A 194,930-nucleotide genomic window follows, 5' to 3' on the forward strand; every position below is an offset into this window, starting at 1 on the left:
GAAGGCTCATCACTCACCCCACGGAAAGCGTCCGCCCTGCAGCGGAAATCCTAGCGGTAACTTACTTAAGACACATTATCCCTATAGTATGGCATTGCGATCATTCTAAAAATATTCCCTATTCTTTTAACGATTTATAAAACTGGCCTTTTTCTACATACTCTCGAATAATCCGTGCTACGTCTTCCTTATCGGCATCATTAAGCTCTCGTACCACTTTAGCGGGATTTCCAAATGCAAGTGAATGAGGGGGAATTTTTTTCCCTGGAGGCACAAGGCTTCCTGCTCCAATAAATGCCCCTTCTCCAATTTCAGCGCCATCTAAAATGATAGACCCCATACCGACAAGTGCACCTTTACGAACAGTGCAACCATGTAAAGTTACTTGGTGGCCAATTGTTGCTTCATCTTCAATAATAAGTGGATTGTTTGGGCTTTGGTGAAGGCAGCTTAAATCCTGTATACTCACTCTTCGTCCAATAATCGTAGGAGCAACGTCCCCTCTTATTACCGTATTGAACCAAATTGTAGACTCCGGACCGATTGTCACATCCCCTGTTATTGTGACATAATCAGCAATAAAAGCAGTTTCATCAATCGATGGAATTTTATCTTTATATGGATAAATCAATTAATACACGCCTTTCGTAAAAATAGAATATAATTAATCGTATCAAATAAACTCGATTTAGGAAACACATTAGAAAGAGGTGATGTTCATGTGGAAATGGGAAGCAGAGGAAAAACCAAAAGCAGTAATCGTCATCGTTCATAGCGCATATGAACACCATCGAAGATATGCTTGGTTAATCGAAAAATTAAGAAGCTCCAATTATCATATTGTGATGGGTGATTTACCTGGACATGGAGAATTAAAAAAAGCAAATGGATTGCATGATGAATCTTTTGATTTGTATAAAGACTACATAAAGCAAGCCCTTCAAGTAGCAGTGACGTATGATCTTCCAATATTCCTAATGGGTCATGGGATGGGAGCGACATTATTAATGAGAGTTTTACGAAAACTAGAAATGGAATTCGCAGGAGTGATGTTAACATCACCGTGGCTACAATTAAAAAAGACTCCTTCTAAATGGACAAATGCATTAGCGAAATTATCTGTTCCACAAAAAATTAATCACGATATCCATTTAAATGAATTAACAAGAAATTATGAGGTATTTCAGCAATTCGCAGATGATCCAACGTATCGCACACTTGTTTCAAATGATTGGTATAAAGAATTGCAAACGTTAATGAAAACTGTTGTACAATCGACAGAATCTATTCCAAATATTCCAGTATTGTTGATGACCGCGGAACGAGATAAGATTACTGATATAAAAGCAACTGCAAATTGGATTAAGAAACAAGAGCTTTCTGAATATCAATTTAAGGAATGGAAGAATTGTTTTCATGATTTACACCAAGAGCCCGAAAGAGAAGAAGTTTTCGCATATTACCATTCCTTTATAAATAATGTGTTAAGATCTATTGGATATATTGTTTGATTACCATTTTATTTTCTTAAGTATGAAAGAATCCTCTATTCCTCAGGAATGAAGGATTTTTTTGTGATATAATTGTATGGTTGAAAAAGAGAGTTAAAAGGAGAAATAACATGCAAAACCAACATATTATTCGAAATATAATTGTAGAAACACCATCAAAGCCAGGTAACTTTGCGAAAGTTGCAACTGCTATTGGACTTGCAGAAGGAGATATTGGTGACATTACTACATTAAAAAGTGGTGCTTTGACGACTCTTCGAGATATTTCCATTACATGTAAATCGATTGAGCAATTAAATCAAGTTATTGCTAATATAGATGCGATAGAAAACGGTGTGAAAGTTCATGCGGTTACAGACGATGTACTCAATGCGCATGAAGGCGGTAAAATCGCGATGAAGAGTAGATTAGATGTACGCTCACTTGGCGACTTGCAACGAATTTATACGCCAGGTGTTGCGAGTGTATGTATGGAGATTTTTAATCATCCGGAAAAAGCTAATTACTTCACATCGATTGGAAACTCTGTTGCGATAGTGACGGATGGTACAGCAATTTTAGGATTAGGCAATATCGGTCCAGTAGCAGGTATGCCTGTTATGGAAGGTAAATCTGTATTACTCGATCAATTTGTAGGACTTAGTGGAATACCGGTGTTATTGGATACAACTGATCCAGATGAAATAGTTGAAACGGTTAAACACATCCATAAAGGGTTCGGAGCGATTCTTTTAGAGGATATCGGTTCTCCTCACTGTTTTGAAATTGAAGAGCGTTTAAAGGCAGAGCTTAACATTCCAGTCATGCATGATGACCAACACGGGACAGCAGTAGTTGCGTTGGCAGCTATATTATCTGCGTGCAAGTCTACGAAAGTAGATGTGAAAAACGCGAAGATTGGTCAAATTGGTCTTGGTGCCGCTGGACTTGCGATTTGCCGTATGTTAATGGCATATGGTGCAGAAGACGTTTATGGGTTGGATCGTCAAGAAGAAGCACAAAATCGTTTGCTTAAGTATGGTGGGAAAACAATTGCATCATTAGAGGAAATGATGGAAACATGTGATATTATTGTCGCGACAACTGGAGTATCCGGCCTGATCAAACAGGAAATGGTTCGTCCGGGACAAATCATTTTAGCGCTTTCCAATCCTAATCCGGAAATTCTTCCAGCCGAGGCAATTGCAGCGGGAGCAGCTTTTGCGGCAGATGGACGTTCGGTAAACAATGTAATCGGCTTCCCGGGAATTTTCAAAGGGGCATTAGATGCAGGTGCAAAAGAAATTACCTATTCGATGTTAATTGCTGCAGCTCAAGCAATCGTCAGTCACACAAAACCTGGTGAATTGATACCAAATCCACTAGATCCAACTGTGCATCATTTAGTAGCCAGAGCAGTAGAAGAAGCGGCTAATAGTGAGATGAATTAATAAGTAAAAGAAGATTTTGGCTAAGACGCCGAAATCTTCTTTTTAAATTCTTCGTTATAGTCAGTAGCTTCCATCAGTGCTTTTTCTTCTAATGGAATTCGAACGGAAAGCATGGCTAGATTTAAAAGAGTAAAACCAATCGCTGTGAAATACGCTTGGAACATAAGTGGCAACAGGGCTATTTCAATACAAACGACCACATAATTGGGATGTCTAATAAAAAGGTACGGCCCTGTTTTTACTACATTGGCGCCAGGTAAAATGATAATCTTTGTATTCCAAAAAGTACCTAAGGAAGTTAAACACCAAATACGCAAACCTTGCACAAATAAAAAGATTAATATAAACAACGGAAACAATGGAGAAATACTTCGATCAAAAAACAATACTTCAGCGATTAAACAAACAAAAAAACTAATATGAAGCGCAACCATATAAGGATAATGGGAAGCCCCCACTTCATAAGCACCTTGTGCAAGCATTTTCTTTTCATTTCGTTTAGCGATAAATACTTCGGTAATCCGTTGAATAATAACTAGCGATATAAAAATGAAAAAGAACATGCTAATCCCCCCAATTTAGTAAAACTGCTTCACCACAAAATCCAGGACCAAGTGCTACGAGTAATCCAATGTCGTTTTTATTGTTTTCTTTTAGCATAAATTGCTCCAATACGTACAGGACGGTAGGAGAGGACATATTACCATGGTTTCTTAATACTTCTCGAGATATTTCCGTCTGGTCTTGTTTTAGCTGTAGTGTGTTTTCGTAAGCTTCAAGAACTTTTTTTCCACCAGGATGGGCAACAAAATGGTCAAGCTGCTCTTTTGTAAGTCGTTGTTCTGTTAAAAATTCATCGATGAAAGGACCTAACCAGCTCGAAATAATAGAAGGGATACTTTTTGAGAATACTACATGCAATCCATTGTTTTTTATATCCCAACCCATCACATTTTCTGAATCGGGCATCCATTTAGAGGCAGTATCGATAATATGAGGAGTAGAAACCTTCGATTCCATATCAACCTCATCCCCACATACTAATACACAGGCCACCCCATCTGCAAAAAGAGAAGCGCCGATCAAATTGCTTTTCGAAAAATCATTCGGTTGAAAAGTAAGGCTACAAAGCTCCACGCAAACAACAAGCACTTTTTCTGTAGGATGTGCTTTGCAATAATCGAAAGCCCGGCTAATCCCAGCAGCACCTCCAGCACATCCCAATCCCCAAATGGGAATTCGTTTCATGCGATCAGAAAAAGGGAGATGGTTCATTACGCGTGCATCAATACTTGGTGTTGATATCCCAGTGCTGCTAACAAATATAATTGCATCTATTTCGTCTGGTCGAATTGTATTTTGTAGAAAAAAGCTATTTTGCAAGCATGCTTGAATCGCTTCTACACTATATTTTGTGGCCAACTCTATATACAGATCATTGCGTTCTTCAAAGGTATGTTCGGTTTGATGCCATTCTAAAGGCACACAAAAATGACGAGTGTCAATATCGCCATTTTCAAACACCTTTAATAATCGTTCAAGCTGTGCAATTTTATCTTTAAATAGTTCTTTTGTAAGCTGTTCAATATTGGATTGTTCTAACGTATATGGTGGCTTATATGTACTAATAGAGGCAATTTTAGGCATGGAGATTCTCCTTTTTATAAGTACTTTACCCATATTTTCATCAGATATGCTTAAAGATGAACGAAGAGTTACTAAAAAAGAATTATAAATCCATCAAAATCGTATAATTTTCTGAAAACTATATAAATAGTGATTATAGAGTTGTGTATAATATCCTCAGGAAAGATAATCAAAATACTAATGATTTAGGTATCTTTATAGGTCTAATGTTTGGAGGGGGAACATGAAAAAATTAATTTTACTTTTTTCCATATTAGTGTTATTGACTGCATGCAACAACACCTATGAGGGTATAAGTTTACGAGATATTATAGACACTTTTGAAGATAATGGAATAAAATTAGAAAAAGCTAAAAAAAGTGATGACGAAACCTTTGGGATGAAATTGAATGGAGTAAAACCTTCTACTTACTCTTTAAATAAGGAAGACTTCTTTATTTACATTTTTAAAGATATTGAAGATAGAGAAAAAGGAGGGGAATATTTTTATAATTCAACAGCATCCAAAAACACTCTGAATTTTGATAAAATAGAAAGAGAAAATATATTGATTTTTCATGTTTATGATACTAAATCTGATATTGATTTGAATAAAATATTTGATAATTTTTAAGTGAAAGGTACTAGGAAGCATTGCTATTTAGAATAGCTTGACTTCCTAGCACCTTTTTTAGTGAGTTATTCGGACTTCATTTTTTCAATTGCGATAATAAAAGGTGGGTTATTTTGTTGATTTAAAAATTGATAGGATAGCACATGGGCGTACGATTGTGGTAATTGCTGTACAAAAGAAAGTAATGCATCTTTTTCCTCTTTACCACCTTCATGTCCATAGTAAACTACTAAAATGATTAATCCTCCAACCTTTAGTAAGTGTAATAAGGATTCAATAGCTTTAATCGTTGAAGCTCCTCTTGTCACTATTTCGTGGTCGCTGCCGGGTAAGTATCCTAAATTAAAAATGGCGGCAGCTACTTCTCCAGACACATATTTCGCGACATTTTCATGACCATCATGAATTAGTGATACATGCCCGATCAAACCCGCTTGCTCCAACTTGTCCGAGGTGGACTGAATAGCTTCTTGTTGCACGTCAAAAGCGTATACATGTCCACTTACTCCTACTAAATTTTCCAGAAATAATGTATCATGCCCATTTCCAGCGGTTGCATCGACTACTATATCACCGGGTTTAATGACGCTCGCTAATAATTCTTTTGCAAATGGGAGGACCCTTTTTAATCTCATTTTAAAACACCATTCTTTTCATAAAGTTTTCCTTGGAAGCTTTCCCGTTTTGCAAGCTCCGCATCTATTCCATTCAGAACGTCCCATTTATTGACACTCCACATAGGGCCGATCATTAAATCAATTGGTCCATCACCTGTAATACGTTGAACAATCATTTCGGGCGGAATCACTTCCAATTGATCAGCAACGAGCTCAATATACGCATCTCGTTCCATAAATTCTAGCTTTCCTTTTTCGTATTGCTTCACCATAGGGGTGCCTTTTAATAAATGAAGCAAATGGATTTTAATTCCTTGTACATCTAATTTGGCAACTTCACGAGCCGTTTCCATCATCATTTCTCGGTTCTCTAAAGGGAGACCATTAATAATATGCGTACAAATCCGAATGCCATGTTTTCGTAATTTGTTTACCCCTTCGATATACGTAGGGTAATCATGTGCACGATTTACAAGGTTGGCAGTGCGTTCATGAACAGTTTGCAGCCCTAATTCTACCCATAAAAAAGTCCGTTCATTGAGCTCTGCTAAATATTCGACAACATCATCTGGTAAACAATCTGGTCTCGTCGCAATCGAAAGTCCCACGACTCCTTCAAGTGATAATGCCGCTTCGAATTTTTCTTTTAGTACTGATAGGGGGGCATGTGTATTTGTATAGGCTTGAAAATAGGCAATATATTTTCCTGTTTTCCATTTTTCATGCATTTTCGATTTAATTTTTTCAAATTGAAGAGGAATCGGATCGACTTTATCCCCCGCAAAATCTCCACTCCCAGCAACGCTACAAAAGGTACAGCCTCCGTAAGCAACAGTGCCGTCTCTATTAGGGCAGTCAAAGCCTGCATCTAGCGCAACCTTGAAAATCTTTTGATCAAATATATCTCGTAGATAGCGATTCCATGTATAATACCTTTTTCCATCAGAAGGAAAAGGAAAGTTATTTTCATTCATCTAATTTCACTCCTTAACCTCCTTATTTTATCATGCCTTTGCACCTATCTTGAAGTGACATTAAAAAAAGAATACAATAGTTTGAGTGTACATAGAAATGAGGTGGCGAATTATGCCGAAAGCTGTATGGCTTTTAATAATAGGAATGTTTATCAATACAATGGGGAACTCGTTTTTATGGCCTTTACACACGATATATATGCACGAACATCTAGGACAGTCATTGACGATGGCAGGTTTCGTTTTGATGATCAATGCTGGGGCTGGGGTAATAGGAAACTTACTTGGGGGCTATTTGTTTGATCGTATTGGCGGCTATAAATCGATTATGCTAGGAATTATCTTGTCGATGGTTGCTTTAGGATTATTAACTATTTGGCATGGTTGGCCTGAATATATATGGTTTGTTGCAATTTTAGGATTCAGCGGGGGAATTATTTTCCCAAGTATGTATGCAATGGTCGGAAGTGTTTGGCCTGAAGGCGGAAGAAAAGCATTCAATGCAATTTATTTGGCACAAAATGTTGGAGTAGCAATCGGTCCGGCGATTGCGGGACTTGTTGCGGAAAATAATATTAATAACATCTTTTTAGCTAATTTACTAACATATATTTTATTTTTAGCGATTGCGGGAATCTATTATCGCAAACTTGTTGTTTCCTCCAACAGACACGCATCAGTGTTGAATGAAAAAAAGAAAATTGTACAAAAAGCACCTTTCTATGCAATGATGATCGTGACAATCGGATATATGTTAACGTGGATTGTATATGTACAATGGACCTCTACTATTTCCACGCATGTGTTGGAATTAGGGATATCGTTAAAGCAATATAGTTTGCTATGGACGATAAATGGTGGGCTTATTTTAGTTGCCCAACCACTTATCAAGCCTATTATCAATCGTTTGGAGCATAAAATAAAAGCGCAGCTGATTGTTGGGATTGTCATTTTCATGGGCTCCTTCGTCGTAGTTGCATTGGCAGAAAGCTATGCTATGTTCATCACTGCAATGGTCATATTAACGATTGGGGAAATGTTTGTCTGGCCTGCAGTACCGACGCTTGCTGACCAGCTAGCACCAAAAGGCAGAGAAGGTTTCTATCAAGGAATTGTCAACAGCATGGCGACGGTAGGAAGAATGATTGGACCATTTATAGGTGGTATTTTAGTAGAAGCATATGGAACCCCGGCAATGATTCTAATACTCACAAGTTTGATGGTCTTCGCGATTATTACAAGCTTGCTATATGATTTACCACTTAAAAAGCAGAAAAACACCGTTTGATGAAATTCAAACGGTGTTTTTTAAAAATGAAATTGATTAATATGCTAATCTTTGAGAAAATTTTCCCAAAGGGGAGATTGGTATGGAAACGTTTCTAAAAAAATTATCTACATCAGTGCTTGGGGAAATCTTAGAAAATGCGTTCCAATGGTTTGTAGTTGTGGACGAGCATTCAAACATTCTTTATATTAATGAAGAATATTGCCGGTTCTTAGAAATAAAAAGGGACGATGTAATCGGTAAGCCTGTTGCCGATGTTATAGAAAATACGAAAATGCATGAAGTTATAAAATCAGGAATCGCGGATATTGCTTCACCACATTATATTAAAGGGACGTATATGCTTGCGAATCGTGTACCTCTTTTTGTCGATGGAAAAATTGTTGGTGCTTTTGGGAGCGTTATATTTAGAGATATGTCCGATTGGAAAAAGTTGAGTTCTCATGTGCGAACAACAATGGAAAGAATTCAGTTAAATATGGAAGATAACAGTTACACGGAGTACAAATTAGGAGACATAAAAGGTACTTCTCCGGCTATTCGAAAAATAAAAGAAACAATTGAAACAATTGCTCCTAGTGACCTTCCTGTATTAATAGAAGGAGAGAGTGGAACAGGAAAAGATATGTTCGCTCATAGCATCCATCAGCTATCAGAACGTTCTGATTGCCCTTTCGTCAAAGTAAATTGTGCTGCAATACCGCCTGAGCTTCTGGAAAAAGAATTATTTGGCGTGTTTGACCATACCACTGGGACGATACGAAACGGCAGATTTAAGCAGGCAGATAAAGGGACCCTCTATATAGATGAAATTAGTGCCCTTCCGCCTACACTGCAAGCAAAGCTTTTAAGGGCAATGCAAGAAGAGGAAATTATTCCATTGAATTCGGAAAAAAGTGAAATAGTAAATGTTCGTATCGTTGTTTCATCTGATGTATCTCTTTCCACATTAATCAAAGAAAAGAAGTTCCGGGAGGATTTATATTACCGTTTGCAAGCAATTACTCTATCCATTCCACCATTAAGGGAACGAATGGAGGATCTAGTAGATTTACTTAACTATTTTCTCCAAAAGTTTATGCTTCAAGCTGGTCGCAGACATGTCACCTTAGCAACTAAAACGAGGGAAATACTTCAATCCTACCATTGGCCAGGAAATGTACGAGAATTACAAAACATTTTGCAAGCAGCAGTTTTCCTAGCTGAAAACGATATTATTTTGCCATCTGCCCTTCCTTCTCAGATAAAGTTAAGCAGTGTACCATCTTTTCAAACGACTGGAACACTAGAAGACATATTAGCAGAAGTAGAAAAGAAAGTACTTCAATCTTACTTAGAGGAAGAATCAGACAAAATCACGATAGCACAGCAACTTGGTCTTAGTAGATCCACCCTTTACGAGAAAATTAAAAAACACAACTTATGACCCAAATCCGATTATCTGGACTATAATCCAGAAAATCGGATTTTCTCTTTTTTCAATAAATCTTCTATTTACTTATTTTTATAAGATAATAATCCGAAAAACCGGATTATTTTTGATTGAAACGTTGACTTGCTCGTCACAATTTATATTGATTGAAAATTCGGACTATGTTTTAATTGCTTATGAAAGCGCTTTTATTTTTTCGAGTTCGCAAAAAAATCTATTCTACTGCAGAGAACTAGATTACTAATTTGTTGAGGGAACGTAAGTTTATTGAAGAGGATGATTTCTGCCCTAAATATTTGTTATATATATCGATCACTTTGATACACTGTTGCCACAAATAGACTACGATTTAAAATAAAGGGGGATTTGTAAATGGAAATATTGAGTATGATCGGCCTTATAGGTGGTTTAGCCTTATTGATAATTTTGACTATGAAGGGCGTAAATATTTTAATGGCTGGTCCAATTTCGGCATTGGTAGTGGCATTGACGAGCGGAATGCCATTATTTTCACAGTTGGCGGAGGAAGGGGAAGCCAATTTTGTAACTAGTTATATGACCGGCTTTACTGGGTTTATTATGTCCTGGTATTTAATGTTTTTACTAGGAGCCGTGTTTGGTAAAGTAATGGAGGATAGCGGTGCGGCAGATTCCGTGTCCAAATGGATTGTCGATAAATTAGGGATGAAATATGCTGTAATGGCCATCGTCATTTCCTGTGCAATCCTTACATATGGCGGCGTAAGCTTGTTCGTTGTTGCGTTCTCTGTATATCCTATGGCCATTTCACTGTTTAAGCAAGCAGATTTGCCTCGTCGTTTTATACCTGCAACTTTGGCATTAGGTTCCGTAACATTTACGATGACATCTGCGGGATCACCTGAAATCCAAAATTGGATTCCAATTGAGTTTTTAGGAACGAATGCATATGCGGGGTGGGAAGTAAGTATTATCGTTGCGGCATTTATGGCTATCTTTGGATACTGGTGGCTAAAGCGTATTATTCAGAAAGCGGTAAATAAAGGCGAAAGATTTGTAGATCGTGAAACTGATCCAACGTTTGATACAAAAAGAAATTTACCAAATCCTTTTTTAGCAATGCTTCCTTTAGCGGTTGTATTAGTTATCTCCTTTATCTTCCATGATAAACTGGCGCAATCGGCACTAATTATAGCGTTACTAGGAGGAGTGATTACAACCTATATTGTTGGAAGAAAGTATTCAAAAAATTTCTGGGAAGCATTTTCTGCCGGTACGGTAGGTGCACTAATTGCAATCGGTAATACAGCTGCAGTTGTTGGTTTTGGAGGGGTGGCAAAAAATGTCCCTGCTTTTACTACAGCAGTTGAAGCGATGACAAACATTCCTGGGTCACCTTTAATCGGGGCAGCTATTGCAGTATCCGTTATCGCTGGTATGACTGGTTCTTCGTCTGGTGGCCAATCAATCGCCTTGCCACTATTAGCGCCACATTATATGGATATGGGAGTAAATACAGAAGCATTGCACAGGGTTGTAGCGATTTCGTCTGGTGCTCTTGATTCGCTGCCACATAATGGGTATGTTGTTACGACTATTCAATCTATCTGTGGTGAAAAACATAGTGCTGCTTATTGGTCGGTTGCAGCGACGACTGTAGTAGTACCAACCCTTGGTGTAATACTTGCAATTATTCTCTTTTCTTTTGGATTAGGAATTTAGTTTTTCTGCGAATCGTGAGAGGAACTTTTTTGGGAGGCAAATAAATGGTTATAAATAGAGTACTTCTTATTACTGGAGCGGCTCAAGGGATTGGTTTTGAGATTGCGAAGGAATTTTATAACGCTGGAGCAGTAGTAGTATTAACTGATATTAATGAAGATAAAGTAAAAGAAGCTGCTAAACTATTAGGTGACAATGTTTTAGGACTTAAATGTGATGTGACAAATGAAGAAGAAATAATTGCTTGCTTTGCTAGTACGGTAGAAAAATACGGCAGAATTGATATCCTTATTAATAACGCAGGAATGCAGCACGTCGCTATGTTAGAAGATTTCCCTACTGAACGCTTTGAGCTATTAGTAAAAATAATGCTAACAGCTCCGTTTATAGCAACCAAACATGTTCTTCCGCATATGCGGAAGAACAAATTCGGAAGAATTATTAATATGGCTTCTATTAATGGGTTAGTAGGTTTTGCTGGAAAAGCAGCCTATAACTCTGCGAAACATGGAGTAATTGGACTTACAAAAGTTGCGGCTCTTGAGACTGCTACTGATGGGATTACAGTGAATGCTATTTGCCCAGGATATTCGGATACCCCGCTTGTACGCAATCAATTTCAGGATCTTGCTAAAATACGCAACATTCCAGTTGAAGCAGTACTAGAGGAAATTTTATATCCTTTAGTTCCGCAGAAACGTTTGTTAGATGTGAAGGAAATTGCCGATTTGGCTTTATTTTTAGCTAGCGATGCTGCAAAAGGAATGACTGGGCAGGCAGTTATTTTAGACGGTGGTTACACGAGCCAATAAATTTCATCACTTATCGAAACGCCCGGTTTGATAATCGGTGCGTTTTATTAAATATAGGAAAATAGTTTGCTAATTTATAGAATATTTGAGAATATTGAATTGTAGCATCTTTACATAAGAAAGGGGAATTACATCATGAAACCAATATATAGTTCAGCGAGTGAAGCTGTAGCAAATATTCAAGATGGGATGACATTAATGGTAGGGGGCTTCGGTCTCGTTGGGATACCTGAACAGCTAATCTTGGCTTTAGTGGATAAAGGCGTAAAAGACTTAACAGTTATCTCAAATAACTGTGGTATAGATGAGTGGGGTCTTGGCTTATTACTAAAAAATAAACAAATTAAAAAAATGATCGGATCATATGTAGGAGAAAACAAAGAATTTGAACGTCAAGTAATCTCTGGGGAAATAGAAGTAGAATTGACGCCACAAGGAACACTTGCGGAAAAAATTCGTGCAGGTGGTGCTGGAATTCCGGCCTTCTTCACGCCAGCTGGAGTAGGCACAGTTGTAGCCGATGGAAAAGAAGTGCGTGTGTATGATGGGAAAGAATACGTATTAGAAGAGTCACTACGTGCAGATTTCGCTTTAATACGCGCAGCAAAAGCTGATAAATTCGGAAATCTGATCTACAATAAAACGGCACAAAACTTCAACCCAATGATGGCAGCAGCAGGAAAAGTTACGATTGCAGAAGTGGAAGAAATTGTGGAAACAGGCGATTTAGATCCTGCACAAATCCACACACCAAGCATTTATGTACAAGGGCTTTTTCAAGCGGCACAAGAAAAAAGAATCGAACGTCTAACGACACGTTCATAAGGGGGAGACTAAGTTGAATACACGTGAGAAAATTGCGAGAAGAGCAGAAAAAGAAATCGAAAATGGGAACTACGTCAATTTAGGGATTGGGATTCCAACATTAGTTGCGAATTTCATTTCACCCGATAAGACGGTCGTTTTACAATCGGAAAATGGATTACTCGGTATCGGACCATACCCTACCGAACAAGAGGTAGATCCGGATCTTATTAATGCAGGAAAAGAAACCGTCACAACGATTCCTGGTTCTTCTTTCTTTTCAAGTGCGGAGTCTTTTGCGATGATTCGTGGTGGACACGTCGATGTGGCAATTTTAGGTGCAATGGAAGTATCAGAAAAAGGCGATCTAGCCAACTGGATGATTCCTGGTAAAATGATTAAAGGCATGGGCGGTGCGATGGACTTAGTGCATGGCGCAAAAAAAATTATTGTCATTATGGACCATTGTGCTAAAGACGGTTCCGCTAAAATTAAAAAAGAATGCGAATTACCGTTAACAGGCAAAGCAGTTGTGAATAAAATAATAACAGAACGGGCAATGATAGAAGTAACAGAAAATGGTCTTGAACTAAAAGAGGTATTTGAAGGCTATTCTATTCAAGATATTATTGATGCGACAGAAGCGACGCTCATTATTAAAGATGTGAAAGAGAACGTAGCTATTTAAGTGCATCTTGTATTTTATTCCGAAATCCATTAGAATGGATTTTAATAGATGTGACTGAGAAAAGGATTAGTAAATAATGACGTTTCTAAAGAGAGCTAACGGTTGGTGGAAGTTAGTGTAACGAATTATTGAACTCGCCTTCGAGTCCGTGTAAGTGAACTAATAGTAGCTTATACCGTTTTTCCGCGTTAAGGAATCAAGTTGAGTGAAATTTTCACTAATTTGGGTGGTACCGCGTGAGTATATCTCTCGTCCCTTAGTTTTTTAAGGGGCGAGTTTTTTTATTTTAAGGAGGAGTTACGATGAGCTTTAATCATGAGGCAATTGAAAAAAAGTGGCAAAAGTATTGGCAGGAAAATAAGACATATAAAATGACTGATGATCCATCCAAACCAAAATTTTATGCGTTGGATATGTTTCCTTATCCATCAGGTGTAGGTCTTCACGTAGGTCATCCACTAGGATATATCGCAACGGATATATTAAGTGCATTTAAACGTAAACAGGGCTATAACGTTTTACATCCAATGGGATGGGATGCTTTTGGTCTTCCAGCGGAGCAATATGCAATCGATACGGGGAATGATCCAGCAGAATTTACAGCGAAAAATATTGCTACCTTTAAACGTCAAATGACAGATTTAGGGTTTTCATTTGACTGGGACAGAGAAGTAAACACGACAGATCCTTCTTATTACAAATGGACGCAATGGATCTTCATTCAGCTGTACAAAAAAGGATTGGCATACGTCGATGAAGTGCCGGTAAACTGGTGTCCTGCTTTAGGAACTGTTTTGGCAAATGAAGAAGTAGTCGATGGTGTGTCAGAACGTGGAGGTCATCCGGTAGAACGTCGCCCGATGCGTCAATGGGTACTTCGTATAACTGCTTATGCGGACAGACTTTTGGAAGACTTGGAAGATCTAGATTGGCCTGAAAGCTTAAAAGAAATGCAACGCAACTGGATTGGACGTTCAGAAGGTGCAGAGCTAACGTTTGAAGTGGACGGAACATCAGAATCCTTCCGTGCGTTCACAACTCGACCAGACACTATTTTTGGCGCAACTTATGCAGTATTAGCACCCGAACATAAGCTGGTGGATGTAATCACCACTGCTGACCAACAAGAAGCGGTGCAAGCTTATAAAGACCAAGTAAAACTAAAAAGTGATCTAGAACGTACAGATCTTGCAAAACATAAAACTGGCGTATTTACAGGTGCTTATGCGATTAATCCAGTAAGTGGCGAAAAAATGCCGATTTGGATTGCCGATTATGTACTAGCATCATACGGCACAGGTGCTATTATGGCGGTTCCCGCACATGATGAGCGTGATTATGAATTCGCTAAACAATTTGACTTACCAATCGTTGAAGTCGTTTCTGGTGGAAATATTGAAAAAGAAGCGTATACAGAAGACGGTACACTTGTTAACTCGGAATTCTTGAATGGCTTAAATAAACAAGAAGCAATTGCTAAAGCGATTGAATGGTTTGAGTCAAACGGTAAAGGTGAAAAGAAAATCACGTATCGCCTACGTGACTGGTTATTTAGCCGCCAACGTTATTGGGGTGAGCCGATTCCAATTATCCATTGGGAAGATGGCACATCTACTGCTGTGGATGAGTCTGAATTACCATTGATGCTTCCTGTAACAACCGATATTAAACCAAGTGGAACGGGCGAATCTCCACTAGCGAATATTACGGAATGGGTAAACGTAGTAGATCCGGTAACAGGTAAAAAAGGTCGTCGCGAAACGAATACGATGCCACAATGGGCAGGTAGTTGCTGGTACTATTTACGCTATATCGATCCAAACAATGACGAAGCACTTGTAGATCCAGAACTAGCTAAACGCTGGTTACCAGTCGATATTTACGTTGGTGGAGCAGAGCATGCGGTACTTCATTTATTGTACGCGCGCTTTTGGCATAAGTTCCTATACGATATTGGAGTAGTGACTACAAAAGAGCCATTCCAAAAACTATTCAACCAAGGAATGATCCTTGGAGAAGGTAACGAAAAAATGTCTAAGTCAAAAGGGAATGTAGTAAACCCTGATGATATTGTGAAAAGTCATGGAGCCGATTCACTACGTCTATATGAAATGTTCATGGGACCACTGGATTCATCGAAACCATGGTCAACAAATGGCTTAGACGGATCAAGAAGATTCCTAGATCGCATCTGGCGTTTACTTGTCGATGAAGATGGTAAATTGAGTGCAAAAGTAACAGACACATCTTCTGACAATATGGAAAAAGCATATCACCAAACTGTGAAAAAAGTAACAGAAGACTTTGAAGCCATGCATTATAATACAGCCATCTCGCAAATGATGGTATTTATCAATGAAGGCTATAAAGCAGACCAAATTTCCAAAGAATATGTAGAAGGATTTGTGAAACTTATTTCTCCAATCGTTCCCCATATTGCCGAAGAACTTTGGAGTATTCTTGGACATGACAATACAATCGTATATGAAGCATGGCCAACCTATGACGAGTCTAAATTAGTGGACAATGAAGTAGAAATTCCTGTTCAAATCAAAGGAAAAGTGCGTGCTAAATTGAACGTTTCAAAAGATGCAACAAAAGAAGAACTAGAAGCATTGGCACTAGCTTCAGAACAAGTTCAGCAATGGCTTGAGGGGCAAGAAGTGAAAAAAATCATTGCGATCCCTGGTAAAATGGTGAATATCGTAATCTAATAATTAGTGATGCTGCTCCCTTTCTCTAAATGAGAGAGGGGGCAGCTTTTTTTCACAAACATTCAGGTGGAGTTATTTCCATATTATTTCCTATTACAACTAAGTGACTCATTTTTACGACTAAACCCTCTGAAATTACAACTAAACCATCCTAAATTACAACTAAACCCACTGAAATTACAACTAAATTTTATTCCCCCCTTTTTCCACGTTAAAGTCTTCATTCGACTATATATTTCAGATGGATTCTTCGATATTTCTCCTATTACAACTAAGTGCTTCATTTTTACAACTAAACGCCCTGAGATTACAACTAAACCCACCGAAATTACAACTAAATTTTATTCTCTCCTTTTTCCACGTTAAAGTCTTCATTCGACTATATATTTCAGATAGATTCTTCCATATTATTTCCTATTACAACTAAGTGCTTCATTTTTACAACTAAACGCCCTGAAATTACAACCATACCGTCCAGAATTACAACTAAACCCACCGAATTACAACTAAATTTTATTCTCTCCTTTTTCTACGTTAAAGTCTTCATTCGACTATATATTTCAGATGGATTCTTCCATATTTCTCCTATTACAACTAAGTACCTCATTTTTACAACTAAACCCACTGAAATTACAACTAAACTCCATTCTCTACCTTTTCCACGCTCAAAAAGCTCCTAGAATGGTTCTAGGAGCTTCAACTTTTACTTTTGCTTTCATATTTCTAGCTTAGTGTTTCTATAAATGCGCGCATGAGTTGATTTCCTTGCTTGGTACCAATCGATTCAGGATGAAATTGGAGCCCGTAAAGTGGGTAGGCGCAGTGCTTGATAGCCATTATTTCATTGTCATCCTGGGTCCTTGCAAGCACTTCTAATTCATGGCTTAATGTTTGTTCATCGATTACAAGAGAATGGTAGCGCATAACAGAAATAGTATCGCTAAAACACTCAAATAACGAGGAGTGGTTATGTTTAATAGTTGATATCTTTCCGTGCATAATGGTTTTCGCTTGCACAATATTTGCTCCAAAAGCGGCGCCGATTGATTGATGACCAAGACAAATGCCTAGTATTGGAATCGTTTTATGAAGTTTTTGAATAATATCAATCGATATCCCAGCATCAAAAGGCGTTCCGGGCCCTGGAGAAATAATAATTGCTTCAGGGTTTAATAGCACAATTTCTTCAATCGTTAAAGCATCATTTCGTACGACGAGCACTTCCATACCAAGTTCGCTCACTTGTTGAAATAAATTATAAGTAAAGGAATCATAATTATCGATTAATAAAATCATCGTTGCACCTCCAACAATGCTTTTGCCTTATTAATCGTTTCCTCGTATTCACTTTGTGGAATGGAATCATAGACTATACCTGCTCCTGCTTGGACATGTGCTTGGCTATCCTTTACAACCATCGTTCGTATAGCTAGTGCTAGATCCATATTTCCAGTTATAGAAATATAACCAACAGCTCCAGCGTACACACCTCGTTTGGTCGTCTCTAGCTCATTAATAATTTGCATAGCCCGAATTTTTGGTGCTCCTGATACAGTTCCCGCCGGTAAACAAGCAGTTAGCACATCTAAAACATGCAAATCTTTCTTCAAGCGTCCAGTTATTTCGGAGACGATATGCATGACGTATTTATAATATTCAATGGTCATATATTTTTCAATTTGTACAGAACCAATCTCAGCTATTCTTCCAATATCGTTTCGACCAAGGTCTACAAGCATACGGTGCTCAGCCATTTCTTTTTCATCATCCAGTAAATCTTTTGCTATTTGGACGTCTTCTTCCGATGTTTTTCCTCTTGGTTTTGTCCCAGCAATTGGGTTAGTCGTAACTATACCATTATTTACTTTAACTAAACTTTCTGGTGAGGTACCAAGAATAACATAATCTCCAAAATCAATATAAAACATATAGGGCGATGGATTCGTTGTTCGAAGTTGACGATACAAAGAGAAAGGATTTCCTTCAAAATGGGAAGAGAAACGTTGGGATAAAACAATTTGAAATATATCCCCTCTCACTATATGTTCTTTTGCTTTTTCTACCATTTGAACAAAGTGTTTTTCTTCTGTCATTGCTTTAAATGCTAGCTTTGTATTTAAATCTATTGAGTGGTTCGTCCCCATCTGTAAATCAGAATTTATTCCTTCTATTGCATCCAGCATGTCCTGTCGTGAACGACCATTTTGGAATAAATCTATTGCCACAATTGTCAAAGCTTGCTTTAAGTGATCGTAGACAATAAATGTATCATAAAACATTAGATGGACATCTGGCATTCCTAATAGGTCATACAACGGTTCACCAATTTTCTCATGATAAAATGCGGTCTCATACCCAAAGTAGCCGATAGCTCCTCCAAAAAAGGAGAAGGGAAGACTCTTAGGGTGAATTGTCATCATCGTTTTTAGTTTTTCAATGACGGATGTGGAATCTTGTTCTACACTTCCATCGTTAAAAGAACAAATATAGCCTGTCTGATCTCCCGTTAGTTCTGCGATCGGGTTTTGCGCAATGAACGAATAACGTCCACTTTCCTCATGCTTGGCAGATGATTCAAAGAGTATTTTTTTCTTCCCATTTAGTGAATGGTAAATGGAAATGGGGGTCATCATATCTCCTTGAATCTCTCTCATCTCATAGTTTCTCAGCTCTACTGTCATTACTCATCTCTCCTGTTCTCTTCTCAATTGCATACAAAAAGGCCCTCCATCGTAAAGGACGGAGAGCCGTGTTGCCACCTTTATTGATTACTATTGTAATCCACTTAGCCGCAAACAAACATTTGCGTGTCTTATAACGTAGACATACGCCGTAACCTACTAAAATTCGTTCAGTCCGGAGCTTAGAAGCCCATTCACGACATGCCTGCTACTGACTCGCACCAACCGCCAGCTCTCTTCAACATTTCATATCGCTACTATTCTTCCTCATCGCTTGTTACAGACAATTGTATTATAAATAGTTTTAAAATTCAATTTTTATTAACATGAGAATTAACTAGCAATAGTATTTTTTAAGCATAATGCGTCTTAGTTAGTGTCCGCTTGGATTCAGTGCTACTGCCTTCGCTTTTTAGGGGCATTGGCTTAGCCTCCTTGGCTAATGCTTTTCCCGTAGAACTCTCACACCGCCGTGCTAAATCTAACTGTTACATAGTGATTGTCCCATAATCGTATCTAAAAAATTGCTTAGAGCAACAGAATGGTCATGGAGAGCAACCAATTCAATGTGGAGAGCAACCAGATTAAACCGGAAAGCAACCAATTCGATAACGAGAGCAACCAAATCTCTAAATAGGAATTAACTTGCAGTGAATGTTGCATAATCGGCTATTTTTAGACAGCAATTTTGATGGATTGGAGGCGAAAAGGGCGGCGACTCCAGTGAATCAAGTGAGTAAGATGAGACTTCACAGGCGGCCGGTGAAAGCTCATCACTTACCCTACGGAAAGCATCCGCCCTGCAGTGGAAATCCGAGCGATAACTTTACGACGCATTGTCCTAAATTATGAATGAGCAGCTAACTCATTTAAGTAGTGCAGCACTCATACCTGCAATTTTTCCTGTAACGAGAGCAGAAGTAATATTGTAACCACCTGTATAGCCGTGGATATCTAAAATTTCACCGCAAAAAAATAATCCTGCTTTTTTCTTAGATGCCATCGTTTTCGGTTCGATTTCTTTTATGGACACACCACCACCTGTGACAAATGCTTTGTCTAACGGTTGGGTTCCATATACATTTACAGTAAACTGCTTCAACTGATGAGCAAGGTCTCTGATTTTATCATGTGAGAGGTTTTGGCCATCTTGACTTTCTTCAATACCCGCACGCTGTAGTAAAAATAATAGCCATCTTTCTGGAACAATTCCTTTCCATACATTTTTTACCGCTTTTTTTGGATCTTCTTTGATGGAAGAAAGAAGAGACTGGAACGTCTGCTCTTCGTTTTGTTCGGGCAAACTATCTATACGAACCTGTACAAGCTGACCCCCGTTTTTCTTTTGTTCTTTTACTACGAATTGGCTACAGCGCAAAATGGCTGGGCCGCTTAAACCGAAATGGGTAAATAGCATGTCCATTTGGTGCGTGATAATAGGTTTACCATTTTTCTTAAGTACCGAAACCGCAACATCTCTTAGTGCAAGGCCTTGAAGTTCTTTCGATTTGATGAAAGGCTCACTTGATAATAAAGGAACCTCTGTCGGATAAAGGTCTGTGACTGTATGACCGGCTTTCTCTGCCCACGGATAACCATCACCTGTTGATCCTGTTTGCGGGACTGCTTTTCCTCCAACTGCAACAACAACCGCATTTGCAATGATTTCTTCACCAGTGGAAAGGCGAACACCAATCACTTTTTCATCATTCATTAACAGTTTGGCAACAGGAGAATTTAATTTAATTTCCACATTGAGTCTATTTAATTCGTCTAATAATGCGTTTACTACATCCATTGCTTTGTTGGAGACTGGAAACATTCTCCCATGATCTTCTTCTTTTAAAGCAACACCTAGATTTTCAAAAAACGCAATAATATCTTCATTATTAAAAACAGAGAATGGGCTAAATAAAAATCGTCCATTTCCAGGAATATTTTTTACAATTTCTTCTTGTGGCAGTCTATTTGTTACATTGCAACGGCCTCCGCCAGAAATGGCAAGCTTTTTCCCAAGCTTTGATCCTTTTTCTATAAGTAATACTTTTTTCTTTTCTGCTCCAGCCGCAGCTGCAGCCATTAATCCGGAGGGACCCCCACCGATTACAATAACGTCATACATAATAAATTCACACTTTCACTTTTTTCTTTATTATACATGATTGTGAATTTGTTTCGACAGATGTAAACTGTAGTGTAGACATTTTAACTATATTCAGCAAATGTTTCTTTGCTAAGAGCTTGAGCTGAGGTAAACAATAGCTACTTAAATATAGTTAAAGCCTCTGTATGTACTGCTTTCTGTGACAAATTTTCACGAATGTAAATATGCAGAGGTGAATTTGATGAGATTGGGCGGGTTTTATGGCTTCGAATTTATTAAAAGGGACAATGATTTTAACTATTGGTCTCTTATTATCGAGAATACTGGGTGTTCTTTATGTTATTCCTTTTTATCAAATGATTGGTGAAGAGTATATAGTGCTTTACCAATATGCGTATGTGCCTTATTCGATTATGTTGGCAGTAGCAGTATCAGGCATACCGATAGCTGTTTCGAAATTTGTTGCAAAATATAATGCATTAGGAGACTATGCGACAGGTAGAAAGTTAGTCAAGTCTAGTATGTTACTTATGTGTGTAACAGGTGTTGTAGGATTTTTAATCTTATTTGGTTTAGCAGAACCAATTGCACATCTAGTCATTAAAGACAAAGATGCATTTTTCTCAATTCAAGATGTGGCAACTGTTATTCGCTATGTAAGCTTTGCAGTAATTGTCGTTCCTGTAATGAGCTTGATAAGAGGCTTTTTTCAAGGTTATCAGCATATGACACCGACAGCGATTTCCCAATTATTTGAACAGGTTATACGTATATTATTTGTCCTAGCTGGTGCTTTTTTAGTGATGAATATTTTTAAGGGATCGGAAAAAACGGCTATTTCGTTCGCTGTATTTGCTGCATTTTTAGGGGCAATCGCTAGTCTAATTATTCTGTATTGGTATTGGAAAAAGTTGAAGCCAGAGTTTAATGATTTACTGGTAGCTAGCGGAAAGACAACTTCAGACGTTTCACTAAAAAATATTTATAAAGAAATTTTAGTTTATACAGTTCCATTTGCATTAGTAGGAGTGATCAATCCATTATTCCAGTTTATAGATATGATTACTTTCAATCGTGCGATGACTATGATTGGAAAGGCAGCTGTTTCGGATACGTATTTAGGAATGTTAAACTTTACAACGCATAAGCTTGTGATGATTCCTGTCATGCTTGCTACGGGTTTTTCCATGACGCTAATACCGTTTATTACTAGTTATTATGCAAAACAAGATTTCACACAAGTTAGAAAATCGCTGGATCAATCATTTCAAATACTATTATTTTTAACATTACCAGCTGCTCTAGGTATTTCTGTTTTGGCTAGTGATTTTTATTTTGTTTTTTACGAGCAAAGCGATGTAGGGACTGCGGTGCTGGCGCATTATGCACCAGTCGCAATACTATTTGCTTTATATCCAGTAACGACTGCGATTTTACAAGGGATTGACCGACAAAAGCTTATCATATTAAATTTATTAATTGGTATTTTAACGAAGCTCATATTAAATACACCACTTATTAAAGCTTTTGAAACAGATGGAGCGATTATTGCAACATCACTTGGATATATAGTAGCAATCGGATTAAATATGTTTGCAATACGGAAAACATTGCATTATAAATCTACAATGGTGTTACGAAGAATTATGTTAATTGTCATTATAACGGCAATTATGTTGGGTCTTGTGTTTATCACGAAATGGGGGATAGAGCATATATTTACAATCGATAGCAAGCTTGAAGCATTATTTGTTATCATTTTATGTGCTTTTATTGGAGCGGCGTTCTATGGTTATGTTACATTGCGATTAGGCCTGGCTCAAAAACTCTTTGGGGAAAGACTGACAAAGTATACGAAAAAAATTGGTTTTTAGGAGAAAAAAATGCGATTAGATAAATTTCTATCTCATATGGGATATGGAACGAGAAGAGAAGTAAAAATATTAGTCAAGTCAAAAGCGATTCAAGTAAATGACGTCACGGTAAAGGATAGTTCCATGCATGTTGATGAGCATACAGATAAAATAGCAGTTTATGGGGAAGTTGTCGTTTACAAAGAGTTCATTTACTTAATGTTAAATAAACCTGCTGGAGTTGTTTCGGCAACAGAGGATACTCGAGATCGTACCGTAATTGATCTTTTGGACGATGAAGTAAAGCATTTTGAGCCTTATCCAGTTGGGAGATTGGATAAGGATACGGTAGGATTGCTTCTACTGACAAACGACGGTGCTTTAACCCATCGTCTTTTGTCTCCAAATAAAGATGTTCCAAAAGTATATTATGCAAAAGTACAGGGCATGGTAAACGAAACGGATATAGAGGCTTTCAAAAATGGCGTGACATTAGATGATGGCTATCATACAAAGCCAGGATTACTACATATACTCACTAGTGGTCCTATTTCTGAAATTGAGTTAACGATTACAGAAGGCAAGTTTCATCAAGTGAAAAGAATGTTTGAGGCTGTAGGAAAAAAGGTAGTTTACTTAAAGAGACTTTCCATGGGATCTTTAAAATTAGACAATTCACTTGAAGAAGGATCCTATAGAGAATTGACGGTAGAAGAGTTAGAACAAGTACAGCAAAAGAATGACCTCGCTTAACTCCCTAGCATGGTCATTCTTTTCATATTGTACGTATCTAAGATGTCAATTTAACGCGTTTGTTCGTCGTGGTCCATTTGCCTCTTGTTGGACTAATAACTAAGTCATTAAAAGCAAGCACGTTCAGATCTCGCTGAATCGTACGAGGAGTGATGCCAAATTCATCGACCAAGTCTTGTGTTGTAACAGTTCCGTTATCTCGGATGAACATGTACATGTCTTTAATTCGATTGAGCATCCGATCAGTAGTAGGTTTCATAAGTAACCACTCCTTCATCATCATATCTCTTGGCTAGACTAGCGGACGACATGGGTGAAAAGCAACAAAATAATTGCAACTTACAGCCCCTTTACTATATTGGTAGTCAGGTTAAGTATTGTCTGACTATTTAATTATAATAGATTTTCTATCAAATTTCTATCATTATCAATTAATTTACATGAGCTTAATATAATAATTCTGTATTTTAAGAAAGACGATAACGTCAAATAAGTGTAAAATAGCTATATATATCAATTACAGAGGAGATAATCTAATGAACTGGTTAAAGCTTGCGGAAGAAAAAAAAGAAGAACTTATTGCAGAGTTACAAAAGCTTATACAAATTCCAAGTGTACTTCAAAAAGAACTTGCAACAGAAGAAATGCCATTTGGGCCAAAGCCTTTGGAAGCATTACAACATATGCTTAGCAAAGGAGAGGAAGCGGGGTTTATAACGAAAAACGTGGATAATATGGCTGGGCATATTGAAATGGGAGATGGAGAAGAAATCTTAGGGATTCTTTGTCATGTAGATGTAGTACCAGAAGGAAGTGGATGGACATATCCACCTTTTGAAGGAGTTGTAGCAGATGATCGAGTATACGGTCGCGGTGCTATTGATGATAAAGGACCTACCATTGCAGCATGGATAGCGATGAAATTAGTTAAAGACTCAGGAATCGCACTTTCTAAAAAAGTACGGATGATTATTGGAACTGATGAAGAAAGCGGATTCCGTTGTGTAGATCGGTATTTTCAAAAAGAAAAAATGCCAACAATTGGGTTTGCCCCAGATGCAGATTTCCCGATTATTAACGCGGAAAAAGGAATTGCAAGTCTGATCTTTACACAAACAGGTTCGTCTGAGACAGAAACTATTCAGTTTTTCCAAGCTGGAAAAAGAACAAATATGGTCCCAGATGAAGCATTTGCTTTTGTTTTCGGAGGACTTCTTTCGATAAAAGAAAAGTTCGAAGCGTTTGCTAGTGAGCATGGAATTACAGGAGAGGTAGTTCCACAAGGACCAATGGTAAAAGTGCTTGTAAATGGAAAATCCGCTCATGCAATGGAACCAGATGAAGGTATGAATGCAGCAATTTTACTTGCGAAGTTTTTACAAACGATTAACTTAACTCCTCATTCAAAAGCATTTGTTGACTTTTTAGTAACAGGTTTCGGAAAAGAAAGTAGAGGGCATGCATTAGGCTTAAACTTTACGGATGAAGTTTCGGGAGATACAACGCTTAATCCGGGAGTGATCCATTATGCTCCAGAGCAAGGGTCTTGTACGCAAGTAAGTATGCGTTATTCTGTTACGTATCCTTTTGAAGAAAAACTTGCGGCTTGCAGAGAAGTACTGCAGGAAATGGGTATTACATTAGATTTAGGTTCTAATTCTGCTCCACATTTTGTCGATAAAAATGATGAGCTGATCCAAACATTGCAAAAAGTATACGAACGAAATACGGGAGAAGAGGCAAAACTTCTATCAATAGGTGGCGGGACGTATGCCCGTGTGCTCGATAAAGGAGTGGCATTCGGAATGCTTTTCCCAGGAAGAAAAGATGTTGCACATCAGCTAGATGAATATGTCGATATTGAAGATTTAATAAAGGCAACTGCAATTTATGCGGATGCAATCGTGGAATTGGCAACTAATAATTCAGAAGCAGGTGAAAAATAATGGCAAATATTTTATGGAATGACCAAATTATTAACGAAGAGGAAGTAAAGATTGGATATGAAGACCGTGGCTATCAATTTGGTGATGGCATTTATGAAGTGATTAAAATTTATAACGGGAATGTATTTACTGCAACTGAACATATCGATCGTTTATATGCGAGCGCAGACAAAATTCAGTTAGTTATACCTTATACAAAAGATGTACTACACAAAATGTTGCATGAATTGATCGAGTTAAATGAAGTACAAGATGGTCAAATTTATATCCAGGTCACTCGTGGTACAAGTCCAAGACAGCATAATTTTCCAACACCAGCAGTAGATTCGGTACTGACTGCTTATACAAAAGAGACAACACGACCACTCACACAATTGCAAAATGGGGTAAAAGCTTGTTTTGTAGAGGATATCCGCTGGCTGCGTTGTGATATTAAATCTCTGAATTTACTTGGAAATGTACTTGCAAAACAAGAAGCAGTAAGTAAAGATTGCTTTGAAGCAGTATTACATCGCGGACAAACAGTAACAGAAGGTTCTTCTTCTAATATGTACGGCATCAAGGATGGTGTACTATTTACGCACCCTGTAAGCAATTTAATATTAAATGGGATTACAAGAAAAGTAATTTTAGATTGCTGTGAAGAAGTTGGAATTCCTGTAGTGGAGGAAGCTTTTACAAAAGAACAGGCTCTAACGATGGATGAAATGATCATGTCGTCCACAAATGCCGAGGTAATGCCTATTATTTCAATTGATGGCCAACAAATTGGAACTGGTAAACCTGGAGAATGGACGAAAAAAATACAGCAAGCATTTGAAAACAAAATCCCATCTTCTATTGGAGTATGAAGAAACATTATTTTATCGGCATAAAAGTTCCGGAAGATACTGGAATACCTATCGTAAAAGAACGTGCAAAAACAAATGTTAAAGAAACACATAAAGTGTTGCCAGTAGCAGAAGATTTGCATATCACGCTTTATTATTTAGGGCATGTAGAAGAAGACATTCTGTCCATACTCTTGCAGGCGTTACGAGATATTCAATGGGATCCATTTACACTAACAACTAGTGGATTGTCCCATTTTGGTAATGCGGAAACTCCTAGAGTACTATATACTGCTCTAGAAGCAAGTGAACCTTTGCACCTCTTACAAAAAGAAGTTGTGCAAGTATTATCTGAAACGATTGAAGTAAAAGACGCGAATGATTTTACTGCACATATTACAATTGCAAAAAAATGGGCAGCAGCTAAGCCCCTTAATATTAAAGATTTTCAACTAGCAAAGATGCACTTTGATGTTTCTCATTTTTCGATTTTTAAGATAAACAATGATCATTTACCTCGCTATGAGGAAATACATTCTATTCATTGCAGGGGGGTGTAAAGATGGCCCAGCTAGTGAAGCTGCAAGATTATGTATCGCGCTATGAAAAAGATTTGAAAAGATACCCAACTCAATTTGTTCGTTTGAAAAAACAACAATGGGAACGGACAAAAGAGGAATTCGAAAAAGGGGCTTTTAACGCCACTTGGAGTGAAACAGAAGAAGAAATAGAGGAGCCTGAAAAAAAGTCTCTTTTTTCCAAGCTGTTTAATCGCAACAAAGAAGAGGATACAGACGAAGAAATATGGGGAAACAGTGAAATGGACGAAATGGATAGCATTCCAGAAGAACCAACCACGTTTTTCTTTGAGCCTAAAATTGTCTATCAACCAAAAACAATGGAAGATTTAAAACGGATGTATTTGGATCAGCTTTTTCATTTTCAGTTAAAATGGGCAAGCTCCACTTTGCGGGAAAAGTCGTATGTTGATCCAAAATTTATGCGTGATACATTGTTAAGAACTTTTACGCAAAGTCTTCCGGATAATTATTTTTTACTGTATTATCCTATCTTAAAGTTAAAAAAAGCACCGATCGAGTTAGATATTATACTTATCTTGCCTACGGAAATTGTTTGTATTGTAATATTGGAAGAACAAAATTTTGACGCGTTCATTGGCAGCAGTGACCGTTTTTGGCTTCGAAAAAGTGGTAAACAAGAGAAAAAGGTATTGAGCCCCATGATTAATGTAAATCGAATGGAATCCATTCTATTGCAATTATTCCAAAAAGAAGACATTGAATTGCCAATCAGAAAAGTAATTCTTTCAAGAAATGGCTATATTGACTACCCAGGTTCCTCTTTTAACGTGCAGTTTGTTGATAGTAGAAATTATGCTGAATGGTTTTTAGCATTAAAATCGTCCCTATCTCCTATGAAGCATATGCAATTCAAAGCTGCCCAAGCGATTTTGAATTTAGTACAAACGACTTCTTATTCAAGATCGTCATGGGACTTAGAAGCTGAGGAAAAGGATGAGTAAAGTAGTTTTTATTGTAAATGAGCATGCGGGAAATGGAAGAGGAAAAAAGATTTGGATGAAATGGAAAGAGGCTATTACATTTCCATATATGTATTTTAGGACGGAAAGAAATGGGCATGCGACAGAAATTGCGAGAAACTGTGCATCTTTAAGTGAAGAAGATTTGTTAATCGTAGCTGTTGGGGGCGATGGCACGATTCATGAAGTAATCGTTGGAATTACAGGATATACTCATGTTCGGGTTGGAGTTATTTCCGCAGGCAGTGGAAATGATTTCGGCCGAGCATTTTCTGTTTTTCAAACGATCGAGCAACTGGACCAATATGTACAGGATACGTACCGTTTTGACACTATAGATATAGGATTATTAACTACTGAGGAAACGGTCTATCCAATTGTGAATAATGCAGGGTTTGGTTTTGATGCAAAAGTAGCCTATTCTGTTAATCGCTCCAAATGGAAAAAAAGATTAAATACTTTCGGTTTAGGGAAACTTACTTATCTTCTTTTTGTAATAAAAGAGTTATTTACGTTTTCTCGATTTTCTTTTTCCTTACATAGTGCAGAAAAAAAAGTGATGTATAAGGATGTTTGGTTTCTCGTTGTATGCAATCAGCCTTATTTTGGTGGGGGGATGAAAATTTCACCTGACTCCAATCCAAAAGATAATTTAATTGAGTTGACAATAGTATATAAATTGCCAAGATGGAAATTATTATTTATATTTGGTACGGTGTTCTTTGGAAAGCATACAAAATATAAAGAAGTAATACAGTTTCAAGCAAACGATTATACCCTCACCATGCATGATGAAGTATTTGGACATGTAGATGGAGAATTTTCTTGTATAACAGAAAAGAATCAGTTATACACGTTTACTGTTCAATCGAATGCTTGGAATTTAGCAGAACAAACAGGAAAAAGGAGACAAAGCAATGAGGTTAAGACATAAGCCGTGGGCAGAGGAATTTATTAATGCTCACCCTGAAATAGTAATACCAAATCCAGAAGCGTTAAAAGGAAATTGGAAGGCAGAGTTTAAAAACGAACAGCCTCTTCATATTGAAGTGGGAACAGGGAAAGGACAATTTATTACTGGTATGGCAAAACAAAATCCTCATATCAATTATATCGGGATTGAGCTTTATGATAGTGTGATTGTTTCTGCGCTTGAAAATGCAATTGCTGCACAGCCTTTACCTAATTTACGATTATTAAAAGTAAATGGAGCAGACTTGGAAAAGTATTTTGAGAAAAATGATGTCGACCGAGTGTATTTGAATTTTTCGGATCCATGGCCGAAAATCCGACACGCTAAAAGAAGATTAACGCATGAAGGATTTTTAAAACTGTATGAATCGATTTTAGTAGATAATGCGGAAATACATTTTAAAACAGACAATCGGGGATTGTTTGAATATTCTTTAACTAGTATGTCGGCTTATGGTATGTTAATAAAAGATGTTTCACTAGATTTACACGTAAATATGCCTGAAGATAATATTATGACAGAATATGAAGAAAAGTTTTCTGCAAAGGGCCAACCTATTTATCGAGTAGAAGCTAAATACCACATCTGTTGATTATCCATACTATTCCTCTTACAAAAAAGAAGAGTGCCTATTACATTATGTTTCGGTTCATTTATTAGGGAGAGTGCGTCTTAAGGAAGTGTCCGCTTGGATTTCCGCTGCAGGACGGACGCTTTTTAGTGGGGTGAGTGATGAGCCTTCACCGCCCGCTTTGGCGTTCGATGTGAAGTCTCATCTTACTCACTTGATCCCACTGGAGTCGCCGTCTGCAGCTCCAATCCATCCAAATAGACGCTTTTATCTGTATTTATTAGCCAATAAAAGTTAGGAAATGGCTTAGCGAGACCAATTAGCTCGTGAAAGCAACCAATTCAATTGGCAACGCAACCAGTTAGAGCTTGAAAGCAATCAAATAGGCAACGAGCGCAACCAATTCTCCACGAAAATGCTAAAGGGCACTAATTATTATGCACTTTCCATGAAGAATCCGCTTAATTTAAATGGATGAGATCGTCCATTTAAATGTACGTAACATTTCAGTCGTTACTCGCAACATTTAGGACGGTTTGAACTTTTATGCTCGCATAGCAACATTCTTTGCTCGGAGCAGAAGCAATTTTCTTTGATTTTCTCAGCTGGCGGCGACTCCTGCCGGATGAGTGGGCAAATGAGACAGCCCAACGACGCCTAAGCGGCGGGGCTGGCTCATCGCTCACTCGGCGGAAAGCGTCCGTAAGCGGAGAAAATCATGGTGGTTACCTGTTAAGACACATTATCCCTATAGTAAGACATCGCGCATTTATCTAAGTACATTGTCGAATTTGGGGAATTTATGATAATCAACAGCCATGGCAAAAAATATCTAGGAAAATTTGATAAGGGAGTGGGAAAATGGATACGTTTCAATTTCACGATATGTCAATAACTTGGCTAAAGGGTGGAACAACGCATATGGACGGGGGTGCCATGTTTGGTGTTGTACCTAAACCGTTATGGGAAAAGAAATATCCGGTTAACGAAAAAAACCAAATCGAATTACCATCTGATCCTTTATTCATTCAGTATAAAGGACATCATATTTTACTAGAATCGGGACTTGGATTTGGAAAGTTTACGGACAAGCAGCTAAGAAACTATGGTATTTCCGACCAATCTGAAGTTGAGGACAATTTAGTACAAGTCGGTGTGCTACCTGAGGAAATAGATATTATTATCATGACACACTTACATTTCGACCATGCTTGTGGATTAACAAAATGGAAAGGCGACAAGCTAGTTTCAAGTTTTCCAAACGCTAAAATCTATGTATCTGAAGTGGAATGGAATGAAATGAAAGACCCAAATATTCGTTCCAAAAATACATACTGGAAAGAAAATTGGGAACCAATTGAGAGCCAAGTAGTTACTTTTACAAATTCCATAGAAGTAGTAGATGGCATTGAAATGGTACACACAGGTGGTCACAGTGATGGGCATAGTATTGTGTTACTAAGACAAAGTGGAGAAACCATTATTCATATGGCGGATCTAATGCCAACGCATGCACACCAAAATCCATTATGGGTATTAGCTTATGACGATTATCCGATGACTTCTGTTTTTGCAAAAGAGAAATGGGTAAACGAAGCGTTGAAAAACAATTATTGGTTTAGTTTTTACCACGATGCTTTTTATCGATTGGTGAAATGGTCAGAAGATGGAAAAGAGATGCTACAAAAAGTGGAACGAACAAGATAGTAGTAAATAACACCACATTGTGAGAAGAGTAAAACTATCAATTAAGAAGCGAATGGCACCCGAAATAAAATTTTCGGGTGCTTTTTTTTATATTTTTACTAAGTCAACAACAGTACCGTTTTTAGCATCTGCTGCAAATTCATACTGTTCGAATTCTCCATTCCGCATGCGGGAAATACCACCTTTATATACCTTCAGGTGAATTGCTCCCTTTTGAAATGGCTCTGGGTTCATAAATATCCATGATCCGTCAATTGGACCCTCTTCTTTAAAAGAATTTTTTATATCTTTTAAAACAAGCTCAGCAGAACGATTTAATTCCAATTTATTTGCGGCTTGGCTTGCAATTACCCCAATAGCAATTCCTGTACCAAGGCCCATCATATAATCTTTTAATTTCATCTTCATCCTCCTCAGGTCATTTTTTTTAGTGTAACACACATTCTAATTCTGATTAAATTTTTCGATACACGAAGTTTTATTGTAGTAAATTTCTACATCTTTTATTACAATAGAGATGGAATCTTTTTTGAAAATATAGTTTTTACATTGCTTTAGGAGGCTTTTTTATATGAATGAAGAAACGCGCTCGCTATTTAAAACATTAACAGAACTACCAGGTGCACCAGGTAATGAACATGCAGTACGTGCATTTATGCGTACGGAATTGTCCAAATACTCCGATGAAATGGTACAAGATAATTTAGGCGGTATTTTCGGCTTGAAAAAAGGCGATGAAAACGGGCCGAAAATATTAGTTGCAGGTCATATGGACGAAGTTGGTTTCATGGTTTCGGGCATCACAGATAATGGAATGATTCGTTTTCAACCACTAGGTGGATGGTGGAACCAAGTATTACTTGCTCAACGAGTTGAAATCGTGACAAAGGAAAAAACAATTCCTGGTGTGATCGGATCTATTCCACCGCATTTATTGAGTGATGAAATGCGAAGCAAGCCGATGGATATTAAAAATATGCTAATTGATGTTGGAGCTGACGACAAAGAAGATGTAGCGCGCATGGGTGTTAAGCCGGGAGATCAAATTGTTCCAGTTTGTCCATTTACACCGATGGCCAATGATAAAAAAATTATGGCTAAGGCTTGGGATAACCGCTATGGATGTGGACTTGCGATTGAACTATTAAAAGAAGTACAAAATGAAAAATTACCAAATATGCTATACTCCGGTGCAAATGTAATGGAAGAAGTTGGTTTGCGAGGAGCACAGGCATCAGCCAATATGATTAAACCAGACTTATTCTTCGCTTTGGATGCTAGCCCTGCAAATGATGCATCAGGCAATAAAAATGAATTCGGTCAACTTGGTAAAGGAACACTTCTACGTATTTTTGACCGAACAATGGTTACACATCGTGGAATGCGAGAATTTGTTTTAGATACTGCTGAAACAAATAATATACCATATCAATATTTCATCTCCCAAGGAGGAACAGACGCTGGTCGAGTACATACGTCCAACGAGGGAATTCCAAGTGCTGTGATTGGTATATGCTCCCGTTATATTCATACTTCCTCATCGATTATTCATACAGATGATTATGCAGCGGCAAAAGAATTGCTTGTTAAGTTAGTAAAAGCGTGTGACCGTACTACTTTAGAAACGATTAAAGCAAACGTCTAAAAAGATGCCCTTGTGGCATCTTTTTTTCGGAGGAAAGGAAATAACTGTATGAAAATATTAATAGGAACTAATAATAGAGCTAAAACAAAGGCGATTAAAGCAATTGCAAGTATATATTATCCAGAAGCGAGTTTTATAAACAAAGAAGTACCCTCCCTTGTTTCCGATCAACCAATGAGTAATGAAGAAACAAGACAAGGTGCGATTAATCGTGCTAAACAACTGATGGAGCAGTCCGATGGTTTATTCGGTATTGGATTGGAAGGAGGAGTACAGGAAATAGGGGGAACGATGTACATCTGTAATTGGGGGGCACTTGCTACGAGTAATGGGGTTGTTTTTACGGCTACGGGAGCAGGTATACCCTTACCTGAAGAAATCGCTGTACAATTACGAGAAGGTGCGGAACTTGGTCCTGTTATGGACGTCTATACTAGTAAGAATGATATCCGTCAAGAAGAGGGGGCGATCGGTGTTTTTACAAATGGGCTAATAACAAGAAGCACGATGTTTGAACATATTATGTATCTTTTGATTGGACAATATGAACTTTCAAAGAAGCTGTTGTAGTTGCATGGAGTGAAAATCATCGTTAAAATATATAGAGTTATATGCTTGAATGGGGGAAAGTAAATGGCTCGAAATTGGATGCGAATATTTTTCGCGTCACTAGCCATCATTATGTTAGCTGGATGTTCATCAGCAGAGGAACAAGTAGACGATGGCATAGAAAATGCGAAAGTAGCTTTTCAGGGAGACGCTGAAAAGCCAAATGAAAAAATAAATAATTTAAAGCTATTTTTACCGAGCGGTTTTTCCATAGAGGAAAAGTCGGATGAATCGAATATTATTCTATCAAAAGGCAAAGAATCTTTTATTTTATTTATTAATCCAAATGAATTACCAGGAAGTCGATTATATTACGATTTAATGATGGCAGATACAAATTTAAAAATTATAGAAGAAAATACATTTGAACAAAATGGGCGTTTTGGTTTTGCAGCAGTTATTGAAAATAGTGGGGATCAATATGAACTGATTACAAGTATCGGTGGTATCAAGCTTACAACAATCTCCAAGGAACACAATGTAGCGGAAAATTTAGAAAAAATGATGATGATTGTTAGATCGATTACAACGAACTAATGGAGGAAATGTGAATGGAACAATTAACTTCTATGGAGCAATTTGAGCTATTAAAGCAAGAAAAAGTCGTTTTTAAATTTACTGCGGATTGGTGTCCGGATTGTCATTTTATCGACCCTTTCATGGGAGAAATTGAAGACAAATTTTCAAGTTTTAAATTTGTTTCGGTTGACCGAGACCAATTTATTGATCTATGTAGTCAATTAGATATATTTGGTATTCCGAGTTTTATTGTTTTTGAAAATGGCGTGGAAAAAGGTCGTTTTGTTAGCAAAGACCGTAAAACAAAAGAAGAAATTGAATCATTTCTTCAACAGATTTAATGTTAATCCATCAAAGCGGTTCACTACTCGTGGACCGTTTTGTTTATGAAAGGAAGATTTATATGAAAGCACTAGAACTAATAAGACTCTTAAAAACAAAGCTCTCAGAAGAAGTATACACATACGATTACAACCGAGAAACAAATAAACTGCGATTAACACATAAAGAAATTGGCAAAGGAATTGATATTTCCATCCCTCCTATCCTTGCAAAATACGAAACGAAAAGAGAAAAAGCAATAGAAGAAGTGGTTTATACGATTCATCAAACTTTTCAAGCAATGGAAAAAGAGATGGCAGGTGAAATCGATCCAGCGTCTTCTATTTATCCCGTTATTCGCTCCACTTCTTTTCCACTAAAATCTAATGAGGGAAATAAATTTGTAACAAAGGACCACACAGCAGAAACACGTATTTATTATGCGTTAGACTTAGGAAATACCTACCGTTTACTCGATGAAAAAATGTTAGCAGAGTGGAATATTCGAGAAACCGAAATCCGGGAAAGAGCGTTATTCCAAGTACGAAATTTAGAAACAAAATATAAGGAAGATACAGTTGCAGGAAATACTTTTTATTTCTTTAATAATAATGATGGTTACGATGCTAGTCGTATGCTCAATGAATCGCTCCTCCGGGACATGAAAAAATTAATTGTTGGAGATATGACTGTTTCTGTACCCCATCAAGATGTTATGATAATTGGTGATATAAGAAATGAAACAGGGTACGATGTTCTAGCTCAAATGACAATGCATTTCTTTACAGTTGGAACTGTACCCATTACTTCATTATCTTTTATATATGAAAATGGAGATTTAGAGCCTATTTTTATTATGGCGAAAAATCGAGTAACAAAGGAGAAAGAAGACAAATGAATATTTTTTACAATGAAGTTGGCATAGGGGATGTACTATTAGTACAACTAACACCTGAGAAAATTGAAAAAGTAGTAACAGATACAAAAGGGGAAGTAACCTTTGTAAAAGATGCACAATCAAACGATGTATTAGCGATTAATATTTTTGGATTTAGCAAATATGAAAAAATTGAAACTAAAGGGCAAGTAATGCTAACGGAAGATTTCATAGCTAAAGTTCAGCAAGCTTTAGATACAAACGGGGCTGACTTTCAATTAGAAGTGGACTTGTCACCAAAGTTTGTCGTTGGTTATGTAGAGTCATTAGAGCAACATCCTAATGCAGACAAATTAAAAGTTTGTCAAGTAAACGTCGGAGAACAGACATTACAAATTGTATGTGGTGCACCGAATGTGGAAGCAGGTCAAAAAGTAGTAGTTGCCAAAGTAGGAGCAGTAATGCCTTCTGGAATGGTTATAAAAGATGCGGAGCTAAGAGGAATCGCTTCAAGTGGAATGCTATGTTCTGCAAAAGAATTAGCATTACCTGATGCTCCAGAAGTAAAAGGTATTTTAATATTAGATGAGCAACAAGAAATAGGCAGCTCTTTTGTAAAATAAACGCATGTCCTATAGGGATCGTGTGTCTTAGAGTGACCGCTATGATTTTCGCAGCAGTCGGACGCTTTCCGCCGGGTGAGCGATGAGCCATTCCCGTCCGCTTGCGCGTTCGTTGGAATGGCTCATTTGCCCACAGCGGAACAAAGGCTAAGAGCGCCACCTCGTGTGGCAACGCCTTTGTGACCATCATCTTGTTGGCCTCGGCGGGAGTCGCCGCCTACTACGAAAATCAATGGGAAACGGCTTTCTTTCTCAACACTGATTATCAAAAAAATGCAGTTAAGTAATGTCTGTTATCAGAAAATCGCTAATGGTTGCTATCCAAGCATAAAAATTTCATCCCATCAAAATGTGGCGAATCTGGTCTAGAAAGTTGCGAGTAACGTCTGATATGTTGCGTAATATTGAAAGGACCATCTTATTCATGTTGATTAGCGGATACTATAGGGGAAGTTCATGGTTATCAATGTCCGCAAGCTTTTACTTGGAGAATTGGTTGCGCTCGTTGCCAATTTGGTTGCTTTCAAGCTCAAACTGGTTGCGTTGCCAATTGAATTGGTTGCTTTCACGAGCTAATTGGTCTCGCTAAGCCATTTCCTAACTTTTAATGGCTAATAAATACAGATAAAAGCGTCTATTTGGTGGATTGGAGCGAAAAGGGCGGCGACTCCGGTGGGATCAAGTGAGTAAGATGAGACTTCACATCGAACGCCAAAGCGGTCGGTGAAGGCTTATCACTCACCCCACTAAAAAGCGTCCGTCCTGCAGTGGAAATCCAAGCGGACACTTCCTTAAGACACATAATTCCTAATAAATGAACCAAAATGTAAGAAAACATTTTCTTATTCAGTGGTATAAGATGGATAATCGTATAAGTGTAATAAAAGAAAAAAGCATGCCAATATGGTGTGCTTTTTTTTTTCATATTATTAGTCTATTTTTTCAATGAAACTGTAACTTTATTGTAATAAGGTTTTAATACTTTTCTTTATTATTAATAAGGACTTCTCTCGGTTTTATTGGTAAAATAGAAGGTATCTACAAGAAAGAGTGATGAAATTTGAATTGGTTTAAAAAATTATTTGCATCTAACGAAGAAGAGTATAGAGAAGAAATCGAAGTAGAAGAGAAAAGTGTTTCGACTACACGATCCAAAACACCATTCCGCTTTCCATTAATTTCGGATTTAGAAAAAAATGAAACATTCTATGAACAGCCAAATGACGAAAAAACAATAAATGAATCTTTTATAGAAAAACCAGCTAGAATGGAAGAAACATATAAACCATTACATACTCAAGAGATTTGGCAGCAACGGAAACAACAGACAGTCGTTCATCGGTTAGATAAGAGAGAAGTGGATGATACGCCTGCAATTATAAGAAAAAAAAGAGGATTTACACCTACAGAAGTACCATCGCCTGTATTTGGTTTTGCGAAGAGCAAAGAAACGTCGATTAAAGCAGAAACCTCAAACGTAGGAGAAGCTCCGATTAGAAATATACAAGAAACATGGCAACAACGGAAAAGACAGTCAGTAAAGAATATTACTTCCACGGATATAGTGGATCCTATTCCTACTACTGGAAGAAAAAAGGGACCTTTCGTACCTACAGAAGTACCGTCTCCTATTTATGGTTTATCGAAAGAAAGAGAGTACCAAAAAAACAAAGAAAATATAGAAAAAGAGAAGAAGAAAGAACAGGCAATAATAGATGAAACACCAATTGCTCCAATTGAAGAGCAGATTATTATAAAAGAGGCAGCAGTCACACTTTTAGAGGTAGAAAAGCCAACTGAAGCAGTAGAAAAACCAGTGATAGTAGAAGAGGCGGCTGTCCTATTAGAAGAACCGGCAATGATAGTAGAAGATGTAGCTGTTCTATTAGAAGAATCAGCAGTGACTTCAGAAGAAGTAACAGTAGAACAAACGACAGAACAAAAAACGGTTGAACCAAAAGAAAATATTCGTCCTTTTAATGTATTAATGTTGAAATCGGATAAAGAAAAAAGAATGGAAAAAGAACCGATAGTAGAAGAACCAATTGTCAAAGAAGCCCTACCTATTAGCGTTTTAGAAGAAACTGTAACAAAAGATGATATAGAAATAGATGGGGCGACTGTTCTGGAACAAGCTTCTGAGGAAAAACTAGAAGAGCGAAAAGAAAATATACGACCATTTAATGTATTGATGTTGAAATCAGATAAAGATAAATTGAATAAACTAAGCATAAATAATATAAAACAACCGATTATCCCAAATTCTGTAGAACCGGTACTTATACCAACAAAGTCACCTGAGCCAGAAGTGGAACAGGAATATGTGCCGTCTAATTATACGAAGCCATCATTTGACTATTTGCTTCCTCCAGAAATGAAGGATGAGGACAAAGAATGGATGGAAGAACAGGCATATACGTTAGTCGAGGCTTTGTCCCATTTCCAAGTAGCAGGTGAAATTGTTCAAATGGTTCAAGGTCCAGCTGTGACACAATTTGAACTTACTGTTGGCCATGGAACAAAGGTAAGTAAAATTCGTAATTTAGCGGATGATTTAAAATTAGCTCTAGCAGCAAAAGATATTCGTATTCAAGCACCAATTCCTGGTAAAAGGTCAATTGGGATTGAAATTCCTAATCGATCATCACGTGCGGTTCGTCTATCGGAAGTAATAAATACAGAAGTCTTCACGAATTCCGATTCACCTCTTGAAGCTGCTCTAGGATTAGATCTTACTGGGAAACCTGTGACGCTTGACTTATGTAAAATGCCACATGGCTTGATTGCTGGTGCAACAGGATCAGGAAAATCAGTATTTATTAACTCATTACTTGTGAGTTTATTGTATAAAGCTACGCCTGAAGAAGTAAAATTACTATTAATCGATCCTAAAATGGTAGAGCTTGCACCATTTAATCATGTGCCTCATTTAATAAGCCCTGTTATTACAGATGTCAAAGCGGCAACCGCAGCTTTGAAATGGGCAGTGGAGGAAATGGAACGTCGTTATCAACTTTTTGCTCATATTGGAGTGCGCGATATTAGCAGATATAATACACTAGCTACTTCCAAGCGACAATTTGCACAAAAGCTACCATATATCGTCATAGTAATTGATGAGCTTGCGGATTTGATGATGATGGCTCCAACCGAGGTAGAGGATGCTATTTGCCGTATTGCCCAAAAAGCAAGAGCTTGCGGCATTCATTTAGTTTTAGCAACTCAACGTCCATCTGTAGACGTTATTACAGGATTGATTAAGGCAAATATTCCTACACGTATTGCATTTTCCGTATCGTCTCAAATCGACTCTCGAACGATTTTAGACCAACAAGGTGCTGAACGTTTACTGGGAAGAGGCGATATGCTTTATCAAGGAAATGGCATGTCTAGCCCCGTTCGTATTCAAGGAACTTATGTGTCGGATGATGAGATTGAAGCTGTTATCGAGTATGCAAGAAGCCAAGGGACGCCAGAGTATATATTTGAACAAGAGGAACTGCTGCAAAAAGCAGAAACTTCGGAACAAGATGAGCTATTTGAAGAAGCTTGTCGCTTTATTGTAGAGCAAGGTTCTGCTTCTACATCTTTACTACAGCGCAAATTTCATCTAGGCTATAATCGAGCAGCTAGACTGATTGATGCAATGTATGAAAGTGGCTATATTACAGAGCAAAAAGGCAGTAAAGCAAGAGATGTATTACTAACTAACGAGAGTTTAGATCAAATTTTTAGTTAATTTTATTTATTAAATGTATAAAAGAAAAAATGATATAATGGGGAGTACGTCTAATAAGATAGTAGCTCGCTTGAAGTTAAGGCGAATTTGGTAATGTATATAAGCGGGGATAACCCCAGGAGGTTTACAACGTATGACAAAGTATCATTTTACAGGTATTAAAGGGTCAGGAATGAGCCCTTTAGCGCAAATATTACATGACGTAGGAAACGAAGTGCAAGGCTCTGATATTGATAAATATTTCTTCACAGAAAAGCCATTACATGAAAGAAATATAAATGTTTTATTATTTGACGAAACAAATATCGAAGAAGGTATGACCATTATCGCGGGAAATGCATTCCCAGATCATCATCCAGAATTGGTAAGAGCTAAAGAATTAGGTTTACCGGTCATTCGCTACCATAATTTCTTAGGTGATTATATGAGCCAGTTTACTTCTATCGCAGTAACGGGAGCCCATGGAAAAACGTCCACTACTGGTTTGCTTTCCCATGTATTAAGTGGTTACGAGCCTACTTCTTTCCTTATTGGTGATGGTACTGGTAAAGGAGAGGCGGATGCTGCCAATTTTGTATTTGAAGCATGTGAATATCGTAGACATTTTCTTGCTTACAGCCCTGACTATGCAATCATGACGAATATTGATTTTGATCATCCCGATTATTTCCAAGATATTGAAGATGTATTTAATGCATTTCAATCCATGGCTATGCAAGTGAAAAAAGGAATTATTGCATGTGGGGATGATTTATATTTACAAAAGATAAAAGCGCCTGTTCCAGTCCTATATTATGGGTTTGGGGAACATAACGATTTTGCGGCTCGGAATATAGAAAAAACAACGGTAGGTACTTCTTTTGATGTGTATGTACGCAATGAGTTTTATGAGCGTTTTGCAATTCCAATGTTCGGGGATCATGCGGTCTTAAATTCGCTTTCTGTTATCTCTCTTTGCCATTACGAAGGGGTTCCAGCAGATATTATCCAAAAAGGTTTAGAGACGTTTGAGGGCGTAAAAAGACGCTTTACAGAGACCGTTATTGGAAATCGGATCATTATAGATGACTATGCACATCATCCAACAGAAATTAAAGCGACGATTCAGTCTGCCGGGCAAAAATATCCGGATCGAAAAATTGTAGCTATATTCCAACCTCATACTTTTACAAGGACGAAAAAGTTTTTACATGAATTTGGTGAGAGTTTAAGTTTGGCAGATCAGGTTTATTTATGTGATATATTTGGATCAGCAAGAGAAAACGACGGGGATTTATCGGTGCAGACACTCGCTGATTTAATCGATAATAGCCATATTTTATATGAAGAGACGGTAGATCAATTGCTAGCCCAAGAAAATGCAGTTTATTTGTTTATGGGGGCTGGAGATGTACAAAAATATCAACAAGCTTTTGAAGAAAAATTAAATAACTAAAAAAAATGCTTAATCCTTCTGTGATTAAGCATTTTTTAAAGGATATTTGACAGAAACGTAGTATAGTAATAGAGAGGGAAGTTTAATTTCATTTTTTTAGGGTAAAAATGTTATAAGACAACAAAAAAGGAGGACATACAAATGGAAAATCTATTATACATAGCTGCTATTATAGCTGCAGTCGCATTTTTAGTGCTTTGTATAGGTCTTACAGTTACATTGATTTCCGTCAAAAAGACGTTAAACAATGTAGCCGATACGTTAGAAGGGCTTGATACAAATCTACAAAATGTAACAAAAGAGACGGCAGAACTTCTTCATAAAACAAATGCTTTAGCAGAAGATATACAAGAGAAGACGGAAAAACTAAATACGGTGGTGGATGCAGTCAAAAATGTAGGCACATCCGTCAATGGTTTCAATCATTCCATCCAACGTCTTACTACTTCGGTTACTTCAGAAGTGGAAAAAAATGAAGAAAAAATTGCACAAGTTGTACAGTGGAGTAATGTTTTCTTCGGTATTAGAGATAAATGGAAAGAACGTAAAGCATTGGAACAAGCCGGCTATTATGAGTATGAACATAACCAAAATATAAACCAATAACGGGAGGAATTTAAATGAGCAATTATGAATCGAAAAAGCCAAACTATAACGAAGCAACATATAATCATGAATATTATGCAAATCAACCATCGTATGATAGACAAGCTGCTGCAAATTATCCTCCGGTTCCTTATTATAACGAAACAAGAGACAGTATTTACCGTGAAGAAGAAGTAAACGGGAAGGACTTTATCATGGGGGTATTCATCGGTGGTATTATCGGTGCTGCTACTGCATTATTATTAGCCCCGAAAACAGGTTCAGAACTTCGTGGAAATCTTTCTACGCAAGCTGGGCAAATTAAAGAAAAAACAATGGATCTCTCTTCTACAGCAAAAGAAAAAACGACACAAATTTCTAAGCAATTACAAGAGCAATCTGGACAATTAGTAGAAAAAGTGAAATCGATTAAAGGGAAACCATCTTCTCCATTAGATGACGGTACTGCTTCTTCTGAAGGTGAAGAACCGATGGATTTCATGGAAACGATTTCTCATACTACGGAAGAGTTGAGTAAACAAGCCGAAGAAAATTCAACAGCAGTCGCAGAAGCAATAAAAGAGGCTGTAGTGGATTCTAAAAATTAAAGCTACAAAATAATTAACACGAAGCGGACATACTATCCGCTTCGTGTTTTCTTTTGGAAAGCATATAAAACTATTTCTGTACGTTTAAAATTATTTCCAGATGATCGCCACCGAAAATTTCCTCATCAAAACGGGAAGGGTGACCGTTTCTAACTATTTGAAAAGAACTAGCGCTTTCTGGCATACTCCATTCCGTAAAGCGAAATACATCTTGAAAAATCCAAGGGGAATTATTCGCTTGTTCCCATTTTAAATTGGAACCATTCGGAACTATATCGGATGGGGATAATATCGTTTCTCCCAAATAAACAGTCGCATGATGACGCGATAACTCGATTATTTCATGTTGGAACTTAATGGATATGCGGTCGATTAAGTTTTCCTCCAGTTGATCAGCTAGTTGCTGCAAAGTAGGGGGATGGACCGTGCTTATTTGTATCTCATCCTGATCTTGTACAATGTATTGAGCCTTTATTGGATTTCCGTTTAATAATAATGCTGAAGAGAAGTACGGGATATAATGACTCTTATTATTAATGGAAACTGTATAAGGTTTTAAGGCTGCAAGATAACTTTCTTGATGAACAGCATGCAGTATATGCTCTACTGTATGTTGCGTTTCGACTGTAATTTTATCTCTTTCTTTCAAAGGAGTATCTATCGGAACCTCCTTGTCGTTAACTTTAATACTTGGTTTTACTTTATGGACTACTCCTTGGAAGGTAATTGTTTTGGTAGATGCATCATCGACCAAATCGTGTAAATATGCAGTACCTTCTTTTCCATTTTTACCTTCTAACAGTTCAATTTTGTCTTTATTTTTAATAATTGCTTTTGTATTTGTTTCTTGCCCATTCAATTTAATAACAGCTGGTTTCCCATGTTCCCCTGGAATATGAATTGTTTGTCCGTTTACTTGAACGGTTAGGGCTGGACCAGGTTTACCATATAATTTTCGGGAAGCGATGTTTGCGGCAAGTAAAGCATCTCCTACAGTCATTTCTTTTAGTTCAAATAGGCGGACGATTTGGTTATTTACTTCCACGGACATATACTGAATTGGTGCTCGTTTAGCTGCAATTGCAATTCCTATCGGTGTTACAAGCTCTGGCGTTATAGGAATATGCTCTTCTTTTGTCAAGTTTTGTATAGCATCTATTCCTCTTACTGCCACACGATTTTCAGGCAAATTAAGTTTTTCTGCTAAAATGGCAGTAAGAGAGGGGGTTAAGCTTCCACCACCTACTAGCATGACAGCTTTCGTCGGTTGGTTATTATTCAAGCGAAGAATTTCAGTCGATATGGATGTAGCCAAATCCATCGTTGCTGGTCGGATGGCTGCCATTACTTCTTCTTTTGGAATGCTTTGATCGAACCCCAGAATATCCTGTATTTGAATAGAATCACTTGTATTAATGGCTCTTTTTGCCTCTTCTGCAAGAGGGAAGTCAAGCAAATAATGATCGCTTAGTGCCTCTGTTATTTCATCTCCGGCATTTGGCACCATTCCGTATGCGACAACTGTTCCATGATTTGTAATAGCAATATCGGATGTTCCAGCTCCAATATCCACAAGCGCCACGTTTAGCCGCCTCATAGTAGTAGGAATTAAAACATTGATCGCTGCAATTGGCTCTAAAGTTAAAGCTTCCATTTCTAGGTCTGCCCTTTTTAACGCAGATAATAATGATTCAACGACTACTCGGGGTAAGAAGGTCGCAATTACTTCGATCGATGCCTCATTACCTTGTTGATCGACCAAGCTGCCAATTTCTTCTCCATCCAACCGATAATAAAGTACGCTATACCCAACGCAATAATAATGACTAGATTGTTTATCCACGTCATTTTGTACTAAATTGCTCTGCGCTTGTTGAACAGCTGTAAGTTCTAGTCGGCTTACATCTTCTTCTGAAAAAATCGGCCTATTTTTAATATCCAGCTTAATTTCTGCTTGTTCCGTTTTTAAAGCTCGTCCAGCAGCAGCGACACTTACTTTTTCAAGTGTTCCATGTTTTTCCTCTAGTTGTTGTTTAATCGATTGTATTGCTTCTGCGACTTTTAGTACATTATGTATTTGACCGTCGACCATAGCACGTTCTTTATGTTCCTCTACTAAAATATCGACAACATGAAAGGCTTCATTGCGTTCTTCTAGTATAATACCTACAACAGATCTAGTTCCTATATCTAAAGCAAATAATTTTGATGACAAAATTCCCACGTCCTTTTTAGACAAATACTTTAGCGAGTTGAATCGCTAAAATTAAAATGCGTGACATTCTCGCATACTTTGATTATAATATGTCTTATACCTAAAAATGTATCATAATTTTCAGTCGATAGAAAGTGTCGAAGGGAAAAGAAGAGAGGAGAAATATCTATGAATCATATAGATTTAGAAGCTTTACGCAGTCGTGTAGATGAAATTAACGTTGAAATTTTACAATTGATCAACGAAAGAGCTGGTGTTGTAAAAGAGATAGGGAGAGTTAAAGAAAAACAGGGTGTTAATAGATATGATCCTCTTCGCGAAAGACATATGCTAGATCATTTAAAAGAAAATAATGCTGGCCCACTTCCACAGTCGACTGTAGAGCATATTTTTAAAGAAATATTCAAAACAGCATTAGAACTCCAAGTGGACGATCAAAAGAAAGCATTATTAGTATCCCGTAAAAAGAAATCAGAAGATACCATCGTTGAAATTAACGGTGAAAAAATAGGCAATGGAACACCTTCATTTGTATTCGGACCATGTGCTGTGGAATCTTATACACAAGTAGCAGAAGTAGCAGCAGCCATTCAAGGAAAAGGCTTGAAATTAATACGTGGAGGCGCATATAAACCTCGTACTTCTCCGTATGATTTCCAAGGTCTTGGTTTAGAAGGTTTAAAAATATTGAAACAAATCTCTCAGGAATATGGGTTAGCGGTTGTATCAGAGATCGTTACGCCTAGTCATTTAGAAGAAGCACTTGACTATGTTGATGTCGTGCAAGTAGGTGCTCGCAATATGCAAAACTTTGAATTATTAAAAGCAGTAGGTTCGATTAATAAACCTATTTTATTAAAACGTGGTATTGCTGCTACATTAGATGAATTCATTCATGCAGCAGAATATATTATGTCACAAGGAAATGACCAAATTATTTTATGTGAACGCGGTATTCGCACATACGAGCGTGCAACACGAAATACATTAGATATTTCAGCTGTGCCAATTTTAAAACAAGAAACACATTTGCCAGTATTTGTGGATGTTACGCATTCCACTGGACGCCGAGATATCCTTTTACCAGCAGCGAAAGCGGCAATTGCAATTGGGGCAGACGGGGTGATGGCAGAAGTTCATCCAGATCCTGCAGTAGCTCTATCGGATGCAGCACAACAAATGAATTTACAGCAATTTGATGAGTTCTACAATTCATTGCAAAACTTTATGAAAACACATGAAGTGCATGCCTAAGTAGTAATTATTCACAAAACCGACTCTTCTTGTAGAGTCGGTTTTACTATTTGATTGAAAGTTATAGAGGATATCAAGTATTATTTATATATAATATATATAATAAAAATGTGAAGGAGGGATCTGCGTTGACTATTACCATTTATGATGTTGCACGAGAGGCGAATGTGTCGATGGCAACTGTTTCACGAGTAGTGAATGGAAATCAAAACGTTAAACCAGCAACTCGTCAAAAAGTATTGGCAGTAATAGAGAGATTGGATTATCGACCGAATGCAGTCGCTCGTGGTTTGGCAAGTAAAAAAACAAAAACGGTAGGAGTTATTATTCCCGATATATCCAATGTATTTTATGCGGAGCTTGTACGAGGGATAGAAGATATCGCCACGATGTACCGCTACAATATTATTTTAACTAATTCTGACCAACAAGCAGATAAAGAAGTACAACTACTATCAACGCTAGCTAGTAAACAGGTGGATGGCATCGTCATGATGAGTGATGAGGTTACAAAGGATATGCTACATGAAATGGAAAGATCCAGTGTTCCGATTGTTTTAGCAGGTACTGTGGAAACTTCGCAATCATTTCCTTCTGTCAATATTGAATATCAAGAGGCAGCCGCCGACGCCGTAAATCGGTTAATCCAAAATGGGCATAGCCGTATAGCATTTGTCTCTGGCTCAATGTCGTCGACAATCAATCGAGTGTATAAACTTTCGGGTTATGAAAAAGCATTAAATGATGCAAATATTGAAATTGATAATGATTTAATCGTTGGTGTCGATAATACATACGATGATGGTCTCGTTGCATGGGAGGAACTACGTAACCTTCAGAATCCACCGACTGCTTTTTTTGCTGGTAATGATGAAATTGCTATTGGATTAATACATGGGGCACAAGACAATGGGTTACGTGTACCGGAGGATATTGAAGTGATCAGTTTCGAAAACTCGAAACTAGCAAGAATGGTCCGACCAGAGCTAACAAGTGTTGTATTGCCTTTATATGATATTGGAGCAGTTTCAATGCGATTATTAACAAAGTTTATGAATAAAGAGAAAATTGATGAACAGACGGTTATTTTACCTTACCGTATAGAGGAAAGAAACTCAGTAAAATAAATGATCTAAAAAATCACCAGTACCTACGGTTACTGGTGATTTTTGTATGATTGGTTGTTGCGAAGTAAATATAATGCTTTATCGAGCATTTGTTTATTTTTCTCTGTTATTTCGGCCTTACGAGGAATCGGTTCATATAATGGATTCGGATCCATCCAAGTAGGGATAAATGGGACTGGAGACTCCGGTGACCAGCGATCAAGCCATGCTTTTGGCAAATTGCCTTCTGGAGTGTTCACGTCGTTCATCTCCATCCAAAGAAGGGACCAAGCACGCGGAACTACTCTCCAAATATCATAACCACCACCGCCTACAGCAATCCATTTTCCACCACAATACTGGTGAGCGAGCTCATGAGCAAGCTTGGGAATCTCACGATAAATATTCATCGTTCCATACAAGTGGGTTAATGGATCAAAATAATGAGCATCTGCACCGTTTTGACTCAAAATAACATCTGGCTTGAAAGATTCGATTATTTCACGAAATGCTGTACGGTAAATATCTAAGAAAGATTCATCTTCCGTAAATGCATCTAGTGGAAAATTGAAAGAAGTACCATAACCTTCTCCAGTTCCTCTTTCTGTTATGCTCCCAGTGCCAGGAAATAAGTACCGTCCGGTTTCATGAATAGAAATAGTGCAGACATTGGGATCTTCGTAAAAACTCCATTGTACGCCATCTCCGTGATGTGCATCAGTGTCAATATATAAAACCCTGGCATTATATTTTTGTTGCATATATTTGATCGCGACCGAGCTATCATTATAAACACAAAATCCGGAGGCTCGTCCTTTAAACCCGTGGTGGAGGCCTCCACCTAAGTTAAGTGCATGTAATGATTTGCCCTCCATTACATGATCAACAGCAGTTAATGTACCACCTACCAGACTGGCGCTCGCTTCATGCATTCCTGGGAAAATGGGGGTATCTTCTGTTCCGATACCGTAACTTTCATAGCTAGTTGTATCTCCAGTTTCTAAGCTCGCTTTTTTTACAATTTCAATATATCCGGGATCATGTGCTAAACTTAGTTCTTCATCTGTTGCTGCTCGTGGTGCAACTATATCCGATAATGATAATGCGTTCATTTCATTCAAAAGATCGACCGTTAAAGTTAAACGTTTCTGATTGAAAGGATGGGTATCAGAAAATTTATAGCCTAACTGGTCCTCTGAAAACACAAATACAGCATTTTGTTTCATAGGGTCATTCCCGGGTGGTTTGGCCATAAGACATCAAATCCTTCAGCCCTAATCGCTTCTATTAGCTTAAGTGGATTCATTGTTTTCACTCGAAGAACTAATACTTTATAATCATCATCTATTTTATCGGGATATACTAGCACGCTTAATACATTCATTTTTTGCTCGTAAAACACTTTAGATATTTCGAATAATACCCCAGGCTTATTTGGTACACGGACTTCAATTTGAGAACCTGGCTGATGGGAACCCGTTAGTTCAATAAATTTATACAGTAAATCCGACTCAGTAATCATTCCTACTAGTTTTCCTTGCGACACAATAGGCAAACAACCAATTCGATTATCATAAAAGATACTAGCCGTTTCCTCTAGAAAATCTAAAGGATGACCAACAATCGGGTTTTTCGTCATAATCTTTTCTAAAGGCAATGCAAAAATTTCAGGGGAGGAACTATTTAAAAGTGTTGATGGAGTTGCCTCTTTTAAATCTCGATCGGTTACGACTCCTAAAATTTCTGATTCTGGTCCTATAATTGGAATATGGCGTATTCGTTTTTCTCTTAAAAGCTGTAATGCATCATTAATCGTATGCATAGGTGTTAAAGTAGGAACGGAGGTATTCATAATTTCCTCTATAAGCATATACATAAGCTCCTTTATAAAAAGATAGATTCACTTTTCAATAAACAATAGAAGTTCTATTTAATACATAAACCGATTCATAAATCGCAGCTGATCAAATTGTTGGATAGAATCAGGGCTTACTCTGCTCCCTATTTTAGCCATTAAACAATTAGCGGGATGCGAACTAATCTCTGGGTCATCCGTTGCAAAATATTCCAGTCCGCCAGCTTGCATCATCTTCTCCATCACTTTCCGGTACTCCCATACATTTAAGCCAGTTCCTTTTAGATCCCAGTGCCAGTAATACTCAGTTGTAATTGTTATATAATCTTCCATAGCATCATCCATCATAGAAACACGTAACAAATTCTTCCCAACACCGGTTCCTCGGAATTTTGGAATTACTTCTATAGCGCCCAGCTCTATTAAGTTTTCCATATTTCCTTGTGACCATCTTTCTAATGGATCGGGATGAAGAAACGTACAATATCCAACAATGGTATGTTGATCTCGTACGATAATAATCCTTCCTTCGGGTAATTTGGCAATTTCGATAATTGCTTTATGTTGCATTTCAGGAATTCGAAAAGCTACTAAATCTTCATGAAATTCTAATTCTGCTATTACCTCCGAAGGAACAGGACCTTCAATAATGATGGGACCGAATTTTGTTTCTATCTCCACCATATTATACTTTTTTTCATGTATCACGAATTCACCACCTATATAAAATAAAAGCAATTGATACTATTATACACGATTTTTAATGTTGTTCTTCTTTAAATATAACGAAACATTCTCAAAAATAAAAAGATTGGCAAAAGTATTGTGAAGTATTGTAGAATAGAAGAGTATAGTTTTTAGAAAGGGTGAATAGGATGAAAGTCGAAGTATTACCGGTAGTACAAGGGGATTATCAGCTCAAGGATTATGATGAAACCGTAAAATCGTTTCAATGGGAAGATGCTGAGAAAACTTTTTCTTGGTATAACACTGGGAAAGTAAATATGGCATATGAAGCTATTGATAGACATGCAGAATCCGATAAAAAGGATAAAGTAGCACTTTTTTATCAAGATGGGGATAGAAAAGAATCTTATACGTATGTGGATATGAAAAACGCAACGAATAAGGCTGCAAATGTATACAAGAAACTTTCTAACTTAACAAAAGGCGATCGACTATTCATTTTTATGCCTAGATCTCCAGAATTATATTTCTCTTTGTTAGGTGCGGTGAAAATGGGAGTCATTGTCGGACCTCTTTTTGAAGCATTTATGGAAGGAGCGGTATATGATCGTTTGTTAGATAGTGAAGCAAAGGCTATCGTTACAACACCTGATTTATTAAGTAGGGTTCCTTTAGATAAATTACCAAATTTAGAGACCGTTTTTTTAGTAGGAGATAACATAGAAGAAACAGAAAAGTTTATTGATTTTAAAAAAGCATTACATAATGCTTCGGATGCTTTTGACATTGAGTGGGTCGATAAGGAAGATGGATTAATCCTGCATTATACGTCTGGATCCACTGGAAAGCCTAAAGGAATATTGCATGTACATTACGCGATGGTGCAACAATACCAATCGATGAAATGGGTAATGGATATTCGGGAAGATGATACTTTTTGGTGTACTGCCGATCCAGGCTGGGTAACCGGGACCTCTTATGGAATCTTTGGACCTTGGTTGGCCGGTGCAACTACACTTGTCGTAGGAGGACGCTTTTCACCAGATGCTTGGTATCAAGCGATTGAAGATTATAAAGTAACCGTGTGGTATAGTGCTCCTACAGCATTTCGTATGTTAATGGGGGCGGGAGATGCCGTAGTGAAAAAACATGATTTATCCTCACTTCGTCACATTTTATCCGTAGGCGAGCCACTTAACCCGGAAGTTGTCAAATGGGGAATGCAAGTATTCCATTTGCGTATCCATGATACTTGGTGGATGACCGAAACAGGAGCTCTTATGATTTGTAACTTTGGCTGTTTGCCTATCAAACCGGGATCTATGGGGAAACCACTACCAGGTATAGAAGCAGCAATTATTGACAATCAAGGAAATGTCGTTCCTCCATTTACAATGGGGAACCTTGCGATTAAAAAAGGATGGCCATCTATGATGCGCCAAATTTGGAACAATAAAGAAAAGTATGAATCTAGCTTTATGAATGATGAGTGGTATTTTTCCGGAGATTCTGCTTATATGGATGATGAAGGGTATTTCTGGTTCCAAGGCCGTGTAGATGATGTTATTATGACATCTGGCGAACGGGTAGGACCATTTGAGGTGGAAAGCAAATTACTAGAGCATCCTGCTATTTTAGAAGCAGGAGTAATTGGAAAACCAGATCCTGTGCGAGGGGAGATTATTAAAGCATTTGTTGCCCTAAATGAGGGATATGAGCCTTCAGAAGAGTTAATATCGGATATCCAACAATTCGTGAAAAAGGGACTTGCAGCACATGCGGCACCAAGAGAAATTGAATTTAAAGATAAGCTTCCGAAAACTAGAAGCGGTAAAATAATGCGTCGTGTTTTAAAAGCGTGGGAATTAAAATTGCCAACAGGTGATTTATCTACAATGGAAGATTAAATGATTGAATAATTAAATATAAGAAAGCCATGGCAACCTGATTTGTAGGTCGCCATGGCTTTCTCATTTATTATGGAGTTGTGTCATCTGAATCTACTGGTGAATCTCCATCATCTGTAGGAGGAGTAGTCGTTTCATCGTCTATCGTTTCCCCGTCGCCATTATCTGGCGTAGTTGGTGGTGCAACTGGTAACTCAGGAGTTTGATCTTCTAAAGAAACAACATTCGAAGCACCTGATTGTAAACCAGTGATGTCTACGGATACAATAATATATTGACCAGGCCCATTGATTGTGTAGCTATAGCTTTCTGCTTCTGCCTTAGTAGCAAGGAGTACTCGCTGACCATTTACAACTTGGAACACACGATACCCTACAACATCCGAAGAGGCTGATTTAGACCATGTCAGTACATTTCCAGACAATGTGGCATTTACGGTCGCAGGTGGACTTCCATCCGCCTTGAATACTTCCTCTGATACGACATTGCCGCCAAATGAAGAATTCTCAGGGAAAAGCTTACTTGCATTTCCACCGAATCGACCAAGCATTCGAGTGATAAAGTCTTCGTTTACACCGTATCCACCTCCAACAACAAACTCGGAAGGAGTGGAATCGAGTGCTCGATATCTATTACCATTGATTACTACATAAGAAGACGATATTAGACTGTCATCTTTGGCAGTTGGTAACATAGCTGCTGCATTAAACAGATCTGATGTTACTAGTCCTGCTTGTGCACAAGCTTCAGAAGGAGCTAATCCGGAAATTCCACAAAAAGATTTTGTAACTACTCCTTTCGGAACAGGAAAAGGATTAGGTGCATCAATTAATTCTGGAGACACGTCGTACATGGCATTCATCATATTAGACCATAGCATATTGACGCGCACACTTGGATGATTATAACGATTGTTCATATAAAATAGCGATTTAGTATTATCGTCGTAACCGAGCCAAACCCCAAGAGAAACATTCGGATTATAACCTACAAGCCATGAGTCATTATGATTTTGAGTAGTACCGGTTTTAGCCGCGAAATCAGATTTAAATTTAAGACGAGAGTTTGCCAACTTCGCTGTACCGCCAGATAAGACGTCTCGTAACATATCAGTAATGATATAGGAAGTAGCTGGACTAAATACTTGTACAGGTTCGATTTCATGTTGATAAATAACATTGCCTCTAACGTCTTCAATTTTTTCAATCATATATGCATCGATAAACTGCCCATTATTTGCAAATGTACCAAATGCATTTGTGTTTTCTTCTACTGTAGCGCCATTAGTCATCCCACCGATGGATAGGGCATGATTTGCATATTCATTATCTTCAATATGTTCAAAGCCCATTTTCATTAGGAAATCTGTCGGTTTTCGATCCATGATCAAATCATATAATCGAATCGTTGATAAGTTTTGAGACGTCATGAGAGCACTGCGAGCTGAAATGATTCCTTTTTCCTGCGAAATAGTATAGTTTGCTGGTGATTTTGCCCATGTCGTACCTTTCAAGTTTTCTAATTTAATATCGACGACAGGACTTCCGGCCCCAATGACTCCATATTCAATTGCAGGAGCGTATACTAGCAAAGGCTTCATCGTTGAACCAATTGGTCGAACTGCTTGTGTGGCATGATTATATTGTTCTAAATTGTAATCTCGTCCACCTAAAAACGATAATATCTTACCAGTTCCATTCTCAATTAACATACTCCCAACTTGAACAGGGAGATCTTTTGTAATCATTTCTCCAGTGTTTGGATCCTTCACTTCTTTTGTAAAAGTATGTCCATAATATTCAAATTCATCTTTTACTTGTAACATTTTTTCAAACATTTCTCTATTAATCGTTGTATGAATTCGATATCCATCCGTTCTAATAGATCGTTCAGCTATAATATTATACTTCTCGTATAACTTAGGTTCGTTTGCAAGTCTTTCTGGATCTACTCCATCAGCACTTGCCAATTGCTTACTTAAAATATCTTTTACACGGTTTTCAATCTCGTGTGTTAACCAAGGATATTTCTCTTCTGCTACTACTTCAGGCTCTCTAAAATCCTGCGTAATATCATAACTTACTGCAGAGTCATATTCTTCTTTCGTAATATAACCAGTTTCTTTCATACGATATAAAACAGTTTTCATCCGCTCAATGCCCGGCTGTAACGCTTCCCCTTCTTTTCTTTCTCCACCTTGTCTAAAAGGGGTATAAGCAAAAGGTGCTTGGGGAATACCTGCAATATAGGCTGCTTGAGGCAATGTAAGATCCTTTGCTTTAACGTTAAAGATACCATTTGCTGCAGTTTCAATACCGGCAATATTTCTTCCATTAGCATTTCTTCCATATGGGATAATATTTAGGTATGCTTCTAATACTTCGTCTTTTGTCATGAAATGTTCTAAGCGCATTGCTAAAAGTATTTCTTTTGCTTTACGTTCATAGGATACTTCATTCGTTAATATTTGGTTTTTTATCAATTGTTGAGTTAAAGTCGATCCGCCAGTTTGTGTATCAGAATTTGTAACATCTTGGAGTAAACCACGGATTATTGCTTTTGGTACAATACCGTTATGTACTTTAAAATATTCATCTTCTGTTGCCAAAACGGCATCTATTACAAATGGGGAAACCGAAGCAAGCTTTGTTTCTGTTCTTTCAAGATCGGTTCTTAGTTTGCCTAAATATACCTCCCCGGCAAAATAGATTTCGGATGTTTCTTCATAATTCAGTACGTTTGCCCTCATTTCATCTTTACTTCGAAGAGGCTCTTCTTTCACGAGAGAAGCAAAGTAACCAGCACCAACGGAAGCGGCAAACACTCCTAGAGCAAGGAATATTACGAAAAATAATAAGCATAAGTTCCATAGAACACTAGAGGAAATTCGTAATCCTTTTGCCCATGTGGTGGACTGCCAGGCATTCATTTTTTCTTTATAAAATTGGATTTTCTCTATCCATTTCTTCATCAATTATTCTACCTCCAAATCAAGGATTATTATACCATAATCGTTTATCATTAGACGATAGTTATTGACATACGTTTTAGAATGGGTAAAATAGATATATATTTTAACGTAGAAAAGTCCGAAGTAGTGATTATACAAACTGTTTAGAGAACTAGCGGTTGGTGCAAGCTAGTCAGTGTATATAGCGAATTACAGGCTTGGAGTTAGACGTTTTCACAACGATATCGTGACTGAGGCGGAAGGAGATTTTCCTTCAAGCTGGGTGGTACCGCGCTATTAGACTTAAGCGTCCCTGCATGATTTATTTCGTGTAGGGACTTTTTGTATTTTAAAGGAGGAATTATGATGACAAACGCATTACTCGAAGACTTATCTTGGAGAGGGTTAATTTATCAGCAGACAGATGAAGAGGGACTAAGGGATTTATTGAATAACGAAAAAATTTCTTTATACTGCGGAGTTGATCCAACGGCAGACAGTATGCATATTGGACATATTGTTCCGTTATTAACACTTCGTCGTTTCCAACTTCATGGGCACCGTCCGATTTTGTTAGTCGGGGGAGCAACAGGTATGGTTGGAGATCCTTCTGGTCGTTCAGAAGAGCGGGTTTTACAAACAACCGAACAAATTGATAAAAATGTAAGCGGCATTAAAACACAAATGGAACGTATTTTTGACTTTAAAACAGAAAATGGCGCTCAAATGGTTAATAACCATGATTGGATTGGACCAATGTCTGTTATAGAGTTTCTACGTGATTTTGGAAAACTTATTAATATAAACTATATGTTAGGAAAAGATTCGATTGCTTCCCGACTAGATTCAGGTCTTTCTTTTACAGAATTTGCATACACATTAATCCAAGGAATTGACTTCAACCATTTATTCAACACATATAATTGTAAAGTGCAAGTTGGGGGATCTGACCAATGGGGAAATATTACAACAGGTCTTGAAGTGATTCGAAAAACGCATGAAGAGGAAACAAAAGCTTTTGGCATCACGATTCCATTAGTAACGAAAGCAGATGGAACTAAGTTTGGTAAGTCCGCTTCTGGTTCTGTATGGTTAGATGCAAAGAAAACATCTCCATATGAGTTTTACCAATTTTGGATTAATACTGCGGATGCGGATGTTATTAAATACATGAAAATTTTCACTTTCTTAGAGCGTAGTGAAATTGAGGCATTCCAAGAAACAATAGAAAACGAACCACATTTACGCAAAGGACAAATTGCACTGGCGGAGGAAATGACCCGTTTAATCCATGGCCAAGAAGCTTTGGATCAGGCAGTTCGTATTTCTCAAGCATTATTTAGTGGAAATTTAAAAGAGCTAACAGCAGATGAAATGAAAGATGCTTTTAAAGATGTACCATCTGTTGAAATGACGAAGGAAACAAAAAATATCGTGGACTTTATCGTGGAAGCTGGTGTTTCTCCTTCGAAAAGACAGGCACGCGAAGACGTGACGAATGGCGCTATTTCTGTAAATGGAGAAAAAGTAACCGATTTGGCTTATGAGGTAGGAGAAGCAGATCGCTTAGAAGATGAATTCATGATTATTCGTAGAGGTAAGAAAAACTATAAAATGATTAAATTTCTATAAAATAGGATTAACGAGAAAAGAGATGCTGGTCATAACCAGCATCTCTTTAATAATCGTATTAAAACTATATCATGTACTTAGAATCCTCCTCTTTCATCTACATGGTGATTATTCTGACCGTCTTTTACTTGAAGTTTTTTCTTTTCATTATCTGTTAGCTTTTGATACTCAGTAAAATTCGAACTGACATGGTTTGTATTCATTTTTTTATTTACTGAGTTATTCGATTTCTTATTATTCATACGAGTTTCCTCCTAATTTTCCGTATTTCAATATATAGTGTTTACCTTTCATTTTAAAATAATCATGAAATTATTAAGAAAATAAAAATAATAGGTAAAATTAGATGATAAACAACTGTAAAATAGTATAGAATAATAAAAGGAAGCAAACTTTCAACAAGATATACATATATTATATTATTTTTTGAGGATTAATTATTTGGATCAAGGGGCTGGGCGTAATGGCTACAAATAAATATGTGCTAGATCGATTTGACGACTTTTTTGTTATTTTGTTTGAAAAAAATAACAAGACGAAAAAGTTGGTTATTTTAAAAGATAAGTTTACGGTAGAGGCAAAAATAGGGGATTTAATAGAAATTCATATTAACGAGGATAAATCAGGCTATGATTTCACTATATTGAAAGAGGAAACGAATAATACCAAACAAAGACTATTGGATTTGATAGAAGGTATGAAAAAGAATTAAAGAAAAAAATGTCTTCGATTTCTTACTCTATGAATTAGTTATAGGATGTCGAATAGACAATCAGCATAAAATTGCCGAGAAAAGAGATAGAGGATATGACCTACATCTCTCTAAAATGATAGATGCAGCTTTTTAAACATATGGGGCTGGGCTTTTCTCTCAATACCGAAAGAAACACCTCCGGATATCTACTTTGAAAATAAGTAGTTAGCCGGAGGTGTTTTAGTGTGGAAAAATAAGGTCCTTGTATAAAGCGATCAGCATGTATTGGTTCCTAAAAATAATAAAAACCCTTAGAAAAGTTGAAATAACAACAATTCTAAGGGCTTCTTTAGAAGGGTATACTACCCAACAGAATTAACGAGAGTAGAACTCAACGATTAGAGCTTCGTTAATTTCAGCTGATAATTCACTACGTTCTGGAAGACGAACGAAAGTACCAGCTTTTTTGTCAGCGTCAAAAGTTAAATATTCTGGAACGAAGTTGTTTACTTCGATTGATTCATTTACAACGTCTAGGTTTTGAGACTTTTCACGAAGAGAAATTTCTTGACCTGGTTTTACGCTGAATGAAGGAATATCAACACGTTTACCATCGACCATAACGTGACCGTGGTTAACTAATTGACGAGCTCCACGACGAGTACGAGCAAGACCTAAACGGTAAACAACGTTATCAAGGCGAGTTTCAAGAAGAATCATGAAGTTTTCACCATGTTTACCTTGCATTTTGCCAGCTTTGTCAAAAAGAGTACGGAATTGACGTTCGTTAACACCATAAGTGTGACGAAGTTTTTGTTTTTCTTGTAATTGCATACCGTATTCTGTTAATTTTTTACGTTGGTTAGGACCGTGTTGTCCTGGTGCGTAAGGGCGTTTTTCTAATTCTTTACCAGTACCGCTTAGTGAAATACCAAGACGACGTGATAATTTCCATGATGGACCTGTATAACGAGACATGTAAGTCTCCTCCTTTATATTGGTTTTATTTTGTTGTAAAATAAGACCAGATGTATTCAGACTAGCAGACATTTTGTTTTCATGTATCATCGCCCTAGCAGCCGAGGGTTACGGGATACACCATCTATTTACAAAAATAAGAGGAACAAAATGAGCAATCTAGGCCATACAACTGCTGCATTTATTTTACACAAATTCGATTGTATCTCTATTTGATAAGAAAGTCAATAAGATTCCTTTAAGCAAAGATTTTAAATGACATAAATTTGGAAAAAATATTTGACAAAACTAATGGAATATAGTCAAATTGAATTATAAGGAAAACGTGATAAAAGTATTACATTCACTCTTAGAAAGCTGAGAGGTGTACTAATGAAAAAAGAAGGAATAATGACTCTAATAAAAAGTAGAATTTTAGATGTATGTAATGAGAATATACTGATGCATGAATCTAATATGAGATGGTTCCATGAGTTGAAACGAATATTATCAGAATTTTTCGATGTTGAGACGGCCCATTATTTTAACTTTGATTTAAATACATTCATACCGCTAAAAGGTAGTCAACCTTACCAGGAAAAACTAGATATTATTAAATGGAGTGAAATTGAAGCACTCTTTTATGAAAAGGATTTTACTGAAATCTCTTTCAGGGGTAAAACTATGGTGCTAAACAAGGAAGTTACTATTTTGCTTAGAGATGATGACAGACAACCTATTGGTTTGCTAGTAATGGATTCAACGAAGAGCTGGAAAGAGTTCTCTCAATCGGAGGAAGTAGAAGAGTTTTTTCATACGGTTAGTAAACTGGTAGATACAATTAGACAAACGATCATTTTAAAACAGCAAGAAAATCAATACAGAAATTTATTTAATGTAACAAAAATGTTTAATTCTACACTAGATTCGGGAAAAATTTTAGATGGAACATTATTTGCTATAAATAATGCTTTTCCTCAATTAGAACCAGCATTGATACTATCAAATGATCAAGATAGAAAAACTTCTGTCCCCTATAAGTTATTTGATTATACTTCTGAAAGACCTATGACTGTAGAGGCATATGTGTCGGGGGAGATTACAACAGAGCTCGCACAGGATCTAGGGGTGCGATTATTAAATGTACCGATAAAAGGAAACCAGGGGATTTATGGTATATTGCAACTCTCCGCTCCTTTAAACTATCTTTTTTCTGCTCGTCAAAAAGAGTTTGCAAACTTATTGGCCGGGACTACTGGGAATGCGCTTGAAAATGCAAAATTGTATATTCAATCTCATAGACTGGTATCCGATTTACAACTTATAAACGAAACTTCGCATAAATTGAATATGAATATATCATTAGAGGAAATGGTAGTTTTCTTAAAGAATCAATTAATGAAATCTTTTCATCCGGAAGAAACGTGTTTTGTTTTTATCGAGGATGATGAGTATAAAATCTCACCGGCTAGCAATGACTTTTTTCATACAATGGATGGTCAATTATATATTCAATATGTGGCAAGTCATTTCAATAAAGTAAAAGATTCTTTGTTTATTGCAGATTTTAATCGATTAACCGAGCTTGGGTATGAGTATCGCTCTCTAATTGCAGTGCCATTAAAAGAGCAGAATACAATTACGGGTTTTAGTATTGTTCTTCATAGAGAGCCTTATTTCTTTTCATTTGATAGCTTTAAGTTAATGCAATCTTTAATACAACATTCCTCTCTAGCAATAAGTAACTCAACTTTACGAAACAAGCTACAGGAAATGGTGAATCGCGATCATTTAACAAATCTTTTTGCACGAAAATACTTGGATAAATATGTAGAAACCTCAATGGAGAAAGATGAACGTGGCGTATTTGTGTTAATGGATATTGATAATTTTAAACATGTGAATGATACGTATGGTCATCAGGTTGGGGATGAAATATTAAAACAAATTGCTTCAATAATGCAAAAAAGTGTCGGAAAAAAAGGAATCGGTGCTCGTTGGGGTGGAGAAGAACTTGCTTTGTATTATGATCAAATGACAATTGCAGAAGGTGTGAAAGTCTGCCAACAATTATTGGAGTTAATACCAGTCCACACTAATCCGAGTGTAACCGTTTCCATTGGAGTTGCGAGTTGGGAACAAAAGGATAATGTGAACTTTCAACTCCTTTTTCATAGTGCAGATGTTGCTTTGTATGAAGCAAAAAATAGAGGTAAAAACCAGTTAAGTATTATGGAAGCATCCCATCTTTAATAAGAGGGGTGCCTTTTCTTTTTAGTAGATACAGTGTACACTTGATGTAAGCGTTTACAAAAGGGGTGTAGAATAATGAAAGACAATACAAATTTGCAAAAAGAAACAGAGTACATCCACAAAGGATATCAATCTACTGACCATCAAGATAGCCTATCGGTGCCTTTGTACCAAACATCCACATTTGCATTTGAAAATGCCGAACAAGGTGCTAGAAGGTTTGCAGGAGAAGAAGCCGGTGGAGTATATTCTCGCTTAGGTAATCCAACTGTTCGAGTGTTGGAAGAGAGAATGGCAGCTATGGAACATGGAGAGGGTGCTTTGGCGTTCGGCTCTGGTATGGCGGCAGTAAGTACCATTTTGGTTCATTTAACCAAATCCGGAGATCATATTCTTTGCACACGAGGGATATATGGCTGTACATTTGGTTTTCTCAACATATTGAAGGAAAAATACAATATTTCGCATGATTTAGAAGTATTGACAACAGAAGAAGAAATCGAAGCTGCGATAAAACCGAATACCGTATGTATTTATATTGAAACTCCTATTAATCCAACGATGGAAATAGTGGATATTGCGCTAATAACGAAAGTTGCCAAAAAACATGGTATTCGTGTAGTGGTCGATAATACATTTTCTTCTCCTTATTTGCAAAATCCATTAAAGCTTGGTGCAGATTTTGTATTGCATAGTGCGACTAAATACATCAATGGTCACGGAGATGTTATTGCAGGAATAGTTGTTGGAAAGCAAAAAGAAGAAATAGAAGCAATCCGTTTTTCTGTTCAAAAAGATTTTGGAGGAATTATTTCTCCTTTTGATGCATGGTTATTAATTAGGGGATTAAAGACGTTACATGTTCGAATGGAGCGACATACTAAAAATGCGGAAGAAGTGTTGGCATATTTAAAAACAGTACCATCAGTAGAGAATATTTATTATCCATTTGATCCAAATAACCCTCAATATGAAATTGCTAAAAAACAAATGAGCGCAGGAGGCGGGCTTATTTCATTTACGGTTAAAGGTGGGATGAAAAGCGCGCAAAAGCTTATGAATGAGTTAAAGCTTATCAAAATTGCAGTTAGCTTAGGGGATGCTGAAACACTTATCCAACATCCAACGACGATGACTCACTCTGTAGTCCCAGAAAAAGAGAGATTGGAAATGGGCATCACGGATGGATTGCTTCGTCTTTCTATCGGTCTTGAAAATCCTATTGATCTAATAGAAGATTTAAAGCAAGCCATATCTCAACTATAATTTAAAAATGGATAGAGATTCAGGTATTTCCTGAAATCTCTATCCATTCGTATTTTACTGTATTAGTATAATTGGCTTGTTAAATGCTTGGTTAAAACTTCAACAAACTGTTCTAAGCCTATTGCATCTTGTTCAGAAAAACGATTTTTAATGGGGCTATCTATATCAAGGACCCCTACTAATGTCTCGTCTTTTATAATAGGTACGACAATTTCAGATTGTGATGCAGCATCACATGCAATATGGCCAGGAAATGCATGAACATCCGGTACAATAGCTGTTTCTTGCGTTTTTGCGACAGTACCGCATACGCCTTTTCCAACTGGAATTCTTACACAAGCCGGTAGACCTTGAAATGGGCCTAGAACTAGTTCCCCGTCTTCCATTAAATAAAACCCTACCCAGTTAATTTGATTAAAAAATTGATTTAATAATGCAGAGGCATTGCTTAAATTGGCAATAGGGTTTTTTTCTCCAGTTAAAAGTGCATCTAATTGTTTCGCTAACATTGTATAATTAGCTGCTAAATCCTCAGAATAAGTTGTTTTCGTGAACATATGCTATTCTCCATTCTACAAATGATTTTTTAATTCGTTATAAAATTGATGTAAATCATTAACCTGATGTGCATCCGAACCGAATATTAAAGGTATTTCCAACTTTTTTGCCAGTTCAATATAAGCCGGGGCGGGATAACTTTCTAAACAATAAGGTTTAGTAAAGCCAGCACTATTTACATCTAACTGAAGCTGACGTCTTTTCATTTCCTTTAAAATAATAATAATTTCTTCATGATCATTTATTTTTTCGGAAAGTGCGTGTTGAAACTTATGAACGAGTGTAATATGACCGATTCGATTTGGTTTATATTTTCCTAAATCACTCGTTATTGAATCCATCAATGTTTTATAATACAATTTATACACAGACATTGGGCTTCCCACTCGTTTTATAAATTTTAGATAAGTAGATTTAGAAAAGTCTATACATGTATAGTCATTTTGAAAATATAAGAAATGAACAGAGAGAATCGAATCATCCAAATATTTTCCGTATGTATTTAGAAAAGAAATAGTCTCATCTTCAAAGCCCGATATAAAATCTATTTCTAATCCAGTTGAAATAATAATATCTTTTCTATATTGTTTTTTCAAATCATCTAAATCGGACAAATAAGATTCGAGACGGCTAATGTCCATTCCGCTATCCTTATCGGGGGTTGGATCTACAAAGTTTTGAGGCAATGGAGCGTGCTCTGTAAAAGAGATTTCATAAAAACCATTTCGTATTGCTTTTTCAATATATAGATGGAATGGATCAAGCGTTCCGTGAGGACAATAGGGTGTATGAATATGACCATCCTTTTTCAACAAAACTAGCCTCCTTTGCGCAGAAATATTATTATTTCAAAAAATTCATTGCTTTTCTAGTGTTTTATGAAACAATAACATAAAAAGCATGGTAATATATAGAGGAACATTTGAATTAGAACTTTTTTGATTTTGGAACAGGGGGCTTACGATGAAGTATATCATCCCAGCAGTCATTATACTTTTAGTAATTGCAGTTTTTGCGTTTATTATAAGAAGAAAACATAATTCGGAAATTGAACGTTTAGAACATGAAAAGCATCAAATTCAAAATAAACCTATTTTAGAAGAAATGACAAAAGTAAAACAATTGAATATGAATGGTCAAACAGAAGAGATGTTTGAAAGATGGAGAAATACATGGACAGAAGTTATGGATGTTCATATGCCGAAAATTGACGTTCTATTATTCGATGCAGAAGAAAAAGTAGATAAATTTATCTTTCCGAAGGCTTCTAAAATTGAAAAAGAAATTCAAACATTGATTTCTTTTTGCGATGACAAAATGTCAGAGATTTTAAAAGAACTAGAAGAGTTAATCGGTAGTGAGGAAAAAAATCGAATTGAAATGGAGCAGTTGAAAGAACAGCATCGTGCTGCTAGAAAAACTTTACTTGCTCATCAATATTCTTTTGGAGATGCCGTACCTGCATTAGAAACAAAATTAGAATCATTTATCCCGCATTTTGAGGAATTTGATAAACTAACCGAGACAGGAAATTATTTGAGCGCAAGAGAAATTGTTATATCTTTACAAGACGAAGGACAAAAATTCTTTCCAAAGTTGCACGATATTCCAACAATCCTTTCAGAAATCCAAAATAAAATTCCTGCTACCATTCACGAACTACGAAATGGTCAGAAAGAAATGGAAGAAAGTTCTTATTACTTGCAACATCTTGAAATGAGCAACAAATTAGATTCGATAGAAGAAGAATTGATCGAGTTAAAGGAAGCAGTAGTCAATCTTGAAATTGAAAAAACCATTGTCAGAGTAGAAGAAATAAAAGATGAAATGGAAACCTTCTATGACTTGTTAGAAAAAGAGGTACTTGCAAAAAAATACGTGGATCAATACAAAGGACAAACTGCGACACGTTTAAAAGAAGTAACAAATGTTACTCGCGCAATAAGTGAAGAAGCTGCATATGTACAACAAAGCTATCGTTTACCAGAAAAAGAAGCTGAAATTCCACAAAGCTGTTTGAAGGAATTAGAAGAGTTGGAAAAGAAGTTCGGACTTCTTTCGTCTCGGGTGGACGAAGAAAAATCTGCGTATTCTAGTCTACAAGAAGATCTAAACGAAATTGCAGAAGAACTTGATCGTCTATATGAAGAACAGGAACGCTTTGCAAATCGATTAAATAATCTCCGTATCGATGAAAATAAAGCTCGTGAAAAGTTAGATGAGCTAAAAGATATATTACATGATACGGATCGTATGCTACAAAAAGCGAATATTCCAGGGATTCCTGAAGATATGGATGTACGTTTGGAAGAAGCAGAAGAGCATATATATGTGGCGATGCAAAGCCTTCAAGAAGTACCTTTAAATATGACATTAGTGGATAATTATTTAGAGAAAGCCGAAGCTTGTATGGAAGAAGTGCATAAAAGGGCAAAAGAAATGTTAGAAAATGTATTATTAACAGAAAAAATTATTCAATACGGAAACCGTTATCGTGCTAGTCATCCTAGTATACACGCACGCTTGTTAGAAGCAGAGGAAGCATTCAGGCAACTTAGATATGCAAAAGCGCTAGAAGATGCTGCAACAGCAGTAGAAGAAGTAGAACCAGGTGCTTTGAAGAAAATTGAAGTATTGGTGAAAGAAGAAGCTTGGCGTACATAACTAATAAATGTAAGAAATGCATTCGGTCTTTCTGGACGGTCTAGACTTAGTATTCTGTTTTTTATACAAACGTGAACCACCTCACTAAAAAAGTGATGGTGGTTTTTTTCCGAAAAAGGAGGGAACTACAGTGATTTATTTTGATAACAGTGCCACAACAAAAGTACATCCAAAAGTATTAGAAACATTTATGGCAGTGAACGAGAAATTTTGGGCAAACCCAGCCTCTATACATGAATTTGGTCATCAAACAAACGAATTATTACAATCAGCTAGACAACAAGTAGCAGAAATATTACACACAGCCAACGATAAGGTTTATTTTACATCAGGTGGCACTGAATCCAATAATCTAGCTATTATTGGTTTAGCAAATAAATATAAACATCGTGGAAGTCATATACTCATCTCAGCAGTGGAGCATCCATCTGTGATAGAAGCTGCCAGACACCTAGCACTAACTGGATTTGAAGTCGAATGGATTCCTGTAGATTCAGATGGAATTATTGTACTCGATACAGTAAGACAAATGCTACGCGACGATACAGTATTAGTAAGTGTAATGCATGTGAATAATGAAACTGGAGCAATCCAGCCAATTGAAAAGCTTACTTCGATAACAAGAAAGAATAGCCGAGCGTTAATCCATATGGATGCAGTGCAAAGTTTTGGGAAATTACTGGTACATTTTGGAGAATTTGATGTAGATGCTATCACCATTTCCTCGCATAAGATCCATGGTTTAAAAGGCTCAGGTGTACTAGCATTAAAACAATTTATTGAAGTAGAACCGATTCTATTTGGTGGAGGGCAGGAATTTGGTATTCGAAGTGGGACGACTCCAGTTCCATTAGCTGTATCTACTGCAAAAGCGATGAGGCTTGCAAATGAGAACTTTCAAGAAAAAGTACAAAAAATGCAAATGATGACAGACGATCTTTTTCATTTTTTGCGTTCTTTTTCTGCAATAAAAATAATTTCTCCTATAAAGAGAGCACCACATATAATTTCTTTTTCAGTTCATAAAATCAAAGGCGAAGTAATTATTAATGCTTTACAGCAAAAAAATGTTATAGTTTCTACAAGCAGTGCATGTTCTTCGAGGCAAACAAAAACTAGTCATGTACTAAAAGCAATGCATATACAAGACGAGCATATTAAAGGAGTAATCCGTTTAAGTATTAGTTCGTTTAATACTCAAGAAGAGGTCAATCAGTTTAAAAACATATTTACACAAGTGATGAATGTAATTAAAGGAGACTAAATTGTATGAAATGGGAAAAGATTTTAGTAAGATACGGTGAATTATCAACAAAAGGAAAAAATAGAAAACAGTTTATAACGCATCTCCGTAATAATATAAAATTTTCTTTTGTAGATTTGCCAAATATTAAAGTACAAGCGGAAAGAGATCGAATGTTTTTAACTTCCTCTGAGGATTCGGAAATTCAATCGTTAATAGAGCGCTTGCCAAAAATATTTGGTATTCAATCATTTAGCCCAGTTGCATCTTGTTCAAAAGAATTAGAAGATATACAAACGACTGCGCTTCAAATTTTAGAAAGTTTAGACAGTAAAGACAAAACGTTCAGAGTGACGGTAAAACGCACGGATAAAAAATTTCCGCTTGATACATATGAACTGCAAACGACAGTGGCAAGTCATGTATTACGACAGTATCCTTCTTTAAAAGTACAGATGAAAAAACCCGAAATAGATTTACGAATTGAAGTATTAAATGACGCTGTATATATGATGGCTCAAGTAATCCCAGGAGCAGGGGGAATGCCGCTTGGTTCAAATGGTCGTTCATTATTAATGCTTTCGGGTGGAATCGATAGTCCAGTTGCTGGCTTTATGCTTTTGAAACGAGGAGTTAGATTGGATGCTATTCATTTTCATAGTCCTCCATTTACTAGTGAACGTTCAAAAGAAAAAGTGATGGACTTAGCTAACCAGTTAAGTCATTTTGGAGCAACTGTAAGACTACATGTTATTCCATTTACAGAAATCCAACAAAGTATTCAAGCGCAAATTCCAGAAAATGTATCGATGACTACAACTAGAAGAATGATGATGAAAATTGCAGACTTAGTGCGAGAAGAAATTGGTGCGTTAGGAATTGTCACAGGAGAAAGTTTAGGTCAAGTTGCAAGCCAAACACTTGAAAGTTTAACTGCCATTAATGCAGTAACATCCACACCTGTCTTTAGACCACTTATTTCGATGGATAAGTTAGATATTATAGATATTGCCCGGGAAATAGGAACTTATGACACATCCATCCTGCCGTATGAAGATTGTTGTACTATTTTTACGCCATCTTGTCCTAAAACAAAGCCAAAGCTCGAGAAAGTACAATACTACGAGAGCTTTAAGGATTATAATGATTTAATAAAAGAAGCAGTAGAAAATAAAGAGGTTTACTCGTTTCCGACTAAAAAGAAAAACGAATTTGAAAGTCTCCTTTAAAAAAGTGGCAAAAAATACCTTCTAACCTTGTGTATGAAATTAGAGAAAACGACCATTCTAATTTCACAAGGAGGTGAGAGACATGCCAAACAACAATCAACTTGTAGTTCCAGGCGTAAAACAAGCAATTGATCAAATGAAATATGAAATTGCTCAAGAGTTTGGAGTACAACTTGGAGCTGATGCATCATCGCGTGCCAACGGATCCGTAGGCGGAGAAATTACAAAGCGATTAGTGCGTCAAGCCCAATCACAAATGAACGGTTACAATAAATAAGTGAACAAATAAACCGGCAGCTTAGGCTGTCGGTTTTTTAATGACCTAAAATATCCGCCTATATAAGTTAGAAAATTAAATTTTCATTTAATAATCAAATAATTTACTTTATAATTAAGTTGTACTGTAAAGGAGGAATTATATTGAATACACAAGATTTAATAGCACCGGCGCATTATAACTTGGTAAGTGAGTTTGAAAAGTATAGCACTAGTGAAGAAAGATTAGCGCTCATTTGGGAATCGGACAACGGGAAAACTAGAAAGAGTACATATAAGCAACTAATTCAACAGGCAAACAAAATTGCAAATGTATTTACTCGTGCTGGCTTAAAAAAAGGAGATATCGTTCTAGTAATGGTACCTCGTTTGGTTGAAGCATATGAAGTTTATATTGCTGCATTAAAAGCAGGGTTAGTTGTTATACCAAGTTCAGAAATGTTGCGAGCTAAGGATATCGAATACCGTCTAGTTCATAGTGGAGCGAAAGCAATTATCGCATATGAACCATTTTTAGATCAATTTAATGACGTACAAAACTTAGAAAATAAATTATTATTTGTAATAGGGGATGGCAAGAACAATTGGACGTCTTTGTCACATGAAATTTTAAGTGAAACGGATGTATTCCAAACAGTAGATACCTTAAGTGACGATATGGCGTTTATCTCTTATACGAGTGGAACGACTGGCAATCCAAAAGGAGTAGTACATACACATGGCTGGGCCTTTGCGCATTTGCGGACATCAGGGCCAAACTGGTTAGGCATCCAAGAGGGAGATATTGTATGGGCAACAGCGAGCCCTGGATGGCAAAAATGGATTTGGAGTCCTTTCCTTGCGACGCTTGGAAGTGGAGCAGTTGGATATGTATATAACGGCAAATTTGAACCGAATGTATATTTAAAAAATATTCAAGATAAAAAAGTTAATGTTCTTTGTTGCACTCCTACCGAATATAGGATTATGGCAAAGGTAGAAGGCTTATCAAATTATAACCTTTCTTCTCTTCATAGCGCAGTTTCAGCAGGAGAACCGCTTAATAGAGAGGTAATTGAAACATTTGAAAAACTGTTTAACCTAGAAGTCCGCGATGGATATGGTCAAACAGAAAATACTTTGCTTGTTGGAACGATGAAAGGGATGGAAGCAAGACCTGGTTCAATGGGGAAACCAACTCCCGGCAATACAGTAGAAATCATTAATGAAGTAGGAGAAATTTGTGCCCCTGGTGAAGTAGGGGATATTGCCGTACACATAAAAACTCCTGCCCTTTTCAAGGAATATTTAAAAGACCCAGAAAGAACATCGATGCAATTTAGAGGCGAGTATTATGTTACAGGTGACCAAGCGAAAAAAGATGAAGATGGCTATTTCTGGTTTGAGGGTAGAGGCGACGATATCATTATTAGTTCGGGCTATACAATAGGTCCATTTGAAGTAGAGGATGCCTTAACAAAGCATCCAGCAGTGCAGGAATGCGCAGTGATCGGTAGCCCACATGAAGTTCGTGGTTCCATCGTAAAAGCTTTTGTCGTTTTACTGGATAAATCTAAGGCGTCGGATGAATTAGTGAAAGAACTTCAAGAACATGTGAAAACAATTACTGCCCCCTACAAATATCCTAGAGAAATAGAGTTTGTGGAGGAATTACCGAAAACGGCTTCTGGAAAAATCAGAAGGGTTGAATTAAGACAAAACGAACAACTGAAGAGATAGGCAAAAACCACGGAGAGCAGTTCTATGTTCTCCGTGGTTTTTTGAGCAGATGTCAATAGCTATTAAAAACAAGAGAGATATGGATATAAAGGAATATCGCGTTTTCCTATTTACTTTACCTAGCTAAAGCAATATAATGAATCTATTATTTTCGAGTGGCAAAAAAAGGAGTTGAAAATTGTGCAAATGGAAGAAAGACAAGGTATTTTAATGGTCGCTATCGCTTATATTTTATGGGGATTTATGCCGATCTATTGGAAGTTGTTAGAACATGTGTCAAGCGATGAAATATTAGCTGGCCGGGTTATTTGGTCGTTTATGTTTACATTGCTACTTGTTATAGTTGGGCGTAATTTCCAACTACTCATCATTGATTTACAGGATTTATGGAAGGATAAAAGAACTTTTTGGAGCCTTTTCTTTGCTTCTTATTTAATAACAGGAAATTGGTTTATATTCATCTATGCGGTAAATGCAGGACATATTGTTCAGACAAGCTTAGGATATTACATAAACCCTTTACTCTCTGTCATACTTGGAATTGTCTTTTTAAAAGAAAGATTATCAAGAGCTCAGTTTTTAGCAGTATTGATTGCAGCTATTGGCGTACTCATTTTAACTATTTCTTACGGACAAATACCATGGGTATCTTTTTCCTTGGCAATTACATTTGCATTTTATGGGTTGATTAAGAAAACGTTAAAAGTGGACGCGCTAAGAGGGTTAACGATTGAAACGCTATTTGTTCTTCCGGTAGCGTTAATTTATTTTGCTTACTTGGTGGCAACGGATAGAGCTATGTTTTTTTCCTCTGATTTTGTTACTGTTTTTTTACTTTTACTGACGGGTGTTGCAACGGCTGTTCCACTAGTTTTATTTGCGAAGGGAACAAAAACGATTCCTTTATATTTGTCAGGATTTATCCAATATATTGCTCCTACTCTTATGTTATTAGTTGGGATATTTATATATAAGGAGAGATTTAGTAAAATTGAATTTTTATCCTTTTCGTTTATATGGTGCGCATTAATTTTATTTACTATATCGAAAATTATCGAGGTAAGAAAAAACAGGTAGTTCCGTTTTTAAACGAAATTCCCTGTTGTAATCTATAAAAAAGTTCTTTTTACTTTTTCCCAATAACTATTATTTTTCAATTTAACTGTTTTAATTACTTGATTGCTAAGTTTTAATGAAACAGTTTCTACATGTTGAATACTGAGTGCTTCATTGTCCGTGCTCATAGAAGGATAATCGTTCCAGTCCTTATGTAACCTTAGCTCTAGAGATCTGCTTCCACTTAAAATAAAAGAGGAACCTAGTGTTCTAAATTCATTGCTATTAACGGAAGCAATTTCTGATACTTGAATACAAGGAAGAAGAGGGTCGACAATGGAACCGTTTAAAGACTTATTGTAGGCGGAGCTTCCAGTAGGGGTAGAGATGACGATTCCATCTCCACGAAATGTCTCAAAATGTTTATGGTCGATCATTATATCTAATACGAAGGTCTTGATAATATTTGAACGTATGGAAAATTCATTTAAGCATAAAAAGTGTGGATTATCGTTGATAGAAACCTCTAGAACTGGATATTTTCGAACCTCGATTTTCTCTGTTAATACTGCATCTGCCATAGCTTCAATATCATCCGCAAGGAAATCACAATACATACTCAATGAATCAGTGGTAGAAATACCTGCATACAAACAATCTTGCCTAAAACCAGTTTTTCGGACCGCTTGTAGGAAGGAACCATCTGACCCGATGCTAACAATAATAGAGGCGTCTTGATGGTTTTCAACTACTTGAAATCCATGCTCGGTAATTGCTTTTGCCAAATTGGCTTTTTTTTGCAAAGATTTTGTGTCATTCTTAGTATACAAATATATCGTATTTCGGGAGGTCATAAGCATGCTCCTTTTTTTATGGTATACTAGATATTTTAACATTTAATGAAACGTTTAGACATTATTTTCGTATGTAAAGAGGATAACTAAAGGAGGAAAATAGTATATGAATATGAAACGCTGGTTTGCTATTTTAGGAGCAACCGTATTGCTAGTTATTTCAATAGGTGTGAACGCGCTCTCAAGTGCTTTTTCGACGGATTGGACAGCAATGCTAGACGAGTTTGCATCGGTTTCTAGCTCAGAATTTTATGAAACGGTATTAGAAGAAGGAGATGTGAACGAACGTATTGCGCTACTTACTGTAGACGGGACTATTCAAGACACCGGAAGTGCTAGTTCACTTTTTGCTGCAGAAGGGTATAACCATCAATTCTTTCTACAACAGCTAGAACAGGTAAAACTAGATGATTCCGTAAAGGCGATTGTCCTACAAGTAAATTCACCAGGTGGCGGTGTAGTTGAATCTGCACAAATCTATCGAGAAATTAGAGAAATACAAGAGGAAACGGCTAAACCGATTTATGTATCGATGGGAAGTATGGCTGCGTCTGGCGGGTATTATATTTCAGCCCCAGCTGATAAAATATTTGTCAACAAAGAAACAATGACAGGCTCTATTGGCGTAATCATGCAAAGCATCAATTATGGTAAATTGGCCGAAAAATACGGCGTTGAATTTGTGACGATTAAATCAGGACCTTATAAAGATATTATGAGTCCGACAAGAGAAATGACAGATGCTGAAAGAAATATGCTTCAAGAAATGCTAAACGATTCCTATGAAGATTTTGTTGACATTATCGAACAAGGACGAAATATGACAGAAGCAGAAGTGAAAAAAATAGCAGATGGACGAATCGTGAATGGGCGACAAGCGATTGAAGCTGGTCTTGCAGATGAATTAGGATTTTTAGAAGACGCTATTGCAGGTATTAAAACAGATTACAACTTAGAAAACGCAGAAGTTTTTGAATATGGACATTCGCAGAGCTTTTCTTCATTATTTGCTATGAAAGCTCAGTCATTTTTAGGCGTTGATATGGAATCCAAATTGATTGGAAAGTTAATAGTTGATAATAGTGCACCTAAAATGATGTATTTATTTGGAAATGAATAAGGAGGGGTCAAGATGAGTGAAGTTGTACAGCCAGAAGAACAAGAAGTGCAAGAACACGAATTAGTAGACAAAAAGCCAGCCGTCTATCCATCCGAACTTTATGCACATAAAGCTGCTGGTTTTTGGATTCGTTTTTGGGCGTATACAGCGGACATTCTTATTTTATCATCCATTGGTATGTTGCTAATAAAACCCATATTTCGATTATTCTCATTGGAGATAAATAATCCAGTTTGGCATGCCCCCTTTACATTAATAACGGCAACCATTTTCTATGCTTATTTTGTACTCATGACGAAGTTTTGCAATCAAACAGTAGGAAAAATGATCTTCGGAATTCGAGTTGTGTCTAAGTATGGTGGGAAACTAAAGTGGAGTACTGTTCTTTTTAGGGAATGGATTGGACGACTAATTTCAGTTATTCCGCTTAATATTCCTTATATAGTCGTGGCATTTACACCGAAGAAACAAGCGATTCATGATTTTATAGCAGATACATTAGTTGTCCATGAGGCAGTTTATGATAAGCAGATAAAACAATCTGTCGTTGCAAAAGAGTTGCAAGAGCAGAATGTATTCTAGTAAGATGAAGATATTGAAAAAGGAGGCTACATATTATGGCTCAAGTAACATTTAAAAACAACCCAGTAACTTTAATTGGTAAAGAAGTAGTAGTTGGAGAAAAAGCACCAAACTTTACAGTACTAGCAAACGACTTATCCCCGGTAACGCTACAAGATTCTGCTGGTAAGGTTCGTTTAATTAGTGTAGTTCCATCGCTCGATACAGGTGTTTGTTCGACTCAAACAAATAAATTCAATCAAGCTGCTGCTAGTTTAGGTGAGGATGTTGTAATTTTAACAATTTCAGTAGATTTACCTTTTGCTCAAAAACGTTGGTGCGGAGCGAATGCTGCAGATGCTGTTCAAACTTTATCGGATCACCGTGATCTTTCTTTTGGGGAAGCATTCGGTGTTGGAATGGAAGAGCTACGTTTACTTGCACGTTCTGTTTTTGTTGTTGATAAAAATGATGTTGTTACTTATGCTGAATATGTAAGTGAAGGAACGGATCATCCAGATTACGACAAAGCATTAGAAGCAGTAAAAGAAGCAACGAAATAATAAAAACAAACCCACTCATTAAAACAGAGTGGGTTTTCATTTGAGGGATGTATATGCAAACAAATATGGAAGAAATTTTTACATTTATTGACCAAGAAAGCACGTTTATAGAACAACAACAGTCGGTTACTTATTTAGAAGGTGTCGTCTATGCACTAGAACTCTGGCTCGAAGAGAAAAAAAAACCAGCTACAAACGATCCGACTAAAGAGGAAATACGAAAAGCAATTCAATTGGCTATTTTAAAAGGGATGAAAACATCTGCGCAAGTGAATCATCAAATGACACCTGATGCAATTGGATTGTTAGTAAGCTATTTTGTAAAAGAAATGACAAAAGATCAAACAGAATTGTCCATTTTAGATCCAGCATTTGGAACAGGGAACTTGCTCTACACAGTTATGAATGCTTTATCAACAGAAAACTTCGCATATGGAGTTGAAATTGACGAGTTATTAATCCAATTAGCCGCGCAAACTGGTGAGCTTCTTGCACATGATATCCAGTTATTTCGTCAAGATGCATTAAAACCATTAATGATAGATCCAGTGGATGTAGTAGTTAGCGATTTACCCGTTGGCTATTATCCTGATGATGAAACGGCCCAAGACTACTTTTTACACAGCAAAGACGAAATGTCTTATGCACATCATTTATTCATCGAACAATCGATGAAGCATGTTAAACCAGGCGGCTATTTATACTTTTTAGTACCCGATACTATTTTTGAATCTAAACAAGCACCACAGCTTCATAAATTTATAAAAGAGAACGGATGGATTCAAGCGGTCATCCAATTTCCAGCTTCTATTTTTAAAACAAAGGGACAAGAAAAAAGTCTATTAGTTTTACAGAAAAAAAGTGAAGCGTTAAAGGCTCCTCGTGAAGTGTTGCTTGCAAAAGTTCCTAACATGACAAATAAAGAAGCGATGGAACTGTTTTTTCAAAAAATTGATATGTGGCAAGAAGAAAACGCTAAGTGAAAGTTGCTCGCTCCTAAAGCGGACGGTACAATTAATGTACAAGTCTTACGAAGGAGCGTTTTTTTTATGCCAAATATTTTAGCAATAAATGCAGGAAGCTCTTCTTTAAAATTTCAATTATTCACGATGCCAAATGAAGAAGTAATTGCAAAGGGGCTTATCGAACGAATCGGTTTAAGTGATCCTATCTTTACTATGACAACAATGGACGAGCGAATTCATATGGTGGAACCAGTTGAAAATCATGCGCAAGCAGTTCAGTTATTAATGAGAATGCTTATTGAGAAAATTGTTATCCACTCATTAAATGATATACAAGGAATAGGTCATCGTGTTGTGCATGGTGGTGAAATTTATAGCGATTCCGTTTTAATAACAGATGAGGTATTAGTAACATTGGACAAATTATCCGAGCTTGCTCCACTTCATAATCCTGCAAATGTAACAGGTATTAAAGAATTTGCAAAAGAGCTGCCAAACGTTCCAGCAGTAGCGGTTTTTGATACTGCCTTTCATCAAACTATGCCAGAAAGCTCCTATCTCTATGCAATTCCATATAATTACTATGAAAAATACGGTATTCGTAAATATGGCTTCCATGGAACATCTCATAAGTATGTAGCAAACAGAGCCGCACAATTATTAAATAGACCGATAGAAACGACTCGTTTTATCTCTTGCCATCTCGGAAACGGAGCAAGTATTGCTGCAATCCATCGAGGAAAATCAATTGATACGTCTATGGGATTTACTCCGCTTGCAGGTGTAACGATGGGTACGAGATCCGGGAATATTGACCCTGCCCTTATCCCTTATTTAATGGAGAAGACAGGGAAGAGTGCTGAGGATGTATTAGATGTATTAAATAAAAAGTCTGGAATGCTTGGTATTTCGGGATTCTCCAGTGATTTAAGAGATATTGTAACAGAAGCATCAAAAGGCAATGACCGAGCACAATTGGCCCTTGATGTATTTGCAAATAGAATTCATAAGTATATTGGTTCCTACGCAGCTCGGATGAATGGAGTCGATGCCATTATTTTTACTGCAGGCATTGGTGAAAATAGCGAGGTTATCCGCGAAAAAGTATTAACCGGTCTACAATTCATGGGGGTCTATATGGATCCAGATTTAAATAAGTTAAATGGAAAAGAAGCGTTTATTAATTATCCGCATTCTCCTGTAAAAGTAATTGTTATCCCGACGAATGAAGAAATTATGATAGCAAGAGATACGATGAGAATAGCGGGATTATAAAACCTCTTAATCAAGAAAAGGAGAGTTGTAAGCAGCATGCTACTTACAACTCTCCCAAAATATTTCTGTAGTCATATATAATATTAAAAGTGTGCAGTCTTTAGGTACAGACGATTAAAAATTAAAGAGCTTCCTTCGCTTTTCACATTAATCTGGTATTTCTTCTGTGCGAACAACTAACACATCACAAGCAGCAGAACGTACGATATATTCAGAAACACTACCAATTAAGAATCTTTCCATAGCATTCAGTCCAGTAGCACCACAAATGATTAGATCTGCCGCTACCTTTTTAGAAAGATCTTTGGAGATCATTGTTTTAGGGGAACCGTATTCAACAATAATATTTACATTCTGAACGCCACCTGCATGTGCCTCCGTTTTATATCCTGTAAGCAACTCTTCAGCAAACGATTGCGCTCTTTCGGCGATGGAACGGTCATATGCCTCGATTGCAGCGAATGATCGAGTATCAATTATATTCACAAGATTTAGTGTTGCGTTGTTTCGTGCAGCAATTGAAACTGATTTTTTGAATGCATATTCTGCTTCCTTTGAACCGTCCACCGCAACTAGGATTTGTTTATATTTTAATGTCATTATAAAAACCTCCTTGTACTTAATATATATATACTTCGCTATATATTGACATATTCCTTCTTTTTTCATTATTTATTATAAAAACATCCTATCTATTGATTAGTGCTCTCATTTCATTGAGTAAAAAAGAAGGAGGCTTTCTATATTATATTTGATTCGCTTATTAGGGCTAGTGCGTCTTAAGGAAGTGTCCGCTAGGATTTCCGTTGCAGGACGGACGCTTTCCGTGGGGTGAGTGATGAGCCTTCACCGCCGCATACGCATACGATGTGAAGTCTCATCTTACTCACTTAATCCCACTGGAGTCGCCGGCTGCAGCTCCAATCCTTCAAAATACACGCGTTTATCCGTATTTATTATCCATTAAAAGTTAGGAAATGGCTTAGCGAGACCAATTGTCACTTGAAAGCAACCAATTCAATAGGCAACGCTACCAGTTTGAGCTGGAAAGCAACCAAATTGACAACGAGCCCAATCAATTCTCCAAGTAAAGGTAAGCAAGCCAAAATATCGGTTGTTTCTCGCAACATTTTGAACAGATGAAACTATTATGCACGGATAAAGACACATCGTCCCTATCATATGAGGAAATCATAATTTGGTTACTCACATGCTGAATTGGTTACCGTAGTCCATTTATTGATTTTTCTCATACAAAAAAACGGGATATTTTTTAGCAAGCGAAGTGATACTGGAAGATAAGCAATTTTCTTTGATTTTCTCTGCTGGAGGCGACTCCTGCCGAGGCCAACATGATGTTGGTCACGAAGGCGTTGCCACACGAGGTGGCGCTCTTAGCCTTTGTTCCGCTGTGGGCAAATGAGACAGCCCAACGACGCCTAAGCGGCGGGGGTGGTTCATCGCTCACCCGGCGGAAAGCGTCCGTAAGCAGAGAAAATCATAGCGGTTACCGATAAAGACACACCATCCCTATAATAATTCGTAGCACATTAAACTATGTATTATTGGCTGACTTGGAGAATTCGTCACTATCATCGGTCGTGTAAAAACTAGATAGATGTGCTATAAAGTAAATTATTGAAGCATTATGAATATATAAGTGTTAAAATGGAGTTGTTTCGAGTGATTTACTTATTGAGCGAATCATTCATATAAACAATATCGTATTACATAGGGGGATATAAAAATGCGTATTGGAATTCCAAAAGAAACGAAAAACAATGAAAACCGAGTGGCTATGACTCCAGCTGGGGTTGTAAGCTTAACGCACTTTAATCATGAAGTTTTTATCGAAGCTGGTGCAGGTTTAGGTTCAAGTTTCACTGATGAAGATTATATTGCTGCAGGAGCGCAAATTGTGCAAACTGCAAAAGAAGCATGGGACCAAGAAATGGTGATGAAAGTAAAAGAACCTACACATGCTGAATTTGATCTTATACGTGAAGAGTCTATTCTTTTTACCTATCTACATTTAGCTCCAGAAGAAGATTTGACAAAAGTACTTTTGGACAAAAAAGTTACTGCTATTGCGTATGAAACAGTTCAACTTCCAAATAATTCGTTGCCATTATTAACTCCGATGAGTGAAGTGGCAGGACGTATGGCGACTCAAATTGGAGCGCAATATTTAGAACAAATTCACGGTGGTAAAGGTATTCTGCTTGGAGGAGTCCCAGGAGTACCTCGTGCGAAAGTTGCTGTTGTTGGCGGTGGGATTGCAGGTACAAATGCAGCTCGCGTAGCACTAGGCATGGGAGCACAAGTTACGATTATCGATTTAAATCCAGATCGTCTTCGTCAATTAGAGGACTTATTCGGTAGCAGTGTGCAGACGTTAATTTCGAACCCATACAATATTGGACAAGCTGTCAAAGAAGCAGATTTAGTAATTGGGGCTGTTTTAATCCCAGGTGCTAAAGCTCCAAAACTTGTATCAGAAGAGATGATCAAATCGATGTCTCCAGGATCAGTTGTAATTGATATTGCAATTGACCAAGGCGGTATTTTCGAAACATCAGATCGTATCACAACACATGATAATCCAACATATGAAAAACATGGCGTAGTACATTATGCAGTTGCTAATATGCCTGGAGCAGTTCCAAGAACGTCTACAATGGCTCTGATCAATGCGACGGTACCTTATGCACTTCAAATCGCCAATAAAGGCTACAAACAAGCTTGCTTAGACAATCTTGCCTTACAAAAAGGTATTAACACATTAGCAGGTCATGTAACATTTAAAGCAGTTGCGGAAGCACAAGGTTTACCTTATGTGGACGTTGCAACACTTTTGAATTAATAATATGTAAAAGGAATCACCCAATTCTAAAAAGACTTGGGTGATTTCTAATTTTATGTCATGGTGGAGTGAGGAGCATTTGATTTATTTATATATAGGTATAGCGGGAGCATTAGGGGCAATTTCTCGTTATTTCATAGGCCATCTCCTTTTTTCGCATACTTTATTTCCATTTGCAACATTACTCGTGAATTTAGTTGGTTGCTATGCTTTAGCATATTTAACTTCTAGAGTATTTCATTTTTCTAACCAGTTGAAGACAGCAGTAGGGACAGGTTTCATAGGATCCTTTACTACTTTTTCTGCTTTAAGTGTAGAAACAGTGGAGTTGTTTGAGCAAGGTTATGTATTGCTTGCTTTAATTTATCTAGTTATCAGCATTGGCGGCGGTATAATCATGAGTAATTTAGGATGGAAAAAAGAGGTGAGTGAGTGAATGAATATCTATTATGTACTAGCTGTAGGATCTGGTGGATTTCTAGGTGCCATATTACGATATTACATTTCTCAAAGGCTGAACTTAAAGGCAGAGAATCGATTGCCCATTGGGACGCTAACGGTTAATCTGCTCGGTTCTTTTCTTCTTGGATATATTTTAAGCATAGGTTTAGGAAAAATATATACTTTATTCATTGGCACTGGTTTCTTAGGTGCTTTAACGACTTTTTCTACATTACATAAGGAATTAGTTGTCCTTCAACAGCATCCGCGAAAGTGGGCATTGTACTTAGTAGTTACTTATGTCGGAGGCTTGGCATTAGCATTTCTTGGATATTATTTGGCAAAATAAAAAGCACCCTTTACAGAGTGCTTTTTTATTATAAAATTTGTAATTCTTTAGGGAACTTCGTTAAAACTTCAACGCCATCAGATGTTACAACAACATCATCTTCAATACGAACCCCTGTTACCTCTGGGTGATAAATACCTGGTTCGATTGTGAAGACCATTCCAGTTTCTAATTTCATGTCATTTACTCCTGTAATAGAAGGGAACTCATGGACGGAAATTCCAAGTCCGTGACCTAGACGATGTGTAAAATATTCTCCGTATCCTGCGTCACTAATAACATCACGAGCAATCTTATCAAGTTCCATCGCTTTAACACCTGGTTTCACAGCTTGTACAGCAGCTTCTTCTGCACGACGGACTGTTTCATAAATTTCTCGTTTGTCTGCTGTTGGTTCACCAAAAGCAACTGTGCGCGTAATGTCTGAGCAATAGCCATTATAAACCACACCTAGATCGAATAAAATAAAGTCGCCTTTTTGAATTTTACGATCACCTGGGGTTCCATGAGGAGAAGCAGTTTTTGGCCCACTAAGTACCATCGTATCAAAAGACATTTGGGCAGCACCTTTTTCTTTTACTGCAAGCTCAATGGCATTTAATATTTCTAGTTCGGTTTTTCCTTCTGCAATTTCTTTGCAACCTACTTCGATTGCATAATCTGCAAGTTCTGCTGCTTTTCTCATATTCACTAATTCTTCTTCAGACTTAATTACTCGAAGGTCGTTTATTTTTTCATCGATTCGGGAAACTTGTACTGAAGGAATTCTTTCTACTAAAGCTTCTAATCTTTCTACTGTCAAATGCGCTTTTTCAACTGCTAAAGTAGTAATATCGCCAACCTGTTCTTTGATTGTCTTCACAGCAATGTCCCACGCATTTTCAGTATCTTGATGGCCTGCAATATGATCCTTCCACCCAGCAGCTTTTGCGTCTGGAATTTCCATTTGAGGACAAATAATAAAAGGATTAGCTTCTTTAAAAATAACGACACCAAGTAAGCGCTCATGCGGATTACTACGGAAACCAGTAAAGTAAAACACATTATCTGGAGTTGTTATGAAAGCTGCATCAATATTGTTCGATTTTAAAAACTCTTGAATTTTTTTTACTTGAATCATACAAACACCTCTTTTTAAATTTAATAATTTAAGAATAGCAGAATAAAGGAATTCTCGCATCTACGTTGAATGAACTTATAGGAAGTACTAAATTATTTTAAGGAGAGATTGCGACATGAAAATAAGTTATCATGGACATTCCGTAGTAAAAATCCAAACAAATACACATACTATATTAATTGACCCTTTTATTAATGGGAATGGACAAACAGATTTACATGCTTCAGAAGTTAGTGCTGACGCTATTTTATTGACGCATGGTCATAATGATCATGTTGGGGATACAGTGGAGATCGCTAAAAGATGCGACGCATTAGTAATTGCTCCGTTTGAACTAGCAGAATATATAGAATTACAGGGTGTGAGGGTACATGCAATGGGGCTTGGAGGGACTGTTGACTTCGAGTTTGGGAAGGTAAAATTCACCCAAGCTTTCCATAGTTCCTCCTATACAACTGAAAATGGACAATGGATTTATACAGGTATGCCAGCGGGAATATTATTTACTGCTGAAGGCAAAACTATTTATCACGCAGGTGATACTGCATTGTTCGGCGATATGAAACTAATAGGAGAAAGAAATAATATTGATGTCGCGTTTTTACCAATCGGAGATAATTTCACGATGGGGCCAGAGGATGCTGCGTATGCTGTAGAGTTAATAAAACCTAAAATAGCAGTGCCAATTCACTACAATACATTTCCTCCTATAAAACAAGATCCTAATTTATTTAAGGAAATGGTAACAAATGCAGAAGTGCAAGTACTTAAAGCAGGAGAACAAGTACAGTTGTCACTTGACTAAAAATATTTAACGACACAAAGAACACCCTTAAATCGGCCAGGGCTCCCCTGCTGATTTAAGGAAGAAATGTGGTACAATAAACGTATAACAATCGTTTGGATGTGACTACATGACAACAAAACACGAACAGATTTTAGCTTATATAGAAAAGCTCCCAGTCGGGGATAAAATATCGGTTAGACAAATTGCGAAAGATTTAACTGTAAGTGAAGGAACCGCGTATCGGGCGATAAAAGAAGCAGAAACAAGAAGATTAGTTAGTACCATTGAACGAGTAGGAACAATCCGAATAGAACTAAAGAAAAAAGAGCATTTTGAACGTCTAACATTCGCGGAAGTAGTAAACATTGTAGATGGGCAAGTATTAGGTGGTAAAACCGGTCTTTATAAAACATTGAATAAATTTGTAATAGGTGCTATGCAAGTAGAGGATATGATGCGTTATGTGGAACCAAGCAATCTCCTTATTGTTGGAAATCGCTTAAAAGCCCACGAGACTGCATTGCAAGCAGGAGCCGCAATACTTGTGACTGGAGGATTTGATGTTCCCGAGCAAACGAAGAGATTAGCCGATAAATTAGAACTACCTGTTATCTCTACAAGCTATGATTCTTTTACGGTTGCCACAATGATCAACCGAGCAATTGACGACCAATTGATCAAAAAAGATGTACTCCTCATCGAGGATATTTATATATCTCTTGCGGATACAGCATTTCTTCGTACAACGGATCATGTGAAACAGTACCGAGAATTGAATCAATTAACGACTCATGGTGGATTTCCTGTAGTGGATAAATCGAATAAATTGGTAGGAATCGTTACTGCTAGAGACGTTATAGGAAAAGCGAATGATGAACTTATTGAAAAAGTTATGACGAAAACGCCGATTTCTATTACGATGAAAACGAGTGTTGCATCCGCAAGCCATCGAATGATCTGGGAAGGAATCGATTTATTGCCAGTTGTAGGGGACAATAATAATCTAGAGGGAGTCATTAGCAGACAGGATGTATTAAAAGCTTTGCAAGCTGCCTCAAGACAACCACAAAATGGAGAAACAATCGACGATATCGTAAAACAACAAATAAAAGTAATTTCTACAGAGGAATATATATTTGAATTTGAAGTAACCCCTCAAATGACAGACCATTTTGGTGCCATGTCATATGGTGCATTTACTATATTAGTTACGGAGACTGGATCTCAAACATTGAAGATTCGCAAGCGAGGGGAAAGTGTCGTTGAAAATATGACCATTTATTATACAAAACCGATTCAATTGGAAAGTGTTTTACGTATTCATGCACGAGTTTTAGAAATGAGTAGAAAAGTCGCCAAAATGGATATAGAAGTGTTTAATGAAAAGCAACTAGTAGGAAAAGCAATGCTCACCTACCAATTGTTAGAGAGATAAAAAAAGATGCAGCTATTATAGCTGCATCATCTCATTGATTTAATGTCAATTCCTCTTGAACAAATTGTCCGTAGTGTTTGCTTGCTTTATAATTATGATACATAAAATAACCACCTAATAAAATAAACAATCCAGAAACAGCATAAGTTACAGAAGATTGGTAAAGAAATAAAAAGTTAACTCCGAAGAAGAAGATGAATGCACCGAGACATACGGAACCTTTCGCTGCAAACCATTTTTTTCGGATTGGTAAATGCGTACGCAACTGTTTCGTTTTAAAATAAAAATACCATACAAATGAGACAACTATTGCGAATATTAATATTACATTAAGAATCATAGTGAACCTCCATTAAAGTAAAACTTCCATCATAGCCTTCTATTATTGTAAAGGTAAATTTCAAAAAATGCGAATAGAAAACACGACTGAGTTAGGAGAAATGAAATGAAAAGACAAATCATCGACACAATCGAACGCTATGACAAAATTATTATACATCGACATGTAAGACCGGATCCAGATGCTTACGGTTCTCAAATTGGGTTGAAAGAATTAATCGCTTTAAACTATCCGACAAAAAAAGTATGGGCGACAGGAAAACATGATAGCACTTTAGACTTTCTTGCTCACCCAGATACAGTAGAAGAGAAAGATTTTAAAGATGCTTTAATCATTGTAACAGATACAGCAAATACTGAAAGAATCGATGACGAACGTTATAAACTAGGGAGTTATCTTATAAAAATCGATCATCATCCAAATGACGATGCTTATGGTGATTTACTGTGGGTCGATACAAATGCTAGCTCAGTAAGTGAAATGATCTGTGAGTTGTTTGAGGAAGCAGAAGAATATAAGAACTGGATAATGGATGCGACAGTTGCCAGGCTACTATACACAGGTATAGTAGGAGACACAGGCCGGTTCATGTTCCAAAGTACAACAGAACAAACGATGGAATTTGCTGGTCGATTAATCTCTTATGGATTTGATCGTACTGCACTGTTTAATGGAATGTACGAAGTAGAGAGTAATCTACTGCAATTAAAAGGTTATATATATGCAAATTTTGAAATGGATGGCAATGGAGTTGGTCATGTGAAACTAACTCAAGAGCTATTAAAAGAATTCGATGTATCTGATTCAGAGGCTTCTTTATTAGTGAGTACATTAGCGGATGTGAAAGGGATGAGATGCTGGGTATTTTTCATTGAAGATACGGATGAGATACGCGTACGTTTACGCTCAAAAGGACCAGTTATTAATACAATTGCGAAAAAGTATGGTGGTGGTGGCCATCCGCTTGCTTCAGGTGCCAGTGTCCAGTCGTGGGAGGAAGCAAATCAAGTAATTGAAGATTTAAAAAAGCTGTAAATTGAGGTGTTAACTATGGAAACAGTATATCCACAAATTGTAACATCAGCGGATATGCTGAAAAGTACAATTCAATTGGAACAACTCATTCAGAAACTAAAAAGCAATCATGCAAAGGCGGCCGCCATTACAAACAGTACTTTGTATGGCATGTTGCCTTTTTGGCATGAAATGAAAAAACATCACATACATCCAATCATTGGTCTTTCGTTGAATGTCCAATTGGAGAGTAAATGCGTTGCTATTGTCCTATATGCTAAAAACAATATAGGTTATGAAAATATATTAAAAATATCGAGTGGGTTGGAAACGCGAGAACTAACGGAACTCCCCAAAAAATGGCTCGAAGCGTACAGAAGCGGCATTATGGTTGTCTATAAAGGAGATAAGCATTTTTCAACAGCCTCATTAATGGAACTGATTGATCTATTTGGAAACACTAATTTGTATATTGGAGTAGAGCGTCTAAATGGTCATAAGCAAGAAATAGAAGAGGAAATAATAGAAACCGCACGGCAAACTTCTATTCAAATCACTGCTTTTCATATGAGCCGCTATGTCCAAAAAGAGGATGCTTTTGCATATGAAGTGTTAAATGCGATGGACCAATCATTGAAAATGACAGATCGTAATCGACTAAAACCGACAGATGATTCCTTTCATTTACTAACAAAAGAAGAATGGCTGGAGTGGTTTTCGGACTTTCCTGAGTGGCTAGAAAATACACAGAAAATGCTAGAGAGTTGCCAAGTTACATTCGACAAACAATCGCATATTATGCCAAAGTATCCCTTACCTCCTTCGGTAAGTGCAGTTGACTATTTACGAGAACTTTGTGAAGAAGGGTTAGCGAAACGTCTGCATAAAGTTACGCAGCCATATAAAGATCGACTTTTTTATGAGCTGCAAATTATTAATGAGATGAATTATGAGGACTATTTTTTAATTGTTCAGGATTTCATGAAATTCGCTAAACAGTCCAATATTTTGACAGGTCCTGGTCGAGGTTCCTCCGCAAGTTCTCTCGTCGCATACTCACTCTTTATAACAGATGTAGACCCCTTAGTATATGGTCTTTTGTTTGAGCGTTTTTTGAATCCCGAGCGGATTACTATGCCAGATATTGATATTGACTTTGCAGACTCCAGAAGGATGGAGGTTATCAATTATGTGGCGAAGAAATATGGGAAAAATTATGTATCACAAATAATTACATTCGGTACTTTATCAGCAAAGGCAGTAGCTAGAGAAGTAGCGAGAGTTTTTGGTTTTGAATCTTCTACTTTAGAAGCCATTTCATCTTTTATACCGAACAAACATGGGATTACCCTTAAAGAAGCATATGCGCAATCAGAAAAATTACGAGAATTTATACAAACGGAGGAAATACGAGAAAAATGGTTTCAAGTGGCACTTGCACTTGAAGGTTTGCCTAGAAATGCATCCACTCACGCTGCAGGTGTTGTATTATCCCCTATTCCATTAGTAGATGTAGTACCAATTCAAATTGGGCATGATGATTTGTATTTAACACAATGGCCGATGAAGGAAGTGGAGCAGGCTGGTTTGTTAAAGATGGATTTTCTCGGATTAAGAAATTTAACTATTATTGAACGAATCTTAAAGAATATCCATAAAAATCAGGAGCATTCTCTTTCACTTTCTGCCATACCTTTAGATGATGCGCTTACTTTTCAATTATTACAAAACGGTGATACTACCGGGGTTTTCCAATTAGAGTCGACAGGGATGCGACATGCACTAAAGCAAATCCAGCCGACAAAATTCGAGGATATTGTGGCAGTAAACGCCCTTTATAGACCTGGACCGATGGATAATATCCCTCTATATGCGAAACGTAAATTGGGTCAAATACCAGTAACGTATGAACATCCTGTCTTACAGCCAATATTAAGTGATACGTATGGCATTATCGTGTATCAGGAACAGATTATGCAAATTGCATCTCAAATGGCCGGATTTACATTTGGAGAAGCGGATTTGCTGCGGCGGGCAGTGAGCAAAAAAGACCGTGACATTTTACAAAAGGAAAGAATCCACTTTGTGCAAAAAGCAGTCCAACTTGGTCATACCGAACAAGCGGCGTCTTCCGTTTATGATCTAATCGTTCGATTCGCAGACTACGGGTTTCCAAAAAGTCATGCAGTAGCATATAGTGTCATATCCTATCAAATGGCGTTCTTAAAAGCTCATTTCCCAGTTGCTTTTTATTGTGCGCTACTTAGTACAGCAACCGGCAACCAAGAAAAGATTAATCAGCTCGTAATGGAAATGAAACAAAAAGAAATAACGATTTTACCGCCTTCTATTTTTAACAGTCAGCCATTTTTCACTGTGGAAGAAGGAGGGGTACGATTTGGATTGCAAGCGATTAAAGGTGTCTCGCATGCATTTACTCAAAAACTATTACAACAAAGGGCATATAGATCAGGGAAATGGGAGGATCTTTTTGATCTTGCTGCTGATTTATCAGCAATCTATTTTACGAGAAAAAATATAGAACCGCTTATAAAAGCTGGAGCATTGGACGGCCTTAATCAGGAACGGTCCACATTACTTGCGACACTTGATGCAGCAATTAAATACGCAGAACTCGTTAGCCCGACAGAAGATATGGACTTATTTGAAGGGAATGCTTCTCATTTTGGAAAGTCTAAATATATAAAAGCGGACCAGCTGTCATTAATGGTAAAACTTCAATTTGAAAAAGAAGTGTTGGGTCAATATTTTTCAGAGCATCCTACAGTTTCTAAGAAAAAGAGTGTGTCAGGGAAAATTAATAATATTTGGGATGTACAACAATCTTCAAAAGATTGGAAAGTGACAGTAGTAGGATTAATACAAGAGGTCAAAAAGATTCGTACAAAAAAAGGGGAATCAATGGCCTTTGTCACGATTCAGGACGAAACAGGAAGTATTTCAATGACATTGTTCCCTGAGGAGTACGCCAAATACAATTTCTTATTAACAGAACTAGCAATAATTGTCGTAGAAGGAAAATCAGAACGTCGTAATGGACGAGCTCAAATAATAGGAAAACATATTTCACAGTAGACTGTACATTTTCGTACAGTTTTTTCTTTACGTTTTCCCATTTTTTTTGTATGCTAGTAACTACAAGTGGTCAGACCACTTTGTAATTAATGGAAGAGTGAGGATTGGATGATCCCAAATAATAACCCAAGAAAAATGTTTTTAGAAATAGTGAAACAGCTGAGACAACTCATTCATGATGAAAACATTGCGGTTGGTGGTAAGTTGCCATCCGAAAGAGAATTAGCAGAGCGTTTGCAAGTTGGGCGTTCCACTGTAAGAGAAGCACTTAGAAGTTTAGAATTACTAGGATTAATAGAAACAAGGCGTGGAGAAGGAACTTTTCTTTCTGATTATCGTAAACATCAATTAGTGGAATTATTATCTACTTTTATATTACAAGACGCTAGATCGATCCAAGATGTACACAAGACGATGCAGGCGCTAGAAAAAGATGCTATTCGCACGATTTGTACGATCGAGCATCTTCAGAAACAGAAGATTTGGGATGCATTCTTAGGTAAATTACAACAGGAAGAAGTGTTACAAGAAGATATTATTCGAGAAATAATTATCATATCTAATAATAGACTAGGCTTGAAAATATGGTTTTTATTGAAACAGTTTGCAGGAGAACCTTATCGTAGTTATATGATTTCAGAAGAGAAAAAAGCCTGGATACACCTTCTAAACGAGTTAAAAAAAGGAGACCAACAGCAAGCGGTGTCTTTTTACAATGAATGGCTTTTGTCAATGAGCAGGGGAGAAGTGTAAATGATTCGAGATATATTTAGAAAAAACCAGAAAAAGAAATATGCAACAATACCAACAGAAAAAGCAAAAAATGATGTACCCGAAGGAATAATGGTGAAATGTCCTGAATGCAGAAAAAATGTTTTTACAAAGGATCTCATGAAAAACTTCAAAGTTTGTCCTACATGTGATCATCATATGAAAATGACGGCCCATGAACGAGTGGAAATCTTTTTAGATGAAGACACCTTTGAATCGATGGATGATCATATTGAAACAGTTAATCCATTAAATTTTCCAGGGTATACAGAGAAAATAAAGTCCGATGTAGAAAAGACAAATTTAAATGAAGCAGTATTAACCGGCAGTGGTGAAATAGAGGGAAATAAAGTAGTCGTGGCAATTATGGATTCGCATTTTAGAATGGGTTCTATGGGTTCAGTTGTAGGGGAAAAAATAACAAGAGCTATCGAAAAAGCTACAGAGCTTCAAGTACCTTTCATAATTTTCACAGCAAGTGGCGGTGCAAGAATGCAAGAAGGTATATTATCTTTAATGCAAATGGCTAAAACATCTGTAGCACTTAGAAGACATAGTGACAAAGGGCTATTGTTTATATCCATTTTAACTCATCCAACCACTGGGGGAGTTTCTGCGAGTTTTGCATCGGTCGGTGATATTAATATTGCGGAGCCAAAAGCGTTAATTGGATTTGCGGGTAGACGAGTAATTGAACAAACAGTTCGTGAAAAACTTCCAGAAGACTTCCAAACTGCAGAATTTTTAATGGATCATGGACAATTAGACGCAGTAATTCATAGAAAAGACATGAAGAATACAGTGGCCTCACTTGTTCGTATGCATTTAGGTAAGGAGGATTCTACATGGTAAAAACATTGCCGTTTGAAGAACCAATTGTTCAGTTAAAAACGAAGATAGAAGAATTGAAAGAATATACAGCGAACGCAGAAGTTGATATGACTGCAGAAATAAAAAATTTAGAAGCTAGATTAAAGAAATTAGAACAGGATATTTATGAAAATATGGAACCTTGGGACCGTGTACAAGTTGCCCGCCACCCAAATCGTCCGACTACAAGAGACTATATCCAATTATTATTTACCGATTTTATCGAATTGCATGGGGATCGTCTATACGGGGATGATGCAGCAATTATTGGCGGTATTGCCTTATTTGATGGTAAGCCAATTACAATTATTGGTCATCAACGTGGAATTGATACAAAAGAAAATATTAAACGCAATTTTGGGATGCCCCATCCAGAAGGATATAGAAAGGCACTACGATTAATGAAACAAGCAGAAAAGTTTAAACGACCAATCATTTGTTTTATTGATACAAAAGGTGCTTATCCAGGTAAGGCTGCAGAAGAACGCGGTCAAAGTGAAGCAATTGCTAGAAACTTAGTAGAAATGGCTGGCTTAAAAGTACCTGTTATTAGTGTCGTAATAGGGGAAGGTGGTAGTGGTGGTGCACTTGGATTAGGTTTGACCAATCATATTCTTATGTTGGAAAACTCAACTTATTCCGTTATCTCACCAGAAGGTGCAGCATCGATATTATGGAAAGATTCTTCCCTAGCTAAGCAAGCTGCCAAAGCTATGAAAATTACAGCACCTGATTTAAAAGAAATGAAAATTATCGATACGGTTATCCAAGAAGTGCACGGTGGTGCTCATCGGGACCTCGAAGTACAGGCAAATTATATGAAAACGGCACTTATTCACTCACTGCAAAAACTATGCCAATTATCAGAAGATGAGCTAATCGAAAATCGTTATAATAAGTTTAAAAATATTGGTGAGTTCACTGAGTAAAATGCGTCGAGTGTGGCGCATTTTTTTTTGAGTCTATTCGTGATAAGCTTGTAGTATTAAATACATAGTCATGGAGGAATATTTGTGAAGCGTATAGGTGTATTAACAAGTGGAGGAGACGCTCCTGGTATGAATGCTGCAATACGTGCTGTAGTCAGAAAAGCAATATATGAGGGACTAGAAGTAGTAGGAATATTCCATGGGTACCAAGGTTTGATCGACGGGAACATGGAAGTTTTGAATCTCGGTTCTGTTGGAGATATTATCCAAAGAGGTGGGACTAAACTATATTCCGCAAGATGTCCGGAGTTCCGTACGGAAGAAGGTCAACAAAAAGCGGTCGAGCAGTTAAAAGCAAATGGAATTGAAGGACTCGTTATTATCGGTGGAGATGGTTCATATCGTGGGTCTATGACTTTAACGAAGAATGGATTCCCGTGTGTAGGAATACCGGGTACTATTGACAATGACATTCCTGGTACAGATTACACGCTTGGCTTCGATACTGCATTGAACACAGTGATTGACTGTATCGATAAAATTAGAGATACTGCGACTTCCCATGATCGAACATTTATCATAGAAGTTATGGGGAGAGATGCAGGGGATCTTGCTTTATGGGCGGGTTTAGCAGGAGGAGCAGAAACAATTATTATTCCAGAAATAGAGATGAATATGGAAGAAGTAGTGGAACGCCTAGAGCGCGGGACTTCTCGAGGTAAAAAGCATAGTATTATAGTTGTGGCAGAAGGAGTCATGAGCGGCTCTGAATTTGCTGCAAAATTAATGGAACATGCTAATATTGAAACACGTGTGTCTGTTCTAGGGCATATTCAACGTGGTGGTTCTCCAACAGGTCGTGACCGAGTATTAGCAAGTATGTTTGGAGCAAGAGCTGTAGAGGTATTATTGTCTGGTAACGGAGGACGAGCAGTTGGCATACAGAATCATCAAGTGGTAGACTATGATATGAATGAAGCATTTGAAAAAAGTGAAGAATTTGATTCGAATATGTATCAATTATCTAAAGAATTATCTATCTAATATGATACTTCTTTTATTATAGAAAGGACTTGGATGATGAGAAAAACTAAAATAGTTTGTACGATTGGACCTGCAAGTGAATCGGAGGAAATGTTAGAAAAATTAATTAAGGCAGGGATGAATGTTGCCCGATTAAATTTTTCACATGGAAGTCATGAAGAACATGCAGCTAGGATTAAAACAATTCGCGAAGTATCAAAAAAACTAGGAAAAATAGTAGGTGTTTTATTAGACACAAAAGGTCCTGAAATCCGCACTCATAAAATGGAGAATGATGCGATTGAGCTAGAGTCGGGCCAAACAATTGATATATCCATGACGGAAGTTTTGGGCAATGGTGAGCGTTTTTCTATTACATATGAAAAACTAATAGAAGACGTTCAAGAAGGTTCTGTTATTTTACTTGATGATGGATTAATCGAGTTAATTGTACAGAAAATTGATACTTCTGCTGGCATTATTTCGACTTATGTTCAAAACGCTGGTACTTTAAAAAACAATAAAGGTGTAAATGTTCCGGGTGTGTCCGTGCAATTACCAGGAATTACAGAAAAAGATGCGAACGACATTCTATTTGGGATTGAGCAAGATGTAGATTTTATCGCAGCTTCATTTGTTCGTCGATCTAAAGATGTTCTAGAAATTAGAGAATTACTCGAGAAAAATAATGGCTCACATATCCAAATCATTCCTAAAATTGAAAACCAAGAAGGCGTCGACAATATTGATGAAATTATTCAAGTTTCGGATGGTTTAATGGTTGCAAGGGGAGATCTTGGAGTAGAGATTCCTGCAGAAGAAGTTCCATTAGTGCAGAAAAGCCTTATCAAAAAATGTAACGACGCTGGTAAGCCTGTAATTACAGCTACTCAAATGTTGGATTCTATGCAACGTAACCCAAGACCAACCCGTGCAGAGGCTAGTGACGTGGCAAACGCGATTTTAGATGGTACAGATGCAATTATGCTTTCAGGTGAAACAGCTGCAGGTTCTTATCCAGTTGAGGCAGTTCAAACGATGGATAAAATAGCAAAAAGAACAGAAAACGCTGTGGATTATCGTGCCCACGTTACCAAGTTAAGTAAGGCACGTGAAGTAAACTTAACTGATGCTATTGGTCAAGCTGTTGCACATACGGCAATCAACTTAAAAGTAAAAGCGGTTATTGCTCCAACCGAAAGTGGTCATACAGCTAAAATGATTTCTAAGTTTAGACCGGGTGTTCCGATTATTGCGGTGACTTCTTCCCCAACTCCATCAAGAAAGTTAACACTTGTATGGGGTGTTTACCCAATCGTTGGAAAAAAAGCATATTCTACGGATGAAATTTTAGAAGTAGCTGTTGAAGAAAGTATCCTGCATCATTATGTAACTCATGGTGATCTAGTTGTTATTACTGCTGGAGTGCCAGTCGGAGAAGCAGGTACAACCAATCTGATGAAAGTACATGTCATTGGGGATATGGTTGCCAAAGGTCAAGGAATTGGCAAGAACACTGCATTTGGGAAAGCAGTTGTTGTTCATAATGCAGAAGAGCTTGCAGGCCAAGATACGACGGATAGTATTATCGTTACGATTGGTTCTGACCGTGATATGATACCAGGTATTGAAAAATGTAAGGGACTTATAACGGAAGAAGGTGGCTTAACTAGCCATGCTGCGGTTGTAGGCTTAAGTTTAGGTATACCTGTTATTGTCGGAGTGGACAACGCAACCAAATTAATAAAAGATGGACAAGAACTAACTATCGATGCAGAAAGCGGCGTAATTTATCACGGCCACGCAAGCATCATTTAAGGAAAAATAAAAAATGCCTCGCCTTATAAGGTGGGGCATTTGTTTTAAAGAGAAAGAAAGCATATACATTCGGTAAACAGTTGTTTATTAAAGTTAAATTATCTATCAATAGTACCGGTTGTGGAGAAAGTGATGAGCCTTCGTCGTCTGCAGCTCCAATCCATCAAAATTGCTAACTAAAATAGCCAATTACTCAACGTTGATTGTAAAGTAATTCCATTTTATGAATTTGGTTGCTCTCGAGGATGAATTGGTTGCTTTCCGGGGTAATTTAGTTGCTTTCGGCGTCGAATTGGTTGCTCTCCATGACGATTCTGTTGCGCTAAGCCATTTTTTGGATACGATCATGGAAAAATCACTCCCTAACAGTTGGATTTAGCGCGGCGGCGTGAGATTCCTAACCGATTAGTTACTCTAGTCCATTTATTGGATGCTGTCATTGAAATAAAGGGATAATTTTTTCTGCGAGTCGATACTGAAAAGGAAGCATTTTCTTTGATTTTCTCCGCATGCGGCGACTCCCGCCGAGGCCAACAAGATGTTGGTCACGAAGGCATTGCCACACGAGGTGGCGCTCTTAGCCTTTGTTCCGCTGTGGGCAAATGAGACAGTCCAACAACGCCTAAGCGGCGGGGCTGGCTCATCGCTCACCCGGCGGAAAGCGTCCGCAAGCGGAGAAATCCTAGCGGTCACTAGTCAACGTATTAAGACACACTATCCCTATACAGTTCTACACTTAAATGGCGCAATGCGCTTATCTTGGAAGGTGATTATATGAAGTGGTTGATCGGTTTATTTATTGTTATCCCGGCAATAGAGATATATATACTGCTTTTATCGGGTAAAACAATTGGCGTTTGGTATACATTCTTACTACTTTTAGCGAGTGGTGTTATTGGTGCTTACTTTGCTAAAAAACAAGGATTGAAAGCATTTCGGGAAGTATCAAATGACTTAAAAACAGGGATAGCTCCCGGTGAGGCAGCCATTAATGGAATATGTGTTTTTCTCGGTTCGTTACTAGTTCTTTTACCGGGATTTATTTCTGATATTCTTGGTTTCATGTTATTATTCGCACCAACTCGTAATTTATTTAAACCGCTCTTTTATCGATGGATTCGAAAAAAAATGAAAAAAGGCAATGTTATCGTAATGAAGTCTTCGTAAAGCTTTCCCATTTGTTTGCAATCAAATAAATAAATGGACTGAATAAAATTCCTATAAACCCAAATAGTAAAATGGCTGCCGCGCTTAGAAAGAATACGTGGACAGCCTTTATTTGCATAGAGGAGGACCAAAGCATAGATTCTACAATATGCCTAGTTAGTTGCACAAATATATATAAAAGTAAAATAATTATACCGGCCATACGTTGTTCCATAAGGAAAAAGTAAATACTTAGCGGTATTAATAGTATCCCCGTTCCTAAAAAAGGCAGACTGTCAACGAGGGATATTAAAAACGCATATTTTACAGGATTATGTAGACCTAACAGGTTGAATCCAATCGATAACAGAATGAAGGTTAATATGAAAAGCTTTAGTTCTACCGAGATAAACTTATTTATGACACCAGAAGATTTTATTAACACTCTTTCTGAGAAGTTGCGTGCCTTTTTAGGAAAATACACGAGAAACCATAGTCGATCTTTCGAAGATTCATACAGTGAAAAAAATAGACCGATACTAAACAGAAATAATTCGAAAAAATAGGACGGTAAATAAGTAAGATTCAGTAAGAGATCATTAAGCAGCTTGTTTAGTAAACCTTGTACTTTCTCTTCAAAAAAAATATAGATTGGATGACTTTGTAATTCGACAAATGGTAATAACATAACGTGTTCATGGATAAGAGGGATAAGATCTATAAGGGTTTGGATAATTATAAAAAGAAACACTATAAAACTAGTCAAAATTAATGCTTCTGTTAACAAAACACTTAACGTAATTGGGATTTTAAATTTTTTATAAAAGAAATTTGTAATCGGAAATAAAAAATAACCGCTTAAAATAGCTAGGGAGAGAGGATAAGCCACGAGTGAAATTAGTATAATTATTCCAATCGGGATCCATAGGCTCATAACTTCTTTCTTATTTATTTGTAGAGTAATCATTTTCATCCATTCTTTTCAAAAAATTAGGATATGTAAACATTATTTTTTAATAATTTTAAGCGTTTTCATTCACAAAATCGCCCAATATGATTATACTAGAATTGTAAGGATTTAAAGGTACATAATACATACAGATGATTCTTTGTTCATCGAAAAAAATCGAACGAAGTATTATACTGTAGAAGGGGAGATTTCGAAATGACAACAACTCGTGGTTTAGAAGGCGTTGTAGCTGCGGAGACTGCCATCAGCTCCATCATTGATGACACACTAACATACGTTGGCTACGATATTGACGATTTAGCAACAAATGCAAGCTTTGAAGAAGTAGTGTATTTACTATGGCATAAACGCCTTCCAAAGGCAGAAGAATTAGCAGAGCTAAAACAACAATTAGCCGACAATATGGCAGTTCCTCAAGAAGTTTTAAATCACTTCAAAACTTATCCAATTGAAAAAGTTCATCCAATGTCCGCTCTAAGAACTGCTGTTTCTATGTTAGCATTATATGATGATGCTGCAGAGGATATGTCTGACGAAGCTAATTACTTAAAAGCTATTCAGTTGCAAGCAAAAATTCCAACTCTAGTAACAGCATTTTCACGCATCCGTAAAGGATTGGAACCAGTTGCACCTAAGACAGATTTAGGATATGCAGCAAACTTCTTGTACATGCTTTCTGGCGAACTTCCAAAAGATATTGAAATAGAAGCATTTGACAAAGCGCTTGTCCTACATGCTGATCACGAGTTAAATGCATCAACTTTTACTGCTCGTGTTTGTGTGGCAACTTTAGCTGATATGTATTCAGGCGTTGTAGCAGCTATCGGTGCATTAAAAGGGCCCCTTCACGGTGGAGCAAACGAACAAGTAATGAAAATGTTAACAGAAATTGACTCACTTGATAATGTAGACGCTTATATTAATGATAAATTAGAAAACAAAGTAAAAATCATGGGCTTTGGTCACCGAGTATATCGTAAAGGCGACCCACGTGCGAAACATTTACGTGAAATGTCTAAAAAACTTACTACTCTTCGTGGTGAGTCCAAATTATATGATATGTCCGTTCGCATTGAAGAAATTGTTACTGGCCAAAAGGATTTACCGCCTAACGTAGATTTCTACTCTGCTTCTGTTTATCATTCTTTAAATATTGATCATGACCTTTTCACACCTATCTTTGCTGTATCACGAGTATCTGGTTGGTCTGCGCATATTCTTGAGCAATATGCAAACAACCGCTTGATCCGTCCACGTGCGGAGTATGTTGGACCTGGCATGCAAAAATATATCCCAATTGAAGAAAGATAATAGTAGTTGTTCAAAAAATAACCCTAAACATTTTTAGGTTGAAGACCATATGATTAAGATAGTAGGAGGAAATAATAAATGACAACTGGTAAAATCACTGTAGAAAATGGAGTACTTAACGTACCTAACACAGCAATTATCCCTTTTATTGAAGGAGACGGAACTGGTCCTGATATTTGGGCAGCAGCATCACGTGTTTTAGAAGCTGCAGTTGAAAAAGCATACAATGGCGAAAAGAAAATTGAATGGAAAGAAGTACTTGCTGGACAAAAAGCATTCGATCAAACAGGTGAATGGTTACCACAAGAAACTCTTGATGTGATCAATGAGTATTTAATCGCTATTAAAGGACCTCTTACTACACCAATTGGTGGTGGTATTCGTTCTTTAAACGTAGCATTACGTCAAGAATTAGATTTATATACTTGCTTACGCCCAGTTCGTTATTTCACTGGTGTTCCTTCTCCAGTAAAACGTCCTGAAGATACTGATATGGTTATTTTCCGTGAAAATACAGAAGATATCTATGCTGGTATTGAGTATGCAAAAGGCTCGGATGAAGTGAAAAAGCTAATTGAATTCCTTCAAAATGAAATGGGCGTTAACAAAATTCGATTCCCTGAAACTTCAGGTATCGGGATCAAACCTGTTTCAGAAGAAGGAACAAAACGTTTAGTTCGCGCTGCACTTAACTACGTTATTAAAGAAGGCCGCGAATCTTTAACACTAGTTCATAAAGGTAATATCATGAAGTTCACTGAAGGAGCTTTCAAAAATTGGGGTTATGAAGTTGCTGAGCAAGAGTTCGGCGATAAAGTATTTACTTGGAATCAATACGATCAAATCAAAGAAGAACAAGGAACAGAAGCTGCTGATAAAGCTCAAGCTGATGCACTTGCAGCTGGTAAAATCTTAGTGAAAGATTCTATCGCCGATATCTTCTTACAACAAATCTTAACTCGTCCAAAAGAGTTCGATGTTGTTGCTACAATGAACTTAAATGGAGACTATATTTCGGATGCATTAGCTGCTCAAGTTGGTGGAATTGGTATTGCTCCAGGAGCTAACATCAATTACGTAACTGGACATGCAATTTTCGAAGCAACTCATGGTACTGCTCCAAAATATGCTGGTTTAGATAAAGTTAACCCATCTTCTGTCATTCTTTCAGGTGTATTAATGCTTGAACACCTTGGATGGAACGAAGCTGCTAAACTAATCATGGATTCAATGGAAAAATCTATCGCTTCTAAAGTTGTAACTTATGACTTTGCTCGTCTGATGGATGGGGCTACTGAAGTTAAATGTTCTGAGTTCGCAAATGAACTAATCAAAAACATGTAATTGTATAGAACTTTGTTTTTAGAGAGGGATTTCCCTCTCTCTTTTTATAAGGACAAAAGGAGTGTTACGAAATGACTTTGAAACGTAATAAGATCTCAGTAATCGGCGGCGGTTTTACTGGTGCTACTACAGCATTCTTACTTGCACAAAAAGAACTAGGAGATATCGTTCTCGTTGACATTCCACAAGTCGAAAACCCTACTAAAGGGAAAGCGTTGGATATGGCGGAGGCTGGTCCGGTACTAGGTTTTGATGCAAATATTACGGGTACTTCCAACTATGAAGATACAAAAGATTCGGATGTTGTTATTATCACTGCTGGTATTGCACGCAAACCTGGAATGAGCCGTGACGATTTAGTTCAAACAAACCAAAAAGTAATGAAAGCTGTTACTGGCGAAATCGTAAAATATTCCCCTCATACAACAATTATTGTATTGACTAACCCAGTCGATGCGATGACTTATACAGTTTATAAAGAGTCGGGTTTACCAAAAGAGCGAGTAATTGGACAGTCGGGTGTACTTGATACAGCTCGTTTCCGTACATTTGTTGCTCAAGAGTTAAACCTATCTGTTAAAGATGTGACTGGTTTTGTTCTAGGAGGGCATGGAGACGATATGGTTCCTTTAGTAAGATATTCGTATGCTGGAGGTATTCCATTAGAAAACCTAATTGACGCTAAACGTTTAGAGGAAATCGTTGATCGCACTCGAAAAGGGGGAGCGGAAATTGTGAATCTTTTAGGGAATGGTTCTGCTTATTATGCTCCAGCTGCATCCCTAGTTGAAATGGCCGAAGCAATTCTTAAAGATCAAAAACGTGTATTACCATCTATCGCTTATTTAGAGGGTGAATATGGAATGGACGGTATTTATCTTGGGGTTCCAACTGTCCTTGGGGCAGGCGGTATCGAGCGAATACTTGAGCTTGAATTGACGGAACAAGAAAAAGAATTATTAAGCAAATCTGCTGATTCCGTTAAAGCAGTTATGAAAGTTTTAGTATAGCCAAAAATACATCTATCGAGCAGGGAAACCCGCTCGATTTTTTTTGTACTTATTGGTAAGATAGAAGTAGCTAATTGATAGGAGGATGAAGTATTGTTGTTGGGAAAAACACGGAAAATGGGTAGGAATATAAATGATTTAGTTATTGGAGAAAAATTGACACTCACTGAAAAAATAGAAGATAAAGATTTACTTCTATATTTAGGGTTAACAAATGATAATAATCCTTTATATATTCAGCATGATTTTGCTTCCAAAACAATTTATGAAAAGCCTATTGTTCCTCCAATTATGTTACTGGGTATAATTACAGCCGCAATTTCAAAACATTTACCTGGTCCAGGAGCGTATATAACAAAGCAAGACATCACTTTTCCAGCACCAGCTTACCATTATTCTACTTTAGAATTTGTTTTTGAAGTGAAAGAGATTGATGTGCATTCCAATGAGATAGAAATCTCCGTACTGGCTAAAGATGAACAAAATAATCAAGTACTAGCTGGTAATTTTTATGTCAAACCTCCAGCTATAAAAAGTAACAAAATGTTGTGATGAGTCAAATGATTTGGAATGGGGGTTTCAAATCAATTTGGGAGGCATAAAATGAGAAAAGTATTAGTTGTGGATGATGAGAGTTCGATTGTAACATTATTAAAATATAATTTAGAAGATGCAGGCTTTGAAGTTATAACTGCAAATGATGGACTTGAAGGGCTAAAACGTACAATAGAGGAGCGTCCGGACGTAATCGTGCTAGATTGGATGTTACCTCATATGGATGGAATGGAAGTTTGTAAAGAGCTCCGTTTAAAGAAAATCCAAACACCTATCATTATGCTTACTGCAAAAGATGAAGAGTTCGATAAAGTACTTGGTCTTGAATTAGGTGCAGATGACTATATGACAAAGCCTTTTAGCCCGCGTGAAGTAACTGCTCGTGTCAAAGCGATGATCCGACGTTCTGGCATTTCTTCTGGACCTTCAACTAGTGAAAAGTCAACAGAAGAAACTTATACATTTGGACCGTTACAGATTTACCCGGAACGATTTGAGGTTTTATTAAATGATGAACAGATTGAGTTCACACCAAAGGAATTTGAATTACTTGTTTACTTAATCGAAAACAAAAATCGAGTGCTAACTCGCGATCAATTATTAAGCGCAGTTTGGAATTATGATTTTGCAGGAGATACTCGTATAGTAGATGTTCATGTCAGTCATTTACGCGAGAAAATAGAAGAGAATAGTAGAAAGCCAATTTTCATCAAAACAATACGCGGACTAGGGTATAAATTCGAGGAGCCAAAGTTTTAATGAAGAAATTCCAATCCAAAATATTACGAACATATTCTATAATAATTGGATTCATATTAGCTGGTCTAGGTCTTGTTCTTGGACAGCTTTTTCCCATTTTTGTGAACCATTCTTCTACTGTATTGATAGATTCAAAAGTGAACCAAGTATCTACTTTTTTAGATACAACGGAGCTTTCAAAAAAAGAACAGTTGAATATAACAAAAATGCTAAGTTCCACTTTTCATCATAAAGAAATGGCAAATGAGCAAAATTCAATTTGGCTATTTTTATTTTTCCTATTATTAATTACTTTTTTTATTGCATTATTTATTGGTGCAAATATTTTTAGGAAATATGCACAACCTATCGAGCATTTAACGGAAACTGCAATGGAGCTAGCGAGAGGAAACTATCGGATACGTGCTTTTGAAGATGATTACTCGGGCATGTCCAAGTTAAGCAATTCCATCAATATACTAGCGCGTAATTTACAAGATATTTCGATTATGCGGGAGACGGAAAAAGAGCGATTAAAAACATTAATCGAAAATATGGGCAGTGCACTTGTGATGATTGATCGAAATGGTCTTGTATCGATTGTAAATCGCTCTTTTTTGGATCATTTACAAATTTCTTTTGAAGCTGTCGATGGCAAATTATTTCGACAAATTGGTCTTCCGGAGAAAATTGAGGCTTTTATTGATAAATTATTTTTGACGGAAGCGTCGAATAGAGAACAAATAAAAATTAAACAGAATTTACATACGTATTATATGGATGCTTATGGAGCACCTGTTATTGGGGAACATGGAAGATGGCTTGGAATCGTTGTTGTTATGCACGATATTACGGAACTTGTTAAGTTAGAGCAAGTGCGAAAAGATTTTGTGGCAAATGTTTCTCACGAGCTAAAGACACCTGTAACATCTATAAAAGGTTTTTCAGAGACCTTATTATATGGAGCCTATAAGAATGAAGAAACATTATTATCTTTTTTGGAAATTATTCATAAGGAAAGTAATCGATTGCAAACCTTGATCAATGATTTATTAGATCTGTCTAAAGTAGAGCAAGTCGGCTACGAAATGAATATTCGTAAAGTGCATTTAAATGATATATTAAATCGCAGCGTTGAAATGACAACGCATTTATTAGAAGAAAAAGAGATGGAACTAGCGTTAACGATAGATAGCTCAGTAGAAGTCTTAGGAGATGCCAATCGTTTAATGCAAATCATGATGAATCTACTTACAAATGCAATCACGTATTCATCGGATCATACAACTGTACATATTTCGGTTTTTAAAGATGAAAAGTATGGTATATTCCAAATTCAAGATGAAGGAATAGGAATTAGTAAAAAAGAGGTTACTCGCATATTTGAACGTTTTTATCGTGTAGACCGTGCAAGGAGTAGAAATTCTGGCGGCACAGGACTGGGACTTGCTATTGTAAAGCATCTTGTTGAAGCGCATCACGGACGAATAGAAGTAAAAAGTGAAGTTGGAAGAGGTACATGCTTTATTGTGTACATCCCCCTTGTTAAAAGTTAATGGAGGTATTTATGAATAATCAACCCTTTATCCCGATTATTGTTGGGACAGATATGAATGCTTATAATATGGCAATTTCCTTCCATGAGGAATATAATATAAAACCAATTTTAGTCGGTAAAGAAGAAATGTCCTTTACTAAATGGAGCAGCGTTATCGAACATGTGGAAATTCACGCTAACCTATGGGACAAAACGGCGTTCGTCACTGTTTTAAGTGAAGTAGCCCAAAAATATAAAACTGCTGGTAAAGAGTTGCTGTTAGTAGGGACAAATGATTTTTATGTTCGTCTAATAATCGAAAATGCAAACGCACTAAAAGAAATGTATGTATTTAACTATATGTCCGAGGAATTAATGAATAATCTCCTTGTAAAATCGAATTTTTATAAGCTTTGCGAAGAGCATGGAATTGATGCACCAAAAACATATTACTATTCTTGTGCAAAAAAAGAGCCTTTCACGGAGGAAGTATTATTCCCCTTAATCATTAAACCAAGTAATGGCGTTCAGTATTATAAAAATAAATTTCCGGGTCAACAAAAAGTATATCGAGTAGAAACTAGAGAAGAACTTAATGATGTGATTAATAAAGTGAATGCTAGCGGATATTTAGAAGATCTTATTATTCAAGATTATATCCCTGGTGATGACACATATATGTGGGATTCTGTATTTTATATGAATTCTAAAGGTAAAGCGGAATTAAGCACACTGGCTCAAGTTGTACTGCAAGAACATACTGTGACTGCTATTGGGAACTATACAGCGCTTATTACAAGATATGATGAAGAATTGATGAAAAAGCTTCAACATTTTTTAGAGGCGGTCGGGTATGTTGGCTTTGCTAACTTTGATTTGAAGTATGATGAGCGTGACGGAAAATTTAAAGTGTTCGAAGTAAATATTAGACAGGGTCGTTCAAGTTATTATACGACAGCACTTGGGCATAATATGGCGAGATACTTTGTAGATGATGTAATTTTTCATAAAGAAAAACCATTGACATTATTAAACGAACATTATTTATTTACTGTAGTTCCGAAAGTTGTATTAAAAAAATTCGTTGATAATGTGGAGATTCAAAAAGAAATTCGCATGTTGTTAAAACAAGGCAAATGGGGAAATCCGATGTTTTATAAAAACGATACAAGTTTTACTAGAAAACTGTATTTGATAGCCCGTCAATTTAATTATTATAAAAAATATAAAAATAATAATTGGTAAGGAAAAGTTTACATTGTATTCATAATAGATTTACAATCATCTGATACATTTAAATAGACCCCTTTTCCAAATGATTTACCTAAAAAAAGCTAGCGCTATGCTAGCTTTTTTATTATTTCAAGTGATTCTATTAAAATTTCCGCTTTATTATAGGGATAATGTGTACTAGAGTGACCGATGAGCCACCCCCGCCGTATAGGCGTCGTTGGGCTGTCACATCTGGCCACATCGTGTGGCAACGCCTTCGTGACCAACATCTTGTTGGTTTCGGCAGGAGTCGCCGCCTAAAGAGAAAATCAAATAAAATTGCTTCCTCTACGAGCAAAGAATGTTGCTATGCGAGCATAAAAGTTTAATCCGTCCAAAATGTTGAGAGTAACGACTGAAATGTTGCGCAAATATTAATGGACGATCTCATCCATTTAAATTAAGCGGATTCTTCATGGAAAGTGCATAGTAATTAGTGCCCTCTAGCATTTGCGTGGAGAATTGGTTGCGCTCGTTGTCAATTTGGTTGCTTTCAAGCGCAAACTGGTTGCTCCGCATAGTGAATTGGTTGCTTTCACGAGCTATTTGGTCTCGCTTAGCCATTTCCTAACTTTTAATGGCTAATATATACAGATAAAAGCGTCTATTTGGAGGGATTGGAGCTGAAGGGCGGCGACTCCAACGGGATCAAGTGAGTAAGATGAGACTTCACAGGCGACCGCCAAAGCGGACGGTGAAGGCTCATCGCTCACCCCGTGGAAAGCGTCCGTCCTGCAGCGGAAATCCAAGCAGACACTTCCCTTAAAACATACTTTCCCTAAATGTGACACATTTAAATAATCATGAGCAATGATATTTTTGAAACCAAATGTGTCGATATTCCGTAAAAGAATTATACATATAGAAAGGGGATATGAAATGAGCAGCAAAAGATTAATATCAATTATTGTTACTTCCATCATAGGAATTATTTTATTGTCAGCTGTATTTACATCATGGTATACAGTAGATGAATCAGAACAAGCAATAGTAATAACATTTGGAGAGGCTAGCGATCCTATTACGGAATCCGGATTAAAATTTAAGATGCCATGGCCAATTCAAAAAGTAGAGAAATTATCAAAAGAAACATTTAGTCTAAAGTTTGGATATAAGCAATCGGCTGATGGCGAAATTGAATCCTTTGATAAGGATACTAAAATGATTACGGGTGACGATAATATAGTCTTGACTGATTTAGTAGTTCAATGGAAAATTACCAATCCAAAAGCATATTTGTTTAACTCAGAAAATCCTCAGGAATTGCTACATGATGCAACTTCAGCGTCCATCCGTTCAGTAATAGGGAATTCAAAGATAGATGATGCATTAACTTCTGGAAAAGCTGAAATAGAAGCGGATACAACCGATCTACTTGCTTCATTGATTGAAAAGTACAATATTGGGGTAACTGTGCTCACTGTTAAATTACAAGATGTTGAGCTTCCAAATGATGAAGTTCGTTCTGCATTTATGGCTGTAACCGATGCCGAAGAAACAAAAAATACAAAGGTAAACCAAGCAGGAAAATATGAAAACCAAAAAATGAGTGAGGCAGAGGGAGAAAAAGATGCGATAATTTCAAACGCTACGGGTCTAAAAATTTCCCGAATTGAACAAGCAAAAGGAGACGTCGCATTATTTGATAAGCTTTATGCAGAATATCAACATAGTAAAGAGATAACAAAAGAGCGGCTTATCATGGAAACGCTAGATGCTGTATTACCGAATGCACAAATTTATATTATGAATGATGATGGTGGGACGATGAAATATTTGCCTCTACAACAGTCAGTTCAACCTGTAGTAACAAATACTGAAACAACCACTGAAGAAGGGGGCGGTCAATAATGGCAGATAAGCATAATCCTTTTTCCAATCTAGAGGAAAAGTTCAAAAACGTTGAAAAGAAGCCCAAAAAAGAAAAGGCACCAATTGATTTTAAGAAACACTATAAATCGTTTATTACTATTTTTCTAACCTTTGTTGTAATAGTGATTTTGTTTGCTAATGTGTATGTTGTAAAAGAAGGAGATTACAAGATTATTCGGCAATTTGGTGAAGTAGTGGGAGTAAAATATGAACCTGGCATTTATATAAAAACCCCGTTCATTCAAAGTGTGACGACTATCCCAAAATATCAAATGAACTATAAGCTTTCAGAAAAAGAAATAAATACAAAAGATAAACGACGAATCATTATTGATAATTATGCAGTGTGGCGAGTTGTAGATCCAAAAGAAATGATTAAGAGTGCGGGAAGCTTAGTCGGTGCAAGCTCCCGTATGGAAGAGTTCATCTATTCTGTTGTTCGTTCCGAGCTTGGGCAGTTAGAATATAATGATATTATTAATGATGAAAACTCCTCTCGTGGTAGTCTAAATGACCAAATTACAGCCGAAGTAAATGAACATCTGAAAAGAGATAAATATGGAATTGAAGTAGTGGATGTCCGTATTAAACGAATAGACCTACCAGAAGAAAACGAGCAATCTGTTTATAATGAAATGATTTCGGAACGTCAAAAAATAGCACAAAAGTTTTTATCTACTGGGGATGCGGATAAACGACGTATTGAAGCTGAAACAGACCGCAAAGTTAGTGAAATGCTAGCTCTTGCTAAAAAGGAAGCTTCCGTTATTGAGGCAGAGGGAGAAGCAGAAGCAGCAAAAATCTATAATCAGTCATTCTCAAAAGACCCAGAATTTTATTCGCTTTATCGAACATTGGAATCGTATAAAAAAACGATTGGAGAAGATACGATGATAATTATTCCATCTGACTCTCCATATGCAAAAATCCTTTCTGGCTACTTAGAATAGGAAGGTATAACAATCGTCATTCCCCTTGCTATCGTGGTAAGATATAGGGAATGACGATATTTTTTATTTTCATACAGAAAACCAGTTGACTAAAAAGTTAAGACCTGGGTGAAAGTCGTAGCATAGCGGTAGTTTCCCCATTTAAAATAAGGAGTGAACGTTTATGACATCCGAAAAAATACTTTTATTAGATGGAAATAGTCTCGCTTATCGAGCATTCTTTGCATTGCCTTTATTGACAAACGAACATGGTATACATACTAATGCAGTATATGGATTTACAATGATGTTGCAAAAGATTATGGAAGAAGAAAATCCAACACATATGCTTGTCGCATTTGATGCTGGTAAAACGACATTTAGACATTCGACTTTTGGAGAATATAAGGGTGGAAGGCAGAAAACTCCGCCTGAGCTTTCTGAGCAATTTCCTTACGTTCGTAAGTTAATTGACGCTTACGGTATTAAACGTTATGAATTGGAAATGTATGAAGCTGACGATATTATTGGTACTTTAAGTAAACAAGCAGAGTCAAAAGGGCAACATGTAGTGATTGTTTCGGGAGATAAAGATTTAACCCAGCTAGCTACGGATAATACGACTGTCTATATTACTCGTAAAGGGATCACGGATATAGAAAAATATACACCTGCTCACGTGAAGGAAAAGTACGGACTTACCCCTTTACAAATTATTGATATGAAAGGCCTTATGGGAGATGCTTCTGATAATATTCCCGGTGTGCCAGGGGTCGGTGAAAAAACGGCGATTAAATTATTAAAAGAGCATGGCTCCGTTGAAAATCTGTATCAGGCATTGGATACAGTGAGTGGTGTGAAACTAAAGGAAAAATTAGTAGCAAATGAAGAACAAGCAAAGATGAGTAAAATACTTGCGACTATTGAGACGAATGCGCCAATCGAGGTTTCGGTGGATGACTTAACATATAGTGGACCTAATATGGAAGAAGTTATTGAGGTTTGGAAAGAACTTTCTTTTAAAACGTTGCTGGAGAAAACAGATTTTGTGGCAGAAGAACAAGAGACGACAGAACTGGTATTTACAGTATTAGAAGAAATAGATGCGTCCATATTAAAAGAAGAAATGGCGGTACATCTTGAAATGTATGACGAGCAGTATCATACATGCGAACTGCTAGGAATTGCTTTAAGCGATGGAGAGCAATCGTATTTCATACCGGGAGTTTCGGCGTTTGAGTCCAAAGAATTTTGTGCTTGGTTGGAGAATGATTCGAAGAAAAAATTATTAGCAGATTCTAAGGCGACACAAGCGGTAAGCAGAAAACACAATGTCAGTATACAAGGTGTTGAATTTGACATGCTGTTAGCTGCCTATATTGTCAATCAATCTATTTCCTCAGGGGATGTCTCAACACTTGCAAAAGAATTTGGTCATTACAATGTATGGACAGATGAAAGCGTCTATGGAAAAGGTGCGAAAAAATCTACCCCTGAACTGGAAAAGCTTGCAGAACATGCTGCAAGAAAAGCACAAGCAGTATGGCAGTTGAAGCCAGTACTAGAACAAAAATTAGAAGAGAACGAACAATTTGCACTGTATAAAGAATTAGAACTGCCGCTTGCATCTATTCTAGGAACGATGGAATCGGATGGCGTGAAAGTGGACAAACAAATTCTTGTAGAAATGGGACATGATTTAGATATTAAATTGAAATCGATTGAACAGGATATATATGCGCTTGCAGGTGAACAATTCAACATTAACTCTCCTAAACAACTTGGTGTTATTTTATTTGAAAAGATTGGCTTAACCCCAATCAAAAAGACGAAAACGGGTTATTCTACCGCAGCAGATGTATTGGAAAAGTTAGCTAGTGAACATGAAATAATAGAACAAATTCTCCTTTATCGTCAGCTAGGTAAGTTGAATTCAACTTATATAGAAGGATTATTAAAGGAAATACATGCCACAGATGGTAAGATTCATACACGTTATCAACAAGCGTTAACTTCAACTGGGCGTTTAAGCTCCATAAATCCTAACTTACAAAATATACCGATTCGTTTAGAAGAAGGAAGAAAAATTCGAAAAGCATTTGTACCTTCCCATCCCGACTGGGTTATGTTCGCTGCGGACTATTCACAAATCGAACTGCGCGTTCTCGCTCATATGTCAGAGGACAAAAACCTAGTGGAAGCATTTAATAATGATTTAGATATCCACACAAAAACGGCAATGGATGTTTTCCATGTTGAAGCAGAAGGCGTTACATCGGATATGCGAAGAGCTGCCAAAGCAGTTAACTTTGGTATAGTTTATGGGATTAGCGATTATGGTTTATCGCAAAGCTTGGATATTACGAGAAAAGAAGCAGCAACATTTATTGAGCAATACTTAAATAGCTTCCCGGGAGTAAAAGACTATATGGACGACATTGTTCGAGAAGCTAAACAAAAAGGATTTGTCACAACGATATTAAATAGAAGAAGATATTTACCAGAAATTACGAGCTCCAATTTTAATCTTAGAAGCTTTGCAGAGCGCACAGCGATGAATACACCAATTCAAGGCAGTGCGGCAGACATTATAAAAAAAGCGATGATTGATATGGCGCAGCGTTTGAAAGATGAAAACATGCAAACAAAGATGTTATTGCAAGTGCATGATGAGTTAATCTTTGAAGCACCAAAAGAAGAAATTGAATTACTAGAAAAAATTGTTCCAGAAGTTATGGATACAGCAATTAAATTAATCGTTCCATTGAAAGTAGACTATGCATTTGGTGCATCTTGGTACGATACAAAGTAAGGGGTTTTTGATATGCCAGAATTACCAGAAGTGGAAGGGGTCGTTCGGTCTTTACAACCAATTGTAACTGGTAAAACGATTCAGTCGGTGGATGTCTCGGAAACAATTATCACATCGAAGGCAAATGGCAAAGAAGCCATCATTAAAGGGGTAGATGTAATATCTTTTTGCAACGCACTGCCCCAAATGACAATTGAAAAAATTGAAAGACGTTCCAAATATATTTACTTCCATTTAGCAAAGGATGGTGTTCCTTATTTACTCGTTTCCCATCTCGGAATGTCTGGAGCATGGTTTTATGTTAAGAACTTGCATGAGATTGAGGAAGAAAAGTTTAAACGGCATTCGCATGTCATTTTCCATTTAGAGGATGATGACATGCTTGTTTATGCCGATATCCGACGTTTTGGAGAGCTGCGTTTATTAGATAAGGAGGCAGACTATCCACCGTTATTGCTAATGGCACCAGAACCCTTCGATCAAGAAGCTCTTGACCATTACTTGGCAATGAGTACTTTACCGAAATACGAAAATAAGGCGATTAAAGAATTTATTATGGATGGGCATGTTGTTTCGGGATGTGGGAATATATACGCAACTGAAGCATTGTTTCGTTTGAGAATACACCCAGCTCGTAAAGTAAAACGTATTAGTAAAGAAAGAAAAATACAGTTATTTAACGAAATTGTCATTGTTTTATTAGATAGTATTGAAAACGGGGGAAGTACTATTTCCGATTATCGTTCTATCAATGGGGAAGCCGGCAACATGCAAAACAGACTGCTAATGTACGGCAAAAAGAGTTGTCCTATTTGTGGACGAAAGACGATGCAGAAAACGATAGGTTCTAGAACTTCCACTTATTGTGGTACATGTCAAAGGTAATGGAGGATTTATATGATTATTGGTTTAACGGGAAGTATTGCTAGTGGAAAAAGTACGGTTTCAAATATGCTAAAGGAATTAGGCTATCCTATTATCGATGCTGATATTGTCGCTAGAGTAGTCGTTGAAAAAGGAACGGAAACACTTGAAACGATAAAAGAAGTATTTGGACTAGAAGTAATTTCAGAGAATGGTTCCTTAAATCGGGAAAGATTAGGAGAGATTATATTTACTAGTCCCGCTAAAAGAAAGCAATTGAATGACATTATTCATCCTGCAATTCGTGCAGAAATGGTGCGTCAAAAAGAAGTACTTATAACAGAAGGTCATCCGACAATTATTATGGATATTCCCCTATTGTTTGAGAGTAAGCTGCAATCATATGTAGATAAAATTATTGTTGTGACAGTAACCGAAGAAAAACAACTAGAACGATTAATGGCTAGAAATAATTTCTCTTTAGAAGAAGCAAAGTCCAGAATCCAATCTCAACTTCCTTTGTCAGTTAAAGAAAAAGAGGCAGATGCGGTTATATATAATAATGGAACACGAGAATATACCGAAGAACAATTAAAGAAGATTTTACAACAATGGGATTCTACAATTATTTGAAAATATAAACTATACATTTATGCTTATTTGGGGCTGCGTAATTAAAATAATGTGTTATACTAATTGCAGGTTATAAAATATAAAGTATCACACAGTTACAGGAGGATTTTTATATGGCAGCTTCAATTGCAATTAATGGTTTTGGACGTATTGGACGAATGGTTTTTCGCCAAGTCATTGAACAAGAGGATTTAAATGTGGTGGCAATTAACGCACGATACCCTTTAGAGACGTTAGCGCACTTAATCAAATATGATTCTACACATGGCACTTTTTCTGGTGATGTAACAATAGAAGAAGATGCAATCATTGTAAATGGCAAACGTGTTCAAATCGTTAATGATCGTGATCCAGCAAATTTACCTTGGGAAAAGTTGAATGTCGACATCGTAATCGAGTCAACTGGGAAATTCAATGATGGTGAAAAAGCTGCTGCTCATATACAAGCTGGAGCAAAAAAGGTAATCATTACCGCTCCTGCAAAAAACGAAGATGCAACTATTGTGATGGGTGTAAACGATGACAAACTCGACTTAACAAACCATCATATTATTTCAAATGCAAGTTGTACGACAAACTGTCTAGCGCCAGTTGCAAAAGTATTAAATGATACGTTTGGGATTGAAAATGGCTTGATGACAACAGTCCATGCATATACAAATGACCAAAACAATCTTGACAATCCACATAAAGATTTAAGACGCGCTCGCGCATGTGGGCAATCTATTATTCCAACATCTACAGGAGCAGCAAAAGCACTTACATTAGTTCTGCCTGAGTTGCAAGGTAAAGTTCATGGAATGGCACTTCGTGTACCGACTCCTAATGTGTCTTTAGTAGATCTAGTAGTAGATTTACAGAAAGATGTAACTGTGGAAGAAGTAAATGCAGCATTTATTAAAGCTTCTGAAGGCTCGATGAAAGGGATTCTTGGATTTACAACAGAACCCCTAGTTTCAATTGACTTTAATACGACTACTGTTTCATCAACAATAGATGGATTAACTACGATGGTTATTGGTGCCCGTAAAGTGAAAGTTCTTGCTTGGTATGATAACGAGTGGGGTTATTCTGCCCGCGTAGTGGATTTAACTAAAAAAGTGGCTTCTGGTCTTTAATATCTAACTCCCTTTTCTACTTTTTAGAAGAGGGAGTTAGCTGCTTAATGGCAACATATAGTTAATTATACTAAAGTGTAATTGAATATATGTTGCTTATTTCTTCAATACATCATATAATGATAATCGTGTACTTCATGTGCATGGACTACTTAAAGGGTTAGGACCTCTTTGGACTAACTTTCCCCCGTGGTAGTCAACTTTGATTTTTAATTTTTAAAATAAATTTATCAAAGGGGGAAACGGACATTGGAAACAATGGGACGTCACATTATTGCGGAACTATGGGAGTGCGATTTCGACAAACTAAACGATATGCAATTTATCGAGCAAACATTTGTTGATGCTGCACTGAAATCCGGGGCAGAGATCAGAGAAGTTGCGTTTCACAAATTTGCACCACAAGGTGTAAGTGGAGTCGTTATAATTTCCGAATCGCATTTAACGATTCACAGCTTTCCAGAGCATGGTTATGCGAGCATTGATGTGTATACATGTGGTGATTTAGATCCATCAATCGCAGCTAACTATATCGCAGATGCTCTTAATGCTGGAACACGTGAAACGATTGAAATGCCTCGTGGTATGGGTCCAGTAAATGTACCTAAGTCACGAATGACAGTTCAAGCGTAATAACTTAGACTAAATGAGTTAGCAGAGGAAGCGATTCCTCTGCTTTTTCGATTTTATGCCAGATTATTGTTATAATAGATATACAAATCAATGTAAGGAATTAGGTGAGATCAATATGAGATGTCCAGCTTGTCAATATAATGGCACGAAAGTTGTCGATTCACGACCAGTTGACGACAACAAAGCAATCAGAAGAAGAAGAGAATGCGAAGATTGTGGCTTTCGATTTACTACATTTGAAAAGGTAGAAGAAACACCTTTAATCGTAGTAAAAAAAGATGGTTCACGCGAGGAATTTAGTCGTGAAAAAGTGCTTCGGGGGTTAATCCGTGCGTGTGAGAAAAGACCAGTTGCTTTAGATCAAATAGAAGATATCGTATTTTCAATTGAAAAAGAATTAAGAAGAACAGGCAACTCGGAAGTGAAGTCAGAAGAAGTTGGAGAAAAAGTGATGGACAAGCTTTCTAAAATCGATGAAGTGGCGTATGTCCGCTTTGCCTCTGTCTACCGCCAATTTAAAGATATAACAGTCTTTATCGATGAGTTAAAAGAAATACTCAAAAGAAATACGTAAATCAATTTTGCTCGTTTGAAGCTTAAATAGAATCAGCAGGAGAGTAGGTGCAATTGTCGTTGTTATATAAGGAGCTACAGCCAGCTGACATGTATATGATTCGCTTGCCATATTCTTTTTCAGATTATGATCGACAATTATTAACATTATTTTATCAGCCATTAGTCGGAGCAGAGAGCATTAGCTTATATTTAACGTTATGGGCAGATGGAGAGACAAGAAATTCGCAAACATGGCCTCACTATCAACTGATGAATGTTTTAGGCGTCTCTATCGGTAAAATTTTTCAAGCAAGAATTGCCTTGGAAGCAATCGGCTTACTTCGTACTTGGCAAAAAACGGAGAATGACGGTCGTATCTTTTATTATGAGCTAGCTGCTCCGCTAGATGCAGATTCTTTTCTAAAAGATCCTTTATTGTCTATGTTTTTGCTCAATAAAATAGGGGAAAATGCATATAAACAATTGCGTAGTCGTTTTATCCAAAATCCTAATTGGAATGATGGATTTAAAGATGTTTCTCGAACGTTTATAGATGTATTTAAACCGTCTACGAAAACTGGGTCTGGTATTTCCCATGAAGAGGATTTTCAATCGAAAAAAAGAGAATCCTCGGTACCCTTTTATTTTGAACAATTTGACTTCGCGTTATTACAGGAAGGTTTATCGGAACAGCTTGTACCGAAATCAGCGATGACGTTAGAGGCAAAGGAAGTAATTGCGAAGCTAGCTTTTTTATATAACTTGCATCCGGTTGAAATGCAAAAAGTAGTGATTCTTGCTTTAGATGATGAACTCCTTCTATCCGAAGCACGATTAAAAAAAGCTTGTGCCGATTATTATAAATTAACGGTTTCTAAAATAGCTCCTGAACTGGAGAAAATTGAGCCTCAGGTTAAACCGATGCTTCAACAAAAACAGCCTTTATCAAAAGAAGAAGAACTTATCCATTATTTAGAAACAACAGCTCCAGCTGCAGTGTTAAAAGATATCGCAAATGGCAAAGAGCCAATTTTAGCAGATGTGCAATTAGCGAATCATTTTGTAACCCATTTTAAGATGCCTATAGGGGTAGTTAATGTTTTGTTGCAATACGTTCTACTTCGAACGGATATGAAGCTTACAAAAAGTTATGCGGAAAAGATTGCTTCTCATTGGATGCGAAAAGATGTTAAAACGGCAAAACAAGCAATGGATCTTGCAAGAAATGAACATGAGCAATATATAAAATGGAAAAATGAAGGCTCTAAACAGCCAACATATACGAAAAAACCAGTACGTGAAGAAAAAGTACCCGACTGGTTTTATAAAAAAGATGGCGAAACGAAGCAATCTGGCGCTGAAACAAACGGTGTTCAAAACATAGACGAAGAACGAAGGAAATTATTAGCCGAGTTAGGCGTTACAAAAGGGTAGGTGATATGGTTGGAACGTATTAACGAAACGTTAAAAAGAGTAATTACACCTGAGTTTTCCTCCATGCTAGATGATATGAAGCAAGAGGTTTTAGAAGATCCGGGAGTACAAAAATTTTTGGAAGAGAACGCTACGAACATATCTAAGCAAATAGTCGATAGAAGCCTTAGTAGACTATACGATTATAAGTCGCAATCTCATAATTGTGACGCTTGCCCTTCGTTGGAAGAATGTGTTAATAACTTAAAGGGGTACGAACCGCAGCTTGTTTTGAACCGAAACTTTATCGATACTGAATATGTACGATGTAAGCGTGGGGTAATTGAAGATGAGCGGAAGAAAGTAACCTCCATGATTGATAGTATTCATATGCCAAAAGAAGTAATGGAGGCACATTTAGCTGGTGTTGACTTAGAAGATGGCAGTAGAGTAGTTGCTGTTCGTGCTGCAAAAGACTTTTTAAACGAGTGGGAAAGTACTGGAGCTTTACCTAAAAAAGGGCTTTATATTCATGGAAAGTTCGGTGTAGGGAAATCCTATTTACTTGGTGCTTTAGCAAACGAATTAGCTGCAAGGCATATTCATTCAGTAGTCGTATATGTACCGGAATTTTTACGGGAAATGAAACAATCCATTCAAGATCAGTCGCTTGCTGAAAAAATAGAGTTTGTAAAAAAAGCTCCAGTTTTAATGCTAGACGATATTGGGGCAGAAGTTATGTCAAGCTGGACGAGAGATGAAATCTTAGGGACAATTTTGCATTTTCGAATGTCCGAACAGCTACCTACATTTATGTCCTCCAACTTCAACTATAGTGAATTAGAACATCATCTATCAGTTACCCAGCGAGGAGAAAAAGAAGTAGTAAAAGCTGGACGAATTATGGAGAGAATTCGAGCACTAACTATTCCCATTTCACTTCAAGGGAAAAATTGGCGAGAAACTTAATTTTAAACATTCAGGCGAGTTAGATTAACTATTGCAAATGATAATTGAGTGGAGTATAATCTCTTCATAAGAATAAGTAAATGCGTTGAAGAGGACAACAATCAGTTTGTACGACTTTTTAGAGAGAGAAGCCTTGGCTGGAAGCTTCTTAAGTACCGGCAATCGATTTACCACCTCCGAGCAGCAACTGTGAATTCAAGTAGCAGTTACCGGTCACCGGCCCGTTAGCCGATGCAGAGCTTCGTCTATATTTTTTCTTATAGACAGAAGAAGGGTGGAACCACGATTTAAACCTCGTCCCTTTTTAGGGATGAGGTTTTTTAGTGTCTTTTTTTAAAAGAAACTAGTTCACTGCTCAGTTGCTTTTCATTTTTCTAATAATAAAAGGAGTGTTTAATATGTCAGAAGTTATTAAGTTAAAATTTCCAGATGGAGCAGTAAAAGAATTTCCGATATCAACTACAACAGAAGAAATCGCTCAATCGATCAGTCCGGGATTACGCAAAAAAGCATTAGCGGGTAAACTAAGCGGTCAATTAATCGACTTAAAAACACCGATTACAAAAGATGGAGATATTGCAATCATTACGCCTGAATCAGATGAAGCATTAGAAATCTTACGCCATAGCTCAGCACATTTACTCGCACAAGCAGTAAAACGCCTGTTTAAAGATGTAAAACTTGGTATTGGCCCAGTGATCGAAAATGGATTCTATTATGATATTGATTCACCTGAACCAATTACTGCAGAAGACCTTCCGCTAATCGAAAAAGAAATGAAAAAAATCATTAATGAAAATATTGAAATTGTACGTCATGACGTATCAAGAGAAATTGCTTTCGAAAAATTTAAAGAAGATGAGTATAAAGTAGAACTACTAGAGGCTATTCCCGAAGGAGAACAAGTGTCCATTTACGAGCAAGGTGACTTCTATGATCTTTGCCGCGGGGTACATGTACCATCTACAGGAAAACTAAAAGAATTTAAATTGTTAAGCATTGCAGGAGCATACTGGCGCGGTAATAGCGATAACAAAATGCTTCAACGTATTTACGGTACGGCATTCTTCAAAAAGGAAGAGCTTGCACAGCATCTACAAATGCTAGAAGAAGCAAAAGAACGCGATCACCGTAAGATTGGGAAAGAATTAGAGCTATTTACGAATTCCCTAAAAGTGGGTCAAGGGTTACCACTTTGGCTACCAAATGGTGCAACAATCCGTCGTGTAATTGAACGTTACATCGTAGACAAAGAGCTTAAACTTGGCTATAAACATGTATACACTCCAGTTCTAGGCTCAAAGGATCTTTATGAAACTTCAGGGCATTGGGAGCATTACCAAGATTCCATGTTTCCTCCAATGGAAATGGACAACGAAACATTAGTATTACGTCCAATGAACTGTCCACATCATATGATGATTTTCAAAAATGGTATGCACTCTTACCGTAATCTGCCTTTGCGTATAGCGGAGCTTGGTACGATGCACCGTTATGAAATGTCCGGAGCAGTTTCTGGTTTACAACGCGTACGCGGTATGACGTTAAATGATGCGCATCTTTTTGTGCGACCTGACCAAATTAAAGCAGAGTTCCAAAAAGTAGTGGAGCTAATCATCTCCGTGTACAAAGATTTCGATTTGAAAGATTACTCATTCCGCTTGTCTTACCGTGATCCACAAGATAAAGAGAAATATTTTGACGATGATGCTATGTGGGAAAAAGCACAAAGTATGTTAAAAGAAGCAATGGACGAGCTAGGTTTAGACTATTTCGAAGCAGAAGGCGAAGCAGCATTCTACGGACCGAAATTAGATGTGCAAGTTAAAACAGCGATCGGTAAAGAAGAAACTTTATCAACTGTTCAACTTGATTTCTTATTGCCAGAACGTTTTGACTTGACATATGTTGGAGAGGATGGAAAACCTCATCGTCCAGTAGTTATTCATCGTGGTGTCGTATCAACTATGGAGCGTTTTGTTGCATTCTTAATCGAAGAATACAAAGGTGCATTCCCGACTTGGTTAGCACCAGTTCAAGTGGAAATTATTCCAGTATCCAACGAAGTGCATTTCGAATATGCAAAACAAATCGAAGAGCAATTAGTTGGTGCAGGTTTACGTGTAGAAATGGACGATCGTGAAGAAAAATTAGGTTACAAAATTCGCGAAGCACAAATGCAAAAAGTTCCGTATATGCTTGTTCTAGGAGATAAAGAATTAGAAGCCGGAAATGTAAATGTGCGTAAATACGGAGAACAAAACTCAGAGAGCATTCCATTTGATGAATTCTTAGAGCGTATTCAACAAGAAGTAAAACATTAATATTTAGTGTTGACAGTTTCTACTTGGGATGATATAGTTATAAAGGTTATTGAATACAAGTTTGTGGTATAAGAAGAGGCTGCCCGCTTCTCACCTGTTTGACACATTAAGTTGTTGACTGGTAAGCACACGATCGACTGTAACATGTAGGCATCTACATGTTCTTATATCGGCGGGCAGACATACATCTTATGTCTGCTCGTTTTTTTATTTGATCGAAAACGGCGTAAGTAATTCGTTTCTACGGAATTTATGCCCAAACCATGTATTCGCGACACTATTTGGAGGTGGATTGTTATTAGCAAAGACATGTATGTAAACGATGGCATTCGAGCACGCGAACTACGAGTTATTGATCAAAATGGCGATCAATTAGGATTGAAAACACGTAATGAAGCACTTGAAATAGCAGGTCGTGTAAATTTGGATCTTGTCCTTGTGGCTCCTCAAGCCAAGCCGCCAGTCGCTCGTATCATGGACTATGGTAAATTCAAATTTGAGCAGCAAAAAAAGGATCGTGAAGTCCGTAAAAATCAAAAGATCATCGTAATGAAAGAGGTTCGCTTGAGCCCAACAATCGATGAACATGATTTCCAAACGAAACTTAAAAACGCGATCAAATTCCTTGAAAAAGGAGACAAAGTGAAAGCATCTATTCGTTTTAAAGGTCGTGCCATTACTCATAAAGAGATTGGTCAACGTGTTTTAGATCGTTTTGCTGAAGCTTGTGCGGAAGTATCTACGGTTGAATCTAAACCGAAAATGGATGGCCGCAGTATGTTCTTAGTGCTTGCACCGAAGAACGAAAAACAGTAACAGAGTACAATTGTTTAGGAGGAATTCGACATGCCGAAAATGAAAACTCACCGTGGAGCTGCGAAGCGTTTCAAAAAAACGGGTACAGGAAAATTAAAACATGACCGTGCTTTTGGAAGCCACTTATTCGCTAACAAATCTACTAAAGCTAAACGTAAACTACGTAAAACTAAAGTAGCTTCTTCAGGCGATTACAAACGTATCAAAACTTTACTTACTTACATGAAATAATACGAAATTTAAATCTAGAATGAAAAGCAGGAGGTAATGAACTATGCCACGCGTAAAAGGCGGAATAGTAACGCGCAAGCGTCGTAAAAAAGTATTAAAATTAGCAAAAGGTTATTACGGTTCAAAACATACATTATATAAAGTAGCAAACCAACAGGTTATGAAATCTTTAATGTATGCATACCGTGACCGTCGCAACAAAAAACGTGAATTCCGTAAATTATGGATTACACGTATCAATGCGGCTGCACGTTTAAACGGTCTTTCTTACAGCCGTTTAATGCACGGATTGAAAGTAGCTGAAATCGAAGTTAACCGTAAAATGTTAGCTGATCTAGCTGTAACAGATGCTCAAGCATTTACACAACTTGCAGATGCAGCAAAAAAAGCAATCGCTAAATAATACATGATGAAAAAGCTGATAGATATTCTATCAGCTTTTTTTGTACAAGGGGTATGTAAGGATGGAAATTATTCCGATTTTTATTTTGTTAATGTCCATTACTTCTTTTATAGTAATGGGATATGATAAGTCTCAAGCAAAAAAACATAAACAACGAGTGTCAGAGCGTACATTATGGACTCTTGCAATCTTCGGTGGAGGAATTGGAGCATATCTAGGCATGCAAATGTTCCGCCATAAAACAAAGCATACCAATTTCCGTGTTGGATTTTTAATGTTATTAATCGTCTACGTGTTTATATTGTTTTGGTTATTTAAAACAGACAGTCCCATTGTTGCATAAGGACTGTCTGTTTTTTAGTAAATAAAAGCAATTTGTTTTCGAAAGCTTAAAGGGAGCTTATAGGGATATTGTGTCTTAAGGAAGTGTCCGCTAGGATTTCCGCTGCAGGACGGACGCTTTCCGTGGGGTGAGTGATGAGCCTTCACCGCCCGCTTTGGCGTTCGTTGTAAAGTCTCATCTTACTCACTTGAACCCACTGGAGTCGCCGCCCTTTTCGCTCCAATCCATCAATATATACGCTTTTACCTGTATTTATTATCCATTAAAAGTTAGTTAATGGCTAAGTGAGACCAATTGGTATTCGAAAGCAACCAAATCGATTATGAGAGCAACCATATCCAAGTAAAGGCTAGCGGACACTGATTGCCAGGACTTACCCAAAAGTAAACGAACAGTTTAAATGGATAAGATTATCCAATATAAAATGCGCAACATATCAGACGTTACTCGCAACTTTCTAGACCGGATGCGCAACATTTTCCGACGGACTCGCAACATTTTGAACGGACGGAGCTTTTATGCTCGTTTAAGGACTAGTTATGATCGGATAGCTCCTTTTTATGCTCGAATCGCGACATTCTTTGCTGGGAGAGGGAAACAACTAACTTACGACACATTATCCCTATATTAAGTAGTCACACATTAATCAGCTGTATCCAACTTTCTAATTAAGCAAAGAAACTAATTGAAAAAAATAGTCTCTAGTAATTAGAGCTAAATAAATATTTATTTATCTTAGCTTGTTATAGTCATTCATCCTTCATCAACTGTTCAATTGGGCTTTTCCAGTTGATTTTGGCAGATGGATAATTCATACGGATTTCATTTTGTAGAAAACGAAAATCTTCCTTTGTAAAGCCTTGCAATTTAGCAAAATCCTTTGTCCATACGAAAATAGAAACTACTTCGATTGCATCGTCTGTAGTACCTAGATATTTTTCTCCTTCAAACAAGGCTCCTCTATATGTAATGAAAAAGTTTTTGCGGATATTTTTAATATCATCAAAAAAATAATATTGCCCCTTTTCATATGCTTCATCGAGTTTTCTCTTGGGATCGAACAAATAACGAAGAATTTTATAAAAAGCATATATTATTAAGACAATTATTAGCAGACGTAGTAACAATATCATGAAAAAGTCCTCCTTGTATAATACATAGTAACTGCTATACGATAGAAGAGGTAGTTTGGTTTCAAAATAAATTAAAATTTTTGGAGGAAAAAATGAATTTAGAAAAACTTTTTTCAATGCAGCAGGCATTAGATGAATACATTCAAACGAATAAGATAGTTCATAAATAAATAGATGGCATAAACTTTTTTTAAAATGGACGAGGAGGATTTTACCATGAACTATAATTTAAAGGTAAAATTAATTAATGAAGATGCTCTTTTGCCTTTCCAGGCTAATCCAGGTGACGCAGGATTAGATTTGTTTGCTGCAGAAGATAAATTAATTAAATCTGGGAAAGCGGAATTGATAAGTACAGGAATTAAATTAGAATTACCTCAAGGAACTGAAGCTCAAGTTAGACCAAGAAGTGGCTTAGCTTTAAGACACTCTATAACTGTATTAAACAGTCCTGGCACAATAGATGAGGGGTATAGAGGGGAAATAAAAGTGATACTTATCAATCATGGAAAAGAAGACTTTCGGATAGAAAAGCAAATGAGAATAGCACAAATGGTAATTGCACCGGTGGCAAGAGTAACTATCACACAAGTAGATGGGTTGTCCGATTCCCAAAGAGGTTTAGGGGGGTTTGGTTCATCTGGTGTAAAATAGGAAGAATGATAGTTATTTAAATTGGAGGTATTTATACTGTGGAAAAAATTAAAGTAATGATCAGCTCGACAATTAGTGATTTAGAGGCTGAACGGGATGCAGCAAAAAAGGCTTTTGAAGAAATACCTCTAGTTGAACTAATAGGAGCTGATCCATTAAATGATACAGCTCTTGCTGGAAACGCTAGGTTTATAACCAATAGTATGGCTAAGGACTGTGATTTGTACATATTAATTCTTGGGAATAGATTTGGTTATGATCTTGGAAATGGAAAATCAGCTACGGAAATAGAGTTTGATTCAGCAATAAGAGATGACCCAACAAAAATACTAGTTTTTAAAAAGGACAGTAAAGAAGAACCCGACGAAAAACAAGAAGTATTTATTGATAAAGTAAGTAGCTACTATAATGGGTATTGGCGTACTTCGTTCAAACATACTCACGATCTTCAAACTTACATTAAAAATGCTTTTGGTAAATGGATAAAAGAAAGAGCCTCTATTGGTACCGACTTAACCTACTTAGATCATTTCGTTAGATTAGCTAGACAGATAACACCGGAACCTAATGCACAAGTATATTATAAGGTTACAGAAAATGATGTTGAATTAGAATATGTCTTTTTCAAAAGGAGTCATGAAATACATTTTACCCGAGAACAAATATACAAAAATTTTTGGGGATGTTTTAATGAGCTCTATAATCAATTTGAACGATGGCTAGACAATGCAGAAGGGAATAAATATTGATGTACTTAAAAATTATTGAAGATAAATATTCATTAGCTTTGCAGACAAAAATTAGATCTAGATATACTGAAAAGGACGATTTAAAAGGTGCTCTTATTAAACTAGGACAAAAAATTGGAATTGATATTGTATCAGATAACATGTTAGAAGAAACAGAAGTCTCAACACCAATGGATCAGATATTTCAGGGTTACTCCTTTAGTAATTCAGTAAACCTTGTATATAGTACAAAAGATGACTACGAATTCTTTGCTAAAGGACTGTCATTGGCAATTCCAAACTCAATGCAAGGCTATTTTGATTTTCAGGGTGTAAGAGGTCCTGATGCTTTAACTCAGCCAATTAGAGCATCATCCCACCCTTCTATAAAGCCTGGAACAATTGTTGATACAGTAGTAATTGCTAAAGCGGTTCTAGCAACTGGATGTACAGCAATTTCTCTTGCCAAAAATATCATGAGTAAATTTCAACCTAAAAAAATAATAATTGCTTCTTCTTTTTATAGTCAAACAGGTGTTATAGAACTTGTTAATGAAATTCCAAACATAAAGTTCATTTATGCGGTTGGTAAAGCTGATAAACTTAATGAAGATGGAATGCTTATTCCTGGAGTTGGTAACCTGGACAGCAGATTATTAGGATAGCAGGGATTTTGTCTAATTAATATTTATCAGAATTACATTCGTTATAAGGACAACACGTATTGATCAATTATGTGTTGTCTTTATTTCTATGTTCTTTAATAATTCTCCCAAGTTCTTCTCTATATTTGAGTATTAACTAAGTTAGATCATAAATAATATTACCAAAATTTCATCAATTTGAAATGTCATTTTCCATCAACGCTATGAACGGGAAGTTATTTTAGAAGAGTATGTGGACTCCATCCATTTTCTATTGTCTTTGGGAATTGAAAAAGGGTTCAATGATTTAAAAGAATGGCCAGTGGGGAATGTAGATGGAAATTTAACGAAGTTATTCCTATTAACCAACGAAGCAATTTTAACTTTTTTAACGAATACAACAAAAAGTGCATATGAAAAGATTTGGACTTTGTATGGTGCTATTGCAGAAAAGCTAGGATTTAGTAATGAGGATGTATTGCAAGCCTACATATCTAAAAACGAAACTAATTATGAAAGACAAAAGAATGGTTACTAATAATAGTATATTTGAAACCTTTTAAAATGAAAGCCGTAAACTTATTAATAGAATTAGTAAGGTTGAGGTGAAGATAGTGAAAAAAATCATTTTTTCGATTGTATTATTACTACTAACCTTTTCATGTGGAGTAGTAGTACACGCAAAAGAATACTCCATTGATACGATACATATCAAATCTTGGATTCAACCTAATGGCGATCTTTTAGTCAATGAAGTATTCACGTATAACTTTGTGGGCAGCTATACGAATTTAAGTCGATCATTTCCAAAAGAGCATGATAAAAATATTGTTAATTTTTACTCATATGAATTAGCGGGAATAGATTTAGAACCAGGCTTCATTGAGGATGGGGCATTAAAACAACTAAACGTCACAAAGGAAAATGGCGTTTATAGAACAAGCGTTAACAAGGCGGATCAAAAGGTTTCTTTTTTATATGTGTATACTCTAAAAAATGCAGTGAAAGCGTTTGATAAATACAGTGTAGCAGATGTGACGTATTTTGAGGATGGCGATGCACATAATCAAGATTTTCATCATGTAACCATTGACTACATACTTCCGAAAACAACGGATCCAGCTAACTTTGATGGTGTTCTGTTTGATCGAAATGCATTGAAAAATGGGAAATCCCAATACGGTATACGTTTTACTACGCCAATTTCGGAGGCATTTTCTGAAACTAAAACAGTCTTCTTTTTTCCATCATCCATGATGACGCAAATGGCTAAGGTAAAAAGTTCCGTATCAATGGAAGAAGCTTTTGCAAAAGAAAAACAAAAAGCGGGGGCTATTAAGAAAAGGCTATCGTATATCCCCATGCTTATTGAACTTATTCCCAAGATTTCTTTTGCATTGATTGTGTTGGCTTTACTTTTTCTTGTAGCTTTGCCACAAAGGCATTTTTGGCGAAAGGGTCCCCTCGAATATGCACTAGATACAGATGTTTTATATTTGTTTTATATTTATAACACTGGAAAACTAAATAGAAAATCCTTTATAGCTGGCTTATTTTCACTAGTTGAAAAAGGAGCTGCAAGTGTAAAGACAACAGAGGCAGCCATACGTTTTAAAGATGATCCGAAAGCCCCGAAAGAAACATTATTATTCCAACTGAAAAAAGGAGGAATTGCAAAATCTCTCTCTGAAAATGAACTGATACAATGGCTTTTCAGAACAAAAAGTGGTTCGAGTAAATGGGTATTCCATTTACATGATGCAGCTGGTTCGGCAAGAAAAGAGAAAAACAAACAAACATCTAATTACTTTCACGTAAAAACGAAAGATTTTAAAAAGAAGCAGAGAGAATGGCATAAAAAAGTACATGATGAACTAGTGGCTGCTGGAACTTTCCATCATATTCTCCCTAAAACGATTGTTAGTTTAGTAATCGTTTGTCTATCGGTAATCACGGCTTGGGGGTATTATGCAGATCTACGTTCCATTGGAAGTATTGTATTTATCGTTATTATTACATTACTTTTGCTAGTGACTATGTGGAGTAAAAGAGCCTCAAACTGGTTTTTTGTCATATATATGGTCCTTATAAATATAATGGCAGGTAATATTGTAAATGATAGTTTAAGTAGTGAAATAATTGGTTTATCCTTTGTCACTATCCTTTTGTATATAGCCGTTCCACGGAATATCCTTTCGATGAATGCTGTTCGAGCAAAAGATACCGTCCGTTCTTTCCGAAAAAGTATAAGAACTGGAATGCCTGCTACCCTTAGCATAGAAGAGCAGGAGAAATGGTCTGCAAGAGCGTATTTATTTGGCAAGAGAAATATACAGCTCCCTGTCCCAGAAACAACAATTCCACTTGCAGCACTATTACTAACTGAAACAGATCCTATGGATTATGTTGTGAAATCTTGGAGATGGACGTCAGGACCTACTTCGAGTGGAGGTTCTTCTGATACAGGGGGTTCTTTTAGTGGAGGCGGTGGTGATAGTGGCGGTGGAGGTGCAGGAGCTGATTAAAAATAGTCCACTATATTTTGAAAACAGGATGAATTTAGAATATAATAATGAGGTAGGTATATTTAGGAGGGCGAAATAATGACAAAGTTAGATGAAACATTAACAATGCTAAAAGATTTAACGGATGCAAAAGGAATCCCGGGAAATGAGCGCGAGCCCCGTCAAGTGATGGAAAAATACATAAAGCCTTTTGCTGATAAGATAGAATACGATAATTTAGGGAGCTTAATCGCTGAAAAAGTGGGAGATGCAAATGGTCCTAAAATTATGGTGGCAGGGCATTTAGATGAAGTTGGTTTTATGATTTCTAAAATCGATGATAAAGGATTTTTAAGCTTCCAAACAGTAGGTGGTTGGTGGTCACAAGTAATGCTTGCTCAACGAGTAACGATTGTGACTCGTAAAGGGGATACAATTACTGGGATTATCGGATCCAAACCTCCTCATATTTTATCAGCAGATGCTCGCAAAAAAGCAGCAGACGTAAAAGATATGTTTATCGATATCGGTGCGTCTTCTAAAGAAGAAGCGATGGAGTGGGGCGTATTACCAGGGGATATGGTTGTTCCATATTTTGAATTCTCCGTGATGAATAATGAAAAACTTTTACTAGCAAAAGCATGGGATAATCGTATTGGCTGCGCCATTGCAATCGACGTACTAAAGGGCTTGAAAGATGAAAAACATCCAAACATTGTATACGGTGTAGGAAATGTGCAAGAAGAAGTGGGTCTTCGTGGCGCTAAAACTTCTACTGTGAAAGTGAATCCGGATATCGGTTTCGCAGTTGATGTTGGCGTTGCTGGAGACACACCAGGTATCACACCAAAAGAATCCACAAGCAAAATGGGAGCAGGTCCACAAATTGTGTTATTTGATGCGTCTATGGTATCGCATAAAGGGCTACGTGATTTTGTTGTAGATACTGCAGAAGAAAATAACATCCCATATCAATTTGAAATGATCCCAGGTGGAGGAACGGATGCAGGATCTATGCATATTTCTCTAAATGGAGTTCCTGCATTATCAATCGGTGTTGCAACCCGTTATATTCATTCGCATGCTGGAATATTGCATCGTGATGATTATGAAAACACAGTAAAACTAATTGTAGAAGTGATAAAAAAATTAGACCGTGATGCTGTAAATAAAATAACGTTTGATTAATTCCAAAACATCTGGAAGAGCAAAATAAATGCTTTTCTAGATGTTTTTTTATTTTTACTTTTGCATATAAATTCATTTGACTTTATGTTTATTCATAATTATAATTAGAAATACATAAATATACGCAAAGGGGAGATTGTATAAATGAAATTATTAGAATGGGTGAACTTAAATGTGGTGGATAGTTTAAAAGGGAAAGATTTGTTGAGTCTTCTAGATTACACAAAAGAAGAGGTAGAAGAGCTGATCCACCTTGCAGTAGAACTGAAAGCGTTGACGAAAGCGGGGAAATGTCCACCTCTTTTAGAAGGTAAAACATTGGGTATGATTTTTGAAAAGCATTCAACGCGTACTAGAATCTCCTTTGAAGTCGGTATAAAGCAATTAGGTGGTAATGGTATGTTTATGCATGCACGTGATTTGCAAATTGGTCGCGGGGAGTCGGTCTATGACACAGGGCATGTGTTGTCTGGTTATTTAGACGGTATTATGATTCGTGCCAATTCCCATGAAATGGTGAAAGAGTTAGCGGAACATGCAAGCATTCCAGTCATTAATGGATTAACAGATATTTTTCATCCATGCCAAGCATTGGCAGATATTTTAACCATTCATGAGGTAAAAGGATGTACTGAGGGCTTAAAAATTGCGTATATTGGAGACGGAAATAATGTCGCACACTCTTTGGTGATTGCCTCTGCATATATGGGAATGCATATTGCAGTTGCTACTCCAATTGGATACGAAGCAGACGAGGAAATTATCGAAAAAGCTAGAGTCATTGCTTTAGAAAATGGTGGATCTTTATTCGTTTCAAATGATCCAGTAGAAGCAGTAGTGAATGCGGATGTTATTTACACCGATGTTTGGACATCAATGGGGCAAGAAGAGGAAACAGAAAAGCGTTTAGCAGACTTTGCAGAGTTCCAAATCAATGATGCACTTGTAGCCAATGCAAAAAATGATTATATGTTTTTGCACTGTCTACCCGCGCATCGTGAAGAAGAAGTTGCTACTTCAGTCATCGATGGACCAAACTCATACGTTTTTCAACAGGCAGAAAATCGCCTGCATGCACAAAAAGCAGTACTTGCATCCGTGATGGCTTAAATGAACTACAGAATGTAACGGCAGGGTTTGCCTAGCAATCCGTGATATACATGCGATGTTGTCCGTCAAGATGGATGGCTACATCGCTACATAGGAAGAGTGATTCGGGAGACGCTGAATCACTCTTTATTGCGTATATAAAAAGGCCAATCCCACTGTCAAAACCTGACTTTTGGGATTGGCCTTGATTAATCGTTAAGCTTCTGAAATCTTACTTTGCGTTTTTACTACAGGAATTTCTACCGTATCTTTTTCCGGACGTTTGGACCAATAAGTTGCTAAAATTGGACCTGAAATATTATGCCAAACGGCACCTAGTGCACTCGGTAAAGCAGCCAGAGGTCCCAAATGAGCTGTTGCTAATGCAACACCCAATCCGGAATTTTGCATACCCACTTCAATGGAAATAGCACGACGATCCAGCTCTGACAGTCCCATTAGTTTTGCTGCATAGAAACCTAAGAGTAAACCTGCGCCGTTATGCAAGAATACTCCAACAAACACGAGGAATCCTGCAGAAGCAATATTGTTTACGTTACCTGCTACTACTGCTGAAACAATCGTAATAATCGCTAATACTGAAATAAGGGGAACCACATTCAAGCTTTTCTCGACAACAGTAGGCATTAACTTTTTTACTAATAATCCAAGAGCTATTGGAAAAATAATCACTTGTACTATTGACATGAACATGGACAACGCATTTACTGGCATCCATTGTCCCGCAAGTAAAAGAAGTAATAATGGTGTTAATAGTGGTGCAAGAATAGTCGAGAAAGATGTCATCGTAATTGATAATGGCACATTACCTTTTGCTAAATAAACCATAACGTTGGAAGCAGTTCCTCCAGGTACTGAACCTAAGAGAACAAGACCAGCAGCTAATTCACTTGGCAATTGTAATATATAAGCAATTGCAAATGCAGTTAAGGGCATGATAATGAACTGAGCCAAAACTCCTATAATAACTGGTTTGGGATGCGTTAAAATCAGTTTAAAATCGACTGCTTTTAACGTAAGTCCCATACCGAACATAACGACACCAAGTAAAATGGTAATATATTTTCCAAAAGGTAGAAAGGTGTCCGGAATTAAAAATGCGATAACTGCTACTGCGATTACTAAGAATGCAAAGTACTTCCCTGCAAAATTACTAATAGATTCTAATACTTTCAATTTACTCACCAACCCTTTTTATTTTTACAATTTTGTTTGGATTTAAAATGTTGTTTGGATCAAGTGCAACTTTAATTTTCTCCATTACTTGTAATGCTGCTCCATGTTCGGCAGCTTGGTATTTTTGTTTTCCAACACCTACACCATGCTCCCCTGTACAAGTTCCGTCTCTTTCCAATGCATATTGAACAATTTTTTCGTTGAAAGTATCAGCTTTATTAACTTCTTCAGGGTTAGTCATATCAATCATTAAAAGGGCATGGAAGTTGCCATCTCCAACATGTCCTAGAATACCTCCAGGAAGACCAATTGAATCAAGCTCTTTACGAGCAAATATTACGGCTTCTGCTAGTTCCGAAATAGGTACGCAAACGTCCGTTACCATCATTTTTTTGCCGACGTGCCCATGTATATATGCATATGCTAGGTTATGCCTAGCATCCCAAAGTTTAGTGCGAGCCGTATTATCTGTTTCAAACTGAATTTCTGCGCAGCCATGATCATCCATTATTTCCTTAGTGAACTCTACATCTTGTTGTAAGCCTGCTTCATTTCCATCAAATTCTAAAAACAGTGTAGGTTTTTCTGCATAATTCGTTTCGCTAAAACGATTTACCTGCCTAATCGAACTTTCATCTACCAACTCGACTCGCGCAATTGGGATACCAGCTTGTAAAATGGATGTTACGGCTTCGATTGCATTTTTAACGGAAGGGAAGACAGCCCTAGCAGCTGTTGTGAATTCTGGAATCCCATAAACTTTTAAAGTCAATTCCGTGAAACATCCAAGAGTTCCTTCAGAACCTACGAAAAGTCCGTTTAAATGATAACCTGATGCTGATTTTGCAGCTAAATTGCCTGTATGTATAATTGTACCGTCAGCCAGTACCACCTCTAAATCACGTACTTGATCACGCATAACTCCATATTTTACAGTTGTTGTGCCGCTCGCGTTTGTTGCCGCCATTCCCCCTAAGGTTGCATCTGCTCCCGGGTCAACTGAAAAGAAAAGCCCATATTTCTTCAATTCTTTATTTAGTTGAGTTCTTGTTACACCAGGTTGCACTTTAACAAGCAAATCATTTTCACGGACTTCTAAAATCTTGTCCATTAATGAAAAATCGATTGTGATCCCATTCTCGTAAGGTATGACATGTCCTTCTAAGCTAGAGCCTCTTCCAAAAGGCACTACTGCTATTTGAAGTTTGTTAGCAACTTTCATAATATTACTTACTTCTTCAGCTGTTTTAGGAAACACAACAATATCTGGAAGACTCACATCATGATAAGATTCATCTTTCCCATGGAGTTCTCGTACAGTTTGATTGATCGATACTTGATTTTCCTCTAAAAACTCTTTTAATAAATTTACTACATTTTCGGTTGATACAGTCATTTCAAATCGCCTCTTTACTAATGAATAAATACATTTTTCGGATAATTCCGATTCTATTAGAGTAATTATATAGACAATTCAGCAAATAGCAATAAAAAATATTACTTTTTAGGTGAAAACAACAGTTTTTTAGTTAGAAAATTAAGTTGAAACCCTTATAAAATAAGGGATTGTTTTGTTTGTGAATTTTTTCGCAAAGTGTGTGAGTTTTCTAAAGGTAAATAAAAACAATCCGTGAAGAATTATAATTCTTCACGGATTGTTTTTATTTGAATGCAGTTGAGATTTCATTTAATACGGAGTTCCGTTTTGTATCGTCTGCCATTTTCCACCATTTTTCAAAGATCACGCCTAAACCAGGTAGTAAATGTTCTTCTCCTCTTTGAATTGCATCTTCCACTACATTACGAATATCTGTTGCTGAATTGCCTTTTAGATTGTTTGAAATCGCTTCACGGATTTGAAAATCCATTTTCATCACTCCTCGCAATTATCTTCCCCAAACTCTCGCCAGCTATACATGAATTTGGTACTATTAAATAAAAAAGGCGGTTACCGATAGATGAAACGAATTGAATCACCCCAAAACTCGCTAGTAAAGCATTGGAAAAAACTATTAAGCGTGCGTAAAGAACGAGATAAAACTGGCGAATTCTTGATAGAAGGTTATCATTTAATCGAAGAAGCGATTAAACAAAAAGAAAATGTATTAACAGTTATGATTAGTGATACGAGTGAAATTCCGACGAGTTGGGATGTAGATAACTTAGAAATCGTTGAGATAAATGATGTGATAAAAAAAGAGCTAGCAGAAACAGAGCATACACAAGGAATATTTGCACATTGTAAACAACAAGCAGTAGATGAACAAGAACAAGCGAAATGGAATCGTCTTTTACTAATTGATGCTGTACAAGATCCAGGGAATATCGGAACGATGATTCGAACAGCAGATGCAGTGGGAATCGATGCTGTTATTCTAGGAAAAGGGTCAGCAGATGCATATAATTCTAAAACATTGCGTTCGGCGCAAGGATCCCATTTTCATATACCGGTTATAAAAGGAGATTTACATGAATGGGTAGACGGTTTAAAAAATCGACAAGTGCCCGTTTTTGGTACTGCATTTGAAAATTCTACACCGTTCAATGAGTTAACAAAAAGTAATGACTTTGCGTTAATCGTTGGCAATGAAGGAAGCGGCATAAACGCAGAGCTTTTACAAAAAACCGATCAAAATATTATTGTTCCCCTTATAGGACAAGCTGAGTCATTAAATGTGGCTGTTGCAACTGGTATTTTGTTATATGGATTGGCATTATAATGTGAAAAGAGCAATAAATGACAGAGATGGAAGTGGTGCAATAGAGGGATAATGCGTCGTAAGGAAGTGGTCGCTTGGATTTCCGCTGCAGCCAGACGCTTTCCGTGGGGTGAGTGAGAAGCCTTCACCGTCCGCTTTGGCGGTCGCTTGTGAAGTCTCCTCTTACTCACTTGATCCCACTGGAGTCGCCGCCTGCAGTTCCAATCCCAAAAAAGAATAGCTTCTAAGGGAAACCATTTGTCCCATGAAAGCAACCGAATCGACAATAAGTACAACCAATTCTTCACGCAAAATCTAGAGCACACTGATTACATGCACTTTCCATGAAGAATCCGCTTAATTTAAATTGAATAGATGGTCCATTAAAATTTGCGCAACATATCAGTCGTTACTCGCAACATTTTATACTTGATGCGCAACATTTCAATACAAACTCGCAACATTTGGGACGGATTGAACTTTTATGCTTACATAGCAATTTTCTTGGATTTTCTCTGCTGAAGGCGACTCCTGCCGGATGCGTGGGCAAATGAGCCACCCCAACGACGCTTAAGCGCGGGGGTGGCTCATCGCTCACCCGGCGGAAAGCGTCCGCAAGCAGAGAAAATCATAGTGGATACCTGTTAAGACAGATTATCCCCATATTCCGCAATATAAAAAAGTCACACTTGAAGTAATGTTTAAAATTCCGTATAATAGATCATAATTTGATATATAAAAGCTGTCATCGGGAAAAGTATATACGATTATTCGAAAAAAGGAATTTTATACCTTGACTGAAAGTGTAAATAGAGAATGCGTGTAGAAGTTCACCCCGCTAGCTGCCACCGGGACCAGTCATTGACTGTAAAGGTGCGCCGGTGTAGAGCCGTTAGTCGAATTGAGTGATTGCACATTTAGTCGTGCAATAATCAGGGTGGTACCGCGAAATTAGTCCTCGTCCCTTTTATAGGGGCGGGGTTTTTATTTTGTCAAAAAGGAGAGATCAGTCAAACATGGAAGCACAACTTCAACAGTTAAAAGAAGAAGCGTTACAAAAAATTGAAGCTTCTGCGAATGTCAAAGAATTAAATGACGTACGTGTTGCATATTTAGGGAAAAAAGGACCGATTACAGATCTACTAAAAGGAATGGGTAAACTTCCAGCTGAAGAACGTCCGAAAATGGGTGCACTTGTAAACGTAGTACGTGAAGAAGTTACAGAAGTATTAGAAGCTCGTATGACGTTACTTCAAGAACAAGCGATCCAGGAACAATTGGAAAAAGAATCAATCGACGTAACATTACCAGGTCGTCCAGTGAAAACAGGGAATCATCATCCTCTAACTCGCGTAGTAGAAGAAATTGAAGACTTGTTTATAAGCATGGGCTATGAAATTGCGGAAGGACCAGAAGTAGAAAAGGATTATTACAACTTTGAAGCTTTAAACTTACCGAAAGGCCATCCTGCCCGCGACATGCAAGACTCTTTCTACATTTCAGAAGATATTTTACTTCGTACACACACATCGCCTGTTCAAGCTCGCACGATGGAAGCAAAAGAAGGCAAACCAATTAAAATTATTTGCCCTGGTAAAGTGTACCGACGAGATAATGACGATGCGACACATTCACATCAATTTACACAAATTGAAGGGCTTGTTATTGGGGAGAATATTCGCATGAGTGATTTAAAAGGGACCCTTTCTATATTTGCCAAGAAAATGTTCGGAGAAGACCGAGAAATTCGTCTTCGTCCAAGTTTCTTCCCATTTACAGAGCCTTCCGTTGAAATGGACATTTCTTGTTTCAAATGTGGCGGAAGTGGCTGTAATGTATGTAAAAAAACTGGTTGGATAGAAATTTTAGGTGCTGGAATGGTACATCCAAACGTTCTAGAAATGGCAGGCTATGATTCGAAAAAGTTATCTGGTTTTGCATTTGGTATGGGCCCAGAGCGTATTGCAATGTTGAAATATGGAGTGGAAGATATTCGTCATTTCTATACAAATGATGTGCGTTTCTTATCGCAATTCCACCGAACAGAAGTGTAAGGAGGAAATGACATGTTAGTTTCGACGAAATGGTTAGCAGAATATGTGAATACACAAGAGCTTGATCCGAAAGATTTAGGTGAAAAAATTACACGTTCAGGTATTGAGGTAGATGCAGTAATTGATCGCACGCAAGGAATGACAAATGTAGTTGTTGGTTATGTGAAAGAAAAAGTGAAGCACCCAGAAGCAGATAAATTAAATATTTGCCAAGTAGATGTTGGAGAAGAAACTACACAAATCATTTGTGGAGCTCCCAATGTGGCAGCAGGACAAAAAGTAATTGTTGCACGTCCAGGAGCAGTTCTACCAGGTGGAGTAAAAATCAAAAAAGCAAAACTGCGTGGAGAAGAATCGAACGGAATGATTTGTTCACTTCAAGAGTTGGGCATTGAGGGAAGACTTGTTCCTAAAGCTTATGCAGAAGGTATTTATGTACTTCCAGAAACTGCAACTCCAGGAGAAAATGCACTTCCACTACTTGGTTTAGATGATACAATTCTTGAGCTAGGATTAACGCCAAATCGTTCTGATGCACTAAGTATGCTAGGCGTAGCATACGAAGTTGGAGCAATTTTATCTGAGGATATGAAGTACCCAGAAGCAACGTATACAGAAAGCAATGAAAAAGCATCTGATTACTTAAGTTTGCATGTAGATGCTATTCAGGAAAACCCAATGTATGTAGCAAAAGTAGTGAAGAATGTACAAGTGAAGGAATCACCGCTTTGGTTACAGCACCGCCTAATGGCTGCAGGCGTTCGTCCACATAATAACGTAGTAGATATTACGAACTACGTGTTAATGGAATATGGTCAACCACTTCATGCATTCGATTATGACCGTCTAGAAACAAAAGAACTTGTTGTGCGCCTTGCAAATGAGGGAGAAAAGATTGTCACACTCGATGACCAAGAACGCACACTTAAAACGAATCACTTAGTTATTACAAACGGTAAAGAGCCAGTTGCTATTGCCGGTGTAATGGGTGGAGCTAATTCAGAGGTGCATGATGGTACAACAACTGTCGTGATCGAATCTGCTTACTTCGCTGCTGGGTCTGTGCGTCAAACGTCAAAAGACCATAATTTACGTAGTGATGCGAGTGCTCGATTCGAAAAAGGGGTAGATCCAAATCGTGTCGTTCTAGCTGCTGAACGTGCGGCAAGCTTACTAGCTGAACTTGCAGGTGGGGAAGTACTAGCTGGTTCAGTAGTAGTAGACGAATTGGATAAAACACCTGTGGAAGTAGTAGTTTCTCCAGACTTTATCAATAACCGTTTAGGTATGAAGATTTCCTTAGAAGATATGACATCAATATTAACAAGATTGAAATTTGACTACCAAGCAGCGAATGGATATTTATACATTAATGCCCCTACTCGTCGTCAAGATATTAAAATTCCAGAAGATATTGTGGAAGAAATTGCACGTATGTATGGGTATGATGAAATTCCAATGACATTACCAGTAGAAGAATCAAAACCAGGTGGTCTCACATCTTATCAGGCAAAACGTCGCCAAGTTCGTGCTTATTTAGAGGGTGCAGGTCTTTACCAAGCAATAACATATTCTTTAACATCTAGAGAAATGTCTCAAAAGTTTGCTTTAGAAACAGCTCCAGTAACAGAGCTACTCATGCCAATGAGTGAGGAACGAAGCACACTTCGCCAAAGCTTAATCCCTCATTTATTGGACGCAGTAACTTATAATACAGCTCGCCAAGCAGATACAGTTGCACTATATGAGGTAGGATCTGTCTTTTTAGGCGAAACAGAATCAGGTCTACCTTATGAACAGGAACATTTAGCTGCAGTTATTGCTGGCAAGTGGATGGATCACAGTTGGCAAGGGGAGAAAAAAGCAGTCGATTTCTTCGTATTAAAAGGGATTGTCGAAGGATTAATGGAGCTTCTTGGGCTTTCGAAAGAATTGACTTTTGAACGTGCAGTAGTAGACGGATTACATCCTGGCCGTACAGCTTCCATCAAGCTTTCTGGAAAAGAAATTGGTCTAATCGGACAATTGCATCCATCAGAACAAAAGACACGCGATTTGAAGGACACATACGTTGTGGAAATGAACTTAGCAAAAGTGCTAAATAAAGAAATTGAAGCATTATACTATGCCCCAGTTTCTAAATTCCCGTCCATCACACGTGATATTGCATTAGTAGTAGACAGCGAAAAAGCTGCCGGGGAACTTCAAGCAATTATTCAGTTATCAGGTGGCCGATTATTAAGAGGTGTACATTTATTCGATTTATATGAAGGAGAAAAAATGGAACCAGGCAAAAAATCGGTTGCTTTCTCTTTAACTTATTTTGATCCTGAACGTACACTAACAGATGAAGAAGTTGTGAACGCACATAACAAAGTATTAAAGGCACTTGCTGAACAAGCTGGCGCAGAACTTAGAGGATAAGATAAAAGGAGTAGCACCGATAATGGGGCTGCTCCTTTGTTTTGATAATATGGTAATAGATTGAGGTATAGCTAGATGCTCTTTTATTCAAGCAGATTTGCGTTTTCGAAGCATCAAGAAAATACCAAACAATACTCCAATAAATGACATAAAAGATAGTATAAAATAAAACGTATGTCCACCTAATTCCTTATATATATAGCCTCCCGCATATGATGCGATAATACCCGAAAGACCAAAGAATAATAGTGCAAGAACGGTTTGTCCAGTAGCTCTCCATTCTTTCGGCATAATTTGGTATAAATACTGGATTGCTGCAGTATAAAAAATAGGAAATGTAACCATCTGCAATATTTGAACTACAGTTAGAGCAACAGGGCTTGTAACGAAAGCAGATGCAATAAATCGTACAAAATAGAAAAAAGTTGCAACCGTAATCATTTCAAGCTCTCTTCCTTTTCGAAGCCACCAAAAACTTAACGCGAAAATAATAATTTCACTTGTTGCGGAAAGGAAAAATGTAATTCCTACTAGAGAGGTATCCCCTCCAAGAGCCCGGATATGAATCCCCAAAAATGTATCGTTCATGCGTGCAGGCACTGAACTAATAAACACCAATACTAAAAATAAAAGCATTTCTTTATTTTTTAATACTTGTTTAAGTCCCGCCATCGTCACGGGTTTAGATGAAGCTTGTACATTTGGCATAAACCAAATAACGCCAAAAGATATAAGCCCCAATAAAATAAATAATATGGAAATACTGTTCACACCGAAATAATCCATTGCAAATCCCGCTACCAAAGACAATACTGCGTAACCAAGTGCGCCATATGTTCGAATAGAACCATAGCTTATACGTGCCATTTCCGAAACGGTGAAATTGAGACTCTCTGTTAGCGGATCAAGCGGCATAAGGAAAAAATAAACGAGCAACGCAAAAATAACGAGCAATACGAAACTATTTACACTAAAGAGAAAATAACCTGAAATCGCTGTTAAGCAAACGAGAAGCAGCATTACTTTCCTGATTGTTTTTGTCTTATCACTGATGAAACCCCATAATGGCTGGGCAATCAGCGTGACAAAGCCACCAGTACCTATAATAAGACCTATTTCACTAGCTGATAAGCCTTGTTCTCCTAAATAGACAGGTAAAAAAGGAATAAATAATGCGAGTAAGCCGAAAAATAAAAAATTATACCCTTTAAGTAAAACTTGAACTTTCAAAAAAACTCTCCTTACGTAAAAATTATATGATTCCTTCTATTGTAACGGATTTTAACAGCGAATTGTACGTACATAAGGAATAATCTAGTATACTTTAATTAACTTATAAGTTAGAAAACTTACTGCTGATTTTGAATGGAGGAAACGAGATGGATAATATTGATAAAAGGAATCGTTTAGATGAAACCCCTTTTTGCTATCAGATAACTAAGGATAATTCTGTTTTTATAGAGTTTCATGGTAAACGTGTGAAAATATTGAAAGGAAAAGAGGCGGATAAGTTCTTGATAAGGATAAAAGCCGCAGAAAACGAAAAGGAAGAACAACTAATTTTAGCGAAAATTACGGGGAATTTTAAACGTGGTAATGAACGAAAAAAATAGAGAGGGAGGATAGGGAATGTATAGAAGATACGGAAATCGCGCAGATTGGAAACGAATTATTCAAAAAGAGTATACCCAATCTTTTGTCTCGAAAAAAGAATTTACAGGCCATGTCACATTATTAAACCTAATTAAGGTTACCGAGCCGCTATGGGTACAGTATGGAGAAAAGAGAATTTGTATAGTAGATGATAATTATATGTGGCTACAATATTTTCCAAAGGGGAAAAAATTTTCAGTCACTACAATGTTCGATGCTAAGGGAGTGATCGTGCAGTGGTATATTGAAATATGTAACGAAATCGGAATTGAAAATAATATTCCTTGGATGGATGATTTATTCTTAGATATTGTTGTCTTGCCGACAGGAGAAATTATTCAGTTGGACGAGGAAGAATTAGAAGAAGCGTTTGAAAATAGGATTATTACTCAGAAAATGTACGATTCAGCGCGGGATGAAGCAACTAGAATTACTACTTGTATTAAGGCTGGGCAATTTAATTTGCTTAATTATTCAAAGATCCATAAAGAATTGTTAGAAGGACATCTACAAGAGGTGAAAAAAGAAAATGCGTAAAGTATTAGTGGAAGAACATTCAGCAGAATGGAAGAAGAAGTTTGAGGAAGAAGCGATACTGCTTCAAAAAGCATTTGGTTCAGAAATTCAAATAATTCATCATATTGGAAGCACGTCGGTAAATGGTTTGAGCGCAAAACCAATTATCGATATAATGCCGGTCGTACGAGATATTTCAAAAATCGATACATTTAATAACGAAATGATTGCAATTGGCTACGAGCCAAAGGGGGAAAATGGACTTCCCGGTCGTAGGTATTTTCAAAAGGGCGGAAATGATCGAACGCACCATGTTCATATATACGAAGTTGGCAATCCAGGCATTGAACGACATCTTGCCTTTCGAGATTACTTGAGTACACATCCAAATGTTAAAAAGAAGTATGGAAATTTAAAGGTAGCATTAGCAAAACAGTTTCCTTATGATATTGAATCGTATATTAAAGGAAAAGAGAATGTAGCTTCAGAAATTGAACGAGATGCATTGAAATGGTACAATGACGTCGAAAAACAAAGATAACTAATTGTAAATAATTTGCTGTTCATGAGGGTGATTCACATAGAATAGTTTATACGTTGGATAGGAGGAGAAATATGTTAAAGAATGAACTTACCAATCTATTAAAAATAGACCACCCAATTATTCAAGCACCAATGGCAGGGGGAATTACTACTTCCAAATTAGTTGCAGCAGTTTCCAATAACGGCGCTCTTGGAATGATTGGGGCAGGCTATTTAAGTCCGGCACAATTACGCGAACAAATTAGAGAAATAAAAGGACTAACAACAAATAATTTTGGGGTCAACTTATTTGTGCCAAACGATTTTCAGCTAGTTGAAGAAGAAATAGAAGCAGCAAATCATTTATTACAAACATTTCGTTCACATTTAAACATAGAAAGTACAGATACGGCATTACCTACTACGGAAAAAACAATGCAGGCATACAAAAAACAAATTAAAGTAATTATTGAAGAAATGGTACCTATTTGTTCCTTTACGTTTGGTGTTCCTTCTATAGATATCATTTCACAATTAAAGCAGCAGGGAGTTATTTTAATTGGAACTGCTACCACAGTGGTTGAGGCAATGGCTATTGAGAAACTAGGAATGGATGCTATTGTTGTGCAAGGGAGTGAAGCAGGAGGACATAGAGGTAATTTTATAAGTAGTCATGAGGATAGCTTAATTGGTTTAATGTCATTGATTCCACAAGTTACAGACCACGTATCAATTCCTGTAATTGCAGCTGGAGGAATAATGGACGGTAGGGGACTAATGGCGTCTCTAGACTTAGGGGCGAAAGCGGTTCAAATGGGTACAGCCTTTTTAACATGTGAAGAAAGTGGAGCGCATCCAGTTCACAAAGAAGCAATTTTACATGCAAAAGATGAAGATACAATACTTACTCGAGCATTTTCTGGAAAATGGGCAAGGGGTATTTCAAATAAATTCACGAACGAAATGGAGAAACATGAAGCAAAGATACCAAATTTCCCAGTACAAAATGGTCTGACACAACCGATTCGAAAAGCTGCAGCCGCTCAACATGACAAGGAGTATATGTCACTTTGGTCTGGACAAAGCCCTACACTTGCAAAGAAAGAGACGGTGGAAGCACTTATTCGACGGATTACTGATTACGTGAAAGGATCCGAAATACCCGAATGAAATAAATATCAGCTACTATTTCTCCTAAATCAATAAAAATTATTTTCTTATAGGAAACACATTTTTATATCTCATCGTGGACGTTGAGTGACATAAATTTTTCAACTCGGTCAATATATCTAGGGTAATCTGCAATGCCTTATTATATAGATAGGGCAACTTAGTACGTTGACTAATGACCGCTAAGATTTTCTCCTCTTGCGGACGCTTTCCGCCGGGTGAGCGATGAGCCAGCCCCGCCGCTTAGGCGTCGTTGGGTTGGCTCATTTGCCCACAGCGGAACAAAGGCTAAGAGCGCCACCTAAAGAGAAAATCAAATAAAATTGCTTCCGCTGCGAGCAAAGAATGTTGCTATGCAAGCATAAAAGTTTAATCCGTCCTAAATGTTGCGAGTAACGACTGAAATGTTGCGTAATTTAAATGGACGATCTAATCAATTAAATTAAGCGGATTCTTCATGGAAAGTGCATAATAATTAGTGCTCTCTAGCATTTGCGTGGAGAATTGGTTGCGCTCGTTGTCAATTTGGTTGCTTTCAAGCGCAAACTGGTTGCTCCGCATAGTGAATTGGTTGCTTTCACGAGATATTTGGTCTCGCTAAGCCATTTCCTAACTTTTAATGGCTAATAAATACAGGAAAAAGCGTCTATTTTGATGGATTGGGGCTGAAGGGCGGCGACTCTAACGGGATCAAGTGAGTAAGAGGAGACTTCACAGGCGACCGCCAAAGCGGACGGTGAAGGCTCCTCACTCACCCCACGGAAAGCGTCCGGCTGCAGCGGAAATCCAAGCGGACACTTCCTTAAGACGCACTATCCCTAAAAAACGAATATACATAAACTAATAGACCATTTTCTATATACAAATTGGGATAACATACATAACGGCTAGAAGTGATATCTTATCTATTAAAACCGTCTCTTATTCGCAAGGTTCATTGCTTTCCCAGTGTTTGCAAAATGCCATTTCGTAATAGATTTTAGAAAATCTGCTCCATGCTTCAAATAAATTTTGGCTGCTATTTCATCCACTTTTGCACTTGCCCCTTTAGGAATTGATGTGTTCGCCATTTCACTTAGACGGTCCATTTCTTTTAAAAATGCATATCTTGCAATAATGGATGCTGCTGCAACGGAAACATGTAGCTGCTCTGCTTTTGTGGAAAATAACACATTTTCACGGACAATTTCTTTTTCTGCTTTAATATGATTGTAGTAAATACCACGCTCTGCAAACTGATCGATCAAAATATACGCTGGTTTTTCTGGAGCCATTTTATTCAGCACATGCTTAAGAGCTTGGTTGTGCATTAGCGCTTTTATTTTCCCTTGAGACCACCCACGGCTTTGTATATCATTGTATTTTTCATTTTTCAACACAAGAACGCTATGTGTTAAAGTAGCCATTAAATCAGGAGCCATCTTACGCATCGATTCATCCGTCAGCATTTTCGAATCTTTTACACCAAGTTCCTTCACAAGTTCCACTTGATCTTCCCGAACGAAACAAGCAGCTACTGTAATGGGGCCGAAGTAGTCCCCTGTTCCAGTTTCATCTGAGCCGACAACAGAAAAGCGAGCAAAATTCTCTGGTAATGTGTCACCTTTTGTATTCGTTACCTTTTCTTTGGTTTTAACCGAGTCTCCACTCCAAATTGCTGCTTCTCTAGCTGCTCCGTTTCCTTGAAACATAACTTTGCCAGATTTATAGATGGTGACCGCTGTATCTGATAATTTTGCGGCGAAAACGACACCTGGAGCAGACCTTTCTACTTTATATTTTAAATAATATGCTTGCACTTTTTCGATTTCAGCGGGTTTCATTATTAATACTTCGTTTGACATTCGTTCGTTCCTTTCTTCACATCGTAATCTATTTCGTGTTATTATTAGAATTAGGATTTTCTGGGGAGGGTATGACTTTGTCAGAACAACAAAAGACAAGAATTTCTGTTGATATATACGGACAGACTTATAAAATGGTAGGTTCCGAAACTTCTGGCCATATGAGACTTGTTGCCTCCATGGTAGATGATAAAATGCGAGAGATCCATTCTCATAATGGTCAACTAGATATTCCAAAGCTTGCTGTGCTTACTGCAGTTAATGCAGTGAACGATTACATAAAAGTAAAAGAGCAATTAGAAATACTAGAAGAAGAATTGAAAAAGTTAAAGGACTGAAAAGATGTTAGATATTCTTATATTAATATTACTCGTAGCCGGATTTATAACCGGCGCAAAACGTGGTTTGATACTCCAACTCATTCATATGACTGGTTTTATCATTGCACTGATCGTGGCGTATACTTATTATAAACCACTTGCAGACAAATTTGTTCTGTGGATTCCCTTTCCCGCAATAACCGCAGGCTCTAAGCTTACCATTGCAGTGGAAAACTTGGAATTAGATCAAACATTTTATCGAATTATTGCATTTACCCTTATCTTTATCGCGGTTAAATTCGCATTGCAATTAATAGGATCTATGTTTGATTTCTTAAAGTATTTACCGATACTTGGCTTTATAAGCAATATTATCGGCGCTGTTTTAGGTTTTATCGAATTTTACTTTATCCTATTTGTATTGCTTTATGTATTTGCACTTTTACCAATTGATCTGATCCAAAATTTAATAGCGAATTCTTTATTAACAGATTGGATATTGGAACATACGCCAATTCTATCGGAAACGATGAAAAATTTATGGTATATCTATATGGAAAAATAACTTAAACTTCTCTCAGCAGAGGGAAGTTTTTTTACTTCATTCGGCAGGGGGCTATTTACGTGGATAAGAAAACAATTATTAATACATTAGAAAAAATTGCTTTATATATGGAATTGCAAGGGGAAAATCCGTTTAAAGTTTCTGCGTTTCGAAAAGCTGCTCAAGTTTTAGAATTGGATGCACGAAGTCTTGGTGAAATGGATAACATATTATCATTAAAAGGAATTGGCGCTGCAACTGGTGCTGTTATTGAAGATTTAATAAACACAGGAGAGTCGACCTTATTAAAGGAACTTCAACATACTGTTCCTAGTGGTTTGCTTCCAATGTTAAAAATACCGGGACTTGGTGGGAAAAAAATTGCCAAGCTATATAAAGAGCTGCAAATCGACTCAATTGATGCGTTAAAGTTAGCTTGCGAAGCTGGAAAAGTGAAGACGTTAGCTGGATTTGCGGCGAAAACAGAGATGAAAATTCTCGCAGAAATTGAAAACTTACAGTCTCGACCCGAGCGTACGGCAGTATGGCAGCTAGAACCAATTGTTGAAATGATAGAAAATAGACTAGCGAAAATGGACAGTATAGAAAAATACTCCGTTGCAGGTTCCTATAGAAGAGTAAAAGAAGCGAGTAAGGATATAGACTTCATTATCGCAACAAGTTCCGCTTCAGAAGTTCGAGAAGCACTATTAACAGAACTTCCAGTACGAAAAGTAATTGCCGCAGGGGATACGAAAGTTTCAGTTACTTTAGAGGGAGAAAACGAAATAGATGTCGATTTCCGTTTAGTCGAATTGTATCAATATGCATCTGCATTAAACCATTTTACCGGTTCCAAAGACCATAATATAAAAATGAGACAAATTGCAAAAGATCAAGGAAAGAAAATAAGTGAATATGGTGTCGAGCAAGAAGACGGTACTATGCAACATTTTACATCTGAAGAAGACTTTTATGCTCATTTCGACTTGCCTTTTATTCCACCGACTGTAAGAGAGGATGGCTCTGAGTTTTCGAAATTGGAGCAGTTGCCTTTACTCGTCACATTGGATGATATTAAGGGAGATTTCCATATGCATTCTACTTGGTCAGATGGTGCACACTCTATCGAGGAAATGGTGGAAGCGAGTCGGGTAAAAGGATACACACATATTGTGATCACTGATCATTCCGACTATTTAAAGGTAGCGAACGGTCTATCAAAGGAACGTTTGCTGAAACAAATCGAAATAGTTCACGAATTAAATAATAAATATACAGATATCGAAATTTTTGCAGGGACAGAAATGGATATTCTTCCTGATGGTTCACTCGACTTTGATGATGAAATTTTAAAGCAGTTAGATTTTGTCATTGCTTCTATCCATTCAAGCTTTAGCCAACCGCAAGAAAAAATTATGGAGCGCTTATATAATGCTATTAAAAACCCATATGTGCATATGATCGCTCACCCAACAGGAAGAATTATTGAACAACGAAACGGATACAATCCAGATGTCCCAACATTAATAGAATGGGCAAAGGATTATGGTAAAATATTAGAGTTGAATGCCAACCCATATCGACTGGATTTGCAAACGGAATATTTAAAGCTTGCGCAAGAAAAAGGTGTCCCACTTGCTATAAATACAGATGCTCACCATATCAACCAGTTGAAATATATGGACATCGGTGTCCGTTATGCACAAAAGGCATGGTTGCATAAAGATACAATTGTCAATACATGGACATTAGAAAAATTTAATAAAATGATAAAGAATTAATTAGGAGGTGCCGCGGTGATCGCTGAAAGAGCACTAAAAACATTAGAATATTATAAAGTACGGGAAGAAGTAGCTAAATATTGTACTTCTTCTATTGGAAAAAGCCATATAGACAAGCTAGTTCCATCCGTAGATTTTGAGGAAGTAACGAAGCTTTTAGAAGAAATGGATGAAGGATTGTCAGTTCTTCGCCTTCGAGGAAATGTACCTATGGGAGGAATTACGGATATTCGCCCCCATGCTAAGAGAGCCCAAATAGGTGGGATGTTAAGTCCTATCGAACTAATGGAGACTGCAAGCACCATTCGTGCTAGTAAAATTTTACGACAGTTTTTAGAAAACGTTGCGGAATCTGAAGATGTGACAATTCCACATTTTCTTGCCAAAAAAGAAGCTATGCCGATACTAACTGCCCTTGAACATGAGATAAATGATTGTATCGATGAAAATGGAGCAGTGTTGGATAGTGCTAGCAGTAATTTACGTTCCATTCGCCAACAATTGCGTATTCAAGTAAGTCGAGTACGAGAAAAATTAGAAAGCTACATTCGTGGTGCAAATGCATCTAAAATGCTTTCCGATTCTATTGTTACCATACGTAATGACCGCTATGTAATTCCAGTAAAATCAGAATACCGCAGCCATTACGGTGGAATTATTCACGACCAGTCTTCTTCTGGTCAAACATTATTTATCGAACCTTCCGCAGTCGTTCAAATAAATAATGAAATTCGTAGCTTAAAGGTAAAAGAACAAGAAGAAATTGAACGAATCCTTATCAAGCTAACAGGAGAAGTAGAATTAGTTGGACATGATATTTTCTTACTAGTAAATATTTTAGGTGAAATGGATGTTATTTTAGCTAAAGCAAAATATGGACAAGCAGAGAAATGTACAATGCCCCAAATAAATAATGAAGGATATATTCGATTGGTAAAAGCAAGACACCCGCTTATTCCTATCGATCAAGTTGTTGAAAATACAATCGAATTTGGAAAAGATATTACCGCTATCGTCATAACAGGTCCAAATACAGGTGGTAAAACAGTAACCTTGAAAACCGTTGGACTATGCACATTAATGGCCCAAAGTGGAATTCCGATTCCAGCTCTAGACGGTTCGGAAGTTGCATTATTTGAATCGGTATTTGCTGATATCGGAGATGAGCAATCGATTGAGCAAAGCTTAAGTACATTTTCATCTCATATGGTCAATATTGTAGATATTTTAAAGAAATACGATGAGAAATCCCTTATTATTTTCGATGAATTAGGTGCCGGCACTGATCCACAAGAAGGAGCAGCACTTGCTATTTCTATTTTGGACGCGGTCCATGGAACTGGTGCACGTGTTATGGCTACAACCCATTATCCTGAATTGAAGGCTTATGGCTATAATCGACCAGGAGTAGCGAATGCGAGTGTCGAGTTTGATATTGAAACATTAAGTCCCACATACAAATTATTAATTGGCGTTCCGGGACGCAGTAATGCTTTTGAGATTTCTGAGCGACTTGGTCTTCCAAGACATATTATCGAACAAGCACAGACATTTACAGGAACGGATCGTGGAGAAGTCAATTCGATGATTGCTTCCTTAGAAGAAAGTAGAAGACAAGCTGAAAAAGATGCGGAAGAAACAGAAGAGCAATTAGAAAAAGCTAGAAAAGTAAAAGAAGATTTAGAACAAAGACTAGCAGAACTAGAGCAAAAGAAAGAGCAATTAGAGCAAAAAGCAAAAGAAAAGGCGAAAAAGATAATCGAAGAAGCACGCCGAGAAGCAGATGAAATCATTAGCGACCTTCGAAAAATGCAAGTTAATACACATAAATTGATAAAAGATCATGAATTGATAGATGCCAAAAAACGACTAGACGCAGCACTTCCTTCTAATCCAGTGTTGAAAAAACAAAAGAAATTGAACGAACTTGCGAAAGAACTTAAAGCAGGTGACGAAGTGAAAGTACTTAGTTTCGGACAAAAAGGAACATTATTAGAAAAAGTTTCTAAATCTGAATGGTCCGTACAAATTGGCATGTTAAAAATGAAGCTCGATGAATCTGATTTAGAATATATTAAACCGGAGAAACAAAAACAAACCGTTTCAGTGAATGCAGTTCGGGGAAGAGATTCACATGTAAAACTTGAACTTGACCTTCGAGGAGAACGTTATGAGGATGCCTTGATTCGAACGGAAAAGTATCTAGATGATGCGGTTTTAGCAAACTATCCACGTATTTCGATTATTCACGGAAAAGGAACTGGTGTGTTAAGACAGGCAATTCAGCAATATTTAAAAAAACACGCTCGTGTGAAAAGCTACCGTTTCGGAGAAGCAGGAGAAGGTGGGCACGGAGTTACTGTAGTCGAATTAAAATAGACGAAAAGAAAGTGAAACCTTTTATCTAGTTGCACGTATAGAAAGAAAAGTTTAAAGGGGTTTTTAGAATGTTGCTGTCTGGTTTTTGGTCAAACCCACTAGTGGAGTCCGCTGGCTACTTTAGTGTAGTCGTTTTATGTTTAGTTGTCTCCATGGTTATATTTGAAATCGTAACAAAATATAAAAACTGGGAAGAAATAAAAAAAGGGAATGTCGCTGTTGCTATGGCAACGGGTGGGAAAATCTTTGGTGTTTGTAATATATTTAAATACTCAATAGAGCAGCATAATTCATTATTTCAGATGATTGGCTGGGGACTATTCGGGTTTTCACTATTAATCATTGCGTACTGGTTATTTGAGTTTTTAACACCAAGCTTTCATGTGGATCAAGAAATAGAAAATGATAATCGGTCCGTCGGGTTTATTTCTCTTATTATTTCGGTTGGATTATCATTTGTCATCGGGGCAAGTATTTCATAGGAGCGTTTTAAATGGAAAAATTATCGAAAGTTTTAATAGCGGTAGGCATACTTTTTGTCCTTGTCGGAATAATATATGTAGTAATGAATTAATAGAATAGGAAAAGGATTTATTCGGGAGACTGTTAAGAGGCGCTTTTATGTATGTTATATAAGCAAGCGGATCGTAGCAGTCTCTTTTTTATTTATTCTTTTGAAAGAATTGAATTGTCATTCATTTTTCTTTATAATAAAAATAGGAATATTCGATCTATTATAAAAGAAGGGGGTAAAAAAATGACAGAGAAAAGCTGGCTTTCACAATATCCACCGGAAATTCCACATACACTTGACTATGAATCTATTCCAGTACAGGAATATTTGACGAGAGCGTATAAGGAATTTCCCGAAAAAATTGCTATCCATTTCATGGGTAGGGATGTAACATATAAAGAGCTATATGAGTCATCATTGAAGTTCGCGAATTATTTACAAACAATTGGTATTCAAAAAGGGGATAGAGTGGCAATTATGCTGCCTAATTGTCCGCAAGGTGTAATAGGGTACTATGGTGCTTTATATGCTGGTGCAATTGTTGTACAAACAAACCCACTGTATACGGAAAGAGAAATATCCTATCAAATGAAAGATTCAGGTGCTAAGGTAATTTTGGCATTAGATATTTTATATCCAAGAGTTTCCAAAGTATTAAAAGATACCGAATTAGAAAACGTCATTATAACAGGGATTAAAGATTATTTACCTTTTCCTAAGAACTTGGTATATCCGTTCATTCAAAAAAAACAATATGGTTTTAGTGTGAAAGTGGAACATCGTGGGGTAAATCATTTATTTCCTGAAATTATGAAAGTAGCAAAAGCAGATCCGATTGAAATTCCTTTTGATTTTGAAGAAGATATTGCACTTTTACAATATACAGGTGGGACGACAGGGTTTCCAAAGGGTGTTATGTTAACTCATAAAAACTTAATATCCAATGCTTCTATGTGCGATGCGTGGCTATATAAATGCAAAAAAGGTGAAGAAAGTATTTTAGGTATTTTGCCGTTTTTTCATGTATATGGTATGACTACCGTTTTAATATTATCTGTCATGTTAGGTAATAGAATGATATTATTACCTAAGTTTGATGCGGAAACTGCACTTAAAACGATTGATAAGCAAAAGCCAACGTTATTTCCCGGGGCACCAACTATTTATATTGGAATTTTAAATCATCCGGACGTTCAAAAGTATGATCTATCTTCGATTGTAGCTTGTTTAAGTGGTTCAGCAGCATTACCTTTGGAAGTTCAACAAAAGTTTGAAAAAGTTACAGGCGGTCGATTAGTAGAAGGTTATGGGCTAACCGAAACTTCCCCTGTTTCCCATGCGAATTTAATTTATAGCGATAATAGAGTAAAAGGATCTGTTGGTATTCCATGGCCAGATACGGATGCAGCAATATTTGGTTTAGAATCTACAACACCATTACCTCCAGGAGAAATCGGGGAAATTGTAGTAAAAGGGCCACAAGTGATGAAAGGATATTGGAATCGTCCCGAAGAAACAGAGATGACGATGCGTGATGGATGGCTTCTCACTGGTGATTTAGGCTATATGGATGAAAACGGTTACTTTTATGTAGTTGACCGTAAAAAAGATATGATTATTGCTGGAGGATACAATATCTATCCAAGAGATGTAGAAGAAGTGCTGTACGAACATCCAGCGATTCAAGAATGTGTCGTAGCGGGTGTACCGGACCCTTATCGTGGAGAAACTGTAAAGGCGTTCATTGTATTAAAAGAAGGTATTTCTGTAACGGAAGAAGAATTAAACAAGTTTTGTCGTGATAATCTAGCTGCTTTTAAAGTTCCTAGAATCTATGAGTTTAGAAAAGAGCTGCCAAAAACAGCGGTAGGTAAAATCTTAAGAAGAACTTTAATAGATGAGGAAAAAGCAAAGTTAAAACAAGCAGTTGAAAGCTAAGTTAATTCATGATTGACAATCTATTCAATTAAATATAATATAAAAATATGAATGAATCATCATTCATATTTTTTATTGGTGGTGAATTCATTGAAGAAGGACAAGCCGAAATATAAACAAATTATAGATGCTGCCATAATAGTGATTGCGGAGAATGGGTATCATCAGTCGCAAGTCGCAAAAATTGCTAAACAAGCTGGTGTTGCAGACGGAACAATTTATTTATATTTTAAAAACAAAGAAGATATATTAATTTCGGTTTTTGAAGAAAAAATGGAGATGTTTGCAGATAATTTAAAAGAAATTATTGAAAAAGATGTAACAGCTTCAGAAAAATTATATAAAATGATTGAAAATCATTTTAATGTACTAGCAAGTAATCATCATTTGGCTACAGTAACCCAGTTGGAGTTGAGACAATCGAATTTGGCACTCCGTTTACGAATTAATGCTGTCTTAAAGAATTATCTATCTTTACTAGATTCCATCTTAAAAGAAGGAATTGAAAATGGAGAATTTGAGCGTACAATCGATATTCGCTTAGCAAGACAGATGGTTTTTGGTACAATAGATGAGACGACAACTACTTGGGTCATGAATGAGTATAAATACGATTTGGTTGACCTCACAGAGAAAGTACATCGTCTATTATTAAATGGAATAAAAGCATAACAAAGGGGAAGTGAACAAATGGAATTTTTGTCATGGACTATTGAAGATGGTGTAGCTACAGTTACACTAAATCGTCCACCAGCAAACGCACTGGCAAGAGGGGTAATTTTAGAGATAAATGACTTGTTAGATGCGGTAGAAAATGATGAAGCCGTTCGCGTTATCTTGCTAAAAGGTGAAGGAAGGTTCTTTTCCGCAGGTGCAGATATTAAAGAATTTACTTCTGTTTCCACAGGAGAGGAATTTTCTGAACTAGCCGCAAGTGGGCAAACAATTTTCGAAAGAGTGGAAAAGTTCTCTAAACCGGTAATCGCAGCTATTCATGGTGCTGCACTTGGTGGAGGCTTGGAGCTTGCAATGAGCTGTCATATACGTCTTGTTTCAGAGAATGCTAAACTTGGTCTACCTGAATTACAATTAGGTTTAATACCTGGTTTTGCTGGGACGCAACGTCTTCCACGCTATGTTGGTTTTGCAAAAGCAGCAGAATTGCTGTTGACAAGTGAACCAATCAGTGGAAAGGAAGCAGCACAATTTGGTTTGGCGAATCATGCATATCCTGAAGAAGAGCTGTTTCAACACGCACAAGAACTAGCAAATAAAATTGCAAAGAAAAGCCCTATCGCTGTTAAGGCAGCATTAGAAATGCTTCAATTTGTAAAACCTACTTCTTATTATGAAGGTGTGAAAGCAGAAGCAAATGCTTTTGGAACCGTTTTCGTTTCAGAAGATGCTAAAGAAGGTATATCTGCATTTTTAGAAAAAAGAGAGCCTGTTTTTAAAGGAAAATAATTATATGCTACGGGAGGACAACTAAATGAATATTTATGTATTAGTTAAACGTACATTCGATACAGAGGAAAAAATTGTAGTAAGCGGCGGTAAAATACAAGAAGACGGAGCTGAATTCATCATCAATCCTTATGATGAGTATGCGATCGAAGAAGCTATACAAGTACGAGACGCTCAAGGCGGAGAAGTAACCGTTCTTACACTTGGTGGCGAGGACGCGGAGAAACAGCTACGTACAGCACTTGCTATGGGAGCAGACAAAGCGGTTCTTATTAATGTAGAAGACGATGTGGAGGAAATGGATCAGTTCACAGCTGCTCACATCATTTCTGAATACTTAAAAGATAAAAATCCAGACTTGATTTTAGCTGGTAATGTTGCGATTGACGGTGGTTCTGGACAAGTTGGACCTCGTGTTGCAGAAATACTAGGTATCAACTATGTAACGACTATCACCAATCTTGAAATCGATGGTACTGCTGTAACGATTAAACGTGATGTCGAAGGGGATACAGAAGTTCTTGAAACATCTCTGCCACTATTAGTTACTGCGCAACAAGGGTTAAATGAACCACGTTATCCATCATTACCAGGAATCATGAAGGCAAAGAAAAAACCTTTAGAAGAAATTGAACTCGATGATTTAGATATAGATGAAGATGATGTTGAAGCGAAAACAGAAACGCTTGAAATTTATTTACCTCCTAAAAAGGAAGCAGGAAAAGTATTAGAAGGCGAGTTAGCTGATCAAGTAAAAGAGTTAGTTCACTTACTTCATTCAGAGGCGAAAGTCATTTAACATTATTTGAATTAATACTCAACAAACGGGAGGAAAATAATATGTCTAAAAAAGTATTAGTACTAGGAGAAGCACGTGAAGGTGCCCTACGTAATGTTTCATATGAAGCAATTGCTGCTGCGAAAACGATTTCTAGTGGCGGTGAAGTAGTTAGTGTTCTATTAGGAGATTCAGTGAAAGATCTAGCGGCTGAACTTGGTAAATATGGGGCGGATCGTGTCATTACTGTTGAGCACCCACATTTAAAACAATATACTTCTGATGGGTACGGTCAAGCATTGCTTGCAGTAATTGAACAAGAAAACCCACAAGCTATTGTATTTGGACATACAGCTCTTGGGAAAGATTTATCTCCAAAAATTGCAAGTAAATTGCAAATCGGATTAGTATCAGATGTAACGGCTATTGAAGGAGAAGGCGATAATGCTGTTTTTGTTCGCCCAATCTATTCTGGTAAAGCGTTTGAAAAAGTGAAAGTAAAAGACGGTATGGAGTTCATTACTATTCGTCCAAACAATATTGCTCCTCTTGCGAAAGATGACAGCAAAGCAGCAGATGTTTCTGCACTATCAGTGGATATTAAGAACCTTCGTACAATCATTAAAGAAGTAGTACGCAAATCATCAGAAGGTGTAGATTTATCTGAAGCAAAAGTAGTAATTGCCGGAGGACGTGGCGTGAAAAGCGAAGAGGGCTTTGCTCCTTTAAAAGAACTTGCTGACGTTTTAGGCGGTGCTGTTGGTGCTTCACGTGGAGCTTGTGATGCTGACTATTGTGACTACTCACTACAAATTGGACAAACAGGTAAAGTCGTTACTCCAGACCTTTATATTGCTGCTGGAATTTCCGGAGCTATCCAGCATCTAGCTGGTATGTCTAACTCGAAGATTATTGTTGCGATCAATAAAGATCCTGAAGCGAATATCTTCAAAGTAGCAGACTATGGTATTGTCGGCGACTTATTTGAAGTCATCCCAATGCTTACAGAAGAATTCAAAAAACTAAAAGTAAACGCTTAAGTAAGTAACTCGGCTCTTTCAAAGAGCCGAGTTTTTACGTATAGGGAAATATCGGTAATAGATGTTCTATAGTCTTTTTTAGGGAAAGTGCGTCGAAAGGAAGTGTCTGCTTGGATTTCTGTTGCTGGACGGACGCTTTCCGTGGGGTGAGTGATGAGTTTTCACCGTCCGCTTACACGGCCGCCTGTGAAGTCTCATCTTACTCACTTGATCCCACTGGAGTCGCCGTCCTTTTCGCTCCAATCCATCAAAATAGACGCTTTTATCTGTATTTATTAGCCATTAAAAGTTAGGAAATGGCTAAGCGAGACCAATTGTCACTTGAAAGCAACCAATTCAATTCTCAACGCAACCAGTTTGAGCTTGAAAGCAACCAAATTGGCAACGAGCGCAACCAATTCTCCACGCAAATGCTAGAGGACACTAATTATTATGCACTTTCCAAGAAGAATCTGCTCAATTTAAATGGATTAGATCGTCCATTAAAATTTACGCAACATTTGGGACAGATCGAACTTTTATGCTCGTATGCTACCTCGTTATGGCCACATAGCAACATTCTTTGCTCGGAACGGAAGCAATTAATTTTCTTTGATTTTCTCTTCAGGCGGCGACTCCTGCCGGATGAGTGGCTCATCGCTCACCAGGTGGAAAGCGTCCGCAAGAAGAGAAAATCTTAGCGGTCACTAGTCAACGTATTAAGACGCACTATCCCTAAGTATTTATTATTTTTAACAATAAACAAAATTAACTTTAGAGCCACCTTGCGCTAGTTATAAGCTAATATGTAGATGTACCAATATGAGTCTGCTATAATCTATTTATAGTTAAACAAAGGAGGAATTTTTAATGGCAATAGTTCACGGAACAGATCAAACTTTCTCACAAGAAATTGAGAAAGGATTAGTATTAGTAGATTTTTGGGCAACATGGTGTGGGCCTTGTAAAATGATTGCTCCTGTACTAGAAGAAATGGATGCTGAAATGAGCGATAAAGTAAAAATCGTAAAAGTAGATGTAGATGAAAACCAAGCAACTGCTAGCCAGTTCGGTATTATGTCTATTCCAACACTAGTATTATTCAAGGATGGCCAACCGGTAGACAAAGCTGTTGGTTTCCAACCAAAAGAAGCATTAGTTCAATTTGTAGAAAAAAACGCATAATATAAAGCCGGGTCCTCTAAGGTGCCCGGTTTTTTTAAACAGGTGATTATATGAATGATTTGATACAACAAAAGTGTGCCATACTTCCAGATGATCCTGGTTGCTATTTGATGAAGGATAGACAAGGAACAATTATTTACGTGGGAAAAGCAAAGGTATTGAAAAACCGTGTGCGATCCTATTTTACTGGATCCCATGATGGAAAAACGCAAAGACTAGTACAAGAAATAGTTGATTTTGAATATATCGTAACATCATCAGAGTTAGAAGCACTGATACTAGAGCTGCATCTGATAAAAAAGCATGATCCAAAATATAATATTATGCTAAAAGATGATAAAACGTATCCATACATTAAAATTACGGCAGAAAAGAATCCAAAACTCATTATTACAAGACAAGTAAAAAAAGATAAGGGTAAATATTTTGGTCCTTACCCCAATTCCCATGCAGCCCATGAGACAAAAAAGCTGCTCGATCGAATATATCCACTAAGGAAATGCGAAAAGTTGCCGGACCGCGTTTGCTTATATTATCATTTAGGACAATGTCTTGCTCCATGTGTCAAAGAAATAGAAGATTCCACTTATAAGAAAATGACAGATGAAATTTCAAGCTTTTTAAATGGCGGGTATACACATGTGAAGAAAGAATTATCCGAAAAAATGAAAGAAGCTGCAGAAAGTCTTGAATTTGAACGCGCAAAAGAATATAGGGATCAAATCTCGAACATTGAAATGGTAATGGAGAAACAGAAAATTACGATAAACGATTTTACGAGTCGGGATATATTTGGTTACACTGTTGATAAAGGGTGGATGTGTGTCCAGGTTTTCTTTATTAGGCAAGGAAAGTTGATCGAAAGAGATGTTTCCCTTTTTCCTTTGTACCGAGACCCTGAAGAAGAATTTTTAACCTTTTTAGGTCAATTTTATGCAAAGCCGGAGCATATAAAGCCTAAAGAAATATATGTACCGAAAAATACAGATGTTCAGTTAGCGACCGAATTATTAGAGATGAAAGTAATGACTCCCCAAAAAGGAATGAAAAAAAACCTAGTTGAGCTAGCCGAAAAAAATGCAAAACTGGCATTAAGTGAAAAGTTCCATTTAATTGAGAGACAAGAAGAGCGTACAATTGGTGCAGTCGAGGAACTGGGTAATTTAATGAGCATTACAACCCCAAATCGTATTGAAGCCTTTGACAATTCTCATATACACGGAACAGATGCAGTGTCGGCTATGGTTGTCTTTGTTGATGGAAAAGCTTATAAAAAAGATTATCGAAAGTATAAAACGAAAACAGCTGCAAAACATGACGATTATGGTGCAATGCGCGAGGTAGTTCGACGTAGATATACACGCGTATTAAAAGAAGATTTGCCTCTTCCAGATTTAATCATTATTGATGGTGGCAAAGGTCAAATAGAAGCAGCAAGAGAAATTCTGGAAGATGAATTAGGTTTAGATATACCGATTGCCGGGCTTGCAAAAGACGGCAAGCATCAAACGTCACAGCTCTTATTCGGAAATCCTCTTGATATTATCCCAATGAAGCGCACGAGCGAAGCATTTTATTTATTGCAACGTATTCAAGATGAAGTGCATCGCTTTGCTATTACATTTCACCGTCAGCAAAGAGGGAAGCATACAATTGCTTCTTCATTAGATGGGATTGAAGGAATTGGCCCAAAACGAAAAAAAATGTTATTGAAACATTTTGGCTCGATAAAGAAAATGGAAGTAGCAACGAAAGAAGCATTTATAGAAGCCGGACTTTCTAGTAAGATAGCAGATATTCTAGTTGAGCATTTTCAGAAAAAGTAATTGTCTTCTGAATTTTCTTATGGTATGGTTGAAACAATTTAATATTCACTTATAAAGTGAAGGTAGAGGTGCGAATTGATATAAGTACTTAGCGGGAGGATGAAAAGATCCGATAATCGCTTGTGGAAAGGATCATTTGCCGAAATGAGAAATAGCTTTTCCTATTCCTCGTTGGTCCTGCATTTAATAGATGTAGGATTGTCAGAATTCAATATTCTGGAGGGCTATCTAACATGGACGATTTTTGACCGTGTATGAGACAAAGCTTTTCACAATATGTGAAAAGCTTTTTTTATTACCCTTACAGACAAAGAAAAGGGAGTAGATGTGTTCATGAGTAAAATTGTTATGAAGTTCGGTGGAACATCCGTGTCAACTACTGAGAAAATCGCGAGTGTCGCAAAAAGGATTAGAAAAGAGAAAGAAAAAGGGCATGATATTGTTGTAGTTGTTTCAGCAATGGGAAAAACGACTGATGATTTAGTTAGTTTAGCAAAGGAAATTACTGAAAACCCTACAAAACGTGAGATGGACATGCTTTTATCCACTGGTGAACAAGTGACGATGTCATTACTTGCTATTCAGTTAAATGATTTAGGACTGGAAGCAGTATCTCTTACGGGTTGGCAAGCTGGCCTTGTTACTAACGAAGTACATAGAAATGCTAGAGTAGAGACACTGGATGGGACAAAAATTAACGACTTGTTATATGAAAATAAAGTCGTTATAGTTGCAGGCTTTCAGGGAGTTTCAAGAAATGAAGAAATTACTACGCTAGGAAGAGGGGGATCAGATACAACTGCAGTAGCAATAGCTGTAACTATAGGAGCAGAAGTATGTGATATTTACACTGATGTAGAAGGAGTATTTACATCGGACCCTCGATTTGTTCCTAATGCCCGAAAGTTAGAGCAGTTGGAATACGATGAAATGCTGGAGCTCGCTAATTTAGGAGCGGGAGTACTACATCCTAGAGCAGTAGAATTTGCTAAAAACTATAAAATTCCATTACGAGTACGATCTAGTTATGAGGAAAACGAAGGAACGATTTTGAAGGAGGAAGTAGATATGGAAAATAATTTAGTAGTTCGTGGGGTAGCGTTTGAATCGGATATTGTGCGATTAACTATTGAATATGATGTTCCATTTAATGGTTCCTTATCGTCTATTTTTACTACTTTAGCGAACAACCATATAAATGTGGACATTATTGTTCAGTCGATTGTAGATGGAGTAAGACCAGCAGTTTCATTTTCTATTAAAAAGGAATCCTTAGCAGAGGCCATTACTGTGTTAGAGACGAATAAAGAAGTGCTTGGCTTTACATTTGCTGATTTTGAAGTAGGTTTAGCAAAAGTGTCCATTGTTGGTTCAGGAATGGTGTCCAATCCGGGAGTTGCGGCCCAGATGTTTGATCGTCTTCGCAAAGAAAATATTCCCGTGAAAATGGTCAGTACTTCTGAAATTAAAGTGTCAGTCGTTGTGCCACAAAACGATATGATTCAAGCCGCTAATGCACTACATGATGAATTCGACTTGGCAATCAAGCAATAACTATAAAAACGGATTTAAGGGCCGTGACATTGTTACGTCCCTTATTTTTGTTGCGCAAAATAGGGAGAATGCGTCTTAACTTATTTGCCTTTCATCTGAAGATAACGAGTCCATATAAGCGCATAAAAATGCGATCCGAGCAAAGAGTACCATTATGCGAGCATAACGAGTCAGCATCCGATCATAAAAGTTCCGTTCATTCAAGATGTTGTGCATCTGGTCTATAAAGTTGTGAGTAATGACAGATATGTTGCGCAATATTGATTGGAACATCTTATCCATGTTGATTTAGTGGATACTATAGAGAAAGTACATGGCAATCAGTGTCCGCTAGCCTTTGCGTGGAGAATTGGTTGCGCTAGTTGCCAATTTGGTTGCTTTCAAGCTCAATTTGGTTGCGTTTCCTGTTGGATTGGTTGCTTTTTCGAGCTATTTGGTCTCGCTAAGCCACTTTCTAACTTTTAATGGATAATAACTACAGATAAACGCGCATATTTTGATGGATTGGAGCTGCAAACGGCAACTCCAGTGGGATCAAGTTAGTAAGATGAGACTTCACAGGCGGCCGCGTAAGCGGACGGTGAAGGCTCATCACTCACCCCACGGAAAGCGGCCGTCCTGCAGGGGAAATCCTAGTGGACACTTCCTTAAGACGCACTATCCCTAGGGTTTGAACTCAATAAAAAAGCATTGTACAGCAATAATAGCTGTACAATGCTTATTTTGTTGACTTTACATCCCATTTAATATGGAATGAAACAGTCCCGTTTTTTTTCACTTGTTCGTCATAACACTCGGTTAAATAGCCAGCAATTTTTTGTTGCTGTTCTGCTAAAAAACCAGCTTCCAATCGATGGCTTCTTGTGATTCCACTTTGCGGTAAATTATACGTATGTAAAGTATAAAAGGCAGAGTCTTTTGTTGTTTTGTCTAGTTCAAGTGTTCCCCAACCTGCTTCTTGAAAGAAAGTTATAGCTTCTTCCATCGAATAAAGGGGAAATTTGCGGGCAAGATCTTTTCCTGCCCAATATAAAATATCTTTTTCATGTTTTCCGAGAATAGAAGCAAGCACGTGGTCTCTTATTAATTCGTATCCAAAGGAAGTTACATGTGAATGTTCCTTTTCATTCAAGTAGCAACCCTTCTTTCAAAAGAAAATAACAAATGTCAGGTTCTATTTTAGCATAAATAGTTTCCTGTTGGTAATGGTAATAGTTTGCGAAAAAACAAACAAATCATTATTTAAAATTGTTTCTTTATCGGTTTTTGAAAAATCGAAAGGATGCCTTGACGCTCTAATTTGTTGAGAGTACAATGGATATGTCATAAATTCGTAACATGATGATGTGAACGAGACACGAATACTTTTATTCTATTACAATAGTTTTCATGTCTGTCAAATGTAAATCTGAGGGGGGTAACTGTTTTGTCGAAAGATCGCGAGTTTTACTGGCGCCGATTACATTCTTTATTAGGGATTATTCCAGTTGGTTTGTTTTTGACGCAACATTTAGTAGTAAACCATTTTGCTACAAAAGGAGAGGATGCTTTTAATAAAGCATCTGGTTTTATGGGGAATCTTCCATTTGTTATAATATTGGAGATTTTTGTTATTTATTTACCTTTAATGTTCCATGCTTTTTACGGTATTTATATTGCATTCACTGCAAAAAATAATCCAAAAAGATTCGGAACATTACGTAACTATTTATTCATTTTACAACGCTTTACTGGAATTTTTCTTGTTGTGTTTATCGCTTGGCATGTATTTGAAACAAGATTTCAAGCAGCGATCGGTGCAAAAGAAGTTAATTTTAACATGATGGCTGATATTTTATCAAATCCTTGGATGTTAGGATTCTATATTGTTGGTGTGATTTCTGCAACATTCCATTTAGCTAACGGTATTTGGTCATTCTTAGTAAGCTGGGGAATTACTCAGTCTGCAGCATCACAACGAATCGTTACTTATGTAACTTTAGTAATCTTCTTAGCGTTATCTGTAGTTGGTGTACAAGCTCTTCTAGCATTCGTATAAGACCCTTCTACACGTTCAACTACTATTAAAATGAGGAGTGAGATTGGCATGGCAAAAAGTAAACTTATTGTTGTCGGCGGTGGATTAGCTGGATTAATGGCAACAATGAAAGCGGCCGAAGATGGTACGCATGTAGATCTATTTTCAATAGTTCCTGTAAAACGCTCCCACTCTGTTTGCGCACAAGGTGGTATTAACGGGGCTGTAAATACAAAAGGTGAGGGAGATTCACCAGCAGTTCATTTAGATGATACTATATATGGTGGAGATTTCTTAGCAAACCAAAAACCAGTTAAAGCAATGACAGATGCTGCACCTGGAATTATTAGTTTATTTGACCGAATGGGTGTTATGTTCAACCGTACGCCTGAAGGTTTACTAGATTTCCGTCGTTTTGGTGGTACTATGATGCACCGTACAGCATTTGCAGGTGCAACAACTGGTCAACAATTATTATATGCATTAGATGAGCAAGTTCGTCGTTTTGAAGTAGATGGGTTAGTAACAAAATTCGAAGGATGGGAATTCCTTGGAATAATTAAAGATAATGAAGGCGTATGTCGTGGTATTAAAGCACAAAACCTTCAAACTATGGAGATTCGCGCGTTCCGCGGAGATGCAGTTATTATGGCTACTGGTGGTCCTGGAATCATTTTCGGAAAAACTACTAACTCAATCATTAACACTGGTTCTGCTGCTTCAATCGTATATCAACAAGGGGCTCTTTATGCAAATGGAGAATTTATCCAAATTCACCCAACAGCTATCCCTGGGGATGACAAACTACGATTAATGTCAGAATCTGCACGTGGTGAAGGTGGACGTATTTGGACATACAAAGACGGTAAGCCATGGTACTTCCTTGAAGAAAAATATCCTACATACGGTAACTTAGTTCCACGTGATATTGCAACACGTGAAATTTTTGACGTATGTGTAAACCAAAAACTTGGTATTAACGGAGAAAACATGGTTTATCTAGATCTTTCACACAAAGATCCACATGAGCTAGACGTTAAACTTGGTGGGATCATTGAGATTTATGAAAAGTTCACTGGTGATGACCCTCGTAAAGTACCAATGAAAATTTTCCCTGCAGTCCATTATTCAATGGGGGGATTATGGGTAGATGATAACCAAATGACGAATATCCCTGGATTATTCGCTGCTGGTGAATGTGATTTCTCACAGCATGGAGCTAACCGTTTAGGTGCCAACTCTTTACTTTCTGCTGTTTTCGGTGGAAGTGTTGCGGGACCTAATGCAGTTAAATACATGAGTCACCTTAAAACTCATGCGATTGATATGGATGATTCTATTTTTGAAGCTGAACTGAAATTAGAGCAAGAGAAATGGGACCAAGTTATGTCTATGAAAGGTACGGAAAATGCGTACTTACTTCATAAAGAACTAGGTGAGTGGATGACGGATAATGTAACCGTTGTTCGTTATAATGACAAACTGGAAGCTACTGATAAAAAAATTCAAGAGCTTTTAGAGCGTTATGAAAACATTAATATGGATGATACACAACAATGGTCTAACCAAGGTGCATCATTTACACGTCAGTTAAAAAATATGTTATATTTAGCACGCGTTATAACATTAGGAGCACTTAATCGTAATGAAAGCCGTGGAGCTCATTACAAACCAGAATTCCCAGATCGTAATGATGAAGAGTTCTTGAAAACAACTATGGCAAAATTTGATCCAGCTACTGGGGCTCCAGTTTTACATTATGAAGAAGTAGATATTTCTCTTATTCCACCTCGTAAACGCGATTATTCTGCGAAAGGGGACAATTAATAATGGTTACTGCAACCGAAACAAAAAAAGTACAAATTGAGATACAACGTCAAGATACACCTGAATCAACTCCATATTGGGAAAAATTCGAAGTAAATTACCGCCCCAATATGAATGTTATTTCTGCTTTGATGGAAATACGCCAGAACCCAGTAAATGCGGATGGAAAAGCTACTACACCTGTCACATGGGATATGAACTGTCTAGAGGAAGTTTGTGGAGCTTGTTCGATGGTTATTAATGATAAGCCGCGTCAATCTTGTTCTGCACTAATAGATCAATTGACTCAGCCTATTCGTTTAGCGCCAATGAGAACATTTCCGGTAGTTCGTGACCTTCAAGTAGATAGAACACGTATGTTCGATTCTTTGAAGAGAGTAAAAGCATGGGTTCCTATTGATGGATCCTATGATCTTGGTGAAGGACCTCGTATGCCAGAGCGCAAACGTCAATGGGCCTATGAATTGTCTAAATGTATGACTTGTGGTGTATGCCTAGAAGCTTGTCCAAACGTAAATAGTGGTTCTAACTTCATAGGACCAGCACCACTTTCCCAAGTACGTTTATTTAACGCACATCCAACAGGTTCTATGAACAAGGATGAACGTTTAAATACAATTATGGGAGACGGAGGCCTTGCAAATTGCGGTAATGCTCAAAACTGTGTAGTTGCATGTCCGAAAGGTATTCCTTTAACAACTTCTATCGCAGCATTAAACCGTGATACAACGGTTCAAATGTTCAAAAACTTCTTCGGAAGCGACCATATGGTTGATTAATAATAGGGTGAAAAATCTGTGTAGAATTGTTATTTCTATGCAGATTTTTTATTTCTCTGATACAATAAATGAATAGATATTCATTTATTGAGAGGATGGGTTTCATGAAAGCTAGTTACATAGAAGAAATTACAAGTTGGGAACAGGATTTTTCATTTTATTCCGAGGTGAGTGTACGTTTTTCAGAAACGGATATGTATGGACATTTAAATAATACAGTGACATTTGCGTATTTTGAGTATGCACGTATTGAATTTTTTAAACATATAGGGTTGATGAATGACTGGTTGAATCCAAAAGGAGAGAAAATTCCAGTTGTTGCAGATCTTCAATGTGATTATGTTAAACAAGTATTCTTTGACGAAACGCTCCGTATTTATGTGAAGGCAAATACAATTGGTTCCTCGTCAGTAGATATACATTACATGGGTAAAAATAAAAAAGGGGAAATTGTCTTTACTGGCAGGGGTTCCATCGTGCAAATAGACAAAAAAACAGGGAAAGGTTCAAAATGGACAGAAGAAGAAAGAGAAGTTTTTCAAAACAGTCTTAACTAGCCGTCACCTACTATCCCAATGCTACATACGTTAGTAGGAGAGTGGATAGGGGGCTAAGGCATTGTACGATAACAATCAGCATCGATCAATATTGACAAATAGGGAACGTCAAATTTTTCAGTTATTAGTAGAGGATAATTCTACGAAGGATATTTCAACTCAGTTATCTATTAGTGAAAAAACGGTAAGAAATCATATTTCTAATACTATACAAAAATTAGGAGTATCTGGCCGATCACAAGCAATTGTGGAACTATTAAGACTAGGTGAACTATCGTTGAATTAATATGAATCCTTGCCATTTTCCTCAGAACACGTCACAATAATAAATAAGAGAATTGTTTTGAGGAGTGAAGGATTATATGGCAGATGAAATAAGCGGAATGGAACATAATCAAGAAGATGTTGCTTTTTTAGAAAAAGAACTTCGACATATATCAGGTATTATTAAACAAAGAGGGCGTCAAATATTAAACTCCTATACAATAACGCCGCCGCAATTTGTAGCTCTTCAATGGCTTCTAGAACATGGAGACATGACAATCGGTGATTTATCCAATAAAATGTATTTAGCTTTTAGTACAACGACAGACTTAATTGATCGAATGGAAAAAAGTAAACTTGTTCAACGCATTAGAGATGAACAAGATCGTCGAGTAGTACGTATACATTTATTAGAAGAAGGCGAACGTATTATTGAAGAGGTTATCGATAAAAGGCAACAATATTTACAAGACATTCTCGGTCAATTCGACGAAGCACAAGTAGCAAATCTATCTATATTATTAGAAAAATTACATCAAGAGATGAAAAAGAACTGAGGAATTAACGTGAAAGCCCCAATCGGTGTTATAGACTCTGGAGTAGGTGGGTTAACGGTTGCAAAAGAAATTATGCGACATTTGCCTAATGAAGAAATAATTTATATTGGAGACACAGCAAGATGTCCATACGGTCCAAGGTCAAGTGAGGAAGTGCGTAAATTTACTTGGCAGCTGGCCATGGCATTGGCTAAAATGAATATTAAAATGCTTGTAATTGCGTGCAATACAGCAACTGCGGTAGCACTCAATTCATTAAATAAAAAAATGCCTTTTCCCGTAATCGGGGTTATTTTTCCAGGGGCAAGAGCAGCTATAAAAGCAACGAAAAAAAATGAAATCGTAGTGCTAGGTACAAGCGGTACTATCAAAAGTGGCGCATATGAAAAAGCGATTTCTGCTTTAAATACGTCAAGTAAAGTTATCCCACTTGCTTGTCCGACGTTTGTTCCACTTGTAGAAAGTAATGAATATGAAGGCGAATTTGCAAGGAAAATGGTATTTGAAACACTACTGCCTCTAAAAAATGAACAGTTTGATACGATAATTCTAGGTTGTACACATTATCCGTTGCTGCAAAAGCATATTGAAGAGGCGGTTGGGCAAAATGTAAAAGTGCTTTCTTCTGCAGAAGAAACTGCTCAGGATGTAATGGAGTATTTAAATTACCATCGTATGCATCATCCCGAACAAATGAAAAAAACACCAGTTTTTTATACGACTGGATCGGTACCGATTTTTAAAACAATAGTAGAAAAATGGTTAGAGTTACCAAATGCGGATGTACGAACAATTTCATTCAAATGACCCTGTTAGCTTCAGAAACCTTGGATAGCGGGGTCTTCTTTTGCGTGAAGGAAAAAGGAGAAATATATGATTAGAACAGATGGAAGAAAAGTAAATCAATTAAGAGATATACAAATTGAAACCAATTATTTGATACATCCGGAGGGCTCCGTGTTAATAACGGTTGGCCGAACAAAGGTGATATGTAATGCGACCATTGAAGATCGGGTACCACCGTTTTTAAGGGGACAAGGTAAAGGGTGGATCACCGCAGAGTACTCTATGTTGCCACGCGCCACAGAGTCACGTACACAAAGGGAATCATCTAAAGGGAAAGTAACAGGTCGTACGATGGAAATCCAACGCCTGATTGGACGAGCACTTCGCTCTGTTGTAGATTTGGAAGTAATCGGAGAAAAAACAATTTGGGTCGATTGTGACGTTATTCAAGCAGATGGCGGAACAAGAACAGCTAGTATTACTGGAGCTTTTGTAGCTTTAACTATTGCATTAGGGAAGCTATATGAACGAAAACAATTGCCTCATTTCCCAGTCCGTGAATATTTGGCTGCAACAAGTGTAGGAGTAATTGAAGATATGGGAGTAGTATTAGATCTAAATTATGAAGAGGATTCTACTGCTTCTGTCGATATGAATATTGTACAAACTAGTGGTGGGGAATATGTAGAACTTCAAGGTACTGGGGAAGAAGCAACTTTTTCTAAAAAACAATTATTGGAGCTTTTAGAGTTTGGAGAAGAAGGCATTAAACAATTAATGGATGTGCAACATACAGCTTTAGGGGAGTTAGCATCTTTAATTGGCAAGAAAGGACTTGATACGGAATGAAAAATATAATTATTGCAACGAAAAATAAAGGAAAAGCAAAAGATTTTGACGCACTCTTTAATCCACTAGGCTATGCCGTATTAACACTTCACGACGTAGCAGAAGAAATGGATATCGAAGAAACAGGGACTACTTTTGAAGAAAATGCTCTTCTTAAAGCAACGGCACTCGCTAACCACTTGCAAACAATCGTAATTGCGGATGATAGCGGTCTTGAAATAGACGCGCTAGAGGGCCGCCCAGGCGTCTATTCAGCTAGGTATGCTGGAGAAGAGAAAAGCGATGAAGCGAACATCGATAAAGTGTTAGAAGAACTGAGAGACGTCAAAGAATCCGAAAGAACAGCTAGATTCGTTTGCGCGATAGCGGTTGCCTCTCCGTCAAAAGAACCTTTCACGGTCAGAGGAACATGCGAAGGGATCATTGCGTCCGAAAGAAAAGGTTCAAACGGATTTGGATACGATCCAATCTTCTTCGTTCCCTCTGAAAATAAAATGATGGCAGAGTTATCTGCTGAAGAAAAAGGTGCTATTTCACACAGAGGAAATGCAATTAAGCAGCTGGCTTCCAATCTGACAGAATTGCTGGGCTAATTTGATGAAACTATTAATTATAAGTGATACGCATCGGGATACAGTGACAATGGAAAAAGTCCTGAATTATTGGACGGATATTGATACGGTGATTCATTGTGGTGACAGTGAACTAGACGCTTCTTATTTTGATAATAGACCAATTCATATCGTTCGGGGAAATTGTGACTTTGGAGAAGATTTTCCAGAGGAAGTTGTATTGGAATTGGAAAGCGAAAAAGTGTTAGTTGTCCATGGACATAAACATCATGTCAAAACAACGCTAATGCCATTAAATTACCGAGCACAAGAGGTAAAAGTCACTTTGGTATGCTTTGGTCATTCCCACATGCTTGGAGCAGAATTGCAAAATGGAATTCTTTTCGTTAATCCAGGTAGTTTAAATAAACCTCGAGGACGCAAAGAAAAAAGCTACGCAATTGTAGAGAAACTAGAGAATGCATGGGCGGTTGTTTTTTATTCTTCCGAGCATATACTAATCGATAAAATAATTTTAAAAGTTTCTTAAATAACGTTGACTTAAAGTGAACCACGATATATAATAAATCTTGTCTTTCCTATCTGTGTGGTGGGGGAGTACTTGTCTCAGTAGCTCAGCTGGATAGAGCAACGCCCTTCTAAGGCGTCGGTCGGGAGTTCGAATCTCTCCTGGGACGTACCAGGTTTTTAGACAGAATAAGTTTGAACCAATTTAAAAGCGCTTCAGATCCTGTATAATATAAAGGATCTGAAGCGCTTTTGTTTTAGGAAATACGTTAGAAAAGGATACGGCAACTGTAACAGTGAGACATATAATTTTCCATGTTATATGTCGAGTGGTTCTTGAACCTATCCGAACTGCTGAACAGGCATTTTAGGCACTCTTAGCGCATTATTCGAAAGAAAATGATTTCGTCCGCTATCAGCCATAATGACTTCTAAATAAATTCCTTATTGAGCTACTTAGTTAGCTCTTTTTTTATTTGTCTAACGAAACGGAGTAGTGGAAGAAGGATTTACATCATAAATTATAAAATTGTGAAAATGAGATACGATTATTTGGGAAAAACATTCAACAAACTTCAAAAGAGTGCTCTTGTGGAAAACGTAAGGAGTGCTAATTAGACTGTGCCGATTGATTTTGCGCTTAGGATAATGGATGTCTTCAGGCGATGAATAAAGGAAAAACTTACTTGACATTCTCAGTATTTCCTGTTAATTTTGTTAGTAACAACATGTTAATAACATTGTGTTACTAAGTGAAATTTTTGTTTTCACTCTTTGAATGAGTGGATAAAATGGGGGGATGCAAGGTGAAGAAGATGGCGGGTGGCTGGAATCTGTTCGAAATTATATGGTTGGTGCTGTTTACATCAATTGCAATAGGTTTTACGGTAATTTCAAAGGACTCTTTATTTGGATTAACGGTTTTTATAACCGGAGTGCTATGTGTGGTGCTTGCGGCGAAGGGAAACCTGATGAGCTATGTTTTCGGTATGTACAATACTATCGGTTACACTTATTTGGCCTATATTAACGGTTTGTTTGGAGAGGTAATGCTGAATATGCTATTCTTTGTTCCTATGAATGTCATTGGCTTCTTCATGTGGAAAAATAATCGCCAAGAAAACGGTAAGTTGGTCATGCGACAAATGAATTTAAGAGGATTGATCCTCGTTGGGGTGGTCAGTGTATTATGCTGTTTGCTACTCGGATTTGGACTTTCGTTCATTCCGGGACAGAACTCGCCGTACATCGATGCCACTACTACAGTGTTGTCTGTAGTGGCGACTTTCTTAATGGTAAGAAGATTCAAGGAACAATGGACGGTATATATCATGCTGAATCTCTTCACTGTGCTATTATGGACGATTCGTATGCAAGAGGGTAGCGGCGAAGGCTTGCTGATGATCGTAATGTGGAGCGCGTATCTTGTCAACGCGGTTTATGGGTACTATATTTGGAATAAAGGGGCAAAGGAGGTCGCGGTATGAAAAAGCTTGGGCTAACATTGGGGAAATTTGCTCCTTTTCATAAAGGACATCAATTTATGATCGAAACGGCGCTACAAGAGGTCGATGAATTGATCGTGGTCATTTACGAGACGACGGTAACACCGATTCCGCTTCATGTCCGAGCAAATTGGATTCGTAGGCTTTACCCGGAGGTCCGTGTAATCGAAGCTTGGGATGGTCCGGACGGATATTCGGATGATAGGGAGCATGAGATTCGGGAAGAACAGTATATACTTGGCTTGCTGAATGGAGAACAAGTAACGCATTTTTACTCGAGCGAGTTTTACGGCCGACATATGAGTCTCGCTTTGGGTGCGATAGACCGGCGGGTGGATGAAGCTCGCGAACAGGTTCCCATCTCAGCGACGATGGTTCGTTCTGATCCATATAAATATAGGGAGTTCGTAAGTGATATCGTGTACCGAGATTTGATTACGAAAGTGGTATTCGTTGGAGCGATGTCGACGGGTAAATCGACAATCACCGAAGCGCTGGCACAGCGATATTGCACGACATTCGCAAGCGAATATGGACGCGATTATTGGACCGAGCATCAGGTGGACCGCCGAATCGGTTTGGAAGCGTTCAATGAAATCGCTTTGGGTCATATCGAGCGCGAAGAACAAGCAATGCTTGCGGCGAACCGGTATCTTTTCGTCGATACTAATGCGATTACTACGTATATGTTCGCTCTGGATTACCACGGACGGGCACCTGAGCTGTTAACCCAGATGGCGCTAGAGAATGCGCAACGCTATGATCTATTCTTCCTGTGCGATGACGATATCCCTTATGACGATACGTGGGACCGTAGTGGAGATCAGAAGCGGCATGTTTTTCATAAACAGATTATTGCGGATTTGAAAGAGCGGCGGATTCCCTATATTACGTTGCGAGGGAGTCTGGAGGAACGTATTTGCAAGGTTGACGAGATTTTGGAGAAGTTCAAGCCCTATGGAAATTATTTCGGAGAGCTAAAATGGTTAAATGATAAATAAGGGAGGTAAACCTAATTGAATTTGTTGGATAAAGATGGACTTACGGAAAGCGAATTTTTGGAGCAGTACAGTGCAGGGGGGTACGAGCGGCCTTCGGTAACGACAGATATGGTAATTTTCACTGTGACGGAAGAGGAAGCTGACAATTATCGTAAACTGGCGGAAAAGAATCTACGTGTCCTGCTTATTCGCAGAGGAGGTCACCCTTTCTTAGGTAAATGGGCGCTGCCTGGCGGATTTGTCCGGCTGAATGAGACGACTGAGCAGGCAGCAGTAAGAGAGTTACGAGAGGAAACCGGTGTAGAAGATGTTTATTTGGAGCAGTTATATACATTCAGTGATATTGGACGCGACCCACGAACCTGGGTGATAAGCTGCAGCTATATTGCTCTAATCAATAGCGCCAAGTTGGAGCTGAAGGCGGGGGATGATGCGTCAGACGCTGCCTGGTTCAATATATCCTATCGGCTGCTACGAGAGAATAAAGAGCTGATTGAGGACGGTTATATCAAGACGCTAGAGTATGAACTCAAACTTAGCGGTGAAGAAGAAGAACTTTCGGCAATCATAACGAGGATTATGACCGTGAAGGCTACATCGACTAACACGAATTATGAAATCGTATCGAATGACGGATTAGCCTTCGACCATGCGAAAATCATAGCATGTGCTATTGAGCGGTTGCGGGGAAAAGTGAATTATACTAATATTGCACTTCACTTAATGCCAAAGTTTTTTACCTTAACGGAACTGCAGCAGGTTTATGAGGTAATTATGGATAAAGAGCTGTTGAAGGCGGCATTCCGGCGTAAAGTGGCCGATCTTGTTACAGAAACCAATCATTACACCGAAAATGCGGGACATAGGCCATCCCGCTTGTATCGGAGAAAACTGTTAGATTAACGATGACTTACAATATCAATGAGTAGAGCATATTACAAGGGAAAAAGTACAAATTCATGTTTTTCGGGTACATACGTCGCTTAAGGATGGGAGTGTCGACGAAAACTACTTCAATTCAATAGTGGATGTGCCCGTTCACGGTTATAAAGGGAACGCAGTAACCCTGCGCCGAGCAGTTTATAATGACTGAAATGTAATGTTGTTCGGTAATGACGAAATGTTGGAGTCCATCCTTAAAGCTGAGCATCCAAATAAGATGAAGACTTTAGGACGTGCGGTCCATAGCTTTGACAAGATTTAGCGTACTCGAATAAAAGATAAACGAGTATGGTCTGAAGGAGTGCGCTATCAGATTTCATTATTGATAGAAAAACCATTCAGAAATGAATACTACAAGAAGCGATAAGTGGTAAAATCCAGTGTTAAATTAAGTATAAAAATCTAGGGTGGGGAGAGAAAATACTTATGGGCAAGAAAAAAAAGTCCTTACCAAAAAATTTCGATGAATTAATTGAAGCAGGCGACATTTCCGTGTTAAAAGAGGTATTCATCAAATGCGAGTTGGATGCCCGAGGCGGCTACAGTAAATCAACAGCCTTGAGCTGTTTCAATATACCAAATGAATTGGTCCGCTGGCTCGTAGAACAGGGGGCCGATATAAATGCTAGAGATAATTACGAAAGAACGCCTCTACATAAACATGCGATAAGTTGGTGCGGTCATACTGAATTGCTAATTGATTTGGGTGCAGACATAGAAGCTTTTGATTATCAAAACGAGACACCTTTGTTTGCCGCCGCAAGTACTTTTAAGCCAGATGCAGTTCGTACGTTGGTTTCTAAAGGAGCAAATATCAACGCGGAGAATAAAATGAAACAGACCCCATTAGAAAAAGCGTTGGCTATGTGTAGAAACATGAATATTTTCGATATGACGGAAGTAGCTGATATTTTGCTTGATGCAGGAGCCACTGTAACCCCGAAAATGCAAGACTCGATTAAGCGAATCGGAAACGATTTTGAATTTCATAGAGAAGGCTTCAATAAAGAATATTTAAATCAAATAGATGAGGCACTATTATGTCTATATGAGCTATTTGATGTTCCTCCGGTTGGGAAACGAAAGATTCACGATGGCGTTTCTCCAATAGTTGTATCCACTAAGGGGTGGCAGGCGCAACATCATGAACTCTGGAGTTTACTAATTCCTTCAAAAGGACATGCGAACACCGTGCAGGGTGAGGTGATCCGTATTACAGGTAAAGTATCATATGAAATTTTAGATAACGGGGGCATCAACTGGGATAATCAATATCGTAAGATGATCAATAGTTTGAACCATTATTTTAGCTTGGGTACGCCATTACATCCAGATGCTCTTCAGGAGGTAGTCCCATTAACGAAAAAACTTCAAAGCGGCAATGGAAGTGATGAACCTGCGAGATTATGCGAACTGGCAGTGCATTGGGTACTCAGCAATTCGAATCCTATTGCTATGGATCAGCCCGACTATAGGCGGTAACTTATGATCCACTACCTTTAAGATAGGGAGGATAGTTGAACTAAGTAGCTTATTGAAGAACATAAATAGCAATTGGGGTGAATAAGATCTCACATATTTCAGAAATAGGTTTAGAAGAGCTGAATAAACTGGTCGAATATCTAGGTTTTTTCCAAAGATTCGACGCATTGATTAGTGTAGAGGAAAAAAGAGATAGGCTTGAATGTGAAGAAATTCAAGAATTTCATAAGGAATTATGTAATACAGGATTTATCATTGTGTTTGATTGGAAGAGTTGGTTAAATCAAAATGAAATTTATAAATATATAGAAAACGATATAGAAGAGCATGTAATGAAAGCAGATTTAGATACGCTTCGAAAATTGATGACAAGTTATATACGTGGAGATCGATTTACGGAAGGACTATTCAACGCCGTAATAATAAATGGACATATAACTAAAATACTAACTAGACTTAGAGAATTTATAGATAGACATAAGTGAGTGTTTTGCAAGCGGATGGCAGCCGGAAAGTCTTCGCACTGTTTCAAAATTACTCACCGCAAAGGGACAAGTTCGCTCAAGGATGGAGGTAGGATATATGAATGAAATAAACATAAAAATGGAAACATATTTTAAAACAAAGGATATTGCTAAACGTAATGTCTTATTAAAGCAATTTGTGTTTGACCTTCCAAAGGACGGAAAGGAATTTTTTCTAAAAGCATATAAAAAAGAGCGTTATTTGGATATGCGTCTGACTGCAATTAGAGGATATGCTGCCTTTGCTAGCGAAAAAGAAGTTGCCACATTAATGAATAAGATGTTGGAAATATTAATAAAGCGCTCAGAAAGAACACCATATAATTATGAGGAATATGAAATCTTGCGCTCTACTTTTTTGATGCCCTATCTGCTGGAGAAATATCCCTATGACTGTTTCGAAAAATTTAATGTACAGTTAGAGAAACAGTTCGATGCCATGCCTGAAGTTTTCAAAGGAATTTTCACCTGCAACGAGAAAGGTGAACATATCCAACTAATTCCTCCTGCAATTGTACGGAAACAAATTGAAGATTTCCTGCGTGGGTGATAAAAAGGCATCATGTAATAATTACATAAATAAATCAATTATCGAACTGAGGTTTCATATGGTACCAAATCAAAACAAATTGAGAGTAATTAAGACCGTTGCTGAAAAAAACTTAGTTTCTATAATGAATGATACTAAGTGGCGAGAACTCCAAGATGCAGTTATAAATAATTTGCTATTTCCGCCGCCATACCAAGCTAAGTATTTGTTAGAAGATATATTACACCCGGAAGAATTTGAATCAGATGTTTGGTATTGGGGAGATTGGAAAGAGGGAATTGAACCATTCTACCATGTGGAATGGATCAGAGTAAGGCCAAAATATTTGAAACATCGTGGTCGCCTCGTATCTCCGGAATTAATCGATATTACAGATGATTTTATCAAACTATTAAAGGAATTATCGATTCCATATCAACTAGATGATGATACATATTATATTTACGGGTACATATCAGATACAAGCATACTAACATTATAGGCCCTACAGAAATATGAATGGGAGAGCAAAGCGATCAAAAGTACGGAGCTTGCTTAGAAAAAGAAGTTATATTGGTAGCTTCTAATAGAAACGAAATCTATAACAAGGCTGAGTGAAAAGGTATATTATATAGTTTCTGCTTTGCCGTAGCTGTACGTTGATTTTAAGTAACTGGATATATCCTATCTCACCTAATATAGAAGATGGCCTGGAGAAAAACCGCCACTGAATAAAGAAGAGCTCGCTTTAAAAGTGAGCTCTCTTCATTATTAGGCATGAACCTCGTCAGCAACTTAATCAGAGATTAAGCTTCTTTTAACTTATTAATTATTTCCTTTGCATATAAATCTGTAAATCGAATACTCCCTTGTTCCTGTATAATTCGTCCTTCGTCGATGCGATAATCAAGCCAATCTGTAATAAAAGAGGGAGCATAACCTCCTGTACCGAATTCACCACCAAATGCGATTATGTTTTCATAGGTTGATACATATTGATCCCGAGTAGTGTTCGGATAGGACTTTGTATATAACCAAAACTGCACATCATACATGTCATATGATAATTTATCTGCATGTAAAGCAAAATAGCCTTTCTCTTCTACAATGTTTGTACATATGCTGCGGATTTTCTGTTCAACCTGTTCCACTTCGTTTACTTGGGAGCACAATTCATCCAGCAAAGCAGAAAATTTGCCATGTGCGACTTTATCCAAGGCTATTTCTCTGTCTTCTTCAGAAGTATCATATTGTTCTTCGCTAACTAATCCTTTGATAAACTCTTCGAAATTTTCAGCGAGGAAGGTAATCTCATAATCATCTTCTTGATCGACATGAACTACTTCAGGTTCACCGTCTTTACCACAGGCTCGATAGTCTAACATCACGACATCATGACCGGCTGAAGGACAATCACAAATCACTACCCCAATGTCTGGATATCCCCATTCTTCGATCATAAACGTACTGCCCAGATCTCCGCACAATGAATAGCTTTTCTCGCGTCCGATACCCATAATACCCGTAATTGCAATATGATTTTCCGCCCAGGAAGTTGGTTCCTCTGTAGGAAAGCAAGTGTTCCTCGGCACCCCGCCATTCTCCTGCTTCATTAGATGAATATAAGAGGAGGGGAGCTTATAACCAAGTTCTTTCTCTATGGAATCGATTAGTTCGCTCGTGGGTGGTTCAGATTGATAGGCTTCTCTTGCATATTCGCTGTCCTCCCAGAAAGCAGTTAGAGACATATCTGTAAAAGGAATCTTCTTCACTGCAGAACCTCCTTGCTCCAGATAAGCTTTTTTCTTGGCAAGCCGAAGTTTTTCTCTTTTTTGTTTCTCCGCTTTTTGTAAAAAGTACTTTGTATTTTGATCGTCAGGCTCTAGTTGGTCAGAACTGACGAAAGCTTGAAGCGCTTCCTCAAATCGTCCCAAGTGATAAAGAGCAAAACCTACCCGATAATGCCATAAAAAATCCTCTTTGCCAGCCTCAGAAATTTTCTCGAATTGATCGAGTGCTGTTTCGTAAAGTCCCAAATTGTTGTAGGCTCTCGCCAAACGGCTGATCACTTCATAGTTTCGTTCTTCTTCAGGAATCGCTATAAGCGAATCTACAATTCGTTGGTGTTCGTTTGCTTCATGCCACTCATTTAATTGGTCAATAAGTCTTTGTTCCATTTCTACCTCCAAATGATTATTTTTTAAATAACTTCATAAGTATCTGGTAGTCTCTACCTTTAAATAGTAACATCTATGAATGATGGATTCTAGAACTTTCCATATGTTACAATTACGCTGAAGTTATACCTTGATCAATTGGATTTGCATGATACGAAGCACCAACGATTGAACCCTTATATGGTGTAGTTGTTGGAGACGAGTTATGGATCGTGTACGATGAAGGTACGAAAGAAGCCATGATTATTAATTATTCTATAAGATAGCTTGAAAACTATAGCTATAATGGAGTCCAATAAGCCTGTCGCTTAAGTGTGATGAATTATTGTATAAAGGTAGAATAAATATGTATATAACATTTTCCACACAATTTAAGTGAAGACCCAGTAATACTAGCATTAAAAGGAGACGCAATTGAAAAAGTCCCTTCCCATGTGCATTAGAAGGGACTTTTTAGATAAAAAAAGATATGAGATTAAAGTATCGTTAAAAATGTTTAAAAAATATCTTTTAGAGGTTGAATATTATTAAATTTCCTTTATAATAAAAAAGAAGATAATTTTGGTCTTCGTAAATACATAAGTCTCAGTAGCTCAGCTGGATAGAGCAACGCCCTTCTAAGGCGTCGGTCGGGAGTTCGAATCTCTCCTGGGACGTAATTGAAAAAGCAGTAAACGTTGAAAATCAACGTTTACTGCTTTTTCTAATTTAAGAATAATTGTTCATTAGCAAATCATCGAATTCCATTAGTTCTATCACGAATCGATTGTTCATATATTCATTTAACTTCATTTGTGCAAATATTCAAAATATGGTGTTATATAAATAAGTTATCCTTTATAATAAATAAATGATGTAATTTTCGTTTATTTTAAGCAAAACACTAAGTTGAAACATAGTAAATCTAATACTTAATGATAGTAAGAGAGGAGAAAAACTTTATTATGAAGACAATTTATACGAACGGTAATATTTATACGATGAATCCTCAGGAACCGATGGTACAATCCATTGTTGCAGAGAATGAAAGAATTCTAGACATGGGCACACATGATGACATGCTTCTTCAATGGGGAAGAAATGAAGCAAATATAATCGATTTAGATGGTAAAACGGTAGTCCCCGGTTTAATAGATAGTCATCTTCATATTTCAAGTGTAGGCATAAATTCGCAAGAGCTAGATCTCACTGGTGTGAAGTCCAAGGATGACCTCTTAGCAGCGATTAAAGAAAAGGCAATATCATTGCAACCGGGCGAATGGATATTAGGCCGCGGCTGGGATGAAAATATTTTCCCGGATAAACAGATACCGACAATACAAGAATTGGACTATGTAGCACCATTCTGTCCACTTTTCTTGCCTAGAATATGTGGACATGCTTTTTTGGTCAATAGCAAAGCATTCATGCAAAGTGGCTACCATTCTGAAATGTCGATACCTTATGGGGGCACGGTCGTCTTGGATCCGTCTAGTAAAAGACCAACTGGTTTGTTACTTGAAACTGCTTCTACAATCATTACAAAACATATACCTAAAAAAAGCTATAGTCAGCTTAAAAGTGCTTTAAAAATGGCATTACAAGATGCCGTAAGTCTTGGGTTAACGGGCATTCATACAAACGATCCCAATTATTTGGGTGGGGCCATTCAGACTTATAAGCTTTTTGATGAACTCGTTAATGAAGAAGGTATTGGACCGAGAAGTAATTTGTTGATTGACTACGATTATTTAGAAGAACTGACTGCATCGGGGATGTATGCAGGATACGGAAATAATAAGGTGATGATTGGGGCGATAAAACTTTTTGCGGATGGAGCTTTAGGTGGGAGAACAGCGCTTCTTGCCCAACCATACGAAGATTCTGCTGAAAACTTCGGAAGTGCTATGTATGACAATGAAGAACTTTATCGTATTTTCCATGATATTAGAAAAAACAATATGCCTGCCGCTATTCATACGATCGGAGACCAAGCATTGATAAATGTGTTAGACGCACTAGATCAATTCGAACCTGCGAAAATCCGCGATCGACTTATACATGTATCAGTTTTAAATAAGAACTTAATAAATAGATTGAAAACTCCTCATCGTATAGCGGACGTTCAACCGAAATTTGTCCCTAGCGATTACCCTTGGATTGTGGAGAGGTTGGGAGACGAAAGAGCTAATTTCTCTTATCCATTTAAAGCCCTTTTACAAGCTGGTGTATTGTGTGCCGGTGGTTCGGATGCGCCAATTGAGCCATTAACCCCCCTCCTTGGTATCCATGCGGCTGTGACGCGTAAGAAAATAGGAGAAAGGCACAATGGATATAATGAACAAGAAAGATTGTCTATGTACGAGGCTATTCAATTATTTACATTAGGAGGTGCGTACGCAACTAACGAAGAGACAGAAAAAGGAACACTCGAAAGAGGGAAACTGTGTGATTTGACAATTTTGTCCGAAAATCCATTTACAATGGAAGATGCAGATGAGCTTTTGACTACCAACGTTGAAATGACGGTTATAGGAGGAGAAATAAAGTACCAGAGATAGGGAGAAGCATTAAATGATAGCAGTGACAATAATAAATAAGGGGGGTACATGAAAGTGGATACCATACTAGAAACAATTGTTGGATGGTTATGGGGATTACCACTAATTTTCACTGTTTTATTCGTTGGACTATACTTTACAATAGGTAGCAAGCTATTTCAGTTCGGTTATTTACCTCATATTTTTAAACAGACTTTTGGAAAAGTATTTTCTAAAAGAGACAAATCGGAGGATTCAAAAGGAATATTAACTCCTTTCCAAGCAGTTAGTACGGCAATCGGTGGTAGTGTTGGGGTTGGGAATATTGGAGGCGTGGCAACAGCCATTGCAATTGGTGGTCCAGGTGCTGTTTTTTGGATGTGGCTCACTGCTCTTCTTGGTATGATCACCAAAACGGTGGAAGTAACATTATCCGTTTACTATCGAAATACGGATGAACAAGGAAATCCATATGGTGGTCCAACTTACTATATGGAAAAAGGTCTTGGTGAGGAAAAGAAGTTCAAGTATTGGAAAGTCCCAGCAATTCTTTTCGGTTTTGGAATATTTACAACGTTTTTTATTACATTGCAAAACTACACCATATCTGAGGCTTTAAGTTCCACATTTAATATTGGAATGATACCCGCATCTTTTATCTATTTAACTCTCATATATATTATTATTTATGGGGGCATTAAGCGGATCGGTGAAATTGCTAGTAGGCTAGTTCCCTTTATGTGCATGTTTTATGTTTTAGCAGGACTATTTATTATTTTCAAAAATTATTCTGAAATTATCCCCGTATTCTCTTTAATATTTGATAGCGCATTTTCGGGGATGGCAGCTGTTGGTGGTTTTACTGGAGCGGTTATTGCTCAAGTGATTCGCATGGGTGTAGCAAGGGCGGTGTATAGTAATGAGGCAGGATGGGGTACTTCTCCGATGATTCATTCAACTGCCAAAACGAATCATCCTATTAAGCAAGGAATGTGGGGAGCAGTTGAAGTTTTTGTAGATACGATAATCGTCTGCTCTATAACCGCCTTTACTATTATTATTACTGGAGTATGGTCATCTGGTTTAGACGGTGCAGCATTGACTTTATCTGCATTTGAAATAGGAATTGGTGAATTTGGACGCTATATTATAACCATATCTATTTTCTTATTCGGCCTGACCACTTCCACTGGATGGTATACGTATTATGAAATATTGCTCAGACATATGTTCAAAGATGAAAAGAGAATTACGTTGAAATATAAAATACTTACATTCTTTAAGTGGTTATACCCAATTCCAGGGTTGTTAATGGTAGTATACGCGGTTATGTATAATCTTCCTGGAAAAGCAGTTTGGTATTTTGCGGATATTACAACAGCTATTCCGACATTTATAAATTTAGTTGTTATTTTAATATTGAGTAAAAAATTCTTTGAATTACTTAGGGATTATAAAGCTAGGTATTTAAATATCGGAACCATTGATCCAAACTTCAGTGTGTTTTACGAAGATAAAAGGAAGAAGCAAAAAGATAAGTAGAAGTGTTCCCTTAACTAAACAGTGCAAGTTTAAATAGACTCCTGGATCCAGTTGAAACTTTGAAAAGTTTTCAGCTGGATCTTTTATATTTTCTAAGTCTTTTAGCTTGAAAGTTGATTATCTTAAAAAATATTAATTTAGAATGTTTAATTCTATTATCGTTGGGAATATAAAGAGTAAGCTTGATTACAAGCTTGATAAAAATTAAGAGGAGGAATTTTGTAATGGCTAACAAGCAAAACAATCGCAACAGAAACAATGATGGAAGCATGACTGTAGAAGAAGCGGGACGTAAAGGCGGAGAAGCTACCTCCAAAAATCATGATCGTGAATTCTACGAGGAAATCGGCCGCAAAGGTGGAGAAGCGACTTCCAAAAATCATGATCGAGATTTTTATGAAGAAATTGGATCAAAAGGCGGAGAAGCGCGGAGCAATCAACGCGACAACGACAATAATGATAGCGATGGTAAAATGAGCAGAGAAGAAGCAGGTCGCAAAGGCGGAGAAGCACGTAGTAAACAACGTGGAAATAAGAAAGATAACGATTAATTTAATAGAACTACCCTATACACTCAACTAAATATGTAGTTAAAAGAAAGACACGCTTAATCGGTTTTCGATTAAAGCGTGTCTTTTTTTTATGAATAAATGTATATGTTCATCAGTTTTCATCATTTTTCTGGAGTCGCCGCCTCTCACTACAATCAATCATATGTGTGGTGCATGGTAATCCCTGTTGTATTCATAGTGGAATAATTATAGCGAATAGTAAGTGATTCTAAATAGAGAAGATGGGGTGCTACCGAAATTGTATCTTCGGTCACTTCTTCAAAAGGTAGGAAAGTGTTGCTTCTCTTCTTCCAAAGAGCAGTACTAAACCAGCTCAAAGGTCTTCGAAAACGATAGATACAGGTTTTGATCTTAAAGGGCTCTTGCGCCTTTCTTATTGCAGAGGAATCTATCAGATACAGATTTTAAGAAGAGTAGATTTAACTAACTACATAAATATAATCAGTTCATTGCAGTTCTAAAAAAGCAGAGTAAATTTATTTAAAAATCAGTGCTTCTTCGTTGTAATCACATTAATATTGTTATATATTTATTTCTGTTGAAAAAATGAGTTAATTAGAATTCACATTTTATCATATACTTTAAAAAGGTTTTTACATCAGATGTGAGGAGAAGAAGACGAATAAATGAAAAATAAATACAATGAGAAATACATTCATTGGTTGATCCGTTCGACTATGCAAGCTGTCGGAATGGACGTGGAACTAAAACAGGATAACTCTGGCGTGAACATGAGTTATAATTTCATTGGAGATTATGTTGGATTTGATGTGGAAAGGTTGTTAGAAGTATGTAATGAAATGCAGACACCTATTTCACTTGAAATATATATTAAAATAATTACAATGCATGAATTAGGTCATGCGATAGACCGTGACGCATTATTAGCTACATTAACCCGGACACTTGAGATTTTTGATACAAAGAAAAGCCACTCGTTATATGAACTTTATAATAATATAGACTTGCTTAACATGCTCATTGAGGAGCATGAGATGAATATTATTTTTGAAGAAACGGCATGGGAAAATGCCCAAAAGCTTAACAAAGAATTTAATTTGGTGGACGAGGAAATCTTTGAGGTCGTTAAATCTCATAGTCTTGCAACCTATAAAGATCTATATGCAGAAGATTTGCATATATATGAAGAACTTATTGCTTTACAAAATGTACAAATTGCTTAGGGCTACTTTGTAAAGTACTATATAAATAAATTGCCAACCGGATAGTAAATTTCCGGTTGGCTTTTCTTAAAGAGAAGAAAATTGATACATACAATCATTCAATTCATTCACTCATCGAGTATGAAACGACTTTTTCCCCTCATTAACAAAAGCATTTTGTCTCCCAACATACCAAATGGCATTATGCGGTATGAATACCCTTAAAGTAGCATACATGTAGTCTTGGGCTTTTCTTAATTATAAAAATGCAACCATCCTTCATGAATGCCTCCTGCAAATTGCTTGGTAGCTCGGTAAAGAAGAGGGTGATTATCCATCTCAACTAGTTCCTTCTGAGCATTTCCTACTACGACAGAAGGATAGTCAAGAGAAAGCATATCTAAATCATTTCCCGAATCTCCCGCAATCAATATTTGAACATTGTCTTTAAAGTAATTCTGAAGAGTATAAACCAACGCTTCTCCTTTCCCACTATTTAGAGGAAGTATATCCACATCTCGATTAGAACTATAGACGAATTTATGTGGAATGTTATTTTCAAATAATGCGTTTTTAAACTCTTTCACTATTTCTTCATTCTGATGTATGGTAAAAGAAATTCGATCATCAGTAGGAAGAGCCTGTCTTTTAAGAAGTGGAAACTTTTCGGATATTTTAATTATTTCATTGGGATCCCAATTACTTTTCATTTTTTCTGTCCATGCCTTTTCTTCCGACAAACTTGGCGATGTATAGATAGCAGTACCAATATCGGTAATAAGAACATCCGGCTTCGGTAATTTTTCTTCTAATATTAAAGTGGAAGCAGATGCTAGGTGTCTGCCTGTAATATAGACAAGTGCTATTTGAAGAGATGATTCTTCAAAATGCTGTAATAATGCGCAAAGTGCGGAATTATCACCCACAAGTGTACCATCTAAGTCAGTTGCCAAAACGAAATTTTTTTCTCTCACCAATAACCACCTCGTATAAAGCATCCATTCTTTTAGCTAAAATAGACCAGTTAAATTCTCGGTTTGCAAAAGCTGCAGCACTTCTTCCGAGTTTTTTTGAATAGTTTCTATTAGAAAGTACTGTTTTCATCGCTTGAGCTAAATTATTTTCATCTCCTTTTTCAGTATGCAATCCGGTAACCCGATTTTTTACCACATCTATTAAGCCACCCACTTTTGAGGCAATGACTGGACAACCACAAGCTTGAGCCTCTGCAGCAACCATACCAAATGATTCGTAGAAAGAAGGCACTACTACAGCAGTAGCATTATTAAAGACGGAAGCAAGTTGCTTTTGTGATTTTGCTCCAAGAAAGTCAATCTTATCTTCCAAGCCTGTAATAGCAGCCTTCAACTTTTGATCTTTTGGTAGTTTGTTAGGAAAATCGATACAATCTGAATCACCGCCTGCTATAACAAGTTTCGTTGTGTGGTGAATATCGTATTTTTCTACGAGTAAACGAAAAGCATCTATCAACGTGTAAATTCCTTTTGTAGTTTGTAATCTTCCTGCGAAAGCGAAATATGGATCAATTGTTTCCTTGTTTTTAATACGGAATGGACGGAAAGCTCTATCTACTCCGATAGGGATGATTTTTATCGAAGAAGGATTCTCAACAAAACTTTTTATCAGGTTTTTTTCGTTTTTAGTTGTAGCTACAATAGAATCAGCCGAACTTAATATCATTTTTTCGGTATAGAGTCTTATAGGTTCGTTAACTCCCGTTGCTGACTCTTTAGCAATTCCTAAAGAATGATTTGTGTGAACCCATGGTATATGGTAATCAGCTTTTACAAAAGAACCTAGAAGTCCTGATAACCAATAATGAGTATGGATGATATCGTAATTCCAAAGAGGCAGGATGGTCGCCATCTCTTCATAGAAAGCGGGTAATAAATGATATAATTCATTTTTAGGGACGTACGTTCTTTTTCCTGCTCCTATTCGAATAACTCGACATGAATGTCCGAAATTTTCTATAGGAGGATCAAGGGGATTACTCCAATGTGTAACCACATCTACTGTGTTTCCCTCATTTTGGAGTGCCAAAGCGAGTTGTTTTACATAATTATTTTGGCCGCCAGCTTGCTCACTGCCTAAGGGCGCCAAAGGATCTCCGTGATCTGAAATAAACAATATATTCTTATTCATAAGACATTTCCCCTTTCGTAAGTTTTTAATCTACTAAATTAGGTTAATAAACTACAATACCCGATTTCTGAAAAGTTAAACATATTTATGTTTTATTTTGTAGAATTAGGGAATATAGAGTCATAAAGAAAGAGGGAAACTTAATGGAATTAAAAACTAGGAAAACGTTAGATCCGTTAATCGTATTTATAAAAGTAATGGTAGCGTTCTTCATATCTAAATTAACTACAAAAAAACAGAAAAAAAGAATTGTGTTAGTAGGGGGTAATTTAGGAGAGAAGTATGAAGATAATGCCTCCGTGTTTCACCGCTATTTAATAGAACATTATAGTGAAGAGATGGATATACATTGGATGTATGATCCGAAAACAACTTATATTAAAGAACTATGTATACCAAATGCCGTTGCGTTAGGAAGCTTTCGAAATTATCTACTGTTTTTTAAAGCTGATTATTCAATCCACGGTCATTCCATTGCTTATGATGTTGCACCTTCCATAGACAAATACATATTCTTGAACAAAAGAACGATGATGATCCATATCAGTCATGGAATCGAATGCTTTAAAAAGATTCTTATCCAAAAAGAAGATATACCATTATTGGCTCGATGCAACTACTTTAATTGTGCATCACAGTATGAAAAGAATATTAAGCTTCATGAGTGGGGAATACCAGAAGAGAAGCTATTAGTAACGGGAATGGCACGATTCGATCGTTTTGGCCCAAATAGACCATCTAAAGAAGTAAAGCATATTCTAGTCATGTTCACTTGGCGAGAGTGGCTTTTTGAATTATCGGAAGAAGAGTTTTTAAATAGTAACTATTTCCGTTCTACTCTAGAGATTTTTCAAAATAAACGAATGGAAGAATTAATTTCTAGTTATGATTTACATTTAAAAGTCTTGTTGCATCCTTTTATGAAGAAATTCGAGCATCATTTTAAGGAAATGGATATTAGTAGTGGTAAGGTGGAGTTTTATAGTTTTGATGAGATATCCATAGGTGATGAGATTATAGAAGCTGATATGTTGCTTACGGATTATTCCAGCATTTCGTGGGATTTTCTATACATGAATAAACCTATTATCTTCTTTACTTTTGATCAAGAGGAATTTTTAAAGATGAGAGGCTCTTATTTAGATCTGGATAAAGATTTATATGGCTATAAAGCTAATACAATAGAAGAAGTGAATGAGTATATGTCGCATATAATAATATATGGAAATCCTGTAAATCCGTTTTATAAAAATGCCTCAGACTATATAGAATTCTTTGACAAAAATAACTGTGAAAGGCTTAGTATGGAAATTTTCAGAAGAAAAAGTTAATAAGATATAGAAATAAAAAGTAAAATGATATAGTATATAGGTATATATGGTAAAGGCAGGGGAGGAAAATGAAAAAAAAACATCATGTTCCCAAAAGCAAAGAAAATGTTATTTTCTTTCCAGGAATGGTTGAAAAATTGATCACGGATGGACTGGCATTTGCAGAAAGTAATAATTATACAAAAGCTGCAGAATGCTTTGACCAAGCGCGTAAATATATAGAGTTAGATGATACGATATTAAGTGTATATGTGCTTACTCTGTTGGAAACAAACCGTCAAATAGAGGCAAAAATAATATGCGAGGATTTAATGAAGAACAGATCATCTTCTTTTGAACAAATTGTAGAATTATATTTAACAATTTTACTTGACTTAAAGGATTACAAGGAAGTAGATAAAGTATTAAATACACTATTAGTAGATGCAAGATTTACAAACGATCGAAAGAAGAATTTCCTACAATTAAAAGAATTGAGCGGGCGACTTGCAAGAGAACAGGAAAGTCTATTAGCCTCTGAAAATGTAGATATACCGAATGTGGATAAAGATAAATTTACAATAGAAGAGTTTGTAATTCTTAATATAAGGGAACAAGAGAAAATACTGCAGGATTCCTTCCACAGAGATATATCAGAAGTAATACCAAATATAATTGCAATAGTCGAAAGTAAGCGAGTGTCTCCAACTATACGAACACTTGCATTTCTCCTTCTTGGTTCAAAAAATGTAGCAACAGAAATAACGATTGAAAAATTTGGTTTAAAAGAAAAGGTAAGTCCCGTTTCTCCTCCAAGCCTTAACGCGGTAACTCGAATAGAAGCTGTTACAAGACATATTCAAGACATTTTAGAAAAAGACCCTTCTAAATTGCAGTTAGCAGGTGGGTTAGTACATAGTCATGCATATGCATTATTTCCATTCGATTGGTTAGGATATACCAATGAAGCAGTTGCACAAGCATACGTAAATTTTGTGGAGACGTTATTTGGTAATGAATGTGACCAAACGAATGAGTTGTATGAATTGATTAGATTATTGGAAGATTCGACAGACGAAGCGGAGGATGAATAGTGTTGAAAGTCTATTCATCTATGCTATAATATACAAGTTGTCGATATAATTAGTGAAAAATGGTCCTGTTTTTAAAAAAACAGGCTGCTAAATTATTGTAATTTATTTTTTGGAGGTAGAATAAATGTCAGTTAAATGGGAAAAACAAGAAGGAAATAATGGTTTATTAACAGTAGAAGTTGCTGCTGATGTAGTAGCGAACGGGTTAGATCAAGCGTTTAAAAAAGTTGTAAAACAAATTAATGTACCTGGTTTCCGTAAAGGAAAAATGCCACGTCAAATGTTCGAAAAAATGTACGGTGTAGAATCTTTATACCAAGATGCACTAGATTATATTCTTCCACATGCTTATTCTGCTGCAGTAGATGAAGCGGATATCGATCCTGTAGATCAACCAGAAATCGACATCGTAACAATGGAAAAAGGACAACCGTTAGTATTTACTGCGAAAGTTGTTGTAAAACCAGAAGTTTCACTTGGAGATTACAAAGGTTTAGAAGTAAACAAATTAGATGAAACTGTTACGGATGAAGAAATCGAAGAACAACTGAAAAGCCAACAAACTCGTTTAGCTGAGTTAGTAGTAAAAGAAGATGCAATCGTTGAAGGTGATACAGCTGTAATCGACTTCGAAGGATTTGTAGACGAAGTAGCCTTTGAAGGAGGAGCAGGTACTGATTATGCATTAGAAATCGGTTCAAACTCTTTCATTCCAGGATTTGAAGAACAATTAGTTGGTGTAAAAACTGGCGAATCTAAAGATGTAGAAGTAACTTTCCCAGAAGAATACCATGCAACTGAATTAGCTGGTAAACCTGCTGTTTTTAAAGTTACTGTTAAAGAAGTTAAAGGAAAAGAACTTCCTGAACTAAACGATGACTTTGCAAAAGAAGTAGATGAAGAAGTTGAAGGAATCGAAGCATTACGTACTAAATTAAAAGAAGTTACAGCTGAAGAAAAGAAACAATTATCTGCTCAAACTCTTCGTGATGAGTTAGTAGAAAAAGCAGCAGCTAATGCTACTATCGATATTCCAGAAGCAATGGTTAAGTCAGAAACGGACCGTATGTTACAAGAATTTGGTCAACGTTTAGAACAACAAGGGATGAATTTAGATCTTTACTATCAATTCTCTGGTCAAGATGAAGCTGCTTTACGTTCACAAATGGCAGAAGATGCGAAAACTCGTGTAAGAGTTTCTTTAACTCTTGAAGCAATCGCTGAAAAAGAAGAACTTACAGCTACTGAAGAAGATGTAAATGCAGAACTTGAAAAAATGGCTGCACAATTTAATATGTCTGCTGAAGACATTAAGAAAGCACTTGGCGGTACAGAAGTTCTTGAAAATGATCTTCGTTTCCAAAAAACTGTTGAGTTCTTAGTAGAAAACGCTAAAATTTCATAATTTGCTCGAAAAAGCGTAAGCGTCTATTGGTTGTCAGAGACTTGACGCTGAAATTGAACAGACAATGATTAAAAAGGTTTAAACTTTCTTATTCAGACTTGATAGCGTTATAATATAAAACAGGGTACAGCGAAGTGTCTGTGCCTTGTTTTATACCATACATAAAGTATTTCTGGTATATAAAACATAGAAAAACGTATTATTTGATTACTTGGATAGAATCTTGTAAGATAATTGCTTGAATAGGGGTGAATATTTTGTTCAAATTCAATGATGAAAAAGGGAACTTAAAATGTTCTTTTTGTGGCAAACCACAGGAACAAGTTCGTAAATTAGTTGCAGGACCAGGCGTTTATATTTGTGACGAATGTATCGATTTATGTTCTGAAATTGTAGAAGAAGAGCTTGGAATCGAAGAAGAAGTAGAATTTAAAGAAGTTCCTAAACCAAAAGAAATTTTAACTATTTTAGATGAATATGTAATTGGTCAAGAAAGAGCAAAAAAATCACTGGCTGTTGCTGTTTATAACCATTACAAACGCATCAATTCAAATAGCGTAATCGATGAAGTGGAATTATCCAAATCAAATATAGTATTAATTGGACCTACAGGTAGCGGTAAAACATTACTAGCCCAGACTTTAGCTCGTATTTTGAACGTACCATTTGCAATTGCAGATGCTACTTCTTTAACGGAAGCTGGATATGTTGGAGAAGATGTGGAGAATATTCTTTTAAAACTTATACAGTCTGCTGACTACGATGTAGAACGCGCAGAAAAAGGGATCATTTATATTGACGAAATAGATAAAGTAGCACGTAAATCTGAAAATCCTTCAATTACTCGTGATGTTTCAGGTGAAGGTGTTCAACAAGCACTTTTAAAAATATTAGAAGGTACAGTTGCTAGCGTTCCACCACAAGGCGGTCGTAAGCATCCACACCAAGAATTCATTCAAATCGACACAACGAATATTTTATTTATCGTTGGTGGGGCATTTGACGGTATTGAACAAATCATTAAACGTCGTTTAGGCGAAAAAGTAATCGGATTTGGAGCAGATCCAAACAAAGTTGAAGTGGAAGCAGGTTCTGTGCTTGCCCAGTTAATTCCCGAGGACTTATTAAAGTTTGGACTAATACCAGAGTTTATTGGTCGTTTACCAGTACTTGCTAGTCTAGAACAATTAGACAATAAAGCACTTGTACAAATATTAACAGAACCTAAAAATGCGCTTGTGAAACAATATCAAAAAATGATTGAGTTGGATAATGTAAAGCTTACATTTGAAGATGATGCATTAATTGAAATTGCTAAAGAAGCAATTGAGCGTAAAACAGGTGCACGTGGGCTACGTTCCATTATTGAGAATATTATGTTGGATGTAATGTATGAACTACCATCGCGTGAAGACATTGTGGAATGTGTTATTACGAAAGAAGCTATTACAGAAAAAGCACGTCCTAAACTTTTGTTAGAAGACGGCACTGAAGTAGGAAAAGATAACGAAAAAACATCGGCTTAACTCGATGTGGAAATAAGCTGGCTTCCAATCTGCGCGTGCTTAGCGCAAGCAAGGATGTCAGCTTTTTCTTCTTATATGCACTTTCCTAGAAATGAAAACCTATGTAGAACAATGGATTGTATGTTTAATGCAGATCCGGACAGAATAAGTTGGAGGTGACTTCCCAAAATGGCAAAGAAAAATGAGACGTACTATCCCGTATTACCTCTTAGAGGATTGTTAGTTTACCCAACAATGGTTCTTCATGTAGATATAGGACGAGAGCGTTCAATCGCAGCATTAAACGAAGCAATGCTACGTGAAGAAAAATTGTTTTTATCTGCACAACGAGATATGACATTAGAAAAACCGGCTATAGAAGACCTATACGATGTTGGCGTTATTGCGAGCGTAAAACAAATGGTGAAGCTTCCGAACGGAACTATGCGTGTATTAGTAGAAGGATTACAACGCGCAATATGGGATGATTATAAAGAAACAGATACGTTTGATGAAGTAACTGTGTCTGCTTATATTGAACCTGAAAAAGCAGATCAGGAAGACGAAGCACTCATGCGTACGTTACTACATAATTTTGAAAAATATTCAAAATCATCTAAGAGCGTGTCGGAAGAAACGTATAATTCAGTTGTGGATATTGAGGAACCAGGTCGATTAGCTGACATGGTAGCTTCCCACTTACCTTTGAAAATTTCCGGTAAACAAGAAGTTTTGGAGATAATGGATGTAAAAGAACGATTAGAAGTTCTAATTGGTCGATTATATAATGAACAGGAAATATTAAATTTAGAAACGAAAATTAATACCCGTGTAAAACACGCAATGGAAAGAACGCAAAAAGAGTTTTATCTAAGAGAACAGATGAAAGCTATTCAAACAGAGCTAGGAGACAAAGAAGGTAAAACTGGTGAAGTAGTAGAACTGAAAAAACGAATTGAAGAAGCTGGTCTCCCTGAAATTACGAAAAAAAATGTATTAAAAGAATTAGATCGTTACGAAAAACTGCCAACCCAAGCTCCCGAAAGTGGCGTTATTCGAAACTATTTAGAATGGATTGTTTCTATTCCTTGGTCAAAATCAACGGAAGACCAACTTGATATTAAGCGTTCAGAGCAAATTTTGGATCGTGATCATGAAGGATTAGAGTCAGTTAAAGAGCGAGTTTTAGAATATTTAGCAGTTCGTCAACTTACTAAATCGTTGCGTGGACCGATACTTTGTTTAGCTGGCCCTCCAGGGGTTGGAAAAACTTCTCTTGCGAAATCTATTGCTGAATCATTAGGTAGAAATTTCGTCCGAATTTCATTAGGTGGGGTTCGAGATGAATCGGAAATTCGTGGACATCGTAGAACATACGTAGGGGCGATGCCAGGTCGAATTATACAAGGAATGAAAAAAGCAGGGACAATAAATCCATTATTTTTATTGGATGAAATTGATAAAATGTCCAATGACTTTAGAGGTGACCCTTCAGCTGCCATGCTAGAAGTATTAGATCCTGAGCAAAATAATACATTTAGCGATCATTATATTGAAGAGACGTATGATTTATCAAATGTTTTATTTATCGCTACAGCGAATGACTTGAGTACCATTCCTGGTCCGTTGCGAGATCGTATGGAAATCATTTCAATTGCGGGGTATACAGAAATTGAGAAGCTTTCTATTGCTACCAATCATTTGTTACCGAAACAATTAAAAGAGCATGGTTTAACAAAATCGCAGCTTCAAGTAAAAGATGAGGCTATTTTGGATGTTATTCGATACTATACACGCGAGGCGGGTGTACGAAGTTTAAATCGTGTACTAGCAAATGTATGTAGAAAAGCAGCACTTCAAATTGTGTCAGGAGATAAAAAACGTATATCTATTACAACTAAAAATCTAGAAGATACAATCGGAAAACGAAAATTTCGATATGGACAAGCAGAAACCGAAAACCAAATAGGTGTGGCGACGGGACTAGCATATACAACGGTCGGTGGAGATACTTTACAAATTGAAGTATCCTTATCAGCAGGTAATGGAAAACTCCAACTAACTGGTAAGCTTGGAGACGTGATGAAGGAATCTGCCCAAACTGCATTATCTTATGTTCGTTCAAAAGCAGAAGAATTCGGGATTGATCCCTCTTTCCATGAAAAACAAGATATTCATATACATGTTCCAGAAGGGGCGGTTCCAAAAGATGGACCTTCCGCAGGAATTACAATCGTTACTGCACTCGTATCTGCTTTATCACAGCGTCCAATTAGACGTGAAGTCGGTATGACCGGTGAAGTAACCCTCAGAGGTAGAGTTTTACCAATCGGAGGATTAAAAGAAAAAACATTAAGTGCACATCGCGCAGGTTTAACAACTATTATTTGTCCACAAGACAATGAACGCGATATTGAAGATATTCCTGAAAGTGTTCGTGAAGTATTAACATTTCATTTTGTTTCCGATGCTCAAGAGGTGCTTCAATTGGCATTGGAGGAGGCAAAATAGTGAAAATCAATAACGTAGAACTACTTATTAGTGCAGTAAGACCAGCTCAATACCCGGAAGGTGATTTACCAGAATTTGCACTTGCAGGACGGTCAAATGTAGGGAAATCATCATTTATCAACAAAATGATTGGTCGAAAAAGCATGGCTCGAATTTCTTCCAAACCAGGAAAAACACAAACATTAAATTTTTATAAATTAGAAGAAGATTTACTATTTGTGGATGTACCAGGATATGGGTATGCAAAAGTTTCTAAGTCAGAACGTGCGGCATGGGGAAAAATGATTGAAACGTACTTCACATCACGAAATGTGTTAAAAGCTGTAGTCCTTATAGTCGATTTAAGACATCCACCAACATCGGATGACTGCATGATGTATGACTTTTTGAAGCATTATAATATACCTTGTATCGTGGTTGCGACAAAAGCAGACAAAATTCCAAAAGGTAAGTGGGACAAGCATAAAAAAATCGTCAAAGAGGAATTGCAAATGGAAAAAGGCGATCCGCTTGTCGTATTTTCTTCCGAAACTGGACTTGGATTTGATGCTGCCTGGGCAGAAATTGAAAGTAGAATGTTATAAGGATGGTTATGTAGGGTATGATAACCTTACATAACTTTTTTTGTGCTAATTTTCTGCATATTTCGCCTTTAAGCAGTTGGCTTGTAATAGACAAGGTTGTTTGTTAATATTATTTTATAATCATTCTAATTAAGATTTCATAGCTTGTTCACAAATGCATGTAAACCATGAGAAAAGCTATGATATAATTGGACTTATGAAATGAACGTGAAAGGGAGACATGATTCCATGCATACTATCGTGGTAGGTGTCAATTACCGTACTGCTCCAGTTGAAATTCGAGAAAAGCTTTCATTTGTCGAAACAGAGCTTCCGAATGCAATGCAAGCATTACAAGATCAAAAAAGCATATTAGAGAATGTTATTGTATCTACTTGTAACCGTACGGAAATTTATGCGACGGTTGATCAATTACATACAGGTAAATACTATGTGAAACAGTTTTTAGCAAATTGGTTTGATATCCCGTTAGAAGACTTATCTACCTATTTATTTATTCACGAAGACAATGAAGCGAATAATCATTTGTTCCGCGTTACTGCAGGGATTGATTCGATGGTACTTGGTGAAACACAAATACTAGGGCAAGTGAAGAAAAGCTTTCTAAATGGGCAGGAAAATGGGACAACAGGTACTGTTTTCAATCAATTATTCAAACAAGCGGTGACATTTGCGAAACGTGCTCATTCAGAAACGGCTATCGGCGAAAATGCAGTTTCTGTCTCTTATGCAGCTGTTGAGCTTGGCAAGAAAATTTTCGGATCTTTAAATCACAAACATGTCGTGATCTTAGGTGCCGGTAAAATGGGTGAGCTAGCGATCCAGAACTTGCATGGTAGTGGCGCAGAAAAAGTAACAGTTATTAACCGAACTTTTGAAAAAGCAAAAGAGCTAGCCAAAAAATTTGATGGAAATGCAAAGCCGATGGACGAGCTACAATGTGCTTTATTAGAGGCAGATATTTTGATCAGTTCAACTGGCTCGACTGAGTACGTAATTGATTTAGAATTAATGCAGTTTGTAGAACGCTTACGTAAAGGAAAGCCATTGTTTATGGTAGATATTGCTGTCCCACGCGATTTAGATCCACGTATCGGTGATTTATCGAATGTGTTCTTATATGATATTGATGATTTGCAAGGCATTGTAGAAGCAAACTTAGCCGAGCGTGAGCGGGCGGCTGAGCAGATTAACCAAATGATTGAGACGGAGATTGAACAATTCAATGATTGGGTTGCTACGCTTGGAGTCGTTCCAATTATTTCAGCACTGCGTCAAAAAGCGAGTAAAATTCAAACAGAAACAATGCTTTCTATCGAAAACAAAATGCCAGATTTAACCGATAGGGAGCGAAAAATATTAAATAAGCATACAAAGTCAATCATTAACCAGCTATTAAAGGATCCTATTCTGCAAGTGAAAGAATTATCTACAACCAAAGAATCAGTTAAACAGCTTCAGATGTTCCAGCAAATCTTTGGTATTGAAGAAGATGTACAAAAGGAAGTAGCGGATCAAGCTGAAAAAGCGAAAATTAATTTAAAACAATCTATTCAATCGCAACATCTAAAAGAAAATTTATCATTTTAACGAAGTAAAAGGAGGCGTTTTGTATCTATACGGGCAACTAGTAGATATAAAAAGACGCCTTTTTTCTATGTAAAGGAGTATACTATGGCTGATTTGACGATGACAAGGCTACACGAGATAATGGTCGTCCTCCAGTCCGTTAGTCTTGTTTTTTATTTTATCGATTATTTGAATAAAGATCGTCATGCGCATCGAATTGCAGTACGGTTACTCTCCGTCGTCTGGCTGTTGCAAACGGTGTTTTTGGTTATGTATATAATCGAAACGAAGCGATTTCCGATTCTTTCATTATTTGAAGGGATATACTTTTATGCATGGCTCATTATCATATTGTCACTAGTTTTGCAAATTGTATTTCGCTTAGATTTACCGGCATTCTTTTTAAATATTATCGGATTTATCTTTATGACGATTCATACATTTGCACCTAATCAGATCCAACAATCTGCAGTTGGTGATACATTGCAGTCAGAATTATTATTTATTCATATTATGTTTGCCTTGTTAGCATACGCGGCTTTTTCATTATCATTTGTTTTTTCGACATTATATTTATTATTGTACCGCGTATTGAAAAAGAAAAAATGGACAAAGCAATTTTCTAGATTACCTTCTTTGAAACAAGCGGAAACCGGAATGACCCTATCCATTTTAGTAGGAATACCACTTTTGTTTGTAAGTCTGGTTCTTGGGTTAGAATGGGCATATGTTTCACTGGATGTATTTTCTATCGGAGATTTTAAAATTGTCAGCTCCTTTATCTTATTGGTCGTATATATGGTTGTCCTAATGTTAAGGAAGCAAGCAAGATTTACTGGAACAACCTATGCATGGGTCCATATATATGCGTTTTTATTTGTTTTAATAAATTTTTTATTAGGTAGTCAATTATCGCAATTCCATTTGTGGTATTAATTTATTGAGAAGGGTAGCGAAGTTATGCGTAAAATTATTGTAGGTTCAAGAAGAAGTAAGTTGGCTTTAACACAAACAAATTGGTTCATTCAACAAATGAAAGATATGGGTGCCCCTTTTGAGTTTGAAGTGAAAGAAATAGTGACGAAAGGCGACCAAATTTTAGATGTTACATTATCGAAAGTTGGAGGCAAGGGACTCTTCGTTAAAGAGATAGAACAAGCTTTATACGACAAAGAAATCGATTTTGCTGTTCATAGTATGAAAGACATGCCCTCTGTATTGCCACCAGGGTTAGCGATGGGGTGTACACCCAAACGAGTGGATGAGCGTGATGCGTTTATCTCAACTGGACATGTGAAGTTCAGTGATTTACCAAAAGGGGCAGTTGTTGGAACGAGCAGTTTAAGAAGAAGCGCACAGCTATTGTTGATGCGTCCTGATATCGAGATTAAATGGATTCGCGGAAATGTAGATACAAGACTCCAAAAACTTCAAAACGGTGAATATGATGCAATCATACTAGCTGCAGCAGGGTTAAAACGTCTTGGCTGGAGTGACGAAGTGGTCACGGAATACCTATCAACAGATGATTGTGTTCCTGCAGTAGGACAAGGCTCGCTTGCGATTGAGTGTAGAGAGGATGACACTGAATTACTTGCAGAACTTGCGAAGCTTTCAGATAAAGAAACTTGGGATGCTGTGCATGCTGAACGAGCGTTTTTAGCGGCAATGGATGGCGGTTGCCAAGTGCCGATAGCAGGACATGCAATTATTAACGGAGAAGAAATTACAATGACCGGCTTAGTTGCTGCCCCAGATGCCTCTATTGTATATAAAGAAGTGGTGACAGGAAAAGATGCAGTAACGGTCGGAAAAGAAGTAGCACGCCTAGTCACTGAGCAAGGAGCATACGATTTAATCCAACAAGTGAAGGCAGATTTAAATGTCTGATCGGTTGCCTTTGCAAGAGGAGTATGTCATCTTTACTGGAATACTTAGGAATTCAGATGCAGTAGATCTTACTTTGCGATTAGGCGGTAATCCAGTAATTGCCCCGCTTATATCAACAGAGGAAATTATATCAACGGCTGATGAGCAGATGCTGCTGGAAAGTAACAAGTATCATTGGTTTATATTTACCAGCCAAAGTAGCGTTCATGCATTTCATGCAAAAATAAAGCGATTTAGTATAAACCCTGAGTTTTTTCAAGCAAAAATAGCAGTTGTTGGATCACAAACAGCTGCTGCAATCAAACGAATTGGTTTTTCTGTAGACTTTACACCTACTACTTTTAGTGCGGATGTATTTGTCAAAGAATTTCCCAAGTACACTTCCCCAGATGAATCTTGTTTGTTTTTTAGAGGAAATCTAGCAAAAAATACAATTACAAACGGACTTACAAACAAAGTAGATGTATGGACCATATATGAAACAGTGGAAGTAGAAGAAAATAGAGATCAGGTTCGTGCCCTTTTAGAAGGCGGCAGAAACTGTTCACTAATTTTTACGAGCCCATCTGCTGCGAAAATGTTTCATGAGAACATTGGGATATATATAGGATATGATCGCTTTACAATCTGTGCTATTGGCCATATAACCAAAAACTATTTAGAATCATTAGGTGCCGTCGTGCATGTAATACCAGAAACATATACGCTAATCGATGTAATCAAAAAGTTAGCTAAATGGAAAGGAAGAAAACAATGACAGAATTACTATTTCAACGTCACCGTCGTTTAAGAAAAACTGCAGGAATTAGAGCAATGGTAAAAGAAACGTATTTACATAAAGAAGATTTAATCTACCCGATTTTCGTCATGGATGGGGAAAATATTAAAAACCCAGTAGCTTCTATGCCTGGCGTGTTTCAATTTTCATTAGATCGTTTAGGAGAAGAAGTAGATGAAGTAGTATCGCTCGGTATTCCCTCTGTCATTTTATTTGGACTTCCAGCAGAAAAAGATGCTGTTGGAACACAAGCATATCATGATCACGGAATTATCCAAAAAGCAATTCGTTTTATAAAAGAAAGACATCCTGAGCTAGTAGTCATTGCAGATACTTGTCTTTGTGAATTCACAGATCACGGGCATTGCGGAGTAGTCGATGAAAATGAACGCATCTTAAATGACCCTTCTTTAGACTTATTGGCAAAAACTGCGATCAGTCAGGCCGAAGCAGGTGCAGACATTATTGCTCCTTCTAATATGATGGATGGCTTTGTTACTGCTATTCGCCATGGTTTAGATAGTGCAGGCTTTGAAGATGTACCAATTATGTCTTATGCAGTGAAATATGCTTCTGCATATTATGGCCCTTTCCGTGAAGCGGCAGACGGAGCACCTAAATTTGGAGACCGTAAAACATACCAAATGGATTACTCCAATCGTATGGAGGCAATTCGCGAAGCAACTTCGGACCTTGAAGAAGGTGCAGATATGCTTATTGTAAAACCAGCACTTGCATACTTGGATATCATTCGTGATGTTAAAAATACTTTTGATACACCAATCGTTGCTTATAATGTAAGCGGAGAATATGCAATGGTAAAAGCCGCAGCAATTAATGGCTGGATAAACGAAAAAGAAACAGTATTAGAAACGTTAACAGGAATGAAACGTGCAGGAGCGGATATTATTTTAACGTATCATGCAAAAGATGTAGCACGTTGGTTGGAGGAGAAATAATGACAAAATCATATGACTTATCTAAACAAGCATTCACAGAAGCAAAAGAATTAATGCCTGGCGGTGTCAACAGCCCCGTTCGTGCGTTTAAATCAGTGGATATGGATCCTATCTTCATGAAAAGTGGAAAAGGAGCAATCTTAACAGATATTGATGGCAATGAATATATCGACTATGTATTATCTTGGGGACCTCTAATTTTAGGCCACACAGAGCCGAATGTAGTAAAAGCGATCCAAGAAGTTGCCGAAACAGGTACAAGCTTTGGTGCTTCTACATTAATAGAAAACAAACTTGCCAAACTTGTCATGGAACGCGTTCCGTCTATCGAAATGGTTCGTATGGTTTCTTCGGGTACAGAAGCGACGATGAGTGCACTTCGTTTAGCTCGTGGGTATACAGGGAAAAACAAAATATTAAAATTTGAAGGAAGCTATCATGGCCATGGAGATAGCTTGCTGATTAAAGCTGGATCTGGCGTTGCTACATTAGGTTTACCAGATAGTCCTGGTGTTCCCGAGTCCATTGCAAAAAATACAATAGCGGTACCTTATAATGATTTAGAAAGTGTACGCCACGTATTTGAAAACTTTGGGGACGATCTTGCTGCTGTTATTGTAGAGCCAGTAGCTGGAAATATGGGAGTTGTTCCTCCGCTTGAAGGTTTTTTAGAAGGGCTTCGTGAATTAACGGAGCAATATGGAACACTTTTGATATTTGATGAAGTAATGACTGGATTCCGTGTTGGTTACAATTGTGCACAAGGGTACTTCGGTGTAACTCCCGATTTAACTTGCCTAGGTAAAGTAATCGGTGGAGGGCTTCCAGTGGGAGCTTTTGGCGGAAAACGTGAAATTATGGAAATGATTGCCCCAAGCGGTCCTGTTTATCAAGCTGGAACCCTTTCCGGGAACCCTCTTGCAATGACGGCAGGTTATGAAACATTAACACGCTTAAATGAGGATTCATACAAGTATTTTATAAAGCTTGGTGATTTATTAGAAAAAGGTTTCCGTGAAGCTGCTACTAAATATAATATTCCTCATACAGTGAATCGTGCTGGATCCATGATTGGATTCTTCTTAACTAATGAAGATGTTATTAATTTTGATACAGCGAAAACATCTGATTTAGAACTATTCGCTAAATACTTCCGCTTAATGGCGGAGGAGGGTATTTACTTACCACCTTCCCAATTTGAAGGATTATTCCTTTCAAGCGCTCACACGGAGGAGCACATCGAAAAAACGGTACAAGCATTCCATACTGTATTTGAAAAACTCGCTAAGTAATCCTGAAAAGCCTTGTACATGGTGCAAGGCTTTTTTTTATAAGAGAGACATTTGGTTATGGATTTTTCCTTATGTAAATATAATGAGCCGAAAAACAATGTCGCTTTTTGGGGAAAGTGCGTCTTAGTGCGTTTGACTAGCGACCGCTATGATTTTCTCAGCAGTCGGACGCTTTCCGCCGGGTGAGC

At 37.2% G+C, this 194,930-nt stretch carries 178 protein-coding genes, 2 tRNA genes, 1 riboswitch and 6 other annotated features; of the genes, 145 read left to right on the forward strand and 35 right to left on the reverse strand.

What is annotated here, in order from left to right:
- Positions 1-118: 118 nt before the first annotated feature.
- Positions 119-631, reverse strand: a complete 513-nt coding sequence (locus tag FS486_RS08265; RefSeq protein WP_144510866.1) for a gamma carbonic anhydrase — start codon at positions 629-631, stop codon at positions 119-121.
- A gap of 88 nt (positions 632-719) precedes the next feature.
- Between FS486_RS08265 and FS486_RS08270 the strand changes: the two genes are divergently transcribed.
- Both FS486_RS08270 and FS486_RS08275 read left to right on the forward strand, forming a co-directional pair.
- The gene (locus tag FS486_RS08270; RefSeq protein WP_144510867.1) at positions 720-1,511 is read left to right on the forward strand and encodes an alpha/beta hydrolase; all 792 of its coding nucleotides are present in this window, start codon (positions 720-722) and stop codon (positions 1,509-1,511) included.
- 110 nt (positions 1,512-1,621) lie between these two features.
- The gene (locus tag FS486_RS08275; protein ID WP_144510868.1) at positions 1,622-2,941 is read left to right on the forward strand and encodes an NAD-dependent malic enzyme; all 1,320 of its coding nucleotides are present in this window, start codon (positions 1,622-1,624) and stop codon (positions 2,939-2,941) included.
- A gap of 20 nt (positions 2,942-2,961) precedes the next feature.
- On the opposite strand, the gene FS486_RS08280 is transcribed toward FS486_RS08275, so the two are convergent.
- Complete coding sequence (locus FS486_RS08280; RefSeq protein ID WP_144510869.1) at positions 2,962-3,504, reverse strand: isoprenylcysteine carboxyl methyltransferase family protein; 543 nt, start codon at positions 3,502-3,504, stop codon at positions 2,962-2,964.
- Between the two features lies 1 nt (position 3,505).
- Entirely contained in the window at positions 3,506-4,588 is a 1,083-nt protein-coding gene (locus FS486_RS08285; protein ID WP_144510870.1) for a type III polyketide synthase, read from the reverse strand.
- 223 nt (positions 4,589-4,811) lie between these two features.
- Here FS486_RS08285 and FS486_RS08290 point away from each other — a divergent pair, with 223 nt between their 5' ends.
- Positions 4,812-5,201 (forward strand): membrane lipoprotein lipid attachment site-containing protein, encoded by a 390-nt coding sequence (locus tag FS486_RS08290; protein ID WP_144510871.1) that lies wholly within the window; start codon positions 4,812-4,814, stop codon positions 5,199-5,201.
- A gap of 65 nt (positions 5,202-5,266) precedes the next feature.
- On the opposite strand, the gene mnmM is transcribed toward FS486_RS08290, so the two are convergent.
- The gene (gene mnmM, locus FS486_RS08295; protein ID WP_144510872.1) at positions 5,267-5,836 is read right to left on the reverse strand and encodes a tRNA 5-(aminomethyl)-2-thiouridylate-methyltransferase MnmM; all 570 of its coding nucleotides are present in this window, start codon (positions 5,834-5,836) and stop codon (positions 5,267-5,269) included.
- Positions 5,833-6,792, reverse strand: a complete 960-nt coding sequence (gene mnmL / locus FS486_RS08300) for a tRNA modification radical SAM protein MnmL/YtqA (protein WP_144510873.1) — start codon at positions 6,790-6,792, stop codon at positions 5,833-5,835. Before mnmL ends, mnmM begins: the two co-directional genes overlap by 4 nt.
- 112 nt (positions 6,793-6,904) lie before the next feature.
- Between mnmL and FS486_RS08305 the strand changes: the two genes are divergently transcribed.
- The 7 genes from FS486_RS08305 to leuS all read left to right on the forward strand — a co-directional run bounded on the left by FS486_RS08305 (position 6,905) and on the right by leuS (position 16,231).
- Positions 6,905-8,080 (forward strand): MDR family MFS transporter, encoded by a 1,176-nt coding sequence (locus tag FS486_RS08305; RefSeq protein WP_144510874.1) that lies wholly within the window; start codon positions 6,905-6,907, stop codon positions 8,078-8,080.
- Between the two features lie 82 nt (positions 8,081-8,162).
- The gene (locus FS486_RS08310) at positions 8,163-9,506 is read left to right on the forward strand and encodes a sigma-54 interaction domain-containing protein (protein ID WP_144510875.1); all 1,344 of its coding nucleotides are present in this window, start codon (positions 8,163-8,165) and stop codon (positions 9,504-9,506) included.
- Between the two features lie 384 nt (positions 9,507-9,890).
- Positions 9,891-11,213 carry a GntP family permease gene (locus tag FS486_RS08315; protein ID WP_186321403.1) on the forward strand — a complete coding sequence of 441 codons (1,323 nt, stop codon included), beginning with the start codon at positions 9,891-9,893 and terminating at the stop codon, positions 11,211-11,213.
- A gap of 44 nt (positions 11,214-11,257) precedes the next feature.
- Complete coding sequence (locus FS486_RS08320; protein WP_144510877.1) at positions 11,258-12,025, forward strand: 3-hydroxybutyrate dehydrogenase; 768 nt, start codon at positions 11,258-11,260, stop codon at positions 12,023-12,025.
- 135 nt (positions 12,026-12,160) lie between these two features.
- Positions 12,161-12,850 carry a CoA transferase subunit A gene (locus FS486_RS08325; protein WP_144510878.1) on the forward strand — a complete coding sequence of 230 codons (690 nt, stop codon included), beginning with the start codon at positions 12,161-12,163 and terminating at the stop codon, positions 12,848-12,850.
- 13 nt (positions 12,851-12,863) lie between these two features.
- Positions 12,864-13,517, forward strand: coding sequence for a 3-oxoacid CoA-transferase subunit B (locus tag FS486_RS08330; RefSeq protein WP_144510879.1), 654 nt, complete (start codon positions 12,864-12,866; stop codon positions 13,515-13,517).
- Between the two features lie 47 nt (positions 13,518-13,564).
- Positions 13,565-13,777 (forward strand) — a binding site (T-box leader).
- Positions 13,778-13,819: 42 nt separating this feature from the next.
- Positions 13,820-16,231 (forward strand): leucine--tRNA ligase, encoded by a 2,412-nt coding sequence (leuS, locus tag FS486_RS08335; RefSeq protein WP_144510880.1) that lies wholly within the window; start codon positions 13,820-13,822, stop codon positions 16,229-16,231.
- A gap of 723 nt (positions 16,232-16,954) precedes the next feature.
- Here the strand turns inward: leuS and FS486_RS08340 are convergent.
- The 3 genes from FS486_RS08340 to FS486_RS08350 form a co-directional block, all read right to left on the reverse strand.
- A complete protein-coding gene (locus FS486_RS08340; RefSeq protein ID WP_144510881.1) occupies positions 16,955-17,527 on the reverse strand; it encodes an anthranilate synthase component II in 573 nt (190 codons plus the stop codon).
- On the reverse strand, positions 17,524-18,912 hold the full coding sequence (trpE, locus tag FS486_RS08345; protein ID WP_144510882.1) for an anthranilate synthase component I: 1,389 nt from the start codon (positions 18,910-18,912) through the stop codon (positions 17,524-17,526). The genes FS486_RS08340 and trpE overlap by 4 nt, the downstream gene beginning before the upstream one ends.
- 51 nt (positions 18,913-18,963) lie before the next feature.
- Positions 18,964-19,192 (reverse strand) — a binding site (T-box leader).
- A 585-nt stretch (positions 19,193-19,777) separates the two neighbouring features.
- Positions 19,778-21,034 carry a BaiN/RdsA family NAD(P)/FAD-dependent oxidoreductase gene (locus FS486_RS08350; RefSeq protein ID WP_144510883.1) on the reverse strand — a complete coding sequence of 419 codons (1,257 nt, stop codon included), beginning with the start codon at positions 21,032-21,034 and terminating at the stop codon, positions 19,778-19,780.
- Between the two features lie 242 nt (positions 21,035-21,276).
- Here FS486_RS08350 and FS486_RS08355 point away from each other — a divergent pair, with 242 nt between their 5' ends.
- Together FS486_RS08355 and FS486_RS08360 are read left to right on the forward strand one after the other, a co-directional pair.
- On the forward strand, positions 21,277-22,890 hold the full coding sequence (locus tag FS486_RS08355; RefSeq protein ID WP_144510884.1) for a putative polysaccharide biosynthesis protein: 1,614 nt from the start codon (positions 21,277-21,279) through the stop codon (positions 22,888-22,890).
- A 9-nt stretch (positions 22,891-22,899) separates the two neighbouring features.
- Positions 22,900-23,622, forward strand: a complete 723-nt coding sequence (locus FS486_RS08360) for a pseudouridine synthase (protein ID WP_144510885.1) — start codon at positions 22,900-22,902, stop codon at positions 23,620-23,622.
- A gap of 37 nt (positions 23,623-23,659) precedes the next feature.
- Here FS486_RS08360 and FS486_RS08365 read toward each other — a convergent pair whose 3' ends face one another.
- A complete protein-coding gene (locus FS486_RS08365) occupies positions 23,660-23,881 on the reverse strand; it encodes a DeoR family transcriptional regulator (protein ID WP_142538837.1) in 222 nt (73 codons plus the stop codon).
- Between the two features lie 277 nt (positions 23,882-24,158).
- On the opposite strand from FS486_RS08365, the gene pepV reads away from it, so the two are divergent.
- The 7 genes from pepV to FS486_RS08400 all read left to right on the forward strand — a co-directional run bounded on the left by pepV (position 24,159) and on the right by FS486_RS08400 (position 31,210).
- Positions 24,159-25,568, forward strand: coding sequence for a dipeptidase PepV (gene pepV / locus FS486_RS08370; RefSeq protein ID WP_144510886.1), 1,410 nt, complete (start codon positions 24,159-24,161; stop codon positions 25,566-25,568).
- Positions 25,568-26,419, forward strand: coding sequence for a D-amino-acid transaminase (gene dat, locus FS486_RS08375; RefSeq protein ID WP_144510887.1), 852 nt, complete (start codon positions 25,568-25,570; stop codon positions 26,417-26,419). Before pepV ends, dat begins: the two co-directional genes overlap by 1 nt.
- The gene (gene thpR, locus FS486_RS08380) at positions 26,416-26,958 is read left to right on the forward strand and encodes an RNA 2',3'-cyclic phosphodiesterase (protein WP_144510888.1); all 543 of its coding nucleotides are present in this window, start codon (positions 26,416-26,418) and stop codon (positions 26,956-26,958) included. Before dat ends, thpR begins: the two co-directional genes overlap by 4 nt.
- Before the next feature lie 2 nt (positions 26,959-26,960).
- Positions 26,961-27,941, forward strand: coding sequence for a nuclease-related domain-containing protein (locus FS486_RS08385; RefSeq protein WP_144510889.1), 981 nt, complete (start codon positions 26,961-26,963; stop codon positions 27,939-27,941).
- Positions 27,934-28,893 carry a diacylglycerol/lipid kinase family protein gene (locus tag FS486_RS08390; protein WP_144510890.1) on the forward strand — a complete coding sequence of 320 codons (960 nt, stop codon included), beginning with the start codon at positions 27,934-27,936 and terminating at the stop codon, positions 28,891-28,893. The genes FS486_RS08385 and FS486_RS08390 overlap by 8 nt, the downstream gene beginning before the upstream one ends.
- Positions 28,877-29,524 (forward strand): tRNA (guanosine(46)-N7)-methyltransferase TrmB, encoded by a 648-nt coding sequence (gene trmB, locus FS486_RS08395; protein ID WP_144510891.1) that lies wholly within the window; start codon positions 28,877-28,879, stop codon positions 29,522-29,524. Before FS486_RS08390 ends, trmB begins: the two co-directional genes overlap by 17 nt.
- A gap of 840 nt (positions 29,525-30,364) precedes the next feature.
- Positions 30,365-31,210 carry a YtnP family quorum-quenching lactonase gene (locus FS486_RS08400; protein ID WP_144510892.1) on the forward strand — a complete coding sequence of 282 codons (846 nt, stop codon included), beginning with the start codon at positions 30,365-30,367 and terminating at the stop codon, positions 31,208-31,210.
- A gap of 87 nt (positions 31,211-31,297) precedes the next feature.
- Here the strand turns inward: FS486_RS08400 and FS486_RS08405 are convergent, their stop codons facing one another.
- Positions 31,298-31,612 carry a hypothetical protein gene (locus FS486_RS08405; protein ID WP_144510893.1) on the reverse strand — a complete coding sequence of 105 codons (315 nt, stop codon included), beginning with the start codon at positions 31,610-31,612 and terminating at the stop codon, positions 31,298-31,300.
- 169 nt (positions 31,613-31,781) lie between these two features.
- Between FS486_RS08405 and FS486_RS08410 the strand changes: the two genes are divergently transcribed.
- The 10 genes from FS486_RS08410 to FS486_RS08455 all read left to right on the forward strand — a co-directional run bounded on the left by FS486_RS08410 (position 31,782) and on the right by FS486_RS08455 (position 42,171).
- The gene (locus FS486_RS08410; protein ID WP_144510894.1) at positions 31,782-32,855 is read left to right on the forward strand and encodes a M42 family metallopeptidase; all 1,074 of its coding nucleotides are present in this window, start codon (positions 31,782-31,784) and stop codon (positions 32,853-32,855) included.
- A gap of 48 nt (positions 32,856-32,903) precedes the next feature.
- Positions 32,904-33,425 (forward strand): DUF84 family protein, encoded by a 522-nt coding sequence (locus tag FS486_RS08415; protein WP_144510895.1) that lies wholly within the window; start codon positions 32,904-32,906, stop codon positions 33,423-33,425.
- 63 nt (positions 33,426-33,488) lie between these two features.
- Positions 33,489-34,001 carry a hypothetical protein gene (locus FS486_RS08420; protein ID WP_144510896.1) on the forward strand — a complete coding sequence of 171 codons (513 nt, stop codon included), beginning with the start codon at positions 33,489-33,491 and terminating at the stop codon, positions 33,999-34,001.
- A gap of 14 nt (positions 34,002-34,015) precedes the next feature.
- Positions 34,016-34,324, forward strand: coding sequence for a thioredoxin family protein (locus tag FS486_RS08425; protein WP_144510897.1), 309 nt, complete (start codon positions 34,016-34,018; stop codon positions 34,322-34,324).
- 62 nt (positions 34,325-34,386) lie between these two features.
- Positions 34,387-35,202, forward strand: coding sequence for a DUF1444 family protein (locus FS486_RS08430; protein WP_144510898.1), 816 nt, complete (start codon positions 34,387-34,389; stop codon positions 35,200-35,202).
- Positions 35,199-35,804, forward strand: a complete 606-nt coding sequence (gene ytpR / locus FS486_RS08435) for a YtpR family tRNA-binding protein (protein ID WP_144510899.1) — start codon at positions 35,199-35,201, stop codon at positions 35,802-35,804. Before FS486_RS08430 ends, ytpR begins: the two co-directional genes overlap by 4 nt.
- A 1,060-nt stretch (positions 35,805-36,864) precedes the next feature.
- Positions 36,865-39,543, forward strand: a complete 2,679-nt coding sequence (locus tag FS486_RS08440; RefSeq protein ID WP_313956986.1) for a DNA translocase FtsK — start codon at positions 36,865-36,867, stop codon at positions 39,541-39,543.
- A gap of 133 nt (positions 39,544-39,676) precedes the next feature.
- Positions 39,677-40,978: a UDP-N-acetylmuramate--L-alanine ligase gene (murC, locus tag FS486_RS08445; protein WP_144510900.1), complete on the forward strand. Its 1,302-nt coding sequence runs from the start codon at positions 39,677-39,679 to the stop codon at positions 40,976-40,978.
- Positions 40,979-41,119: 141 nt separating this feature from the next.
- Positions 41,120-41,584, forward strand: a complete 465-nt coding sequence (locus FS486_RS08450; protein WP_144510901.1) for a DUF948 domain-containing protein — start codon at positions 41,120-41,122, stop codon at positions 41,582-41,584.
- Between the two features lie 14 nt (positions 41,585-41,598).
- Positions 41,599-42,171, forward strand: coding sequence for a YtxH domain-containing protein (locus tag FS486_RS08455; protein WP_144510902.1), 573 nt, complete (start codon positions 41,599-41,601; stop codon positions 42,169-42,171).
- A 70-nt stretch (positions 42,172-42,241) separates the two neighbouring features.
- Here FS486_RS08455 and FS486_RS08460 read toward each other — a convergent pair whose 3' ends face one another.
- A complete protein-coding gene (locus tag FS486_RS08460; RefSeq protein ID WP_144510903.1) occupies positions 42,242-44,386 on the reverse strand; it encodes a cell division protein FtsA in 2,145 nt (714 codons plus the stop codon).
- Positions 44,387-44,554: 168 nt separating this feature from the next.
- Between FS486_RS08460 and FS486_RS08465 the strand changes: the two genes are divergently transcribed.
- Together FS486_RS08465 and ccpA are read left to right on the forward strand one after the other, a co-directional pair.
- A complete protein-coding gene (locus FS486_RS08465) occupies positions 44,555-45,640 on the forward strand; it encodes a bifunctional 3-deoxy-7-phosphoheptulonate synthase/chorismate mutase (protein WP_144510904.1) in 1,086 nt (361 codons plus the stop codon).
- Positions 45,641-45,768: 128 nt separating this feature from the next.
- Entirely contained in the window at positions 45,769-46,767 is a 999-nt protein-coding gene (gene ccpA, locus FS486_RS08470; protein ID WP_144510905.1) for a catabolite control protein A, read from the forward strand.
- A gap of 29 nt (positions 46,768-46,796) precedes the next feature.
- Here ccpA and FS486_RS08475 read toward each other — a convergent pair whose 3' ends face one another.
- Genes FS486_RS08475 through FS486_RS08485 form a run of 3 tightly spaced genes read right to left on the reverse strand, consistent with a single transcriptional unit; the run spans position 46,797 to position 49,309 of the window.
- Positions 46,797-47,999 carry an acetoin utilization protein AcuC gene (locus tag FS486_RS08475; RefSeq protein WP_144510906.1) on the reverse strand — a complete coding sequence of 401 codons (1,203 nt, stop codon included), beginning with the start codon at positions 47,997-47,999 and terminating at the stop codon, positions 46,797-46,799.
- Entirely contained in the window at positions 47,969-48,616 is a 648-nt protein-coding gene (locus FS486_RS08480) for an acetoin utilization AcuB family protein (RefSeq protein ID WP_144510907.1), read from the reverse strand. The genes FS486_RS08475 and FS486_RS08480 overlap by 31 nt, the downstream gene beginning before the upstream one ends.
- A 60-nt stretch (positions 48,617-48,676) precedes the next feature.
- The gene (locus FS486_RS08485) at positions 48,677-49,309 is read right to left on the reverse strand and encodes a GNAT family N-acetyltransferase (protein WP_144510908.1); all 633 of its coding nucleotides are present in this window, start codon (positions 49,307-49,309) and stop codon (positions 48,677-48,679) included.
- 167 nt (positions 49,310-49,476) lie between these two features.
- Between FS486_RS08485 and acsA the strand changes: the two genes are divergently transcribed.
- Positions 49,477-51,195: an acetate--CoA ligase gene (acsA, locus tag FS486_RS08490; RefSeq protein WP_144510909.1), complete on the forward strand. Its 1,719-nt coding sequence runs from the start codon at positions 49,477-49,479 to the stop codon at positions 51,193-51,195.
- A 70-nt stretch (positions 51,196-51,265) separates the two neighbouring features.
- On the opposite strand, the gene FS486_RS08495 is transcribed toward acsA, so the two are convergent.
- Positions 51,266-54,166 (reverse strand): transglycosylase domain-containing protein, encoded by a 2,901-nt coding sequence (locus FS486_RS08495; protein ID WP_144511030.1) that lies wholly within the window; start codon positions 54,164-54,166, stop codon positions 51,266-51,268.
- Positions 54,167-54,266: 100 nt separating this feature from the next.
- Positions 54,267-54,463 (forward strand) — a binding site (T-box leader).
- Between the two features lie 48 nt (positions 54,464-54,511).
- Between FS486_RS08495 and tyrS the strand changes: the two genes are divergently transcribed.
- Positions 54,512-55,777, forward strand: a complete 1,266-nt coding sequence (gene tyrS / locus FS486_RS08500) for a tyrosine--tRNA ligase (protein ID WP_144511031.1) — start codon at positions 54,512-54,514, stop codon at positions 55,775-55,777.
- 77 nt (positions 55,778-55,854) lie between these two features.
- Here tyrS and FS486_RS20110 read toward each other — a convergent pair whose 3' ends face one another.
- Positions 55,855-56,019 (reverse strand): hypothetical protein, encoded by a 165-nt coding sequence (locus FS486_RS20110; protein ID WP_186321406.1) that lies wholly within the window; start codon positions 56,017-56,019, stop codon positions 55,855-55,857.
- Positions 56,020-56,240: 221 nt separating this feature from the next.
- On the opposite strand from FS486_RS20110, the gene FS486_RS08505 reads away from it, so the two are divergent.
- Positions 56,241-56,489: a DUF3006 family protein gene (locus tag FS486_RS08505; protein WP_144510910.1), complete on the forward strand. Its 249-nt coding sequence runs from the start codon at positions 56,241-56,243 to the stop codon at positions 56,487-56,489.
- Positions 56,490-56,846: 357 nt separating this feature from the next.
- Here FS486_RS08505 and rpsD read toward each other — a convergent pair whose 3' ends face one another.
- Positions 56,847-57,449: a 30S ribosomal protein S4 gene (rpsD, locus tag FS486_RS08510; protein WP_144511032.1), complete on the reverse strand. Its 603-nt coding sequence runs from the start codon at positions 57,447-57,449 to the stop codon at positions 56,847-56,849.
- A gap of 372 nt (positions 57,450-57,821) precedes the next feature.
- On the opposite strand from rpsD, the gene FS486_RS08515 reads away from it, so the two are divergent.
- Together FS486_RS08515 and megL are read left to right on the forward strand one after the other, a co-directional pair.
- Entirely contained in the window at positions 57,822-59,681 is a 1,860-nt protein-coding gene (locus tag FS486_RS08515; protein WP_144510911.1) for a sensor domain-containing diguanylate cyclase, read from the forward strand.
- A 75-nt stretch (positions 59,682-59,756) separates the two neighbouring features.
- Entirely contained in the window at positions 59,757-60,947 is a 1,191-nt protein-coding gene (gene megL, locus FS486_RS08520; RefSeq protein WP_144510912.1) for a methionine gamma-lyase, read from the forward strand.
- Between the two features lie 62 nt (positions 60,948-61,009).
- Here megL and FS486_RS08525 read toward each other — a convergent pair whose 3' ends face one another.
- Together FS486_RS08525 and hisJ are read right to left on the reverse strand one after the other, a co-directional pair.
- A complete protein-coding gene (locus FS486_RS08525) occupies positions 61,010-61,504 on the reverse strand; it encodes a GAF domain-containing protein (RefSeq protein ID WP_144510913.1) in 495 nt (164 codons plus the stop codon).
- Between the two features lie 15 nt (positions 61,505-61,519).
- Positions 61,520-62,317 (reverse strand): histidinol-phosphatase HisJ, encoded by a 798-nt coding sequence (gene hisJ / locus FS486_RS08530; protein ID WP_144510914.1) that lies wholly within the window; start codon positions 62,315-62,317, stop codon positions 61,520-61,522.
- Between the two features lie 151 nt (positions 62,318-62,468).
- Here hisJ and ezrA point away from each other — a divergent pair, with 151 nt between their 5' ends.
- The 6 genes from ezrA (at position 62,469) to rarD (ending at position 69,713) form a co-directional block, all read left to right on the forward strand.
- Positions 62,469-64,169: a septation ring formation regulator EzrA gene (gene ezrA / locus FS486_RS08535; protein ID WP_144510915.1), complete on the forward strand. Its 1,701-nt coding sequence runs from the start codon at positions 62,469-62,471 to the stop codon at positions 64,167-64,169.
- Between the two features lie 130 nt (positions 64,170-64,299).
- Positions 64,300-65,433: a cysteine desulfurase family protein gene (locus FS486_RS08540; RefSeq protein WP_144510916.1), complete on the forward strand. Its 1,134-nt coding sequence runs from the start codon at positions 64,300-64,302 to the stop codon at positions 65,431-65,433.
- Positions 65,434-65,438: 5 nt separating this feature from the next.
- Entirely contained in the window at positions 65,439-66,641 is a 1,203-nt protein-coding gene (thiI, locus tag FS486_RS08545; RefSeq protein ID WP_144510917.1) for a tRNA uracil 4-sulfurtransferase ThiI, read from the forward strand.
- An 82-nt stretch (positions 66,642-66,723) separates the two neighbouring features.
- Positions 66,724-66,918: an alpha/beta-type small acid-soluble spore protein gene (locus FS486_RS08550; protein ID WP_144510918.1), complete on the forward strand. Its 195-nt coding sequence runs from the start codon at positions 66,724-66,726 to the stop codon at positions 66,916-66,918.
- Positions 66,919-67,061: 143 nt separating this feature from the next.
- Positions 67,062-68,636, forward strand: a complete 1,575-nt coding sequence (gene mbcS / locus FS486_RS08555) for an acyl-CoA synthetase MbcS (protein ID WP_144510919.1) — start codon at positions 67,062-67,064, stop codon at positions 68,634-68,636.
- A 186-nt stretch (positions 68,637-68,822) separates the two neighbouring features.
- Positions 68,823-69,713 carry an EamA family transporter RarD gene (gene rarD / locus FS486_RS08560; protein ID WP_144511033.1) on the forward strand — a complete coding sequence of 297 codons (891 nt, stop codon included), beginning with the start codon at positions 68,823-68,825 and terminating at the stop codon, positions 69,711-69,713.
- Between the two features lie 32 nt (positions 69,714-69,745).
- Here rarD and FS486_RS08565 read toward each other — a convergent pair whose 3' ends face one another.
- Positions 69,746-70,546: an NAD kinase gene (locus tag FS486_RS08565; RefSeq protein ID WP_144510920.1), complete on the reverse strand. Its 801-nt coding sequence runs from the start codon at positions 70,544-70,546 to the stop codon at positions 69,746-69,748.
- A 106-nt stretch (positions 70,547-70,652) separates the two neighbouring features.
- On the opposite strand from FS486_RS08565, the gene sppA reads away from it, so the two are divergent.
- The 5 genes from sppA (at position 70,653) to FS486_RS08590 (ending at position 75,030) form a co-directional block, all read left to right on the forward strand.
- Complete coding sequence (gene sppA / locus FS486_RS08570) at positions 70,653-71,666, forward strand: signal peptide peptidase SppA (RefSeq protein WP_144510921.1); 1,014 nt, start codon at positions 70,653-70,655, stop codon at positions 71,664-71,666.
- A gap of 12 nt (positions 71,667-71,678) precedes the next feature.
- Positions 71,679-72,248 carry an RDD family protein gene (locus FS486_RS08575; protein ID WP_144510922.1) on the forward strand — a complete coding sequence of 190 codons (570 nt, stop codon included), beginning with the start codon at positions 71,679-71,681 and terminating at the stop codon, positions 72,246-72,248.
- A 35-nt stretch (positions 72,249-72,283) separates the two neighbouring features.
- Positions 72,284-72,790, forward strand: coding sequence for a thiol peroxidase (gene tpx / locus FS486_RS08580; RefSeq protein WP_144510923.1), 507 nt, complete (start codon positions 72,284-72,286; stop codon positions 72,788-72,790).
- Between the two features lie 53 nt (positions 72,791-72,843).
- Positions 72,844-73,773, forward strand: a complete 930-nt coding sequence (locus tag FS486_RS08585) for a class I SAM-dependent methyltransferase (RefSeq protein ID WP_144510924.1) — start codon at positions 72,844-72,846, stop codon at positions 73,771-73,773.
- A 66-nt stretch (positions 73,774-73,839) separates the two neighbouring features.
- Positions 73,840-75,030, forward strand: a complete 1,191-nt coding sequence (locus FS486_RS08590) for an acetate/propionate family kinase (RefSeq protein ID WP_144510925.1) — start codon at positions 73,840-73,842, stop codon at positions 75,028-75,030.
- Positions 75,031-75,177: 147 nt separating this feature from the next.
- Here FS486_RS08590 and FS486_RS08595 read toward each other — a convergent pair whose 3' ends face one another.
- Entirely contained in the window at positions 75,178-75,630 is a 453-nt protein-coding gene (locus tag FS486_RS08595) for a universal stress protein (RefSeq protein ID WP_144510926.1), read from the reverse strand.
- Positions 75,631-76,777: 1,147 nt separating this feature from the next.
- On the opposite strand from FS486_RS08595, the gene ald reads away from it, so the two are divergent.
- The 3 genes from ald (at position 76,778) to crcB (FS486_RS08610) (ending at position 78,683) form a co-directional block, all read left to right on the forward strand.
- Complete coding sequence (gene ald / locus FS486_RS08600; RefSeq protein WP_144510927.1) at positions 76,778-77,893, forward strand: alanine dehydrogenase; 1,116 nt, start codon at positions 76,778-76,780, stop codon at positions 77,891-77,893.
- Between the two features lie 79 nt (positions 77,894-77,972).
- Positions 77,973-78,329 (forward strand): fluoride efflux transporter CrcB, encoded by a 357-nt coding sequence (gene crcB / locus FS486_RS08605; RefSeq protein WP_144511034.1) that lies wholly within the window; start codon positions 77,973-77,975, stop codon positions 78,327-78,329.
- A complete protein-coding gene (crcB, locus tag FS486_RS08610; RefSeq protein ID WP_144510928.1) occupies positions 78,330-78,683 on the forward strand; it encodes a fluoride efflux transporter CrcB in 354 nt (117 codons plus the stop codon).
- Positions 78,684-78,711: 28 nt separating this feature from the next.
- On the opposite strand, the gene FS486_RS08615 is transcribed toward crcB (FS486_RS08610), so the two are convergent.
- The gene (locus tag FS486_RS08615) at positions 78,712-79,803 is read right to left on the reverse strand and encodes a M24 family metallopeptidase (protein WP_144510929.1); all 1,092 of its coding nucleotides are present in this window, start codon (positions 79,801-79,803) and stop codon (positions 78,712-78,714) included.
- A 115-nt stretch (positions 79,804-79,918) separates the two neighbouring features.
- Here FS486_RS08615 and FS486_RS08620 point away from each other — a divergent pair, with 115 nt between their 5' ends.
- Positions 79,919-80,608 carry a metal-dependent hydrolase gene (locus FS486_RS08620; protein ID WP_144510930.1) on the forward strand — a complete coding sequence of 230 codons (690 nt, stop codon included), beginning with the start codon at positions 79,919-79,921 and terminating at the stop codon, positions 80,606-80,608.
- Between the two features lie 109 nt (positions 80,609-80,717).
- Positions 80,718-82,025 carry a DRTGG domain-containing protein gene (locus tag FS486_RS08625; RefSeq protein WP_144510931.1) on the forward strand — a complete coding sequence of 436 codons (1,308 nt, stop codon included), beginning with the start codon at positions 80,718-80,720 and terminating at the stop codon, positions 82,023-82,025.
- A gap of 31 nt (positions 82,026-82,056) precedes the next feature.
- Here the strand turns inward: FS486_RS08625 and FS486_RS08630 are convergent, their stop codons facing one another.
- On the reverse strand, positions 82,057-82,365 hold the full coding sequence (locus tag FS486_RS08630; RefSeq protein WP_144510932.1) for a YtpI family protein: 309 nt from the start codon (positions 82,363-82,365) through the stop codon (positions 82,057-82,059).
- Positions 82,366-82,470: 105 nt separating this feature from the next.
- Here FS486_RS08630 and FS486_RS08635 point away from each other — a divergent pair, with 105 nt between their 5' ends.
- The 8 genes from FS486_RS08635 to FS486_RS08670 all read left to right on the forward strand — a co-directional run bounded on the left by FS486_RS08635 (position 82,471) and on the right by FS486_RS08670 (position 93,053).
- Complete coding sequence (locus tag FS486_RS08635; RefSeq protein ID WP_144510933.1) at positions 82,471-83,400, forward strand: DHH family phosphoesterase; 930 nt, start codon at positions 82,471-82,473, stop codon at positions 83,398-83,400.
- Between the two features lie 15 nt (positions 83,401-83,415).
- Entirely contained in the window at positions 83,416-86,475 is a 3,060-nt protein-coding gene (gene dnaE, locus FS486_RS08640; RefSeq protein ID WP_144510934.1) for a DNA polymerase III subunit alpha, read from the forward strand.
- 108 nt (positions 86,476-86,583) lie between these two features.
- Positions 86,584-87,228, forward strand: coding sequence for a FadR/GntR family transcriptional regulator (locus tag FS486_RS08645; protein ID WP_144510935.1), 645 nt, complete (start codon positions 86,584-86,586; stop codon positions 87,226-87,228).
- The gene (gene accD, locus FS486_RS08650) at positions 87,229-88,098 is read left to right on the forward strand and encodes an acetyl-CoA carboxylase, carboxyltransferase subunit beta (protein ID WP_144510936.1); all 870 of its coding nucleotides are present in this window, start codon (positions 87,229-87,231) and stop codon (positions 88,096-88,098) included.
- The gene (accA, locus tag FS486_RS08655; protein WP_144510937.1) at positions 88,092-89,045 is read left to right on the forward strand and encodes an acetyl-CoA carboxylase carboxyl transferase subunit alpha; all 954 of its coding nucleotides are present in this window, start codon (positions 88,092-88,094) and stop codon (positions 89,043-89,045) included. Before accD ends, accA begins: the two co-directional genes overlap by 7 nt.
- Positions 89,046-89,129: 84 nt before the next feature.
- Positions 89,130-90,089: a 6-phosphofructokinase gene (gene pfkA / locus FS486_RS08660; protein WP_144510938.1), complete on the forward strand. Its 960-nt coding sequence runs from the start codon at positions 89,130-89,132 to the stop codon at positions 90,087-90,089.
- Positions 90,090-90,125: 36 nt separating this feature from the next.
- Positions 90,126-91,886 carry a pyruvate kinase gene (gene pyk, locus FS486_RS08665; protein WP_144511035.1) on the forward strand — a complete coding sequence of 587 codons (1,761 nt, stop codon included), beginning with the start codon at positions 90,126-90,128 and terminating at the stop codon, positions 91,884-91,886.
- Between the two features lie 774 nt (positions 91,887-92,660).
- Positions 92,661-93,053 (forward strand): FxsA family protein, encoded by a 393-nt coding sequence (locus FS486_RS08670; RefSeq protein WP_144510939.1) that lies wholly within the window; start codon positions 92,661-92,663, stop codon positions 93,051-93,053.
- Here the strand turns inward: FS486_RS08670 and FS486_RS08675 are convergent.
- Complete coding sequence (locus FS486_RS08675) at positions 93,031-93,999, reverse strand: AI-2E family transporter (protein ID WP_186321399.1); 969 nt, start codon at positions 93,997-93,999, stop codon at positions 93,031-93,033. The genes FS486_RS08670 and FS486_RS08675 overlap by 23 nt on opposite strands.
- 198 nt (positions 94,000-94,197) lie before the next feature.
- Here FS486_RS08675 and citZ point away from each other — a divergent pair, with 198 nt between their 5' ends.
- From citZ to FS486_RS08710, 7 genes are all read left to right on the forward strand, one after another.
- Complete coding sequence (gene citZ / locus FS486_RS08680) at positions 94,198-95,313, forward strand: citrate synthase (RefSeq protein ID WP_144510941.1); 1,116 nt, start codon at positions 94,198-94,200, stop codon at positions 95,311-95,313.
- 78 nt (positions 95,314-95,391) lie between these two features.
- Complete coding sequence (icd, locus tag FS486_RS08685; RefSeq protein WP_142608541.1) at positions 95,392-96,657, forward strand: NADP-dependent isocitrate dehydrogenase; 1,266 nt, start codon at positions 95,392-95,394, stop codon at positions 96,655-96,657.
- A 71-nt stretch (positions 96,658-96,728) separates the two neighbouring features.
- Entirely contained in the window at positions 96,729-97,667 is a 939-nt protein-coding gene (gene mdh / locus FS486_RS08690; protein WP_144510942.1) for a malate dehydrogenase, read from the forward strand.
- A gap of 93 nt (positions 97,668-97,760) precedes the next feature.
- A complete protein-coding gene (locus FS486_RS08695) occupies positions 97,761-98,219 on the forward strand; it encodes a MaoC/PaaZ C-terminal domain-containing protein (RefSeq protein WP_144510943.1) in 459 nt (152 codons plus the stop codon).
- A gap of 51 nt (positions 98,220-98,270) precedes the next feature.
- Positions 98,271-98,981: a response regulator transcription factor gene (locus FS486_RS08700; RefSeq protein WP_144510944.1), complete on the forward strand. Its 711-nt coding sequence runs from the start codon at positions 98,271-98,273 to the stop codon at positions 98,979-98,981.
- On the forward strand, positions 98,981-100,516 hold the full coding sequence (gene pnpS / locus FS486_RS08705; protein WP_144510945.1) for a two-component system histidine kinase PnpS: 1,536 nt from the start codon (positions 98,981-98,983) through the stop codon (positions 100,514-100,516). The genes FS486_RS08700 and pnpS overlap by 1 nt, the downstream gene beginning before the upstream one ends.
- Positions 100,517-100,527: 11 nt before the next feature.
- Positions 100,528-101,742, forward strand: a complete 1,215-nt coding sequence (locus FS486_RS08710) for a carboxylate--amine ligase (RefSeq protein WP_144510946.1) — start codon at positions 100,528-100,530, stop codon at positions 101,740-101,742.
- Positions 101,743-102,156: 414 nt separating this feature from the next.
- Here FS486_RS08710 and FS486_RS20115 read toward each other — a convergent pair whose 3' ends face one another.
- Positions 102,157-102,333, reverse strand: coding sequence for a hypothetical protein (locus FS486_RS20115; protein WP_186321400.1), 177 nt, complete (start codon positions 102,331-102,333; stop codon positions 102,157-102,159).
- A 315-nt stretch (positions 102,334-102,648) separates the two neighbouring features.
- Between FS486_RS20115 and hflK the strand changes: the two genes are divergently transcribed.
- The 15 genes from hflK to FS486_RS08785 all read left to right on the forward strand — a co-directional run bounded on the left by hflK (position 102,649) and on the right by FS486_RS08785 (position 117,684).
- Positions 102,649-103,620 carry an FtsH protease activity modulator HflK gene (gene hflK, locus FS486_RS08715; RefSeq protein ID WP_144510947.1) on the forward strand — a complete coding sequence of 324 codons (972 nt, stop codon included), beginning with the start codon at positions 102,649-102,651 and terminating at the stop codon, positions 103,618-103,620.
- Entirely contained in the window at positions 103,620-104,591 is a 972-nt protein-coding gene (hflC, locus tag FS486_RS08720) for a protease modulator HflC (RefSeq protein ID WP_144510948.1), read from the forward strand. Before hflK ends, hflC begins: the two co-directional genes overlap by 1 nt.
- 163 nt (positions 104,592-104,754) lie before the next feature.
- The gene (gene polA, locus FS486_RS08725) at positions 104,755-107,382 is read left to right on the forward strand and encodes a DNA polymerase I (protein ID WP_144510949.1); all 2,628 of its coding nucleotides are present in this window, start codon (positions 104,755-104,757) and stop codon (positions 107,380-107,382) included.
- A 12-nt stretch (positions 107,383-107,394) separates the two neighbouring features.
- Positions 107,395-108,267, forward strand: coding sequence for a bifunctional DNA-formamidopyrimidine glycosylase/DNA-(apurinic or apyrimidinic site) lyase (gene mutM / locus FS486_RS08730; protein ID WP_144510950.1), 873 nt, complete (start codon positions 107,395-107,397; stop codon positions 108,265-108,267).
- 12 nt (positions 108,268-108,279) lie between these two features.
- On the forward strand, positions 108,280-108,879 hold the full coding sequence (gene coaE / locus FS486_RS08735; RefSeq protein WP_144510951.1) for a dephospho-CoA kinase: 600 nt from the start codon (positions 108,280-108,282) through the stop codon (positions 108,877-108,879).
- Positions 108,880-108,992: 113 nt separating this feature from the next.
- Positions 108,993-109,997, forward strand: a complete 1,005-nt coding sequence (locus FS486_RS08740) for a glyceraldehyde-3-phosphate dehydrogenase (protein ID WP_144510952.1) — start codon at positions 108,993-108,995, stop codon at positions 109,995-109,997.
- A 249-nt stretch (positions 109,998-110,246) separates the two neighbouring features.
- Positions 110,247-110,630: an adenosylmethionine decarboxylase gene (gene speD, locus FS486_RS08745; RefSeq protein WP_144510953.1), complete on the forward strand. Its 384-nt coding sequence runs from the start codon at positions 110,247-110,249 to the stop codon at positions 110,628-110,630.
- Positions 110,631-110,745: 115 nt separating this feature from the next.
- Positions 110,746-111,204 (forward strand): transcriptional regulator NrdR, encoded by a 459-nt coding sequence (gene nrdR, locus FS486_RS08750; RefSeq protein ID WP_144510954.1) that lies wholly within the window; start codon positions 110,746-110,748, stop codon positions 111,202-111,204.
- 47 nt (positions 111,205-111,251) lie between these two features.
- Entirely contained in the window at positions 111,252-112,619 is a 1,368-nt protein-coding gene (locus tag FS486_RS08755) for a replication initiation and membrane attachment family protein (RefSeq protein ID WP_260858063.1), read from the forward strand.
- Between the two features lie 9 nt (positions 112,620-112,628).
- Positions 112,629-113,567, forward strand: a complete 939-nt coding sequence (dnaI, locus tag FS486_RS08760; protein WP_144510956.1) for a primosomal protein DnaI — start codon at positions 112,629-112,631, stop codon at positions 113,565-113,567.
- Between the two features lie 76 nt (positions 113,568-113,643).
- Positions 113,644-113,872, forward strand: a binding site (T-box leader).
- Between the two features lie 93 nt (positions 113,873-113,965).
- Positions 113,966-115,891, forward strand: a complete 1,926-nt coding sequence (thrS, locus tag FS486_RS08765) for a threonine--tRNA ligase (RefSeq protein WP_144510957.1) — start codon at positions 113,966-113,968, stop codon at positions 115,889-115,891.
- 64 nt (positions 115,892-115,955) lie between these two features.
- Positions 115,956-116,104: a sequence feature (ribosomal protein L20 leader region), on the forward strand.
- Between the two features lie 39 nt (positions 116,105-116,143).
- Positions 116,144-116,707: a translation initiation factor IF-3 gene (gene infC, locus FS486_RS08770; protein WP_186321401.1), complete on the forward strand. Its 564-nt coding sequence runs from the start codon at positions 116,144-116,146 to the stop codon at positions 116,705-116,707.
- 30 nt (positions 116,708-116,737) lie between these two features.
- On the forward strand, positions 116,738-116,938 hold the full coding sequence (rpmI, locus tag FS486_RS08775) for a 50S ribosomal protein L35 (protein WP_053588661.1): 201 nt from the start codon (positions 116,738-116,740) through the stop codon (positions 116,936-116,938).
- Positions 116,939-116,981: 43 nt separating this feature from the next.
- Entirely contained in the window at positions 116,982-117,341 is a 360-nt protein-coding gene (gene rplT, locus FS486_RS08780; RefSeq protein WP_144510958.1) for a 50S ribosomal protein L20, read from the forward strand.
- Between the two features lie 61 nt (positions 117,342-117,402).
- Entirely contained in the window at positions 117,403-117,684 is a 282-nt protein-coding gene (locus FS486_RS08785) for a DUF1294 domain-containing protein (protein ID WP_144510959.1), read from the forward strand.
- A 749-nt stretch (positions 117,685-118,433) separates the two neighbouring features.
- Here the strand turns inward: FS486_RS08785 and FS486_RS08790 are convergent.
- Entirely contained in the window at positions 118,434-118,817 is a 384-nt protein-coding gene (locus tag FS486_RS08790; protein WP_144510960.1) for a sigma-w pathway protein ysdB, read from the reverse strand.
- 216 nt (positions 118,818-119,033) lie between these two features.
- Between FS486_RS08790 and dut the strand changes: the two genes are divergently transcribed.
- The 7 genes from dut (at position 119,034) to argF (ending at position 125,645) form a co-directional block, all read left to right on the forward strand.
- Positions 119,034-119,471, forward strand: coding sequence for a dUTP diphosphatase (gene dut, locus FS486_RS08795; RefSeq protein WP_144510961.1), 438 nt, complete (start codon positions 119,034-119,036; stop codon positions 119,469-119,471).
- A gap of 38 nt (positions 119,472-119,509) precedes the next feature.
- Positions 119,510-120,220: a DUF4062 domain-containing protein gene (locus FS486_RS08800; RefSeq protein WP_144510962.1), complete on the forward strand. Its 711-nt coding sequence runs from the start codon at positions 119,510-119,512 to the stop codon at positions 120,218-120,220.
- Positions 120,220-120,864 carry a uracil phosphoribosyltransferase gene (locus FS486_RS08805; protein WP_260858065.1) on the forward strand — a complete coding sequence of 215 codons (645 nt, stop codon included), beginning with the start codon at positions 120,220-120,222 and terminating at the stop codon, positions 120,862-120,864. Before FS486_RS08800 ends, FS486_RS08805 begins: the two co-directional genes overlap by 1 nt.
- Before the next feature lie 187 nt (positions 120,865-121,051).
- Positions 121,052-121,381 (forward strand): dUTP diphosphatase, encoded by a 330-nt coding sequence (locus FS486_RS08810; RefSeq protein ID WP_144510964.1) that lies wholly within the window; start codon positions 121,052-121,054, stop codon positions 121,379-121,381.
- A 76-nt stretch (positions 121,382-121,457) separates the two neighbouring features.
- The gene (locus FS486_RS08815) at positions 121,458-123,368 is read left to right on the forward strand and encodes a DUF2207 domain-containing protein (protein WP_186321402.1); all 1,911 of its coding nucleotides are present in this window, start codon (positions 121,458-121,460) and stop codon (positions 123,366-123,368) included.
- Positions 123,369-123,446: 78 nt separating this feature from the next.
- A complete protein-coding gene (locus FS486_RS08820) occupies positions 123,447-124,535 on the forward strand; it encodes a M42 family metallopeptidase (RefSeq protein ID WP_144510966.1) in 1,089 nt (362 codons plus the stop codon).
- Between the two features lie 144 nt (positions 124,536-124,679).
- Positions 124,680-125,645: an ornithine carbamoyltransferase gene (gene argF / locus FS486_RS08825; protein ID WP_144510967.1), complete on the forward strand. Its 966-nt coding sequence runs from the start codon at positions 124,680-124,682 to the stop codon at positions 125,643-125,645.
- Between the two features lie 195 nt (positions 125,646-125,840).
- Here argF and FS486_RS08830 read toward each other — a convergent pair whose 3' ends face one another.
- From FS486_RS08830 to sspI, 3 genes are all read right to left on the reverse strand, one after another.
- Entirely contained in the window at positions 125,841-126,821 is a 981-nt protein-coding gene (locus tag FS486_RS08830) for a bile acid:sodium symporter family protein (RefSeq protein ID WP_144510968.1), read from the reverse strand.
- A 1-nt stretch (position 126,822) separates the two neighbouring features.
- A complete protein-coding gene (locus tag FS486_RS08835) occupies positions 126,823-128,217 on the reverse strand; it encodes an FAD-binding oxidoreductase (protein ID WP_144510969.1) in 1,395 nt (464 codons plus the stop codon).
- Positions 128,218-128,482: 265 nt separating this feature from the next.
- Positions 128,483-128,689 carry a small acid-soluble spore protein SspI gene (sspI, locus tag FS486_RS08840; protein ID WP_093266826.1) on the reverse strand — a complete coding sequence of 69 codons (207 nt, stop codon included), beginning with the start codon at positions 128,687-128,689 and terminating at the stop codon, positions 128,483-128,485.
- 90 nt (positions 128,690-128,779) lie between these two features.
- Here sspI and FS486_RS08845 point away from each other — a divergent pair, with 90 nt between their 5' ends.
- The 3 genes from FS486_RS08845 to pheT all read left to right on the forward strand — a co-directional run bounded on the left by FS486_RS08845 (position 128,780) and on the right by pheT (position 133,998).
- Positions 128,780-129,541, forward strand: a complete 762-nt coding sequence (locus FS486_RS08845) for a TrmH family RNA methyltransferase (protein ID WP_144510970.1) — start codon at positions 128,780-128,782, stop codon at positions 129,539-129,541.
- A gap of 714 nt (positions 129,542-130,255) precedes the next feature.
- Positions 130,256-130,489: a binding site (T-box leader), on the forward strand.
- Between the two features lie 47 nt (positions 130,490-130,536).
- Positions 130,537-131,574 carry a phenylalanine--tRNA ligase subunit alpha gene (gene pheS / locus FS486_RS08850; protein WP_144510971.1) on the forward strand — a complete coding sequence of 346 codons (1,038 nt, stop codon included), beginning with the start codon at positions 130,537-130,539 and terminating at the stop codon, positions 131,572-131,574.
- A 12-nt stretch (positions 131,575-131,586) separates the two neighbouring features.
- A complete protein-coding gene (gene pheT, locus FS486_RS08855) occupies positions 131,587-133,998 on the forward strand; it encodes a phenylalanine--tRNA ligase subunit beta (RefSeq protein WP_144510972.1) in 2,412 nt (803 codons plus the stop codon).
- 87 nt (positions 133,999-134,085) lie between these two features.
- On the opposite strand, the gene FS486_RS08860 is transcribed toward pheT, so the two are convergent.
- Positions 134,086-135,228 (reverse strand): MFS transporter, encoded by a 1,143-nt coding sequence (locus FS486_RS08860; protein WP_144510973.1) that lies wholly within the window; start codon positions 135,226-135,228, stop codon positions 134,086-134,088.
- 149 nt (positions 135,229-135,377) lie between these two features.
- Between FS486_RS08860 and FS486_RS08865 the strand changes: the two genes are divergently transcribed.
- The 4 genes from FS486_RS08865 (at position 135,378) to FS486_RS08880 (ending at position 137,859) form a co-directional block, all read left to right on the forward strand.
- Positions 135,378-135,611: a hypothetical protein gene (locus FS486_RS08865; protein ID WP_144510974.1), complete on the forward strand. Its 234-nt coding sequence runs from the start codon at positions 135,378-135,380 to the stop codon at positions 135,609-135,611.
- A 16-nt stretch (positions 135,612-135,627) separates the two neighbouring features.
- Positions 135,628-136,188 carry a ribonuclease FAU-1 family protein gene (locus FS486_RS08870; protein ID WP_144510975.1) on the forward strand — a complete coding sequence of 187 codons (561 nt, stop codon included), beginning with the start codon at positions 135,628-135,630 and terminating at the stop codon, positions 136,186-136,188.
- Positions 136,181-136,708 carry a GrpB family protein gene (locus FS486_RS08875; protein WP_144510976.1) on the forward strand — a complete coding sequence of 176 codons (528 nt, stop codon included), beginning with the start codon at positions 136,181-136,183 and terminating at the stop codon, positions 136,706-136,708. The genes FS486_RS08870 and FS486_RS08875 overlap by 8 nt, the downstream gene beginning before the upstream one ends.
- A 74-nt stretch (positions 136,709-136,782) precedes the next feature.
- Positions 136,783-137,859, forward strand: coding sequence for an NAD(P)H-dependent flavin oxidoreductase (locus FS486_RS08880; protein ID WP_144510977.1), 1,077 nt, complete (start codon positions 136,783-136,785; stop codon positions 137,857-137,859).
- 908 nt (positions 137,860-138,767) lie between these two features.
- On the opposite strand, the gene rnhC is transcribed toward FS486_RS08880, so the two are convergent.
- Positions 138,768-139,703 carry a ribonuclease HIII gene (gene rnhC / locus FS486_RS08885; protein ID WP_144510978.1) on the reverse strand — a complete coding sequence of 312 codons (936 nt, stop codon included), beginning with the start codon at positions 139,701-139,703 and terminating at the stop codon, positions 138,768-138,770.
- Positions 139,704-139,780: 77 nt separating this feature from the next.
- Here rnhC and zapA point away from each other — a divergent pair, with 77 nt between their 5' ends.
- The 14 genes from zapA to FS486_RS08955 all read left to right on the forward strand — a co-directional run bounded on the left by zapA (position 139,781) and on the right by FS486_RS08955 (position 155,008).
- Positions 139,781-140,041, forward strand: coding sequence for a cell division protein ZapA (gene zapA / locus FS486_RS08890; protein ID WP_144510979.1), 261 nt, complete (start codon positions 139,781-139,783; stop codon positions 140,039-140,041).
- Between the two features lie 4 nt (positions 140,042-140,045).
- The gene (locus tag FS486_RS08895; protein WP_144510980.1) at positions 140,046-140,588 is read left to right on the forward strand and encodes a CvpA family protein; all 543 of its coding nucleotides are present in this window, start codon (positions 140,046-140,048) and stop codon (positions 140,586-140,588) included.
- Between the two features lie 59 nt (positions 140,589-140,647).
- Complete coding sequence (gene polX, locus FS486_RS08900; RefSeq protein ID WP_144510981.1) at positions 140,648-142,351, forward strand: DNA polymerase/3'-5' exonuclease PolX; 1,704 nt, start codon at positions 140,648-140,650, stop codon at positions 142,349-142,351.
- Between the two features lie 15 nt (positions 142,352-142,366).
- Complete coding sequence (locus FS486_RS08905) at positions 142,367-144,730, forward strand: endonuclease MutS2 (protein WP_144510982.1); 2,364 nt, start codon at positions 142,367-142,369, stop codon at positions 144,728-144,730.
- 68 nt (positions 144,731-144,798) lie between these two features.
- Complete coding sequence (locus FS486_RS08910; protein WP_144510983.1) at positions 144,799-145,212, forward strand: DUF350 domain-containing protein; 414 nt, start codon at positions 144,799-144,801, stop codon at positions 145,210-145,212.
- A 275-nt stretch (positions 145,213-145,487) separates the two neighbouring features.
- On the forward strand, positions 145,488-147,182 hold the full coding sequence (locus tag FS486_RS08915) for a long-chain-fatty-acid--CoA ligase (protein ID WP_144510984.1): 1,695 nt from the start codon (positions 145,488-145,490) through the stop codon (positions 147,180-147,182).
- A gap of 90 nt (positions 147,183-147,272) precedes the next feature.
- A complete protein-coding gene (locus FS486_RS08920) occupies positions 147,273-147,854 on the forward strand; it encodes a fatty acid metabolism transcriptional regulator FadR (protein ID WP_144510985.1) in 582 nt (193 codons plus the stop codon).
- Positions 147,855-147,872: 18 nt separating this feature from the next.
- A complete protein-coding gene (locus tag FS486_RS08925) occupies positions 147,873-148,646 on the forward strand; it encodes an enoyl-CoA hydratase (protein WP_144510986.1) in 774 nt (257 codons plus the stop codon).
- A gap of 25 nt (positions 148,647-148,671) precedes the next feature.
- Positions 148,672-149,445 carry an electron transfer flavoprotein subunit beta/FixA family protein gene (locus tag FS486_RS08930; RefSeq protein ID WP_144510987.1) on the forward strand — a complete coding sequence of 258 codons (774 nt, stop codon included), beginning with the start codon at positions 148,672-148,674 and terminating at the stop codon, positions 149,443-149,445.
- Positions 149,446-149,486: 41 nt separating this feature from the next.
- Entirely contained in the window at positions 149,487-150,464 is a 978-nt protein-coding gene (locus FS486_RS08935; protein WP_144510988.1) for an electron transfer flavoprotein subunit alpha/FixB family protein, read from the forward strand.
- A gap of 296 nt (positions 150,465-150,760) precedes the next feature.
- Positions 150,761-151,144 carry a hypothetical protein gene (locus tag FS486_RS08940; protein WP_144510989.1) on the forward strand — a complete coding sequence of 128 codons (384 nt, stop codon included), beginning with the start codon at positions 150,761-150,763 and terminating at the stop codon, positions 151,142-151,144.
- 169 nt (positions 151,145-151,313) lie between these two features.
- Positions 151,314-151,628: a thioredoxin gene (trxA, locus tag FS486_RS08945; RefSeq protein ID WP_142538709.1), complete on the forward strand. Its 315-nt coding sequence runs from the start codon at positions 151,314-151,316 to the stop codon at positions 151,626-151,628.
- Between the two features lie 50 nt (positions 151,629-151,678).
- The gene (gene uvrC, locus FS486_RS08950) at positions 151,679-153,454 is read left to right on the forward strand and encodes an excinuclease ABC subunit UvrC (RefSeq protein ID WP_144510990.1); all 1,776 of its coding nucleotides are present in this window, start codon (positions 151,679-151,681) and stop codon (positions 153,452-153,454) included.
- Between the two features lie 55 nt (positions 153,455-153,509).
- Positions 153,510-153,689: riboswitch (Lysine riboswitch) on the forward strand.
- A 98-nt stretch (positions 153,690-153,787) separates the two neighbouring features.
- Positions 153,788-155,008 (forward strand): aspartate kinase, encoded by a 1,221-nt coding sequence (locus tag FS486_RS08955; RefSeq protein ID WP_144510991.1) that lies wholly within the window; start codon positions 153,788-153,790, stop codon positions 155,006-155,008.
- Between the two features lie 718 nt (positions 155,009-155,726).
- On the opposite strand, the gene FS486_RS08960 is transcribed toward FS486_RS08955, so the two are convergent.
- A complete protein-coding gene (locus FS486_RS08960) occupies positions 155,727-156,140 on the reverse strand; it encodes a YslB family protein (protein ID WP_144510992.1) in 414 nt (137 codons plus the stop codon).
- Between the two features lie 294 nt (positions 156,141-156,434).
- Between FS486_RS08960 and FS486_RS08965 the strand changes: the two genes are divergently transcribed.
- From FS486_RS08965 to FS486_RS09050, 18 genes are all read left to right on the forward strand, one after another.
- Positions 156,435-157,046 (forward strand): succinate dehydrogenase cytochrome b558 subunit, encoded by a 612-nt coding sequence (locus tag FS486_RS08965; protein WP_144510993.1) that lies wholly within the window; start codon positions 156,435-156,437, stop codon positions 157,044-157,046.
- 48 nt (positions 157,047-157,094) lie between these two features.
- Positions 157,095-158,852, forward strand: a complete 1,758-nt coding sequence (gene sdhA / locus FS486_RS08970; protein WP_144510994.1) for a succinate dehydrogenase flavoprotein subunit — start codon at positions 157,095-157,097, stop codon at positions 158,850-158,852.
- A 2-nt stretch (positions 158,853-158,854) separates the two neighbouring features.
- Entirely contained in the window at positions 158,855-159,631 is a 777-nt protein-coding gene (gene sdhB / locus FS486_RS08975) for a succinate dehydrogenase iron-sulfur subunit (protein WP_144510995.1), read from the forward strand.
- Positions 159,632-159,735: 104 nt separating this feature from the next.
- A complete protein-coding gene (locus tag FS486_RS08980) occupies positions 159,736-160,188 on the forward strand; it encodes an acyl-CoA thioesterase (protein ID WP_144510996.1) in 453 nt (150 codons plus the stop codon).
- A 61-nt stretch (positions 160,189-160,249) separates the two neighbouring features.
- On the forward strand, positions 160,250-160,474 hold the full coding sequence (locus FS486_RS08985; RefSeq protein WP_144510997.1) for a helix-turn-helix domain-containing protein: 225 nt from the start codon (positions 160,250-160,252) through the stop codon (positions 160,472-160,474).
- 76 nt (positions 160,475-160,550) lie between these two features.
- Entirely contained in the window at positions 160,551-161,009 is a 459-nt protein-coding gene (locus FS486_RS08990) for a MarR family winged helix-turn-helix transcriptional regulator (RefSeq protein ID WP_144510998.1), read from the forward strand.
- A gap of 9 nt (positions 161,010-161,018) precedes the next feature.
- The gene (racE, locus tag FS486_RS08995; RefSeq protein WP_144510999.1) at positions 161,019-161,816 is read left to right on the forward strand and encodes a glutamate racemase; all 798 of its coding nucleotides are present in this window, start codon (positions 161,019-161,021) and stop codon (positions 161,814-161,816) included.
- 66 nt (positions 161,817-161,882) lie between these two features.
- A complete protein-coding gene (gene rph, locus FS486_RS09000; protein WP_144511000.1) occupies positions 161,883-162,644 on the forward strand; it encodes a ribonuclease PH in 762 nt (253 codons plus the stop codon).
- Positions 162,641-163,237, forward strand: a complete 597-nt coding sequence (locus FS486_RS09005; RefSeq protein WP_144511001.1) for an XTP/dITP diphosphatase — start codon at positions 162,641-162,643, stop codon at positions 163,235-163,237. The genes rph and FS486_RS09005 overlap by 4 nt, the downstream gene beginning before the upstream one ends.
- Positions 163,238-163,241: 4 nt before the next feature.
- Positions 163,242-163,745 (forward strand): metallophosphoesterase family protein, encoded by a 504-nt coding sequence (locus tag FS486_RS09010; protein ID WP_144511002.1) that lies wholly within the window; start codon positions 163,242-163,244, stop codon positions 163,743-163,745.
- Between the two features lie 74 nt (positions 163,746-163,819).
- Positions 163,820-163,893, forward strand: a tRNA-Arg gene (locus FS486_RS09015).
- Between the two features lie 645 nt (positions 163,894-164,538).
- Positions 164,539-165,210, forward strand: a complete 672-nt coding sequence (gene pnuC, locus FS486_RS09020) for a nicotinamide riboside transporter PnuC (RefSeq protein ID WP_260858067.1) — start codon at positions 164,539-164,541, stop codon at positions 165,208-165,210.
- On the forward strand, positions 165,207-166,229 hold the full coding sequence (locus tag FS486_RS09025) for an AAA family ATPase (protein ID WP_144511004.1): 1,023 nt from the start codon (positions 165,207-165,209) through the stop codon (positions 166,227-166,229). Before pnuC ends, FS486_RS09025 begins: the two co-directional genes overlap by 4 nt.
- A gap of 15 nt (positions 166,230-166,244) precedes the next feature.
- A complete protein-coding gene (locus FS486_RS09030) occupies positions 166,245-167,132 on the forward strand; it encodes an NUDIX hydrolase (RefSeq protein ID WP_144511005.1) in 888 nt (295 codons plus the stop codon).
- A gap of 465 nt (positions 167,133-167,597) precedes the next feature.
- Positions 167,598-168,653 (forward strand): ankyrin repeat domain-containing protein, encoded by a 1,056-nt coding sequence (locus tag FS486_RS09035; RefSeq protein WP_144511006.1) that lies wholly within the window; start codon positions 167,598-167,600, stop codon positions 168,651-168,653.
- Positions 168,654-168,730: 77 nt separating this feature from the next.
- Positions 168,731-169,138: a DUF6508 domain-containing protein gene (locus FS486_RS09040; protein ID WP_144511007.1), complete on the forward strand. Its 408-nt coding sequence runs from the start codon at positions 168,731-168,733 to the stop codon at positions 169,136-169,138.
- Positions 169,139-169,235: 97 nt separating this feature from the next.
- Positions 169,236-169,727: a hypothetical protein gene (locus FS486_RS09045; protein ID WP_144511008.1), complete on the forward strand. Its 492-nt coding sequence runs from the start codon at positions 169,236-169,238 to the stop codon at positions 169,725-169,727.
- A 58-nt stretch (positions 169,728-169,785) separates the two neighbouring features.
- Complete coding sequence (locus FS486_RS09050) at positions 169,786-170,208, forward strand: DUF6678 family protein (protein ID WP_144511009.1); 423 nt, start codon at positions 169,786-169,788, stop codon at positions 170,206-170,208.
- 304 nt (positions 170,209-170,512) lie between these two features.
- Here FS486_RS09050 and FS486_RS09055 read toward each other — a convergent pair whose 3' ends face one another.
- Positions 170,513-171,883, reverse strand: coding sequence for an SMI1/KNR4 family protein (locus FS486_RS09055; RefSeq protein ID WP_144511010.1), 1,371 nt, complete (start codon positions 171,881-171,883; stop codon positions 170,513-170,515).
- 582 nt (positions 171,884-172,465) lie between these two features.
- Here FS486_RS09055 and FS486_RS09060 point away from each other — a divergent pair.
- The 5 genes from FS486_RS09060 to FS486_RS09080 all read left to right on the forward strand — a co-directional run bounded on the left by FS486_RS09060 (position 172,466) and on the right by FS486_RS09080 (position 177,700).
- A tRNA-Arg gene (locus FS486_RS09060) sits at positions 172,466-172,539 on the forward strand.
- 288 nt (positions 172,540-172,827) lie between these two features.
- Positions 172,828-174,423: an amidohydrolase gene (locus tag FS486_RS09065; RefSeq protein ID WP_144511011.1), complete on the forward strand. Its 1,596-nt coding sequence runs from the start codon at positions 172,828-172,830 to the stop codon at positions 174,421-174,423.
- Between the two features lie 48 nt (positions 174,424-174,471).
- Positions 174,472-175,944: an alanine/glycine:cation symporter family protein gene (locus FS486_RS09070; protein WP_144511012.1), complete on the forward strand. Its 1,473-nt coding sequence runs from the start codon at positions 174,472-174,474 to the stop codon at positions 175,942-175,944.
- 224 nt (positions 175,945-176,168) lie between these two features.
- Positions 176,169-176,495: a KGG domain-containing protein gene (locus tag FS486_RS09075; protein ID WP_144511013.1), complete on the forward strand. Its 327-nt coding sequence runs from the start codon at positions 176,169-176,171 to the stop codon at positions 176,493-176,495.
- Between the two features lie 647 nt (positions 176,496-177,142).
- Positions 177,143-177,700: an integrase gene (locus FS486_RS09080; RefSeq protein ID WP_144511014.1), complete on the forward strand. Its 558-nt coding sequence runs from the start codon at positions 177,143-177,145 to the stop codon at positions 177,698-177,700.
- Positions 177,701-177,933: 233 nt separating this feature from the next.
- On the opposite strand, the gene FS486_RS09085 is transcribed toward FS486_RS09080, so the two are convergent.
- Together FS486_RS09085 and FS486_RS09090 are read right to left on the reverse strand one after the other, a co-directional pair.
- Positions 177,934-178,653 carry an HAD family hydrolase gene (locus FS486_RS09085; RefSeq protein ID WP_260858064.1) on the reverse strand — a complete coding sequence of 240 codons (720 nt, stop codon included), beginning with the start codon at positions 178,651-178,653 and terminating at the stop codon, positions 177,934-177,936.
- Positions 178,622-179,845: a glycosyltransferase gene (locus FS486_RS09090; protein WP_144511016.1), complete on the reverse strand. Its 1,224-nt coding sequence runs from the start codon at positions 179,843-179,845 to the stop codon at positions 178,622-178,624. Before FS486_RS09090 ends, FS486_RS09085 begins: the two co-directional genes overlap by 32 nt.
- A 143-nt stretch (positions 179,846-179,988) precedes the next feature.
- Between FS486_RS09090 and FS486_RS09095 the strand changes: the two genes are divergently transcribed.
- From FS486_RS09095 to hemL, 12 genes are all read left to right on the forward strand, one after another.
- Positions 179,989-181,176 (forward strand): CDP-glycerol glycerophosphotransferase family protein, encoded by a 1,188-nt coding sequence (locus FS486_RS09095; protein ID WP_144511017.1) that lies wholly within the window; start codon positions 179,989-179,991, stop codon positions 181,174-181,176.
- A 68-nt stretch (positions 181,177-181,244) separates the two neighbouring features.
- A complete protein-coding gene (locus FS486_RS09100; RefSeq protein WP_144511018.1) occupies positions 181,245-182,249 on the forward strand; it encodes a hypothetical protein in 1,005 nt (334 codons plus the stop codon).
- Positions 182,250-182,373: 124 nt separating this feature from the next.
- A complete protein-coding gene (tig, locus tag FS486_RS09105) occupies positions 182,374-183,654 on the forward strand; it encodes a trigger factor (RefSeq protein WP_144511019.1) in 1,281 nt (426 codons plus the stop codon).
- Between the two features lie 257 nt (positions 183,655-183,911).
- Complete coding sequence (gene clpX / locus FS486_RS09110) at positions 183,912-185,180, forward strand: ATP-dependent protease ATP-binding subunit ClpX (RefSeq protein ID WP_144511020.1); 1,269 nt, start codon at positions 183,912-183,914, stop codon at positions 185,178-185,180.
- 168 nt (positions 185,181-185,348) lie between these two features.
- The gene (lon, locus tag FS486_RS09115) at positions 185,349-187,670 is read left to right on the forward strand and encodes an endopeptidase La (protein ID WP_144511021.1); all 2,322 of its coding nucleotides are present in this window, start codon (positions 185,349-185,351) and stop codon (positions 187,668-187,670) included.
- Entirely contained in the window at positions 187,670-188,254 is a 585-nt protein-coding gene (gene yihA / locus FS486_RS09120) for a ribosome biogenesis GTP-binding protein YihA/YsxC (protein ID WP_144511022.1), read from the forward strand. The genes lon and yihA overlap by 1 nt, the downstream gene beginning before the upstream one ends.
- Before the next feature lie 228 nt (positions 188,255-188,482).
- Positions 188,483-189,844: a glutamyl-tRNA reductase gene (gene hemA, locus FS486_RS09125; protein WP_144511023.1), complete on the forward strand. Its 1,362-nt coding sequence runs from the start codon at positions 188,483-188,485 to the stop codon at positions 189,842-189,844.
- Positions 189,845-189,928: 84 nt separating this feature from the next.
- Entirely contained in the window at positions 189,929-190,759 is an 831-nt protein-coding gene (locus FS486_RS09130) for a cytochrome C assembly family protein (RefSeq protein WP_144511024.1), read from the forward strand.
- Between the two features lie 24 nt (positions 190,760-190,783).
- Entirely contained in the window at positions 190,784-191,713 is a 930-nt protein-coding gene (hemC, locus tag FS486_RS09135; RefSeq protein ID WP_144511025.1) for a hydroxymethylbilane synthase, read from the forward strand.
- The gene (locus FS486_RS09140; RefSeq protein WP_144511026.1) at positions 191,706-192,470 is read left to right on the forward strand and encodes a uroporphyrinogen-III synthase; all 765 of its coding nucleotides are present in this window, start codon (positions 191,706-191,708) and stop codon (positions 192,468-192,470) included. The genes hemC and FS486_RS09140 overlap by 8 nt, the downstream gene beginning before the upstream one ends.
- Positions 192,467-193,450: a porphobilinogen synthase gene (hemB, locus tag FS486_RS09145; RefSeq protein ID WP_144511027.1), complete on the forward strand. Its 984-nt coding sequence runs from the start codon at positions 192,467-192,469 to the stop codon at positions 193,448-193,450. The genes FS486_RS09140 and hemB overlap by 4 nt, the downstream gene beginning before the upstream one ends.
- A complete protein-coding gene (hemL, locus tag FS486_RS09150; RefSeq protein WP_144511028.1) occupies positions 193,450-194,742 on the forward strand; it encodes a glutamate-1-semialdehyde 2,1-aminomutase in 1,293 nt (430 codons plus the stop codon). The genes hemB and hemL overlap by 1 nt, the downstream gene beginning before the upstream one ends.
- Positions 194,743-194,930 lie beyond the last annotated feature (188 nt).

It is taken from the genome of Bacillus sp. FJAT-22090 (assembly GCF_007676755.1).
In the GTDB taxonomy this organism is placed as follows: Bacteria; Bacillota; Bacilli; order Bacillales_A; family Planococcaceae; genus Psychrobacillus.

What these genes read in the sequence shown, in the direction of transcription:
- FS486_RS08270 (WP_144510867.1), top strand. Translation starts at nt 720, where the DNA reads ATGTGGAAATGGGAAGCAGAGGAAAAACCAAAAGCAGTAATCGTCATC.
- FS486_RS08275 (WP_144510868.1), top strand. Translation starts at nt 1,622, where the DNA reads ATGCAAAACCAACATATTATTCGAAATATAATTGTAGAAACACCATCA.
- FS486_RS08280 (WP_144510869.1), bottom strand. Translation starts at nt 3,504, where the DNA reads ATGTTCTTTTTCATTTTTATATCGCTAGTTATTATTCAACGGATTACC.
- FS486_RS08285 (WP_144510870.1), bottom strand. Translation starts at nt 4,588, where the DNA reads ATGCCTAAAATTGCCTCTATTAGTACATATAAGCCACCATATACGTTA.
- FS486_RS08290 (WP_144510871.1), top strand. Translation starts at nt 4,812, where the DNA reads ATGAAAAAATTAATTTTACTTTTTTCCATATTAGTGTTATTGACTGCA.
- mnmM (WP_144510872.1), bottom strand. Translation starts at nt 5,836, where the DNA reads ATGAGATTAAAAAGGGTCCTCCCATTTGCAAAAGAATTATTAGCGAGC.
- mnmL (WP_144510873.1), bottom strand. Translation starts at nt 6,792, where the DNA reads ATGAATGAAAATAACTTTCCTTTTCCTTCTGATGGAAAAAGGTATTAT.
- FS486_RS08305 (WP_144510874.1), top strand. Translation starts at nt 6,905, where the DNA reads ATGCCGAAAGCTGTATGGCTTTTAATAATAGGAATGTTTATCAATACA.
- FS486_RS08310 (WP_144510875.1), top strand. Translation starts at nt 8,163, where the DNA reads ATGGAAACGTTTCTAAAAAAATTATCTACATCAGTGCTTGGGGAAATC.
- FS486_RS08320 (WP_144510877.1), top strand. Translation starts at nt 11,258, where the DNA reads ATGGTTATAAATAGAGTACTTCTTATTACTGGAGCGGCTCAAGGGATT.
- FS486_RS08325 (WP_144510878.1), top strand. Translation starts at nt 12,161, where the DNA reads ATGAAACCAATATATAGTTCAGCGAGTGAAGCTGTAGCAAATATTCAA.
- leuS (WP_144510880.1), top strand. Translation starts at nt 13,820, where the DNA reads ATGAGCTTTAATCATGAGGCAATTGAAAAAAAGTGGCAAAAGTATTGG.
- FS486_RS08340 (WP_144510881.1), bottom strand. Translation starts at nt 17,527, where the DNA reads ATGATTTTATTAATCGATAATTATGATTCCTTTACTTATAATTTATTT.
- trpE (WP_144510882.1), bottom strand. Translation starts at nt 18,912, where the DNA reads ATGACAGTAGAGCTGAGAAACTATGAGATGAGAGAGATTCAAGGAGAT.
- FS486_RS08350 (WP_144510883.1), bottom strand. Translation starts at nt 21,034, where the DNA reads ATGTATGACGTTATTGTAATCGGTGGGGGTCCCTCCGGATTAATGGCT.
- FS486_RS08355 (WP_144510884.1), top strand. Translation starts at nt 21,277, where the DNA reads ATGGCTTCGAATTTATTAAAAGGGACAATGATTTTAACTATTGGTCTC.
- FS486_RS08360 (WP_144510885.1), top strand. Translation starts at nt 22,900, where the DNA reads ATGCGATTAGATAAATTTCTATCTCATATGGGATATGGAACGAGAAGA.
- FS486_RS08365 (WP_142538837.1), bottom strand. Translation starts at nt 23,881, where the DNA reads ATGAAACCTACTACTGATCGGATGCTCAATCGAATTAAAGACATGTAC.
- pepV (WP_144510886.1), top strand. Translation starts at nt 24,159, where the DNA reads ATGAACTGGTTAAAGCTTGCGGAAGAAAAAAAAGAAGAACTTATTGCA.
- dat (WP_144510887.1), top strand. Translation starts at nt 25,568, where the DNA reads ATGGCAAATATTTTATGGAATGACCAAATTATTAACGAAGAGGAAGTA.
- thpR (WP_144510888.1), top strand. Translation starts at nt 26,416, where the DNA reads ATGAAGAAACATTATTTTATCGGCATAAAAGTTCCGGAAGATACTGGA.
- FS486_RS08385 (WP_144510889.1), top strand. Translation starts at nt 26,961, where the DNA reads ATGGCCCAGCTAGTGAAGCTGCAAGATTATGTATCGCGCTATGAAAAA.
- FS486_RS08390 (WP_144510890.1), top strand. Translation starts at nt 27,934, where the DNA reads ATGAGTAAAGTAGTTTTTATTGTAAATGAGCATGCGGGAAATGGAAGA.
- trmB (WP_144510891.1), top strand. Translation starts at nt 28,877, where the DNA reads ATGAGGTTAAGACATAAGCCGTGGGCAGAGGAATTTATTAATGCTCAC.
- FS486_RS08400 (WP_144510892.1), top strand. Translation starts at nt 30,365, where the DNA reads ATGGATACGTTTCAATTTCACGATATGTCAATAACTTGGCTAAAGGGT.
- FS486_RS08405 (WP_144510893.1), bottom strand. Translation starts at nt 31,612, where the DNA reads ATGAAATTAAAAGATTATATGATGGGCCTTGGTACAGGAATTGCTATT.
- FS486_RS08410 (WP_144510894.1), top strand. Translation starts at nt 31,782, where the DNA reads ATGAATGAAGAAACGCGCTCGCTATTTAAAACATTAACAGAACTACCA.
- FS486_RS08415 (WP_144510895.1), top strand. Translation starts at nt 32,904, where the DNA reads ATGAAAATATTAATAGGAACTAATAATAGAGCTAAAACAAAGGCGATT.
- FS486_RS08420 (WP_144510896.1), top strand. Translation starts at nt 33,489, where the DNA reads ATGGCTCGAAATTGGATGCGAATATTTTTCGCGTCACTAGCCATCATT.
- FS486_RS08425 (WP_144510897.1), top strand. Translation starts at nt 34,016, where the DNA reads ATGGAACAATTAACTTCTATGGAGCAATTTGAGCTATTAAAGCAAGAA.
- FS486_RS08430 (WP_144510898.1), top strand. Translation starts at nt 34,387, where the DNA reads ATGAAAGCACTAGAACTAATAAGACTCTTAAAAACAAAGCTCTCAGAA.
- ytpR (WP_144510899.1), top strand. Translation starts at nt 35,199, where the DNA reads ATGAATATTTTTTACAATGAAGTTGGCATAGGGGATGTACTATTAGTA.
- murC (WP_144510900.1), top strand. Translation starts at nt 39,677, where the DNA reads ATGACAAAGTATCATTTTACAGGTATTAAAGGGTCAGGAATGAGCCCT.
- FS486_RS08450 (WP_144510901.1), top strand. Translation starts at nt 41,120, where the DNA reads ATGGAAAATCTATTATACATAGCTGCTATTATAGCTGCAGTCGCATTT.
- FS486_RS08455 (WP_144510902.1), top strand. Translation starts at nt 41,599, where the DNA reads ATGAGCAATTATGAATCGAAAAAGCCAAACTATAACGAAGCAACATAT.
- FS486_RS08465 (WP_144510904.1), top strand. Translation starts at nt 44,555, where the DNA reads ATGAATCATATAGATTTAGAAGCTTTACGCAGTCGTGTAGATGAAATT.
- FS486_RS08475 (WP_144510906.1), bottom strand. Translation starts at nt 47,999, where the DNA reads ATGGCCAAACCACCCGGGAATGACCCTATGAAACAAAATGCTGTATTT.
- FS486_RS08480 (WP_144510907.1), bottom strand. Translation starts at nt 48,616, where the DNA reads ATGCTTATAGAGGAAATTATGAATACCTCCGTTCCTACTTTAACACCT.
- acsA (WP_144510909.1), top strand. Translation starts at nt 49,477, where the DNA reads ATGAAAGTCGAAGTATTACCGGTAGTACAAGGGGATTATCAGCTCAAG.
- FS486_RS08495 (WP_144511030.1), bottom strand. Translation starts at nt 54,166, where the DNA reads ATGAAGAAATGGATAGAGAAAATCCAATTTTATAAAGAAAAAATGAAT.
- tyrS (WP_144511031.1), top strand. Translation starts at nt 54,512, where the DNA reads ATGACAAACGCATTACTCGAAGACTTATCTTGGAGAGGGTTAATTTAT.
- FS486_RS20110 (WP_186321406.1), bottom strand. Translation starts at nt 56,019, where the DNA reads ATGAATAATAAGAAATCGAATAACTCAGTAAATAAAAAAATGAATACA.
- FS486_RS08505 (WP_144510910.1), top strand. Translation starts at nt 56,241, where the DNA reads ATGGCTACAAATAAATATGTGCTAGATCGATTTGACGACTTTTTTGTT.
- rpsD (WP_144511032.1), bottom strand. Translation starts at nt 57,449, where the DNA reads ATGTCTCGTTATACAGGTCCATCATGGAAATTATCACGTCGTCTTGGT.
- FS486_RS08515 (WP_144510911.1), top strand. Translation starts at nt 57,822, where the DNA reads ATGAAAAAAGAAGGAATAATGACTCTAATAAAAAGTAGAATTTTAGAT.
- megL (WP_144510912.1), top strand. Translation starts at nt 59,757, where the DNA reads ATGAAAGACAATACAAATTTGCAAAAAGAAACAGAGTACATCCACAAA.
- FS486_RS08525 (WP_144510913.1), bottom strand. Translation starts at nt 61,504, where the DNA reads ATGTTCACGAAAACAACTTATTCTGAGGATTTAGCAGCTAATTATACA.
- ezrA (WP_144510915.1), top strand. Translation starts at nt 62,469, where the DNA reads ATGAAGTATATCATCCCAGCAGTCATTATACTTTTAGTAATTGCAGTT.
- thiI (WP_144510917.1), top strand. Translation starts at nt 65,439, where the DNA reads ATGAAATGGGAAAAGATTTTAGTAAGATACGGTGAATTATCAACAAAA.
- FS486_RS08550 (WP_144510918.1), top strand. Translation starts at nt 66,724, where the DNA reads ATGCCAAACAACAATCAACTTGTAGTTCCAGGCGTAAAACAAGCAATT.
- rarD (WP_144511033.1), top strand. Translation starts at nt 68,823, where the DNA reads ATGGAAGAAAGACAAGGTATTTTAATGGTCGCTATCGCTTATATTTTA.
- FS486_RS08565 (WP_144510920.1), bottom strand. Translation starts at nt 70,546, where the DNA reads ATGACCTCCCGAAATACGATATATTTGTATACTAAGAATGACACAAAA.
- sppA (WP_144510921.1), top strand. Translation starts at nt 70,653, where the DNA reads ATGAATATGAAACGCTGGTTTGCTATTTTAGGAGCAACCGTATTGCTA.
- FS486_RS08575 (WP_144510922.1), top strand. Translation starts at nt 71,679, where the DNA reads ATGAGTGAAGTTGTACAGCCAGAAGAACAAGAAGTGCAAGAACACGAA.
- tpx (WP_144510923.1), top strand. Translation starts at nt 72,284, where the DNA reads ATGGCTCAAGTAACATTTAAAAACAACCCAGTAACTTTAATTGGTAAA.
- FS486_RS08585 (WP_144510924.1), top strand. Translation starts at nt 72,844, where the DNA reads ATGCAAACAAATATGGAAGAAATTTTTACATTTATTGACCAAGAAAGC.
- FS486_RS08590 (WP_144510925.1), top strand. Translation starts at nt 73,840, where the DNA reads ATGCCAAATATTTTAGCAATAAATGCAGGAAGCTCTTCTTTAAAATTT.
- FS486_RS08595 (WP_144510926.1), bottom strand. Translation starts at nt 75,630, where the DNA reads ATGACATTAAAATATAAACAAATCCTAGTTGCGGTGGACGGTTCAAAG.
- ald (WP_144510927.1), top strand. Translation starts at nt 76,778, where the DNA reads ATGCGTATTGGAATTCCAAAAGAAACGAAAAACAATGAAAACCGAGTG.
- crcB (WP_144510928.1), top strand. Translation starts at nt 78,330, where the DNA reads ATGAATATCTATTATGTACTAGCTGTAGGATCTGGTGGATTTCTAGGT.
- FS486_RS08615 (WP_144510929.1), bottom strand. Translation starts at nt 79,803, where the DNA reads ATGATTCAAGTAAAAAAAATTCAAGAGTTTTTAAAATCGAACAATATT.
- FS486_RS08620 (WP_144510930.1), top strand. Translation starts at nt 79,919, where the DNA reads ATGAAAATAAGTTATCATGGACATTCCGTAGTAAAAATCCAAACAAAT.
- FS486_RS08625 (WP_144510931.1), top strand. Translation starts at nt 80,718, where the DNA reads ATGACAACAAAACACGAACAGATTTTAGCTTATATAGAAAAGCTCCCA.
- FS486_RS08630 (WP_144510932.1), bottom strand. Translation starts at nt 82,365, where the DNA reads ATGATTCTTAATGTAATATTAATATTCGCAATAGTTGTCTCATTTGTA.
- FS486_RS08635 (WP_144510933.1), top strand. Translation starts at nt 82,471, where the DNA reads ATGAAAAGACAAATCATCGACACAATCGAACGCTATGACAAAATTATT.
- dnaE (WP_144510934.1), top strand. Translation starts at nt 83,416, where the DNA reads ATGGAAACAGTATATCCACAAATTGTAACATCAGCGGATATGCTGAAA.
- FS486_RS08645 (WP_144510935.1), top strand. Translation starts at nt 86,584, where the DNA reads ATGATCCCAAATAATAACCCAAGAAAAATGTTTTTAGAAATAGTGAAA.
- accD (WP_144510936.1), top strand. Translation starts at nt 87,229, where the DNA reads ATGATTCGAGATATATTTAGAAAAAACCAGAAAAAGAAATATGCAACA.
- accA (WP_144510937.1), top strand. Translation starts at nt 88,092, where the DNA reads ATGGTAAAAACATTGCCGTTTGAAGAACCAATTGTTCAGTTAAAAACG.
- pyk (WP_144511035.1), top strand. Translation starts at nt 90,126, where the DNA reads ATGAGAAAAACTAAAATAGTTTGTACGATTGGACCTGCAAGTGAATCG.
- FS486_RS08670 (WP_144510939.1), top strand. Translation starts at nt 92,661, where the DNA reads ATGAAGTGGTTGATCGGTTTATTTATTGTTATCCCGGCAATAGAGATA.
- FS486_RS08675 (WP_186321399.1), bottom strand. Translation starts at nt 93,999, where the DNA reads ATGATTACTCTACAAATAAATAAGAAAGAAGTTATGAGCCTATGGATC.
- citZ (WP_144510941.1), top strand. Translation starts at nt 94,198, where the DNA reads ATGACAACAACTCGTGGTTTAGAAGGCGTTGTAGCTGCGGAGACTGCC.
- icd (WP_142608541.1), top strand. Translation starts at nt 95,392, where the DNA reads ATGACAACTGGTAAAATCACTGTAGAAAATGGAGTACTTAACGTACCT.
- mdh (WP_144510942.1), top strand. Translation starts at nt 96,729, where the DNA reads ATGACTTTGAAACGTAATAAGATCTCAGTAATCGGCGGCGGTTTTACT.
- FS486_RS08700 (WP_144510944.1), top strand. Translation starts at nt 98,271, where the DNA reads ATGAGAAAAGTATTAGTTGTGGATGATGAGAGTTCGATTGTAACATTA.
- pnpS (WP_144510945.1), top strand. Translation starts at nt 98,981, where the DNA reads ATGAAGAAATTCCAATCCAAAATATTACGAACATATTCTATAATAATT.
- FS486_RS08710 (WP_144510946.1), top strand. Translation starts at nt 100,528, where the DNA reads ATGAATAATCAACCCTTTATCCCGATTATTGTTGGGACAGATATGAAT.
- FS486_RS20115 (WP_186321400.1), bottom strand. Translation starts at nt 102,333, where the DNA reads ATGGCTAAGCGAGACCAAATAGCTCGTGAAAGCAACCAATTCACTATG.
- hflK (WP_144510947.1), top strand. Translation starts at nt 102,649, where the DNA reads ATGAGCAGCAAAAGATTAATATCAATTATTGTTACTTCCATCATAGGA.
- hflC (WP_144510948.1), top strand. Translation starts at nt 103,620, where the DNA reads ATGGCAGATAAGCATAATCCTTTTTCCAATCTAGAGGAAAAGTTCAAA.
- polA (WP_144510949.1), top strand. Translation starts at nt 104,755, where the DNA reads ATGACATCCGAAAAAATACTTTTATTAGATGGAAATAGTCTCGCTTAT.
- mutM (WP_144510950.1), top strand. Translation starts at nt 107,395, where the DNA reads ATGCCAGAATTACCAGAAGTGGAAGGGGTCGTTCGGTCTTTACAACCA.
- coaE (WP_144510951.1), top strand. Translation starts at nt 108,280, where the DNA reads ATGATTATTGGTTTAACGGGAAGTATTGCTAGTGGAAAAAGTACGGTT.
- FS486_RS08740 (WP_144510952.1), top strand. Translation starts at nt 108,993, where the DNA reads ATGGCAGCTTCAATTGCAATTAATGGTTTTGGACGTATTGGACGAATG.
- nrdR (WP_144510954.1), top strand. Translation starts at nt 110,746, where the DNA reads ATGAGATGTCCAGCTTGTCAATATAATGGCACGAAAGTTGTCGATTCA.
- thrS (WP_144510957.1), top strand. Translation starts at nt 113,966, where the DNA reads ATGTCAGAAGTTATTAAGTTAAAATTTCCAGATGGAGCAGTAAAAGAA.
- infC (WP_186321401.1), top strand. Translation starts at nt 116,144, where the DNA reads ATGCCCAAACCATGTATTCGCGACACTATTTGGAGGTGGATTGTTATT.
- rpmI (WP_053588661.1), top strand. Translation starts at nt 116,738, where the DNA reads ATGCCGAAAATGAAAACTCACCGTGGAGCTGCGAAGCGTTTCAAAAAA.
- rplT (WP_144510958.1), top strand. Translation starts at nt 116,982, where the DNA reads ATGCCACGCGTAAAAGGCGGAATAGTAACGCGCAAGCGTCGTAAAAAA.
- FS486_RS08785 (WP_144510959.1), top strand. Translation starts at nt 117,403, where the DNA reads ATGGAAATTATTCCGATTTTTATTTTGTTAATGTCCATTACTTCTTTT.
- FS486_RS08790 (WP_144510960.1), bottom strand. Translation starts at nt 118,817, where the DNA reads ATGATATTGTTACTACGTCTGCTAATAATTGTCTTAATAATATATGCT.
- dut (WP_144510961.1), top strand. Translation starts at nt 119,034, where the DNA reads ATGAACTATAATTTAAAGGTAAAATTAATTAATGAAGATGCTCTTTTG.
- FS486_RS08805 (WP_260858065.1), top strand. Translation starts at nt 120,220, where the DNA reads ATGTACTTAAAAATTATTGAAGATAAATATTCATTAGCTTTGCAGACA.
- FS486_RS08820 (WP_144510966.1), top strand. Translation starts at nt 123,447, where the DNA reads ATGACAAAGTTAGATGAAACATTAACAATGCTAAAAGATTTAACGGAT.
- argF (WP_144510967.1), top strand. Translation starts at nt 124,680, where the DNA reads ATGAAATTATTAGAATGGGTGAACTTAAATGTGGTGGATAGTTTAAAA.
- FS486_RS08835 (WP_144510969.1), bottom strand. Translation starts at nt 128,217, where the DNA reads ATGACTGTATCAACCGAAAATGTAGTAAATTTATTAAAAGAGTTTTTA.
- sspI (WP_093266826.1), bottom strand. Translation starts at nt 128,689, where the DNA reads ATGGATTTTCAAATCCGTGAAGCGATTTCAAACAATCTAAAAGGCAAT.
- FS486_RS08845 (WP_144510970.1), top strand. Translation starts at nt 128,780, where the DNA reads ATGAAACGAATTGAATCACCCCAAAACTCGCTAGTAAAGCATTGGAAA.
- pheS (WP_144510971.1), top strand. Translation starts at nt 130,537, where the DNA reads ATGGAAGCACAACTTCAACAGTTAAAAGAAGAAGCGTTACAAAAAATT.
- pheT (WP_144510972.1), top strand. Translation starts at nt 131,587, where the DNA reads ATGTTAGTTTCGACGAAATGGTTAGCAGAATATGTGAATACACAAGAG.
- FS486_RS08865 (WP_144510974.1), top strand. Translation starts at nt 135,378, where the DNA reads ATGGATAATATTGATAAAAGGAATCGTTTAGATGAAACCCCTTTTTGC.
- FS486_RS08870 (WP_144510975.1), top strand. Translation starts at nt 135,628, where the DNA reads ATGTATAGAAGATACGGAAATCGCGCAGATTGGAAACGAATTATTCAA.
- FS486_RS08875 (WP_144510976.1), top strand. Translation starts at nt 136,181, where the DNA reads ATGCGTAAAGTATTAGTGGAAGAACATTCAGCAGAATGGAAGAAGAAG.
- FS486_RS08880 (WP_144510977.1), top strand. Translation starts at nt 136,783, where the DNA reads ATGTTAAAGAATGAACTTACCAATCTATTAAAAATAGACCACCCAATT.
- rnhC (WP_144510978.1), bottom strand. Translation starts at nt 139,703, where the DNA reads ATGTCAAACGAAGTATTAATAATGAAACCCGCTGAAATCGAAAAAGTG.
- FS486_RS08895 (WP_144510980.1), top strand. Translation starts at nt 140,046, where the DNA reads ATGTTAGATATTCTTATATTAATATTACTCGTAGCCGGATTTATAACC.
- FS486_RS08910 (WP_144510983.1), top strand. Translation starts at nt 144,799, where the DNA reads ATGTTGCTGTCTGGTTTTTGGTCAAACCCACTAGTGGAGTCCGCTGGC.
- FS486_RS08915 (WP_144510984.1), top strand. Translation starts at nt 145,488, where the DNA reads ATGACAGAGAAAAGCTGGCTTTCACAATATCCACCGGAAATTCCACAT.
- FS486_RS08925 (WP_144510986.1), top strand. Translation starts at nt 147,873, where the DNA reads ATGGAATTTTTGTCATGGACTATTGAAGATGGTGTAGCTACAGTTACA.
- FS486_RS08930 (WP_144510987.1), top strand. Translation starts at nt 148,672, where the DNA reads ATGAATATTTATGTATTAGTTAAACGTACATTCGATACAGAGGAAAAA.
- FS486_RS08935 (WP_144510988.1), top strand. Translation starts at nt 149,487, where the DNA reads ATGTCTAAAAAAGTATTAGTACTAGGAGAAGCACGTGAAGGTGCCCTA.
- FS486_RS08940 (WP_144510989.1), top strand. Translation starts at nt 150,761, where the DNA reads ATGGCTAAGCGAGACCAATTGTCACTTGAAAGCAACCAATTCAATTCT.
- trxA (WP_142538709.1), top strand. Translation starts at nt 151,314, where the DNA reads ATGGCAATAGTTCACGGAACAGATCAAACTTTCTCACAAGAAATTGAG.
- uvrC (WP_144510990.1), top strand. Translation starts at nt 151,679, where the DNA reads ATGAATGATTTGATACAACAAAAGTGTGCCATACTTCCAGATGATCCT.
- FS486_RS08955 (WP_144510991.1), top strand. Translation starts at nt 153,788, where the DNA reads ATGAGTAAAATTGTTATGAAGTTCGGTGGAACATCCGTGTCAACTACT.
- sdhA (WP_144510994.1), top strand. Translation starts at nt 157,095, where the DNA reads ATGGCAAAAAGTAAACTTATTGTTGTCGGCGGTGGATTAGCTGGATTA.
- sdhB (WP_144510995.1), top strand. Translation starts at nt 158,855, where the DNA reads ATGGTTACTGCAACCGAAACAAAAAAAGTACAAATTGAGATACAACGT.
- FS486_RS08980 (WP_144510996.1), top strand. Translation starts at nt 159,736, where the DNA reads ATGAAAGCTAGTTACATAGAAGAAATTACAAGTTGGGAACAGGATTTT.
- FS486_RS08990 (WP_144510998.1), top strand. Translation starts at nt 160,551, where the DNA reads ATGGCAGATGAAATAAGCGGAATGGAACATAATCAAGAAGATGTTGCT.
- rph (WP_144511000.1), top strand. Translation starts at nt 161,883, where the DNA reads ATGATTAGAACAGATGGAAGAAAAGTAAATCAATTAAGAGATATACAA.
- FS486_RS09005 (WP_144511001.1), top strand. Translation starts at nt 162,641, where the DNA reads ATGAAAAATATAATTATTGCAACGAAAAATAAAGGAAAAGCAAAAGAT.
- FS486_RS09010 (WP_144511002.1), top strand. Translation starts at nt 163,242, where the DNA reads ATGAAACTATTAATTATAAGTGATACGCATCGGGATACAGTGACAATG.
- pnuC (WP_260858067.1), top strand. Translation starts at nt 164,539, where the DNA reads ATGGCGGGTGGCTGGAATCTGTTCGAAATTATATGGTTGGTGCTGTTT.
- FS486_RS09025 (WP_144511004.1), top strand. Translation starts at nt 165,207, where the DNA reads ATGAAAAAGCTTGGGCTAACATTGGGGAAATTTGCTCCTTTTCATAAA.
- FS486_RS09035 (WP_144511006.1), top strand. Translation starts at nt 167,598, where the DNA reads ATGGGCAAGAAAAAAAAGTCCTTACCAAAAAATTTCGATGAATTAATT.
- FS486_RS09045 (WP_144511008.1), top strand. Translation starts at nt 169,236, where the DNA reads ATGAATGAAATAAACATAAAAATGGAAACATATTTTAAAACAAAGGAT.
- FS486_RS09050 (WP_144511009.1), top strand. Translation starts at nt 169,786, where the DNA reads ATGGTACCAAATCAAAACAAATTGAGAGTAATTAAGACCGTTGCTGAA.
- FS486_RS09055 (WP_144511010.1), bottom strand. Translation starts at nt 171,883, where the DNA reads ATGGAACAAAGACTTATTGACCAATTAAATGAGTGGCATGAAGCAAAC.
- FS486_RS09065 (WP_144511011.1), top strand. Translation starts at nt 172,828, where the DNA reads ATGAAGACAATTTATACGAACGGTAATATTTATACGATGAATCCTCAG.
- FS486_RS09070 (WP_144511012.1), top strand. Translation starts at nt 174,472, where the DNA reads ATGAAAGTGGATACCATACTAGAAACAATTGTTGGATGGTTATGGGGA.
- FS486_RS09075 (WP_144511013.1), top strand. Translation starts at nt 176,169, where the DNA reads ATGGCTAACAAGCAAAACAATCGCAACAGAAACAATGATGGAAGCATG.
- FS486_RS09080 (WP_144511014.1), top strand. Translation starts at nt 177,143, where the DNA reads ATGAAAAATAAATACAATGAGAAATACATTCATTGGTTGATCCGTTCG.
- FS486_RS09090 (WP_144511016.1), bottom strand. Translation starts at nt 179,845, where the DNA reads ATGAATAAGAATATATTGTTTATTTCAGATCACGGAGATCCTTTGGCG.
- FS486_RS09095 (WP_144511017.1), top strand. Translation starts at nt 179,989, where the DNA reads ATGGAATTAAAAACTAGGAAAACGTTAGATCCGTTAATCGTATTTATA.
- FS486_RS09100 (WP_144511018.1), top strand. Translation starts at nt 181,245, where the DNA reads ATGAAAAAAAAACATCATGTTCCCAAAAGCAAAGAAAATGTTATTTTC.
- tig (WP_144511019.1), top strand. Translation starts at nt 182,374, where the DNA reads ATGTCAGTTAAATGGGAAAAACAAGAAGGAAATAATGGTTTATTAACA.
- lon (WP_144511021.1), top strand. Translation starts at nt 185,349, where the DNA reads ATGGCAAAGAAAAATGAGACGTACTATCCCGTATTACCTCTTAGAGGA.
- hemA (WP_144511023.1), top strand. Translation starts at nt 188,483, where the DNA reads ATGCATACTATCGTGGTAGGTGTCAATTACCGTACTGCTCCAGTTGAA.
- FS486_RS09130 (WP_144511024.1), top strand. Translation starts at nt 189,929, where the DNA reads ATGGCTGATTTGACGATGACAAGGCTACACGAGATAATGGTCGTCCTC.
- hemC (WP_144511025.1), top strand. Translation starts at nt 190,784, where the DNA reads ATGCGTAAAATTATTGTAGGTTCAAGAAGAAGTAAGTTGGCTTTAACA.
- FS486_RS09140 (WP_144511026.1), top strand. Translation starts at nt 191,706, where the DNA reads ATGTCTGATCGGTTGCCTTTGCAAGAGGAGTATGTCATCTTTACTGGA.
- hemB (WP_144511027.1), top strand. Translation starts at nt 192,467, where the DNA reads ATGACAGAATTACTATTTCAACGTCACCGTCGTTTAAGAAAAACTGCA.
- hemL (WP_144511028.1), top strand. Translation starts at nt 193,450, where the DNA reads ATGACAAAATCATATGACTTATCTAAACAAGCATTCACAGAAGCAAAA.